General features: G+C 47.9%; 165 protein-coding genes, 2 tRNA genes and 1 pseudogene (1 of these 168 only partly in view). 98 read left to right on the top strand and 70 right to left on the bottom strand.

Going from position 1 to position 175057, the window contains the following annotated elements:
* The 10 genes from ABD846_RS08280 to ABD846_RS08235 all read left to right on the top strand — a co-directional run.
* On the top strand, positions 1-1544 hold a 1544-nt coding region (locus ABD846_RS08280; protein ID WP_344825129.1), incomplete at its 5' end, for a glycoside hydrolase family protein.
* Between the two features lie 136 nt (positions 1545-1680).
* Entirely contained in the window at positions 1681-2379 is a 699-nt protein-coding gene (locus ABD846_RS08275) for an IS1 family transposase (protein ID WP_344825126.1), read from the top strand.
* Between the two features lie 193 nt (positions 2380-2572).
* Positions 2573-2761: a hypothetical protein gene (locus ABD846_RS08270; protein ID WP_344825123.1), complete on the top strand. Its 189-nt coding sequence runs from the start codon at positions 2573-2575 to the stop codon at positions 2759-2761.
* 206 nt (positions 2762-2967) lie between these two features.
* A complete protein-coding gene (locus tag ABD846_RS08265) occupies positions 2968-3363 on the top strand; it encodes a peptidase associated/transthyretin-like domain-containing protein (RefSeq protein ID WP_344825120.1) in 396 nt (131 codons plus the stop codon).
* Positions 3364-3639: 276 nt separating this feature from the next.
* Positions 3640-3978 (top strand): DUF2185 domain-containing protein, encoded by a 339-nt coding sequence (locus ABD846_RS08260; RefSeq protein ID WP_344825117.1) that lies wholly within the window; start codon positions 3640-3642, stop codon positions 3976-3978.
* A 697-nt stretch (positions 3979-4675) separates the two neighbouring features.
* Positions 4676-5740 (top strand): type III polyketide synthase, encoded by a 1065-nt coding sequence (locus ABD846_RS08255; protein WP_344825114.1) that lies wholly within the window; start codon positions 4676-4678, stop codon positions 5738-5740.
* Between the two features lie 21 nt (positions 5741-5761).
* On the top strand, positions 5762-6235 hold the full coding sequence (locus ABD846_RS08250; protein WP_344825111.1) for an isoprenylcysteine carboxyl methyltransferase family protein: 474 nt from the start codon (positions 5762-5764) through the stop codon (positions 6233-6235).
* A gap of 549 nt (positions 6236-6784) precedes the next feature.
* Positions 6785-8038 (top strand): putative DNA modification/repair radical SAM protein, encoded by a 1254-nt coding sequence (locus tag ABD846_RS08245; protein WP_344825109.1) that lies wholly within the window; start codon positions 6785-6787, stop codon positions 8036-8038.
* A gap of 1 nt (position 8039) precedes the next feature.
* A complete protein-coding gene (locus ABD846_RS08240; RefSeq protein ID WP_344825106.1) occupies positions 8040-8804 on the top strand; it encodes a TIGR03915 family putative DNA repair protein in 765 nt (254 codons plus the stop codon).
* Between the two features lie 286 nt (positions 8805-9090).
* Positions 9091-9663: a hypothetical protein gene (locus tag ABD846_RS08235; RefSeq protein ID WP_344825103.1), complete on the top strand. Its 573-nt coding sequence runs from the start codon at positions 9091-9093 to the stop codon at positions 9661-9663.
* Positions 9664-9704: 41 nt separating this feature from the next.
* Here ABD846_RS08235 and ABD846_RS08230 read toward each other — a convergent pair whose 3' ends face one another.
* Positions 9705-11243, bottom strand: coding sequence for a type III PLP-dependent enzyme domain-containing protein (locus ABD846_RS08230; protein ID WP_344825100.1), 1539 nt, complete (start codon positions 11241-11243; stop codon positions 9705-9707).
* Between the two features lie 359 nt (positions 11244-11602).
* Between ABD846_RS08230 and ABD846_RS08225 the strand changes: the two genes are divergently transcribed.
* From ABD846_RS08225 to ABD846_RS08210, 4 genes are all read left to right on the top strand, one after another.
* Entirely contained in the window at positions 11603-11818 is a 216-nt protein-coding gene (locus tag ABD846_RS08225) for a hypothetical protein (protein ID WP_344825097.1), read from the top strand.
* Positions 11819-11941: 123 nt separating this feature from the next.
* Complete coding sequence (locus ABD846_RS08220) at positions 11942-12769, top strand: transglutaminase-like domain-containing protein (RefSeq protein WP_344825094.1); 828 nt, start codon at positions 11942-11944, stop codon at positions 12767-12769.
* A gap of 38 nt (positions 12770-12807) precedes the next feature.
* The gene (locus tag ABD846_RS08215) at positions 12808-13659 is read left to right on the top strand and encodes an alpha/beta hydrolase (RefSeq protein WP_344825091.1); all 852 of its coding nucleotides are present in this window, start codon (positions 12808-12810) and stop codon (positions 13657-13659) included.
* Between the two features lie 23 nt (positions 13660-13682).
* The gene (locus tag ABD846_RS08210) at positions 13683-13964 is read left to right on the top strand and encodes a GNAT family N-acetyltransferase (protein ID WP_344825088.1); all 282 of its coding nucleotides are present in this window, start codon (positions 13683-13685) and stop codon (positions 13962-13964) included.
* Here ABD846_RS08210 and ABD846_RS08205 read toward each other — a convergent pair.
* From ABD846_RS08205 to ABD846_RS08165, 9 genes are all read right to left on the bottom strand, one after another.
* The gene (locus ABD846_RS08205; protein ID WP_344825085.1) at positions 13961-14533 is read right to left on the bottom strand and encodes a hypothetical protein; all 573 of its coding nucleotides are present in this window, start codon (positions 14531-14533) and stop codon (positions 13961-13963) included. The genes ABD846_RS08210 and ABD846_RS08205 overlap by 4 nt on opposite strands.
* A gap of 103 nt (positions 14534-14636) precedes the next feature.
* The gene (locus ABD846_RS08200; RefSeq protein WP_344825082.1) at positions 14637-14804 is read right to left on the bottom strand and encodes a hypothetical protein; all 168 of its coding nucleotides are present in this window, start codon (positions 14802-14804) and stop codon (positions 14637-14639) included.
* Between the two features lie 115 nt (positions 14805-14919).
* A complete protein-coding gene (locus tag ABD846_RS08195) occupies positions 14920-16038 on the bottom strand; it encodes an ABC transporter permease (protein WP_344825079.1) in 1119 nt (372 codons plus the stop codon).
* Positions 16035-17141: an ABC transporter permease gene (locus ABD846_RS08190; protein ID WP_344825076.1), complete on the bottom strand. Its 1107-nt coding sequence runs from the start codon at positions 17139-17141 to the stop codon at positions 16035-16037. Before ABD846_RS08190 ends, ABD846_RS08195 begins: the two co-directional genes overlap by 4 nt.
* 2 nt (positions 17142-17143) lie before the next feature.
* Positions 17144-17890, bottom strand: coding sequence for an ABC transporter ATP-binding protein (locus tag ABD846_RS08185; protein WP_344825073.1), 747 nt, complete (start codon positions 17888-17890; stop codon positions 17144-17146).
* Complete coding sequence (locus ABD846_RS08180; protein ID WP_344825070.1) at positions 17859-18797, bottom strand: ABC transporter ATP-binding protein; 939 nt, start codon at positions 18795-18797, stop codon at positions 17859-17861. Before ABD846_RS08180 ends, ABD846_RS08185 begins: the two co-directional genes overlap by 32 nt.
* Positions 18798-18799: 2 nt before the next feature.
* The gene (locus tag ABD846_RS08175) at positions 18800-19699 is read right to left on the bottom strand and encodes an HlyD family secretion protein (protein WP_344825067.1); all 900 of its coding nucleotides are present in this window, start codon (positions 19697-19699) and stop codon (positions 18800-18802) included.
* A gap of 9 nt (positions 19700-19708) precedes the next feature.
* Positions 19709-20977, bottom strand: coding sequence for a TolC family protein (locus ABD846_RS08170; protein WP_344825064.1), 1269 nt, complete (start codon positions 20975-20977; stop codon positions 19709-19711).
* A gap of 57 nt (positions 20978-21034) precedes the next feature.
* Complete coding sequence (locus tag ABD846_RS08165; RefSeq protein WP_344825061.1) at positions 21035-21667, bottom strand: TetR/AcrR family transcriptional regulator; 633 nt, start codon at positions 21665-21667, stop codon at positions 21035-21037.
* Positions 21668-21793: 126 nt separating this feature from the next.
* Between ABD846_RS08165 and ABD846_RS08160 the strand changes: the two genes are divergently transcribed.
* From ABD846_RS08160 to ABD846_RS08150, 3 genes are all read left to right on the top strand, one after another.
* On the top strand, positions 21794-22516 hold the full coding sequence (locus tag ABD846_RS08160; protein WP_344825058.1) for a DUF3667 domain-containing protein: 723 nt from the start codon (positions 21794-21796) through the stop codon (positions 22514-22516).
* A 62-nt stretch (positions 22517-22578) separates the two neighbouring features.
* The gene (locus ABD846_RS08155; RefSeq protein WP_344825055.1) at positions 22579-23100 is read left to right on the top strand and encodes a DNA-3-methyladenine glycosylase I; all 522 of its coding nucleotides are present in this window, start codon (positions 22579-22581) and stop codon (positions 23098-23100) included.
* A gap of 86 nt (positions 23101-23186) precedes the next feature.
* The gene (locus ABD846_RS08150; protein ID WP_344825052.1) at positions 23187-24218 is read left to right on the top strand and encodes an alpha/beta hydrolase; all 1032 of its coding nucleotides are present in this window, start codon (positions 23187-23189) and stop codon (positions 24216-24218) included.
* Positions 24219-24281: 63 nt separating this feature from the next.
* Here ABD846_RS08150 and ABD846_RS08145 read toward each other — a convergent pair whose 3' ends face one another.
* From ABD846_RS08145 to ABD846_RS08135, 3 genes are read right to left on the bottom strand one after another with little or no spacing between them, the layout of a single operon-like run.
* Positions 24282-25004: a LolA family protein gene (locus tag ABD846_RS08145; RefSeq protein ID WP_344825049.1), complete on the bottom strand. Its 723-nt coding sequence runs from the start codon at positions 25002-25004 to the stop codon at positions 24282-24284.
* Positions 25001-25840 carry an ABC transporter permease subunit gene (locus ABD846_RS08140; protein ID WP_344825046.1) on the bottom strand — a complete coding sequence of 280 codons (840 nt, stop codon included), beginning with the start codon at positions 25838-25840 and terminating at the stop codon, positions 25001-25003. The genes ABD846_RS08145 and ABD846_RS08140 overlap by 4 nt, the downstream gene beginning before the upstream one ends.
* Entirely contained in the window at positions 25809-26738 is a 930-nt protein-coding gene (locus ABD846_RS08135) for an ABC transporter ATP-binding protein (RefSeq protein WP_344825044.1), read from the bottom strand. The genes ABD846_RS08140 and ABD846_RS08135 overlap by 32 nt, the downstream gene beginning before the upstream one ends.
* A gap of 172 nt (positions 26739-26910) precedes the next feature.
* Here ABD846_RS08135 and ABD846_RS08130 point away from each other — a divergent pair, with 172 nt between their 5' ends.
* Positions 26911-27402 (top strand): hypothetical protein, encoded by a 492-nt coding sequence (locus ABD846_RS08130; RefSeq protein WP_344825041.1) that lies wholly within the window; start codon positions 26911-26913, stop codon positions 27400-27402.
* Here ABD846_RS08130 and ABD846_RS08125 read toward each other — a convergent pair.
* Both ABD846_RS08125 and asnB read right to left on the bottom strand, forming a co-directional pair.
* A complete protein-coding gene (locus ABD846_RS08125; RefSeq protein ID WP_344825038.1) occupies positions 27396-28595 on the bottom strand; it encodes a glycosyltransferase in 1200 nt (399 codons plus the stop codon). The two genes, ABD846_RS08130 and ABD846_RS08125, sit on opposite strands and share 7 nt — an antisense overlap.
* Positions 28596-28600: 5 nt before the next feature.
* Positions 28601-30511, bottom strand: coding sequence for an asparagine synthase (glutamine-hydrolyzing) (gene asnB, locus ABD846_RS08120; RefSeq protein WP_344825035.1), 1911 nt, complete (start codon positions 30509-30511; stop codon positions 28601-28603).
* A gap of 48 nt (positions 30512-30559) precedes the next feature.
* Between asnB and ABD846_RS08115 the strand changes: the two genes are divergently transcribed.
* From ABD846_RS08115 to ABD846_RS08100, 4 genes are all read left to right on the top strand, one after another.
* Positions 30560-31912: a hypothetical protein gene (locus ABD846_RS08115; protein ID WP_344825032.1), complete on the top strand. Its 1353-nt coding sequence runs from the start codon at positions 30560-30562 to the stop codon at positions 31910-31912.
* 7 nt (positions 31913-31919) lie between these two features.
* Positions 31920-33257, top strand: coding sequence for a hypothetical protein (locus ABD846_RS08110; RefSeq protein ID WP_344825029.1), 1338 nt, complete (start codon positions 31920-31922; stop codon positions 33255-33257).
* A gap of 43 nt (positions 33258-33300) precedes the next feature.
* The gene (locus ABD846_RS08105) at positions 33301-34812 is read left to right on the top strand and encodes a lipid II flippase MurJ (RefSeq protein ID WP_344825026.1); all 1512 of its coding nucleotides are present in this window, start codon (positions 33301-33303) and stop codon (positions 34810-34812) included.
* Positions 34813-34928: 116 nt separating this feature from the next.
* Entirely contained in the window at positions 34929-35846 is a 918-nt protein-coding gene (locus tag ABD846_RS08100; RefSeq protein ID WP_344825023.1) for a glycosyltransferase, read from the top strand.
* 2 nt (positions 35847-35848) lie between these two features.
* Here the strand turns inward: ABD846_RS08100 and ABD846_RS08095 are convergent, their stop codons facing one another.
* On the bottom strand, positions 35849-36928 hold the full coding sequence (locus tag ABD846_RS08095) for a glycosyltransferase (protein ID WP_344825020.1): 1080 nt from the start codon (positions 36926-36928) through the stop codon (positions 35849-35851).
* Positions 36918-37352: a type II 3-dehydroquinate dehydratase gene (gene aroQ / locus ABD846_RS08090; protein WP_344825017.1), complete on the bottom strand. Its 435-nt coding sequence runs from the start codon at positions 37350-37352 to the stop codon at positions 36918-36920. Before aroQ ends, ABD846_RS08095 begins: the two co-directional genes overlap by 11 nt.
* Positions 37353-37489: 137 nt before the next feature.
* Here aroQ and rpsP point away from each other — a divergent pair, with 137 nt between their 5' ends.
* Together rpsP and ABD846_RS08080 are read left to right on the top strand one after the other, a co-directional pair.
* Positions 37490-38008, top strand: a complete 519-nt coding sequence (gene rpsP, locus ABD846_RS08085) for a 30S ribosomal protein S16 (RefSeq protein WP_344825014.1) — start codon at positions 37490-37492, stop codon at positions 38006-38008.
* A 118-nt stretch (positions 38009-38126) separates the two neighbouring features.
* Positions 38127-39032 (top strand): 3-hydroxyacyl-CoA dehydrogenase family protein, encoded by a 906-nt coding sequence (locus tag ABD846_RS08080; RefSeq protein WP_344825011.1) that lies wholly within the window; start codon positions 38127-38129, stop codon positions 39030-39032.
* 50 nt (positions 39033-39082) lie between these two features.
* On the opposite strand, the gene ABD846_RS08075 is transcribed toward ABD846_RS08080, so the two are convergent.
* From ABD846_RS08075 to ABD846_RS08065, 3 genes are all read right to left on the bottom strand, one after another.
* Positions 39083-39607, bottom strand: coding sequence for a hypothetical protein (locus ABD846_RS08075; protein ID WP_344825008.1), 525 nt, complete (start codon positions 39605-39607; stop codon positions 39083-39085).
* Between the two features lie 146 nt (positions 39608-39753).
* On the bottom strand, positions 39754-40296 hold the full coding sequence (locus ABD846_RS08070; protein WP_344825005.1) for a DUF420 domain-containing protein: 543 nt from the start codon (positions 40294-40296) through the stop codon (positions 39754-39756).
* A 20-nt stretch (positions 40297-40316) separates the two neighbouring features.
* On the bottom strand, positions 40317-41897 hold the full coding sequence (locus tag ABD846_RS08065) for a DUF6029 family protein (RefSeq protein WP_344825002.1): 1581 nt from the start codon (positions 41895-41897) through the stop codon (positions 40317-40319).
* 100 nt (positions 41898-41997) lie between these two features.
* Between ABD846_RS08065 and ABD846_RS08060 the strand changes: the two genes are divergently transcribed.
* Positions 41998-42492, top strand: coding sequence for a TlpA family protein disulfide reductase (locus ABD846_RS08060; protein ID WP_344824999.1), 495 nt, complete (start codon positions 41998-42000; stop codon positions 42490-42492).
* Positions 42493-42539: 47 nt separating this feature from the next.
* Here ABD846_RS08060 and ABD846_RS08055 read toward each other — a convergent pair whose 3' ends face one another.
* Entirely contained in the window at positions 42540-43724 is a 1185-nt protein-coding gene (locus tag ABD846_RS08055; RefSeq protein WP_344824996.1) for an aspartate aminotransferase family protein, read from the bottom strand.
* Between the two features lie 189 nt (positions 43725-43913).
* Here ABD846_RS08055 and ABD846_RS08050 point away from each other — a divergent pair, with 189 nt between their 5' ends.
* The 3 genes from ABD846_RS08050 (at position 43914) to ABD846_RS08040 (ending at position 49161) form a co-directional block, all read left to right on the top strand.
* Positions 43914-46739: a TonB-dependent receptor gene (locus tag ABD846_RS08050; protein ID WP_344824993.1), complete on the top strand. Its 2826-nt coding sequence runs from the start codon at positions 43914-43916 to the stop codon at positions 46737-46739.
* A 182-nt stretch (positions 46740-46921) separates the two neighbouring features.
* Positions 46922-48319, top strand: a complete 1398-nt coding sequence (locus ABD846_RS08045) for a hypothetical protein (RefSeq protein ID WP_344824990.1) — start codon at positions 46922-46924, stop codon at positions 48317-48319.
* Between the two features lie 92 nt (positions 48320-48411).
* Positions 48412-49161: a GDSL-type esterase/lipase family protein gene (locus ABD846_RS08040; protein ID WP_344824987.1), complete on the top strand. Its 750-nt coding sequence runs from the start codon at positions 48412-48414 to the stop codon at positions 49159-49161.
* On the opposite strand, the gene ABD846_RS08035 is transcribed toward ABD846_RS08040, so the two are convergent.
* Positions 49158-51047 (bottom strand): UbiD family decarboxylase, encoded by a 1890-nt coding sequence (locus ABD846_RS08035; RefSeq protein ID WP_344824984.1) that lies wholly within the window; start codon positions 51045-51047, stop codon positions 49158-49160. The two genes, ABD846_RS08040 and ABD846_RS08035, sit on opposite strands and share 4 nt — an antisense overlap.
* A 102-nt stretch (positions 51048-51149) precedes the next feature.
* On the opposite strand from ABD846_RS08035, the gene ABD846_RS08030 reads away from it, so the two are divergent.
* Positions 51150-51629 (top strand): Dps family protein, encoded by a 480-nt coding sequence (locus ABD846_RS08030; protein ID WP_344824981.1) that lies wholly within the window; start codon positions 51150-51152, stop codon positions 51627-51629.
* Between the two features lie 83 nt (positions 51630-51712).
* On the opposite strand, the gene ABD846_RS08025 is transcribed toward ABD846_RS08030, so the two are convergent.
* Positions 51713-52891 (bottom strand): acyl-CoA dehydrogenase family protein, encoded by a 1179-nt coding sequence (locus ABD846_RS08025; protein WP_344824978.1) that lies wholly within the window; start codon positions 52889-52891, stop codon positions 51713-51715.
* Between the two features lie 269 nt (positions 52892-53160).
* Here ABD846_RS08025 and ABD846_RS08020 point away from each other — a divergent pair, with 269 nt between their 5' ends.
* Positions 53161-54018, top strand: coding sequence for a sigma-70 family RNA polymerase sigma factor (locus tag ABD846_RS08020; protein ID WP_344824975.1), 858 nt, complete (start codon positions 53161-53163; stop codon positions 54016-54018).
* 56 nt (positions 54019-54074) lie between these two features.
* Here the strand turns inward: ABD846_RS08020 and ABD846_RS08015 are convergent.
* Positions 54075-54146 (bottom strand) — tRNA-Arg (locus ABD846_RS08015).
* A 78-nt stretch (positions 54147-54224) separates the two neighbouring features.
* Here ABD846_RS08015 and ABD846_RS08010 point away from each other — a divergent pair.
* On the top strand, positions 54225-54680 hold the full coding sequence (locus tag ABD846_RS08010) for a hypothetical protein (RefSeq protein WP_344824972.1): 456 nt from the start codon (positions 54225-54227) through the stop codon (positions 54678-54680).
* On the opposite strand, the gene ABD846_RS08005 is transcribed toward ABD846_RS08010, so the two are convergent.
* From ABD846_RS08005 to ABD846_RS07980, 6 genes are all read right to left on the bottom strand, one after another.
* Entirely contained in the window at positions 54643-55353 is a 711-nt protein-coding gene (locus ABD846_RS08005; protein ID WP_344824969.1) for a tRNA1(Val) (adenine(37)-N6)-methyltransferase, read from the bottom strand. The genes ABD846_RS08010 and ABD846_RS08005 overlap by 38 nt on opposite strands.
* Positions 55353-56357, bottom strand: coding sequence for a tRNA (adenosine(37)-N6)-threonylcarbamoyltransferase complex transferase subunit TsaD (gene tsaD / locus ABD846_RS08000; protein ID WP_344824966.1), 1005 nt, complete (start codon positions 56355-56357; stop codon positions 55353-55355). Before tsaD ends, ABD846_RS08005 begins: the two co-directional genes overlap by 1 nt.
* A 4-nt stretch (positions 56358-56361) precedes the next feature.
* Complete coding sequence (locus ABD846_RS07995; protein WP_344824963.1) at positions 56362-58899, bottom strand: DUF5686 and carboxypeptidase regulatory-like domain-containing protein; 2538 nt, start codon at positions 58897-58899, stop codon at positions 56362-56364.
* A 19-nt stretch (positions 58900-58918) separates the two neighbouring features.
* Entirely contained in the window at positions 58919-59554 is a 636-nt protein-coding gene (locus tag ABD846_RS07990; RefSeq protein ID WP_344824960.1) for a deoxynucleoside kinase, read from the bottom strand.
* A 173-nt stretch (positions 59555-59727) separates the two neighbouring features.
* Positions 59728-60156: an Hsp20/alpha crystallin family protein gene (locus tag ABD846_RS07985; protein WP_344824957.1), complete on the bottom strand. Its 429-nt coding sequence runs from the start codon at positions 60154-60156 to the stop codon at positions 59728-59730.
* Positions 60157-60354: 198 nt separating this feature from the next.
* The gene (locus ABD846_RS07980) at positions 60355-62319 is read right to left on the bottom strand and encodes a KUP/HAK/KT family potassium transporter (protein ID WP_344824954.1); all 1965 of its coding nucleotides are present in this window, start codon (positions 62317-62319) and stop codon (positions 60355-60357) included.
* Between the two features lie 196 nt (positions 62320-62515).
* Between ABD846_RS07980 and ABD846_RS07975 the strand changes: the two genes are divergently transcribed.
* Positions 62516-63715, top strand: coding sequence for a bifunctional 3,4-dihydroxy-2-butanone-4-phosphate synthase/GTP cyclohydrolase II (locus ABD846_RS07975; RefSeq protein WP_344824951.1), 1200 nt, complete (start codon positions 62516-62518; stop codon positions 63713-63715).
* A gap of 59 nt (positions 63716-63774) precedes the next feature.
* Positions 63775-64968 carry a glycosyltransferase gene (locus ABD846_RS07970; RefSeq protein WP_344824949.1) on the top strand — a complete coding sequence of 398 codons (1194 nt, stop codon included), beginning with the start codon at positions 63775-63777 and terminating at the stop codon, positions 64966-64968.
* 54 nt (positions 64969-65022) lie between these two features.
* Here the strand turns inward: ABD846_RS07970 and ABD846_RS07965 are convergent, their stop codons facing one another.
* The 6 genes from ABD846_RS07965 to ABD846_RS07940 form a co-directional block, all read right to left on the bottom strand.
* Positions 65023-65532 carry an OmpH/Skp family outer membrane protein gene (locus ABD846_RS07965; RefSeq protein WP_344824946.1) on the bottom strand — a complete coding sequence of 170 codons (510 nt, stop codon included), beginning with the start codon at positions 65530-65532 and terminating at the stop codon, positions 65023-65025.
* 60 nt (positions 65533-65592) lie between these two features.
* Positions 65593-66108, bottom strand: coding sequence for an OmpH/Skp family outer membrane protein (locus ABD846_RS07960; RefSeq protein ID WP_344824943.1), 516 nt, complete (start codon positions 66106-66108; stop codon positions 65593-65595).
* A gap of 72 nt (positions 66109-66180) precedes the next feature.
* A complete protein-coding gene (locus ABD846_RS07955; RefSeq protein ID WP_344824940.1) occupies positions 66181-68844 on the bottom strand; it encodes a BamA/OMP85 family outer membrane protein in 2664 nt (887 codons plus the stop codon).
* Positions 68844-69590 carry an undecaprenyl pyrophosphate synthase gene (gene uppS / locus ABD846_RS07950; protein ID WP_344824938.1) on the bottom strand — a complete coding sequence of 249 codons (747 nt, stop codon included), beginning with the start codon at positions 69588-69590 and terminating at the stop codon, positions 68844-68846. Before uppS ends, ABD846_RS07955 begins: the two co-directional genes overlap by 1 nt.
* Positions 69591-69723: 133 nt before the next feature.
* Positions 69724-70266, bottom strand: a complete 543-nt coding sequence (locus ABD846_RS07945) for a DUF7935 family protein (protein ID WP_344824936.1) — start codon at positions 70264-70266, stop codon at positions 69724-69726.
* A 320-nt stretch (positions 70267-70586) separates the two neighbouring features.
* Positions 70587-71507, bottom strand: coding sequence for a phosphoribosylaminoimidazolesuccinocarboxamide synthase (locus tag ABD846_RS07940; protein ID WP_344824934.1), 921 nt, complete (start codon positions 71505-71507; stop codon positions 70587-70589).
* A 129-nt stretch (positions 71508-71636) separates the two neighbouring features.
* Here ABD846_RS07940 and ABD846_RS07935 point away from each other — a divergent pair, with 129 nt between their 5' ends.
* The 5 genes from ABD846_RS07935 (at position 71637) to ABD846_RS07915 (ending at position 79242) form a co-directional block, all read left to right on the top strand.
* Complete coding sequence (locus tag ABD846_RS07935) at positions 71637-72368, top strand: SIMPL domain-containing protein (protein ID WP_344824931.1); 732 nt, start codon at positions 71637-71639, stop codon at positions 72366-72368.
* Between the two features lie 162 nt (positions 72369-72530).
* Positions 72531-73109: a TetR/AcrR family transcriptional regulator gene (locus ABD846_RS07930; protein ID WP_344824928.1), complete on the top strand. Its 579-nt coding sequence runs from the start codon at positions 72531-72533 to the stop codon at positions 73107-73109.
* A gap of 264 nt (positions 73110-73373) precedes the next feature.
* Positions 73374-74552, top strand: a complete 1179-nt coding sequence (locus ABD846_RS07925) for an efflux RND transporter periplasmic adaptor subunit (protein WP_344824925.1) — start codon at positions 73374-73376, stop codon at positions 74550-74552.
* Positions 74553-74643: 91 nt separating this feature from the next.
* Positions 74644-77793 (top strand): efflux RND transporter permease subunit, encoded by a 3150-nt coding sequence (locus ABD846_RS07920; protein ID WP_344824922.1) that lies wholly within the window; start codon positions 74644-74646, stop codon positions 77791-77793.
* Positions 77794-77829: 36 nt separating this feature from the next.
* Positions 77830-79242 (top strand): efflux transporter outer membrane subunit, encoded by a 1413-nt coding sequence (locus ABD846_RS07915; RefSeq protein WP_344824920.1) that lies wholly within the window; start codon positions 77830-77832, stop codon positions 79240-79242.
* A gap of 129 nt (positions 79243-79371) precedes the next feature.
* Here the strand turns inward: ABD846_RS07915 and ABD846_RS07910 are convergent.
* A tRNA-Arg gene (locus ABD846_RS07910) sits at positions 79372-79445 on the bottom strand.
* A 67-nt stretch (positions 79446-79512) separates the two neighbouring features.
* Complete coding sequence (locus ABD846_RS07905) at positions 79513-79938, bottom strand: hypothetical protein (protein ID WP_344824917.1); 426 nt, start codon at positions 79936-79938, stop codon at positions 79513-79515.
* A 221-nt stretch (positions 79939-80159) separates the two neighbouring features.
* Here ABD846_RS07905 and recQ point away from each other — a divergent pair, with 221 nt between their 5' ends.
* The 6 genes and pseudogenes from recQ (at position 80160) to ABD846_RS07875 (ending at position 87845) form a co-directional block, all read left to right on the top strand.
* On the top strand, positions 80160-82388 hold the full coding sequence (recQ, locus tag ABD846_RS07900) for a DNA helicase RecQ (protein ID WP_344824914.1): 2229 nt from the start codon (positions 80160-80162) through the stop codon (positions 82386-82388).
* A 19-nt stretch (positions 82389-82407) separates the two neighbouring features.
* Positions 82408-83412, top strand: coding sequence for a DHH family phosphoesterase (locus ABD846_RS07895; protein WP_344824911.1), 1005 nt, complete (start codon positions 82408-82410; stop codon positions 83410-83412).
* A gap of 19 nt (positions 83413-83431) precedes the next feature.
* Positions 83432-84322 (top strand): FKBP-type peptidyl-prolyl cis-trans isomerase, encoded by an 891-nt coding sequence (locus ABD846_RS07890; RefSeq protein ID WP_344824908.1) that lies wholly within the window; start codon positions 83432-83434, stop codon positions 84320-84322.
* A gap of 42 nt (positions 84323-84364) precedes the next feature.
* The gene (locus ABD846_RS07885) at positions 84365-85297 is read left to right on the top strand and encodes an FKBP-type peptidyl-prolyl cis-trans isomerase (RefSeq protein ID WP_344824905.1); all 933 of its coding nucleotides are present in this window, start codon (positions 84365-84367) and stop codon (positions 85295-85297) included.
* 28 nt (positions 85298-85325) lie between these two features.
* Positions 85326-86723 (top strand): annotated as a pseudogene (locus tag ABD846_RS07880) (M1 family metallopeptidase); the annotation flags it as partial.
* 330 nt (positions 86724-87053) lie between these two features.
* The gene (locus ABD846_RS07875; protein ID WP_344824900.1) at positions 87054-87845 is read left to right on the top strand and encodes a TIGR00266 family protein; all 792 of its coding nucleotides are present in this window, start codon (positions 87054-87056) and stop codon (positions 87843-87845) included.
* 50 nt (positions 87846-87895) lie between these two features.
* Here ABD846_RS07875 and rluF read toward each other — a convergent pair whose 3' ends face one another.
* Positions 87896-88810, bottom strand: coding sequence for a 23S rRNA pseudouridine(2604) synthase RluF (rluF, locus tag ABD846_RS07870; RefSeq protein ID WP_344824897.1), 915 nt, complete (start codon positions 88808-88810; stop codon positions 87896-87898).
* 83 nt (positions 88811-88893) lie between these two features.
* On the opposite strand from rluF, the gene ABD846_RS07865 reads away from it, so the two are divergent.
* On the top strand, positions 88894-89373 hold the full coding sequence (locus ABD846_RS07865) for an META domain-containing protein (RefSeq protein ID WP_344824894.1): 480 nt from the start codon (positions 88894-88896) through the stop codon (positions 89371-89373).
* Positions 89370-90041 carry a ferredoxin reductase domain-containing protein gene (locus tag ABD846_RS07860; protein WP_344824891.1) on the top strand — a complete coding sequence of 224 codons (672 nt, stop codon included), beginning with the start codon at positions 89370-89372 and terminating at the stop codon, positions 90039-90041. The genes ABD846_RS07865 and ABD846_RS07860 overlap by 4 nt, the downstream gene beginning before the upstream one ends.
* 43 nt (positions 90042-90084) lie before the next feature.
* On the opposite strand, the gene ABD846_RS07855 is transcribed toward ABD846_RS07860, so the two are convergent.
* From ABD846_RS07855 to ABD846_RS07840, 4 genes are all read right to left on the bottom strand, one after another.
* The gene (locus ABD846_RS07855; RefSeq protein ID WP_344824888.1) at positions 90085-90732 is read right to left on the bottom strand and encodes a carbonic anhydrase family protein; all 648 of its coding nucleotides are present in this window, start codon (positions 90730-90732) and stop codon (positions 90085-90087) included.
* Positions 90733-90772: 40 nt separating this feature from the next.
* Positions 90773-92395 carry a SulP family inorganic anion transporter gene (locus ABD846_RS07850; RefSeq protein ID WP_344824885.1) on the bottom strand — a complete coding sequence of 541 codons (1623 nt, stop codon included), beginning with the start codon at positions 92393-92395 and terminating at the stop codon, positions 90773-90775.
* Positions 92396-92561: 166 nt separating this feature from the next.
* Positions 92562-92888, bottom strand: coding sequence for a hypothetical protein (locus tag ABD846_RS07845; RefSeq protein WP_344824883.1), 327 nt, complete (start codon positions 92886-92888; stop codon positions 92562-92564).
* Positions 92889-92967: 79 nt separating this feature from the next.
* Positions 92968-93435: a (4Fe-4S)-binding protein gene (locus ABD846_RS07840; RefSeq protein ID WP_344824881.1), complete on the bottom strand. Its 468-nt coding sequence runs from the start codon at positions 93433-93435 to the stop codon at positions 92968-92970.
* A 322-nt stretch (positions 93436-93757) separates the two neighbouring features.
* On the opposite strand from ABD846_RS07840, the gene abc-f reads away from it, so the two are divergent.
* The 8 genes from abc-f (at position 93758) to ABD846_RS07800 (ending at position 99538) form a co-directional block, all read left to right on the top strand.
* A complete protein-coding gene (gene abc-f / locus ABD846_RS07835; RefSeq protein WP_344824879.1) occupies positions 93758-95371 on the top strand; it encodes a ribosomal protection-like ABC-F family protein in 1614 nt (537 codons plus the stop codon).
* A 131-nt stretch (positions 95372-95502) separates the two neighbouring features.
* Positions 95503-95820, top strand: a complete 318-nt coding sequence (locus tag ABD846_RS07830) for an ArsR/SmtB family transcription factor (RefSeq protein ID WP_344824877.1) — start codon at positions 95503-95505, stop codon at positions 95818-95820.
* 12 nt (positions 95821-95832) lie between these two features.
* Positions 95833-96294 carry an SRPBCC domain-containing protein gene (locus ABD846_RS07825; protein WP_344824874.1) on the top strand — a complete coding sequence of 154 codons (462 nt, stop codon included), beginning with the start codon at positions 95833-95835 and terminating at the stop codon, positions 96292-96294.
* A 12-nt stretch (positions 96295-96306) separates the two neighbouring features.
* Positions 96307-96708 carry a DoxX family protein gene (locus ABD846_RS07820; RefSeq protein ID WP_344824871.1) on the top strand — a complete coding sequence of 134 codons (402 nt, stop codon included), beginning with the start codon at positions 96307-96309 and terminating at the stop codon, positions 96706-96708.
* A complete protein-coding gene (locus tag ABD846_RS07815) occupies positions 96705-97289 on the top strand; it encodes a YdeI/OmpD-associated family protein (protein WP_344824868.1) in 585 nt (194 codons plus the stop codon). Before ABD846_RS07820 ends, ABD846_RS07815 begins: the two co-directional genes overlap by 4 nt.
* A 1-nt stretch (position 97290) precedes the next feature.
* Positions 97291-97866, top strand: a complete 576-nt coding sequence (locus ABD846_RS07810) for a Crp/Fnr family transcriptional regulator (protein WP_344824866.1) — start codon at positions 97291-97293, stop codon at positions 97864-97866.
* An 82-nt stretch (positions 97867-97948) separates the two neighbouring features.
* Positions 97949-98923, top strand: coding sequence for a quinone oxidoreductase family protein (locus tag ABD846_RS07805; protein WP_344824864.1), 975 nt, complete (start codon positions 97949-97951; stop codon positions 98921-98923).
* A 57-nt stretch (positions 98924-98980) separates the two neighbouring features.
* The gene (locus ABD846_RS07800; protein WP_344824862.1) at positions 98981-99538 is read left to right on the top strand and encodes a DUF4256 domain-containing protein; all 558 of its coding nucleotides are present in this window, start codon (positions 98981-98983) and stop codon (positions 99536-99538) included.
* A gap of 104 nt (positions 99539-99642) precedes the next feature.
* Here the strand turns inward: ABD846_RS07800 and ABD846_RS07795 are convergent, their stop codons facing one another.
* Positions 99643-101085 (bottom strand): hypothetical protein, encoded by a 1443-nt coding sequence (locus tag ABD846_RS07795; RefSeq protein ID WP_344824860.1) that lies wholly within the window; start codon positions 101083-101085, stop codon positions 99643-99645.
* A gap of 193 nt (positions 101086-101278) precedes the next feature.
* On the opposite strand from ABD846_RS07795, the gene ABD846_RS07790 reads away from it, so the two are divergent.
* The 6 genes from ABD846_RS07790 to ABD846_RS07765 all read left to right on the top strand — a co-directional run bounded on the left by ABD846_RS07790 (position 101279) and on the right by ABD846_RS07765 (position 105864).
* Positions 101279-101632, top strand: a complete 354-nt coding sequence (locus ABD846_RS07790) for a hypothetical protein (RefSeq protein WP_344824857.1) — start codon at positions 101279-101281, stop codon at positions 101630-101632.
* 261 nt (positions 101633-101893) lie between these two features.
* Positions 101894-102292 (top strand): hypothetical protein, encoded by a 399-nt coding sequence (locus tag ABD846_RS07785; RefSeq protein ID WP_344824854.1) that lies wholly within the window; start codon positions 101894-101896, stop codon positions 102290-102292.
* A complete protein-coding gene (locus ABD846_RS07780; RefSeq protein ID WP_344824850.1) occupies positions 102262-103038 on the top strand; it encodes a sensor histidine kinase in 777 nt (258 codons plus the stop codon). Before ABD846_RS07785 ends, ABD846_RS07780 begins: the two co-directional genes overlap by 31 nt.
* A gap of 14 nt (positions 103039-103052) precedes the next feature.
* Positions 103053-103712: a response regulator gene (locus ABD846_RS07775; RefSeq protein WP_344824848.1), complete on the top strand. Its 660-nt coding sequence runs from the start codon at positions 103053-103055 to the stop codon at positions 103710-103712.
* Between the two features lie 87 nt (positions 103713-103799).
* Entirely contained in the window at positions 103800-104843 is a 1044-nt protein-coding gene (locus tag ABD846_RS07770) for a nucleoid-associated protein (RefSeq protein ID WP_344824845.1), read from the top strand.
* Between the two features lie 100 nt (positions 104844-104943).
* Positions 104944-105864: a VOC family protein gene (locus ABD846_RS07765; RefSeq protein WP_344824843.1), complete on the top strand. Its 921-nt coding sequence runs from the start codon at positions 104944-104946 to the stop codon at positions 105862-105864.
* Positions 105865-105946: 82 nt separating this feature from the next.
* Here ABD846_RS07765 and ABD846_RS07760 read toward each other — a convergent pair whose 3' ends face one another.
* Positions 105947-106171, bottom strand: coding sequence for a SymE family type I addiction module toxin (locus tag ABD846_RS07760; RefSeq protein ID WP_344824840.1), 225 nt, complete (start codon positions 106169-106171; stop codon positions 105947-105949).
* A 148-nt stretch (positions 106172-106319) separates the two neighbouring features.
* Between ABD846_RS07760 and ABD846_RS07755 the strand changes: the two genes are divergently transcribed.
* Together ABD846_RS07755 and ABD846_RS07750 are read left to right on the top strand one after the other, a co-directional pair.
* Positions 106320-106739 (top strand): helix-turn-helix domain-containing protein, encoded by a 420-nt coding sequence (locus ABD846_RS07755; RefSeq protein WP_344824837.1) that lies wholly within the window; start codon positions 106320-106322, stop codon positions 106737-106739.
* Positions 106740-106772: 33 nt separating this feature from the next.
* Entirely contained in the window at positions 106773-107183 is a 411-nt protein-coding gene (locus ABD846_RS07750; RefSeq protein ID WP_344824834.1) for a hypothetical protein, read from the top strand.
* A gap of 45 nt (positions 107184-107228) precedes the next feature.
* Here ABD846_RS07750 and ABD846_RS07745 read toward each other — a convergent pair whose 3' ends face one another.
* Positions 107229-107525: a hypothetical protein gene (locus ABD846_RS07745; protein WP_344824831.1), complete on the bottom strand. Its 297-nt coding sequence runs from the start codon at positions 107523-107525 to the stop codon at positions 107229-107231.
* 70 nt (positions 107526-107595) lie between these two features.
* Between ABD846_RS07745 and ABD846_RS07740 the strand changes: the two genes are divergently transcribed.
* Both ABD846_RS07740 and ABD846_RS07735 read left to right on the top strand, forming a co-directional pair.
* Complete coding sequence (locus ABD846_RS07740; protein ID WP_344824828.1) at positions 107596-108597, top strand: hypothetical protein; 1002 nt, start codon at positions 107596-107598, stop codon at positions 108595-108597.
* Positions 108598-108736: 139 nt separating this feature from the next.
* Complete coding sequence (locus ABD846_RS07735; RefSeq protein ID WP_344824826.1) at positions 108737-109003, top strand: transposase; 267 nt, start codon at positions 108737-108739, stop codon at positions 109001-109003.
* Positions 109004-109254: 251 nt separating this feature from the next.
* Here ABD846_RS07735 and ABD846_RS07730 read toward each other — a convergent pair whose 3' ends face one another.
* Together ABD846_RS07730 and ABD846_RS07725 are read right to left on the bottom strand one after the other, a co-directional pair.
* Entirely contained in the window at positions 109255-109416 is a 162-nt protein-coding gene (locus tag ABD846_RS07730) for a hypothetical protein (protein WP_344824823.1), read from the bottom strand.
* 1 nt (position 109417) lies between these two features.
* Complete coding sequence (locus ABD846_RS07725; RefSeq protein ID WP_344824821.1) at positions 109418-110158, bottom strand: HNH endonuclease; 741 nt, start codon at positions 110156-110158, stop codon at positions 109418-109420.
* Between the two features lie 176 nt (positions 110159-110334).
* Here ABD846_RS07725 and ABD846_RS07720 point away from each other — a divergent pair, with 176 nt between their 5' ends.
* From ABD846_RS07720 to ABD846_RS07695, 6 genes are all read left to right on the top strand, one after another.
* A complete protein-coding gene (locus tag ABD846_RS07720; protein WP_344824819.1) occupies positions 110335-110703 on the top strand; it encodes a helix-turn-helix transcriptional regulator in 369 nt (122 codons plus the stop codon).
* 131 nt (positions 110704-110834) lie between these two features.
* Positions 110835-111287: a hypothetical protein gene (locus ABD846_RS07715; RefSeq protein WP_344824816.1), complete on the top strand. Its 453-nt coding sequence runs from the start codon at positions 110835-110837 to the stop codon at positions 111285-111287.
* 638 nt (positions 111288-111925) lie between these two features.
* Complete coding sequence (locus tag ABD846_RS07710) at positions 111926-113074, top strand: hypothetical protein (protein ID WP_344824814.1); 1149 nt, start codon at positions 111926-111928, stop codon at positions 113072-113074.
* A 52-nt stretch (positions 113075-113126) separates the two neighbouring features.
* Complete coding sequence (mnmH, locus tag ABD846_RS07705) at positions 113127-114143, top strand: tRNA 2-selenouridine(34) synthase MnmH (RefSeq protein ID WP_344824811.1); 1017 nt, start codon at positions 113127-113129, stop codon at positions 114141-114143.
* Between the two features lie 547 nt (positions 114144-114690).
* On the top strand, positions 114691-115743 hold the full coding sequence (gene selD / locus ABD846_RS07700; protein ID WP_344824808.1) for a selenide, water dikinase SelD: 1053 nt from the start codon (positions 114691-114693) through the stop codon (positions 115741-115743).
* 195 nt (positions 115744-115938) lie between these two features.
* Positions 115939-116841 (top strand): helix-turn-helix domain-containing protein, encoded by a 903-nt coding sequence (locus ABD846_RS07695; RefSeq protein ID WP_344824805.1) that lies wholly within the window; start codon positions 115939-115941, stop codon positions 116839-116841.
* A 98-nt stretch (positions 116842-116939) separates the two neighbouring features.
* Here ABD846_RS07695 and hutI read toward each other — a convergent pair whose 3' ends face one another.
* The 5 genes from hutI to dut form a co-directional block, all read right to left on the bottom strand.
* A complete protein-coding gene (hutI, locus tag ABD846_RS07690; RefSeq protein WP_344824802.1) occupies positions 116940-118178 on the bottom strand; it encodes an imidazolonepropionase in 1239 nt (412 codons plus the stop codon).
* 141 nt (positions 118179-118319) lie between these two features.
* A complete protein-coding gene (locus ABD846_RS07685) occupies positions 118320-119381 on the bottom strand; it encodes a hypothetical protein (protein WP_344824799.1) in 1062 nt (353 codons plus the stop codon).
* 139 nt (positions 119382-119520) lie between these two features.
* Positions 119521-121332 carry a 30S ribosomal protein S1 gene (rpsA, locus tag ABD846_RS07680; protein ID WP_344824796.1) on the bottom strand — a complete coding sequence of 604 codons (1812 nt, stop codon included), beginning with the start codon at positions 121330-121332 and terminating at the stop codon, positions 119521-119523.
* Positions 121333-121450: 118 nt separating this feature from the next.
* Positions 121451-122131: a (d)CMP kinase gene (cmk, locus tag ABD846_RS07675; protein WP_344824793.1), complete on the bottom strand. Its 681-nt coding sequence runs from the start codon at positions 122129-122131 to the stop codon at positions 121451-121453.
* 13 nt (positions 122132-122144) lie between these two features.
* On the bottom strand, positions 122145-122585 hold the full coding sequence (gene dut / locus ABD846_RS07670) for a dUTP diphosphatase (RefSeq protein WP_344824790.1): 441 nt from the start codon (positions 122583-122585) through the stop codon (positions 122145-122147).
* 132 nt (positions 122586-122717) lie between these two features.
* Here dut and ABD846_RS07665 point away from each other — a divergent pair, with 132 nt between their 5' ends.
* From ABD846_RS07665 to icd, 3 genes are read left to right on the top strand one after another with little or no spacing between them, the layout of a single operon-like run.
* Entirely contained in the window at positions 122718-123191 is a 474-nt protein-coding gene (locus tag ABD846_RS07665) for a heme-binding domain-containing protein (protein ID WP_344824786.1), read from the top strand.
* Between the two features lie 12 nt (positions 123192-123203).
* Positions 123204-124340: an NAD(P)/FAD-dependent oxidoreductase gene (locus tag ABD846_RS07660; protein ID WP_344824783.1), complete on the top strand. Its 1137-nt coding sequence runs from the start codon at positions 123204-123206 to the stop codon at positions 124338-124340.
* A complete protein-coding gene (gene icd, locus ABD846_RS07655; protein WP_425568024.1) occupies positions 124334-125701 on the top strand; it encodes an NADP-dependent isocitrate dehydrogenase in 1368 nt (455 codons plus the stop codon). The genes ABD846_RS07660 and icd overlap by 7 nt, the downstream gene beginning before the upstream one ends.
* A 54-nt stretch (positions 125702-125755) precedes the next feature.
* Here the strand turns inward: icd and ABD846_RS07650 are convergent, their stop codons facing one another.
* The 5 genes from ABD846_RS07650 to gldA all read right to left on the bottom strand — a co-directional run bounded on the left by ABD846_RS07650 (position 125756) and on the right by gldA (position 129909).
* Positions 125756-126046, bottom strand: coding sequence for a chaperone modulator CbpM (locus ABD846_RS07650; RefSeq protein ID WP_344824780.1), 291 nt, complete (start codon positions 126044-126046; stop codon positions 125756-125758).
* A complete protein-coding gene (locus tag ABD846_RS07645) occupies positions 126043-126966 on the bottom strand; it encodes a DnaJ C-terminal domain-containing protein (RefSeq protein ID WP_344824777.1) in 924 nt (307 codons plus the stop codon). Before ABD846_RS07645 ends, ABD846_RS07650 begins: the two co-directional genes overlap by 4 nt.
* Before the next feature lie 113 nt (positions 126967-127079).
* Positions 127080-127427, bottom strand: coding sequence for an MmcQ/YjbR family DNA-binding protein (locus ABD846_RS07640; protein ID WP_344824774.1), 348 nt, complete (start codon positions 127425-127427; stop codon positions 127080-127082).
* 3 nt (positions 127428-127430) lie between these two features.
* The gene (locus ABD846_RS07635) at positions 127431-128969 is read right to left on the bottom strand and encodes an acyl-CoA carboxylase subunit beta (protein ID WP_344824771.1); all 1539 of its coding nucleotides are present in this window, start codon (positions 128967-128969) and stop codon (positions 127431-127433) included.
* Positions 128970-129000: 31 nt separating this feature from the next.
* Complete coding sequence (gene gldA, locus ABD846_RS07630; protein WP_344824768.1) at positions 129001-129909, bottom strand: gliding motility-associated ABC transporter ATP-binding subunit GldA; 909 nt, start codon at positions 129907-129909, stop codon at positions 129001-129003.
* A 197-nt stretch (positions 129910-130106) separates the two neighbouring features.
* On the opposite strand from gldA, the gene lpxD reads away from it, so the two are divergent.
* From lpxD to ABD846_RS07610, 4 genes are read left to right on the top strand one after another with little or no spacing between them, the layout of a single operon-like run.
* Positions 130107-131174: a UDP-3-O-(3-hydroxymyristoyl)glucosamine N-acyltransferase gene (gene lpxD / locus ABD846_RS07625; RefSeq protein WP_344824765.1), complete on the top strand. Its 1068-nt coding sequence runs from the start codon at positions 130107-130109 to the stop codon at positions 131172-131174.
* A 28-nt stretch (positions 131175-131202) separates the two neighbouring features.
* Entirely contained in the window at positions 131203-132621 is a 1419-nt protein-coding gene (locus tag ABD846_RS07620; RefSeq protein WP_344824762.1) for a bifunctional UDP-3-O-[3-hydroxymyristoyl] N-acetylglucosamine deacetylase/3-hydroxyacyl-ACP dehydratase, read from the top strand.
* Positions 132621-133421: an acyl-ACP--UDP-N-acetylglucosamine O-acyltransferase gene (lpxA, locus tag ABD846_RS07615; RefSeq protein WP_344824759.1), complete on the top strand. Its 801-nt coding sequence runs from the start codon at positions 132621-132623 to the stop codon at positions 133419-133421. The genes ABD846_RS07620 and lpxA overlap by 1 nt, the downstream gene beginning before the upstream one ends.
* A complete protein-coding gene (locus ABD846_RS07610; RefSeq protein WP_344824756.1) occupies positions 133405-134022 on the top strand; it encodes an ABC transporter ATP-binding protein in 618 nt (205 codons plus the stop codon). The genes lpxA and ABD846_RS07610 overlap by 17 nt, the downstream gene beginning before the upstream one ends.
* A 4-nt stretch (positions 134023-134026) precedes the next feature.
* Here the strand turns inward: ABD846_RS07610 and lipA are convergent, their stop codons facing one another.
* Positions 134027-134965: a lipoyl synthase gene (gene lipA / locus ABD846_RS07605; RefSeq protein WP_344824753.1), complete on the bottom strand. Its 939-nt coding sequence runs from the start codon at positions 134963-134965 to the stop codon at positions 134027-134029.
* A 24-nt stretch (positions 134966-134989) separates the two neighbouring features.
* Positions 134990-135835 carry a hypothetical protein gene (locus tag ABD846_RS07600; RefSeq protein ID WP_344824750.1) on the bottom strand — a complete coding sequence of 282 codons (846 nt, stop codon included), beginning with the start codon at positions 135833-135835 and terminating at the stop codon, positions 134990-134992.
* A gap of 147 nt (positions 135836-135982) precedes the next feature.
* Here ABD846_RS07600 and ABD846_RS07595 point away from each other — a divergent pair, with 147 nt between their 5' ends.
* The 8 genes from ABD846_RS07595 to ABD846_RS07560 are packed head-to-tail and all read left to right on the top strand — an operon-like array spanning position 135983 to position 145352.
* A complete protein-coding gene (locus ABD846_RS07595; RefSeq protein ID WP_344824746.1) occupies positions 135983-137386 on the top strand; it encodes a phosphoglucomutase/phosphomannomutase family protein in 1404 nt (467 codons plus the stop codon).
* Positions 137387-137423: 37 nt separating this feature from the next.
* Positions 137424-139082: a urocanate hydratase gene (hutU, locus tag ABD846_RS07590; RefSeq protein ID WP_344824743.1), complete on the top strand. Its 1659-nt coding sequence runs from the start codon at positions 137424-137426 to the stop codon at positions 139080-139082.
* A gap of 27 nt (positions 139083-139109) precedes the next feature.
* Positions 139110-140207 (top strand): M20/M25/M40 family metallo-hydrolase, encoded by a 1098-nt coding sequence (locus ABD846_RS07585; RefSeq protein ID WP_344824740.1) that lies wholly within the window; start codon positions 139110-139112, stop codon positions 140205-140207.
* Between the two features lie 9 nt (positions 140208-140216).
* Positions 140217-140702, top strand: coding sequence for a 2-C-methyl-D-erythritol 2,4-cyclodiphosphate synthase (gene ispF, locus ABD846_RS07580; protein WP_344824737.1), 486 nt, complete (start codon positions 140217-140219; stop codon positions 140700-140702).
* A 37-nt stretch (positions 140703-140739) separates the two neighbouring features.
* A complete protein-coding gene (locus ABD846_RS07575; protein ID WP_344824734.1) occupies positions 140740-141495 on the top strand; it encodes a UDP-2,3-diacylglucosamine diphosphatase in 756 nt (251 codons plus the stop codon).
* Positions 141496-141501: 6 nt separating this feature from the next.
* Positions 141502-141990 (top strand): SixA phosphatase family protein, encoded by a 489-nt coding sequence (locus ABD846_RS07570; protein ID WP_344824731.1) that lies wholly within the window; start codon positions 141502-141504, stop codon positions 141988-141990.
* Between the two features lie 23 nt (positions 141991-142013).
* A complete protein-coding gene (locus ABD846_RS07565; RefSeq protein ID WP_344824728.1) occupies positions 142014-143462 on the top strand; it encodes a RapZ C-terminal domain-containing protein in 1449 nt (482 codons plus the stop codon).
* An 18-nt stretch (positions 143463-143480) separates the two neighbouring features.
* A complete protein-coding gene (locus tag ABD846_RS07560; protein ID WP_344824725.1) occupies positions 143481-145352 on the top strand; it encodes a M1 family metallopeptidase in 1872 nt (623 codons plus the stop codon).
* A 77-nt stretch (positions 145353-145429) separates the two neighbouring features.
* On the opposite strand, the gene ABD846_RS07555 is transcribed toward ABD846_RS07560, so the two are convergent.
* A complete protein-coding gene (locus ABD846_RS07555) occupies positions 145430-147136 on the bottom strand; it encodes a hypothetical protein (RefSeq protein ID WP_344824722.1) in 1707 nt (568 codons plus the stop codon).
* A gap of 258 nt (positions 147137-147394) precedes the next feature.
* Between ABD846_RS07555 and gyrA the strand changes: the two genes are divergently transcribed.
* The 3 genes from gyrA to ABD846_RS07540 all read left to right on the top strand — a co-directional run bounded on the left by gyrA (position 147395) and on the right by ABD846_RS07540 (position 151687).
* Positions 147395-150061: a DNA gyrase subunit A gene (gene gyrA / locus ABD846_RS07550; protein ID WP_344824719.1), complete on the top strand. Its 2667-nt coding sequence runs from the start codon at positions 147395-147397 to the stop codon at positions 150059-150061.
* A 158-nt stretch (positions 150062-150219) separates the two neighbouring features.
* Positions 150220-150936, top strand: coding sequence for a VIT1/CCC1 transporter family protein (locus tag ABD846_RS07545; protein WP_344824716.1), 717 nt, complete (start codon positions 150220-150222; stop codon positions 150934-150936).
* 1 nt (position 150937) lies between these two features.
* A complete protein-coding gene (locus ABD846_RS07540; protein WP_344824713.1) occupies positions 150938-151687 on the top strand; it encodes a sulfite exporter TauE/SafE family protein in 750 nt (249 codons plus the stop codon).
* A 49-nt stretch (positions 151688-151736) separates the two neighbouring features.
* On the opposite strand, the gene ABD846_RS07535 is transcribed toward ABD846_RS07540, so the two are convergent.
* From ABD846_RS07535 to ABD846_RS07520, 4 genes are all read right to left on the bottom strand, one after another.
* Positions 151737-152720: a pyruvate dehydrogenase complex E1 component subunit beta gene (locus tag ABD846_RS07535; protein WP_344824710.1), complete on the bottom strand. Its 984-nt coding sequence runs from the start codon at positions 152718-152720 to the stop codon at positions 151737-151739.
* A 90-nt stretch (positions 152721-152810) separates the two neighbouring features.
* Positions 152811-153782, bottom strand: a complete 972-nt coding sequence (locus ABD846_RS07530) for a deoxyhypusine synthase family protein (protein ID WP_344824707.1) — start codon at positions 153780-153782, stop codon at positions 152811-152813.
* A gap of 61 nt (positions 153783-153843) precedes the next feature.
* Positions 153844-154611 (bottom strand): enoyl-CoA hydratase/isomerase family protein, encoded by a 768-nt coding sequence (locus tag ABD846_RS07525; protein ID WP_344824704.1) that lies wholly within the window; start codon positions 154609-154611, stop codon positions 153844-153846.
* A 29-nt stretch (positions 154612-154640) separates the two neighbouring features.
* Positions 154641-156188: a GH3 family acyl-acid amido synthetase gene (locus ABD846_RS07520; protein ID WP_344824701.1), complete on the bottom strand. Its 1548-nt coding sequence runs from the start codon at positions 156186-156188 to the stop codon at positions 154641-154643.
* 308 nt (positions 156189-156496) lie between these two features.
* Between ABD846_RS07520 and ABD846_RS07515 the strand changes: the two genes are divergently transcribed.
* From ABD846_RS07515 to dnaA, 3 genes are all read left to right on the top strand, one after another.
* Positions 156497-157069, top strand: coding sequence for a 5'-nucleotidase C-terminal domain-containing protein (locus ABD846_RS07515; RefSeq protein WP_344824698.1), 573 nt, complete (start codon positions 156497-156499; stop codon positions 157067-157069).
* On the top strand, positions 157059-157952 hold the full coding sequence (locus ABD846_RS07510) for a bifunctional metallophosphatase/5'-nucleotidase (protein WP_344824695.1): 894 nt from the start codon (positions 157059-157061) through the stop codon (positions 157950-157952). Before ABD846_RS07515 ends, ABD846_RS07510 begins: the two co-directional genes overlap by 11 nt.
* A gap of 155 nt (positions 157953-158107) precedes the next feature.
* Entirely contained in the window at positions 158108-159595 is a 1488-nt protein-coding gene (gene dnaA / locus ABD846_RS07505; protein WP_344824692.1) for a chromosomal replication initiator protein DnaA, read from the top strand.
* Positions 159596-159666: 71 nt separating this feature from the next.
* Here dnaA and ABD846_RS07500 read toward each other — a convergent pair whose 3' ends face one another.
* Positions 159667-160188, bottom strand: a complete 522-nt coding sequence (locus ABD846_RS07500; protein ID WP_344824689.1) for a hypothetical protein — start codon at positions 160186-160188, stop codon at positions 159667-159669.
* A 585-nt stretch (positions 160189-160773) separates the two neighbouring features.
* On the opposite strand from ABD846_RS07500, the gene ABD846_RS07495 reads away from it, so the two are divergent.
* From ABD846_RS07495 to ABD846_RS07480, 4 genes are all read left to right on the top strand, one after another.
* A complete protein-coding gene (locus ABD846_RS07495; RefSeq protein WP_344824686.1) occupies positions 160774-163050 on the top strand; it encodes a TonB-dependent receptor in 2277 nt (758 codons plus the stop codon).
* 24 nt (positions 163051-163074) lie between these two features.
* Positions 163075-163638, top strand: a complete 564-nt coding sequence (locus ABD846_RS07490) for a hypothetical protein (protein ID WP_344824683.1) — start codon at positions 163075-163077, stop codon at positions 163636-163638.
* Positions 163639-163705: 67 nt separating this feature from the next.
* The gene (phaC, locus tag ABD846_RS07485) at positions 163706-164764 is read left to right on the top strand and encodes a class III poly(R)-hydroxyalkanoic acid synthase subunit PhaC (RefSeq protein ID WP_344824680.1); all 1059 of its coding nucleotides are present in this window, start codon (positions 163706-163708) and stop codon (positions 164762-164764) included.
* Between the two features lie 112 nt (positions 164765-164876).
* Positions 164877-166040: a mechanosensitive ion channel family protein gene (locus ABD846_RS07480; RefSeq protein ID WP_344824677.1), complete on the top strand. Its 1164-nt coding sequence runs from the start codon at positions 164877-164879 to the stop codon at positions 166038-166040.
* Between the two features lie 14 nt (positions 166041-166054).
* Here the strand turns inward: ABD846_RS07480 and ABD846_RS07475 are convergent, their stop codons facing one another.
* On the bottom strand, positions 166055-166513 hold the full coding sequence (locus tag ABD846_RS07475; RefSeq protein ID WP_344824674.1) for a hypothetical protein: 459 nt from the start codon (positions 166511-166513) through the stop codon (positions 166055-166057).
* 157 nt (positions 166514-166670) lie between these two features.
* On the opposite strand from ABD846_RS07475, the gene ABD846_RS07470 reads away from it, so the two are divergent.
* Positions 166671-169325, top strand: a complete 2655-nt coding sequence (locus ABD846_RS07470) for an Ig-like domain-containing protein (RefSeq protein WP_344824671.1) — start codon at positions 166671-166673, stop codon at positions 169323-169325.
* A 123-nt stretch (positions 169326-169448) separates the two neighbouring features.
* On the opposite strand, the gene carA is transcribed toward ABD846_RS07470, so the two are convergent.
* The 3 genes from carA to ABD846_RS07455 all read right to left on the bottom strand — a co-directional run bounded on the left by carA (position 169449) and on the right by ABD846_RS07455 (position 173176).
* On the bottom strand, positions 169449-170555 hold the full coding sequence (carA, locus tag ABD846_RS07465) for a glutamine-hydrolyzing carbamoyl-phosphate synthase small subunit (protein ID WP_344824668.1): 1107 nt from the start codon (positions 170553-170555) through the stop codon (positions 169449-169451).
* An 81-nt stretch (positions 170556-170636) separates the two neighbouring features.
* Positions 170637-171611, bottom strand: a complete 975-nt coding sequence (meaB, locus tag ABD846_RS07460) for a methylmalonyl Co-A mutase-associated GTPase MeaB (RefSeq protein WP_344824666.1) — start codon at positions 171609-171611, stop codon at positions 170637-170639.
* Positions 171608-173176, bottom strand: a complete 1569-nt coding sequence (locus tag ABD846_RS07455) for a tetratricopeptide repeat protein (RefSeq protein WP_344824663.1) — start codon at positions 173174-173176, stop codon at positions 171608-171610. Before ABD846_RS07455 ends, meaB begins: the two co-directional genes overlap by 4 nt.
* A 176-nt stretch (positions 173177-173352) precedes the next feature.
* On the opposite strand from ABD846_RS07455, the gene atpG reads away from it, so the two are divergent.
* Complete coding sequence (atpG, locus tag ABD846_RS07450) at positions 173353-174222, top strand: ATP synthase F1 subunit gamma (RefSeq protein WP_344824661.1); 870 nt, start codon at positions 173353-173355, stop codon at positions 174220-174222.
* A 144-nt stretch (positions 174223-174366) separates the two neighbouring features.
* Positions 174367-175057, top strand: partial view of a UDP-glucose dehydrogenase family protein gene (locus tag ABD846_RS07445; protein ID WP_344824658.1) — the 5' portion only. 620 nt of this gene lie beyond the right edge of the window; the window shows 691 of its 1311 coding nt (coding positions 1-691); it begins with the start codon at positions 174367-174369; its stop codon lies beyond the right edge, outside the window.

Genomic DNA, 175057 nt, shown 5'->3' with positions numbered 1-175057 from the left:
GCCAGGTGGTTCAGAACAGTATTGATTCCTTACCGAATGCATCCTCCTTCTACGGTTCGCTGGTAGCGGAACCGATGTTGTGGAACTCGTCGTCACTGCGGGACAATAACGGCCCGTGGACGGTAAGCCTGCGTGAGCTGGTGAACAATTATGCGGACGAGACAGCATTGGCGAGCTTCTTTGACGGCTGGAGCGGTGGCAGTGCTGCGCTTGCGGGAGCGACGATGCCGGATTATAAGCTGACCACTGTGTACAATGCCTCACCTGCACGAGCGATCACGGATATGGTGCTGGAGGCGGGCGCAGCGGATGTGGAAGATGTGATCACGGACGAGGAGGATGTGACGGCCTTTGAGCTGGGCAAGCTGGCGGTAACGGGCGGTATGCTAAGTGTGGATGAGATGACGAGCGCGATCGTGTATGGAACGGCCGGAGATACGATCAGCCTGGGCGAGCACCATATTTACGGCAGCAGCCGTGTGGGTGTTCAGCGCTACGACAGTCTGCAGCTGGCAAACCTGCTGAACCTTTCGGATGCGGGTGCAGTGCGCTCCACGCTGATGAGCCGTGTACCGTGGTACAGCTATGCGTATGCAGATGTGATCAGCAGCAGTAAGAAGCAGGAATATGACGGAACGATCAATACGTATTCGGGTGTGTTGAATAATACCCGTAACTTAGGGCGCAGGTATTACGAACTGACGGACCATTTAGGGAATGTTCTGGCTACGGTGCTGGACAGGAAGACGGGTGTGAAAGTAGGCGAGGCCCCGACGCTCTACGACCACTGGAGTGCGGACCTGGCGAGTGTGACGGATTACTATCCCGGTGGTATGATGATGCCAGGCAGAAATCTGGAGTGGGATTGGAGCAGGATGGGTAGCCAGAGCCAGCAGAAGGATGACGAGATTTATGGTAAGGGCAATACTTACGCGTTCAAGTATCGGATGGAGGATGCTAGGATTAATAGGTTCTTCTCTTCTGATCCATTACATGAGAAATATCCATATAATAGCGACTATGCATTTTCAGAGAATAGATTAATAGATGCCGTTGAATTTGAAGGGTTAGAAAGCGTGATATATACTATTATAAGGAATTTGAATAAAGATGGTACTAGCACCAAGGTAATTACAGAAAAACAACTGAAGAATAATGGACCTTTGGGAGACGGGGCGGCAGTAATACTCGTAAAGGATGGCGTGAAACACTATATGTACGGCGATAAGTCAAAAGACATGAAGGACTTCATTGTGAGTTATGAAGGATACGAAAAGAGTGTTTATCCTTCGGTAGAAGGAGGAAATCCAACTGGCGGGGTGGGGCATAAGTTAACCGATCAAGAAACTAAGCAGTTCCCAGTAGGAACCAAACTAAGCGAAGAAAGAATCACGAATTGGTTTCAAGCAGATTGGAAACGGATGACTGGTGGTATCGAAAAAAATCCTGTTACCAGTGAACTCCAAGGTGGCCAGAAAGAAGCCATGACTGATTTTGCTTTTAACGGATTGGCTGATAAGGTTAGTGGCTTCAAAAAAGGGTAGTGTATCAAACGTGTGGGTTTATCCGTTATTTATACTAACTAACTTGATTTTCAATTAGATTGTTTTAAGGTAAGCGGTGGCTCGGTTGGATGTAACTATTCAACCGGGCTACTTTTGTGTCTAAAATGAGCTTCAAATGACAGAAGTCGGCATCAAGTGTATCAAACGTGTGGGTGGCTTCTATGAGATGTGCGTTTGTGGAGGTTCTTATATTCGACATGGATACTCTTCGTCAGGTAAATTGAGAATGATTTGCAAAAAATGCAGGACAACCCGAGTCAACGAATATAGTTATCGTGCTTACCATTCGGATATAGACAAACAAATAGTAGTGTTTGTCAAGGAAGGCCTAGGAATCCGAAGCATTGCCCGTATTCTTAAAATAAGCACTGCAACATTGCTGCGTCGTATTCGTCGAATCGCTGCCATACTTCGTCCGCCATACATCTTTAAAGGGAGACAATACGAAGTGGACGAAATCAAAACTTTTGTTGGAAGCAAAAAGCGGAAGATATGGATTGCTTATGCACTGGAGCGGGAAAGCAGACAGGTAGTGAGTTTTAAAGTGGGTAGCAGAAACAATGCTACCTTAAAGACGGTACTGCAAACCTTATTTCTTTCAGAAGCGAAGACGATCTACACCGATAAATTTCCGTCGTACAGATTTCTGATACCTGAGTCGATACACCGCAATTGGCCAAGCTGTACCAATCATATTGAACGCAAAAACCTGAATCTGCGTACACATCTCAAGCGACTGAACCGGCGAACGATTTGTTACAGTAAAAGCGCAGCGATACTCGCAGCTTGTGTGAAGATTTATTTCTGGGGTTAAGGCAATCCGTTTAAATTGGTATAATATTTGCGAGGTAGACGGTCGGGAGACCGGACCCGCTACGACATAGTCCGGAGACTATGCCGAGCAATAAAGGCGCAGACTACGGCAAGCTGGGGATTATCTGAATTGATAATAGATCCCAAAAATGTTAGACTAACTGACTTTAAAGTGAATAAAAAATAGTTTCTCTATGGACAGGAAATATAAAGGAATGACCGTGAACGAGCGCTTATACATAAGTGGCTTCATTGATGAATTTGATCAAGCAACGAAACAGCATGATATACAAAGGGTAATTAAGATTCTTAAGGAGGTAGAAATTACAGACAAAAATGAAGTAAGTGCAATTTTAAATAAACTAGGATTATCTGAAAAATAAGTAGTGTTTCAGGTTGGTAGTGTATCAGATTTGTTGTTTTGGCATTTCTGGATAGCACTGCACACTCCACGAAGATTACGAGGTAAAGCGGGTAATGTTTCAGATTTAGTTGCGACAGTGCTGGACTGCAAGACCGATTCTGAGAGGAATATGATCGCGGATAACCATACCAACTAAACGTTAATAGGATCAAGTAATTTATAAATATGAAAATAATTTTATTTAGTTTTTTATTTTTTTCATTGTATTTAATCGCACTGTCATGTTCCATTGGAAGAACGTATAACGGAAAAAATATAGAGGGCAAGTATAAAGTAGTTAAAGTGAAAAATATTCGCGATCAAGACCCGCAATTAACTTGTATTGTGTTAGATAAATTTACCAACAAACCTTTACGTGATGCCGTTATTATTGTTATGGGTAATAAAGCAGGGGGATTTACTGACTCTACAGGTCAACTCACATTATCCCTTCATTCAGGAACATACTACCTGCAGGCAAAGAATGGAGGTAACAGCTCTCTTACCACAAAAATGATAACATTTGCTCCATATACTAATACTATAATGATGTTTAAATTGGGAACTAACTTTATAAGATAGATCTGGTATGTCAAATTTGTTGTTTTGTATCCAGTCCTAAAAATCTCACGATTTAAGGTTCGATTTTTTACCTTTCAATAGCCCATATGAAGAAGTCCAAACACAGCTAGGCCTCTGATTACCTCAGTCCTTAAGGAGTTTGAGAACAACCGCAAATCGTGAACTTGGTATAGCCAAAGTGACTTTTTACGCCTGGAAGATGTTCAAATAATGGAAGCCATAAATTTGAAAATAAAATAGCAACCGGTAGCTCTAATACACCTGAAAATTCAACTAATGAATAAGAAAAAGTATAAAATTAAAGAAGGAGATATAAAAAAAATCTTAGGCACAGACATGGGGTGCATAGCGTCTGACATGATTACAGTTGAAGGAATGGTTGTTGGATATATGTATAGAGAGGAACCGGTTGAGGAATATGATAGTGGATGGCGCTTTTTTTCAGGTCAAGAGGATGATAATTATGTAGACAATCCTGATAATTTTTCCTTTTATAAATTAAACACTATTGCCAATTACGATCTGCTGGTAATCGGTTATCTTAATTTCCCAGTAGGCAGCAGCTTTGAAAGGTCGCGTGAAGCGGATAAATTTCTAAAAAATCGAAATTTATAACTGCACCTGCGACATAGTCCGCACACTATGCGAAGAATTAAGGGCAGACTAGGGCAACCTATTAGCATAAACTGGCGAATAATATGAAGCTTATAGATATAAAGGATAGGTTTTACATGGATACGGGCGCTCCAAATCCCTTAGCCCTTTTCGTAGGGAGTAAAGTAGTAGTATCATTTTGGGGCTCCTTGAACGATGATAATGAACAGGAGAACTCGGACACTGTAGTCATTACATTTACGGGTTGTATAAAATCGTCATTTGGTTTACCGAATAATGAAACTTTACACGGTCACCCATACTATAAGTTTGGTCTCCGGTCATACGGTTTTTATTAATTGGAGGAATCTGATCTTTTGAATGCGGTTATTGACCAGCAACGGATACATCCCAATTTTAGTCGAGAGAAGTGGGAGGTTTACAAACATTACATTGTAACCTTTCATGACGAAATGTTTGAGTGTGTCGCCAGAGAATTTGTCCTATCAAGTAGCAAGGGGCGTAAAGAAATACATAATTTGATCGATGCTGGTGATTAACTAAAACGAACACTATCATTCTTAGCAAAGTAATAGCGCAGGCTGTCAGACATAAACCAGTTTATCCGTACCAATCCGCAAATCGTCTAAGCTTTTAGCATAATCGTGTAAGTCTTTTGTTTGGCTAAGCGTCAACTTTACAGGATTATCTTTATAAAATGCCGAAACTAGCTGCCGTATCTACAATTGACTTCCCGTACCGCGTTAATCAGGAGGAGGTGAAACAATGTGCGCTCGAATTGTTCGAACCTTCTTTCCCGCAAGTAAGCAGAATGATGAGTGCCTTCGACAATACAGAGATCAGGACGCGCAATTTTTGCAAACCGCTGGATTACTATCGCGAAGCACATAGCTTTCAGGAGCAAAACGGAGCTTACATACAGACAGCACTTGAATACTCTGTACGCGCCATCGAAGATTGCATTGCGGATGCATGCATCGAAAAAGAAGCGATAACGGATATCATTTTTGTGTCTACCACAGGCCTGTCTACACCCAGTCTGGATGCACTGATCATCAACAAAATGCGCTTGAGCGAAAATATCAGCAGAACGCCGATATTCGGTTTGGGTTGTGCCGGTGGTGTTGCAGGCTTTGCTAAAGCTGCCGGCCTGGCGCTTGCAAATCCACACGCAGTAGTGTTGTTGGTGGCGGTGGAATTATGCTCGCTCACTTTTCTGAGAAATGATTTCAGCAAAAGCAATTTCATCGGGTCCAGTTTGTTTGCCGACGGTGTTGCAGCACTGATCATAAAAGGCGATGCGCACGCTCACACAGCAGCGCAGGAGTGTTCGTTTCTTGCGGCCCAAAGCAAATTGTACTACGATTCGCTTGATGTGATGGGCTGGGAATTTTTGGATAAAGGCTTCAAAGTACTGTTCTCGCAAGACATTCCTACGATCATCTCGGAAAACATTTACAGTGACATCACATCGTTCCTCGGCAAACAGGGACTCCGTCTTCAGGATATTAAGAACTTCATTTTCCACCCCGGTGGCAAAAAGGTGCTGACGGCTTACGAAACGTCGCTTCAGGTAGAAGGAGATTTTCTGTATAATACGCGAACCGTTATGAACGAATATGGCAATATGAGCAGCGCGACGGTGTTGTATGTTCTGGAACGCTTTTTTAAGCAAGGCTTCGAAAACGGTTACGGATTGATGGTTTCGATGGGCCCCGGATTTTCGTGCGAAATGGTTTTACTGCAAATGAATAACCGATAGATGATACAGTTTACACTTTTTATGCTATTCCTGATTGTGCTGCGGATCGGAGAATTGATCTATGCCAGGCACAATGAAAAATGGCTGTTGCAAAACGGAGCGGTGGAGTATGGCCAAAAGCATTATCCCCTTATTGTAGGCCTGCACATATTGTTTTTTGTATCGCTGATCATTGAGTACTTAGTGCGCGAAACGGCCCCGTTCAGCGGTTTGCTGTTGTTGCTCTATTTGTTGTTGCTTGCATTAAAAGTTTGGGTGCTCGCTACATTGGGTAAATTCTGGAATACAAAAATTTACCGGATTCAACATTTTCCGACAGTTAAAAAAGGTCCTTACCGATATATCAAACATCCCAATTACCTGATCGTGATTGGCGAGATCGCGTTGATTCCGTTGGTCTTCCATTTATATTTTACAGCCATCCTTTTTTCGGTACTGAACGGCTTTGTATTGTACATCAGAATTAAAGAAGAGAACCGGGCGCTGGCTTTGTGATATGCCGGAAACCGGCTTTGCCCTTTGCAAAACTTCGTTCAGAAACCGGGCAGATAGGATCGGGAAAATGATCTGTTGCCGAGCGGCGTATCCTCACACACTCGTCTTCTGAATTCCGAAAATGGAAATACCGGACTTCAATTTTTCACTCATAGTCATGTATGGTTTGTTTGACTTAAACCCGTGTGATACAGAATGATTGCTCAGGATCTGGTCATTTGCGCAGATAACGCTTTCCGGAGCACCGCGCGAGGGATAGAGCGGAAAGCTCGCACGGCAAAGTATGCAGCCGGAGGACTTGGAGTGATAGCCCGGACCGCCTCTTGCGGATATTTTTCCAAACGGTAGCTATACATTCCTTTTTCGCAACACTTCTGTAAAGGGCATTAAATGCGGGCGCGCCATCCTTATATAGTTACATCTTGCCCTTTCTGCTGCACACCGGAGAAAGGGATGTCTGACAACATTCTGTTGCGTTATTTTTCTATAAGGAAAACTATTTTTCCGGTCAGCGCGAATAACCTATATTGATAGAGGAGGTTTGATACTATGAATGACAGGATCAGGGAGAAGCTCAATATACTGGCTGACGCCGCAAAGTATGATGTGAGCTGTAGCAGCAGCGGAAGTAACAGGAAAAATAACGGTGGGATAGGAGATGCGAGTCGCTCTGGCATATGCCATACTTATACGGAAGATGGGCGGTGTGTATCGCTGCTGAAAATATTACTGACCAATCATTGCATCTTTGATTGTGCATTTTGTGTCTCGAGGAAAAGCAATGATGTGAAGCGCGCAGCGTTTACGGTGGAAGAAGTGGTGGAGCTTACGATGAATTTTTACCGCCGGAATTATATAGAGGGCTTATTCCTCAGCTCGGGCATCTTTAAAAATGCAGATTATACCATGGAGCGGCTGCTGCGTATCGTAAAGAAGCTGCGTACCGAGGAAAAGTATAACGGCTACATTCATCTGAAGACGATACCCGGCGCCAGCGAAGCGCTGATCAAAGAAGCCGGTCTGTATGCCGACCGGATGAGCATCAATCTGGAAATGCCCACGGAGGCAGGATTGAAAACGGTAGCACCGGATAAAAGTCATGACCAGGTGAAAGAGCCATTGGGATGGATACAGGATCAAACGGTTGCTTACAAAGAAGAGCGGAAACTGATCAAATCGGTGCCGTCTTTTGTCCCTGCCGGTCAGAGCACACAGATCGTAGTAGGAGCTACCCCTGAAAATGACTGGCAAATTATGGATACAGCCGATCAGTTTTATAAGCGGTTTTCCCTGAAACGCGTTTATTACAGCGGATATATCCCTATCAGCAATGACACGCGCATGCCGTCGATCGGCAGCCCTCCGCCGTTGTTGCGCGAACATCGTCTTTATCAGACCGACTGGCTGATGCGGTTTTATGGATTTACGGTGCAGGAGATCGTTAATGAACAGCATCCTTTCCTGGATGCGGAAATAGACCCGAAGTTCAGCTGGGCTTTGCGGAACCTGCATCTGTTCCCCGTGGACATCAACAAAGCTCCGTATAGTCTCATCATCAGAGTGCCGGGCATTGGCCGGCAATCGGCTCAGAAAATAGTAGCCGCCAGGGCATTCGGAAAGCTCCATGTTTACCAGCTTAAGAAGATCGGTGTTGCTTATAACCGTGCACAATACTTTATCACCTGTGCCGATACGGCATTTGAGTTAGGCAGCCTGCAGGCGCATCAGATAAAGGCCAGCGTACTGAAGGAGAGCCGGAGCAAATATGAAACAGCACCGCAGGTACAACTCTCCCTGTTCTGATATGAAGCAATACGTATTTGACGGCAGCTGGACAGGACTGCTTACCGCGGTTTTTGAATGTTTTGAACGGAGAGAGCGAAATGTGCGTCTGGTGCATACGGATCATTATCAGCCACAGATGTTTGACGAATCATTCATCGTTTTCAGCGAAGACCAGAAAGCCTCCAGGGTTGACCGCGGCCTGCAGAAGTGCCTGAAGCAGGTGATGTACAGAAAGCTCTTTTGCACCTTCCTTTCCGGTTTGCCGGAATGCTATAATCTATTGCTGCATCTGATGATCCGGATATTTTCCGGTGAAGAGCATCTGATGGATAATTATGGAGACGAAGCCGTGCTGTACGTAACGCAAACTGCTAAATCGGTGGAGCGGGAAAAGCACCGTATGAAAGCATTTGTCCGGTTCGAAAAAACGGATGACGGAATGTTTTTTGCATTGGTTGAGCCTGACTTCAATGTGCTGCCTCTTATCGTCGATTTTTTCAGAAACCGCTATGCGGATCAGAACTGGCTGATCTATGATACGAAAAGGAAGTACGGTCTTTATTATGATCAGCGCTCGGTTGCAGAGGTTACAATCGGGGCGGTTAGCGCCACTCCGCATTCGATAGCCACTATAGCTTACGACACGGATGAAGAACAATACAAAACACTCTGGCGGGAATATTTCAGGAGCACGAATATCCCGGCACGCAGGAATATGAAACTACACCTGCAGCACGTTCCGCGGCGGTATTGGAAATACCTGGTTGAGAAAAAGCCGGAATAAGCGAGAGGCATAAATTTTGTATTATAAATTTGCTATGCATCGCATTCGGCGCCACAGCCTGATGTTGCACTCAGTTTCAAGCGACAAGCGGGCGCAATATTGGTCCGAGCAAAGTGCAGTTTTACTTGTGATTTTTTTTGGGGGTATTACTGTTGACTAAATCGTAACTTCCCCTTTGAGCGTTCTGCAGACCGGACGGCAAAGCAATATCTTCCCGATACTATTCATGGGATGAGGTATATTACATGCATTGATCTCGGTGTGAAACAACTTATAAACTGCTGTAATGAAGAGTTTTTTTTCTTTTTTAATGTTCTTTGTTCCGCTTGTAGTTTGTGCGAGGGACACACGGACATACTTGTACAAGAAACGTGTTGTTATTTATAATCCCAGGAATGAGCAACGTGACACAATTTCGAGCTATTTTTATTTAAAAAGGGATAAACAGCGGCTATACCTGAGTGAAGGCAGCGTCTCGGCAAAGCTGCTTGGTGCTTCTGCAAATTATATAGGCGAACTGTCGATTAATGCTAAACAGGAACTGATTTGGAGTTACCAGAAGCAAAACATAATTATTCATAGCCGTTCAGATTCAATAACTACAGACTATGATGGCATTACTCAGTATTTATTTGTTAAGGGGACTGTTTACTATAGCGGTATTGATACCGTAATCAACGGCCATTTATGTGCTAAATTCATCAGACACTTCAGCGGGAATGCGGGACGTGATATTCCGGGCTATGAGACAGAGGAATATTTCGATACTAAGGAACAGATATTCGTTTTTGTAAGGATAATTTATCGGAAGCCATACAGGGAATTGATTGTCGAGCTTGTCAATTGGAAGCAGCAGTAATCCTGGATTGCATTTAAGTTCGTGTGTATACAGGGAACCTTTTACTTTTCCCGCGCGTGCTCCTGCACAAATTGGGCTACGCTCGTGAGGATATGCAGGCCCAGCTTGTTCAGCAGCTCGGGGTTGTCCAGGATATGAGCGATCTCCGAACCTTTGATCTGACCCAGGCGCCTGTCGGTGGTGTGCGTTATAAACGTCATGGCGTTTTTCAGCGGTAATCCCGAGCGCTCTGCATAGGAGTTCACCAACGCGCGCTGATAATTGATTTCGCTGGTGATGCAATTGCGAAACTCATCATAGTTCATTTTCATCGGCGGGGTGATGCCGCACCAGAAGTTCCGCTCCATATAATGAGAATAGGCTCCGGCTCCATGGATCACCACAAATATATCGTCGGCAATCGGATTGTCCGGGTGCAGTTCTGCCGGAACTGCCGTATTCTCTGCGATCACGTCAAAATCGGCGCAGGCACGGCCATGCAGGTTGCCGCGCAGTTCCGTACGCTTTTCGAGTTTCCGGGCTTTCCCGTTTTCAAGAATAAAGAAATCAAAATCGAGTCCCAGGTCGGTGAGTGTGCCGTTTTCCGAGACGCCCGTTGTCATTGTTACGATACGGGTGCCATCCCGGTTGATCTTGATGTTGGATACCTTTCCGATCAGCACTTCCGCATTGGCCACCAGCCATCTTCCGGGTTCCGTGTCTATATGCACGGGCAGGGGAGCAGCTTCCTCGCCATACACCCTGTCGATAAGCGGCAGCAGATGTTCGCTGTACGTTTCTATTGGCAGCGAGGGATCGAAACCACCGCTCAGGTTAAGATCGGTAACGGTGATACCCAGTTCGTCTTTCAGCTGACGTGATAATTTTGCAGCATTGCGCACTCCGTAATCCCAGAGTTCGGGGCTGTTGGAACCACTGCCGGGGTGGAACGTGAAACCCGCAACGGTCATACCGGTTGCGGTAATGCTTTCGGCAAGCTGCATCGCCTGCTCATTATCCACGCCATAGCGTTTGTTGAACGACTGGCTGTAGCCACCGCCTGAACTGCTGCCCTCAGCATTGAACAGGCGTATCTGTAAACGGATGTCTTTTTTAGGCAGCTGCAGCTCTCCTGCGAGCTCCGTGATCATACGGACATCGTGGATATTGTCGGTCGCAAAGTTGCGCAGCCCGTCCAGCAATGCTTTTCTGATATCGGACCGCTCTTTCTGGGTCTGACCGAAATTGACTTTTGTGCCTATTTTATGTTTCGGCAGTCCGCATTCGATCAGCAGCCTCAGTTCGCTGTACGTCGCGATCTCAAAACCGGCGTCCAATGCAATCAGCGTTTTCAATACAAACGGTTCGGCACTTGCTTTCACGGCAAAGTGAATCGTGCCCCGTTTTCCGAACTGTTCGTGGAAACTGCGGTAATTGTCGGTAACGGCTGCGTAATTGCAAACGCGGTAGGCATGACGTGTAAGCTGTTCCAGGAATTTCTTTCCGTCCACCATATGACTCCAGTCCGCGAAGCTTTCTGTGATCGGGTGGGAGGTTAAAGGGCCTTTTTGCGCGGTTCGGTTTGTTGCTGTCGTGTTCATTGCTGGCCGCAAAAGTACGATGCAAAAATCATTGCCGGAAAAAGGCGGAGAGGAGCGTTCCGGTGCTTTCGTCCTATGTCGCACTTCCGCATCGGAGACCGAAGACGTAGCTGACCGGCATTTCAAATATTTTATAAAATATATTTACTGCTTTTTTCTTTGGTTTCGGGCATGGCGCCTATGCAGGGGGTACCGCAAGGACAAGTATCTAAGCCGATTACACTCAAGTGGCTGAACACATTACTGTTGTACAATATGTGGTAGTACCTATGACAGAGAGCATGGGAGGAGGGTATCTTTAGCCGCTTACCGGCAGACTATGTGTTTAAGTTTGGTACGAAAGTTGCAGGGTAAAGGGTATGCATCGGTTTATAATCAGGAAAGGGGAGAAGATTCTGCACATAAAAGTGCGGTTGTGTACAAAGGCCAGGAGAAGTTACTTCCAGATATGGAGCCGCGAGGATCGCTTCTTCTCCAAATGGCGTTATATAGCGCAGGCGGAAGATGAGGCGGCCATACGCCCGCTGATCAATCGCTGTTTTGGCTACACCGCCGTAATTACGGAAATGGAATAGTTTTCGTGCTCCGGCGTCTATGGTACCCGGAACTCAAATGGACACATGGCTTTTTTGTACAGGTGGAAGAAATCTTCACGGATCACAATTGTTTTGCTGCTTGCCGGCATTTGCAGTTTGTGTATGAATTTTCTGCCTTCCGACTCCATCAATTCTTTTCAGACAGGCAGGGATAAGGTAGACAAACGTTTTTATGCAATGTATCGTCCCGGACTGCGCAGTAAGTTTGCCTGTATGGCAGATCTGAAGCGCTATCTGGCCCGCTACAGCGACGATACTGCCGCCATGCTCGAAAACGCATCTTGGGTACTGAGACGTAGGTTCACACACGCCTACGGTGCCTACACCGTTCGTGAGAACTGGATAGCTGCTTTATGTGGTCGTTTTATCTGGAAAGATCTCGCAGCTAAAGTATTGCCGGAAGATATTCTTGCCGGAGAATCTGCCGCCTGCAGTCAGGTAAGCATCGTTTTTATCGAGCTATGCAGGAGTATGGGCCTGCCGGCGCGCAAAGTAGCTTTAAAAGGACATTTCGCCGCGGAGGTAAAATACGGGGGTAAATGGTATTACTTTGATCTGGATATGAAGCCGGATTTCTGCCGTATAGGCGGCCGGAAAAGCCTTGATGCGATATTGCGTCAAAAGCAGCAATATGAATTGTACCGGGAGAATGCTTTTGTCGATGCGGCAAATGTAACGCGTATTTTCTCCTCCGTTCAATATGGATCGGAGCATGAATATATCGCTGCAAAAGCGGCACGCTTCCATATCGTCAGCAAGTGGTTGTCTCACTGGATATGGACTTTGTTTTTTGCAGCGGCTGTTCTGTTTCATATACGGTCTGCCGGCAAACCCGCGCGTTTGCGTGTGATTGTTCTTTTTTCGGCACGGCATACGCGCGGTGTAATACGACTGAAGCGCGTTTCTGCGTTAATCCGAAGGAGCGCCTGACTGCTTATTCAACCGGCTTCGTTACCTTCGGATTCATTATGAAACCGTATTTCCTGATTGCCCTTTTATGGTGTGCCTTCTGTGCTCCGCTTACCCTGCATGCGCAAACGTCAGTTTTCCGGCAACAGCAATTACACTCCGCCATCCTGGACGAGTCCCGTACCATTAACATATATCTGCCGGACACCTATTCAGATGACGATACCACTCATTACCCGGTTGTTTACCTGCCCGACGGAGGCCTTTCCGAAGATTTTCTGCACGTGGCAGGACTCATGCGTTTTGATGCGCAAAGCTGGGTCAACCGCTTTCCCAAAGCAATACTGATCGGTATAGAAAATACAAACCGCCAGCGGGATTTTACTTACGCTGTTGCAGATCTTGATTTTCTGAAGAAGGTCGGTTTCAGCAAAGAGCGCATTCCTCAATACGGCGGCTCGGGAAAATACATAAGCTTTATACAGCAGGAACTGATGCCTTATATCGCTGATCATTACCGCGTATCAGGTCGACGCATATACATTGGCGAATCGCTTGCAGGATTGCTTGGGACAGAATTGCTGCTGTATCACAGGGAACTGTTCGATACTTATTTCATCTTCAGTCCGAGCCTCTGGTGGGGCAATGAAAAATTGCTGCAGGATGCTGCGGGGCTGTTGGCCCATAAGGGCAAAAAACAGGTGAATGTATTTATCGCTGCTCCCGCAAAAGATGAAATGCCCCTGATGTATGAGGATGCGAAAGCCTTGTACGACCTGCTGCAAAAAGATAAGGAGACCCGATCCTGGTTTGAGTACCTTCCCGATGAAACACATGCAACGGTTATGCACGAAGCCTTGTACAGGGCGTTCAGAAAGCTTTCCGTTGCGGATACAATTACCGCTCACTAAGTATATTGCCTACATTTGTGTTTATGAAAATACTGCACCACGACGACGGCAAGAAAGGCCGGTTTTTTATAGAAGCAGATGGAAGCACGGCTGCCGAAATGACTTATGTGTGGGCCGGGCCGCAGAAGATCATCATTGATCATACGGAAGTGGATGAGCGGCTGAAAGGTATGAATGCCGGTAAGCAGCTTTTGGCTGAGGCAGTTGCATTTGCCCGTAAGGAACATCTGAAGATATTACCCTTGTGTCCGTTTGCGGCCGCTCAGATGAATAAAACGCCCGAATACCAGGACGTACTGTTTTAGCCGTTGATCTCTGTGGCGTTGGCCAGGTTATAGAACAGTGTTTTGTACTCGTTGAAAAGTTCTTTTGCGCGCGCTTCAGTTGAAGCTGTGATCGTAAAGCCAAGCGAAAGTTCTCCGTCTTTGCAGGGAATAATGTACTGAACGGTGTAGATATACATATCCAACATCAGAACACTTCTTTTTGTTTTGCACGCAACCTCGGCGCAATCGTGACCGTTGATCAGCAATTTGCGCGACCAGAGAAACTGTCCGTTCTTGGGATCATTCGGTGTTTTCTTCGCAACGATCTGGTCTGCCGTGCGCCTGGGTGCTTTTTCAGAGAAGGGAGTGAACATGAGACTCTCCATCAAAATGTCCTGATCTCCCGCTTCATAGGTCCAGATATTCAGTCCTTTTTCCTTTCCTTTATCTTCCTGCCAGTCGCAGGGATATGCGATATTGATCTGGGTAGTATTGCCTTTCCCGAAACTGCTTTTAAGCATGCAGTGCTTTTTCCAGAATTCGTCCGCATGCTGCGCAAATGCCGGAACAGAAGCACACAGCAATACTGTTGTCAATAGGTTTTTCATCATGACGGCAGAAGAGTTTGCTACAATGATACATTATTTTACACATCCTGCATAAGAGCTCAGCCTACTTTCCGTTGATGCGACCTGCCTGAGATCGCTGCCACTAAACGGGAGGGGCATAGTAGACAGCCATCAGATTTGCAGTAAAGCCCAGGCGGGTAAACAAATGCGTTACCTCCTGCCCGATGTCGGTATTTGCTACGATTTTCAATACGCGCTCTTCGTCCGAAAAATCAATATTCCAGCGTATGATACCCGCTTGTTGCTGCATTCACAAGCCTATTCCCTCGGTTTCTTCGCGGCTGTTTACTGTGGTCGTAAAGATCAGGATCACCGCTGCATCCATGACGGTGTCATACTGCCGTTTCCCGGGAATTACGATCATGTCAGGATGTCTTTTTGTAATTGAGGATAGCCCAGGTATTGAAGATGATCGCCATCAGCACAATAATTGAAAACTGCGGAAGGATATCCCGGAAGCCACTGCCTTTCAGGATCACAAGCCTGGTGACTTCTATAAAGTGGGTTACGGGGTTGCAATAAGCGATCGCGCGTCCCCATGCCGGCATACTTTCTGTAGACGTGAATAAGCCGCTCATCAACAGGAAAAGCATCATGCAGAAGAACGCAAGTGACATAGCCTGTTGTTGGGTATTGGAATAAGTCGAAATCAGGAGTCCGATTCCTAATATGGCTACCATGTATATTGCCAGCACCAGGTAGATCAGGACTATCGATCCCGCAGGGAAAATATGGTACACTAAAGGTGCGATCACCAGCAAGCCTATCGAAAATACAAACATGCCTATGATCCAGAATGGAATAAGCTTTCCGAGTATAAACCGGCTTTTCCGGATCGGGGTCACGTTTACCTGCTCTATTGTCCCAAGCTCTTTCTCCTTCACAATGTTCAGTGAACACATGTATGCGCCGATCATCGTAACCAATACCACCAGTATGCCGGGAACCATAAAGAAATTATAGTTCAGAAAAGGATTGTACCAGTTCAGCGGTTCGAAATGTATTTCCTTTTGTGGCACGCCTCCGGTGACGTTTATTCCCTGTAATGAAAGATTGCGGTTGTAATCGGAGATAATACGCTGCAGGTAGTTGCCGCCCACTGATGCTTTTGCGCCGTTTACCGCATTCACTGCTACAAATAAACGCACCGCCTGCTGACGACGAAGCGCCCGCTCGAAGTCTTTCGGGATCTCGAGGATCAGATCAGCTTTGTCCTGCTCCAGGATGTGGAACGCTTCCCGGTAATCATCGCCATATTGCCTGAGCCGGAAATATCCGGATGCGGTGATGCTGCTGATAAGATCCCGCGCAACGGAAGAACGGTCGTGGTCCACAACGGCTATGTTGATGTTCTTGATCTCATAATCGGCAGCAAGCGGCAGCACCAAAAGCTGCACCAGCGGCAGCAGCAGGATCATTTTAAGAATGGTCTTATTCCGGAAGATCTGCTTGAACTCTTTTTCGATCAGGTATTTCAGCATCATGAGGCGAGGCGTGTTTTGAATGTTTGTACACTTATCAGGAGCAATACGGTTGTCATCCCGGCGAGGATCAGTGTTTCCTTCCATACATCCCGGATCCCGAGTCCTTTGATCATTACATCCTTCACAATGATGTAATACCATTTGGACGGAACCAGGTTGGCGATCAGTTGCAGAGGCATTGGCATATTCTCCAGTGGAAACATAAATCCGGAAAAGAGTGTTGTAGGCAGCAGCATACCCATCAGCGATATGAGCATTGCAGCTTGCTGCGATGCCGTTACGTTGGAGATCAGCAAGCCCAGTGAAAGGCAGGTAAGGATCATAAGAGAACTCTCAAAGTAAAGCAGGAGCAGGCTGCCCTGCATGGGCATACCCAGCAATGTGCAGCTGAGGAGCAGGATACAGCTCAGGTTTACCACTGAAAGTACAAAATAGGGTACTGCTTTGGAAATGATGATCAGGAAAGGATTCAGCGGGGAAACGAGCAGTATTTCCATCGTGCCGGACTCTTTTTCTTTTACTATTGCTATAGAAGTCATCAGTACGCATATCAGCAGCAGCACCAGTGAGATCACTCCGGGGACGTAATTGTACACACCTTTCAGTTCCGGGTTATAAATCATCCTGATTTCGGTGTCAATACGCGGTCCGTTTACCGGCATATTGATCTCAGCCTGATAAGCGGAGATCGTATTGGTTGCATAGCTGCTGAGCGTGGAAGCCTTATTCGGGTCTGAAGCATCCGCAATGATCTGCACCCCTGCGGAATGGTTATGTTCAAGGTCGTAAGCAAGATGTTGCGGCAGCACAATCGCCAGGCTGATGCTGCCCTTTCTGAATGCCTCCTGTATGGCGGCGTTCGACGGTTTCTGCTGTACCACATCAAAGTTTCTGCTGGCTTTCAGTTTTTCGATAATGCGTTGCGAGGCGTCATCTTTCGCATAGTCGCAGATGAGCACCTTTGCATTTCTGATCTCGTTGGTCAACAAAAAACCAAACAGCAGTACCTGCGCGAGCGGCATGCCAAACAGCAGCAGCAAGGTTTTCCTGTCGCGGAATACGTGAAAGAATTCTTTACGGATAAACACGGATAGTTGCTTCATGGTTAGTCTCCTTTACGTTTTGCGCTGCGCGCCAGATGGAAGAATACCTCATCCATCGTCGCAACATTGAATTGCTTTTTCAGATTCGCAGGTGTGTCGAGTGCTTTCACCTGTCCGTCCACCATCATCGAAATGCGGTTACAGTATTCGGCCTCATCCATATAATGGGTAGTGACGAAAATCGTGATCCCTCTGTCTGCTGCATTATAGATCAGATCCCAGAATTGCCTCCGCGTGATCGGGTCCACACCACCGGTAGGCTCATCCAGGAATACGATGTCAGGATCGTGCAGGATCGCTATGGAAAATGCAAGCTTTTGTTTCCAGCCCAGCGGCAGGTCTGCTACCAGTTTCGCTGCCATTTGCTCCATACCCAGCGTGTTGATCAGAAGCGCGCTTTTCTCTTTTATCTGTTTGTCAGACAGACCATAGATGCCGCCGAAGAACCGGATATTCTCGCGCACGGTCAGGTCTTCATACAGCGAAAATTTCTGGCTCATATAACCGATGTGTTTTTTGATTTGCTCGGTCTGGCTGTATACATCGTATCCTGCAATCGTTGCCGTTCCCGAACTGGGTACAGACAAACCGCAAAGCATACGCATGGCGGTTGTTTTACCGGCACCGTTTGCACCCAGAAAGCCGAATATTTCCCCGGCATACACTTCGATCGAGAGCTGGTCTGCGGCAATAAAATCGCCGAATTGTTTTGTGAGCTTATCGGTCCTGATGACTACTTCCCGGTTCATGGTTCATGAGTTTGATGAAACAATCTTCAATAGTCGCCTGTATTTCCTCTGTCTCCAGTTGACGGACGCCGGCTGCCTGCAGTTCAGAAGACACACCTGCTATATCTGCTCCCGGCCTGAGCGTGACGTGATGAGCCGCGCCGAATGAATAACAGGAAGCAACCTGGGGCGAGGCATGCAATAGTTTGGACAGCGCACTCATATTTTCAGCGCGCATGCCATACAGCTTGTCCGGAAATGCATGTGTGATCGCTTGCGGAGTCTCAATCTCCAGAATGCGTCCCTCCTGTATCAGCGCAATACGTTCGCATAAAGTGGCTTCATCCATATAAGGAGTGGATACCATAATTGTAATCTCCTGTTCCCGCAGTCCTTTGAGCATCTGCCAGAATTCTTTACGTGATACAGTATCTACGCCTGTGGTGGGTTCATCCAGGAACAATACGGTTGGTTTGTGGATCAATGCGCAACACAGAGCCAGCTTTTGCTTCATGCCCCCGGAAAGCTTACCCGCCCGTCTGTCTTTAAAAGGTTCCAGCTGCATATAGATATCACGTATCAGGTGATAGTGTTCGGAAACGGTAGTGCCGAATACCGTGGCAAAAAAGTTGAGGTTCTCTTCAACTGTCAGATCCTGATACAACGAAAATCTGCCGGGCATATAGCCAACATGCTGCCGTATATTACGGTAATCTTTCACCACATGATGACCGTCTACATATGCATCTCCGCTATCCGGCAGCAGCAGGGTGGTGAGGATACGGAATAACGTGGTTTTACCTGCGCCATCCGGTCCGATCAATCCGAAAAGTTCACCCTTCGGTATTTCCAGGGAGATGTCCTGTGCCGCCCGCACGCGGCCTTTGTCGTACGACTTACAGATATGCTCCAGCACGATACTGTTCATGGCTACAATTTTATTTGTCCGTACATGCCAATCTTCAGGTTTCCTCTATTCACTACCCGGATCTTCACGGCGTACACCATGTCCGCACGTTCGTCTTTTGTCTGGACTGTCTTGGGAGTGAATTCGGCTTTGTCGCTGATCCAGGTGATCACCCCTTTTTCCTGTGTAAACCCACCTTTGCCGTCGTCTGTGGATACCGTCACGGATTGATTGAGTCTGATCGCAGGTAGTTGGTTCCCGGAGACGTAGGCACGCAGGGTAAGTGTGGACAGATCGGCGATTTTATACAACACTTTACCGGGTGCGGCAATTTCGTATTGTTCGATATATCGCCCGAGAACGGTACCGCTTACCGGGTTTATGATGGTACATCTGGCAAGCTGATCTTCTACCTGCTGCAGTTGTGCGTAAAGCGCGCTGATGTCGGCATCTGCACCTTCATAGGTTCCCGACAGCGAAGAACGCTGTGCGTTTATCTGCCGCCTGATCAATTCAACAGCTGCGGTCGCGTCATCCAGTTGTTTGCGTGTACCGGCATTACCGGCCACCAGTTTGCGCATCCGCTCCTGCTCCCGTTCTGCAGTTTGCAATTGCTGTTGCAGGGAAGATAATTGTACCGGTATGTCTGGTCTGCGTTTTTGCAAAGCCTGAAGCTGTGCTTCAAGTTGCCGCTGTTTGAGCGCAAGCTGCGTGCTGTCTATCCGGATCACCACGGTGCCGGAATCAATCTGCTGCCCCTCTTCCAAGTAAAGGGCATCCACTTTTCCCGCGACCTCGGAAGAGATCATATATTCGACCGCTTCAAAAGATCCTGTTGCGTCAAAATCGTTTTTGTCTGAACGGCAGCTGCCGCATAGAGCAGCCAGACCGGTGGCAATTGTGAGGTAGCTTTTGTATTTCATAAAAGAGGTTTATTCTCCACTGATATTTTTGTAATTGTATTTCGCGAGTGTAAGCTGAAGGTTGTGCAACTGATACAGCTGTCTTGCCTGATCTGCGGCATTTGCCTGCGTGATATAATCTGTAACGGTTGTTGTTCCGTAAGTCAATTGCGCTTTGAATTGCACCAGGATGTCTTCACGTAACGCAATGATCTGCTCGTCGCCCGCCAGCATCTGCTCCAGCTTCATTATTTCCGCGTTATATTGCTGCCGGCTGATACGGGTGTTCATCAGGAAGGTTTCTTTCTGCACCTCTGTCATGTCCCGGTTAAGTCGCAGCAGTTTCTTTTCTTTACCGGCAGTATAGTAATTGGAGAAAGTCCAGTTGAGCCTTACGCCGCCTATATAATACGCTTTTGTCTGATTGTCGAGCATATTCAGGCCGGGTCGTCCGAGGCCGCTCTGCAGGAACAGACTCAGGTTGGGCAGCAATTTATCGTTTACCGATTGTTCCTGCCGACGCAGGTAGGCATGCTGCAGCTCATACAATTTCAATTCGGGGCGTGTAATTTCGGTAGCAGTTGTGGCAGGTGCGGCGGGAACGATTAAACGGGTATCCGTATCAAGCACTAATCCGGTAAGCTCCGACAGCATACCCAGATAAGCAACTCTGTTGGCCCGGAGCTCGGTGTTTTTCTGATCTGCTTTGAGTAATTCCACTTTAAGCTGATCCACATCTGATTTCAGAATGGTTCCTGCTTCAAATGCAGTATTCGCTTTGTCCAGTCCTGCCAGTATATCCTGCTTATACAGCGCATTCTGCGCCAGCTGCGCATCGGTAAGCAATACGCCGAAATACAGATTGTTTACGCGATCTTTTACTTTATATAGCTCCACCCGGTTTTTCTGCAATTCCATCTCGGTGTTGTCGCGGATAAGATCACGTTGTGTGCCTACCGTATGAAAGCCGGTAAGAGACTGGGATACCTCTCCATACACACGGTACTGTGTTTTATCAAGCGTGGGGATATGCAGGTTGGGTATATCTACCGGTAATTGTGTTACCGCAGACTGATGCGTGGCCTGGCCCGCAAGCAGCAACTGGGGCAGGTATCCTTTTGCAGCCTGGTCCAACTGCCAGTTCCCGGATTGTGTCAGCATCCGGTATTGTTTGCTGAGCGGATAATGGATTGCCGAACGTGCATAGCAGCTGTCAATCGATATTACGGCACCCGGAGCCGCCCGTACCTGCATGACGAAGAATGATGCGCAGAGCAACAGCAGTTTGTGACGAAGCATAGTGATATTCATTTGTTTTAATCATTTGTTTAAAGTTGCGGCAAAAAAAACAGCACACTAGAGCATGCTTTTGATCCATTGCGGGATCATTTTTGAACGCTGTAGCATGAGTGCACGAAATTGTTCTTCGCCCATTTCTGCTACCTGTTTCAAAACAGGTTGAGCAATAAACGGAAACACGGTCATACCGATCAGGTTCAGAAACAAATGGATCGGTTCTGTAGGAGTGCCGCCTTTCTGCTCGATTCTTTCCTTCAACTGCCGGGCAAATACAGTTTCCTTCAGACGTAGATTGATCCGGTGATTCTGTGTTAATGCGTCGCCATTGCTGCGGAGCTCACTGATGATGAACAACGGGATCTGCGGCTCACGAAGAAGCTGATCAATATACCGCGCACACAATTCATCAATCTTCTGCTCCAGAGTGCTGTCGGGATGATTGAATATAACGATCAGTGATTTGAAAAACTGTTGCAAAGTTTCCGACATGATGATGTGGAATAGCTTTTCCTTGCTTCGGAAATAGTAATTCAGCAAGGCCAGGTTGATACCCGCTGCATCTGCTATGTCCCGCGTACGTGTGGCTGCATATCCTTTCTCGTGAAAAACGGCCCTGGCAGCAGCTTTTATTTTTTCTTCCGTGGAAGCATCGGGATTAATGTGTTCCTTTTGTCTCATCTTCGTCGTCAAAAGTAGCTTTGTTTATTTGATTTAATCAATTGATTAAATCTGTTTGCATATTATTAACAAATTCATAATTGGATTTCGAAGCTGTGAGGACAGATATTTGGGGATTGATAAATCACCCCTCTTACTATGTCGTCTTCCCATTGCCTGAATTGCGAAAATGAACTGAAAGGTAATTTCTGTGAGAACTGCGGCCAGCGAGCCAATACGCATCGCCTGTCCATTGTTCATTTCATCGCCCACGACTTTCTGCATGGGATATTGCATGTGGATAAAGGCATTTTATTCACTCTACGCGGGATGCTGCTGCGTCCCGGGTTTACGGCGCGGGAATATATAGAAGGGAAACGCATCCGTCATTTCAATTTCCTTACACTGCTCGTGCTGCTGATCGGGCTGGATATCGGGCTCGGACATTTACTTGATCCGCATGCTGAAGAGCGGGCGGGAATGAGGAACTCCAGAAAATTAGTAAAAGTGATCATGGATCACCCTCAGCAGTTCATTCTGTTGCTTGCTCCTCTGTTTGCGCTGGCTACCTTATTGTTTTTCCGGCGTATGAAGCTGAATTATACCGAGCACATAATACCTGCTTTGTGTCTGCTGATCAGTTTCACCATTGCGGATATATTTTGTACCATCTGTGATGGCCTTTTTCATACCGATGTATTCGGGTTGTACGTCTGCTTCCTGATGATGATGGGTTATATTTTTCTGGTGTATTACCAGTTTACCAAAGACACTTATACACCCGGAGGCTTCCTCTGGCGCATAATCTCCGCTCTGTTAAGTTTCTGGCTTATTGTTGGTATCGGAGGATTTGCGCTTGTTGAAGTCGCGGAGCTGCTGTGATAACCAATTTTATTTTCATTATTCCCTGATTTCTTATGTCCTATTGTTCTTTTATACCTACTATGCAGCCCGCCGAACGTAAAGCTCTGCATCAGCGCTATCATGATCACCACTATGGTTTTCCTATTCACGATGACAATGAATTGTTCGGTCGCCTGATCATGGAGATCAACCAGGCCGGGCTCAGCTGGGAAACGATTCTGAAAAAGGAAGAAGGTTTCCGGAAAGCGTATGCAAACTTCGACATCGCGGCAGTGGCTGCCTTCTCAGAAAAAGACCGGGAACGCCTGCTGAATGATGCGGCGATTATCCGCAACCGTTTAAAGGTAAATGCGGCTATCGAAAATGCACGGGTGATCGTACAATTACAGCAGGAATTCGGTTCGTTTGAAAAATGGCTCGAGCACCATCATCCCAGGACAAAGGAAGAGTGGGTCAAACTGTTTAAAAAGACGTTCCGTTTTACGGGAGGCGAGATCGTGGGGGAATTTCTGATGAGTATCGGCTACCTGCCCGGTGCACACAGTGAAGACTGTCCGGTATATGCAAAAATCACACGCAAAAAGCCTATGTGGCAGCGATAGGGCAGAAAGACCACCTGCATATCCAATAATTTTACGGAACAGCCGTTAAACAACAATGAACGCAATCGTTCCTTAGCTATATGCTTATGCGTCGTAAACTTTTGTTTCTGCTCACTTTTTTACTACTTGTATGCCTGGGCCTTATATTTATTCCGAGACAATACACGGTCCCAGCCTTTAAAGCAGACCCTTCTTTTCAATACTGGGATTTGCCCACCGGCTCTCATATCGGATACCTCCACATACCGGCCAAAGGGAAAGCAAAGCCATACCCTGTTATATTTCTGCAGGGTGGTCCCGGTGGATTCGTGACTCCTTCCATCATTTCCTTATTCAGTCAGGTGGCAAACTCAGGTTACGAGGTGTTTCTTTATGATCAGGTCGGCTCCGGTCATTCCGCGCGACTCACAGATATAAGGGCATACACAGCCACGAGGCATAAGGAAGACCTGAACGCCATTGTAGGCAAAACCGGGGCTGAAAAAGTGATCCTGATCGGTCAATCCTGGGGAGCGATACTAGCCACCCTGTACACGGCTGATTACCCGGATCGTGTGGCGGGTATTGTACTCAGCGGACCGGGTCCGCTCATACCTGTAAACCATTCACTCGCGCAGATTCCGGCTCCGGATAGCCTCCACCTTAAGCCTCCTGCATTTTCCAATGCTGAAGCCAACCGTAAAGTAAACAACTGGCGCAGTAAAGCTGCTGCTTTTTTTGCCTTGAATTTCGGCGCAAAACTGATGCCTGATCGGGAAGCAGACGCATTTCAGACAATGCTCAATATTGAATTAAATAAATCCACCGTCGCAGACCAACGACATTTAAGGCCTGCTTTGGGGGGAGGCGGATACTACGCTCAACTGATGACTGTAAACAGTTTTTGGCAAACTCCGGACCCACGGCAGAAACTGCAGCATTGCGCCGTACCCTTACTGTTGCTGAAAGGACAATATGACAATCAACCCTGGGGTTACGCAACAGAATATCTGGGTTTGTTTCCCGACCACCGTTTGCAGGTGATCCCGAATGCAGGACATGTGATCCAGGCCGAACAGCGAGCCGCTTACCTTTCCGCTGTTCTTGCTTTCCTGCCGGTTGTATCCGGGAACAATTAGGTTGCTTTAATGCTATTGGCACATAGTGGAGTCGCGACCGGCATAATCCGTCAGAATGATCAGCTATTTTTTCTTTTCCACAAAAACAGCATCGCTCAATCCCGAATTGATCCTGTAAGACAGGTAGCGTATCTGGATGCGTCCTTTCTTGTCTTTAGCTTTTTTTGCTCGTTCCATCAGCTGCGCATCATTTGCCTCATCGTAATCCATTGCGAGGCTCTTTGGCATCTTGTAATCTTTCACATCCATCGTAATGGTTACCTTATCGGGTAGTGCCTGGGCCGCATATTTTCCATATTCCAATTCCATTTTCACCGTACCGTTTTCGCGCGTGGTTGTTTCTGTTCTCAGCGCAAGCTGGCGGGATTCATCGACCCATATTTTTGACAGGATGATATCCGCAGATTCATTGTCCGGCAACACTTTCAGGATACGGGTATTCGTTCCGTTCACCATTTCGGTTCCGGCATCGAGTACCGTTACACTTCCCGAAGGGATCAGGTTGTTCAGTGATATATTGACCGTCTTTTTCGGCAGTATGGAGATGCCCCCGTTGCGCTCCAGCTTCACCTTGTCCGGACTCTTAAAGTACAACCGGCCGTTCATCGGCGGAACCTTCATAAATGAAACAAAGATGTTCATTTTTACATCGGCAACATAGTCCTTTACGGACGTGACTTTTTTACGAAGATCCACAAACAGTTGGTTGGGATCACCTGCAGCCAGCAGAGCATGACTGGCAGAAAGGATGCAGATCGTTAACAGTAAAAAGCATTTCTTCATCATGATTGGATGTCTTTCCGTTTAAATAAAATAATTGCAAGTCCCGTAAATCCGCCTGCATATGCAGTGAGTATAAGACACGAATGTGCGATCGCTCGTGCCGGTACGGGTTCGCTGAAAAATCCTTTCCATGCAAGCAGATGGGAAGTAAGCAGCGCCGGCTTAATTGCGTTGAATACCGGCAGATCAAGGTTGGTAATAATCGTCAGTACAATGATGATACCCATTGTCCCGATGATCGGACCGATCGCATTGTCGGCCAGAACAGACAATAGCAGGGCCAGCGCCGAAACGGTCGTCATAGCCAGCGCGGCAAATGCAAATGCGGCACAGTAGCGCCATAGCACGTCATTTGCGAGCAGGATGATCACGGTATCGCTCTTCAGGTTGATCAGGTCGCCCGGACCGAACAGGAACAGGGAACTTGCGAGTCCGATCAAAGCAAGCCAGAGCAGCAAAGCAAGTGAGTAAATGATCGACGCTGCATATTTCGACAGGATCAGTTGGCTGCGGGATATCGGCTTGCTGAGCAATAAACGAAGAGTGCCGAGACTGGCTTCGCCCGCTACAGCATCTGCTGCTACGAGCGCGACCAGCAAGGGAATGTGTACGAGCAGCATCTGGAGAATAATAAAAGTGATCAGGTAACCATTGATCAGCTTACCTCCCAGTGTAAAGCCCTCGGTTGCATTCTGTGTGACGAAACCGATGAATGTCTCGCCGTCGGCATACATGGCCAGTTCGATCAGCAAAGCGATCGCTGCTATGATCGCAAAACTGATGTACGTGCGCGGTCTGCGGAAAATCTTATAAAGCTCTATGCGGATCAGCTGCATCATGGGTCAGTTGTATAAAGTAGTCTTCCAAAGAATGACGGCTGCGTATCTGCAGCACATCTGCGCCGGTGCTTACCAGCAATCGGTTGAGTTGGGGCACTTCGTCCGGGTGCATTTTCAGCAGAAGCCTCGATGTGTCGGCCGATTGTATTGCCTGCGACCAGCGGGATGCAGATAGTTGTTGCAATGCTTCGCCGCTGTTATTCCAGTTGATTTCTATCAGCGTCTCCGAAGGGTTCAGCAATTCGGAGACGGAGCCTTCAACGATCTTTTTGCCTTTATGAATAATGATCATCCGTGTGGCCACCTGCTCGATCTCATACAGCAGATGCGAAGAAACCAGAATGGTTTTACCGTAGTCGGCACTGAGCGTTTTAATAAGCTGACGCATTTCCGCGATTCCCTGCGGATCGAGTCCGTTGGTTGGCTCGTCCAGTATCAGCAGTTCAGGATTGTGTACCATTGCAATGGCAATACCCAGCCGCTGTTTCATGCCCTGGGAATAGGCCCGCACTTTATCCTGTTCACGCCCGCGAAGTCCCACAAGCTCCAGGATTTCATACAACCGCGAATCGGGAATCGGCCGGAAACTGAGTCTTGCAAAGATCTTCAGATTATCCCATCCTGAAAGATAGCCATACATATCCGGTCGCTCGATAATAGCGCCTATATAACTGAGCAGATGAGCTTCCTTACCTGTGTATAAACTGCCTTTAATGAAAATTTTTCCGGAATCCGGTCGTATCAGTCCCAGCAACATCCGCATGGTAGTGCTTTTTCCGGCACCGTTCTGTCCGAGAAACCCATATACATCTCCGGCTTTGATGGAGAAGGAAAGGTCATCTACGGCCTGGAAAGAACCGAAACGTTTGCTGAGGTGTTGCGTCTCAATAATCGTCACCGTGTTGATTTGTTTAGGAGTACAAAGTACGGTGCTGTATGCCGATGTTTCAAACTTTTTGCATCGATTTAGGTTATACACCTTTTCGCCGACTTTTAACCGATACGCGCCACACTCAGAAACACGTACATTACCTTTGCTCCGGAAACGAAAATCAGATTCCGCATTCTGTATGATGAAACCGAAATTCGCGCTGGTCGCTTTGCTGATGCTTTTTATTGCAGCATGTGGTGAACCTTATGAACGTAAAGAGGGATCTGCCTCAAAAGGGGGGCTTCCTTACCGTAAGCTCATCGGACGCTGGCGTTGCTTCTACCGGAAGACAGAAGAAAGCTCAGACAAACCCGCTTCCTACAGAATGCACGAACAGTTTTACCCCGATACAAACGGTGGCATGCTTAACCTGTATCCGGATCGCACATTCCTGCACAATATCGGGTTGCCGGAAAACCAATATGCCAAAGGCTCCATTTCCCTGTACGACAGTGTAGACCAGGAAATGGTATGGTACAGCGTACACAGTTATGCCGATTCAACGGACTCCGTGAACCGGTTTATCAATAACTACGATGTGCGTTTCGATAAAGACACACTGATCCTCATTTCTGAAAGCGACATGGGAGGCAAGCAGGAAAAGATTATATACCGGTTTGTCGCTTACTGAATCTTCGCTTTGCGCAGCAAACTGTGGTAATAGCCGCTCATATCGTTTACAAGCCGCTGATACGAGAATTTGCCATTCACCCATTCCGCACCGGAAATACCCATTTCGGTGCGTAGCATATCATTTTCCGTAAGCCGGAGCAGGGCGTCTGCAAATGCTTCTGTAGCTCCCGGCGCCACAATCAGCCCGGTTTTTCCGTCGGCCACAGCATCCCGCACCCCTCCCACATCCGTACTGACAACAGCTTTACCGGCAGCCTGCGCCTCTATCAGCGATACAGGCGTACCTTCGTTATGAGAACTGAGCGCCACAATATCCATTCCGGCGAGCACAATATCCATTTCCGTTTGCCAGGAAGTGCAAAAGGCCGTGGCAGTATCCATACTTTCCGGACAATAAGAATAGCCGATACCGGCAGCATGCCATTCGGCCTCCATCTGAGGTCTCATGTCTCCGTCTCCCACTATTACAAACCGTAACTTTTTATTGCTCAGGGCCATCAACCGCGCAGCCGCCTGTACAAAAAGAGCATGGTTTTTTACCGGTACAATTCGTCCGATAATGCCGATTGCCAGTTCGTCTTCGCGGATTTTATATTTATTGCGGAAGTGCGCACGCTTTGCTGCACGGTCTTCACGAAACCGATCCAGGTCAAGACCCAGAGGAATCACCTTTATTTTTTCGGGAGAACAGATGCGATAGACGGAACCTAACTCCTGCTTCTGCAGATCACTTATGGCAATGATACCCGACGATTTGCGGGCGAGATAACGTTCTATTTCAATAAAGGCGCGCGTCTTGGCCTTATTGAAATAGCTATGGAACACATGGCCGTGAAAGGTATGCACAATAACGGGTACATCACATGCCGCAGCAGCCAGCCGCCCGATAGCCCCGGACTTTGCAGCATGGGTATGAACGATATCCGGCTTGAAATCCCGTATGAGCTTTTTAATTTCCATATATGCCTGCCGGTCTGCACGCGGATCAATCGCTCTTTTCATTGAAGGAACTTCCACCGGATGCAGGTCCAGCCGCTCCGCAAGATGCGTGGCGTCCTGCTCATGATCATCCTTTCCACCGATCACCAGCATTGTTTCAAATTCCGGAGCCATATAGCGACTCAGGTACGTTGCATTCAACGATGGGCCTCCAATGATCAGGCGGTTCAGGATTCGTAAAACTCTCGGCATAGGCGTCAGGCAATGTATTTTTTCCACCAGTACTGGAAGACGATCAATGCCCAGACGGTGGCATGGCTGTCTTCAGGATTATTACTGATGAGTTTCTTTTTGAGTGATTCCGTAGCGGTAACGTCGAAAATTCCTTGTTCCGCCACGAACGATTTACGGAGCAGATCTTCGTCGATCATACTCCATAGTTCCTTACGGAACCAGTCCAGCAAAGGTATTTCAAAACCGTGTTTGGGACGATTATATAATTCCTCCGGCAACATATCCCGGAATGCATCCTGCACGATTTTTTTCTTCATTTGCGCATCCACCTTGTAAGAAGAGGGTAGGGTGAATGCAAAGTCGACCACTTCTTTCGCAAGAAACGGACTGCGCACCTCGAGACTATTGGCCATACTCATCATATCTACTTTCACGAGCATGTCGTTCAGCAATACCAGTTGTACGTCTGTCAGCAGCACTTCATTGAAATCATCTGTACGCAGGCCCGCAAGCAATTCACGTCTGATCTCCGAAGAGCGTACCTGAGCAGCCTTACTGAGTGTCTGATCCTTAAAATAAGCGGCTGCTTCTTCCGGACTGCAGAATGTCGCCCATTTCCAGTAACGATCGGGAACCGACAATTTGGCGCCGGATGCAAACCGGTGCAATTGACGGAATTTGTTTGTCCATTTATTATTACGGCTATGCGGTAATGCCGCCCATAACGGACCTCCCGCTTTCACCAGCTCCCGTGCCAGGGAAGCCTGCCGCATTTTCCATTCCGCAGCATGCTTGTTGTAGCCCGAGAAAACCTCATCAGCACCATCACCGCTTAGGGCAACGGTTACGTGTTTTCGGGTATAGTGACTTAATATATATACAGGTATTGCTGATGAATCGGCAAAGGGTTCGTCGATGTAATCCAGCATTCCGTCCAGATGTTCGAGGAAGTCGTTGTTGGATAAAGAAAATACATGGTGATTGGTTTTGTATCTTTTTGCAACGAGCAGGGCATAGCTTGTTTCATCGAAAAAAGCATTGTCTTTATAGCCGACCGAAAATGTATTGAGCTTTTCGGTGTAGCGGCTGGCCAATGCGACGATTACGGAAGAGTCTATACCACCGCTGAGAAATGCTCCGATCGGCACATCGGAGATCATCCGTTCCTTTACGGAAGCGTCCATGCGCTTCACGAGTTCGGCTCCTGCTTCTTCGTAACTGTAAAGATTATAGCAATCCGGGCGGATCGCTGTACGGTAATAGGTCTCCAGCGAAGCAACTCCTTTCGCATTTACATGCATCACCTGTCCCGGCATCAGTTTTTTTACGCCGCGGATCATGCTGCAGGGCTGCGGTACGTAATTCAGTTGCAGGTACAGATGCAGCACCGACATGTCGATCTCCCGCGGTACATCCCATTCCAGCAAAGCTTTCATTTCAGATGCGAATGCGAGTCCGTCGGCAGTATCATAATAGAGCAACGGTTTTTTACCAAAGGGATCGCGCGCGATCAGCATTTCGCCGCTTTGCGTATCATAAAACGAAAACGCAAAAAAACCATGCAGCCAGCCAAGACACTGTTTACCATATGTAATCAGCAAAGCCAGCAAGACTTCCGTATCGGAATGGGTGCGAAAAAGCCCGTAGGAAGCCTTATAATCATCCAGGTGCCGATCGGCTAATTCCCGGAAATTGAAAATTTCCCCGTTGAAAACGATCACGTACCTGCCGGAAGGGTCCCACATAGGCTGTGATGCGCCTCCTGAAGTGTCAATAATAGACAGGCGACGATGACCCAGAGCCACGTTCCCGGATACCACTACATTTCCAGTGTCCGGCCCCCGTCTTTCCAATTTTTGGTTCGATTGCTGTACATTTGCTAGCGTGTGAGCCGTAGCATTTGAAAAAGAGTAATAGCCGGTAATGCCGCACATGAAGAATCCGAGAATTTACAAACACTTTAAAGACGAAGCGTAAAAGGCATGCAATTTATAACAATACTGGATTATATCCTTCTGCCGACTTACCTGTTGCTTATTTTAGTGTTTGCCAACCAGTTCAGAAACCGGCATTATCCTCCCGGCCACCCCTGGCGTAAGTATTTCCTGCCCGGATTGGGATTAAAACTGTTCGGGGCCATTCTGATCGGTATGATCTATCAGTATAATTACGGGGGAGGAGATACTGCGGCTTATTATTTCCAGTCGCTCGTAGTCGATGAAGCGATCATGACCGATCCTTTCAACGGATTTAAATTACTGCTGCATATTCCCGATATGTATTCCACCGATTATCAGCAATATATTTCGAGGATGGAATGGTATTTCGGTGCGAACATGTATATCGTAATCGCGTTGGCGGCGTTCTTTAATCTGTTTACGTTTTCCTCGTTTATTGCCACATCCATGTTGTTTGCCGTGCTCAGCTTTACCGGAGTATGGGCACTGTTCCGCACATTTGCGCAACAATATCCGGAATATCTGCGCCAGGTGGCGATCGCGGTAATGTTCATTCCGAGTTGTTATGTATGGAGTTCCGGGATCTTTAAGGACACGCTGTGTATGTTCGGAATGGGCTGGCTCATCTATTGTGTTTTCCAGCTGCTGGTGCAAAAAAACTTTTCATTCAGTAACATATTCCTGCTGATGATGTCGTTTATCCTGGTGGCTATTGTGAAGGTGTACATCATTCTCGCCCTCGGACCCTCGATCTTTATGTGGCTTACGTTCGTTTACACCAATGGAATCAAAAACACGGCGTATCGTGCCTTCGCAAAAATCTCCCTGCTGCTGATCAGCGTGTCGGCAGTTTATTTGCTGTTGCAGTTTTTTGAAGATAAACTGGGGAGTTATGCCCTGGATAATATTGCGAAAACAGCCGAAACGACGCGCTTGTATGTATTGGAGCAATCCGAGATATACCATGGATCCGGATATGACCTTGGTACAATCGACGGAAGTGCAAAAGGATTTATACGGGTTTTTCCCAAGGCGCTGACCATTGCTTTATACGGTCCCTTTATATGGGAGGCCCGTAAAGTGATCGTATTAATGAGCTCGCTCGAGGCAATGATATTCCTGTATCTTTCACTGAAATTGCTTTTTGTTGTAGGCCCCCGAACCATAGTGCGTACCATTTCTCGGGATCCGAATATCCAGTTTTTTGTGGTGTTTACGATCATATTCGGATTTGCGGTCGGATTGGTTTCAGGCAACTATGGCTCTCTCTCAAGATATCGTGTTCCATGTCTGCCGCTGTTCGGCATGGCTATAGTGCTGATCTATTACCGTTCGGGCAAGGCCACAAAACCATTATCATCATTTCTGAAAATATAAGTTCCGCATGCAATTTATTACCTGGCTGGATTATGCTTTGCTACCTATTTATGTTGGGTTGGTAATAGCTTTGGGTGTGGTGGTACGCAATCGTCTTTACCCGGCAGGACATCCCTGGCGCAGATATTTTATGTGGGGGCTCTCGGTGAAGATCGCAGGCGCATTGCTGATAGGCCTGATCTATCAGTATTACTACGCCGGGGGAGACACTTCTTACTATTTCTATCACTCTCAGGTGATCAATGAATCTTTTTCGGAGTCTTTCCAGAAGTGGATCAATTTATTGTTTCATATTCCTAACTCCTATGACGGAGAGTATTTTAACTATATCTCCCGCATGGAATGGTACAATGATAAAAGCTCCTACATAGTCTGCTGTATCACCGCGTTCCTTTCCGGGATCTCGTTCAATACCTATTTACCTACTTCTGTACTTTTTGCTGCGCTTTCGTTCAGCGGTATATGGGCAATGTTTCTCACGTTTGTGCGGCAGTATCCCGGCTTTCAGAAACATATCGCCACCGCAACGCTGTTTATTCCCTCCTGTCTGCTCTGGGGTTCCGGTATCTTCAAGGATACAATCTGTATGTTTGCGCTGGGCTGGATGCTCTATTCGGTTTTCCAGCTGCTGATAGAGCGGAATATGTCTCTGGCGAATATTACAATGCTGTTACTCAGCTTTTACCTGCTGGCGCTCGTGAAGATCTACATTCTTATTTCGTTTTTACCGGCCGTAGCGTTGTGGATTCTGTTCTATTATTCACATAAAATACGTCCTTCCGTATTGCGCTTCTCGGCTAAATTCGTGATCCTGGGAATGGCGCTGGCCCTGTTCGCATTTGCCTACTCCTATTACGGTTCTTATCTCGGACGTTATTCACTGAATAATATTGCCAAAACATCACTGGTTACAAGAGAATGGATCGCATACTCTTCAGGTGATCAGGGATCGTCGTATGATCTCGGTGCTTTCAGCCCGGATATTGTGGGTTTGTTGTCCAAATTTCCGCAGGCGGTGAATGTAACGTTGTTCCGGCCTTACTTATGGGAAGCGGGTAAACCACTTGTTTTTTTAAGTGCTTTGGAGGCGCTGATATTTTTTTACATTACACTCAAAATTCTGTTTACAGTCGGTCCTGTACTTATCTGGCGAACAATTTCGTCAGATCCGAATATCCAGTTCTGTCTCTTATTTTCAATCATATTCGCATTTTCGGTGGGTGTCTCCACGTATAATTTCGGCGCGTTATCCCGGTATAAAATCCCCTGCCTGCCCCTGTATGCGGTGGCGCTGATCCTGATATACTATAAAAACAAACCGCTTTCCAGGAAGCTTCTTTTCTGACAGGCGTATGCGGCCTCCTTCATCCATATTGCAATCCCCGCGCATGCTTACATTACTGTATGCATGCATGCAATTGCTGAAGGCAGTGCTCACCTTATGCCTTGTACTGCTATCCGCATCCATGTTCGGCGCAGGTGTACAAAGGGAAGCCTGGGTGATCGGCTGGGGAGCACAGATGTGGTTGTTTAAACTGTTCTTTACTCCGCTCAATGAAACATTCCGCGCCAGGTTTCTGCAACTGCGTAACGAGCAGGGAGCTGCGTTTGCGCTGGCCTCAACCAGAAGTCTGCTGCTGTTTGTCAGTATTGTTGCAATAGCGTCGGTCATATTTATCGTATGCTGTTCCGGGACGTTCATGCAATTCATTGCACCGGGATATTTCCGGCGCGCCGATCAGGAGCAGATCCGTCTGATGACCCTGTACCTGGCCCCCGTGCTGCTTATCAGCGAATGGACCAGCCTGCTTACCGCTTTACTGAATTGTTACCGCTCATTTTACCTGCCGGAATTACTGTCGCTATTTACAATTGTACTCAATATACTCCTGCTGTGGATCGCGGGCGACCTGCTTGGCGTGTATGCATTTGTATGGGCAAATTACATAAGCCTGATCCTGTTACTGCTGCTGTTATTGCGGCAGGTTGCGCGTTTGGGCCTGTTTGACAAAACTCCACCCGTCGCACAGCATGTTTCCGTAAAACCATTTCTGCTTTTTACGGCGCCACTTTACGGCTCGGCTCTGGCTGCCCAGTTCAATGTTTGGTCGGAAAGGCGGATGCTGAGCTACCTGAGAATGGGGAGTAATGCTGCGCTGGATTACGCGAGGAAATTCACCGATGCGCCGGTAATATTAATCGTGTCGCTTGCAACGGCGGTGGTCGCGCCCTTGTTATCCACGCTTTTATCCCGCTCCGGCATTACCGGAAAGGCATTTAAGAAGGAATGTTATCTGTTTATGCGCAGCTGTCTGCTGGTGCTTGCCCCGGTAATATTTGTATGTACATACGGCGCTCCGGAACTTGTCTCTTCGTTTTTATTACATGGAAAATTCGAGCAATACTGGGCGCCGGATCTTATCAGCGCGCTTCAGTGGTTTGCAGCAGGACTCCCCGGTACGGTATTATGTGTGATCATGGGCCAGGTGTTACTGCTGCAAAAAAGATCCGGTATATATGCTGCAATTGCTGCCGTATCACAGTTATTGCCGGTTGTAGCCAACTATTACCTGTTCCGCGAAAAAGGTATCCCTGTTTTTGCGTGCACGTGGTCTGTTGCGCAATACATTATGGGATTTTCCTTACTGATTGCCGCAGGCCTTTCTGAGAGAAAGTTATTGCTCAGGCTTCTCAGTGTCGCATTGCTTTGTATCTGCTCGGCGCTGGCAGCTGCAGCTGTAACAACGCTGGCCCGGATAGAATCGCCGGTTTTCAGGCTTGCTTTTATGGCATTTTCTCATTCGCTCCTGATTTTGTCAGCACTTTTTCTGCTGCGCTTTGAAGAAGCGGGTGTGCTAAAGCTGCTATTGCGGAAAGTCAGAATTCGTTCCGGGAAATAACCGGTGTATCGCAAACGCAGGCACAGGTAGTTATTTAGCGTGTTTTAATTGGGATCATTGCGTAAAATAGTTTTCTTTGCAGGCGTATAAATGCTGCACTGCATTAAAAGCCGTTCATGTACAATATATCGGTAGTCATTCCCACTTACAACCGCCCCCGTTTACTCAACAGGGCCATACGTTCGGTTTTTCGTCAGAAAAGCCCGCAATTGACCATTGAAGTGGTGGTGATCGACGACTGCTCACTGGAGAAAGTGGATCTGTCTGAATTCAAATGGGATAATGTAGTGTACAAAAGACTGGTGCGCAATATCGGTCCGCAGGAAGCACGCAACGAAGGTATCGCGCTGGCAAGCGGTGACTGGATACTGATGCTCGATGATGATGACGAATTCCTGGACGGTTCGGTTTTGCAGGCACTTGAAAAGGCGACAAATATCCCGGACAAGGAACGGTATCCTGTTTTCTTCTTCGCAACCAGCAACGGGCATGTGCCTTCCGATTTTCAGATGATCAGCGCACGGGAGATAATGGACGAAACATTGCATGGAGATTTTACCCCGGTGATCCAGCGAAAACTGTTTACCCAGCAACTGCTGCGTTACCTGGACTATCCTGAAATTGTAGGGGTGGGCTGCGAACACCTGACCTGGTTGTATATCAGCTCACGTTTTCAGATTCCGGCTTTTGATTTCCACCTGGTAAAAGTAAATGCGGATGCTCCGTTCCGGCTTACATCATACAAGAATTTTATCAAAAATTCGCTGAAGTTTGCATTGCAGCAGGATATTACGATCGACTTTGTCAAACAGCATAATCTTGACTATATCTATCCGGATTACCTGAATAAAAAGTATCTCGGCTCCGCTATTTATTACCTTGTTTCGGGGAAAAGAGTGCTCTGCCGCGAGCGGCTTTCAGTAGTAAGGGGCTATAAACGGCTGGCGACTTTTGTTGTAGGCACATTGAGTCATATGCCGATCCCTTTGTCGAAATTCTTTTTCAGAATGCACAAAATGCGCATCAGCAAATAGGCTTAACTGAATAATCCGAGGAAAGCTTCGGATTGAGATGAAATGCTGTATCCGGCCACCATTTTAGCTCTTCCTGATTCGCCCATACGCTTCCTCAAAGATGCATCCGTAATCAGCTGCTTCAAAGACAGATACCACCGGTCATCATCATCAGCCAGGAAGCCATTGATTCCATCTTCCACAATGAGCTTGTTCACACCTACCGAATTTGCAACGGCAGGAATACCCAGCGACAGATACTGAATCAGCTTGAAGCCGCATTTGCCTTCACTCCAGGCATCATGCACCAGGGGCATCACGCCCACATCAATTTTCAGCAGGTCCTCGATTTCCGTTTGCTCGTTCCAGGGACAGAATTGCCAGTCGCTCAGCGGCAGATCAGGCTTTTTATCCGCAATTACAAGGAAGTCTATATCACATTCTTTTTGCAGCCTTTGTATCACCGGCATAAGCGGTTCCAGGAATTTCAGGGTGGAATGACTGCCTGTCCATCCCACCACCACACGGCCTTCCTGATGTTGCTTTATCCTGTTGTAACGCGTTTCCGTGTTCACGACTGTAGGAATGCGTGTGGCCGGTGTTTTTCGGCCGGAATGTTCGGCATAGTTCACAAGAAAATCATTCCCTGCCGACACACGGTGTGCCCAGCGGCATATGGGACGTATTTTCCAGAAACATTTAAGTCGTGAAGCAATTTTATTTTGTGCTGAAGTATTGGGAATCCAGATCGCGTCGTCGAAATCGAAAATATATTTCTTGCGCAGGATCCGCGCCAGTATGTATTCAAAAACGGGTGGTCCGAGCGGGGCCGCCTCCCGGTGTATAAATATGTAATCGTACCGGAATGACCCGAACAATACAAGCGCGGCACGGCGCAGGAAACCTCTGGCGATACCAAGCGCTTTCTGTACGTGATGCCCCGGCTGGTATAATATTTTCCAGTCGTCCTCCGAAAGAAAGGTGGATAACTCATACTCAAATTTTCCGTCCAGCAGGAAAAGGAGATTTTCTACACGGAAACGCTGAGAAGGCGCTTTATGCAAAGGGTAGGGCAGCAGGAAAAGGATTTTTTTACGATGCATCTTCTCCCGCGTTTATAAAATATGCCAAAGCCAGTTTATAGCCGTACATACCCAAACCGGATATGCTGCCGATACATTTGGATGCTATATAAGAAGTCTTCCGGTATTCTTCCCGCGCAAACACATTGGAAAGATGCAATTCGATACAGGGTATTGCAACAGCGCTGATGGCATCTGCAAGCGCTATACTCGTATGCGTATAGGCACCTGCATTCAGAATAATTCCTTGAGTATTACCGATGCAACTGTGCAGGAAATCGATTAAGGCACCTTCTATATTGCTCTGAAAATAAACTATTTCCACATCCGGATGAGCGCTGCGAAGCGTTGACAGTAACGTATCGAAATCTGTTCTGCCGTATATTTGCGGCTCGCGCGAACCCGTGAGATTCAGGTTGGGGCCGTTCACAATCGCAATCTTCATGTATCGTTAAAGGTGGAATTCAGGGCAAGTTACTGATTGCATTCGTTTTTGGAATAAAATATTTGGCAATAACGGAATATTATACCTAACTTCGCGTTCCAATTCATTTTTTTTACACTAACTAAATAATTTCTATTATGTCAGTTAACATTCGCCTTCAGCGCCACGGGTCTAAGAAAAGACCGTTTTATTTCATCGTTGTTGCAAACAGCGTTTCTCCGCGTGATGGCCGTTTCATCGAGAAACTCGGTACCTACAATCCGCTGACCGTTCCGGCTACAATTTTCCTGGATCGTGAGCGTTCTTTGTACTGGTTGGAGAATGGAGCTCAACCAACAAACACTTGCAGAAATATCCTCTCTTATAAAGGTGTATTGTATCTGCGTCACCTGAAACGCGGTGTTTCCCTCGGCTTGTTCGACGAAAGCGCAGTTCAGGACAAATTTGACAAATGGATTGCTGAGCATGAAACTACTGTTGCTAAACGCCAGGAGGCTCATCGCAAGCATAAATCCGACAAGCGTCATGCAATTTCCGCTGAATCAGTACGTAAAGTGGAAGAGAAAAATGCAGCCAAGGTAGCTGCTGCAACCGCAGAAACGGTAAACAGCGAAGAAAGTGCTTCTGAAGCTCCAGCTGAGCAAACAGAAGGCTAATCGCCAGAAATGTTCAAAAACGATTGAAAAGCGGTGGAAAGATTTCTGCCGCTTTTTTTATTTCTAACACTTACATACCCTACATTTGCGACACTCAAAAAAGCATTAAATCACAAAAATGAACAGCATCAAAAACATTACGGTTGTTGGCAGCGGTACAATGGGCAATGGTATTGCACACGTGTTCGCACAGGCCGGATTCAATGTAAGTCTGATGGATATCCGTCAGGACGCACTCGATAAAGCCGTGGCAACCATAGGTAAAAATATGGACCGCCAGATTGCTAAAGGAGCGCTTACCGAAGAAGCAAAAGCTGCAGCACTCGGAAATATCACCACGTTTACAGAAATGGCCAATGCGGTGGTTGATGCCGATCTGATCGTTGAAGCAGCTACTGAAAACATCGATCTGAAAGTAAAAATTTTTCAGCAACTTGATGAACTGGCTCCGGCGAAAACAATCCTCGCTTCCAATACTTCTTCCATTTCGCTTACACGCATCGCATCGCATACCAAACGTCCCGGTAAGGTAATAGGCATGCACTTTATGAATCCTGTACCCGTAATGCGTCTGGTGGAAATCATCAACGGCTATGCCACCGACCAGGAAGTAACGGATGTGATCCGCGAACTGACAACTTTCATTAATAAGGTTCCCTGCGTGGTGAATGATTTCCCCGGCTTTATTTCCAACCGTATTCTGATGCCCCTGATCAATGAAGCTATTCTTGCATTGCAGGAAGGTGTTGCAGATGTTCAGGATATCGATACCATTATGAAACTTGGCATGGCTCATCCGATGGGGCCCTTGCAACTTGCAGACTTTATTGGCCTGGATACCTGCTTCAGCATCATGAACGTGCTGCACATGGGTTTCGGCAATCAGAAATATGCTCCCGCCACTTTGCTCGCTAATATGGTTCAGGCCGGATATCTGGGTGTAAAAAGCGGAGAAGGTTTCTATAAATATACTCCCGGAAGCAAAGAAATGGTGGTTAGTGACCGCTTCAGACAGCGCCGCTAAATCAATTCCGGATAAAACGAAAAAGAACAGCACAACTGCTGTTCTTTTTTTTACTCTTCAATAAGACTGTACTTGACTAGCCTGCCTTTACTGTCGTATTTACACAGCAGATAGCCTGTATAGAAAGCCGCAAGATCCCCTATGGATTTAAAACGGAACGAGACATACGTGTTTTCGCTATCCTGCATCACATCCGATACAGCGACCTTTATGTCATAATGCTGTGCATTCGTCAGCGCATTGCTGTCGGCAAGCTCCTGAACGTTCATCTTTGCCGGAAAGCCCGCAGCAACAGGAATAACGCCATCCTCTGTCTGAGCAAATTGCTTATCTCTTTTATCGGTGAAAAAAAGCAGATCTGCAAGGTCCGGCGACTGATGGGTATCATAGAAAAATATCTGGGTATTGCCGTTCTTCTTAAAGGCACTGAGAATTTTACTGTCGTCCACCCGGCAGTGGCGAACACAGTTCACAAAAAATCTTTTACTGTTTGCGACCGGGTCTGTTGCGGATTGCGCATGCGATACACCGGAAGCAAGAATGGCCAGAAAAAATAAGCGTATTTGTTTTTTCATCTATGCTATACATTTTAAAGTTTACAGATATGGATATTTCGGATGCCAACAAATTTACTCTTTTTAAAGAGCAATCAAAATACCCTTATGTGAAATAAAAAAAGCTCCCCGGGAACGGAGAGCTTTATGTTAATGAATAACAGTGATTATGTGTAATAAGGAGAGATCAACAGGTAAACCAGCACTCCGGTAATGCTTACGTACAACCAAAGCGGGAAGGTGTATTTCGCAAGCTTGCGATGCGCCCCGAATTCCGCAGTCAGTCCGCGGTAAGCGGTAAACAGGATGAAGGGCAGAATAATAGCTGCAAGCGGAATGTGTGTCAACAGAATAAAATAATAGATGCTTTTCAACGCTCCGTCGCCGCCATATTTTGTCTCTCCGTTAAACAGGTGATGTGCAATATAGCTCAGCAAAAAAAGCACAGATAACAACATAGCCGCAAGCATGATATTTTTATGCCGCTCATAGTTTTTCTGCTTTACGGCAACAAAAGCCCACACCAGCAAAACGGAAACGATGCTGTTGATGATCGCATTTGCCGTAGCGAACAGGTGCGGATTGAAGCCCAGATCCACCTCAAGCTTGATTTTACTCAATAACACAACTGCGGCAAAAACTACAAAAGATACGGTCAGGATCAGCAGCCGGGCAGTTTTATCATTCTTCTTTAAAGATGCCTGAATCATTTTACCGGAATAAATTGGGATTAGAAACTGGTTGTGATTGTTCCGCGCACACCGCTGAACGCAGGCTCGTATCGGCAGACACCACCGGTACAGTTGATACCTGCCACCTGCTTCACGTAAGCGAGAGAGAAACGATGCGGTCCTTTGGTATAAGCGGCGAATATGTTGTAATAATGCAGCTTGTCGTAACCTGCAGTAGGTTTGATGTTATACATGTCGGACAATGCAAAGGACCATTTCGGTGCAATGGTGTATTCCACAAGACCATACAACCAGCTTCCCATATCCTGTTTGGTGCTCTGATATTCCCATTCCGTACGGATCGCGTGATTCTCATTGATACGGTAAGTCACCTCCGCAAATGGTGTGATTGAGAACATGTAAGGCAGGTTTTCGGTACGATACACCTGGAGATTGTATTCCATATACTGCACACCGCCACCCAGTATCCATTTCTTAAATCCGCGGTATTCACCGTCTATGTAAAGTTCACGGTAAAGACTTTCGCCGGTGAGCTTATTTGTGTGCGTGTAGTTGATATTGATGTTATAATCATCGCTCGGTGCAATGAACATATCTGCTTTGTAAGCCATTTCCGATGCATCCTGAGAAGCCGGAGTGTAGCGCGCCAGCAGACGGTGCGGACGGATCACCGCTACCACAGGTTGCCAGTTTACCATACCGTTCAGCAGGGTCAGTGACGGAGACGTACGCATCACGAAATTGTCCGTGCGTTTAGCGGTAAGGTTTACGGCGATTCCTTTACGTGCCCAGCCTAATGTAGAGTACAACGTGGTTCCGCTGGAGTTCTTCAATGCACCATTTACGCGGATTGCTTCGTCAGTCTTATAAGCTGCTTCTGCATACCAGGAAAGATTTTCATACGTGAGTGTATTGTATGCAGTGAATGCATACATGTTGTATTTGGGAATAAAACGATTCGCAACGGGAGCGACGTTTATTTCGCTTACGAGTTCGTCGATTGCCGTCTGATCCAACGTTCTGTTCAATGCTGCAGCTCCCGGTGTCAGATGTACTTTTCCGACGTTGAAATCGCCTTCCACATTTATAGCTTTGAATACAGGTGCGTATAAAGCACCCACATTAGCCCTGTTGTCTTTTTGTTGTCCGGCCAGCCCTTTGATAAATATATTATCGGTAATGCGGTATTTTGCAGATAAGCCTACAAGCGCATTATCGATCAGCAGACCGCGGTCTTCATAAGACCGGAAAAGAATTCCGCTGCCGATCTGATCATAGATATAGCCGGCTGTGATAGACAGGTCGTTAAAGTCTTTGGTTAAATTAAACGCACCGATACCAAAAGCGGTAACAGGACTGGTAAGGTTTTTCAGGTTCGAGTTCTGAAAAGCGTCTACCCGCAGGAAGCCCGTAAAGCCGTTTTGCGTGTAACGCAGACTCAGCCAGCCTTCTCCTCCGCTCTTATACTTGTCGTAAAGTGGATTGTTTGCCGGTATGATCTTATCATCCGGTTGAAAGAAGTTAATATTGGTCATCAAATCACCACTGAGGTGACCGCCTTGCGCCTTCGCTCCCGAAATTGCTGCAAAGAACAGCGCCGGTAACAGAATCTTCTTCATTAAGGTTATGTTAATGTATCGAAAAAATTTGGACGAAATTAGGCTCGTTATGTAACATTAACAACTTATTTTTGTCAGAATACGGAAAAACAAAAGAACAATGAAAAAAATGATTGCCTTGGGCCTGAGCCTTTTTGCATCCGCACAAATCTTTGCACAGTCAGAGCTTCCGAATACGACCATAAAGGACGTGAACTCCGGTAAAAAAGTTGCGTTCAACCAAACCTTCGAAAAAGGTAAAGTAACAGTGGTAAGTTTCTGGGCTACCTGGTGTGTTCCCTGCAAAAAGGAAATCAACAACGTGCGCCGGAAAATGACGGATTGGAAAAAAGAAACGGACTTTAATTACATGACCGTTTCTATTGACGAAGCACGTGCGGAAGGTATGGTGCGCAGCTATGCCAAATCTCAGGGCTGGGATTTCCCTTATTTCCAGGATGCGAATTCCGACCTGAAACGTTCTCTGAATTTTCAGAATGTACCGTTCACAATGATTGTGGATAAAACAGGTAAAGTAGCCTGGATGCACACAGGATATGAAGAGGGTGGTGAGAACGAGCTTTACGAAAAAGTAAAAGAACTTTCCAAGATGTAATGCTTGTCTGATGATACTGAAGAGTGGCCGTAATGGCCACTCTTTTTTTATGCAAGTTCACCTATACATTGCAGGAGTATCGCGCATGCTTCGCGTATATCCGCTTCTGATATGGTGAGCGGAGGGGCAATGCGGATACAGTTATCCGCAAAAAGAAACCAATCGGAAAATACACCCAGATGCATCGCGGATTTTAATACACGCAGCACAGCAGCATTGTCGGGCAGCTCAATGGCCATGAGCAATCCGCAACTGCGGACCTCAACTATTGCACGATGTTGCAGCAGCTCATGGAAAAGCTGTTCTTTCTCTCGTACCTTTTGCGCAAGCTGCTCTCTTTCAAGTACCTCAAGTGCCGCGAGGCCTGCTGCGCAGCAAACAGGGTGTCCGCCGAATGTGGTCATATGTCCGAGAACGGGCTGAAACGTAAAATGGTCCATCAGTTTCCGAGAAGTGACCAGCGCGCCCATAGGCATGCCGCCTCCCAGCGCTTTGCCGAGCAGTATCATATCAGGAACAATACCGTATTGTTCAAATCCCCACATAGTACCTGTCCGGCCAAAACCCGTCTGGATTTCATCCATTATCAGCAGTACACCATGCGTGTCACACCGCTCACGTAGTTGTTGCAGCCATGCTTTGTGCGGCGCGCGGATACCGGCCTCCGACTGAACCGTTTCGATAAGAACGCACGATACCTGACCGTTTACTGCATCCAGAAATTCGTCTGAACCATACTCATAATGAAACACACCCGGTAAGAGCGGGCGGTACGCATTTCTCCAGTATTCACTGCCCATAACGCTCAGCGCGCCGAGCGTGTGCCCGTGATAACTGTTGTGTGCAGCTAAAACGTGCGGTCGGGCAGTAACGCGCCTGGCCAGCTTTAATGCCGCTTCGCATGCCTCGGCTCCGGAATTGGTAAAGTAAACGCTTTCAAAAGACTCAGGAAGCAAGCCCGTAATTTTACGCGCAAAAGCCAGCTGAGGCGTCTGTATCAGCTCGCCATAGACCATCACATGCAGGTATTGTTCCGACTGAGCCTGAATTGCCCGGACAACATCGGGATGACAATGCCCGACATTACACACACTGATACCGCCGATCAGGTCGATATAACGTTTACCATCAGCGTCGAACAGGTAATTTCCATGCGCCGAAGTGATGTGAAGCGCAACGGGTTCGGGGGAGGTCTGGGCCAGGAATTGCTGGAATTGTTGTCGGGTATTCATGCTTGCTCCAAAGATAAAACGAATGCATGATCCTTCGCGGAAATAGGCAGTAACAATAAAATATTGAAAAGATAACCCTGCAAAAAATCTGATAATCAATACAATAAAAGCAGGTAACAATTCGGTAATATTTCATTTACCGTTTGGTAACACTGCCCTGGCACCTTTGCGCAAAATTAATCAAATACTATGCGCGCTACCTTTACACTAATGTTATTCCTCGGCTTTATATCCAATGCGATAGCCCAGGGTACATTAAAAGGAAAAATTACTGACGAAAAAACCGGAGAAGCACTTGTCGGTGTTACGGTTATGATTCCTTCTCTGACGAACGTTGCAGAATTCTCAGATGAAGACGGAGCATTTGAAATGAAAGTCCCGCAGGGAACTTACGCTGTTCAGGTGCGTTACATGGGTTACACGACTAAAGAAGTGGCCGATGTGAAAATAGAGAACGGAACGGTTACGCCGTTGAATGTGGCTATCAAACAGGAAAACAAAATCAATACGCTTAAAGATGTGGTGATCCGTTCCACGGTAAAAAAAGAGTCCCTGAACGCTCTGTACATCGCTCAGAAAAATTCTGCTTCTGTAAGCGACGGTATCTCTGCCGAAGCTATCAAAAAGTCTCCGGATAAAAGTACTGGAGAAGTGCTGAAACGCGTAAGCGGAACAACGATACAAGATAACAAATTTGTGATCATCCGCGGTTTGTCCGACCGTTATAACACAGGACTGATCGACAACGCATTCCTGCCAAGTACGGAAGCGAACAGAAAAGCGTTTTCTTTCGATATCATTCCTTCTTCCCTTATTGATAACATCATCATCTCAAAATCCGGAACGCCGGATTTGCCCGGTGATTTCGCAGGGGGTGTGATCAATATCCTTACGAAGGAAATTCCGGACAAAAATTTCAATTCCATTTCTATCGGAGGCTCTTACAATACTGTCTCCACGTTCAAGCAATTCCAGACTGGATATAAATCTCCTACGGATATCCTGGGCTTTGATAACGGATCCCGTAAATTACCTGCGTCTATTCCTTCCTCATCTCAACTGGCTGGTATCAATGTTACAGAAGCAGACGGCATCAAATACCTCAATGCACTGAACAACAATTTCAATGTAACCAATCGTAAAGCGCTTCCTGCTTCATCTTTGCAGGCAAGCATGGGCCGCTTGTACAATATGAAAAATAATCAGCGTATCGGATTAACAGCGGCAGTGAACTATGGTCATAATGAATTTGCCAAAAGGGATGTGGAGCGTATCTACGGAAACGTAAACTTCCGTGACAACAGCTATGTTTATAATACCACTATCGGTGCACTTGCTAACGTTGCATATTCGAATGCATCCACGAAGATCGCCTTCAAAAACCTGTACAACCGTACTTTCGATGATACGTACCTGTACCGTGAAGGAACTGATGCATCTTCTTCAAACAACGTGAAATACTACGCGTTCGATCTGATCCAGAAAGCGATGTTTAAGACTTCTCTGGAAGGAGACCACAGTCTCGGTGGAGATGCTCAGAAAAAACTGAATTGGGTAGTAAGCTACAACAATGTAACAAACAGTCAGCCTAACCAGAGAAAAGTACAATACAACAGCAAAATCGGCACCGATGACGCCTATGAAGCTTATATCGGATCACTGTCAAAAGCCAATAACCGTCTGTTCGGAAACCTGAATGAATCTATCGTGAATGCAGGCGTGAATTATGCTATGCCTTACAAACTGAACTTCCTGTATAAAAGCAACCTGAAAGTCGGAGTACTCGGATTATACCGCAAGCGCGACTTCCAGAATCGTTATCTGGGGGTAGGACAGAATCCTTTATATGCAGGCGATACGAAGCCGATACTGACACAGAGCATCGAAAATTTATATTCTTCCCAGAACATCAATTCAGGTTTGTTCACGTTCCAGGACGGAACAGGTCTGGGCGATAAATATGATGCAACCGTATTCCTGAAATCAGCATATGCTTCTTCAGACAACAGGATCACTCCAAACCTGCGTGTGGTGTGGGGTGTGCGTTTCGAATCTTACGATCTGAATCTGAATTCTCTCGGCATCAGTCCTTCAGGAAATGTTCACCCGGTATGGAACGATGTGCTTCCATCGCTTAACTCAAGCTACGCGCTGAGTGAGAAATCCAACCTGCGCTTTTCTTATTTCCGCAGCGTGGCGCGTCCCGAACTGCGTGAAGTTGCTCCGATGTCTTTTTACGACTACGAGCTGAATATGAATATTACCGGTAACGAGAATGTTACACGCAGCCGCATCAATAATCTGGATCTGCGTTATGAAGTATTCCCGAATCCGGGCGAGGTAATCTCTGCTTCCGTATTCTACAAAGGATTCGATAAAACAATCGAAAACCGTTTCTATGGTACCGGAAGCTCTGCCGACATTCAGACAACCAACTTCGGTAAAGCGCAGAATGTTGGCGCTGAGTTCGAGATCCGCAAATCACTCGACTTCATCTCGAAGAATAATGTTTTCAAAAACATCACTTTCTATACCAACCTTTCGCTGGTAAAATCAACAGTAAACTTGGGTGACTCGACAAACAAACGTTACCTGGATAAAGACGAATATGCGCGCAGCAGCCGTGCTATGGCCGGACAATCACCTTACGTGATCAACGCAAGCCTTAACTACACTTCTCCTTCAGGAAAATTCGGGTTCAGCGTGTTGTATAACCGTATCGGACAACGTATCTACATCGTAGGTGGTGAAGGCCAGTTTGGCGATGTGTACGAGCGCTCCAGAAACGTACTCGATGGTCAAATTTCCTATAATGTAGGTAAACGCAGCGAATTCCGACTGAATGTAAAAGACATCCTGAATGCGCAGTACCTGTTCTATTACGATCAGAACGCCAACAAAAAATGGGATGATCACAGTTTCACGGGAGCAACAATTGACCCTTACAAAGATTACATCTTCCAACGATTCCGTCTCGGTCAGACATTTTCTCTTACGTATACTTATCGCTTCTAAATTTTTCGAACGATTCATTTTCAGCGTAAAGCTCTTCTTACGGAAGAGCTTTACGCATTTAATGACTGCTTTGCCGAAACACTCTCCTGTAAAGCGTTTGCTACAATTAATATTCAGATAATGTACGCGTAACAGTGCCGTAATATTGGCCGGATACTTTTGCATCAAACTTCAAAAAAACAATGAAAAAGTATTTATTAGTATTCGGTGCAGCCACCCTTTTGTTAGCTTCTTGTGGTAAAGATGATAACAAAACAACTACTCCCCCAACAACTACAGATTCCACTACGGTAACTCTGTCAGGAGACATCACTACCAATACTACTTTAAGCGCAGACAAAAAATATTTGCTGAAAGGATTCGTGTACGTTAAAAGCGGCGCAACACTGACAATCCCTGCAGGTACTATCATTATGGGTGATAAAGCTTCCAAAGGAACGCTGGTAATCACACGCGGTGGTAAAATCGACGCTCAGGGAACTGCTTCCAAACCAATTATCTTTACTTCTTCTCAGGCATCAGGTGCACGCAGCCAGGGCGACTGGGGTGGTGTGATCCTGCTCGGAAAAGCTCCGATCAACCCTACAGGCGGTACTGCTAAAATCGAAGGTGGTCTGACGCCAACTTCAGGCGGTACTGAAACAGATTATATCTGGTACGGCGGTAGCGATGCAAATGACAACTCCGGTACTATGAAATATGTACGTATCGAGTTCGCCGGTATCGCTTACTCTCCAGACAACGAAATCAACGGTCTGACTATGGGTGGTGTAGGTGCAGGAACAACCCTCAGCTATATCCAGGTGTACCGTTCCGGTGACGATGCGTTTGAGTGGTTTGGCGGTACTGTGAAAGCAGATCACCTTGTAGCAAGCTATGCATGGGATGACGATTTCGATACTGACTTCGGTTTCTCCGGTAAAATCCAGTTCTGTCTTTCTCAGCGCGCAAAAACAGTTGCCGACGTTTCCGGTTCTAACGGATTCGAATCTGACAACGACGCAAATGGTAGCACGAACAGTCCTCAGACAAGAGCCATCTTCGCAAACATGACCATCGTAGGTCCGGTTGCAAGCGGAAGCTCCACTTCAGGTATCAACGCAAACTTCCAGAATGGTGCACAGATCCGTCGTAACTCTTCTCAGAGCATTTATAACTCTCTGCTGATCGGTTTCCCTATCGGACTTTATATCGACGATACAAAAGGTACAGCAACTTCTACAAATGCTGACGGTGGTTCTCTGAACTTCAAAGGAAATATCATCGCAGGTTGTGCCACTCCGTTTAAATTCACTTCAAGCTGGACAAACGCTAATACCTGGTTTACTGCTACCGGTACTACAGTTTCTGCTAACGTTGAAGATGTAATGATGCAGGATCCTTATAAATATACACCTGCACTGTCTGCAACTACAGGTACTCCTAACTTCCTGCTGAAATCCGGTTCACCTGCCCTCACCGGTGCCGTATCCGTAAACAGCCTCGGCCTTCAGGATGTTAGCTATCGTGGTGCATTCGACGGATCAAATGATTGGACTGCCGGTTGGACTAACTGGGCTCCTGAAACTACCAATTACTAATCTGCGCATAGTTTTAGTTTGGTTAAGTAAAAAGCTGCCTTTTGTAAGGCAGCTTTTTTATTGTGTATATTTGACAGCTATACAATTTAAAATTGCGTTCTTCCGTAAAAATACTCTGGGTTATCTCGCTTATTCTGGCGGGTATCTTTATCGCTGTTCAGCTGGTACGTTATCAGCCGGCCGAACTCATTGTTTCCGTACAGCAGTTTCCTCCGCCCGATACTTCCGTTCCAAGACCATACAACTATACCGATAACGATAAGTATATCGAGCAATGTGATTTCTTCAGCCTGTTCGGCTCATCCCGCGCAAGTATTGTGATGCTTGGTGATTCACACACCTATCGTATGTACTGGAACGAACTGTTGCAGCGTACGGATGTGCTGAACCGCGGTATCGGGTCCGACATCAGTGAAGGGTATCTGAACCGCCTGCAGTTTGTGTTCCGTGCGCAGCCGCGGATCTGCTTTCTTCAGGGTGGCGGGAATGATATAGGGCATCATGTACCGCCGGACACGATCATCGCAAACTATCGTAAAATAGTTCAGGAGCTGCGCCGGCATCAGATCAAGCCTGTGCTCACCGGTCTGTTCCTTGCGGCTAAGTCGTTCAGATGGTCGGATTCGGTAGCATACAATGAGCAGGTGATTTCGCTCAACAAGCGGTTCGCGGCGCTCGCACAGCAGGAGTCGCTGACATTGATAGATATCAACCCGATCATTTCCAAAGACGGATTTTTACAGGATATTTTTGCACAGCCCGACGGGGTCCATCTGAACGGTGCCGCTTACCTGATCTGGAAAAAAGAAATCGAATCGGTGCTTCGCAGCGAAGGATTTTAGCGCTTATGCTTTTTATACCATTCGTAAACACTGCCTCCGGGTTGCCATAATCTGTCTATACGTTTTTCCACTTCCGGATCAACAACCAGCGCAGGTGCATGATGCGGCTTTATGCGTGCGTCGATGATCAGCGGGCCATGGCATCCCCAGTGTTTATGTTCTGTAAACGCACCCACGCCATAGATGTCATGCGAGGGGTTACAGCGGGTAAAACTTACCCACAGGAAATTATTCAGTGTTGCTGACGTGAATGCGGCATCGTCGCAGACAACGATCAGCGCAATATTATGAAGCGTCCCGCGTTCTTTATCCCATTTCGACGCCATATTGTTTATCTGATGGGCAGCATCATTGTAGGAAATAAAACTGCCGGTTGATACGGCTATTACACCCGGGATTATACTTCGGGCATCTTTCACCGCCGGAGTGTTTTGTATAACAGAAGGCACGTCGGAACCAAGCTCCCGGACAGGGTCTCCATAAGCGGCAAATACCACTTTACTTCCGGTGTTCAAACCGGTTCCGGAATAGTCCAACGTATCGATCGTTGTCTTTGTGTAGAAATGCACATCGCGCTTCCAGTCGATACGCGACAATACAAAATGAAAATAAGCGGCAATATCATGCGTATTCACCGATTCATTTTGCTGTGCGGCGGTAATGAACAGGAATTTTGCCAGACTCAACTGGCCGGTACCCAGTACGTGGTTCGCAATTGTGAGTAATTCGGCTGGCTGTAGTGTGGGAGCATAAGGTGTATAACGTTCGCTCCCGATAGCAAGCAGTAAAGGATGCACACCGGCTGCGTCTACGGCATTCACCTCTTTTAAGCCCGGTATTTCCACTTTGAGCGCACTTCCGCTTATTTCATGAATCAGGGCGCCGAAACTGGTATCCTCCTGCGGAGGACGGCCAACCACTGTGAACGGCCATATGGCATCCTTGCGTGCAAATACTTTGTGCACGCGCATTACCGGGAAAGGGTGGGTGAGACTGTAATAGCCGAGATGGTCTCCAAACGGTCCTTCAGGCTTTGTTTCTTCCGGATATACTGTACCGGTGATCACAAAGTCGGCATCTGTACTTACACAAAATCCGTCAATATAGGTATAGCGGAATCTGCGCCCGCCGAGTAAGCCGGCAAACGTCATCTCGCTGATGCCTTCAGGCAGGGGCATTACTGCTGCAAGCGTATGGGCAGGAGGTCCACCGACAAAACAGCTCACCTTCAAAGGCTGATTACGCAAACGTGCTTTCGTCTGATGTACACCGATACCCCGGTGCAACTGATAATGCAAACCGATTTCCTTATCCGGAACATAATCATTGCCCGACAACTGGATACGGTACATGCCTAAATTGGCCTGCATGATACCCGGATGATCCACATCTTCAGAATATACCTGGGGAAGGGTGACGAAAGCGCCTCCGTCCATCTGCCAATGCTTTATTTGCGGCAGATCGCTGATGGATATTTCTTCGTATACAACAGGTTTACGCAGCGGATTTTTAAGCGGTAACGCATGCAATGCAGCTTTCGCAGCGCCGATATGCGCGAACGGTCTTTTAATGGCTTCGGCAGGATTATTTTTCAAATGAATAATATGCTGCACATCCTTTAAGGTGTCGCGGAACAGGAATTTACTGCGTTCCAGGCTGCCGAAAAGATTGCTTGCGGCACGGAACCTCGACCCTTTTACATTTTCAAAAAGCAGGGCAGGACCCTGTTCTGCATAAATACGCAGATGGATTGCCGCCATCTCCAGGTTGGGATCAACTGCTTCTTTTATCCTGAGTAAATGACCATGTTTTTCCAGGTCATTCAGACATGCTTCAAGTGAAGAATAAGCCATAGGATCACGAAGATAGCCCAAGTTTGCCGCCATCACAATTACAAAAAGCTATTAATTGCTAAGAGATTATTAAGGTGTCCGGTCGTTTATAAAAAGAAGTACCTTTAGTTATCAACTTCAACACAAAAACCAATTATGAGTAATCTGAACGCAATCGGCCTGGACAATAAAAAAGCGCAAAAGCTTGCCGATAAACTGAATGACCTGCTGGCCAATTATTCCATCTTCTATCAGAATGTACGTGGTTACCACTGGAACATCAAAGGCGAAAAGTTCTTTGAATTGCACGTGAAATTTGAGGAACTGTACAACGATCTGCTGCTGAAAATAGATGAGATCGCCGAACGCATTCTCACGCTCGGGCATGCACCGGCACATAATTATTCGGGCTACAAAAAGGCTTCTACAATTACGGAAAGTTCGCAGGTCTCTGATGGTATCAAAGCAGTAGGCGACATCCTGAATTCTTTTAAAGTGATCATTTCCTTACAACGCGAACTGCTGGAGTTATCTTCGGACACCAATGACGAAGGAACCAATGCACTGATGAGCGATTATATACGCGCACAGGAAAAAATGGTATGGATGTACTCCGCTTTCCTCAATAAAAAATAGCGACAGCATTCCTGTAAAATCGCTGAAACAAAAAAGGCAGATCGTCAATCTCGATCTGCCTTTTCTTATCTTTAGTTGTACGACTATTTAAAAGCATTGATGCCTGTAACATCCATGCCTGTGATCAGCAAATGAATATCATGAGTACCCTCGTAAGTAACTACTGACTCGAGGTTCATCATGTGACGCATAATACTGTATTCACCGGTGATACCCATTCCGCCATGCATCTGGCGTGCTTCACGTGCAATCTGCAAAGCAATTTCACAGCTGTTGCGTTTGGCCATGCTCACCTGCTGCGGAGTTGCCTTACCTTCATTCATCAGTGTGCCGAGGCGCCAAACCAGCAATTGTCCTTTCGTGATTTCAGTGATCATCTCTGCAAGCTTTTTCTGCTGCAGCTGGAAACCTCCGATAGGTTTGCCGAACTGACTGCGTTGCAGAGAATAACGCAGTGCGCTGTCGTAACAGTCCATAGCCGCACCAAGTGCACCCCACGCAATACCGTAGCGCGCTTTGGTAAGACAGCCTAAAGGACCTTTTAATCCTTTTACATTAGGTAAGATATTTTCTTTCGGCACTTTAACATTGTCGAACACCAGCTCCCCGGTACAGCTTGCACGCAGGCTCCATTTGCCATGGATTTCGGGAGTGGTAAATCCTTCCATGCCGCGCTCCACAACGAGTCCGCGAATTTCTCCCTGCTCATCTTTTGCCCATACTACTGCTATCTGCGCAAAAGGGGCATTGGAAATCCACATTTTTGCACCGTTCAGGATTACGTGATCACCGGCATCTTTGATATTGGTGATCATACTTCCGGGATCGCTCCCGCTATCCGGCTCTGTAAGGCCGAAACAGCCGAGCCATTCGCCCGAAGCGAGCTTAGGCAGGTATTTCTTTCTTTGCTCTTCGTTACCGTAAGCGTAGATAGGATACATTACCAGACTTCCCTGAACGCTGGCCGTGCTGCGCATACCGCTGTCGCTGCGCTCAATTTCCTGCATCATCAGACCGTAACTGATGTAGTCAAGTCCGCCGCCGCCATATTCCACGGGGATTGTAGGGCCAAAAACACCTAATTCTCCCATCTGAGGTACCAGATGTTTCGGAAACTCACAATCCTGAGCCCATTGCTCAATATTCGGACTTACTTCTTTTTTAATCCAGGCACGAACAGTATCGCGGATCAGTTTGTGTTCATCTGTCAGTAAATCGTCAATTTTATAGTAATCCGGGTGGGTAAAAAGGTCCTGAGCCATATTTATTGTTAAAGTTGTTTTTCTAATGCCCGCAAAGGTAGCATTTTTGGATATCACAATATACATTTGTATTTGGATTTCGGACAGCCCCTTCCAGCTCCGGACGCAGCAGGTTTTCGGATTAAGATTTTTATCACTTTGAGCAGTATATCATCTATTGAACTGCATTTTTGTTAATCCTGTGTAAAACCTGTGTTTGTGGCAAGCGAATTGCTTACTTAATCCGTTATATAACATAAAGTACCCGGTACAGGGTAAAAAACAATCTTATGAGACAATTAAAGATCGCAACCCAGATTACCAACCGCGACTCCCAGGCTGTCGAAAAATATCTGCAGGAAATCAGTAAAATTTCGATGATCACCCCGGAAGAAGAGACCACTCTGGCGCAGAGAATCAGAATGAATGATCAGTGGGCTTTGGAAAAATTAGTAAAATCAAACCTTCGTTTCGTCGTTTCAGTAGCAAAACAATACCAGCATCAGGGTCTTTCCCTCAGTGACCTCATCAATGAAGGAAACCTGGGTCTGATCAAAGCTGCTCAGCGTTTCGATGAAACCAAGGGTTTTAAATTCATTTCGTACGCTGTTTGGTGGATTCGTCAGTCTATTCTTCAGGCATTGGCCGAACAAGGTCGTCTGGTACGTCTTCCCCAAAATAAAATCGGTACTTATAACAAAGCAAATAAAGCATTTATCGCATTCGAACAGGAGCATGAGCGCGAGCCGTCTACTGAAGAACTCGCAAGCATCCTCGAGATGAGCGAAACGGAAGTTACCAACATCTTTACCAGCAATACCCGCCATACATCCCTGGATGCTCCGGTGCATGAAGCAGAAGATGTGGCTATGGGTGATCTTCTGGAAGGTTCTTCAGATACAGACGATGATGTGATGAAAGATTCTCTGCGTGCAGAGATCCGTCGCATCCTGAAGTCATTGAGCGTGCGCGAAGCAGAAATTCTTTCCGCTTATTTCGGACTGGAGGGGGAATCTGGTCCTTCCATCGAGGAAATCGGAGAAAAATATGACCTTACAAAAGAGCGTATCCGCCAGATTAAAGAGCGCGCTATCAAACGTTTGCAAAAGGCACGTTACAGCAATGCTTTAAAAGTTTATCTCGGGTAATTACATCCCGGATCAGAATAAGAAAAGGACAGCTGATGCTGTCCTTTTCTATGTAGTGGCTTCGCCAGGAATCGAACCTGGATCTGGAGCTTCGGAAACTCTTATACTATCCATTGTACTACGAAGCCGTCCCCTCAGGGTGCGCAAAGTTATTGTTTCTTTGCTGAAATACACATTCATTTTTAGGTATTTTTGAACTGCCTTTTATGAAAAAGCTACTCCCCCTCATATTGTTCCAGGCCGTTCTGGCTGTCATTGCCGGCACGCTTGTTGCAAAAATGTCGTTTATAGCACGTTCCGCTATAGGCATATTCCGGCACCATTACCGGTTTTACGCTTTTATGAAAGTGTGGTGGCAGACAGCATTGCTCATGTTTGTGATCTGGATGTTGCTGCTTGCATTGCAGTCTTACTGGAATAATTCGATGGTGCGCAGCCGCTCTGCCGTCCGGCAAATCATCTGTATTGTTCTGGCACTGATCGGACTTTATTTTACCTATGCGGATTTTCGTTCCGACATCGCTCATCGCTGGGCAGGGGAACGCCTGCATCTGGGATTTTACCTGTTTTGGATCGGATGGATCGTTCAATCTGTTTTCCTGCTTACAAGACCCGCAGTTTTCATTAAAGATGCAGATAAAACGGACGCATCAGCTCTTTAAACGTTTCTGTATATATACCAGGCTTCTCGTAAATAATCAGTTCCTCATCTGCGCTGTTCGTTAAGTCCGTCCCCGTCATAAAGATGACGCGGTTGGGATCACGATCGGCAAAAGGACGAATCAGCAACCTTTGGGAAACTGACAAACCTGAACGGGCGCATGCCTCCGACCAGGACTGCTCCTGACCTGCGGGTAATAAAATACTGGCGTACCCTTCTTTATTTAATGCCTGTGCTATCAGCGAGGCAAGTGCTTCGTAGCTGAGCGAATCCGTGTGCCGGGCCTGCATCCGGGCTGTATCGTCACTTTTCAGGCTCTTTTCAAAGAAGGGCGGATTACAGATGACCATGTCGTATTTCCGGTCAGGTATCCACTGTTCCGCATCTGCGCAATGAACGTTTATGCGTGATGCAAATTGCGAACTGTTTACATTTTCCGTCGCCTGCGCAGCGGCCTGGGGGTTGATCTCAATGGCATCACAAATACATTCGGGCCAACGTTGTGCGATCATCATCGCAAGCAGTCCGGTACCGGCACCGATATCCAGCACGGACCGAACCTGCTCCGCCACCGGTGTCCAGGCTCCCTGTATGCAGGCATCAGTACTGACTTTCATCGCACAGGCATCCTGCACGATACGGAATTGTTTGAAATCGAAATAGGCGTTGGACATCAGGAAAAAGCAGCTCTCGCAGTAGGTACGGTACCCAAAGGAACAAACAAACCTTTCTCAAATTTATAATGTGCAGTGATCGCCACCATCGCGGCATTATCGGTGCAATACTGGAAAGCAGGTACATAAGTGGTCCAGCCGAGTTCTTTGCCCGTAGTTTCCAGGGCCGCCCGCAACCCTTTATTCGCCGATACACCACCGGCAATACCAATCTGCGTTACTCCCAGATCTTTAGCCGCCTTCTTCAGCTTCAGCATTAATGTTTTAATGATCGTCTGTTGCACAGAAGCACAAAGGTCGGCCATGTTTTGCTGCACGAAATCCGGTTGCTCCTGTTGTTGCTTCCGGATAAAATAGAGAATATTTGTTTTGAGTCCGCTGAAGCTGTATTGGTATTCCGGCATGGAAGTAACCGGGAACGAAAAGCGATCCGGATTTCCTTCGGCAGCCAGCTTGTCAATTACCGGTCCTCCGGGATAGGGCAGACCAAACATTTTGGCGGCTTTGTCAAATGCCTCACCTGCGGCATCGTCTATGGTTTCGCCGATCACCTGCATTTCCAGGTGATCTTTGCAAAGCACCAATTGTGTGTGTCCACCGGAAACGGTAAGACAAAGAAAAGGGAATTGTGGTTTCGGGTCTTCAATAAAATGTGCAAGCACATGCGCCTGCATATGGTGTACAGCAATCAGTGGCAGCCCTTTCGCCTGCGCAAGCGCCTGTGCAAAACCTGATCCTACGAGCAACGAACCGATAAGTCCCGGAGATTGGGTAAACGCAACCGCCTGTAGATCATCCATCGTTTTTCCTGCGTGCTGCAAAGCCATGGATACAATCGGTACGATATGCCGGATATGCGCCCTGGATGCCATTTCCGGCACCACTCCCCCGTAGATCTCGTGAATGGTCTGCGTCGCAATAATATTGCTTAATATCTGTCCGTCACTTATAACAGCCGCCGAAGTATCGTCACAGGAACTTTCAATTGCCAGAATAGTAGCCATAGAATTAAAATGCGTTTGCGTCTTTTGCCTGAGCGCTTTTGCTTCCATACGACTTTACGCCGATCCGGAAGCCGGAATAACTGTTTTTAAGTGCATCCCAGCCACGAACATAATCTATGCGCAGGAAACGAAGCACTTTATAACCGATATTATCAAGTCCTACAAAAGCTTCTGTAAAGTAATTCTGATCATTTACGTAAAAAGTATTTGTGCCCAGCACCATGTACACATGCGCCTGGCGCAGTAAAGGTAGTTTATTGGTAAACAACCCGCGGAGACTGTATTCCAGATGCAATTCCCCGTAGAGTTTCGGAACCGAAGAGAAACGGTAATACGGTGCTAACTGGAATGATTCCAGGTAAGGAGCAGCCAGTGTATATTGATTTCCCTGCAGGTGTTTCATGTCCGGAATCTGAACGTTTTTATTGCTCATAAATCCTCCTGCCGAAATATTGTACTCCAGCAGACCAAGACGGTTCAGTCCCATATCATCTTCAATACTGAAACGCCATTTGTCGTAGTCTGTTACGCTTTTAAACAGATTGGGAACCGCTTTGTCGTAAGCAACGGTAAACAAAGGTGCATTCCCGGAATGCATTGACTTAACAGTAGGGTACAGGGTGTATGTCGCACCGGGACGATAACTCAGTTGCGCATGAAAAGTCATTGCACGATGGCGCATCATCGGATCGGCGGCAAATTCAGCAGGCACGTTACTGGTGTATGGCGCGATATTGTTCTTCTGAACAAAAGAATAATTAGTGGTATTGGATAAGGGGTTGCGGTCTTCAAATAAAGCAGATGCAAGCCAATAAAAACCGGATCCGCTTGCTCCGGAAAACTGCACACCGGCCAGCCAGCGCTCATAGATTTTGAAATAGTTATCCTGTTGCACAAGAGAGGCATATGTGTTCAGCAGTTCATCCACCGGCTGTGTATTGTTTAACTGCGCGATGTAGCGACCGCCGCTCAGGTTCAGCGACCAGTTACGGGCAGGCCATCTCGGGTTTTTATGCGTATAGATAATGTTCCCTTTCGCATTGAAGTGCGTGTTGGCGAATCCGTAACGCAGCTTACCTCTTACAAGCAGGCTGTTTGCAGAATCTATCCGTTGCGCGAAACTCAGTTTGGGAGAATAGTTCAGTCCTTCTACGGTGTTGAAATTAATGTCGAAAATAACCGGGGAGATGGAGAATGAACGTTTGTATTCTTTCGCATTGAACGTTATGCCTCCGATAAAAATATCACCCACGGAAACGCGGTTGCCGCGCTTTCTCAGCGAATCTATCCTTGCCGGATCATTCCTGACTTTTGCGGTACTGTCCTGGAATACATAATTCCGTTCCTCATCAGTCTCCAGCGTCATCGGGCGAGTGGACAGCCAGAATGAACTGTCTTTTTTTGTTGCGTCCCAGGTGTAGCTCACCGTGATACGCTTGTTGAAAATACTGTCGGGTATTTTGGCATTTACTTTCTGGTCGTTATAGACAGTTACGAAACTACCGGATATATCGAAGCCCAGAAAGTTGATCGTAGGATAGATCACCTGGCTTTTGATGACCCAAAGGTCTTTGTCCAGCGGAATATACTGCTGCGTGGTGATGAGGGTGTCGAGCACATCCAGACCTTGCTTTGCGGTAAGCAGTAAGCGCGTACTGTGTACGGCCCAGTCTTCATCGGAAATGAATATTTCACCGACAAAACAACGCTCGAATGCCCTTTTGGGATTCACTTTGATTTTGTAAATGGTATGCCCGTTTTCTTCAAATTCTCCTTCAAGCTTGTAAGTGTAGCCACTGAGCGCAGAGGAGGCGATCGGGGATAAGAAGCCCTGTCCGACACTATTTACCGAAAGCACCTCCACTATGTTTTCATAAAAGTTCACTACGGGAGGTACGCTTCCCAGTCCCACACCATTGGGGTTGCCGCTTTCCTTTACCGATTTGATCACTACTTTCTGCTGTTTGCCCTGGGTGTAATAGTCCGCTACCTCTTCACAGAGATACAGTACGCCGCGGCCACCGGTATCAAGTCCCATGTCTTTCTTATCCGCAGAGTCGATTTTCACACCTAAAATACTACCGGGTGTTTTCCGGTTTCTGAATACGCCTTTTACATAAATGCCTGTCTGAAAAGATTGCAACTGCTTCAGGTGGAATTCCCTGCGCTTTATAGCGTTCCGGATAATACGGTATGCGGGATCTTCGCCGCCGGATTTCACCACGACACCCTTAAGCTCATATCCCTGGACAGAAAGGGTAAAATTGTGTGTCTGCGGCTTGTCTCCTGCAATTTTCACGGCGACGGATTCCTGCCGGTAACCGATAAACTGAGCCTGCAAAGTGTAAGATCCAACTGGTAAATCCAGCGTATAATATCCCTGAGCGTTGGACGTAGAGCCCATACTGGTCCCTTTTACCACCACTGCGGCAAAAGCGAGCGGATCTCCGTCTTCATCTGTAATCCGTCCGCTGACAATAGCGGCAAGCGAAACCATATGCATACCCGAAAGCAGCATTAAAAGGAAGATAATTTTTTTCATAGAAGGGTGAGGGAATTGGCTAAAAAAGTCCGTTTATGTGCGTGTCGATCTGGTGAACGACTTCAGCGAAATCGTCTTTATTTGCCTCAAAATCCAGGCGGTCAAGATCGATGATCAGTAATTTGCCATCCTGGTAATTGTCGATCCATTTGTTGTAAAATTCATTCAGGCGCTTGAGGTAATCAAGGCGGATATTTTCTTCATATTCCCGGCCGCGCTTCTGGATCTGGTCTACTAATTTCGGAACGGATGCTTTGAGATAGATCAACAGATCGGGCGGACTGATCAGCTGTTTGAGGTTATTGAAAAATGACTGGTAGTTTTCAAAATCGCGCCCGCTCATTAATCCCATTTCATACAGGTTGGGAGCAAATATCGCAGCATCCTCGTAAATGGTTCTGTCCTGTATCACGGAGTTCGCAGAATCCCTGATGGACAACTGCTGGCGTATACGGCTGTTCAGGAAGTACATCTGCACATGGAAAGACCAGCGCGGCATGTCTTCGTAAAAATCGGCCAGATACGGGTTATGTTCCACATCTTCAAAATATGCCTCCCATCCGTAGTGCCTGGACAGCATTTCGGTTAGCGTTGTCTTGCCGGCACCGATATTACCGGCTACGGCGATGTGTCTGGGAGTGAATTTAGCGGACATAGAAACAGAAAAATAAGCGCTGCAAAATAGAGATTTTTAGCGCTTAATCGTATTAAATCAGTGTTTGTTTCACAACTTTTTTCGGTGTATGACAAAATAAAAGCAGCCGCTCCGGAGAGCGGCTGCTTAGTCAACAAAACTACTACTACTTCATCTAAACACTAACCAAAATCTTATTGAACGGATATTGCTATCGGCTTGAGTTCTTCTTTTTCTTTTTTCGGCAGACTCAACGTAAGCACGCCGCCTTCGTACACGGCACTGATCGATGCTGCATCAATTTTTTCATTCAGCGAAAAGCTTCTTTTAAAGGATTTCATTTTGAATTCCTGACGGATCCATTTGTCTTTGCTCTGCTCCGCATTTTCCTTTTGCTCAAAGGACACAGTGAGCAAATTTTTGTCTACGCTGATCTGAAAGTCTTCTTTTTTGAGTCCGGGTGCCACCAGGTGCAACTCATACTTATCGTCGAGCTCTTTGATGTTTACGGAAGCGTTCAATGGTGAACGGTAATCGGAAGCAGTGAAATCATTGTTCAGCAGCTCATCGAAAAAGTTAGCGAAATGAACGGGGGCAGAGTGCATTCTGAATTTGTTGTACATAGCTATTAAGTTTTTATTGTTTACTAAATCGTTTGTACCCACTGTAGAGCAAACAAAATTCCAAATTGAAAATTCAGACAAAATGTCTTATTGCCAAAATTAAAGCAGACAAAATGGCAAAACACAGCAGGGCTTGTGGACCAAATGGCATAAAAAAGCCCCCGGATTTCCGGGGGCGTAACTCAATTATAAGGTTACTTACGAAACATCATCGTCCACACGTTTCAATTTCGAGAACCGCGATGCCTTGATCACAAGCGGGAATTTCTCCAGCGTTACGTCGGAAGGGTCAAGACCAAAGCCCCGCTCTTCCGAAAGACTGTATTTTTTCAGCAGAAAGTAACCGCGCATGATTAGCCGCTCGTATAAGGGCAACTCGTTCTCCAAAGAAAGGAATTTCTCAATCACTATAAACCGGAAGTCTCCTTTTACATTGTTTCGGCTCAGCGATTCGTAACGGCTTACAATATTCACTTCTTTATTGTTCACCATATCTTCCACTACTTTACGGAACATCATCTGAATACGCTGATCCACGCGGAATCCAAGCCGGAATTCGATCCTGATGATTTCGTTCGGTATGATAGTATGCACGGAATATTCCATCGTATACGGATCGTCCATAACATTAACGTGCACGAACCAATAAATATCAGCACGCTTGGGTTTACGGATCAGAATGGAATAAATGATCTTATGCTCAATCTCTTTGGGGTTATCGGCACTGGTAAGGTAAACAAGATGCGTCGCATATTTCGGGATCGACTTGTCGTTACTAAGCTCCTGGAGAATATTTACATAGTCGTCCAACCGCACAAATTCCACGTAACGGTTTTTGATCTTACGGGAGCGATACCATACAAACATTACGAGGAACAGTAATCCGGCAACAACCAGTGTTACATAACCGCCATGCGCAAATTTAATCAGATTGGCTATCAGGAACGAAATTTCAATGGTCAGGAATACCAGCAGATAGGAGCCTATGGCCAGCACACTGATCCTGTTGATGTACATATAGTACGAGAACAACACGGAGGTCATTATCATACATAAGGTGATCGCAAGTCCGTAAGCTGCACCCATGTTAGATGACTTACCGAAATACAGCACCATCACAACGCATCCGACAAGCAATAACCCGTTAATACCCGGAATATAGGATTGACCGCGTTCTATAGTGGGGTAAAGGATGCGCATTTTAGGCCACAAATTCAGTTTTACAGCTTCACTGATCAGCGTAAATGAACCGGAGATGAGGGCCTGACTCGCAATGATCGCCGCCATAGTGGCAATTGTAATGCTGAATGGCATAAACCAGTCGGGAACGATTGCGTAGAACGGATTGGATTGTTCTGCGCTCCACACTTCACCGCGGTGCGTCAGCAGGAATGCCCCCTGTCCGAGATAATTTAATATCAGACAGATTTTTACCCAGATCCATGAGGCACGGATATTGCCGCGGCCACAATGACCCAGATCGGAATATAATGCTTCGGCCCCGGTAGTACAGAGAAACACTGAACCCAGCAGCCAGAAACCCTGCGGATATTGCGTGAGCAGTTCGATGGCGTATTTGGGGTTGAAGGATTTCAGAATACTGAAGTCCATACTGATATGTGAAAAGCCCAGAATTGCCAGCATCGCAAACCAGACAAACATAATCGGACCAAACATCCGGCCGATCCAGGCAGTACCGAACTGCTGGGCAATGAACAGGCCTACAAGGATCACCAGTACGATCCGTACGATCAATCCGTCCGGAATAAACCGCAGACTGTGGATATTGCGCAGACCTTCAACGGCAGAGGTAATGGAAATCGGCGGAGTGATCATACCATCGGCGAGCAGGGCAGCCCCTCCGATCATAGCCAGGATAACCGCCCATTTCCCGTGCCGCCGTACCAGCGCATACAGCGAGAATATACCTCCTTCGCCTTTGTTGTCGGCACGTAAGGTAAGCGTTACGTATTTAATTGTTGTTTGAAGCGTGAGTGTCCAGATTACACAGGAGAGACTTCCGATAATGAGCAGGTCGGAAATTTTCTTTCCTTCACAAATCTCGTTGAACACATACAAAGGAGAGGTTCCGATGTCACCGTAAATGATCCCTAAAGCAATCAATAAGCCGGCGGCCGAAACCCTGTTTACATTCTTATTCACTGATCAGTGTTTGTCACGTTTGGAAATGACCCCGCAAAATTAGTTCTAAAACGGAATTTCAAACAATCCGGGGCGAAATATTTAAACAAATACGCAATTAGCCGCCTGTTCAGTTTCCAATTGTATAAGTAGATACGACGATAGGGCTTTTACCCGTACCTTTGCAGCGCAAAACAAGTTTTTGCATCATCGCAATATGCTTAATACCATTGAATCTGCATTAGAAGACCTTAGACTGGGAAAATTACTGATCGTAGTTGATGATGAAGACCGTGAAAATGAGGGCGATTTCGTAACTACAGCAAGAAATGCAACTCCCGAAATAATCAACTTTATGTCCAAGCACGGGCGCGGACTGATCTGCGCTCCGATTACCGCGCAACGTTGTGACGAACTGGAACTGAATCTGATGGTTCAGAACAATACGGTGCTGCACCAGACGCCGTTTACCGTTTCTGTCGACCTCATCGGTAACGGATGCACAACCGGTATTTCCGCGCAGGACCGCTCCAAAACAGTGCAGGCGCTGATCGATCCGGCTACCAAACCGGAAGACCTCGGTCGCCCCGGTCACATCTTCCCGCTCAGAGCAAGGCCCGAAGGAGTGCTGCGTCGCTCCGGACATACGGAAGCCACTGTTGATCTCGCTATTCTGGCAGGTCACGAACCGGCGGGCGTACTTGTCGAGATCATGAACGACGACGGCACCATGGCGCGCATGCCCCAATTGCTCGAGATCGCTAAGAAATTTGACCTGAAGATCATTTCCATCAAAGATCTGATCGCATACCGTTTCGAAAAAGAGTGCCTCATTGAAGAGATTGTGCGCGTGGAAATGCCCACCAAATATGGTGATTTCAAACTGGTTGATTTTAAACAGAAAAATACCGGCGAACAGCATCTCGCACTGATCAAAGGCAGCTGGGAGGCCGATGAGCCGGTATTGGTGCGCGTGCACAGCTCCTGCGTGACCGGCGATGTGCTGCACAGCCTGCGTTGTGATTGCGGGGAACAACTCGAAGCCGCCATGCGCAAAGTGAATGAAGAAGGAAAAGGTGTAGTGCTGTACATGAACCAGGAAGGACGTGGGATAGGGCTTGCCAATAAACTGAAAGCCTACAAACTTCAGGAAGAAGGTAAGGATACGGTAGAGGCCAATCTCGCCCTCGGATTCAAAAATGATGAACGCGACTATGGAGTAGGGGCTCAGATATTACGTCACCTGGGGGTTTCCAAAATCCGCCTCATGAGCAACAACCCCCGTAAACGCGCAGGCTTATTGGGATACGGACTGGAGATCGTGGAAAATGTTCCGCTCGAAATTCCTTCAAATCCGCACAACGAGTTTTATCTGAAAACAAAACGCGATAAATTGGGACACGAGATCATGAAATAAGCAGGTACTGCTGATTTATCTGATCCGTATATTGCTTTGATTTACCCGCATTCGTTTTTGTGAAAATACTGTTCCTCGCAAATCGCGTACCATATCCTCCGTTCCGCGGAGACAAACTCAAGATTTATAATCTTGCGAAACGTTTATGCAATGCACACGAATTGCATCTGCTTACGTTTGCGCAAAGTGCAGAAGATTTCCAGCATCAGGCCGAACTGGAAAAGGTGTTCTCGAAAGTGGAATTTGTCAGCCTCCCTAAATGGCAATCCGTGCTGAATTGTGCTGAGGGATTCGTGTCCCGTCTTCCATTCCAGGTATTATATTTCAAAAGTGCCGCCATGCGGCGCGCCTTGAAACAGACGCTCGCGCAAAACACATTCGACGTGGTACATGTGCAGCATCTCCGTATGGCACAGTATCTGGCAAATGACCGTTCATTGCCGCGTATCCTTGACCTTCCCGATGCCTTCTCGCTGTACTGGAAAAGGAAATATGAAAACTCAAACAATCCGCTGGTCAAGGCTTTTGAAGGTGTGGAGCAACGGCGTGTCTATCAATATGAAGATAAGATACTGAAGCAGTTCGACCGTACGCTGGTATGTTCTGCCGAAGATCTTGACTATCTCGCCGATGCTCACAGACTCGGCAACCTGGGCTTATTACCCAACGGCGTGGATACCTCTGTATTTCACCCGCGCAACCATGATTACAGCCACAACCGGACAGTACTGTTCACCGGCAATATGGATTATGGCCCTAACGTAGATGCCGTGGCCTACTTTGCTGCAGAAGTTTTTCCGCTGATCGCAGAGCGTTTCCCGGACGTTCAGTTCGTAATCGCCGGACAGCGGCCGGTAGCAAAAGTTCAGGCACTCGCAGGCAATAATATAAAAGTAACAGGGTTCATTCCGAACCTTGCCGATGAATACAACAAGGCGAGCGTAGTGGTCGCTCCGCTCCGGTTTGGAGCCGGCACTCAGAATAAGGTTCTGGAAGCGATGGCAATGGGAATACCGGTGGTGTGTTCCAATATCGGTTTTGCCGGTCTCGGAATCGAAAGCGGCGAAGGGGCCATCATGCAAACAAATCCACGCGCGTTCGCAGATGCCGTTATCGAACTGCTGTCATCGGAACCATTGCGCCGTTCGGTAGGAGAGAAGGGGATAGAAGTGATACAACACCGCTTCAGCTGGGACATTATTGCGAAGCAGCTGGAACAATACCTTTCCAAGACTGCTCAGAGAATAGACTAAAAGAAAATGGCCGTACAAGTACGGCCATTCTTATTATCTGTTGATTGATGGGTCTTATTGGATACCCAGTTTTGCTTTAACGGCAGGCAGCATATTATCTGCGTCACGGGAAACAAGTACGGAACCTGTAGACAGGTCGAATACGTAATCAAACCCTTTTTCTTTCGCTACATCTTTGATCGCTTTTTCCGCTTTATCCAGGATAGGTTTGAACAGCTCCTGTTTTTTAGTAGCTACTTTCTCTTCTGCACTTTTTTGAGTAGACTCAATACGTGCACCGAGATCGGTGATTTCTTTCTGTTTTACTTCTTTAACAGCATCTGTCATTGTCTTTTCCTGACCCTGATAGTCTGCTATTTTCTTCTGATAATCTTTGCCCATTGTTTCGAGCTGGTCCTCAAAAGACTTTGCATACGTTTTCAGGTCCGCATCTGCCTTTTTCACTTCCGGCATCAGGCTGAGCAATTCCTGGGAATTGATATGTCCGATTTTCAACGATTGTGCGTTTACTTTCGTAGCAATCAAAGTGAATGCGGCACAGGCAACTAAAATGATTCTTTTCATTAGATCTAATTATACTTTTTGAGTTTGCAAATGTAGTTATTATTCCAAAATACGCAATGCTTACTTATTCACGCCAAGCGTTTTCAGCACGTCGTCACTGCGATCCAGTTTCGGATCAGCATAAAATAAAGTAACGCCTCCGGCTTTATCCATTACGACATCGTAACCTTTCGCAACAGACATTTTTTGTACGGCTGTGTACACCTTATCCTGCACAGGTTTTACCAGTTCCTGGCGTTTTTTAAACAATTCACCTTCATAGCCGAAATACTGTTTCTGCAGATCTTTCGCGGCTTTTTCCTTATTCATGATCTCTTCCTCACGACGGCGACGCATATCATCATTCAGCATTGCTTTTTCTGCCTGATAACTCTTATACATACGCTCCACTTCCTTCATCTTATCATCCACTTCCGCCTGCCAGCTGCGAGAGAAGTTATCCAGCTGATTCTGAGCGTTCTTATATTCCGGCATTTTCTCCAGGATATATTTCGAATCGATAAAACAATATTTCTGAGCGCTCGCTTCAATATGTGCGGCAAACAACAACAGTAGGGCTACAAGGTATTTTTTCATAAATATTTATTTTCGGTCTGACGGTTATGAAAATGCTGTGTTTAAACGAAATTTCAAATTAACAACTCTTTATTACTCCGGCTCGAATCCAAGCATGAAGGTGATTTTCGACATATCCTTCAGCGAAGTCTTCGTCTGACCGGTAGGATCGAACTGGTATCTGTCTAAACCGATACCGTAATCCAGTCCCAGCAATCCAAACATCGGAAGGTACAAACGAACACCTACACCCACATCACGATTCAGACGCGTAGGGTTGAATGCCCCGAAGTTGGACCATGCATTACCTGCATCAGCAAAAATCAGGCCAAAGATGGTTGTCGTCGGATTTAAAGAGAACGGGTAGCGGATCTCCGCTACGTATTTGTTGAAAATTGTGGCATTCTGTGCGTACACATCGTAACCACGTTGTGAAATAACATCACGTCCGATGAAGAAGTTCTGTCCGGATAAACCATCTCCTCCCAACTGGAAGCGTTCAAACGGAGATAAACCGATATCAGGATTGTAGTACCCGAGGAAGCCCATTTTCGCAGAAAACTTGAATACGAAGTTTCCGTAAATGGTCTTATACCAATCGGCTTTAAAACGGTATTTATGATATTCCACCCATTTGTATTTGCGCTCGGCATCTACCTGTGAATAATCAATTCCGCTAAAGGTGCTGTAAGGCGGCGTAAACTGGAAGCTGAAACTGATATCGGATCCGTTACGCGGATACTGCGGCTGATCAAGAGAATAACGCTGAATAGAAAATTTCGCATACAGGTTATTACTGAAACCATTGGTAAAGTCGGTAATCAGACCCGAATAGTTCTGCAGCTGATAGTTCTGATAGTTCAGACCAAAGCTCACGACGAAGTTGTCATCCGGCCATTTTACCTGGCGGCTCAGTGTCATACCGCCTCCCACTACTTTGATAAACGACTTGGAGTTATCGGAAAGGGTGCTGCTGTATTTACTGTAGATGAAATTCGTCGTTAAGGAAATCGGCTTCTTGCCGCCCAGCCATGGTTCCGTCAGCGATACGTTCAATGCGTTGTACGTAAGACCATTTGAGGAATAATTGACCGCAAAACGTTGTCCGTCGCCCACTGGCAGAGGGTCCCACAATTTCGGCTTGAATAAATTGCGCAGGGAGAAGTTGTTGAACGTAACCCCGATCTGGCCGTAAAATTTCACACCGCCTCCGAAGCCCATAGACATTTGCAACTGATCGCTGGATTTTTCTTCCACGGCATAATTGATATCCACTGTTCCATCGGGACGCGGATGTGGTGTCGGAATTGTTTTCTCCGGATTGAAAAAGCCTAAGTTGGCAATTCTCCGCTGTGTATTGATGATATCTGCACGGCTGAATTTGGCACCCGGTAAGGTACGCAGTTCACGGCGGATCACACGTTCGTTCGTGCGGTCATTCCCTTCAATCGTTACGTTATTGATCGTTGCCTGGGAGCCTTCCGAAATGCGGATTTCATAATTGATCGTATCGTTATCAATTGAAATTTCCATCGGTTCAATGCGGAAATACAGGTAACCATCATCCATGTACAGGCTGCTGATATCCTGTCCTGCCGCATCCGGGATAGAGCCGGTCCGACGTGCAAGCAATTCCTGATCGTAAATGTCACCGCGTTTGATACCCAGTAATTTCGTCAGCGTTTCGTCGGAATATTTCGTGTTACCTTTCCACTTGATATCACCGAAATAATACCTGCGGCCTTCATTTACGCGCAGATCAATATTAATATTCCCTTTCGCCACATTATAGATCGTGTCTTTGGAAATATTGGCATCGCGATATCCGAGGGTATTGTAATACTGAAGAATCGCATCTTTATCTTCCTCGTATTTCTCACGATTGAATTTTGAAGACTTCAGGAATTTTGGGCGGAAATAGGGATCGAGTGCGTCCAGCGTTTTCGACACGGAAAGAAATCCGAAATTTTTCAGGTATTTACCAAACGACCTCTTGTTGTCACTGCCCAATACGGAGTAATCGTCTGCGCGATGCAGTGATATTCTGCCGGATTCTTTCGTGCCCTTCATCGTCCGCTTCAGGCGCGCTTCGGAAGCATGCTCGTTGCCAACGATATTGATCTGGTTGATCTTCGTTTTCTTACCCACGGTGATGTCAAATGTGAGGATCACCGAGTTTACCAGTAAAGTATCCGGGCGCTCACGCAACTTGATGATGACATTACTGTAGCCTTTTTCGTCGAAGTATTTTTCGATGCGCACCACCGATTCTTTCTTAATCGCATCGGTAAGCACTTTAGACTTGATGAGGTTGATCTTCTTATTCAGCTCCTGGGCTTCTCCCTTGCGGATACCACGATAATTCCAGCGGCTGAGCCTGGGGCGTTCTTCAATATTGATCACGAGGAACACCTTATCTTCCAGTATCCTGTCGACAGCAATGTTTACGTCCGAGAACAATTCCTGTTTCCAGAGATTTCGTATTGCCCTGGAGATACTTTCGTCGCCGGGAAGCTTGATCTTCTTTCCCACCGAAAGTCCGGTTACGGCAATCACAAGATCCTCCTCGAGGTAATTGATCCCTTTGGTGCTGATACCGGCAATAGTATATTCCTTCGGACCTGAAACGGTTTCCGCTGACGGGAATACACTTTTCGCCTGGGCTCCGGGCACAGCAATCTGCGCCTGGGCCATGAAGGTACCGCACGAAAATATAAACAGGAGAGTGGAGAAGAAACGCCTGAACGAATGAAACATTATTTTGATGGTTGGATTTGTTCGCTGGTCATTCCGAAACGACGCTCACGATTCTGATAATCTGATATAGCTGCTAAAAACTGGTCTTTGCCGAAATCGGGCCATAGGGTAGGCGTGAAATATAATTCGGCATAGGCAAGCTGGTAAAGCAAAAAGTTACTGATACGGGTCTCTCCGCTGGTGCGGATCATAAGCTCCGGATCGGGGAAACGGCTGGTGCATAAATGACTGTGGAACACTTCATCTGTGATCTCATCAGCAGAAAGGCTTCCGTTTTTTACGGCCTCTGCGATCTGGCGGGTTGCCCTGAGAATTTCCCATTTAGCGCTGTAGCTGAGTGCGAGAATAAGATTCAGTCCTGTATTTGCGGCGGTCATGTCCATCGCTTCCTGCATTTCTTTCTGACAGACAGGAGGCAAAGCATCGAAATCACCGATCACATGTACCCGCACATTATTCTTGTGCAGCTCGTCTACTTCCTTGCGTATTGTAGCCACCAGCAGTTCCATCAATGCATCCACCTCTGCTTTCGGGCGATTCCAGTTTTCCGTGGAGAATGCATATAAAGTCAGGTATTTTACGCCGATTGCTCCGGCTGTATTCACCACCTCACGAACGCTGAGCACGCCTGCATGATGCCCGTAAACACGGTCCTGGCCGCGTTCCTTGGCCCAGCGACCATTACCGTCCATAATTACGGCAACGTGCTCAGGTATGTTTTTATGTTCCTTTTCGGTGTTTGACATAGTGTGTTTAAGCGGCCGGACTTTCCGGCACGGGGACGGCGAAGATAAAAAATAATACAGTTATAGATACAAGCAATAGCAGTCTTGTAAATAGTTTAACTATAAGATAGAAGGGTATTTAGCGCCTTTTTATTTATACGGCTCCGTAGGACAAAACCCGGCGTGCTTCATCATGAATAATACTAAGCGCAATTTCCGAAGGTAATTGTGATTCCAGGCTCATCAGGTAATCGGATATCATTGCGTTCAGATCCTTACCCGGTGCATCGGGGGGGAGCCGCTTCGCAATCTGGTGGATCATGCCGATTTCCTGTTCCACTGCCTGACGCACACTTTCCCATACTTCACGCGATACGTACACCTGCTGGCTCAGATTGTGTTCAAATTCAGAACGGATCGCCGTAACCAGCGCCTGCTGTAATAATGAGACGGTCATGCCGGATATATACACTTTGGGAACCATATGCCGCGGATGTACGCGTTCCATCAGCAGCGCAAGCCTTTCAAATGCCTGTAACCGCATGCGGATAGTAATATTTTGTGTTTCATGCAGCAACGCTAGTTGCTTGCGGCGTAATTCGGAAACGAGAAATTTCTGAACAATGAGGTAACTTGAAATCAATACGATAAGTGAAGGCAGAACGTATTTGAGAATCTCCAGAATGGTAGCTGTCATAGCGCAAATATAAGTAAATGGCAATGCTGGTGCTATAGTCACAGGTATAAAAAAAAGCACCTACCGGGTGGAGGGTGCTCTGGGGACAGGGGGTTAAGGGGTTTTCATGGTGAACGATCCTGACCAAAGGTAACAGGAGAGTAAAGTAGGGGCCGAGATACGGTAATATATTTCTAAGCTGTTAGTTTACTGTTTGTTGCGTTCGTTAATAAGACGAACTAATTGGCAGAAAGGTTGGTCTTTGATCCGAAAAAAATAAAAAAATCCCTTGCGAAGTATGCAAGGGACTGAAATTCAATTTTAATTAGAAAAATAATTCTTTATCCCAGGGCTTGAACTGCCTGCACCAATGTATCCTTCCAGGTGGCTTCATCCATTTCTATCTTTTCAAATTTCCGGCCGCTCACGTTCTCATATAACTCAATATAACGCGCTGAAATATTATTCACCACTTCGTCCGTCATTTCCGGAACCTGCTGCCCGTCTTTTCCCTGAAACCCGTTAGCCATCAGCCATTCCCTTACGAATTCTTTAGATAGCTGCTTTTGTGCCTCCCCTTTCTGCTGACGCTCTTCGAAACCATCCGCATAAAAGTAACGTGAAGAATCCGGTGTATGAATCTCATCGATCAGGTAGATCGTATCGCCGATATGTCCGAATTCATATTTTGTATCTACGAGGATAAGTCCTCTCTCGGCTGCCATCCGGCGACCTCTTTCAAACAATGCCAATGTGTATTGTTCGAGCCGTTTATATGCATCTTCACTGATCAGTCCGCGGCTGAGGATCTCTTCACGGGAGATATCCTCGTCGTGGCCTTCATGCGCCTTTGTCGTCGGTGTAATGATCGGATGCGGAAACGCGTCATTTTCTTTCAGTCCCTCCGGAAGCGTCACACCACACAAGGTGCGCAGGCCGGATTTGTAAGTGCGCCAGGCATGTCCGGTGAGGTGCCCGCGTACAACCATTTCAACAGGATAGGTATCGCATCTGATACCGATCGATACATTCGGCAGCGGGGAAGATAACTTCCAGTTAGGAACAATATCCCGCGTGGCATCAAGGTTCAGGGCCGCGATCTGATTCAGTACCTGGCCTTTGAACGGAATAGGGCGGGGCAATACCACGTCGAAAGCAGAGATACGGTCGCTGACAACCATTACCAGATGCTTATCACCTATGGAATATACATCCCTTACTTTTCCTTTATAGAACGCCGTTTGATTGGGTAACTGCAACATTTCCGTAGCTTATTTTTTGTTCCGCGAAGATAATCGAAAGCTCGCAGATAACGATTGCAATTTGCCCATATATTTGCTGCAGACTCAGGCGTATTGTCTTTTAGCAGCGCAACTCTTTAATGTATTATTATGAAACATGCCATCGGAAGTATCAGTATTGCCATCGCTATTATCATGGCATCTTTTTTTATCGGAAATAGCTATAAATATAAGTTCAAGTCACAGGAAAGCATCAGTGTGACGGGCCTTGCGGAAAAAGATTTCGAAAGCGACCAGATCGTATGGACCGGCAGCTACAACAGGAAAACGATGGATCTGAAAGAGGCGTATTCGTTGCTGAAACATGATGAACAGGTGATCCGTGCTTATCTGCAGAACAAACAGATACAAAGCCGAGAAATCGTGTTCTCATCGGTATCCATCAACAAAGAATACCAGACACGCTTCGATGAAAACGGTAAAGAAACAGGTCGTTATTTCGACGGCTATACTTTGTCGCAAAGCGTTACTGTGGACTCAAGAGATATTGATAAGATTGAAAAAGTATCGCGTGAGGTAACCGAACTGATCGAATCCGGAATCGAATTCAATTCGGCACCTCCTTCTTATTTTTATACAAGACTGTCTGAGCTGAAACTGGATCTGCTGGCCAAGGCGAGTGCCGATGCACGGAAGCGTGCGGAGACCATTGCAAAAAATTCCGGGAGCGGACTCGGCAAAATACTGAACGCAAATATGGGCGTCTTTCAGATCACCGCTACCAACGGGAATGAGGATTACAGCTATGGGGGCGCATTCAATACATCTTCCCGCTATAAAACGGCTTCCGTTACCACGAAGATCGATTACGCCGTAGACTAAACCGGAGTTCCGGCAAAATATAAAATCCTTATGGCAACATAATTGAATTGCGTGTCAGGTAAAAATAAATTTGGAACACGTTTTTGAATATCGCTACCTTTGCCTAACACTGTTAGAAAATGTAACACGAATAAGTTGGCTAGTAAAGACCGCATATTACGAATGAAGGAGGACGTCCGTTGCAAGATCCTGGCTGCAGCCATGCAGATCAGTCGCACGGAAGGCTGGCAGGCATTAAGTATGCGGAAGATCGCTGATAAGATCGATTATACGGCACCGATTATTTATGAGCATTTTGCTAACAAAGAGGCTTTGATGGAAGCGCTTGCGATGATGGGGTTCAAAAAATTAGCCTTACTCATGCAGGAGCGTTCGCAAAATCTGGATACGCCCGAAGAGAAGATACTCGCGATGTGGCATGCGTACTGGGATTTTGCTTTTGCCGAAAAAGAATATTATCAGCTCATGTATGGTGTTCAGGTCAATTGCTGTCAGTTCGACAATAAAGGTACAGACTTTGAACTACCTGCAGAACTAATCTGGGATCAGATAGAGGCTTCTGCCTGGGCAAAGACGAAGACAGAAGAGGATATCTGCAAGATTTATTACACGTATTGGTCGGTAGCGCATGGGCTGGTATCCATTAATCTGGCGAAAGCGGGCGATATCAATATTTCCGAACAGATCAGCCAGGAAGTATTCAACAATGCGATGAATGCAATTACAAACTCAATGAAATAGTTACCCGCCGTATTACAACTTCCTGTATGCGCAATGTTATAGCTCCGTCGGATCTGTAACCTTTTCTTTTAACCCTTAAATTTTATTGTAACGAAACAAGTCAACACCTCCTGAGCGTCTCTGAACAACTTAACGATGTTAGATTTACTACCGTCGTTATTCTGATTCAAAATTCTAAATCAATTATTTACAAAAAATGCCTGCAGGCAATTGCTGCAGGAAAGGCAATCTTTTCTCATAATCAAACGATTAATTATATCTCCAATGTCTCCTAACAAAATACACTCCTCCCGAAATCTTCTTTTCTGGACACTGCTGCTCGGTCTGTCCGCCATACAATACGGATGCGGACATGCAGCTGCAACGGAAAACCAGGCCAATCAGGCAATCCCTTTACCGGTTATTACGGTATCCAACACGAGCAGAACTGTCTATCAGGAGTATCCGGCAGCGCTGGAAGGCCGCGTAAACGTAGAGATCCGGCCTCAGGTAAGCGGATACCTCACCCAGATTTATGTGGATGAGGGCGCTTATGTGCAAAAAGGCCAGCAGTTGTTCCGTATTGACGACCGGATGTACAACGAACAGCTGCAACAGTCGCATGCTGCGCTGAATGCAGCAAAAGCCAACGTGCAGAAAGCACAGGTGGAACTGGATCGGCTTACCCCCTTGGTAGAATCTAAAGTGATCTCACCGATACAGCTTAAAACTGCGAAAGAAGAATATGCAGCAGCCAAAGCTATGGAAGCGCAGGCCCAGGCGGGAGTAAGCAATGCCCGGATCAATCTCGGTTACACACTCATCACAGCACCGGTAAGCGGCTACATCGGCCGCATCCCTTATAAGCTCGGCAGTCTTGTTGCGCAGGGAGCACAATTGCCGTTAACGGTATTGTCTGATGTAAAAGAAATGTACGCTTATTTTTCGCTTAGTGAAAAAGCGTTCATGGCTTTCCAGAACAAATATCCCGGTAAAACGATCGAAGAAAAAATCAGCAATCTGCCCCCGGTAGAACTCGTACTCGCAGATAACAGTGTGTATGCGCAAAAAGGCAAAATGAGTATGGTGGAAGGCCAGTTCGATAAAACAGTAGGCGCTATCGCGCTCCGTGCAGCATTTCCGAACGAAGCCGGAACCCTGCGTACCGGGAACACCGGCCGCATACGGGTTGCCGAAGCAATGAGCGATGTGCTGATTGTCCCTCAGGAATCCACTTTTGAAATACAGGATAAAGTGTTTGTATTCACGCTGGACAATGCAAACAAAGCCATCAGTAAACCAATTTCCGTTTCGGGTAAAACCGCCCATTATTATTACGTAAGCAAAGGATTGACCGCAGGTGAAAAGATCGTTTATTCCGGCATCGGCAACCTGCATGATGGTACGCTGATCGCCCCGCAACGTTTTCCGCTGGACAGTCTGCTGAAGGCGCGCGAACTGTAATCCGCATGCAATAAACATACGTTTCGAGGACTATTATCAATCATCTCACAATGCGGGGCTCCAACCCCCGCACCAGTAAACATTTACCTACATGTTAAAAAGATTTATTGAAAGACCGGTATTATCTACCATTATTTCCATTCTCCTGTTGCTATTGGGAATCATCTCACTGATCAATCTGCCGATCAATCTGTTCCCGGATATTGCTCCTCCCAGCGTGCAGGTAACGGCATCCTATCCGGGGGCGAACGCCGAAGTGGTGGCGCGTTCCGTAGCCACACCCATTGAGGAGGCAGTAAACGGTGTGGAAAACATGACGTACATGACTTCCAATTCCAGTAATGACGGAAGTATGACGCTGACCGTATTCTTCAAGCAGGGCACCGATCCCAATATCGCGGCCGTGAATGTGCAGAACCGCGTGTCGAAGGCAACCAGCCAGATACCACAGGAGGTAATCCAGGCAGGTATTTCGACGCAAAAAGTACAGAACAGTATGATCATGTTCATGGGGCTTACAAGTGAAGACAGCACTATGTACGACGAACTGTTCCTGCAGAACTACATTAAAATAAACATCATCCCGCAGATACAACGTATTCCCGGAGTAGCGCAGGCCCAGGTTTTCGGATCGCAGGACTACAGCATGCGTATCTGGCTGCAACCTGATCGCCTTGCCGCAAACAACCTTTCTCCACAGGAAGTATTACGCGCTATTCAGGATCAGAACCTCGAAGCGGCGCCCGGCCGGCTGGGACAGAACAGCAAAGAAACGTTTGAGTTTATCCTGAAGTACAAAGGAAAGCTGAACAAAGCGGAGGATTACGAAAATATGGTTGTAAAGGCAAATGCGGACGGATCGATGCTGCGTCTTAAAGACGTGGCGCGCGTACAGTTCGGCTCCTACAGCTATGCTGCAGCCAACCGTCTGGACGGCAATCCCGTGGCGGGCTTTGCGATCCTCCAGACGGCCGGATCCAATGCAAACGATATCATCACAGAGATCGAAAAGCAGATAGAGGGAATGAAACCGCTATTGCCTAAAGGCGTGAAGACGGTTGTGATGTACAACTCCAAAGACTTCCTGGATGCTTCCATTCACCAGGTGATCGAGACATTGATTGTGGCTTTTATCCTGGTGTTTATTGTCGTGTTTATTTTCCTTCAGGATTTCCGCTCCACGCTGATCCCGGCTATTGCGGTACCCGTAGCTATTATCGGTACGTTCTTCTTCCTGCAGTTGTTCGGATTTACGATCAACCTGCTGACGCTGTTCGCGCTCGTTCTGGCGATCGGTATCGTGGTAGATGATGCGATCGTTGTCGTAGAGGCCGTTCACGCGAAAATGGAACATACACGCATGTCGGCGAAAGAGGCAACAGTGCAATCCATGAGTGAGATCTCGGGAGCGATCATATCGATTACACTTGTCATGGCTGCGGTGTTCGTTCCCGTAGGATTCATGCAGGGTCCGGCCGGTGTATTTTATCGTCAGTTTGCCTTCACACTCGCGATAGCGATCATTATTTCTGCCGTGAATGCATTGACTTTAAGTCCGGCACTTTGTGCAATTTTTCTGAAGAATATACATGGTTCCGACCATTCGGAGCATAACAGTCAGCTGAATTTCAAACAGCGGTTCTTCCATGCGTTCAATACGTCCTTTGAGCGCTTAACCGACCGGTATGTGAGAAGCCTGCAATTCCTGATCAAAAATAAATGGGTAGCAATATCCGGACTGGCACTTATTACCGCTGTCAGCATATTCCTGATCCGCAAAGCACCCACCGGATTTATCCCGAATGAAGATCAGGGCTTTGTTTTGTACGCCGTAAACACGCCTCCCGGAAGTTCTCTCGACAGAACACAAAATGCAACTCATGCGATCGACGCCATTATCCGCAAAGAAGAGCCGGTAGGCAAACTATGGGTGGCAGACGGACTGAACTTCATCAGCAACGCGAACGCATCGCCTTATGCAGCCGGCTTTATCCGCCTGAAAGATGTGAAAGACCGTGGCGCAGAAAAAGATCCGGACAAATTTGCTGCAGCGCTTACTGCTAAGGTGGCACAGGTGAAAGACGCAAGTGCATTCTTCTTTAGTTTCCCGACAGTACAGGGATTCGGCAATGTGAGCGGTTTTGAACTTATGTTGCAGGATCGCGGTAACGGAAGCCTGCAGCAGTTGGGAGAAACAGCCTGGCAGTTTATCGGTGCTTTGATGCAACGAAAAGAGATCGCGTTTGCTTTCACCACATTTGCGGCTGGTAACCCGCAGTATGAAATTGAGGTGGATTTCGAGAAGGCAAAGCAGCTCGGCGTTTCGGTGAGCGAACTGATGCAGACCCTGCAGATCTATTTCGGCAGCAGCTTTGTCTCCGATTTCAACCGCTTCGGTAAATATTATCGCGTAATGGCTCAGGCCGATATCCCGTACCGGAACGACGCATATTCCATGGAAGGCATCTTTGTGAAAAACAACCAGGGTGAAATGCTGCCGGTTTCCACGATCATCAATCTGAAACGTACTTACGGACCGGAAACAGTGACACGCAACAACCTTTTCAATGCGGTAACTATCAACGGAACTCCGAAGCCCGGATACAGTACCGGAGACGCAATTAACGCTGTTGAGGAAACGGCTAAAAAGGTATTGCCCAGAGGATATGCCTACGAATGGACGGGTATCACCCGCGAAGAAAAAGCGACCGGCGGTCAGACCGCGTACATCTTTATGCTGAGCGTAATCTTTGTATTCTTCCTGCTGGCCGCGCAATACGAAAGCTATATCCTGCCGTTCGCCATCGTCCTGACCATTCCTACCGGGATACTCGGAGTGTTTGCATTTACCGGACTGGCAGGCATCGACAATAACATTTATGTGCAGGTGGGGCTGATCATGCTGGTAGGCTTGCTGGCAAAGAATGCGATCCTGATCGTGGAATATGCTGTTCAGCGGCGCGCGGCAGGCATGAGCCTTATCGCATCGGCACTGGAGGCCTCCAGATTGCGTCTGCGTCCTATCCTGATGACATCGTTCGCGTTCATCGTGGGGATGCTGCCGCTGGTATGGGCGAGCGGGGCATCTGCAAAAGGAAATCACTCCATCGGAATGAGCACCGTGGGCGGAATGGCCACCGGTGTACTGTTCGGTATTTTTATCATCCCCGTTCTCTTTGTGATTTTCCAGCACTTGCATGAGCGCGTTTCGGGTAAAAAGCCGGAAAACGCAACGGTATAAAAATCTGTCAATTCTGGAGCACTAAATTCTCATACAATGAACAATAAACTTCTTTATAGCCTGTCGGCATCATCCATTCTATTACTGGCAGCATGTAAAATGCCGCGCATTCCGGCTGCGGAACTGGCCAATGTTCCGGCGCAATACAACCGGGTTCAAACAACAGACTCATCCAGCATTGCGGATCTCGGATGGAACGAATTTTTCACTGACCCTGCATTGCAAAGGCTGATCCGTGACGGAATTCAATATAACTACGATCTGCAGCTTGCACTGAAAAGGGTAGAGGCTTCGCAGACCCAACTCCGGCAGGCAAAACTGCTGCAGCTGCCGGTTGTCAATGCGGCGATCACCGCACAGTCGTCTCATCCTTCTAAAAACAGTCTGAACGGTATCAGCCTGAATACCTTTTTGGGCCAGACACATATCGAAGACTATAACGCAGCATTCAACCTGTCCTGGGAGGCCGATATATGGGGCAAGCTGCGCCTGAAAAAGGAAGCGGCATTGTCTGCCTACCTGCAAACTTACGAGGCGCAGAGAGCCGTGCAAACCCAAATCGTTGCAGCGATCGCACAGGGATATTATAACCTGCTGATGCTGGACGAACAACTCTCGGTGGCGCACAGCAACCTGCTGCTGAACGATACAACGCTGACATTTACGAAACTCCAATGGGATGCGGGAATGGTTTCTTCTCTTGCAGTGCAACAGGCCGAATCTCAGAAGCAATCTGTTGCGATACTGATCCCGCAGCTGGAATCGGCAATTGCGGTGCAGGAGCATGCGCTGAGCATACTTACGGGCAAAATGCCGGATTCGGTATACCGCGAAACAAAGCTGTCTGAAATGCACGTAAACGAGCAATATGCCACCGGAGTACCAGCAGGACTCGTAAGCCGCAGGCCCGATGTGCGCGCTCAGGAAATGGCTTTGCGCCGCGCCAATGCACAGGTAGGTGTGGCACAGCGCGAAATGTATCCTTCACTGACCATTACCGCTGTTGGCGGACTCAACTCTTTTAAGTCTAGCAACTGGTTTGAAATACCCGCCTCTCTTTTCGGAAATGTAGTGGGCGGACTTACCAGCCCCGTTTTCCAGAGAGGTGCATTAAAAGCCAATCTCGCCCTCGCAAAAAACCAGCGCGAACAGGCAGTGCTTTCTTTCCGGCAAACGGTACTTCAGGCGGTAGGAGATGTTTCCGATGCGCTCGTACAGCATGATAAGCTCAGAGAACAGGCTCTGATTGCCACCGCGCAGGTAATGACCCTGAAAACTGCTATCCGGAATGCCCAACTGTTATACCAGAGCGGAATGGCTAATTATCTGGAAGTAATGACCGTACAGGGTAATGCGTTGCAGGCGGAACTGAACCTGGCTCTTGTGCGCCGGCAGCAGCTGAGTACTGTAGTGGATCTGTATCGCGCACTGGGCGGCGGATGGAAATAGTATATCCGGTGGTTTAAAGCGATTTAACGGAAAGAGCAGCTAATAATTAGCTGCTCTTTCCGTTATTGTTCATGTGAAAATCATTGCAAATAAAAAAGGGTTCCGAATGATCGAAACCCTTTTTTTAAGTGACCGCGTCAGGATTCAAACCTGAAACCTTCTGATCCGTAGTCAGATGCTCTATTCAGTTGAGCTACGCAGCCAGTTCGTTTTGGGATTGCAAAGGTAATCAGGGATTTGTATTTTCCAAAAAAAGTTTTTAAAAATTTCTTACTGTAATATGAAATTCCTGAAGAAGGCCGGTTTTTGTGCAGTGTCTGTAAGGGTTATTTCATCGGTTCCCACCTCATACAGGTAGTCCAGCGACTGTTCAATGCCCTGGCTTTTCAGATTGATGTGCATACCGTTGTCACCCACGAAATACCAGGTAAGCGTGTCTATGAAAGAACTGTTATTTCCCACACGGAAACCGGTGCCGCCGGATTTGAACTGATAGCTGAAAGCTGCCGAATCGGACACCATATTTTTTTCGTTCTGATCAAAAGCTCCGTTGTTGTTGATGTCGCTTCCCTGAAAACGTAATTTCCAGGAATGGGTCACGCGGCTTTCCTGCGTAATGATAGGTGTTTCTTTTTTACAGGAACAGAAAAAAAAGGAACCTATCAGAAAAAGGCTTATCTTAATTGAGAATTTCATGGCGCTGCTTATTTGCGGTGTTATAGCGAAGTGTACGAAGATAACAGATAATCATCAATTAACGTGGCATTAAAGTTATGCCAAAGCCTGATTTCTTGATTTATATGAATGTATTTTGTACTACTTTTGCGACCCTGTTGAAAACACGCCTGACATGTATACTTGTACATTCAGTATTTTATCATCAAATCAACAGTCAATAACAAATATCCGGATTAATTATGGGAGCGACTACTGGTACCGTCAAGGCAAAGTATAACCTGAAGAAAGAATTGCAGAAGCATTTCGGCTTTGATTCTTTTAAGGGTTCGCAGGAGGCGATCATCAGGAACGTTTTAATGCGCAAAGATACATTTGTGATCATGCCTACCGGCGGCGGCAAGTCGCTTTGCTATCAGCTGCCTGCATTATTGCTGGATGGTGTGGCGATTGTTATCTCTCCGCTCATCGCACTGATGAAAAACCAGGTGGACCTGATCCGCGGGTACAGCAGTCAGGACAATATTGCGCACTTCCTGAACTCAACGCTCAGCAAGGTGCAGCAGCGTAAAGTAAAAACGGATCTGGTCGAAGGCCGCACGAAAATGCTGTATGTAGCTCCGGAAACACTGACCAAAGCTGAAAATATCGAGTTTTTTGCCGATCTGAATATTTCCTTCGTTGCCGTGGATGAAGCACACTGTATTTCCGAGTGGGGACATGATTTCCGCCCGGAATACCGCAAATTGCGCACGATGATCGAAGCGATCAATCCTAATATTCCGATCATCGCATTAACCGCTACCGCAACTCCGAAAGTGCAGGACGACATTGTGAAGAACCTGGAGTTACGGGATCCGGAGATCTTTATTTCATCATTCAATCGCGCGAATCTCTATTATGAGATCGTTCCGAAGCTTTCCAAAGAACACACCCTCAAAAGCATTGTGAAATTCATTCACAGCATGCGCGGGAAGAGCGGCATTATTTATACACTTAACCGTAAGACTACGGAAGAGCTTGCAAACCTGCTCCAGGCGAACGGTGTCAGCGCTGTTGCTTACCACGCGGGACTGGATGCCGGTATACGTTCCCAGCGTCAGGACATGTTCCTGATGGAAAAAGTGGATGTCATCGTAGCCACTATCGCATTCGGTATGGGTATCGATAAGCCGGATGTACGCTTTGTGGTGCATTACAACATTCCTAAATCCCTCGAAAACTATTACCAGGAAACAGGACGCGCCGGGCGTGACGGACTGGAAGGGAAGTGCATGCTGTATTACTCTTACAAAGACGTTCAGAAGCTCGAGCACCTCATGCGCGACAAGCCTTTGAGTGAGCGGGAAATGGGTGGTCAGCTGATCGCGGAAACAGTAGCCTATGCGGAAAGCAGCGTCTGTCGCCGGAAAATGCTGTTGCACTACTTTGGAGAAACCCTCAAAGACGCTAATTGCGGTAATTGCGATAACTGTCTGAATCCGAAAGAGAAACTGGACGTAAAAGATTCGGTGAAGATTGTGCTCGACACGATCAAAGAGGTGGATGAACGTTTTGGCATCGACTATATCGTAAATATCATATTGGGCGTGAGCAATCCGCAGATCATCACGTTCCGTCACAATAAACTGAAATCGTTCGGTTCCGGACTGATCATGGAAATGGATGCCAATTTCTGGCAATCGCTGATCCGCCAGATGATGCTGGAAGGCTTTATCCGTAAGGACATTGAAGAATACGGCTTACTGAAGATCACCGATGCAGGGCACAAATTCCTCAAGAAACCTCATTCGATTGAAGTGTCGCTGAATCACCGTTATGCGGAGGAATCAGAAAATGATGACAGCTTCCAGTCCGGAGAATCAAACGGAGCTGCATTGGACGAAACACTGTTCAAGATGCTTATGGACCTGCGCCGGGAAGTGGGAGAGGAGCATAATGTACCGCCGTTCGTTGTTTTCCTTGAAAATTCGATTGAGGATATGGCTACCAGCTATCCGACCACAATGGAAGAGCTGGAAAAGATCGTCGGTGTGAATAAGGGAAAGGCTATCCGCTACGGGCGCAAATTTGTCAAGCTCATTGCACGGTACGTAGAGGAGCATGGTATCGAAAAATCGGAAGATTTCGTGATGAAGAGCGTGGTGAATAAAAGCGGCATGAAGGTATTTATCATCACCAATATCGACAAACGCATCCCGCTGGAGACCATCGCGAAAAATAAAAATATCACTATGGCAGAACTGCTCGGCGAAATGGAAACCATTGTAGCCAGCGGTACCAAACTGAATATCGGCTATTGCATCGATGAGGAACTGGACGAGTACGAACAGGATGAAATATTTGATTATTTCCGTACCTGTCAGGACGACGACCTTAACCAGGTGTATGACGCGTTCCGCGATCAGGATATCAGCATTGAGACATTACAGCTCATGCGTATTAAATTTTTAAGTGAATTCGGCAGCTAAGCCAGACGAATACATCATTATGAAACCAATACAGGAAGTACTGCCCTTATTACAGCAACCGCGAAATATATTTATAACCACCCATCATAAGCCCGACGGCGACGCAATCGGCAGCATGATGGCGTTAACCCTGTTCCTCGAAAAAATGGGGCATACCGTTTCCCCGGTGTCACCGAGTGAAGTACCGGATTTCCTGGCCTGGGTGCCCGGCTTATCGAAAGTACTGAACCACGAAGCGGAACCCCGCAAGGTGGAACCGGCGATTGCAGCAGCCGATCTGATCTTCTGCCTTGACTTTAACGACTTCAGCCGGGTGAAAGGCATGCAAACCTTACTGAGCAGCGCCACTCAGACAAAAGTGCTGATCGATCATCATATGTTCCCCAAGCCGGATTTTGATTTCGGTGTCAGTGAACCTTTAAAAAGCAGCACCTGCGAAATGGTGTATGATTTTATCAACCTTACCGGCCACAATGCACTGATAGACGAGCAGATAGGAGCGTGCATCTACACCGGGGCAATGACCGACACCGGTTCCTTCCGCTTCCCGGCCTGTACCGCATCGGTACATGAAATGATTGCCGATCTGATGCGCAAAGGACTGAAACATAGTGTCATTCACGAAGAAGTATATGATTCCTGGGAGGAACGCCGCATGCGTTTTCTGGGCTTTGTATTGCAGGAACGCATGGAGATATTCCCGGAATACAGCTCAGGACTGATCACTTTGTCGCAGGAAGACCTTCAAAAGTTCGACGTACGCAGCGGAGATACTGAAGGAATTGTTAATTATCCGATGAGTATTGCCGGCATCCGCTTTGCCACGCTTATCATAGAACGTAAGGATGGTATTAAACTGTCCTTCAGAAGCAAAGGTACTTTCGATGTGAACGCGTTTGCGCGTAACCATTTTAACGGCGGAGGGCATTTTAATGCGTCCGGCGGACAATCTTCACAATCTTTTTCGGAAACTATTTTATGTTTTAAACGAATTTTATCCGAATTTCACCCCTCGAAAAATTAAACGTTAATCATTTATCTGTATGTTAAAACAAGTTTTATCTATTGCCGCTTTGGCCGCGATCATGGTTGGTGCGGCTTCCTGTAATAAAGGCGGATTCAAAAAAACAAAAGACGGAGTTGAGTACAATATCGTAAAAGACGAAAAAGGCGACGCTGCTAAAATCGGAGATTACATCGAATACCACATGGTGGGAAGAATCGGCGACAGTCTGATGTTCGACAGCAGAAAAATGATGAACGGCAAAGCTCTGGAAATGGAATTGCAACGTAATCCTGCGACGCCTAAAGCAATGGATCCTACCGATGTGATCACTATGCTCTCTGCTGGCGACAGCGCGGTTATCCGTTTCGAAATGGATTCTATGGCACGCAAAATGTATACGTTTGCAAAGCCTACCGATAAAATCCAGCTCGAGATCAAAATGGTTTCTGTAAAAACCAAAGCTCAGTTTGAAGCAGGTCAGAAACAAAAACAAGCCGAAATGGAAGCTCAGGCGTCTAAGCAGGTTGGAGTGGATGATCAGCTGATCCAGGAATACCTGAGCAAAAATGGTATCTCTGCTCAGAAATCCGCATCAGGCGTTTATTACATCATCACCAAACCAGGTGCAGGTGAAAACGCTACCGCAGGTAAAACTGTGAAAGTAAAATACACAGGTAAGACAATGGACGGAAAAGTGTTCGATTCAAACATCGATCCTCAGTTCCAGCATACAGAGCCATTGGAATTTATCCTCGGTCAACGTCAGGTAATTGCCGGATGGGATGAAGGAATTTCCCTGCTGAACAAAGGCGCAAAAGCTACTTTGTTTATCCCGAGCGGACTTGCCTACGGAGCTGAAGGCCGCGAGCCGCAGATCCCTGCGAATTCCATCCTGATCTTCGATGTTGAACTGTTGGATTTCAAATAAGAATTTCACCTAAATTAAATCACAAAAAACACACAGACCCTAATGAAAAAATTAGTCGTTTTGGGACTTGGCTGCTTTGCTTTGTCAGCAACCTCTTTTGCACAGAATCAACGTGAACAATTTGTAGCTCAACCTGTAACACTGGGTAAAACAGTGAACGGATGGACAGAAGTAAGCAATGGTTTACAGATGCGCATCTGGAAAGATGTTCCGGGAAAATCCCCTCAGGTAGGCGATTTTATTACCATCCACACACGTTCCCGTGTAGGAGACAGTGTCCTGTTCAGCTCACGCGTTGTAAACAACAATGAGCCTTTCGAACTGCAGGTACGTCCCGCACAGCAACCGCGCTACGACCTCATGGACGGGTTCCAGTTGCTGAGTGCAGGCGACAGTGCTACCTTCCGTATGCCGCTGGATACCATCCTCGCAATGGGTGCTCCTATGGCTCCGTGGATGAAGAAAGGTGCAGGCATGTGGCTGGATCAGGACGTGGTTGTTGTAAAACAAAAAACACAGGCAGAAGGCTTCAAGGAAAAAGCTGAAAAAGCAAAATCCATGATGGTTAAAGATTCAGCAGCGCTGAAAGCTTACTTCACTAAAAACAATATCAAACCTGTACGTCATGCTTCCGGAATGTATATCAAATACAACCAGGCAGGAACAGGCGATACGGCACGTGAAGGCCAGAAAGTAACTGTGAAATACACCGGCAGAACCATGGACGGAAAAGTATTCGACTCAAATGTTGATTCTGCTTTCCACCACGTTGAGCCGTTCAGCTTCACCATTGGTCAGGGTCAGGTTATTCCGGGCTGGGACATCGGTGTAGGTACTATGAAAAAAGGATCTAAAGCAACCCTGTACATCCCAAGCATTATGGCTTACGGAGACAGAAGCCCGAGTCCTGCCATTCCGGCAAACAGTATCCTGATCTTCGATGTTGAAGTGACTGATATTGCAAAAGCGGAATAGTACATCGCCTAACCGGAATTTTTGACGAATGAATATAGTTAAGAAGAAAATTATGATATGTCTTACAGGGTGTTTGCTCACAGCAAACGCCCTGTTTGCTTTTAACCGGCAGGACAGCCTGCGCGGCGGCAATGGTAACGGACGCAACTGGTGGGACGTTCAGTATTACCGTCTTTATGTCTCCTTAAATGACCAGGAACGTTCCATTGCCGGATCCACCACCATTGTTTTCAAAATCAGCGGCAGGGTCTCCGACAGTATGCAGATAGACCTGCAGGAACCGCTGCAACTGGACAGCGCGGTAGCGCTCGGAGAAAGCATACCGTTCACACGAGAAGGAAACGTATTCTGGCTGAAGCATCCGTTCCGGAAACAGCTTCAGGGCTCACAGCAAACGCTGAAGCTGTATTATCACGGCATTCCGAAAGCCGCGCGCAAAGCGCCCTGGGATGGAGGATTGGTCTGGTCTAAAGACGCTAACGGAAATCCATGGGTGGCAGTTGCCTGCCAGGGGACCGGTGCCAGTTGCTGGTGGCCATGTAAAGATATCCAGTCCGATGAACCGGACCAGGGTATGAAAATCCGGCTTTCCGGTCCGTCAGATCTGGAAGCGATCGCAAACGGAAGATTCGGATCACGACTGCGCACGGGAAACCGTCAGCAGATAGATTGGGAAACAGCCGACCCGATCAATAATTACGACGTCACTTTCTATCTCGGTGACTATGTGCACTGGAACGAAGATTATCAGGGAGAAAAGGGTCCGCTGCACCTGATCTTTTGTTCTTTACGGGACAACGAAGCCATAGCGCGTAAACAGTTCAAAGAAGTTACCCGCATGCTCAGCGCTTTTGAATATTGGTTTGGTCCCTATCCTTTTTATGACGACGGATATAAAATAGTCGAGGCCCCTTATCTCGGAATGGAGCACCAGAGTGCAATCGCATATGGGAATGGTTACCAGAACGGCTACCAGGGTAAAGACCGGAGCAATACCGGCATAGGGTTACTGTTTGATTTTATAGTAGTGCACGAAAGCGGGCACGAATGGTTCGGGAACAGTATCACCGCAGCCGATATAGCCGACAACTGGATACATGAAGGATTCACCACTTACGCCGAAGCACTTTTTGTGGAATACTGGTTCGGACCCGACAAAGCCCGCGCCTATACAATGGGGCAGTGGGCCAATATTCAGAATGATGTTCCCGTTCAGGGACATTACGGCGTCAACGACGACGGTAGCAGCGATAAATATGATAAGGCCGCTGCCATGATCCATACCATACGCGAACTGATGCACGACGACACAAAGTTCCGGCAGATGCTGCGCACTATGAATCAGCGGTTCTATCATAAGCAGATTACCGGTGCTCAGATGGAATCTTTCCTGAAAGAGTTTACGGGGTTGCCTTTACAGCCTGTATTCGATCAATACCTGCGCAGCACAGACATTCCCGTACTGGAATGGAAACGTAAGCGTAAAACGCTATCGGTTCGCTTCAGCCATTGCGCAGACGGATTCGCACTACCGGTCCGCATTCACGAAGGAAATGCGGCAGCTCAGTCTGTAACAATAGGCAGCAACTGGCAGGAGTTGAAACTGAAAGATGCTGAGAGCAGCATAAGCTTCGAACATTATTTCCTGATAAAAGAAAACCAGGTTCACTGACAATTTCACCGAAATTTCACTGCAGCCTCGCAGGAGCTGTACTGTTTGCCTTAGTTTTGGACTACAAATAAAATCAGTCAAACTATGAATAACCACGAAATTGATTACCGCATTTTCGGAGAAGAAATGCAGTATGTAGAGGTGGAACTGGACCCGGGAGAAACGGCGGTTGCCGAGGCCGGTTCATTTATGATGATGGACGATGGAATCGAGATGTCGACAATCTTCGGCGACGGCAGTCAGAATCAGAATTCCAATTTCCTGGGTAAGTTGTTGAGCGCCGGCAAGCGTGTGCTTACAGGTGAAAGTCTGTTTATGACAACCTACACCAACACCTCGCAGGGCAAAAAACATGTTTCGTTTGCATCTCCCTATCCCGGTAAGATCATTGCTTTAGACCTCATGCGACTCGGTAACCGTATCATTTGTCAGAAAGATAGTTTCCTGTGTGCGGCCAAAGGCGTGTCTATCGGGATTGAGTTTCAGCGTAAACTCGGAACTGGCCTGTTCGGAGGAGAAGGGTTCATCATGCAAAAACTGGAAGGCGATGGTATGGCATTTGTACATGCCGGCGGGCACGTAACCGAACGCGAACTGCAACCGGGCGAATTGCTCAAGATAGATACCGGGTGTATCGTGGCGTTCACATCAGGCGTAAGCTACGATATCCAGTTTGTAGGCGGCATCAAAAATACATTGTTCGGTGGCGAAGGTGTTTTCTTTGCGACGCTCAGGGGTCCGGGACGCGTATGGATACAGACATTGCCTATCAGCAGGTTGGCAAGCCGTATTCTTTCTTACGGTACCGTCCGCAGGAAAGAGGAGGGTAGTGTGCTCGGAGGACTCGGCAATCTGCTCGACGGCGATGGATGGTAGCGGAAAATTACTCGTTATAAAAAGCCCGGTATATCTGATACCGGGCTTTTCTATTTTCTTTTTCCTTTACTGCGATAATCTTTATAGGAAGATTTCTTTGGCGAAGATGGTGGCGGTGTATTATTACCATCAGCCTTCTTTGCCGGTTTAGCGGACTGCTTAAGCGCCTTTTCAGGTTTTGCTGCGGGAGATTCCCTTCGGGGCCTTTCAGACGGGGCTGCTTTCACTTTCGGTGAAGCTTTTGCCGTATTGTCCGAACCCGACACGGACGCCTTGAGCATGGCCACTTCAGCATCACTCAGATTACGCCACTTACCCGTAGCGAGGGTTCCGAGCTGAATGTTCATGATGCGCACACGCTTCAGGGAAACAACCGAGTACCCAAGGGCCTCACACATGCGTCTTATCTGGCGGTTCAGTCCCTGCACCAGCGTGATCGAAAATGTTTGCCGGCCGCTCATCACCACTTTACAGGGAGCGGTCACCGTATCCAGGATAGGCACACCGGTGCTCATCCTGGCAACAAATCCCTGCTCGGCAGGTTTATTGAGCTTTACTATATATTCCTTTTCATGCTTATTGCCGGCCCGTAGAATCTTGTTCACGATATTGCCATCATTGGTCAGGAATATCAAACCCTCTGAATCTTTATCCAGTCGCCCTATAGGGAAAATACGCTTGGGGTGGTTCACATACGAAATAATATTGCCGGGGATATGCATTTCGGTGGTGGTGGTGATACCGGCCGGCTTATTCAGCGCGATATACACCAGCTTATCCTTTTTAGGCGCCGTTATCAGGCTGCCATCTACCTCTACTTCGTCTCCTTCCTCATACCGGTTACCCAATCGCGCAGGCCTGCCATTCAGCAATACCCGGCCGGATTCAATGAGCTTATCTGCTTCCCTCCGGGAACAATATCCTGTGTCACTGATAAACTTATTAAGACTGATTGATAAATCCACGCGCGCTTATTTTCAAAGATGTTTCACAAAGATAATTGACTAAAAAGGAATAAGTTTGTACGAGTCCACGAAAAACCGTTTTTATGAGAAAAATTTGTGCAATCGCCTTACTGCTCGGCAGTTTCAGTATGCCTGTTGTTGCGCAGACCGCCCCCCATGGTAAAGAAGATCCTGTAGTACGCTCGCAACGGCTCCTGCAGGGAGCATGGACTTTACAATGGATGAAAGGAGGCGATGTCGCTAAATTGTATCCGGCCAAAAAGCCGCTTGTGAGTATCAATGTCGCGTACGGCAAAATATCAGGTTTCAATGGCTGCAACAATTATTTCGGCACAATAAAAGTAGAAGGCGATAAGCTCTTTTTTAAGGGTCCGCTGGGCAGCACCAAAATGGCCTGCGATCAGGTGGACGAACAGAAATTTATGTCGCTGATCAACGAAGTGAAGACATTCAAAGTAGCCGACAGCAACAGCCTCGAGCTAAGTACCGCGCAAGGGGTGGCACTGCGCTTCACACGACTGCCCAAAAAATCGAATCAACAAAACCAACCGAAAAATAAGTGAGCAATAAATATATCGTAAAGATCCTGGATGCGGAATATATCAATCATGATGTAAAACGTTTTATACTCGAAAAGCCGCCCGGATATGTATTCACACCCGGCCAGGGTACGGAAGTCGCTATCAATCTGCCCGAATGGAATGATAAATTCAGACCTTTTACTTTCACTAACCTGGTCTCGCAGAATTACCTGGAGCTGATGGTGAAAATTTATAACGACCGGAGCGGCGTTACCAAACAGCTTGGCAAAACGAATGCAGGTGCAGAACTGATTATCGGTGATGCATTCGGTGCGATCACGTACAAAGGCCCGGGCGTATTTATCGCCGGAGGCTCAGGTATCACTCCCTTCATTTCTATTTTCCGTTCGCTGTTCCGTGCAAATCTGCTTAAAGGCAATCGTCTGATCTATTCCAATAAAACAGCAGAAGACGTGATCCTGTATCCGGAGCTGCAACGGATGCTCAACGGTGATATGCTGAATTTCTTTTCGCATGAAAACCGCATCGGGTTCGGGTTAAATCACATCGACCGCAATTACCTGATTGATAATATACGCGATTTCAGTTCCTATTTTTATCTCTGCGGACCGGAGTCGTTTGTGAGCGATCTGTCGAAGATATTGCTGGATCTCGGCGCAAAGCTCGACTCGCTGGTAGTAGAACAATAAACGGGAAAAGGATCGCAGTGCGCGATCCTTTTCTTTTGCTTTTTTATGATCCGGCCATCGTTGCCATCTCCGGCATTACGGCTTCGTTTTCGAAAAACTCAATGCGGCCGTTTCCGATGTCGTATAGTGCAGTAACAATACCTACCTTACCTTCCTGCAGCAGATTGCGGATCACTTCGCTCCCCGCAAGTACCTCTTCCAGCGAGTGCTGAATATTGTGATGGGTAACAGCAGTAACAAAAGCCTCGTTATCGCTGCTCCTGTTTTCAGTGATCGTAGTTTCGCGCGCAATCGCAGGTTTGATGTGTTCCAGCAGACCGGTGAGGTTACCCATGCGCACATCGTCGCAGGCGCCTTTGATCGCGCCACAGCCCGTATGGCCGAGGATCAGGATCAGGCGTGCACCAGCTGCGGCAGTTGCGTATTCCAGGCTGCCGAGGATACCCGGGGTGATTACATTTCCTGCAATACGGATGCTGAAAATATCCCCGATACCCAGATCGAAGATCAGCTCTGCCGATGTACGCGAATCCATACAGCTCACCACCACAGCAAACGGCTGCTGACGGAAGCGTGTATCCTTCACCTGCTGCAGCAGATCCTGGTTCATGCTCATGTTATTGTAAAAACGGAAATTCCCTTCTTTAAGGGTACGCAGTGCTTCCTGCGGACTGATATTTGAGTTTGGCATAACTAAGTTCTTTTTTTGATTAGATTAAGTAAACAGGGAATTAAGGCTGGCTGTCCTGCAGTTCATTGATCAGCTTTTCATTTTTACCCGCCGTGCGTTTTGGTTCCCCCTTTTTGTCGATAAGCCGCGAGATCAACTCTCTTTCTGAGTTCATATCCGGTAAGCGGTAAATAGATTTGAATCCGGAAAGCGACACCCGGATTCCTTTTTCCGGAGCTTGTATCAGTGCAAAATCGCGGATCACCTGGAGTACATCATGGTCGATATATTCTGTGTTGCCCGCGTCGATGATCACATTGCTGTTGGTCTTCAGCGACTCGAGTGTCTTTTTGATCGCTCCTTTGTTCAGATACGATACTTCTTCCGAAAGTTTGATACGGATCAGATCGCCGTCTTCGTAGGAACTGCGCTGGAAATAATAGGCGTTCCGCATATTCTGGCGCAGGATAAAGAAAATGCTCACCGCCAATCCGATCGCAACACCTTTCAGCAGATCGATAGAAACTACTGCCACCACCGTTACCACAAAAGGCAGAAACTGGACACGACCGCCTTCCTGCCATATATGACGGAATATGGAAGGATGACACAAACGGTAACCGGTAAGTATCAGGATTGCGGCCAGGGAAGCATAGGGTATTTTGTTCAATACTGTTGGAATAGCCGCCACCAATACCAGTAACAGAATCCCGTGGATGATCGTGGCCAGCTTGGTGCGTCCGCCTGCATTGATATTGGCCGACGACCGCACAATCACTGAAGTGATAGGCAAACCTCCGATCATACCGCTTACCATATTTCCCACACCCTGCGCGAACAGTTCACGGTTGCCCGGAGAAAAGCGCTTCATCGGATCCAGCTTATCTGTCGCTTCAAGACATAACAGACTTTCAATGGAAGCTACCACTGCAATTGTCAGACCCGTGATCCAGACATGAGGATTCGCAAAGCCACTGAAGGCGGGCAGATGATATTGACCGAGGTACTCGCTGAAACTGGCCGGGGTAGGGAGGCTTACGAGATTTGCCTGACCGATCACCCAGCTGCTGCCGCTGAGCTTAAACAACTCATTGATCACGATACCCGAAACCACTGCTACGAGTCCGCCCGGCAACCATTGAATGCGTTTGAAGAACGGACGCTGCCACAATACCAGTATGCCTATTGCCACAAGTGCAGCTACAATAGCTCCCGGATGCAGAAAATTCACGTGGCGGATCAACGAGTCAAACATGCCTTCGCCACCGGCTTCCACAGAAAAGAAATCTCCGTCATTCGCTTTGTCATAACCGAACGCATGCGGTATCTGGCGCAGGATAATGATCACACCGATACCGGCCAGCATCCCTTCAATAACGTTTGAAGGAATATAATTGGATATGGAACCGGCTTTGATGATGCCGAACACAATCTGGAAAATCCCGGCGATGACTACAGCACACAGGAACAGATCGAAACCGCCGAGGGCAGGAATGGCTGTCGCAACAATAGCTGTGAGACCTGCGGCCGGACCGGTAACACTGAGTTGTGAGCCACTAAACATACCCACGACAATACCGCCGACAATACCAGCATTGATCCCCGCAATAAGCGGCGCACCACAGGCAAGCGCAATGCCCAGACAAAGCGGGACGGCAATCAGGAAGACTACCAGTCCGGACATTGCATCATTTTTTATATATGAAAAAGAGGGAAGAAGGGAACGCATTCAATTGGGATTTGCGCATATACGACAGAGGGAATGCCGCTATGCAGGATTGAAAGATGAAAACAATAAAGACAGGAACATACTGAAGAACACAGAATGTGAACTTCAGTCGGTAAAATTCCTATGCGTTCGGAGGGGGGACAAATATATCCGGGTAATGCTGATCCTCCAGGAACTGGGATCTGTGAATCACCGAAGTGGTAAGTCCGGCAATCCGGTATTCAGCGTATGAGGGTTCAGGAAAGGAGCTGCGCAAAGAAGCGGGTAGACTCTCTTTGAATTTGGAAGTAAAGTCCATATCAAACGGATCGTCGCCGTCCTCCGGACTATCTTCTTCATGTAATTCTTCGGTCAGCTGTGCCTTGAACAAAATCTTTCCGATCGCCCTTACAGGGAGGATCTGAAAAGAAAAAATGGTCAGCAGCAATGATGCCAGAAAAATACGCATTGCGCCAAAGATAACGACAATCAACCGTAAAAGGCGCCGAAATACTTGTTAAAAAGGTATCGGTGAAGCTACAAGGCGATCAGCCCTGAAAATCTATTTTGGTATGACTGCCATCGCAGAAAGGTTTGTTTGCAGAAGCACCGCAACGGCATAAGGCTGTAACCTTTGATTTACGGGTTTCCTTGCCGTCTGCGTCTTTGATCACCACATTTCCGTAAACCATCAGCGGACCTTTAGGGGCCAACTCGATAATCGTTTCAGATTGAACCTGTGTTTCAGGTTGCGTTTCCGGAGCTTCCGGTGCAGCATTTTGAGCAACATCCGCATTCATAAAAAACGATAGAGCACCGGAAGGACATTTTTTTACCTGCTCAATAATAGCCGCCGTTTCCGCAGCTTCCGGCTTGATCCATGGACGATCCTTAGGATTGAACACATCGGGGAGACCGGTGGAGTTTTTCCAGCAAACGGTGGAGTGGATACATTTTTCGTTTTGCCAGACAATAGTGACTTCACCATTTGAGTAGTACTTCGTAACGGATTTCATTGGAGCGGTATGAATTGACGGAGCTAAGATAATTGATGAACAGAGTAGCAGCAAATTTCATTTACTTAACATAATGTAAATTATGAGCAAATAGTGGTAAGGGCGGAGAGTAGGTGCTTAGGCCCAACTGCTCACCAAACGCTTGTCTTTCAAATACATCCCGATTATGATTGAACTGCAACGTTCAATTTATCAGTTTTGCGGGCTTATCCGTATCTTTGTCGCACATTTATCCGGAACACACTAACATGTAATCGATCCTTTTCCTTCAGACAGAATCCCCGACCGCAGCATTTTTGCGGCGAATATTGTTCACTTGGAAATGACTGCATCGATGATCGTTCTGCAACAACTATCCTATGCGCATCCGGACAAACATGCGCTTTTTACAAATATCAACTTTACCGTAAACACTTCGGAACGACTCGCCCTTGTCGGCAACAACGGCTCCGGGAAATCCACTTTACTGCATATAATCGCGGGCAACCTGCAAGCTTCAGGCGGACACATAACTATAGCGAGTCAGCCCTACCTGGTCCCGCAGACATTCGGACAATACAATCACCTGACCGTGGCAGCTGCACTGGGCATCAGCGAAAAGCTGCATGCATTGCAGCAGATACTCGACGGCCATACCGACGCGGTGTATTTTGATCAGCTACAGGACGACTGGACGATTGCCGAACGTGCCGAAGCTGCCTTAGCCGCGTGGGGACTGTCCGTTTCCGACCTGCAGCAACCGATGGAAGCGCTCAGCGGCGGACAGAAAACAAAGGTATTCCTGGCAGGAATCGCGATTCATAAACCTGCTCTCATTTTAATGGATGAACCGACAAATCACCTGGACGCCCAAAGCCGGGAGCATTTGTACCGTTTTATAGAAACCTGCAAAGCGACCCTGCTTATTGTGAGCCACGACCGCAAACTGCTGAACCTGATGCCAGCTATATGCGAGTTGACTACCGGGAACATACAATATTACGGTGGCAACTACGAACATTACCTGCAGCAGAAACAGCTGGAGCAGGATGCGCTGCAGCAAGACATTCACAGCCACGAAAAGGCGCTGCGCAAAGCGCGCGAAAAAGAACGCGAATCCGTAGAACGACAACAGAAACGCGATGCGCGTGGAAAAGCAAAGCAGGAAAAAGCGGGCGTAGCGAAAATCATGATGAACACGTTGCGCAACAATGCGGAGAACAGCACCGCAAAGACAAAGGATGCTCATGCCGAAAAGGTACAGTCGATCGGAAAGGAATTGCAACAGCTGCGGGACCATTTACCTGCAATCGACAAAATGAAGTTTGATTTTACGGATGCTTCGCTGCATAAAGGGAAAATTCTGTGTTCGGCAACAGCGGTGAATGTTGCTTACTCAGGAAAGTTTCTCTGGCCCGAAGCCCTGAGTTTTCAGATCAGCAGCGGAGAGCGGATTGCTTTGAAAGGCGGGAACGGTTCCGGCAAAACCACACTGATACAGCTGATCCTCGGACTAAAGCAGCCCGATACCGGAGCGCTTTCCCGCGCAGCATTCAATCATGTGTATATCGACCAGGAATATGCATTGCTGGAAAACGGCCTGACGGTGTATGAGCAGGCACAGGCATTCAATACGGGCGCCTTGCAGGAACACGAAATAAAAACACGTCTGAACCGGTTTCTGTTCACCCGTGGAGACTGGGACAAAACCTGCGGTATGCTGAGCGGCGGCGAGCGCATGCGATTACTGCTTTGCTGCCTGAATATCGGACGCCAGGCACCGGAGATGATCGTGCTGGACGAACCCACCAACAACCTGGACATCAGCAATGTCGAAATCCTGAGCCAGGCAATACAGGAGTATCGCGGAACGCTGGTACTGGTATCGCATGACGAAGCGTTTGCCAAAAGCATCGGAACGGACCGAGAGATCATACTCGAATCCGGGAGTTCCTGAGAAAGGGGAGTGCTGCACTCCCCTTCTGCTGTACCACCCTACTCCGGAGTTAAAACAACCAACCTGAAAAATAAATTTGTGCAGCTATATAGCTGCACGTATATTTGCAGTCAAATAGCTGCATATTATTTATGGAATTACGAAGAGATGTTTTCCAGGCGATCGCCGATCCCACACGCAGGGCCATTCTTACGCTCGTAGCGCTGCAAGCCATGACACCGGGCGCCATTGCGGCACAGTTCGATTCTTCGCGGCAAACGATATCGCGGCACATACAGGTACTCACAGAGTGCGAATTGCTGCGGCAGGAACAGAACGGCCGGGAAATACATTATTACATCAATGCGGTTAAGTTCAAAGAGATCTCCGACTTTATCGAACCGTTCCGCAAGCTTTGGGACGACCGGTTTAACAAGCTTGAAGCTGTAATGAAAAAATACAAATCCTGACAAAAAACGACTATGGAACTCAAAACAAAAGTGAACGCCGAGAACGGCAAGCAGGAATTATTTATCACACGCGAATTCGACCTGCCGCTGGAACTGCTGTTCCGTGCCTATACAGAAGCCGATATCGTGGCCCAATGGATGGGCACACAGGTGGTGCAGCTTGATAACCGCTCCGGTGGTGCCTACCGTTTCGAAACCACAGACCCCAAAGGCAACAAGCACTATTTCGGCGGCAGTATACATGAGCTTGTTCCGGGTAAGCGTATCGTCCGCACCTTTGAGATGCTGCAGACACCTTTTGGTCCGCAACTGGAATTCCTCGAATTTGAAGCGATCGGAACAGAGCGCAGCAGACTCAATATGCAGGTTGTATACCGCTCAGTCGCGATACGCGATCAGATATTGCAACTGCCCTTTATCCAGGGAATTAATATGGCCCACCAACGCCTGGAAAGCTATTTCATACAACAATAATTGCAAGGAGTTATGAACAGAACCCGCAACATCATTTACTGGATTGCCACAGCCTGGCTTTGTCTGGGACTTGCATCCACTGGCATCGTGCAGCTGCTGCATCGTAAAGAAGAACTGGTACGTATGCAAAGTCTCGCCTATCCCCCCTACCTGCTCACGATCATCGGCACCTGGAAGCTTTTGGCAATACCAGCCCTGTTATTACCCCGCATGCCCCTGCTAAAGGAATGGGCTTACGCGGGCTGCTTTTTTGCGATGTCCTGCGCCGGTATATCACACCTGATCTGTGCACATCCGTTTGCGGATATTTTCCCATCTTTACTGTTATTGGTACTGACTCTTGTCTCTTGGTATTTCAGACCAGCTGCGGGCAGACCCTATCCTTTACTTAACGGAAAAGCACAAACGCTATGAATGCAACAGTAGATGCATACCTCGACAAAGCCGGTAAATGGGGCGAAGAAATGAGCCTGCTCCGCGAGATTATTATTTCTGCGGACAAGGATTTCGAAGAAGATTTCAAATGGGGGCATCCCTGTTACACGATAGACGGCGCGAATGTGGTACTGATCCACGGATTTAAGGAATACTGTGCCTTATTGCTGTTTAAGGCCGCGATCATGGACGATCCGGACGGTATACTCGTACAACAAACCGAAAATGTACAATCTGGCCGGCAGATCCGTTTCACCAGTCTTGCGGAGATCAAAGCGCAGAAAACGGTACTGAAAAAATACCTGCGTGAAGCCGTACGCGTGGAACGGTCCGGGCTGAAAGTACCGAAACGCGCGCCGTCCGAACTGACGCTGCCGGCAGAATTGAAAGCGACATTCAGGGAAATGCCGGAACTGAAAAAAGCATTTGAGGCCCTCACGCCCGGCAGGCAACGCGCGTACGCGTTGTACTTTGCAGACGCAAAGCAGGAGCAGACCCGCATATCGCGTATTCAGAAGCACATTCCCCAGATATTAAATGGCAAAGGTCTGAACGAATAGCATGTTCGAACAACTGCGCAATATACCACCGGCAACCATGGAAAAGCTGCAACCCTACCTGCAGCCTTTCCGGCGTATCGAAGTGCCGGCAAAGACCTGCCTGCTGCGCGAAGGCGAGATCGCGCGGAAATTCTACTGGATAGAACAAGGCTGCGTACGCGCCTGTTTCAACAATGACGGCGCAGACATCACCTTTCAGTTTTTCTTCGAACATACGGCTGTCGCATCCATAGAGAGTTTCCGCAAAAACATTGCAAGTCTGATAGCGATAGAAACAATAGAACCCTGCGTACTGTATTGTGCCGACAAGCAGGATGTGGAGGCATTGCTCACCGCGGTATCCGGAGATCCGCAACTACGCGAATTGCTGCTCGAAACGATATTCGAGCGCACCTTTGATTACATGAAACATTTCCTGTCCTTTATCCGCGACACGCCACAGCAGCGATACGAACGCCTGTTGCAGGAGCGGCCGGAGCTGGTGCGCAGGGTGCCGCAGCATTACATTGCTTCCTACCTCGGTATCAGCAGTGTGCACCTGAGCCGGATCAAATCCCGCATCGCGAAAGGAAAATAAACACCACCGACTTTCATTTAGTAACAAATGTTATCGTCCGCCGCCGGGAGGCACTCTAGCTTTGCCGCATCAACGATAAAAAATGAAAGCAGCAGTAGTATTCGAAAAAGGAAGTCTTCCGCGTTACACCGATCAGTTTCCCGCGCCTGTACCGTCAGGGGAACACGAACAGATCATGCAGGTAAAAGCAGTATCACTGAAGCATCTCGACAAGATGCGTGCGAGCGGACAACACTATTCAACGCAGGATCAGGCATGGCAACCCCGCATTCCGGGCGGCGATGCAGCAGGTGTACTGGCCGACGGCACACGCGTATATGCATTGGGAATATCCGGCACGCTGGCGGAAACCACATTGATCGACCGTAACACCATAGTGCACATACCCGAGGGGCTGGACGACCTTTCCGCCGCGGCTTTACCCAATGCCGTAATGGGGTCCGCGATGGCCTTGCGTTTCAGGGCGCAGATACAGCCTGGCCAGACTGTCCTCATCAACGGTGCAACAGGCTTTACCGGGAAAGTGGCGGTACAGCTCGCGAAACATTACGGAGCGGCCTGCGTCATTGCAACCGGGCGGAATTCCGGAGTACTGGAATCGTTGCGGGATCTGGGTGCAGATCACCTGGTTCACCTGCAGCAGGAGCCGGAAGCCATACAGGCACAACTGCGCGCCTTGCACCAGCAGCATGCGATCGATATCGTGCTCGATTATCTCTGGGGAGCCAGCGCCGAGCTGATGCTCGATACGCTCAAAGGAAATGGCAGCTATGGTCACCCCATCAGCTATGTAAGCATAGGCGGAATGGCGGGAGATAAGATCAGCCTCTCCTCCTCCATATTGCGCGGTACGGATATACGCCTTTGCGGTTCGGGACTCGGAAGCTGGTCGGCACAGGAAGTGCAGGAACTTATCCGGAACATACTGCCGGAATTATTCAAGCTTGCAGCCGCAGGCGGTCTCCGGGCAGACACGCAGGCGCTGCCGCTCGAAGACATCGCGCGCGTATGGCAGATGGATCAGCAAGGAGGAACGCGTATTGTCGTGACAATATAACTGCTACCAGCCCCGGCGCTTTTAGTGTATTTTTACAAGAACCTTTTTGAAACAGATATGGCAGTCAGACTCAGCAAATCCACCCAGCAGCAATTGCTCAGCATATTGGAGCAGCGCTTCCGGAAACATCCGGCGCGCCATCCGCAGGTATCCTGGGAGCAGGTGGAACTGCGGCTGCAGCAACATCCGAAAGCATTGGAAACATTGCAGCGCATGGAAGAAAGCGGCGGAGAGCCGGATCTGATATCGTACGATAAACACAGCGGTGTATGCAGTTTTTTCGACTGTGCGGCCGAAAGCCCCAAGGGCCGCCGCAGCCTGTGTTACGACAACGAAGCGCTGGACGCCCGTAAGGAAGCCAAACCAGCGGGATCTGCCCTCGCGCTTGCACAGGAGATAGGCATACGTATCCTCACGGAAGAAGACTACCGGTACCTGCAGCAGTTGCAACCGGTAGATCTCAAAACTTCCAGCTGGATATATACACCCGAAGCCATCCGCAAGCTGGACGGAGCCTTATTCTGCGACCGGCGTTACGATCACGTGTTCGTGTATCACAACGGCGCATCATCCTATTACGCTGCGCGTGGATTCCGCGGGCGACTGGACGTGTAACGCCATATCCGAATCCGTTATTCCAACAGCAAACCCCTTATCGCAGAAAGCAATAAGGGGTTTGTTGTTGACGGACGTGTATTTGAGAAACGCTATCCGATCCCTCAGAATTTATAGATGTACCCCAGCGCTATACCCCAGCCTACCCCAAGGCGCGACACTACGGGTGTTTCAGGCTTTACCGGATACTCTGTATTGGCTTCGTACACTGTGCTGAGCCGACTTTCATACCCGGCCACCAGCATCAGGTTGGCACTCAGCATCTGCCTGCTTCCGTAGCTGAAGCCAATGCCGGTTGTAAGACGTGGACGCACCACCGTGGTAAGGGAAAGCGCCGGGCCTATTACCAGGTTGCAACCCCAGTCTGTATGACCAATTTTGCTACCGAAATGCAACAGTGCCGCAATGGCCAGCTCTCCGGAAAGACCACCTTCTTTTTTAAGCTTGTAGTTTTTCTTCACCGAATCTACCTGTGTTTCAACAGTGGAGTAAGCTTCGTTGCGCAACGACGAATAGATAAAGGAACTTCCGCCACCTACATACCAGCGTGGCGTAGAAGGGAAACGCAGCTTTGGTATATTGAACGCAGGCAAACCCCAGGAGCTGTCCTTGGGAATGATCGCAATATCCAGTTCTGTAGCATCTCCGTTGATCATCATCGGGAGAGAGGTAAACGTGGTCGATGCATTGTTGGCCAGTTTCAGCACACGTTTCAACAATGCAGCAGCGTTAACCGCATTCACCTGTAAGAATACGTTCGCCTCCGTTGTATCCATGGTAGTTACAAGAGCCTGAATGCCCTGATAGAAATTTTTATTTTCGTCGCTCTGCCCAAGCCATTCGGTAAAACCCGAACTCGCACTTATTGTAACAAGATGATCACGCTCCTTGGAAATTTGAATCATATTAGCAACGACAGACGCCCTGACCACATCTATTCTGGCTTCGATCACTGCGGGTGAAATAACCGGAGCGCTAAACGTACGGGCACCTGTAGCCTGCATATCATATTGTTCCAACAGGTATTTTTCAATCTCGAAGTTCAATTGGTCAATGGCAATCTTATCCTGCATCATAGAGGAATAAATGCCGGCAAGCGCAGCAAGCACAGCATTCAACCGACCAGGGAAAGGGGAAGCAGGTACCTTTTTTATTTTTGTATTGCTTTTCGTATAGCTCTCGGTGAACGCGTTTGATATCGATTCCGGCTGGGGCGCAGTAACAGAAACCGTGGTACTGAGCGCCGGTATTTTCGCCAGCATATCTGCAATACCCGCCATATCTATATCAGCGAGCTTCGGGAAAACCACATCTGAATAAAATGAAGTATCCGACTTATTGATGGACACTTTATACTGTTGCTGGTTCAGATGCAGCACATTCACCTTTACAAAATCACCCTGCTTCAATTTGCCATTCTGTTGCGTCTGCACCGTTTTCGCGGTAAAATCAATATTGATGTGATGCACTTTCTGTGCCTGTGCCTTCCGCACAATCCCCGTTATGGTGATTGCGAATAAAAGAATTACAAAAGATAGTTTTTTCATGCTTTTTAATTTTATATTTGATGAATGCACAAATGTATCTGGACGATAAAAAGCTTAAAAGATGAAAAACGTTTATTCTGCCACAGGAAATTTCCTGTATTTGCCTCCGGAAATCCTGTTTCCATTCGCGGCGCTTGGAGCGGATATGCCCCCTTCCTAGATTTGATTATTGTTTCACTTTAAAATCAAAATCATGTCTCAAAAAGATCAAAAAAATGCTTCTGCAGAAAAGCACAATGAATTACCAAAAACTTCGTTCGTTGATGCTATCATTACGCTTGATGAATTCAACAAAAGGAAAAGAAAGTACCATGTGTTTCGTACCAATCCCCATAACACGCCTGTGATATATCCTGACTATATACGTTTTGACATTGATCTACTACAGCAATATCTTTCCGGTATAAATAACACTGTAAATAGCAATGTAGACATACATTTCGGGATCGATGACCTCAATAGGCTGACTCTAATACTTGTACCGGCTTCTATTCCACCCAGTGACAACAACTGTTACGATCAGGGAGAAGTGCATCCGATAAACTAATTATTGAAATTCTCTTTTCATATACTAGTCGAAAGTATCGCCTTCCTGGCTGCCTGCATCTGGGGTCGCTTCGGACCGCGATATTTTCGGCTATTCATATTGCTGCTACTGTACACTGTTATCAATGAATGTGCAGGTAACTATTTTCATTATTGCCTGCACCGGCCTAATTTTTTTCTCTACAACATATACGTACCTATTGAATTCGGATTTTATTCTTTGCAGATAGTACTTGTGCTCAAAGCCAATAGCCGGAAAAGATTGATCCTAACCTCACTGTTAACCGGCCTGCTTTTCAGCGTGTGGAATATCGCATTCGGAAAAGGGCTCAATAACGGCTACAATACAGATACCAATATATTGCTTTCGCTGCTACTGATCTTTGCCTCACTCGTATATCTGTATGATTTGCTCACGTATAGCGAGCACATTGAGACACCCATCCGCGAACCGATGTTCTGGATAGTTGCCGGACTGCTGTTCTTTAATTTCGGCTGTCTGATCATCAATGCACTTTACGATTATGCGGAAGCCAAGCATCTTACATTGTTCGGGAAAGAGATCTATTCCCAGATCATGAAATTGCTGAATCTGCTGATGTACTCCTGCTTCACTATCTCATTTGTATTATGCTACCGGACCCGAAAATCGATCTGCTGATATTACTGGGCAGCATTGCTTTCCTGCTCGTAGCAGGCTTTCTGCTGTTGTTTGTGATCTACTTCGTACGCAAAAAGCAGCAAATGGCTTTGGAAAAGCAATTGTCGGACCAGCAGCGCGACCAGATGATGCTCGAAGCTCAGATAGAAATACAGGAACAGACACTCCGACATATCGGGCAGGAACTGCACGACAACTTCGGGCAGCTGCTTTCGCTCATCAAGATCAACCTGAATATGATCGACTATGTAGACCAGCATGCGGCCGCAGAAAAAGTACGTGAGGCCAAGGAACTCACACAGCAGCTGATCACCGATATCCGTTCGCTCTCGCTCAGCTTCAGTCACAACCTCATCGCCACCCAGGGTTTGCTGCAAGCCATAGAATGGGAAATAGCACGCATCCGCAAGACAAATATTTTTTCGGTACAGTTCCGGGCAGATGAAAACATACCGCATATCGCCACCGAAAAAGCCATTGTGCTTTACCGCATGGTACAGGAAGCGCTCAACAATGCGCTCAAGCATTCGCTGGCGTCTGAGCTGTCGGTATCTATACTCCGGCTGCCGGATCATATCCATATTACCATTGCCGACAACGGCATCGGATTCAACCCTGCCGTACACCAATACAGCGGACAAGGCATGAGCAATCTCCGCACCAGGGCTGCACTTACAGGCGCCACACTGGATATCACCAGCATTCCCGGGGAAGGCACCACCCTATCTGTCACTTTTCCCGTTTAAAAAAAAGCAACACCATGATCCGCATAGCCATCGTCGACGACCATAAACTGTTCCGCAAAGGAATGATCAATCTGATAGAGCTCGTAAGCCCCGACTTTACAATCGTATTCGAAGCCGATAACGGACTGGAGCTCATGCGCAGCATTGCACAATGCACCGAGTTGCCGCATATCATACTGATGGATGTGAATATGCCGGAGATGGACGGATTTGCCACCGTGCAATGGCTTACCGAACAATATCCCGACATCCGCATACTGGTGGTGAGCATGCTGCAATCTGAAGAAAGCATTATCCGTATGCTGCGCCTGGGCGTAAAAGGTTATCTGGGCAAAGATGTGGAACCCAGCGAACTCGCGACTGCAATCAAGGCCGTTTATGAAAAGGGGTATTATTATACAGACACCGTCACCGGCCAACTCATCCACGCCATCAAAACTGACAGCATGCGCCCCGGAGGCAGATCGCATACCTTACACCAGCTCAACGAAAGAGAACTGGCGTTCGTACGCCTGGCCTGCACCGAACTCACCTACCAGGAAATAGCCGATAAAATGTTCCTGAGTCCCAAGACGATAGACGGATACAGGAAAGCCCTGTTTGAAAAACTGCAGGTGAAAACCCGTGTAGCGCTTGCGCTCTGGGCCGTGCGCAATGGTGTATGCCAGCTATAGGCGGGCACCGTCACACACATTCTTATGAAGGCGCGATCAATTGCCCTATCTTCGTTCCCTTTTTTACAACCAATATAAGATCAGGCAATGAAGTTCGCGTGGGGAGAAGCAAGCATCCGGCAAATAATCGTGCATCAGGTAGGCAACAAAGCTGCCGACGAAAACTACCTGCTCTCAGAGCGGCCGTTGGAAACAGACGAAGCGCTGGAAGGCATCCTGTGCCAATACTTCCTTTCGTCGATCAAATCGGAAGAATATTACCGCTTTCAGCACGATATAGAGCTGCCGATGAACGAAGTGTACACCTGCGTGGCGCGTATATTTGAAAATGCAGACGCGTTCACCGAACAGTCGGCATACCTTGCAAAACACCTGTATGGCCAGAGCGCACACCCGAAAGTAAAAGGCGGCGAATTCTATGTAGTGCATTTCCGCGATACCGTGCTGGACGGACAAAGCCGTGAAGCCGTAGGACTCTTCCGCTCAGAGAACCGCGACACCTTCCTGGAGGTAAACAAAAGCTTCGAAGGCATCGGCATCGAAAGCCGCGAGGGCATCAATATCAATAAGCTGGACAAAGGCTGCCTGGTCTTCAACACAGAATCAGAAAAAGGCTTCGTACTCGCTATTGTAGACAATACCAACAAAGGCAACGAAGCCCAGTACTGGAAAGACCTGTTCCTGAATGTAGCCGTGCTGAACAACGACTTCCACCAGACCAACCAGTTCCTCGGCATAGCCAAGCAGTTTGTGACCAAGCAATTGCAGGAAGAATTTGAAGTAACGCGTGCCGATCAGATTGATTTCCTGAACCGCTCGGTAGATTATTTCAAATCGCACAACACCTTCGATAAAGACGAATTCGAGCAACAGGTATTTGCCGACGAAAGCGTGATCCGCTCCTTCCGCCAGTTCGACGAAAGCTACCGCAACGAGAATGAGATGAATATCTCCGACAGTTTTGAGATCAACGCGCAGGCCGTGCGCAAGCAGGCACGCGTATTCAAGAGCGTGCTGAAGCTGGACAAGAATTTCCATATTTACATCCACGGCAACCGCGAACTCATAGAGCAGGGCGTGGACGAGAACGGCCGCAAATTCTACAAGATCTATTACGACGAAGAAAGCTAAGGCCTTAAAAAATCATACAGGGTTTTTAACATAGTCCTGCGCATCCGCTTCATTATTTTTTGCCAACTTACTGTAGCCGCAATCCAACGGCCCTACCCTTATGCAAAAGATAATCCCCCATCTCTGGTTCGATAAGAATGCCAGCGAAGCAGTAGCGTTTTACGTTACCGTATTTCCCAATTCCCAGATACAGCACAGCATCCAACTGCGCAATACACCCTCCGGCGACTGCGACCTGCTGAACTTCACGCTCAACGGACAGGAACTGATGGCCATGGGTGCCGGGCCCGAATTCCGCCCCACTCCGGCCGCTTCATTTATTGTAAACTATGATCCCGCGCTTTTCGGGAACGACGAAGCCGAAGCAAAGAAAGAGCTCGACCGCGCCTGGGCTGCCTTATCCGAGGGCGGACAAGCGTTGATGCCGCTGGACGAATACCCCTTCAGCAAACATTACGGCTGGATACAGGATCGCTACGGTGTATCCTGGCAACTGATGCTCTCCAAACCCGAAGGCGAACCGCGCCCGTTTATTGTACCCTCACTGATGTTTACGGGTCACAACGCAGGCCGCGCTTCGGAAGCTATCGACTATTACTGCAGCATATTTCCGAATGCCCGCAAAGGTGCGGCACACCAATACCCGGAAGGCTCCGAGCAGGACCCGGCCAATACACTGATGTATGCCGACTTCCAGCTGGAAGATATCTGGATCGCGTGCATGGACAGCGGCTACCCGCATGCATTCAACTTCAACGAAGCATTCTCGCTCGTGATCACCTGTGCCGACCAGGAAGAGATCGACTATTATGCCAACAAGCTTTCTGCCGACCCACGCTTCGAGCAATGCGGATGGCTGAAAGATAAATTCGGGCTTTCCTGGCAGGTATCTTCAGCTGAGCTGGAAACCATCATGCGCGAAGGCACACAGGACGAGATCGACCGCGTGACGCAGGCCATTATGCCCATGAAGAAGCTCGACATCCAGAAGATACACGCCGCCGCAAAAGGCGACTCCTAATATCTACACGATACTCCTCACACAGCACTCCCGGAACGCAGCATTACCTGTTGCCGCTTTCCGGGAGTTGCTTTTTAATGACTTATTCCACACGTGGCTCCTGATCTTCGAGCAGACTATTGTTCAGGATCGTAAGGCAGCGGTCTCCCTGTATCACCGTCACCACATCGCCGCAGCAAAATCCGCAATCCTGCAGCCACTTGCCTTGCAGCCTTAGGTAGGGAATATTCTTTTCCGGTGTGCGCCGGGTAGATGCAATCATGTTATTGCCTACATATAAACTTCTCGGTTTCTTCTTACGTGTCATCGTTCGTCTGTTTTTTTTGATCATTGCAAAGCACCGTCAGCTGCGCGTTCTACCCTATACGGATACCGGATAAATTAGTGTCTGAATTATCTGCACATTTACCGGAACAAGTGTAACTTACGCACCGGATAAAGCTAAATTTGTACCTATGGGCTACACGAACAAAATACACGAAGGACGAAACGTAAAGAGATTCCGCGAGATGCTGGGCATTAAGCAGGATGCATTAGCTGCCGACCTCGGCGACGACTGGAATCAGAAGAAGATTTCCCTGCTGGAACAAAAAGACACTATCGAGCCGGATATCCTGCGCCAGATCTCCGGCGTGCTGCACATACCCGTAGAAGCGTTTCAGAATTTTGATGAGGAACAGGCGGTGAATATTATTGCAAATACGTTTGACAACGGAGCATTTCTAAATACAGGCCACACACCAACCTTCAATATTAATCCTATTGAAGAGATCAAAAAATTACACGAGGAAAAAATGGCACTCTACGAACGTATGCTACAAGAGAAGGATGAGATGATGGCAAGGTTGGAAAAGTTGGTGGAGATTCCAAAATAATACTTAGATGGAAGCGAAGGATGTTCTACGTTTTTGACTGCATTAGGTGCGTTGGTCTTTTCCTTTTTAAATTACATTAGGCAGAAGCGCTTTGATAACGAGAATTACCTTTTTCAAAAGAAATTAGAAGTTTATACCTCTTTATTAAACAATCTTCAAAAAGTATTAAGAGCTTCAGAGGATGGCTATGTTTTATCGGAAAAGATCTTAAAGGAAAATCACACATCACAATTATCTCTTGAACAATTAGATAAACAAGCTGATGAAATAGATAATATATGTTTTGCGTTTAATGATTTAGTAATAGCTCAATCTTTAGTTATTTCTGAAAATGTTCTCCAATTGCTTAAACGTTTTTTTGATGAGGCGATACGTACGCCAAACTTAGATTATCAGACTCCACCAACTAATATTTTATTACGGAACTATGCGGTTGCGTACTAATAGGTGTGTTTAAAATATATAATAATATAACTTTCCGCAATTTGATTACCTATCTGTTTCCTCACCCTTTTTCCTTTTATCATAATCTCCAATCCCAGACAAAGTGTAACCAATCAACCCCCCAATAATAGTAGCGATAGTTTCACCGTGTAGGATGTCTTCAAGCCCGAGTATTATCAACCCTGGTATTATTAGAAGAACACATGCAAACTGTATTATCCTTGCTCCAATTCCTTTTTTAAGTTTAATACTTCTGTAAAATAAAAGTGCGATTGAGCCAGCCATAGCAACTGCCATTATTATTTCAATTGTACTTTTAGTATTGTAGCAACTTATAGGCATTGTATTACGTTTAAGTCAAACATAGCACTTTTTTTTAAATAAGGAAATAATTTGTATATAAATTTGCGGAATGGAAATAACACATTTACTCACGTTTTTTCAATGCGAAGGTTTAATAATTGAAGCACCTATAACGCTCAGGAATTACCAGATACTACCTGATAAAGAGAAAATTTCTGCAATCCTTAACCAACCATATGTTAAACATCAAATGGGAGCATTGTATACCGATAATGCACCAGAGGTATGTATTGTTCAAGTTGAGCACTTGCTGTCTTTTAAATTTGACGAAAAGAAATTTTATAAAGACCTGCATAATTGTAGTCACTTTTTCACTGAAGTATTTGACTTAATGTGGTTAGAAAGAGACCACTCTATTAGTTTAAAGGCAGGTTTTAAATTCCTTGTTGATGAAAAGGGACATTATAGTAAACCAATTTTCTCAGCCCAAACTAGTTCGGAAGTATCTACTCTTTTAGATGGTAGTTTAAATATAACTGCATTCTCAGAACAAGAAATTTTATCAGCGGTAAGTAGGTTAGAAAAAATAGAAAAAGCACACCCCGAAGTGAAAGACATTGATCCTACTTTCACCACCCTACATAAAACACGGAGTTATTCTTCTGCATTGCTCAATGAAGCGGATTACAAAACTTTTACCAAGATTGATATAATCCGGTTATTCTTACGAATGTATAGGAGTACGCCTGTGATGATTCAAAAGATCGCTTTTGCCGGGCCTATTTTTGACTGTTTATTTGGATGTAGCGAAACGGGTGAAATTACCTACAAAATATCCATGCGGATAGCAAAATACATTGGAGGTACAAATGAAGAGCAGGAAGAAACATTTAATACTGTTTCTGATATTTATAATATTCGCTCGCGCTTTTTACATGGAGGAATTGTAAAACCGAAAGGTGAGACAACAATAAAGGAGTTAGCAGAAAAATGCGACAAATTGCTTAGGAGGATTTACATAAAAGTGCTTGATAATGATATGGAAATGTTTATCAAGACTAAAGATGAAAAATTAAAAGACCATTTCAATAGTCTTGTTTGGATTAATTAAAAAAGTCCAGTTAGTAATCTAACTGGACTTCCATGTTGTGTAAATTATTCTTACTGACTCTCTATCAGCAGTGCTCCTGTAACCCCTCCTAAAAATCGGACCATTTAAAAGTATGATTTTTTACCTTTAAATAGTCGATATGAAAAAGTCCAAACACAGCGAGGCCCAGATAGCCTCGGCACTTAAAGAGTATGAGAATGGCCGTAAATCAGAGGATATCTGCCGGGAGCTTGGTATCGCTAAAGTGACCTTTTATGCCTGGAAGAAAAAGTATTCAGGCATGGATAGTGAGCAACTCAAGAAGCTCAAAGATCTGGAAGAAGAGAATCGTAAGCTCAAACAGATGTACGCTGATCTGGCTCTTGATAACCGGATGCTCAAGGATGTGCTGTCAAAAAAGTGGTAAGGCCCGGTGATCGGAAGAACATTGTTGCTTACCTGGGTCAAACTTTCCAGGTAAGTATCCGCCGGGCCTGCAAGACCATTAATCTGGCCAAATCATTGTATTACTATGACTCCGTCAGGGATGATAGCGAAGTGATCAGTAAGCTCCGTGAACTGGCAGACAATAAGCCTGCAGAAGGTCAGGACAAGCTGTATGCGCGCATCCAATATCCTACATTCGTCACTTTACAGAAGAATAAAATAATATTTGTCTCAATTATCCGTATTCAATTTGAAGTTGATTTCTATGGTAGATTCCTTTTTCGAAGCGCTGCCATTTGAAGCATCAATCAGCATCAGGCAGTATAAGAACAATCCAATTCCTGCAAGTATGGAGATCAATACGATAATGCCATTTTTTAATTCAGGTCCCATGTTATGACTTATTATGCATATCATTAAGCGAGCTTCTCAATGCTTCAACTGTTAACAAGCCCGTGTTTCTATGCAACATCCGATGACAATTGGCACATACAGTTGCGAGATCATCCAGTTTTGTTGTACGATTTGCATCATAACTCGAAAGCGGTTGGATATGGTGGCATTCTATAAAATTCCTACCTAATTCGCCATAGGTTTTGAAAAAATCAAAACCACAAATTTCACAGGCAAGTTGCCCTTTTGCTTGTAATACAGCTTTCTTTTTTGCCGCTACCAGTTTGCGGTTGCGTTCACGATACTTATGCAGCCTATACAATATTTCTCCTTCCTGCACTGTAAAATCATCGGTATAATCATCAGTCCCTATTTCGGCTAAATCTTGCTTCAATGTTTCATTAGCCGCTACCGCAAGTATTTGATGTGCAATTTGCCGGAGCCGTTCTTGATCGTGCACAAACTCGTGAAAAATAGTCTCGTCTAAATTGCTATAACTCTGCATGCCTTTTCCGGGATATTCCGGATCAATTGCCAAAAAGTTAGACAGCTTTAAACTAACGCCGTTCGGATTTCGAAAGCGTTCTTCGTCAGGTCTACTCGTAAATAGCGGTAATTGGTTCAGCAAAGTAGACAATGCCACGACTTTCGGATTTCTCGCGTCGATGCTTCCTCTATTTGGGTCGAAGTACAGATCAAGCGCCAAGAGAATTTCATCTCTATGCCATTTGGGGTTTCGCATTATTGGTGTTATTGGTGGAGACAAACATACTTATAAAAAATAAATGATTAGTATTTATTTTATAGAAAATTAATGTCCATTTTTATTTAAGTATTTTTCAGCTACAAAGGTGCCTTTATTTTTCAAAATACATATATTTGTAATGTTACCTGATCACGCAAACAGGTGCATTACCGATGATCTTTCGTGCAGACGATATAGAACGCTTGAAGCAGATTGAGGCCTATATCCTTTCCAACCTGGACCAGGATCTGAGGCTGGAGCAGCTCTGCCTGCGCTTCAGCCTGAGTCCGGCAAGGCTCAAACGCCAGTTTGCACAATACTTCCGGCAACCCGTGTACCGCTACATTCTGCAACACCGCATGGATCGTGCAAAACAATTCCTCGCACAATGCCCCGGCAGCATCGCCGAGGTGGCTTCACTGGTAGGCTATGCAGACCATAGCAGTTTTACCCACGCATTCACGCGCTACTTCGGGCAGGCTCCGATAGACCTGCTCCGGCAGCAGGATCTGCCCGGGCATACCGGCAGCTCCCCGATCTGAATAAACAAGAAACTGAGCCAAACAGACAAATTCCCGATCCGTCTGAACAAACAAACCCGCACAGCGCTGCCCTACTTTTACCATCGCGGCGCAGGCCGTATCATTTGTTCACTTTCCAAAAACCAAAATGTATGAAACACCTTTTTACACTTGCCTGTCTCTGCTTCCTTACGCTTGGCGCAAAAGCGCAGGCCGGAAGCCTCACCGTAAGCAACAATACCGGTTGCACGGTCTACTACATCATCCGCGGTATCAGCGCTCCGCTTTGCGGCACGCCCAATTCCAGCAGTTTCATTGCGCTGGCCCCGCTCTCCTCCGTCACTTACGCTAATGCGTCAATGGTTCCGGGACTGGGTTTGCTGCCCAGCGATTACATCACCGGCGCCGACCTGTACACATCCACTTCTGCCTGTGCCGTATTCCCCACACTGTTCCAGGTAGGCGAACCCTGTACCGGTCGCGTATTGGCGGCCAGCTACCAGGTGTATAACGCTTCCTGCACCTTCTGCCGCGCAGTACCCACAAATGTGAACTGGGTGGCCGCAGGCTTTCCCGGTGGCGTAGCCACCCTGTCGTTCAATTAACCGGTGCCGACAGCAAACGTTCCGGATAAGAATCCGGAACCCCAAACAAGCACGCAAACAGTAAACATAGAAGAACCTGGCATATCCCTAACCCTGAAAAGGTAGGGGTGCCGGGTTTCTTTTTTACAGTCGGCCCAACTATAGTAGTGGTGTCGCCTACCTTTTAGGTAGGCGCGCCTATTATCAGGGGTAGGCTCGCCTATCCTTAGGGGTACGCGTGCCTATTATCAGAGGTAGGCCCGCCTACCCTTAGGGGTACGCGGGCCTATTCAAACAGGTAGGCGCGCCTATTATCAGGGGTAGGCGTGCCTACCCTTAGAGGTATGTCCGCCTATCTTCAGGGGTACGCGTGCCTATTCTAACAGGTAGGCACGCCTATCATTAGGGGTACGCGCGCCTATCAGCGGTGATAGGCGCGCCAACCCTTACTAATAGGCAGCCCTATCGCAGATAACAGGACCGCCCGGAACTGTTTGAGCCAAAGCAGCATCTATCCCGTCACAAGCCCCTCAATCTATCTATGCTTACCGCAATAACGAACCACTAACAGGTCGGCAACCAATTGATAACTCCGTTTGCGGAGCAGTAATCCTTACTTTGATAGTGCATATATCACTAATACAACAAACCCCCATCCCATGAAAACTTTTATACTGCCCATCCTCCTTTCCTGTTGCGCTGCACCCGCCGTCGCGCAATCGTCCCTGCAAATCCCTTCCGGTGTGCGCCTGCCCAAAGAGCAACAGCTCACAGGTAAGCTCGATGCTTTTCTGCTCGCGGCCGACAAAGACAATGAAGCCAATCCCTGGGTATTACCCGCAGAACGCGCCACCACCTTTGTACAGCTGGACGAACTAAAAGAAATACGCTACAACCCGGCGCGCAACGATAGTAACTTTTACAAACCCTGCCTGATGAATATCGTCCCAATGAAAGGCCGGCGCTATTGGATACAGGTTGCTTACATCGGCTATGCCAACGATTCGGTGCAATTGCGCGCCAGTTTCGATTTCATCGCACATGCATCGGGAGACAGCTTCCTGTTCAGTTCGCCGCTGAGCTACCTGAGCCGCAACTGGAAAACCAAACGCGTCGGCAATACCACCTTCCGCTACCCTGCCGGACTGAACAGCAAAAGCCTGGAGGCTTACCGTCGCTACACAGACCTCTATGATGCAAAGCTGCATACAGCAGATAAGCAACAGACGATCTATTGCTGTGCCGGCACTATAGAGCTGCAACGCCTGGCGGGAGTGACGTACAAATCGGACTATAACGGCAGATCGTCCGGCGCATGGGCCACTATGGATGGCAACAGTAAGCTGATATTGCAGGCAAACGATTCGTATGCATACTTCGATCCGCACGATCACTGGCACGAACGACTCTCGATGGCGGTGGCACGCAGCAAAACCAACCGCCCGGTAGACGAAGGTTGTGCGTATCTCTACGGCGGCAGCTGGGGCATGGGTTGGCCCGCTATCTACAAAGCATTTAAAGAACAGGTGGCCGCACACCCGGAGACCGACTGGGCGGCGCTGAAAGAACAGCCGGTATTCTTCAAAACCGGCGACTACAGCAATTCGGCAGACTATATAGTGAATGCGCTCTGGGTGAAAAAAATAGAGCGCGAAAAAGGCTTCGCCGGGGTATGGACACTGCTCAACTGCGGCCCCTACAGCAAAGGCAATGAGCAGTATTACAAAACGCTGGAAGCCCTCACCGGCACCACCCGCGCCGGCTACAACGATGCGGTGTGGGAGCTCATCCGCCGGGAGCAGGATTAAGGGTACGGAGCGATTCCTTTCGCTTATCTTTAGGCCCGCTCTACCCACACATATGTACCGCAGCATCAGTTTACAGGAATGGATCGTACAATCGGCATCACTGCCGCTGATAGACGTGCGCACTCCGGCAGAATTCACACAGGGGCATATCCCCGGTGCACAGAATGTACCCATATTCTCCAATGAAGAACGGGTGCAGGTGGGCACCACTTACAAGCAGATAGGCCGCGAACCTGCCATATTGCTGGGCTTTGAGCTGGTGGGTCCTAAATGGGCCGAACTGATCCGCCAATGCCTGCTGCTCGCACCGGGCAAACGTATTGCAGTACACTGCTGGCGCGGGGGAATGCGCAGCGGGGCGCTGGCCTGGGCATTGAACTTTTACGGGTTTGAAGTGTACCAGGTGCAGGGCGGCTATAAGGCCTACCGCCGCTGGACCTTACAGCAGCTGCAACGCAGCTTCAACCTGCGGATACTGGGAGGCAAAACGGGTTCCGGCAAAACGGAATGGCTGCATCAGTTGAAAGCCGCCGGCAGACAGGTGATCGACCTGGAAGCGATTGCACAGCATCAGGGATCGAGCTACGGCACTATGAACAGGATGGTGCAGCCCAGCCAGGAACATTTTGAGAACCTGCTCGCATGGCGGCTGAAAGACATAGATCCCGCTCAGCCTTTATGGCTGGAAGACGAATCGCGCCGTATCGGCAAGCGCGAGATACCGAAAGACCTTTGGGAGCAGATACGCTCCGCACCGATGCTGGATCTGCAGTTACCTCTGGAAACGCGCGTTGCGCGGCTTGCCGCCGAATATGGTGTGCTGGATAAGGATTTCCTCGTGGAATGCACCGAGCGTATCGGCAGACGCCTCGGCCCGGAGCAGACCCGCGATGCCGTCCGCGCGATAAGGGAAGACCGCATGCCGGATTTCATCCGCATCGTATTGTTCTATTACGACAAAACCTACCGCAAAGGATTATCGATGCGCGATGCGCAAAAGGTAACAGCGCTGGATGCGGAAGCTTTAGACAGCGATTCTTTGCTGCAAAGCCTGCTGGCGTTTCCATAAAGATACATAAGCTACTGAAGCGTGCCGATGAGGCAGGATCACAGATCGAGAGTGCCGGAAGGCAAAGCAATCCTGCACGCTGCTGTTCGCGATCAGGAAGAGATTGCTTCCTCGCGGCTATACAAAAGGCTGTGTGCTCTTCGCAAAGACCGCAAGAGGTGGTATCCTCTTTCCATAAACCCACCCCTAACCTTCCCCGATAGCTGTTGTAACCAAGGGGAAACCAGCGTGTGCAGGCATTACAGCCGCAAATACACAGAGAAGAGGAATGTCCCGCCTGGAGCAAAGCTCGGCTGGAAGAAATTGGGCGGGCTTCCGTAAAAAATCATAGCAATATCCTTAAGCGCCTGCCGCACAGAGACCGACCATGTATCGGCAATGCCTTACCTGATGCGTCATTGCGAAACCGGTGAATGAAGGGTTGGTACAATCCGAATGAGGCGGTTGAAGCAATCTCAATCATGTACTGCTTGCAGCCCCATAGTCGACAATCTTTTTTTTCGGCAAGACAATCCTTACTTTTACCGGCATACAAAGCACCTCGCACATGTCTGCAATTTCCACCGGATACAAACTCACACAATACTCTCACGGCGCCGGCTGCGGCTGCAAGATCAGTCCTGCGATACTCGATAAAATCCTGCACAGCGAACTCCCCGCTGCCCTCCCCGACCCACGCCTGCTGGTGGGCAACGACAAGCGCGATGATGCTGCTGTGCTGGATCTCGGCAATGGCAACGCGCTGATATCCACCACCGATTTCTTCATGCCGATTGTGGATGATGCGTTCGACTTCGGCCGGATTGCCTCAGCCAACGCCATCAGCGATGTGTATGCCATGGGCGGCACCCCCGTACTGGCCATCGCTATCCTGGGCTGGCCCATCAACCAGGTGCCGGCAGAAGTGGCAGGCCGGGTGCTCGAAGGGGCAAGAGCCATCTGTGCCGAAGCCGGTATTATTCTTGCTGGCGGCCACAGTATCGACTGCCCGGAACCGGTATTCGGACTCGCAGTAAACGGCATGGTAGCCATACCGCAGCTGAAACAGAATGCTACCGCCACCGCGGGCAGCCGTCTGTACCTGACAAAGGCGCTTGGCGTAGGCGTGCTCTCCACTGCACAGAAGAAAGGATTGTTGCAACCGGAAGATGCAGCCATCGCATTGAAAAGCATGACCACGCTGAACAAACCGGGGGCGGTACTCAGTAAACTCGATTCGGTAACGGCGATGACGGATGTCACCGGGTTCGGATTGCTGGGACACCTGGTGGAAATGAGTGCGGGCAGCGGACTCTCGGCGGTGATCGATTTTGATAAAGTGCCGGTGATCCCGTCTGTATACACCTACCTCGAACAAGGTTGCATTCCCGGCGGTACCAACCGCAACTGGGCGAGCTACGGCCACCGGATCGGTCCGGTAACCGAATTACAGAAACATATCCTTGCCGATCCGCAAACCAGCGGCGGTCTCCTTGTAGCCGTCACCCCGGAAGGCTGTGCGGAATTTGAGGCAGTGATGCTGGAGCAGGGTTATGCATTGCAGCCATTGGGCTACCTGCAGGAGCAGCAGCCCGGAGCGGCGCTCATTACCGTAGCTTAACGGAATGGGAAACGTCCGGAGACTGCCTCATACGACAATGTGTTCCCCTGTACTCGTTTTTACACCGGAAACAACCGTTAGTTGCCGCAATACAACCAGAAGTAGCCGCAATACATCCATTGGTAGCGCCGTTTATTTGCACCCCGGCAGCCGGGCATTCTACCTTTGCGGTATCACAAAAAACCAGGTAAAACGATGCTACAATCAACAAATGTCGGTACAAGAATAGCCGAAGCCAGAAAGAAAATGGGCCTGTCGCAGGCCGATATCGCACAACGGGTGGCGATCAGTCCGCAGGCCGTAGGCAAATGGGAGCGCGGCGAATCCATGCCGGATATCATCACCTTAAACCGCCTCGCCGAAATATTCGGTGTGGACCTGAACTATTTTTCCGACGGGCACACGAACGGGGAAACAGCGACGATCGCAACCCTTGATCCGATACCTGAGACAACAAATAATAGTGCCGCACCCGGTAAACGAGCCGACTGGAACTGGGATATGTCGCGCGGCAACTGGACCGACGCAGATTTTTCCGGGTTGAAGAACCTGAGCGAAAAATTCAGCTCATCCAATATCAAAAACTGTTCGTTCCGCAATTCCGATCTCTCCGGGCTTCTACTCGGGAGAAACAATATAGAATTGTGCGACTTTTCGGGAGCCGATTTCCGGAACAGCAAAATCCAATCGTCCAACCTGGGAAAGAACCGCTTTAACGCATGCACTTTTATCGATGCCGAATGCTTCAAAAGCAATATCGAACAATGCGATTTCTCCGGTGCAGACTGGTCCGGGGCCGAAGTAATGGAATGTAATCTGGAAAGTAACACCGTAACGGAGGTACACTGGAAATTCACCAGGTTCAGACGCACCAATATCAGCAACATGACCTTTAGCGGCGACTTCGAGGACTGTCATTTTGAGCATTGCTCGTTTTACAATGTCACGTTTGAAGGGGTAAACTTCAGGAACACCTTTTTCAAATACAACGACCGGTTTAAGAAAGTACGATTCGAGCATTGTACGGCCGACAACATCACCTACGCCTTCCTGAAAAACAACCAGGCTACACTAAGCGGCATTACCCAACGTTCCTGATACAGGAAGGGACCTCCTGTATACAGACTGTCCGCCCTTTGGTATGCTAAAGGGCGGACAGTTCCTCAAAATCATTAGGGGGATTGTTTATCTCAATGCTACATCAGCTTCCCATTCAATATCATGCGCCCTACCGGATTGTTCCCGAAATCGTAGGGGATGAAATTGGCATTGTTCATGGGTCTCGTGATGATGAGGTTTGCGCGTTTGCCAGCGGCAATAGTGCCCATTTCGGTGCTCAGTTCCAAAGCAGCCGCGCCGTTCAGCGTAACGGCATTGATCGCCTCAGCGGGAGTCATTTTAAGCTGCGTACAGGCAATCGTCATCAGTAGATTCATATTACCGGACGGACAGGAGCCGGGATTGTAATCGGAAGCGAGACATACCGGCAGACCCGCATCGATGATCCGGCGCGCAGGCTGGTACTGGATACCCAGGAAAAAAGCAGCAGCAGGTAACAAAGTGGGCATCGTATTCCCCGACTGCAGTGCAGCAATTTCTTTATCTCCGACGCATTCTAGGTGATCTACCGATACCGCGTTATGCTTCACGCCTACTTCCACGCCACCGGAATAATGCAGCTGATTCGCATGGATCTTCGGCTTGAGTCCGTATTTCCACGCAGCCTCCAGCAATTGCTCCGTATCGGCTACGCTGAAGAAACCTTCTTCACAAAATGCATCCATATAATCCGCAAGTCCTTCACCTGCAACACGCGGGAGCATTTCGTCTATAATCAACTTGATGTAAGCAGTCTTATTTTCTTTATATTCAACAGGATAGGCGTGCGCAGCCAGGAAGGAAGCTTTCACCGGTATGAGGTTTGTCTCTTTCAGACGACGAATCACCCGCAGCATTTTCAGCTCTGCTTCTGTGCCAAGTCCGTAACCGCTCTTGATCTCGATGGCGCCGGTTCCCTGGGCTACCACCTGGTGCAGGCGTTGCAGCGACTGCTCATACAGCAGTTCCTCATCCATATCGCGCAATCTGCGGGCCGAATTGAGGATACCACCGCCTTTGCGCGCAATTTCTTCGTACGAAACCCCTTTGATGCGGTCTACAAACTCCTCTTCACGGGGTGCGGCAAACACCAGGTGTGTATGCGAATCCACCCATGCCGGAAGCACCAGGCATCCGGAAGCGTCTATAGATTCATCGGCGCGGAGTTCCGGCACCTGATCCATACTGCCGAAGCTATGGATACGACCGTTTTCAATGAGCAGCCAGGCGTTTTCCAGTTCAGGCAAATGCGCCATATCTGCGCCGGCCACCGTATGCTTTACTGCGCCTGTCTCTACCTGATACAGGTGCTTTATATGGGTAATGAGTGTTTGCATCTGCTGCAAATATCCGGTTTAATTAGAGAATACGCAGATAATGATCCTGATCCGCTTTATCGGCGGGTTTGCGGACGGGAATCAGCGAGCCGCGGCGAGGATTTACCTTGCATTCATAGTATTCCGTTACATAAGATTGCATCAGTTAATAAAGCCCGCCATTCTGCTGATACCGAGACTTCTGCCCAGGTCGTCGTCTTTACCCAGTTCGTTTACCGGGATAACGCGGCCGGTACGGGAATCGATCCTGCATTCGTAAGGCTCCAGCACATATACTTTCTGTCTGGGTGCAATGACAGCTCCGACGAGTCCGGATGTGGCATTCGGTGCAAAGTGCGCCACATATACAGGTGATTTGATCCAGTATTCACCGTCTTTCAGTATCATTTCCCGGTAAGTGGCATTCATCTGGTAATATGGCGTTCCTTCGTAGATCAATACCTGCCCGGTAGCATTGGTCATTATGTTCTTCTTGTCCTTGCGTATGCGGTACACGGTCACATAATCGCTCTTTTTTACAAAGGTTTTGTCGGTGGCACCACGCATAGCCCTGAAGTCGTTCCAGTCCTCAAAATAAGCCTGATCCGGCAGGGTGCCGCCATTGAAAGGCAGGAAGCTTTTATAGCTGTTCTGCTGATGTGCCTGCACCTCTGCATAGGTGTATTGCCTGTCGGAGACGGCAGGGAATTTCCGCATTACCCTGTAGGATGCTGCCAGTACCCTGTTTACCATCTCATACAGCGGATCGGTAACATTAAAAGCCGTAATGCTGCAAACGGTATCCACCGATGCCAGCAGGCGATAAGTAGTTCCGTCAACGGTGGAAAAGAAATCGGCGGAATAGGTGAAAGTAGCCGACTCAAGGTTTGCCAGCGGATCGGCGGGTAATTCCTTTGCTTCAAATGCGTATAGTATTACCACCAGTCCGGTTTCGCTTTCCTGTCGCTTACCATTCTGTATATACCAGTTTTCAAGTTCTTCGTGCAAAGGCCGTTCAGATAACAGGTCTTCCAGTCCTACGGTTGCGTCCAGTTTTACCTTCCCGATCACACGGCTGGTATCGGCTCTTCGGTCGATAACGGTTACACGGCTGAAGCGGTCGGAAGTGGCTATTTTCGTACGGAAAGCGGAGAGGGAGAAAGATGCAGCAAAGGAGCTGAAGTGCAGCAGGCAGCAGAGTGTGAGGGTAATGATGCGTGGCAAGGTGAGTTATTATTGATTGATCAATAAGAGATTGGGTGTGCAAATTTACATTTATACCAGGAATTTACCGATTGTTTTGCAAACAAAAAGGCCACCCTTTTCAGGGTGGCCTTTCGTATGATTCCCGAACGGAAGGAGCTTATTTGTTTCCTTCTTCGTCTTGTTTCATTTTGTCTTTCAGGGCAGCCAGTGCACCGATGTCACCCAGAGTTGATTTCTCAACTTTGTTCTGGATATTTTTCACCGCTTTCTTGGTGTTTTCTGCCTGATCTTTGTTGTCTTTCTTGATAGACTCTTGTTCTTCAGCTTTACCGGCTTCCCATACGCGGGTATGAGAAACGAGGATACGTTTGTCGTTGCGATCGAACTCGAGGATCATGAATGGAATTGTCTCGTCAGCGCTTACTGTAGATCCGTCTTCTTTACGCAGCTGGCGTGCAGGAGCGAAACCTTCCAGACCGTATTGCAGCTGAACTGTTGCACCTTTATCATCTTTCTTGATCACAGTACCTTCGTGAATAGAACCGATCGGGAATACGGATTCGAATGTATTCCATGGATCATCTTCCACTTGTTTGTGACCGAGGGACAATTTGCGGTTTTCTTTATCGATACCCATGATCACCACTTCGATATCTTCACCAACTTTAGTGAATTCGCTAGGGTGATTGTAGCGTTTGATCCAGCTCAGGTCGCTGATGTGGATCATACCGCCGATACCTGTTTCCAGTTCTACGAACACACCGTAAGGAGTGAGGTTTTTCACCACACCTTTATGACGGCTGTCGAGCGGGTATTTGTTTTCGATAGTTTCCCACGGATCTTCTGTCAGTTGTTTGATAGACAGGCTCATTTTGCGCTCGGATTTATCCAGAGTCACCACTTTTGCCTGGTATTCATCGCCCATTTTGAAGAATTCTTTAGCATTGATCGGCTGAGAAGACCATGTGATTTCTGATACGTGTACCAGACCTTCAACACCAGGGAGGATTTCGAGGAATGCTCCGTAATCTTCGATGTTAACCACTTTACCGGTAACAGTGCTGCCTTCAACGATCTCTTCAGACAGGTTGTCCCAAGGATGAGGAGTCAGTTGTTTCAGACCGAGGCTGATGCGTTTTTTCTCATCATCGAAGTCAAGCACAACAACGTTCAGTTTCTGACCATTGCTGAGTACTTCTGTAGGATGATTGATACGACCCCAGCTGATATCTGTGATATACAACAAACCATCTACTCCACCCAGATCGATGAAAGCTCCGAAGTCGGTAACGTTTTTCACGGTACCTTCCAGGATCTGACCTTTTTCCAGCTGGCCGATGATCACGCTGCGCTGAGCTTCCATATCGCTTTCGATCAGCGCTTTGTGGCTCACTACTGCGTTGCGGATTTGCTCGTTGATTTTCACCACTTTGAAATCCATTGTTTTGCCCACATACTGATCGTAATCCGTAACCGGTTTTACGTCAATCTGAGAGCCAGGGAGGAAGGTTTCCAGACCGTGAACATCCACGATAAGACCACCTTTGGTTTTTGAAGTAATGTTACCTGTAACGATTTCGCCGGTTTTGTAGAACTCAACGATCTGATTCCAGGCGCGTGCAGCGCGGGCCATTTTGCGGCTCAGGTGCAGATGACCGTTACGGTCTTCTTTCTCTACAACCATTACTTCGATTTCGTCGCCGATTTTCACGTCCATGTCGCGGAATTCGTTCAACGAGATCATTCCATCAGATTTAAATCCGATGTTTACGATAACATCCGTATTGGTTTTACCCACTACGGTTCCGTTCATAACCTGCGCTTCGTCGATAGAAGTGAAGGTTTGCTCGTACACCTCCTCGTATTTTTTACGATCTTCTTTGGTGTAAGAGGCTACGTTGCGCTTGTCAACGCTCCAGTCAAAATCATCGTGAGCTGACTGTACTTGTGGAATTTTGTTTTCTTCCAATTTTTGGGTCCTCCTTTTAAGTGAAATTTTTGGACGGCAAAGGTAATAACTTAATTCATTACGGGAAAAAATAATTTTTCCTGTTTTCCCGGTCTCCGGGCCTGTTTTACCTGAAAAACTATTGAATCCCCGTTTTTTCGCGTGCCCAGCTGAGTACGAGCATCAGTTGCTGTTCCCGGCTAAGCCTGCTGTTGTCCAGCAAAACGGCATCCGCCGCCCGGCGCAACGGGCTTTCCGCGCGCGTGGTGTCTATATGATCGCGGGCTTCAAGATTCGCCCTTACTTCTTCCATGGTAATACCCGGCTCCTTTGCCCGGAGCTCTTCGTACCGGCGTTGCACCCGCACCTGTATATCTGCGGTGACGAATATTTTCAATGCGGCATCGGGAAATACCACGGTACCAATATCGCGCCCGTCCATCACCACTCCTTTTTCCCTCCCGATCTCCTGCTGCTGGGCTACGGCAAAATGGCGTACTGCCGGAATTGCTGCTACCGCACTCACCTGCCCCGCCACATGCATTTCGCGTATCTCCTCCGAAACATCTTCGCCGTTCAGGCATATATGCGATTGTTCCCGGCCGGGAGTGCGCTCAAAACGCAATTGTATGTTACTGAGCGCTGCTGCAACTGCCGTGGCATCATCCAATGCCACCTTATGCCGCAGGAAATATAAAGTGATCGCGCGGTACATAGCCCCGCTATCGATGAACGTGTAACCGAGCTCACGCGCCAGTTCGCGCGCCATCGTACTTTTCCCGCAGGAAGAATAACCATCTATTGCAATATTGATCCGCATACATCCACTTTTTTTATTTCGTACCCGAATGACCGAATCCCCCCGCACCGCGTGCCGTATCTTCCAGCACTTCCACAGGCTGCAATTCCGCCCGTTCGTAACGCGCAATGATCATTTGCGCAATGCGCTCCCCGTCTTCTATCGTTTGGGTTTCTGTCGACAGGTTGATCACCGGAATCATGATCTCTCCGCGGTAATCACAGTCGATGGTGCCAACCGCATTTACCAGTGTGAGTCCTTTCTTCACAGACATGCCGCTGCGCGGACGTATCTGCGCCTCATAGCCATTGGGCAATGCGATAAATAATCCGGTGGGGATCAGCCTGCGCTCCAGCGATGCAAGGCTAACGGGTGCGTCGAGGTTCGCACGCAGGTCCATACCGGCGGCTCCGGCAGTCTGGTATTCAGGTAAAGGATGTTTGGATTGGTTGATGATTTCTATCGTTACCGGCATGTATGCGGAGTTTTGTGCGCAAATATAAAGGCTTCACCCGCAGTCGGGGAACAGATAAGGCATTTAAATAATCATAAAGCTTATGGCGGTGCTGGTTTTTATGATAAGTTTGCGCAACAGAAGCACTTAGCAATGAAAAAACTCGGATGGATTTTACTCGTTGTATTCATCGCAATACAATTTATACGCCCTGCCAAAAATGTAAGCACGGCAGCTCCCGTTAACGATATTGCATCGGTATCGCTGGTACCGGACGATGTAAACCAGATATTGCACAAAGCGTGTTACGACTGTCACAGTGACAATACGCATTATCCCTGGTACGCTAACATACAGCCGGTGTACTGGTGGATGGATCATCATGTGGATGAAGGAAAAGACGAACTGAACTTCTCGGCATGGGGCACTTATAAGCTCAAGCGTAAGCTGCGCAAATACGTAGAAATATCCGAGCAGGTGACGGAAGGCGAAATGCCGCTGGAAAGCTACACCTGGATGCATGCCGATGCAAAACTCAGCCGTGAGGAAGCTAACCTCGTGATCAACTGGGCGAACGAAATGGCCCGGAAACTGCAGCAGGATTCACTGATCGTTTCTGTTCAGTAACAGCACTATTATATGATCTCATATTGGGAGCAGGCTTCTTTTACCGGCTACGACTGTATTGTGGTCGGGGCAGGACTCGTAGGACTGAGCACGGCTATCGAATGGCGCATGCGTTTTCCCGCGCAGCGGATACTCGTTCTGGAGCGCGGTCTGATGAGCACCGGCGCCTCTTCGCGCAATGCAGGATTTGCCTGCATGGGGAGTCCCTCGGAGCTCGTAGCTGATCTGCGCACCGATACGGAAGATTCAGTAGTACAATTGTTTGCCGACCGTAAAGCAGGCCTCGATCTGCTGCGCCAAAGGCTCGGAGACGAGCGCATACATTACCGCAGCGATGGCAGCTACGACCTGCTGCGCGAGGACGAACTGTATGTGCTGGACCGGATAGATTACCTGAACAGGCTCATGCGACCGGTGACCGGCAAAGATGCATTCGGCATCTCATCGCGTAATGCGGCCTCTTTTGGCTTTCACCCGGGCTTCTGTGCCGCGGTAGCGGAAAATTACTGCGAAGGTGCGATCCATACCGGGCATATGCTGCGTGCGCTGAGCGACCTTGCTCTCGAAAACCATATAGAAATAAAAACCGGAGCTTCGGTAAGTTCGTTCCGGGAAGAGGCAGACGGCGTGTATGTTTCCGTCGACGACCCCTTAAGGCCGGAAGGATGGTTGCTGCGCTGCGAAAAACTGTTCATCTGCACGAATGCCTTTACGCGGCAGTTATTGCCGGAACAGGATGTGCGCCCCGGCCGCGGTCAGGTGCTCATCACCAACCCCATACCGGACCTGCCTTTTAAGGGTATTTTCCATTTTGAGGAAGGCTATTATTATTTCCGGGAACTCGAAGGGCGTGTGTTGCTCGGCGGTGGGCGCAATATAGATTTTGAAGGAGAAACAAGCACAGAACTCGCATTGCACGACCGGATACAGGATCGCCTGCTGCAACTGCTCACAACACAGTTGCTGCCGGGCAGAAGCTTTACTGTCGCACAGCGCTGGTCGGGCATAATGGCCTTTGGCGAAACCAAGACACCGGTGGTAAAAGCTTTCAGCAACCGCGTGTTCGGAGCGTTCCGCATGGGCGGCATGGGAGTGGCACTGGGCAGCCTTTCAGCCGCGCGTGTGGCGGCTTTGGCAGAATCGTGCTAAAAAAGTATAATACCCGCGCGTATTCCTTTCCTATTGATTACATTTGCGCATCTTTTTTCCAAAAACCAAAAAATTCAATCAGCAAGCAAGCCATGGCACAGCACATTCAAATGGGCGCTAACGGAAAGTTAAGTGTCCCGGACAACCCTATTATTCCGTTTATTGAAGGCGATGGCATTGGCCCTGAAGTGTGGGCTGCCAGCAAAACAGTAATGGATGCCGCCATCGAAAAAGCATATGGCCAGAAAAGAAAAATCGAGTGGAAAGAGGTCCTGGCTGGTGAAAAAGCATACAATCAAACCGGAGAATGGCTGCCGGGAGATACGCTGCAGGCATGTAAAGATTACCTGGTATCTATCAAAGGTCCGCTGACAACGCCTATCGGCGGTGGTATCCGTTCCCTGAACGTGGCGCTGCGCCAGGAGCTCGACCTGTTTGTGTGTCTGCGCCCGGTGGAATGGTTCCAGGGTGTGCCCTCACCGGTAAAGCATCCTGAAGATGTGGACATGGTGATCTTCCGCGAAAACACAGAAGATATTTATGCCGGGATCGAATTCAACTACGATACCCCGGAAGCAAGAAAACTGCTCGACTTCCTGACCAATGAACTTGGTGCCGGCAAGAAAATCCGTTTCCCGGAAACCACGTCTTTCGGTATCAAGCCCGTGAGTAAAGATGGCTCTGAGCGCCTGATCCGCGCGGCAATCCAGTATGCGATCGAGCATGGCCGCCCTACGGTGACCCTCGTGCACAAAGGCAACATCATGAAGTATACCGAAGGCGCATTCAAAAACTGGGGTTACCAGATGGCGGTGCGTGAATTCGGCGACAAAGTATTTACCTGGGATCAGTGGGAAGCAATCAAAAAAGAACAGGGTGAAGATGCTGCAAATGAGGCGCTGAAAAAAGCAAAAGCCGACAACCGTATCATCATCGACGATGCAATTGCCGATAACTTCCTGCAGCAGATCCTGCTTGCTCCGAAAAACTATTCGGTAGTCGCTACGCTGAACCTGAACGGTGACTATATCTCCGACGCACTGGCAGCAGCCGTGGGAGGTATCGGGATCGCCCCGGGCGCCAATATCAACTACAGCACCGGGCATGCGGTGTTTGAGGCAACGCACGGAACGGCTCCGCGCTTTGCAGGAAAAAACATGATGAACCCTTCTTCACTGCTGCTGAGCGGTGTGATGATGCTGCAATATATGGGTTGGACGGAAGCTGCGAACATGATTGTGGAATCGCTGAAAATGACGATCAAGCGCAAGCGTGTGACGATCGATTTCTACAACCTGATGCAGGATGCAACATTGCTTTCTACAAGTGATTTTGCGCTCGAACTCGTGAAGAACCTGTAAAAATCTGAAAGTATATAACATGCGCCCGGCTCCTTTTACGGAACCGGGCGTTTTTTATTCGTAGGAAGAAAGCCGTTGCTGCAGGCGGGACACCTCATGCTGCAGCGTTTCTATGCGATCCAGCAATCCGAACACAAGGTCGATATCCTGTAGCGATACCTGCAGATCGCGATGCAGCCGCACCGCTTTTTCAAAAGGCGGCAATTCATCTTCGTGCAACTGCTCCGCACCGTCGATCCATATTATCTGTATCAGGCCCTGATCACGCAGACCGTGTACCCATTGGATTTCCACTCCATATTCGCTGCAAAGGGTATTCAGCAGTATAAAACTTTGTCCGCTCATGATTGTCTCAGATTTTTTAATTCGGTAAACAATTCTTTTTCCCGTTCGCTCAGGTGCTCCGGAAGCCGGATCTCGAAATTCAGTATAAGGTCACCGAAGCTTCCTTCCTGCTTATACACCGGGAAGCCCTTACCTTTCAGCCGGCGCTTGCTGCCGTTGGCTGTGCCCGGTTCCACCTTCAGCTTTACTTTACCATCGAAAGTATCCACGAGCACTTCACCGCCCAATATTGCAGTGTACAGGTCCAGCGGCACGGTGCTATAGAGGTCGTTACCCTGGCGCCGGAAAGGCGTGTCGTTCTGAATGTGGAATTCAATATAGAGGTCGCCCGCGGGTCCGCCATTGGCTCCGGGTCCGCCATGTCCTTTCAGACGGATCTTTTGTCCGTCTTCCATACCAGCCGGAATGGTGATGCGGATTTTACGGCCATTTACATCCAGTTCGCGCTTATGAGTATGGAATACATCGCGGAGCGATAAGTTCATCGAAGCCTGCAGATCCTGACCGCGGAAACGTTGCCTGCCGCCGCTCTCGCGGTTCCCGAACAGGGATTCGAAAAAGTCGGAATAGTCGCCACCCTCCCCTCCGAATCCGCCCTGGGAAAACCCTTCGAAACCGGAGCCCGAAAAGCCCTGAGAAGCGCCTGAATTACCTTGACGGCTGTATTGCTGCCGCTGCTTTTCAATTTCTTCGGCATGCTTCCAGTCTTTACCATACTGGTCGTATTTCTTACGGTTTTCCGCATTTCCGAGCACTTCGTTGGCTTCATTGATCTCTTTAAAGCGCTTTTCAGCGTCCTTATCGTTGGGGTTAAGATCGGGATGGAATTTGCGTGCGAGCTTGCGGTAAGCCTTTTTAATCTCCTCGTCTGTGGCATTGCGCTCAAGTCCGAGTACTTTATAATAATCTATGTAATCCATAGTGTCGCATTATTGCTTCCATGAAATTACAAAGGCATTGCACAGGGAACAATGACAAAAGTCATTTTTTAAGATGCTGTTCAGAAAAACAGGGACAGGAACGCCAATGGCTGTCAAATGCCGAGTTCCGCGCGCAGCTTCTTTGTGAGCTTCGCGACAACGCTTTCGTAGGAACGTTGCAGATACAGTTTCCATTCTTTGGAAGAGAGTGCGTTGATGTCGTCTACATAGATCCATTTGCGTTTTGCAAAATGGGGCGCCTGGCGGAATTCCGGGCGTTCGCACAGCAGGTCGAAATCTTCTTCAGACACCTTAAAACAAGCCGTCACCGGCACAGCGGCCGGTGACGTGAGTAAAAACATTTTAGCGCCTACGCTGAAGCACAGGTGGTCTTCCCACTTAATGTCTTCCGTAGCGGCTTTACAGCGTAAAGCGTATTCGCGCAGCGTTTCTATATCCATAATCTACAGCGGAATATTTCCATGCTTGCGACGCGGTGTGCTCACCACTTTATTCTCCAGCATTGCAAAAGCGCGGATAAGCTTGGAGCGCGTAGCACCCGGCACGATCACCTCATCGATAAAGCCGCGTGCAGCTGCTCCGTATGGATTGGCAAACTTCTCCATGTACTCCATTTCTTTTTCCTTCCACTTAGCCTCTTTATCGGCAACAGCAGCGATTTCATTCTTAAAAATGATCTCCGCGGCGCCTTTAGCGCCCATTACTGCGATCTCGGCACTTGGCCATGCGTAGTTAAGATCGGCACCGATGTGTTTGGAGTTCATAACATCGTAGGCACCGCCATACGCTTTACGCGTGATCACGGTCACTTTCGGAACGGTGGCTTCGCTTAAAGCATACAGCAGTTTCGCTCCGTTGGTAATGATACCGTTCCACTCCTGGTCGGTTCCCGGCAGGAAGCCCGGCACATCTACCAGTACCAGCAGCGGAATATTGAATGCATCGCAGAATCGCACGAAACGCGCAGCTTTTTTGGAAGAATTGATATCCAGCACACCGGCCATGCTCGCTGGCTGGTTGGCCACCACACCCACACTGCGTCCGCCGATGAGGGAGAAACCTACCACGATATTTTCCGCGTAGTCTTTGTGCACTTCCAGGAACGTACCGGCATCCACCACTTCTTCGATCACTTCTTTGATATCGTAGGGTTGGTTGGGGTTTTCCGGGATGATCGCATCCAGCTTCGCGCGGTATTCCTCTCCTGCTTCGTAAGGATAAACCGGCGCATCATCTTCGCAGTTCTGCGGTATGTAGGATAATAATTTTTTCAGGTGGTCGATACAGGCTACTTCATTGGGATTGGTGAAATGTGTGACACCTGACCTGGAAGCATGCGTCGCAGCACCACCGAGCTCCTCGCTGCTCACAGTTTCATGCGTAACGGTTTTTACGACGTTAGGCCCCGTAACAAACATGTAAGAGGTATGCTCGACCATGGAAATGAAATCTGTTATGGCGGGTGAATAAACCGCACCACCCGCGCAGGGGCCCATGATAGCCGACAGCTGGGGGATCACTCCCGAAGCCTTAACATTGCGGTGGAAGATGTCTGCATAGCCGCCCAGGGATACCACCCCTTCCTGTATACGTGCGCCGCCGCTGTCGTTAAGACCGATCAGCGGTGCACCGTTCTGTAGTGCGAGGTCCATTATTTTGCAGATCTTCTCAGCATGGGTTTCCGAAAGGCTTCCGCCGAATACGGTAAAATCCTGGGAAAAGACATAAGTAAGGCGACCGTTGACAGTACCGTAACCTGTTACTACCCCATCACCGAGGTAAACCTCGTTTTCCATTCCGAAGTCTTTGCTGCGATGTGCAACAAACATCCCGATCTCTTCAAAAGATCCTTCGTCCATCAGGAGGCTGATACGTTCGCGTGCAGTTAATTTTCCTTTTTTATGCTGGCTTTCAATGCGGTGTTCTCCTCCGCCTTTCAGGGCCTGTTGTTGTTTTTGCTGTAATATCTCTAGCGGTTTCAATGTTGTCTATTTTGGCTTTAACTGATAATAGTTATTTGGTGGCACTGCGGAACACGTCTTCCATCGACTGTGTTTCGGTTTGCAGCGAACGGATGTTCACATCATTGTCAAGCGCCCATTTCATCACGGATTTACGCAGTTCTTCCGGGCGGGATGTATACAGTTTCCAACGGTTGTTGCCCAGGTCCTCCATCCGTCCGGCTCCTGCAATTTTCTTCAGCAGTTCTTTGGATACACTCTGTTCAAAGCTCACCAGCAAAGACTTATTGCTGCCGGCCTGCTGAAGGTTGGCAATTTTATCGTCTGCTACTATATTGCCGTTATTGATGATGATGACGCGGCTGCACATCGCTTCCACTTCCTGCATGATATGCGTGGACAGTAAAACCGTTTTTTCGCGACCGATGTCGATAATCAGGTCGCGGATCTCTACGATCTGATTCGGGTCCAGTCCTGAAGTCGGTTCATCCAGGATCAGCACATCCGGGTTATGGATCATTGCCTGTGCAAGTCCCACCCGTTGTTTGTATCCTTTACTGAGCATGCCGATCTTTTTATGGGCTTCCTTGCCAAGAACGGTCATCTGAATAATCTCTTCAATACGTGCAGCGCGCTGCTTTTTTTCTATTTTATGAATACCGCAGGTAAACTCCAGGTACTCCCGTACATACATATCGTAATAAAGCGGGTTCTGTTCCGGGAGGTAACCGATGTGACGGCGCAAGTCCATAGATTGGGTCTGCACGTCAAAACCGCACACCGACGCCGTACCTGATGTGGGCGGCAGATAGCCGGTGATCATTTTCATGGTAGTGGACTTTCCGGCACCATTTGGCCCCAGAAAACCAACAATTTGTCCCTTTGGAATATCAAATGAAATATTATTGACGGCTATTTGTGACCCGTAGTTCTTGGTCAGCGAGCTTACACTGATTGACATGGATGCAAACGTACATAAAAACCGTTTTCCCCCGGCAACTTTTTGAAGCGACAATTTATACTATCCGGGGAAATATTGCGTTTCTGTTTATCAATTGTTAAGTGACTAGGTGAGGTAAGGTTTTTGTGTACCTTTATCCGCCTACGGGGGGCTATAAGATACACGCGGAACGAATTAAAGACGTAAAATTATTTTGAATGGAGTTTAGTGCGAAGCAGATAGCAGCATTATTAGGCGGAAAAATTGAGGGTGACGAAAACCGGAGCGTCTCGGAGATTTCCAAAATAGAAACCGCAGGGAACCGTTCTCTCTGCTTTATCGCCAATCCGAAATACGAGGAGTATCTTTATACCACAGACGCCGCTATTGTGCTGGTGAATGAACAACTGCAGCTTACAGCCCCAGTAAAAGCCACCCTTATCCGTGTGCCGGATGCTTATGCCGCGTTTGCCAGCCTCATGCAGTATTACAGCGAAATGGCAAAGAGTGAACTACCCAAAGGCATTGAACAACCGTGTTTTATCGCTGATAGCGCCAAAATAGGAAATGACGTATATATAGGCGCTTTTTCCTATATATCGGCAGGCGCAGTGCTTGCAGACGGGTGCCGCATCTATCCGAATTCTTTTGTGGGCCGCAACGTTCAGCTTGGCACGAAAGTGACTTTGTATTCAGGCGTGAAAGTATATGATGAATGCATGATCGGCGCGCGCAGCATTATCCATTCCGGTGCCGTTATCGGCGGCGATGGATTCGGATTCGCCCCGCAGGCGGACGGTTCCTATCAGAAAATACCCCAGTTGGGCAACGTGGTGATCGAAGAAGATGTGGAAATAGGTGCGAATTGTACCATTGACCGCGCAACCATGGGCAGCACACTGATCCGTAAAGGAGTAAAGCTAGATAATCTGATCCAGGTGGCGCATAATGTGGAAATTGACGAATGTACCGTTATTGCTGCACAGGCGGGTATCGCCGGAAGCACTAAAATAGGCAAGCGCTGTATGATCGGTGGCCAGGCGGGCATAATCGGTCACCTCACTATAGCCGACCATACACATATCAATGCTCAGAGCGGAGTTTCCAAGTCTGTAAACGATCCCCATACCGTTTTGAACGGTACTCCGGCCTTCGATTATAAAAGCGTATTAAAAAGTCAGGCAATTTTCAGACATTTGCCGGAGATTCAGCAGAAACTGGCACGACTCGAACAGGAACTCAGGAACCTCAAAAGCGACAACACAGCAACTGCGGAAGGCCAGTAATTGATCAACAGCCCTAAAAAAACAGACATTGCGAGTTAACAGCCACGCTCATCAAAATCAACATACATTAAAAGAACCGGTAACCTTGTCCGGTGTAGGATTGCATACCGGCCTTCAGGTGAAGATCACCATCAAGCCGGCTCCTGCAGGCCATGGATACCGCTTTCAGCGTATAGACCTTCCGGATCAGCCTATTGTAAAAGCAGATGCAGACCTGGTAGTGGATACCTCACGCGGAACCACCATTGAACATAATGGTGCACGCATCAGCACGATCGAGCACCTGCTTGCCGCTTTGGTGGGCACGCAGGTGGATAACGCACTTATTGAGCTGAACGCCCCTGAGGTTCCCATTCTCGATGGCAGCAGCCGCGAATTCGTGGAGGCGATTGAAAGTGCCGGTTTGCAGGAACAGGATGCGAAGCGTATTGTGTATTCGCTCGATAACAACATCCATTTTTATGATCCGGCCAAGAACGTAGATATGCTGGCAATACCTTCGCAGGATTACCAGGTGACTACGATGATCGACTTCAATTCGCCGATTCTCGGAACACAGCACGCAAGTCTGAAGAATCTGTCGCACTTTAAAAAAGAAATTGCTTCCTGCCGTACGTTTTGCTTCCTGCATGAAATAGAATACCTGCTGGAAAATAACCTGATCAAAGGCGGCGATCTGAGCAACGCCATCGTAGTGGTGGACAAGCCGGTGAGCCAGGAAGAACTGAACCATCTGGCCAAAGTATTCGGCAAAGATCATATAGAAGTGAAGCAGGAAGGCATTCTCAACAACCTGCAGATGGAATTTCCGAACGAGCCGGCGCGACATAAGCTGCTGGATGTGATCGGAGACCTCGCACTGATCGGCTACCCGATCAATGCACACATCATCGCCAGCCGCCCGGGACATGCGTCCAACGTGCAGTTTGCGAAAAAGATAAAGCAATACATCCGTTCCAATAAACACCTGGCGGGTATTCCGTCTTACGACCCGAATATGCCGGCGATCTATGATATCAACCAGATCGAAAAATTCCTGCCGCACAAATATCCGTTCCTGTTGGTGGATAAGATCATCGAGATGTCTGATAACCATGTTGTGGGCATCAAGAATGTGACGATGAACGAGCAGTTCTTCACGGGACATTTTCCCGGCAACCCGGTTATGCCCGGAGTGCTGCAAATTGAATCAATGGCTCAGGTGGGAGGCATCCTTGCGCTGAACAGCTATACAGACCCTGAAAATTACGACACCTATTTCCTGAAAATCGACAAGGTAAAATTCAAGCAAAAAGTGGTTCCCGGTGATACGCTCGTCATCCATATGGAGTTGACAGGAGCTGTACGTCGCGGCATTTTTGAGATGAAAGGCTCGGCCTATGTCGGCAATAAGCTCGTTACCGAAGCTGAGTTAGTGGCCCAATTGGTTCGTAAAGAAAAGAAATAATGATTCATCCGCTCACATACATACATCCGGAAGCCAAGATAGGCCATAATGTTACCATAGAGCCATTCAGCACGATCCACCGCGATGTGGAGATCGGCGATGGTGCATGGATAGCGTCCAATGTCACCATTATGGAAGGAGCCAGGATCGGGAAAAACTGTAAGATTTTTCCCGGCGCGGTTATCTCTGCAATGCCGCAGGACCTGAAATACCGTGGCGAGCACACGCTTACGGTGATCGGCGACAATACCACTATCCGTGAATGTGTAACGGTCAACCGCGGCACCACGGATAAAGGGCGTACCGAAGTAGGCAGCAATTGCCTGATCATGGCGTATTCGCACGTGGCGCACGATTGTATTGTGGGCAACTACTGTATTTTCGCGAACAACACAACACTGGCGGGTCATATCACAATCGGTGACAATGTGGTACTGGGCGGACTTACTGCCGTACAGCAGTTCGTACGCATCGGTTCGCATGCATTTGTAACCGGGGGTACGCTTGTAAGAAAAGACGTACCGCCTTACATTAAAGCAGCGCGCGAACCGATTTCCTATGCGGGTGTAAACTCCGTGGGGCTGAAGCGTCGCGGCTACGATATGCAGAAGATCAACCATATCCTGGACATATACCGCATTTTGTTTGTGCGCGGATATAACGTTTCCAAGGCGATGGAGATCATTGAGGCAGAAATTCCTGTTTCCGATGAGCGCGATGAAATCCTGAATTTCATCCGTGAGACCGGACGCGGCATCATGCGCGGCTATACTCGACGCCACAATGAAGATATCGGTTAATTCCCTTTCCAAGAAGTTTGTACACCACCCTGTTCTGCGCGACGTACATCTGACGCTTCAGGGTCCGGGTTCTTATGCGCTGCTGGGCGTGAACGGCAGCGGAAAATCCACGCTGTTACGCATTATCGCCGGCATCCAACAGGCCAGCAAAGGCACTGTGGAGTATTCATTCGACGGACATCGTATTGCACCGGAACTGGTATTCCGGCACGTGAGCTTTTGCGCCCCGGGCATGGATATCATCGAAGAAATGTCTTTACGGGAATTCCTGCAATTTCATTTCCGTTTTAAACAGCCGCTTAAAGGCATCACCATAGACGACATCATTGCCCTGATCGGCATCCGGCAGGCGGGAGATAAGCTGATCGGGGATTTCTCCTCGGGCATGAAACAACGTGTAAAACTCGCACAGGCGATCTTCAGCGATACGCAGGCGCTGTTCCTCGATGAGCCCTGCACCAACCTGGACGATAAGGGAGTAGCCCAATACCAGAATTGGATGCAACAGTACGGTCAGGGTCGACTCGTGGTAGTTGCATCCAATGATGAACGCGAATATTCGTTTTGCAATGAACGGATCGCGGTAGAACAATTTAAATAAGCTTTTAAGCGAATCCCGCAGCTTTTTCCGCTTCCCACATGCGGCGGCCTTCTCCCGCGATCACATGTTTTTCGGAATGGTAGGAAGATCTTACAAGCGGACCGCTTTCCACGAAATCAAGTCCCATCTTATACCCTGCCTCACGGTATTCGGCAAACTCATCCGGGTGTACAAAGCGAACAACCGGTAGATGTTTTGGTGTAGGCTGCAGGTATTGACCCAGCGTAAGTACGTCGAGTCCGTTGTCTGCGAGGTCCTGCATGGTTTGTAATACCTCTTGCTTTTCTTCTCCCAGCCCCAGCATGATACCGCTTTTGGTACGCATACCGCCATCTTTCAGGCGGCGGATCACTTCCATGCTGCGATGGTATTTGGCCTGGATACGCACCTGTTTGGTAAGGCGCTCCACGGTTTCAATATTGTGCGAAACCACTTCCGGAGCCACATCTATCATACGCTGCAGGTTGTCCCAGTCGCCCTTAAAATCGGGGATCAGGGTTTCCAGGGTAGTGTCAGGATTTAAAGCACGGACCGCTTTGATGGTATTGGCCCATATGATAGAACCACCGTCTTTGAGTTCGTCACGGTCTACGGACGTGATCACCGCATGTTTCACCTTCATCAGGAAAATGGCCTCGGCCACGCGCTGCGGCTCATCCCAGTCTACGGGTAAAGGACGCCCTGTCGCTACTGCGCAGAAACCGCAGGAACGTGTACAGATGTTCCCGAGGATCATGAACGTTGCCGTTCCTGCTCCCCAGCATTCCCCCATATTCGGACAGTTGCCGCTTTCGCAGATGGTATGCAGCTTATGCGTATCCACCAGTCCCCGTACATGCCTGTAACCCTCTCCGGTAGGCAGTTTCACTCTCAGCCAGTTCGGCTTTTTCACTCTCGGTTCCTCAGCATTGGCAGTACTGCTGATCACATTCAGTTCTTGCATAAAAAATCGGGCCGCAAATTACAATCATTGGTGGCGTTTGCCAAATTGTATACCGGCATAAAGGTTAAAGAAATAAGCAGTAGCTTTCTGATCGGCCATAATTTCGATCTTCTTACTGTACAGTTCGCCCGTCACACCTACTTCCACAGCGCTTACCACGCGGGTCTGCCGTGCAAAATCAAAATGCATGCCCAGCTTGGTGTGCAGACCGGGTACGACTTTAATACCTCCCAGCCCGGCTCCCCAGGAGGAAGCGCCGATAACGTACACGGGATTCAGGAAGTAAGGGGATGTTTCCGGCTTAAAGCCCACGTCCTTTTTGGAGAATGTCTGACCACCGTCTTCAGACACGTAAGCATTGACGTAATAAGGTTTTAGTAAACCAATGGATAAACCGCCACCGTACACCAGGTGCAGCGACACATTACCATCGATAGGTTTCCCTGCGATCATTTTACGGAACAGGTAATTCCCTTTGAGCGCATAAAAGTTATTTATTTTACCGAAAATATATTGTTTGTCGCTCTGGTGATCAATATCCCAACCGTACATCCTCACTTCTTTAGGATGATGACGTTCGGACAGCTCGATCTGGAACACACGCACATCGTAAAAACGTTCGATACGCTTCAGATCTTCAGAAACCGATTTGCCGGCCTCGTACACCACACTCCAGCCGTCTGAATTCATCCGGAAACCGAAGCTGTTCTCGCGCGTAATGGGCTTAGGCTTGGGTATACGGGTCAATACGGGATGTATTGAGTTGGAATCGGAACTTTTATAAACCTGGGCACCTGCTGCTAACGGCATCAGAGACGAAAGCACAACAGGTAATATCGCAAACGTGAGTTTCGGCATATTCGGAAGCAAAAAACTGCTTTTTTCGCAGCTAAAGGTAAGCGATTTCCGGCAATCAGCACTTAGTTTTCAATAGAAAACCTTTATAAATAGCATGCGCCCGATAGAGTGAATACCGTACATTTGCCACCTGAAAATCATTCACTGAAACACTCCTCTATGCAAGTAGAAAAAATAAAATTCGGCACCGATGGCTGGCGTGCCATTATTGCAAAAGAATATACCGTGTACAACGTGGCCCGTGTTGCCCAGGGACTTGCAGCCTGGCTGAACGGCAAACAACAGCAAAACACCGTTGTAATCGGTCATGATTGTCGCTTCGGCGGTGAAATGTTCGCAGAAACAACCGCGCGTGTATTATGTGCCAGCGGCATCAAAGTATTGCTTGCGAAGGGTTTTGTGAGTACACCTATGGTTTCGATGGCGGTGCTGAAACTGAATGCACAGCAAGGCGTTGTAATCACAGCATCCCACAATCCGGTAGGCTACAACGGATTTAAGCTGAAAGGCCCTCATGGCGGTCCTACCAGTCCTTCCGAAATCGCCGAAGTGGAACAACTGATTCCGGATACCGTTGCTGTTCCCGATACCGCTATCAGTGAACTGTTGTCTTCAGGGCAATTGGAATATGTGGATCTTGAGACAATGTACCTGGATTATCTGAAGGAACATTTCGACTTTGAACTGCTGAACCGGTCGCCCTATAAACTTGCATACGACGCGATGTTCGGAGCAGGACAGAATGTAATCCGCAAACTGCTGCCTTCGGCGGTATTGCTGCATTGCGATGACAATCCCGGCTTCCACGGACAGGCTCCGGAACCGATAGATAAGAATCTGAAAGAGCTTTCCGCTACAATGGCCGGCACGCCGGAACTGAAGATAGGTCTGGCAACGGACGGCGACGCCGACCGTATCGGATTGTACGACGAAGACGGCAATTTCGTGGATTCACACCATGTGATTTTACTGCTGATCAATTACCTGCACAAACATAAAAACCTCAACGGTAAAGTTGCGATTGCTTTCTCGGTTACCGACCGTGTGAAGAAAATGTGCGCGGCTTATAATCTGCCGGTTACCGTGACACCTATCGGCTTCAAATACATCAGCGAAATCATGACACAGGAAGATGTGCTGGTGGGTGGCGAAGAAAGCGGCGGTATTGCCGTAAAAGGGCATATTCCGGAGCGCGACGGTATTTATGACGGTCTGCTGATCTACGATCTGATGACCCGCAGCGGCAAAACGCTCAAACAATTGTGCGACGAAGTGTATGCTGTAGTAGGTACTTTCTGCTACGACCGTCTGGACCTTACCATTCCGAACGAACTCAAAGAAAGTATTATCCGCAATGCGCAGGATGGCGTGTACGGACAATTCGGCAAATACACCTACAACCGCGTGGAAAACATCGATGGTATCAAATACCACCTCGACAATGGCGGCTGGCTGATGCTGCGTGCATCGGGAACAGAACCTTTGCTGCGCGTTTACGCTGAAGGTAACAGCAAAGAAGAAACAGCAGACATACTCGCGTCTATTCAGCAAACGATCCTGTAACAATCATTATAACATCCAATTGTAAAGTGTTATTCTTATGAGCACACAAACCTCAAAACGTATTGTAAAGTCGCCCACCGGCTCTGCGCTGCATTGCAAAAACTGGGTGACAGAAGCTGCTTACCGTATGATCCAGAACAACCTGGACCCTGAAGTGGCAGAACGCCCTGAAGACCTGGTCGTTTATGGCGGTATCGGTAAAGCGGCCCGTAACTGGGAAAGCTTCGACAAGATACTCGAATGCCTCCGCGACCTGAATGAAGACGAAACGTTGATGGTACAAAGCGGCAAACCCGTGGGTATCCTCCGTTCGCATAAAAATGCCCCCCGTGTGCTGATCGCCAATTCAAACCTGGTGGGTCGCTGGGCAACCTGGGAGCACTTCCGCGAACTGGAGGCGAAAGGATTGATGATGTATGGCCAGATGACTGCCGGAAGTTGGATCTATATCGGGTCGCAGGGTATTGTGCAGGGTACCTATGAAACTTATCTTTCACTAGCCAACAAGCATTTCCAGGGTAGCCTGAAAGGCACGCTGAACGTAACAGCGGGACTCGGCGGCATGGGTGGCGCTCAGCCTTTGGCCATTACCATGAACGAAGGCGTTTGCCTTGCTGCGGACGTGGAAGAATGGCGTATACGCAAACGGCTGGATACCCGCTACATTGATAAGATGTACCATAACATCGATGAAGCTATAGACGAATCGCTGCGCGCAAAAGCAGCAGGTGAAGCTATTTCCATAGGGGTGGTATGCAATGTGGTAGACCTGCTTTCAAGGCTGATCGAACGCAATATCACACCGGACACACTCACGGACCAGACGTCGGCCCACGATGAGCTGATCGGTTATTTTCCGGAAAACATGAGCGTAGACCAGGCAAATGCCCTGCGCGATTCCAACCCGGAAGAATACAAATCGCGTTCGCTTGATACGATGGCCCACCATGTGCGCCTGATGCTCGAACTGCAAAAACGCGGTGCCATCACATTTGATTATGGCAATAACCTGCGCGGACAGGCAAAGGATAAACGAGGTGTGGAACACGCATTCGACTTCCCCGGATTTGTACCCGCATATATCCGTCCGCTGTTCTGCGATGGTAAAGGGCCATTCCGCTGGGTAGCTTTAAGCGGAGATCCCGAAGATATTTATACTACAGACCGCGCACTCGCAGAATTGTTCCCTGAGAACAAGGGACTGCAACGCTGGCTGAGCATGGCAAAAGACAAGATCGCATTCCAGGGCCTTCCGGCACGTATCTGCTGGCTGGGTATGGGAGAGCGCGAGAAAGCAGGCTTACTGTTCAATCAGTTGGTACGCGAAGGGAAAGTAAAAGCACCGATCGTTATCGGCCGCGATCACCTCGATTGCGGTTCTGTAGCTTCTCCGAACCGGGAAACCGAAGCAATGAAAGACGGCAGCGACGCAGTGGCGGACTGGCCGATCCTGAACGCGCTGATCAACACTGCGGGCGGAGCCAGCTGGGTGAGCTTCCATCATGGCGGTGGCGTAGGCATGGGCTACTCTTTGCACGCAGGTATGGTCATTGTAGCCGATGGTTCAGATGATGCGGACGAACGCCTCAAACGCGTGCTGCATAATGATCCGGCCATGGGTATCCTGCGTCACAGCGATGCAGGTTACGAGCAGGCTCAGGATAATGCGAAGCGTTTCGGACTGGATATCTGGTAATACCCCTCATCACGTAAATTTACTTTTATGGCAAAAGCGAAAAAGGAAAAGTCATTACTGAACGACCATTCGATGGCGTTCATCCGGGAATACCTCAACAACTCCTCCCCTACCGGTTTTGAATCCAGCGGTCAGAAAATATGGCTGGATTATATCCGGCCTTATATCGATACACATTATGTCGATAATTACGGAACGGCTGTCGGCATCATAAACCCTGAAGCGGAATATAAAGTGGTGATCGAAGCGCATGCTGACGAGATCAGCTGGTTTGTAAAATATATCAGCGCAGACGGATTTATCAATGTGTGCCGCAACGGAGGCAGCGATCACCAGATTGCGCCCTCCAAACGTGTGAACATCTATACAAAAAAAGGAATCGTCAGAGGTATATTCGGCTGGCCGGCGATACATGTGCGTAAAGCACAGAACGAAAAAAGACCGGACGTGGAAAACATCTGGATCGACGTCGGTGCAAAAAACCGCAAGCAGGTAGAGGAACTCGGTGTACACGTAGGATGCGTCTGTACGTTTACCGAAGGCTTCGAAACACTGAATTACGGCTATTGGATCGGTCGCGCTATGGACAACCGTATGGGCGGTGTGATCATAGCCGAAGTAGCCAGACTGCTGAAGGAAAATAAAAAGAAACTACCATTCGGATTGTATATCGTAAATGCGGTGCAGGAAGAGGTGGGACTGAACGGCGCAACCATGATCGCGCAACATATCAGGCCGAATGTGGCAATCTGTACCGATGTGACGCATGACACCACCACTCCTATGATGAGTAAAAGCGCAGATGGAGACATACATTGTACAGACGGACCTGTACTGAGCTATGCGCCGGCTGTGCACAACATATTGCTGGAGAAAATCATCGATACTGCCCGTAAAAACGAGATCCCGGTACAATTACAGGCGGCCGCACGTTCCACGGGAACGGATACGGATGCATTTGCGTATTCAAATGGCGGTGTACCGAGTGCCCTGATCTCACTTCCGCTGCGGTATATGCACACTACTGTGGAAACAGTGCACCAGTCCGATGTGGAAAGCTGCATCAGACTCATGTACGAAGTATTGCTCCGCTTATCTCCGAAAGACAATTATAAATATCTTTAAATCCGACTTATGTACCGTATCGGGCAAGGCATAGATTTTCACCAGATGGTGGAGGGGCGCGAGTTCTGGCTCGGCGGCGTACTGATCCCCCATACAAAAGGTGCGTTAGGGCATAGCGATGCGGATGTACTGCTGCACGCGATCTGCGATGCATTACTCGGAGCGCTGGGGCTCGGAGACATCGGTAAGCACTTCCCCGACACCGATCCTTCGTTGAAAAATATCGACAGCAAGATATTGCTGGCAAAAACTTATGCGCTCATAAAAGACCGCGGATACAGCGTGGTAAACATCGACAGCACTATTTTATTACAGGCTCCGAAGATCATGAAATATGCCACGGAGATGAAGGAGGTTATTGCACGCATAGTGGAAATCAGTCCCGAAGATGTATCCATTAAAGCGACCACTACAGAACAAATGAGCTTTATCGGACGGGAAGAGGGAATAGTGGCAACAGCCAATATACTGATAACCAAAGTACAGTCGCAGTAGTTCCGAATGTGCTACCTTGCAGTCCTTACCAACACGAATGACAATACCCGAAGGGAAAAAAATATATTTTGCGTCGGACTTTCACCTGGGCATCCCCGATCATGCGCGGAGCCTGGAGCGGGAACGACGTATCTGCCGCTGGCTTGATGAAATCAAGTCCGATGCTGCACACCTGTTCCTCGTAGGCGACCTGTTCGACTCCTGGATGGAATACAGGCATGTAGTGCCGAAAGGCTACGTACGCTTTCTCGGCAAACTGGGCGAATTGCGCGATAGCGGTATCACCATTGAAGCTTTTACAGGCAATCACGATCTCTGGATGCGTGGCTATTTTCAGGAAGAACTGGATATTCCCGTACACCACGAGCCGGTCGAGCGCATCATCAATGGAAAATCTTTTATTATAGGTCATGGTGACGGGCTCGGCCCCGGCGACCGCGGGTACAAAGTGCTGAAATCAATATTACGCAATCCTGTGTGTCAATGGTTGTACCGCCGTGTGCATCCGGACACCGGAATGGGTATCGCATCTTATTTCAGCCGCCTGGGCCCGAAACACGAAGGTGGCAATAAAGATAGTTTTAAAGGACCGGAGCGCGAATTCCTCGTACAGTATTGCCTTTCGGTACTCGAAAAAAGACATATCGACTATTTCGTGTTCGGTCACCGCCATCTGGCATTGGAATACCCGTTACCCCAGAATAGTCTGTATATCAATCTCGGCGACTGGATCAACTTTGACAGTTATGCCGTATTTGAAGGGCAACAGCTCCGGTTACATTATTATAAGTAAGGCAAAATGAAACGAACCCTGATACTGATGCGTCATGCGAAGACGGAAGATATCCGACCCGGGCAACGCGACTTCGACCGGGAACTGCTCAGTCGCGGTGAAGCGGATGCTGCGAAAATAGCGCAGACTATCCTGACGCATTGTCCGCGACCGGAATTGTTACTCAGCAGTACGGCAAAACGTACCCGGCAAACAGCCGGAATATTTCTGGAGGCCGCCGGTAACGATCCTGCTATTGAAGTGCAGAACGAGCAAAGCCTCTACCATGCGTCTTCAGAAACGATACTCCATGAGATACTGTCCGTTCCGGATCATGTGCACTGCCTGATGCTGGTAGGACATAACCCCGGTATCAGCGATTTCGCATTTGAATGTTCGCGGAAAATGGCCGTAGGTATGCCTACCGCATCAGTGGCGGTTTTCAGCTTCGATGCTCCGGACTGGCTGCATTTCGGCGCCGCTCCCAAAACCCTGGAACACTATTTCCATCCCTGACACACCAAGCACACACAGCAGATATGATGAAGACTCCCGCACATAAACCGGTTTTAATCCAGTTATTTGAAGAACATTTCGGATCACAACCCGATTCGATCAGTGAGATACCTATGTCCGGATCGGACAGAGTGTATTTCCGCCTCAGCAATGAGAAACACAAAGCAATAGGAACATTCAACCAGAATATCGCCGAAAACAATTCGTTCTACTATTTCACAGATCTGTTCCGCAAGCACGAAATCAACGTACCGGAAATTTATAAAACAGGAAAAGACCGGCGTTACTACCTGCAGCAGGACCTTGGAACCGTTACCTTATTCGATGAACTGAACCGCGAAGGCTTCAGCGACCAGGTAAAGGAATACTACCGCCTGAGCCTGGAGCAGCTGGCGAAACTGCAGTGGATCGCCGGGCGCGAAGCAGATTATAACCAATGCTTCGGCGTAAAACAGTTTGATGAAAAAGCGATCAAAAACGATTTCCTTTATTTCAAATATTACTTTGCCGATCTGCAAAAGATCGTTTACGACAGAACGGAAATCAGTGATGAAATAGACGAGATCAGTAAAGATCTCGGACGTATACAGCCCAAAATGCTGATGTACCGCGACTTCCAGAGCCGCAACATTATGCTGTTTGAAGGTAAGGTGTACTTCATCGACTACCAGGGCTGCATGCAGGGGCCTCCCCAGTACGATGTTGCTTCCCTGCTGTGGCAGGCCAAAGCGCAACTGCCGCAAAAGTGGAAAGACGAATTGCTGAATGCCTATATCCATAGCCTGAATACGCTGCCGATGGCTAAGATAGACGAGATGTACCTGCGTAAGGGATATTCCCAGTTTGTAATGCTGCGACTGATACAGGTGCTCGGAGCATACGGATTCCGGGGCTTATTTGAGCGACGTCCGCATTTCATCAGCAGTATTGCACCGGCTTTACAGAATCTCGAAACATTTCTGAATGACAACCCGCAGATACCCAGCTATCCGAAAATACGAGGGTTGCTGGAAAAGCTCAGCAGTAAGGAAATCCGCGCCAGTTTTGACTTTCCGAAGGCGGATGAACATACGAAGCTCAAGGTGGTGATCAATAGCTTTTCTTACAAAAAAGGCATTCCGAAAGATCATTCGGAGCACGGAGGTGGATTTGTGTTTGATTGCCGCGGCATCCTGAACCCCGGTCGTATAGACCAGTATAAGAAGCAAAGCGGAAAAGACATCGCGGTGAAAGAATACCTGCAAAATGAAACCCGCATGGGTCAGTTTCTCGAGAATGTCTACAATATGGTGGACATAGTTGTAGAGGATTATATGGCGCGTGGCTTCGACAGTCTTTCCGTAAACTTTGGATGTACGGGCGGGCAGCACCGGTCGGTCTATGCCGCAGAGCAACTCAGGAAACACCTGATGGATAAATACCGTCTGCAATCAGAAGTGCATCACACCAACGAAAAAAACTGGGTACAATAATACCTTACACAAATTCCTATGAAACAGATCGTTTATTTCGGACTCTTTCTCACTACCCTGTTCGCTGCCTGCGGCGAAAAACACGCAGCCACACAGCAAAAGAGCAATGCATCTGCAGACAGCAATAACCGCGACTGGCATACACTGAGCAATGCAGACAGCATCGTAATGAAACACCTGAGCCTGGACCTTAATGTGGATATGGGCTCAAAAACCATATCCGGATCTGCAACCTGGGATATAGAAAATTCAAGGGACCTGCCCGACCTCGTACTCGACGACAACGGACTGCAGATCGATTCTGTGTACACAGATGGTAAACGCGCGCCCTTTACACTCGGCGAAAAAAGAGAGCATCTCGGAACTCCGCTGATGATCCGTGTAGGCCGTAAAACGAAACAGGTACGTATTTTCTATCGTACCGCTCCGGATGCTAAAGCGCTGCAGTGGCTGGATGCCGCACAGACAACGGGCAAAAAGAGTCCGTTCCTGTACACGCAATCCGAAAGCATCTACGCCCGCACCTGGGTTCCCTGTCCGGACGGTCCCGGTATCCGCTTTACCTACAGCGCAAGAATTACCGTCCCCAAAGGTATGCTTGCGGTAATGAGTGCCTCGGGAAACCCTACCCAAATCAATGATTCCGGCGTGTATCATTTCGACATGGATATAGCGATTCCCGCTTACCTGCTGGCGCTCGCCGTTGGTGATATACGCTTTATGGCCGAAGACAGGCGCACCGGTGTGTATGCAGAGCCGGAGATGATCGAACGCGTGCACCGCGAGTTTTCCGACATGGGCAAAATGGTGGAGACGGCAGAAAGTCTGTACGGACCATATCGCTGGGGCAGGTACGACGTAATTGTACTACCTCCCGGTTTCCCGATCGGAGGAATGGAAAATCCGAAACTCACGTTCTGCACCCCAACGGTAATTGCAGGCGACAAATCGCTCGTGAACCTTATTGCACATGAACTCGCACACAACTGGAGCGGCAACCTGGTGACCAACCGTACCTGGAACGACATCTGGATGAATGAAGGGTTTACCGTGTATTTCGAACGCCGCATCTGTGAGGCAATGAACGGCAAATCTTATGCAGATATGTTGTGGGAACTGGGCTACCAGGATCTGGAAGCTGCGGTGGCAGACTTCGGCAAAAACAGCCGGCAGACCTGGCTGAAACAGGATCTGGCTAAAAACGATGCGGAGGATGCACTGAGCGATATCCCTTATGAAAAAGGTTCGCTTTTATTGCTGCTCATCGAACGGAATGTGGGACGTGAACGCTGGGATACATTCCTGAAACAATACTTCGCGGAGCATGCCTTTAAAAGTATTACCACTGAGGAATTCCTGCAGTACCTGGATCAGCACCTGCTGAAAGGCGACTCTGCATTGTACCATAAAATCAATATTCCCGCCTGGGTTTACGGTCCCGGTATACCGGACAACGCACCAAGAGCCGACAATGAGCGCTTTGCGAAGGTGGATGAAGCACGCACGCTTTTCCTGAATGGTACAACACCGGAAACGCTCGCAACAAAAGAGTGGACCACTCATGAATGGCTGCATTTCCTGAGAAAAATGCCTAAACCGCTTTCGCTGCAACAGATGGCGGCGTTGGATAAAGCATTTCATTTTACACAAACAACGAACAGCGAAATCGCATTCCAATGGTTCATAACCGCCGTGGCTGCCGACTATCAGGCTGCGTTCCCGCAAATGGAACGTTTTCTGAGCGTAACAGGAAGACAGAAATTTATACTGCCGCTGTATGAAGCATTGAGCACCGAAGGCAAAAAAGAGCTGGCGATCAGCTGGTACCGGAAATACCGCTTAAATTATCACCCTCTTGCCCAGGGGAAACTGGACAAGATGCTTCAATAAAGATCGCAGATAATGATCTAAAAGAGAAAGGCGCACAAATTATTTTTGTGCGCCTTTCTTATTGGTTGTAATAATCATCAGGAAGTTTTCTGGATCGTAACTGTTCCCATACGCGTCCTTTTGTTATTCCGTCCGCGTCTGGACATCAGTATCACCAGGCTGTTTGCTCCGGCACGCTGAATATTCAGATGCGGATCAAATACGTAACCATCGCCATCGTTTTTGGAAATCAGCAGATCCTTTTTGATGCCGCCATCCTGTTTCACCTTAGCGATGTAAGTCGTTTTTCTGGAGTTTTTGCCGCTGCGTACGCGATTCGTAGTCTCCAGTCCTGCATCGTCATTAAACAACAGGTACGTGTCACCATCGATATTTGAAGAGGCATAATCACGCTCGTACGGCTGACTGTTATCTCCGGTAACGTATATGTTTTCTTTCGCTACCTTGTTCATAGCGGTTTTCTTGCCGTCTTTATCAAATTTGAATACAATCATATCTCCGTAATGATGGTGGTATTCGGTGTGCGTGGTAGTCATACCCGTGCGGCCGCCCCCTGAAGTACGCGTTACAGCAACCACATAATAATTCTCGGCTACAGCCAGGTACCCACCGTCATCCGTTTTGATAAAATCTGTAAGATTGAAGCGGGAAGACTCTTTGAGGTCTTTGCCCCTTGACTCTTTCCTTTTCAGCTTTTTTTCCGCGTTGGGCGAATAAGTGGCACCGATAAATTCCGCGTCAAATTCGTGCTTATGCATTTCATATATCTGGTGGTCCTGGTCGAGCGGCGCATAGAACATTCCGTCGTATCCCTTTTTACCGCTTCCGTTGCGGTAAAACCCAACTGCCATCGGGACTTCGGTATTGTTCAGGGATAACAGTACATCATTCACATAGCTACCTTTAAATTTCATCCGCGTTTCCTTTGGTTTGGGCTGTTCTTTGCTCATAGCAAATACGGAAACATAACCCGATTCATCACGGTGATTTTTGTCCAGGTTGCGGCCCATCACCAGCACCTCTCCATCATTTGTGATTTGCGCATCTTTCACTTTAAAGTCTTTGCCCGATTTAGGCAATTTGTAGTTTGCGCTGAACAAGGGTTGCAGATCGCTGGTAAATGCGGCAGCCGAATAGGCAACGCCGGTCTTGGAAGACTTATCGCGCTGATAAGAAGCAGAGAACAACACCTTGCTGCTGTCCGGAGAAACGGCAATATGGAAGTCGTCGATTTTCAATGTTTTATCTTTCTTGTTACGGGAAAGTGCAAACAGGTGGGTTCTTGTCTCCACCGTTCCGTCTTTCATGTTTATTTTAAGCACATAATAATCGTTGCGTGGCTTTTGCTCGTCCTGTGTAACAAGATAATAGTTGCCCTTAACGGTTACACTGATCATACTCATATTGTATGCCTGGAAAGAACTGAAAATCCCTACCATACAGATAACCGTTTTCCCGTCGATGGCACTTTGCTTCAAAGCTATTTTCTCACCGTTTACACGAAACTGGTCTACAAGATTCAATTGAGCATCATACTTTTTGATATACCGTTCTTTACGAACGTCCACATAGTTGATAATTCCCAATGGGATGTACACTTTCGGCCGGTATTTTGCACCGGCAATGTAGACATTGCCGGAGTCGTCGCGACCGATGACTGATTCGGAACGGATTTTGTTTTTTACTTTTTCGTTCAGCTTTACCTGGTAGGTTTGCGCGAAAGACGGCAAGGTAACCGTTGCCAGAAGCGTCGCAAAGCATGTTTTGCGTAGATAGTGATTCATTTGGAGAAATATTAAGTGCGCCAAGATAAAACATAATGACATTTAATGCAATACTACTGTAAGCAAGTATCGAAATACATTTCAGGTTTCGTCCCTGAACCCGGATAAAAGAGCTGTCAGTCGCAGCTCCGGCCATAGTCGGAAACCTCCTAAAACTTATCCACAAACCTTGATAAACAGGCGGGAAAAACGCCCTGAAATAGGTATATTTGCGCATATCAAAACCGGCTTCAGGCACGGTAGAATCAGTAAAAAATTATGTCAGAGAATCCGATAGACAATCAAGAACAAGAGCAACCGGAGAAGCTTCGGATATTACCCGTAAACATTGAGGAGCAAATGAAGACCGCCTACATCGATTATTCGATGTCGGTAATTGTGGGTCGTGCGCTCCCGGACGCGCGTGACGGTCTGAAACCCGTACACCGCCGCGTACTGTATGCAATGCATGAATTGGGTAATAACAGCAACAAGCCTTATAAAAAATCGGCTCGTATCGTGGGTGAGGTACTGGGTAAATACCACCCTCACGGCGACTCTTCCGTTTATGATGCCATGGTGCGTATGGCCCAACCCTGGAGCATGCGTTACCTGATCGTTGATGGTCAGGGTAACTACGGTTCCCAGGATGGTGACGGCCCGGCCGCTATGCGTTATACCGAAGCGAGACTGCAAAAGCTTGCAGAAAGCATGCTGGATGATCTTGAAAAAGATACGGTGGACTTCACCACTAACTTCGACGATTCTCTTGAAGAGCCAACCGTACTCCCTACCCGCATTCCCCAATTGCTGGTAAACGGATCTTCGGGTATTGCCGTGGGGATGGCCACCAATATGATGCCGCACAACCTTTCTGAGGTGGTGGACGGCTGTATCGCTTACATCAATGACAATGAAATCAGCATTGATGATCTGATGAAGCATGTGAAGGCTCCGGATTTCCCAACCGGCGGTATCATCTACGGTATAGACGGCATTAAAGCGGGCTTCCACACCGGCAGAGGTCGTGTGGTGCTGCGCGGTCGTGTAAACGTGGAAACCATGAAGAACGGTAAAGAACAGATCGTGATAACGGAAGTTCCTTACCAGGTAAACCGGGATGCGCTTGCAGAAAAGATCGGTTCGCTCGTAAACAATAAAATTATTGAAGGTGTTACTCATGTAGCCAACGAATCCAACAAAGAGGGTACCCGTATTGTGGTGGAACTCAGAAGGGATGCCGTGGCACAGGTGGTGATCAACCTGCTGTACAAATACAGCGAACTGCAGACATCCTACGGTATCAATAATGTTGCGCTTATCGGAGGTCGTCCTAAGACGATGAACCTCAAAGAGCTTATTGCGGAGTTTGTACGCTTCCGCCATGAGGTGGTGGTGCGCAGAACACAGTTTGAACTCAGGGAAGCGGAAAAGCGTGCACATATCCTCGAAGGGTATATTATTGCGCTGAATAACCTGGATGCTGTAATCCAGCTTATCCGCGAGAGCAGCACACCTGAAATCGCGAAGAACGGATTGATAGAGCAATTCGAGATGTCCGAAATACAGGCAAAAGCTGTACTGGAACTGCGTCTCCAATCGCTCACCGGCATGCAGATCGAGCGTGTGCGCGAAGAATATGCGGAGATCATGAAAACGATCGCTCATCTGAAAGACATCCTCGCAAACGAAGAGATGCGCTTCGATATCATTAAAGGAGAGCTTGAAGAAGTAAAAAAGAAATTCGGCGACGAACGTAAATCCGAGATTGATTACGGAGCAAGCGAAATGGATATGCTGGATATGATCGCGGAAGAAGATGTCGTGATCACGATTTCGCATCTGGGTTATATCAAACGTACCTCTATCGCGGAATACCGTGCACAACGCCGTGGTGGTCGCGGATCTATGGGTGGAAAAACACGCGAAGAAGATTTCATCGAACATCTGTTCATCGCATCCACGCACCATACATTGCTGATCTTTACGGAAAAAGGAAGATGTTACTGGCTGCGCGTGTACAAGATTCCGGAAACTGACAAAAACGCGAAAGGAAGAGCAATCCAGAACCTGATCCAGCTTCCTCAGGACGATAAGATCCGCACCATCATCGATGTGGCAAACCTGGAAAATGAGGAATACATCAATAAGCACAATATTGTATTGTGTACGAAGCAGGGTATCATCAAGAAAACTTCACTGGAAGAATTCAGCCGCCCACGCTCCAATGGTGTGAATGCGATCACCATCCGTGAAGATGATCAGTTGCTTGAAGCAGCTCTTACGGACGGAGACAGCTATATCATGATGGCTGTTAACAGCGGACGCGCGATCTGCTTTGAAGAGGACAAGGTGCGTGCTACCGGTCGCGGCGCAATCGGCGTGTATGGAATAGACATGGAGGAAGGTAAGGACTATGTGATCGGTATGGCTTGTGTGAACAGGTTCGATATCCGCAAACAGATTCTGGTGGTTTCCGAAAAAGGTCTGGGTAAACGTACACCTTTCCTTGAGCGACTGGAAGGAGGCGAAAACCAGGAAGATCTCGCCAATATCGTAAAGATCAAAAACGAATCAGGCGAAGAGATTCCTTATCAACTGTCTTACCGTGTAACCAATCGTGGTGGTAAGGGGGTAAAAACGATTAACATCACAGAGAAGACAGGATCGCTGGTCGGACTGCTGGCTGTTGACGAAACAGACGACCTGATGATCACCTGTAAATCCGGTATCACCATCCGTATGGAAGTGAGAAATATCCGCGAGGCAGGCCGTAATACCCAGGGCGTCAAACTCATTAACCTCGATGAAGGAGATGAAATTGCCGCGCTCGCAAGTATCCGCGAACAGGAAGAAGATGAAATAACCGAAGAGCAAACTGCTGAAGGAAACACTGAAACTGCAGCTCCTGAGGCTGCTTCGGAAGATACACCGGCAGCGGAATAAGTATCGGAACTCAATAAAATCAAGGGCAAAACACTGTGTTTTGCCCTTTTTTATACTCACAAAAAATAGGATCTCCATATATATCCCCCCTTCAACCGATCGGTGAAAGGAAATTCCGCAATAATGAATACTTTAGACCTGTAATTGACAGACAACTGATGGAAGCTTCGCAAATCAACATCGACAATTATCTCGACAATCACTATATCCATCGCAGCAATTGGTTGCGGGCCGCGGTGCTTGGCGCGAACGACGGTATTATCTCCATTTCCAGTATTGCCATAGGCGTCGCAAGTGCAGGAACGGACAGAGGACCGGTTGTACTGGCCACAGTCGCAGGATTGGTTGCAGGCGCGCTTTCCATGGCGGCGGGCGAATATGTATCGGTAAGTTCACAAACCGATACCGAGCAGGCAGACATTAAACGGGAAGCCGAAGAGCTGGCCGCTATGCCTGAGCGGGAATTGTCTATACTTGCCGAGATTTATGAAAGACGCGGCTTAAAGAAAGATACAGCGCTACAGGTAGCGAAGGAGCTAACCGAACACGACGCGCTTGCAGCGCATGTCCGGGATGAACTCGGTATTACTGAAATCAGCCAGGCCAACCCGATACAGGCGGCTCTTGCCTCGTGTGGCGCATTCAGTATGGGAGGCATTTTACCTTTGCTGGTAGCGCTGTTTGTGCCCATCCCGCATTTGAAATATGCGTTGTATGGATTCTCTATTCTGTTCCTGATGGTGTTAGGCGCGATAGCAGCAAAGACCGGCGGATCTGACATAAAGAAGGCCGTTGTACGCATTACCATATGGGGAACGCTGGCAATGGGCCTTACGGCGCTGGTGGGCTATTTGTTTGGTGTAAGTGCTGCCTGATATGGAACGCTATTATCTGTTTTTGCTGCTGGCTTTTATATCGGAGATCCTTGGCACAGTGTCCGGATTCGGCTCCTCCATTTTGTTTGTCCCGGTCGCTTCGCTGTTTTTTGATTTTAAAACGGTGCTGGGGATCACGGCAGTGTTCCATGTATTCAGCAACCTGTCGAAGATAGCTTTATTCCGGCACGGCATTCAAAAGAACATCGCGATAAAGCTGGGGATCCCGGCGGTTGTGTTCGTGATTATCGGCGCTTTGCTCACCACTTATCTGCCGGAAAAAACAATCGGCGTTTCGATGAATATCATCCTGCTGATACTATCCATTTATCTGATTACTCATTTCAATAAAGTCGTGCGACCGACCGACACAAACTTGTATGCAGGCGGTGTGGCGTCCGGGTTTATTGCCGGTGTGGCCGGAACCGGCGGAGCGATACGCGGTATTACGCTTGCGGCTTTTCAGCTTCCGAAAGACATGTTCATTGCAACGTCTGCGCTGATAGATTTAGGTGTGGATTTCAGCCGGGCGGTGGTGTACGTAGGGAACGGCTACTTCGGTAAATCGTATCTGTTACTGATCCCGTTCCTGATCGGCATCAGCATTGCGGGCAGCTATGTGGGGAAACTGGTGCTGCGTCGCACATCCGAAACTGCATTCCGGTACATTGTGCTGGGAGTGATCGTAAGCGTCAGCATATTCCAGTTACTGCATTATTTTATTCCGGCCCAGCAGGCTCTGTCGCAATAAAAAAGGCCGCTCCGGAGAGCAGCCTTTGTAGTTCTGTATTGTTATCGGATTATTTCACCATGTACATCACTTCTTTAACCAGCTTTACCGTGCGCGGAACATCCGGCAGATAAGCGGCGGCAAGGTTCGGAGCATAGTGCATATTGGCATCCGCCGAACAGATACGGCGGATCGGTGCATCGAGGTAATCAAATCCTTCTTTCTGAATACGGTAAGAGATTTCAGAAGAGATGCTCGCAAACGGCCACTGCTCTTCAACAATCACCAGGCGATTGGTTTTCTTAACCGATTCCAGGATCGTTTGCCAATCCAGCGGACGGATCGTACGCAGATCGATTACTTCAGCACTGATGCCTTCTTTCTGCAACTCTTCTGCAGCAGCCAGCGCTACTTTCATCATTTTGTTGAAAGAAACGATAGTTACATCGGTACCGGCGCGCTTGATATCCGCTTTTCCGATCGGGATCAGGTATTCCTCTTCAGGTACTTCGCCCATGTCTCCATACATCACTTCACTTTCCATGAACACAGTAGGATCATTATCGCGGATAGCAGATTTGAGCAGGCCTTTGGCGTCGTATGGGTTGGATACGGAGATCACTTTGATACCCGGAATGTTGGCCATCCAGCTTTCAAAAGCCTGAGAGTGCTGAGCTCCCAGTTGACCGGCAGATCCGTTTGGACCGCGGAAAACGATCGGGCAGGAAAACTGACCTGCGCTCATAGATACAGTTTTCGCGGCATGGTTCAGGATCTGGTCGAATGCAAGTACTGCAAAGTTCCAGGTCATAAACTCAACGATCGGACGTAAACCGTTCATGGCGGCACCTACACCGATTGCAGTAAAACCAAGTTCGGCAATAGGTGTATCGATCACACGGCGTGCACCGAACTCATCCAGCATTCCCTGACTTACTTTATAAGCTCCATTGTACAGAGCTACTTCCTCGCCCATCAGAAATACATTCTGATCACGACGCATTTCTTCCTGCATCGCTTCGCGGAGTGCCTGGCGGAAAGCTATTGTACGCATATATTCTGTTGTTGTTTAAGTGTTCTTTAAAATCGGTGATAAAGATAAACGGATTTTTGCAGGCGGTCAAATCGTAACGCCTAATTTATCTTACCAACCCAATATCCAGGCGAAAATCAACGGCGCAACAATCGTGGCATCAGACTCCACCACAAATTTAGGCGTATGGATATCCAGTTTGCCCCAGGTGATCTTTTCGTTTGGCACGGCTCCGCTGTAAGAACCATAAGAGGTTGTAGAGTCGGATATCTGGCAGAAATAAGACCAGAAAGGAACATCATGCCACTCCAGGTCCTGGTACATCATCGGAACAACACAGATCGGAAAGTCGCCCGCGATACCGCCGCCGATCTGGAAAAATCCGATTCCCTTACCCTGGCTGAATTCACGGTATAATTCCGTCAGCCAAACCATATACTCGATACCGCTTTTTACAGTATCTGCTTTCAGTTCACCTTTGATCACATAGCTCGCGAAAATGTTGCCGGTGGTACTGTCTTCCCATCCCGGAACCACGATCGGAATATTTTTTTCCGCCGCAGCTACGATCCAGGAATCCTTCGGATCGATCTCGTAATACTGTTGCAGTTCTCCGCTCAATACAATTTTGTACAGGAATTCATGCGGGAAGAAACGCTCTCCTGCGTCCTGCGCATCTTTCCACGCCTTGTGCAGGTGTTTCTGAAGGCGGCGGAATGCCTCTTCTTCGGGAATACAGGTGTCTGTTACCCGGTTATAGTGGTTCTCCAGCAGATCCCATTCGTCCTGCGGTGTGAGATCGCGATAATTGGGCACACGTTTGTAGCTGTTATGCGCTACAAGGTTCATGACATCTTCTTCGAGATTCGCTCCTGTACAGGAGATCAGGTGAATTTTATCCTGGCGGATCATTTCAGCGAGAGAAATTCCGAGCTCTGCGGTACTCATTGCACCGGCCAGAGACACCAGCATTTTTCCGCCTTCAGCCAGATGCGCTTCGTATCCCTTAGCGGCATCCATCAATGCTGCGGCATTAAAATGGCGGTAATGATGTTGGATAAAATTTGAAACAGGTCCTTTCATGTCGAACAATTTTGGCTAACAAAGTTGCAATACTACTGTTAGCGGTAAATGAATATTTGGCTTAGTTCTTTTGTTTGAATTTGTTGATAGCATTGCGTGTAAACTCGCTGAGCACCAGTTTTCCGCTGATTGCGGCGCGTTCGATCAGCAATTTATCCCAGTCTTCGGTTCCTTTCCAGAACACTTTTTTAAGTTCCGCCATCGCCTCGGGACTGCTGTGCGCGAGCCTGTCGGAAAGACGGTTCACTGCATCGTCCACTTCGGCGAGCGAATGATGTACTTCTGCATACAGACGATTGCGTTTCCCCCACTCTGCACTGCGCCATTCGGTGGCATCGATAGCCAGTTGAGTGAATGCCGAATTGCCTACTTTTTTCTCTACTGCCGGACCTACCACAAACGGACCGATTCCTACAGCCAGTTCACTGAGCTTTACAGCTGCGCCTTCTGTGGCGATTGCATAATCTGAGGCGGCGATGAGCCCTACTCCGCCACCCACGGCTTTACCCTGTACGCGGGAGATGATCAGCTTGTGGCATTTACGCATCGCATTGATCACATGCGCAAAACCGCTGAAGAACTTCAGTCCTTCTTCCGCATTCTGAATAGACATCAGTTCGTCGAAAGAGGCACCGGAACAGAATACGCGATCTCCGCCGCTGCGCAGCACGATCACCTTTACACGGTCGTCAATGCCAATATCGTTGATGGTCTTTGCCAGATCGGCGAGTATAGTGGATGGCAATGAATTGCTTGCCGGGTGAAAAAACTCGATGGTTGCGATACCGTGATCCAGCGTGTGGGTCACATATCCTTCTTTGTGTTGCATAGTCTGATTGTTTTTATTGCAGTTAAGGATTAGCTGTTTGTATTGTTCGTTTGGGAAAGATATTGCTCCCACTCTTCCAGCGTCCTGCCCTTCAGCACACGCGGAAATTTGTTCATTGCACCTTCTTTGCCTTTATAACGCATATAATCGTAAAATACAGATGCCGGAACGATCTCCACAAATACTTCCTTTAAGGCAGAAGTACGCTCGACCGCATAATCATCATTGAGTTCGCAGAGTGTCTGATCTATGATCTTGCGAACGGCTTCCGGGTCCACATTCAAATCGTCCGTACCAATGTACCAACGATGCGCAAAAAGGTCTTCATATTTAAGTCCGGCAACAGTGAACTCACGGATGGTGATACCCAGATTGCGCGCAACCGTATCGATCGCCTTATTCATATTGTCCACCGAAGTATGTTCTCCGCAAAGGCTCAGGAATTGCTTGGTCCGGCCGGTGATCACGATTTCATATTCGGCGGCATTGGTAAAGCGGATCACGTCGCCGATAAAATAACGCCAGGCTCCCGCACAGGTGCTGATCATCACGGCATAATCCACATGTTCACTTACTTCATTGATCAGTACAGATTCTAATCCCGCACGCGGATTCCCGTCGTCGTCGAAGTTCTGACTGTTGAACGGAACGAACTCGAAAAAAATATTATTGTTCAATACAAGCTTGATGCCTTGCTCGTTGGGACGGGCCTGGAAACCGAAAGAACCTTCCGAGGCCATATAGGTCTCAATATACGTGATCGGGTGACCAAGCAGTTTGCCTATGCTCTCGCGGTAAGGCTCGAAAGATACACCACCGTGAATATACACACTCAGGTTCGGCCATATCTCGTGGATGTTGTCTACTTTATGGAATTTAATGATCCGGTCCAGCACGATCTGCACCCAGGCCGGTACGCCGCAGATAGTACCAACGTCCCAGCTTTTCGCTTTACGGACGATCAGTTTGATACGGTCTTCCCAGTTTTCACGCTTGGAAATTTTATTTCCGGGCTTATAAAGAAGGTTACTTACCCATTTCGGCATGTTTTTTGCTGAGATACCACTCATATCCCCTTCATAATGCTCGCCTTTCTCAAACAAAGTGGTGGTACCACCCAACATCAGGATGCCTTTCTGAAAAGCAGCAGGCGGTACATTGAAGTTCGCCATGCTGTACAATTGCTTAAAGCCCATCTTTTTGATGGCTTTGATCATATCCTGTGTAACCGGGATCTGCTTGCTTGCCGATTCGGATGTACCGGAGCTCAGTGCAAAATATTTCACTTTACCGGGCCAGGTGACATTTTCTTCTCCGGCGATACAACGTTTCCACCAGGATTCGTACATCTCATTATACGTATGGAACGGAACGGTTTCGCGGAATGCTTTTACAAAATCGACTTCCTGCGACAGTATCTTATCGAAGCCGTAGGCTTTCCCGAAAGCGGTGTACTGTCCCCTTTCGATCAACTGACGCAGCGTGTGGCGTTGATAGGTAATACCCGATGCTACCGGTGGTGTAAATTTCTTCCGAATCTTCAGCGAACGGGATATAAGGGAACCTAGTAAAGCCATCTATTGATTATAATCTTGCTTTTTATCAAAAACAGGAGCGCAAAAATAGAAAAAACGCACGTTAATTAACGGTTTCCCCGGTATTAATTTATTAGTTATTCACCCGTTAAACCTTGTAAATCTTCATTTACAGTCAGCTTGAACTTATGTTAAAAATTCTCCGATACTTAACTCCTATGCTCTTTGTGCTGTTACCTTCCTGCCTGAAGCAGTTTCGTCACAGGGTAAATACCGTGGATCGTCCACCAGCCGCAGACACAGTCGCAGATTTTGGCAGCTGGTTCGGTCAAATAACCGATTCTTTAAATATGCATTTATCCGATACGCTCTGCACATTGCAACAACCTTTCAGTAAAGCACAGCCGGAAAGCGGTATGACGAACTGGATGGCGGATGCTGTTGCGCGGAATGCTCAGGCATTTTGTTCGTTTGACGCATGCGTGCTCAGCTATGAATTATTGTCCTGTGCCTATCTGTCCCCGGGACCGGTTTGTCGCAGGGATATGTACCGGCTTATAGAACAGGACGATGCATTGGGACTGCTGGAACTGGATGGTCGGCAGCTCCAGCTGCTTTGCGACAGCATTGCATCCGCAGGCGGAATACCTTTGTCCGGCATACAATTTTCCATAAAAGCACACAAAGCGGTAAACGTGCACATAAAAGATAAAGTGTTGCACCCCGACCTTGTGTACCGGATATTGCTGAACAAAGGTCTGTTACAATCCCGCAGCATGCCAGCCTGCGTATATCATAATAAACACTGGCGGTTTTGCTGTCCTTCTGTGCGCTACCTGCTGATCAGCGACCTGGAAAACACACTGCAGCAGCAAACCCTGCTCAAAAACAGTACAGACCAAAGAATTTCCTATGACGACTAGAAGAACATTTCTCGCCCAAAGCCTGAAAGGCCTGTGCTTACTGGGAAGCGGCATGAGCCCGCTGATGGAAGCTTTTGCCGGTAACCAGCCGGTGCCGGGACTCACCGTGCTGATCTCATCCGATACGCAAAGCCAGTTACATCCCTTTCCGGAAGATGCACCTAAGTATGCGGGGCTCGGCGGCTATGAAGCGAGGGCTGCTTATATTGCCGGCCAACGGCTGCAATCCGCTCCATTGCTGTTGCTGGATAGCGGCGACTTCATTCAGGGAAGCCCGAGTCTGGACATCTATAAAGGCAGAATAGAGATTGAGGCAATGAATCGCATGCAATATGATGCCGTTTGCCTCGGAGAACATGAGGCAGATGCAGGCATTCCGATGCTGATACAGAGTTTGTCCCATGCGCGTTTTCCGGTAATTTCCTCCAATGCTGCCGACGAACGGTTTTCTGCATTATTACAGCCGCATTGCGTGATACAAAAGAATGCATTGCGCGTAGGTATTATGGCCATCAACAGAAGCGACGGATTTTTAAAAGTAAAGGGGGACCCGGTAACCGTCGCGAACGAAAAAGCGGAGGAATTGCGCCGGCATTTCGGGTGCAGGCTGGTTATTTGCCTTTCGAGGTTAGGACTGGACGAAAGGGATGTGATCAATGACGAATATCTGGCACGCAACAGTGAAGGTATCGACCTGATTGCAGGAGGTTACTCGCACCGGGTACTAACGCATCCGCTGCGTTTTTACAACAGGAAAAAAAGGGAAATTCTGGTGACCGGATCAGGCTGGGGAGGTACGCATCTGAGCCGTGTTGAATACGAAATTTCAGGAGCAAAAAAAATTTTTTCGGGTAAAGTCCAAACTGTGGAAATCCGGAAATAAAAAAATAAAATTTCGTTTTTTTTTCAACAAAATGTTAGCAACTTCGTCCTCCCCGGAAAGAAAAATAAGCAGAAATTTAAGAATGGATTTTTTCTAAAAGCCTTTCCGGGCTTGCGTTTGATCGAATAAACAAGATTGCTGTATAGATGGTTGAAATGAACGACATACATAATGACTCTGTGGATGCTCAAGTAAAGGAAGCGACTGCTGCCTGGCAGAAGTGTTTGGCCATTATCCAGGATAATGTAAACGAACGCGCTTTCCATACCTGGTTCGATCCGATCAGAGCTGTAGGTCTGGACCGTTCCGTTTTAACGCTTCAGGTGCCCAGCCAGTTTTTTTACGAATGGCTCGAAGAACATTATGTGGATCTGCTCGGCAAAACGATCAAGCGCGTACTCGGAAAAGACGGTGGTCTTGAATACCGCGTGGTAATGGTAGACGGAAGTTCTAACCGCAATGGTGGTAAAAATTCCGTGATCAATATTCCCGGAAGCACCACACAGCGTCCGCCTGTTGGCAATAACATGATCGATCTGCCGCTGCATGTGAAAGATCCGATGAACATCAAAAACCCCTACTCTATTCCGGGGTTGAAAAGAACGGTTATTGATCCGCAGCTGAATCCGAATCTCACTTTCGATAACCTTGTTGAAGGCGACTGTAACCGTGTTGCCCGCCTGGCAGGTATCAATGTTGCACAGAAGCCAGGAGCCACATCATTCAATCCATTGGTGATTTTCGGCGGAACGGGTCTCGGTAAAACCCATATTGCACAAGCGATCGGTAACGAAGTCCGCCGATTGCACAGCAATAAAGCGGTGCTGTACGTAAGCGCTGAGAAATTCATCAACCAATTCATCGATCACTCCAAGAATGGCGAAGTAAATGACTTCATTCACTTTTACCAGCTGATCGATGTATTGATCATTGACGACATTCATATTTTTACTACCGCGCCTAAATCGCAGGAAGTATTTTTTGCCATATTCAATCACCTGCATCAGGGCGGTAAACAGATCATCCTTACCAGCGACACCGCACCAAAAGATCTGGAAGGTATGCAGGAGCGTCTGCTCAGTCGTTTCCGCTGGGGACTGAACGCAGATATCCAGCCACCGGATTTTGAAACACGCCAGGAAATTCTGCGACTGAAAATGAAGCAGGATGGTATGGAGCTTTCTGAAGAAGTGGTAAAATACATTGCATTCAACGTACAGAATAACGTACGCGACCTGATCGGAGCATCTATATCGCTGTTTGCACAGGCAACACTGAACAAAAAAGAAATTGATCTCGATGTTGCAAAACGTGTGATGAAAAATCTGGTGAAGATGAACACACGTGAGCTTACCATCGAAAATATCCAGCGCATGGTATGCGAGCATTACAATATCCCTTACGATAAATTACTGGTGAAAACCCGTAAGCGCGAGATCGTTCAGGCCCGTCAGATCACGATGTTCCTGGCAAAAAAATTCACCAAAGCTTCGCTGAAGAATATCGGTGAACATTTCGGAGGATTTGACCACACCACTGTGATTCACTCCTGCCAGACCGTGGAAGATCTCATGGATACCGATATGGAATACCGAGAGAAGATCACGGAACTACAACAAAAAGTACATATGGCGTCTATTTAACGAACGCTGCACATAAAAAAAAGGACGGTTGCTGAGAAACAACCGTCCTTTTTATTTGACTGTACCGAAGCTTAGTATTTGTAAGCAATTCCTTTTTTGATAGCCTGAGAACCGCCCAGCTGGTTGGAGCTGGAGCCCACAGTTGCTTTATCTGCAGTAAGCAGAATAAACGGGCAATGCAATTCGGCTGCTGCCATTTTCAGCTTTTTCTCTGCCTTTTTATCAGCGGTGTTACCGGTATGATAATTGATGAGACCGGTCTTGCCACGTACCTCTTCTGCTTTTTTCAAACCGGCGATGTAAGACTTGTCTTCGAGGATGACTACCTTTTCCCAGTCGTCTTCACCGCGTACGTTGATTTTTTCTGAAACCTCTTCCACGCGTCCGCTTTTGTAGGTGATCTTCTCGATTGCATACTTGCTGATCGTGTTACGCGCTTCTTCGCCGTCATATACAAACGTAATGGTGTACTCATCCACACTAACGACTTTACCGTTAACGGTTTCGCCATTGTGCTTTTTAATTACATCAGACTGAGCGCTCACACAGAACGGAAGCAGCATGACCAGAAACGAAAAGAGTTGCTTTTTCATAATTGTTTTAAAGGTGTGTTTTGATATTGCGCGCAAAAATATACATCTGATCCTATCCGTCAAAAAAAAGTTGGTACCAGACGAAATAAATGTCCCTACCTTTGAACTCTGTGATCAAAAAGTCTGGACATATACTGCTCAGCTTCCTGTTGTCGCTTTCACTGTTATTTGGTGGAAGTGCCAAGGAGTTCATTCATCTTTGGGCGCATCATACCGATACTGTCCACGATGTGCATCACGTATGTCCGAAAGGCGAGGCCCACTTTGAATCCGAACACCACCACTGTGCATTTCTGGGCTTTGTTTTAGCGCCCTTCGACGGTGTTAGTTTCAAACCTGCTATTCATTTTTTCACCCGTCCGGCAACAGGACATCAATATCTGGGATATCAACCCGTTTTCAGTCCCGGCTGCCGCCCCCATGCTTTATTCCGGGGACCTCCCGCTGTCAGCTGTTTTCCTGTTTGCTAATGCGGCTGCCTGTTCCATCTGATGGAGCGGGAGCAGCTATTATTTGATTACAGTTAATTCATACATGTCGTTCAGAATTTTGACCGCGGCGCTGTTGTGCTGTATGCTTTTGTGTATGCAGGTTTCAGCCCGGGAGCATTGCACCTTCCACCTGTCGCTGGAACTAAAGGAGCAGCATACCAACACACCGCTGGATCTCATAGAGATCAGCCTGGTTGCAATAACCGACAGTACCCGCCGATTGCAGGCGTTTACCGATGAAAACGGTCGTTGTACGTTCGAACTACTGTGCGCAGGTGCGTACAGAGTCGAATTGCACAGCCTCGCTTATGAAGATTCGGTCTTACAGGTTAACCCGGAAAAAGACTCATCGCTTACCATAAAATTGGCGCATACGCATCAGTCGTTACATAACGTTACCGTTATCGGTAAGAAAACAGATGAGTTGCTGCTGCCTAAAGATCAGCTGTCTGCCGACGAAAACAACGCACATCTGGGTACGGATATCAGCTCCCGCCTGAAAACGCTGGCAGGCGTAAACACCCTTGCTAACGGAGCTAATATTTCCAAACCTGTGATACACGGACTGCACAGCAACCGAATACTTATGCTGAACAACGGCGTTCGCCAGGAAGACCAGCAATGGGGAACGGAACATGCTCCCAATATGGACCCGTATGAAAATACGCTCACCGTGTTAAAAGGAGCAGCCGGCGTCCGTTACGGTACCGACGCGATCGGCGGTGTGATTCTCAGCGAACCACGCCCGATCCGGTCCGGAAGCGGCTGGGGAGGCGACCTGAGTATGGGAGCCTATTCGAACAACCGCATGGGAACAATTGCCGGAATGCTCGAACACCGCTTCCGGAAGCATCCCGAATTTGCGTTCCGTTTGCAAAGTTCGGCCAGGCAGGGAGGTAATTACCAGTTGCCCGGTGACTACTGGGTTGCAAATTCCGGCATCCGGGAACTGAACTATTCCGGTTCCTTTCAATATCGCGGTGCGCATACGGTAGCAGACCTGTATTACAGTCATTTCGGCAATACAACAGGCATCTACCGCGGCACACATACCGGAAGCCAGGGAGATCTGCTGGCCGCGATCGCAAGCGATACGCCGCTGATCTATTCCGGCTTTTCGTATAAGATAGACCGTCCGCGTCAACAGGTAAGTCACGACCTGCTGAAGTTGAAAGTAAGTCACGACACAAAGCAGGGCACCTTCAGTCTCATCTATTCCCTGCAACATAATTTCAGGCAGGAGTATGATGTGGTACGTATTGACAACGGCAATGCACAGCTGAATCTGACCCTGAACACGCAGCATCTGAACCTGCACTGGGAACACAAAGACGGAGCCGGACTCCGGGGCGAAACCGGGGTGGAAGCGCAGTACCAGCATAATTATTTCCGGCAGGGTGACCGGGTGTTTATTCCCACTTATTACGGCTATGCAACCTCTGCTTACGCCATCGAACGCTGGGAAAAGGAGCGCCTGAGCCTGGAAGCAGGCGTCCGCTTCGACTACAAGCATTTTGACACATATAATCCGCAGGGAAATACGCTGCAGAATGTACGCTACCTGCTGGACTATAAAAATCCGTCTGCAACCGTAGCCGCGCGGTACAAAATCTCCGGCAATCTGAGTGCGCTGCTTACTTTGTCCAATGCATGGCGTGCACCTCAGGCATCTGAGCTGTTCAGTGCCGGCCTGCATCAGGGCGGTGCGCGAATAGAACTGGGAGATAAAAACCTGAAGCCTGAAAATGCCTACAACAGTTCTGCGAACCTTGTATGGCAAACGAAAGGACTGCGTGTGGATGCTGAGGTGTATGCACAACGTATCAATAATTTCATCTACCTGAGTCCGAGCGGATCGGTACTCACGATCAGGGGATACTATAATACGTTTACCTATATGCAGACGGATGCTTTTCTGCGCGGAGCGGATATAACCGCACACTACGACGCCGGTATTCACTGGCGTTTTGAAGGGAAGGCATCTGTACTCCGCGCAAGGGACATCAGCAAAAATGACTGGCTGATACTGATGCCATCCGACCGTTTCAGCGGTTCCATTCGATATGAACGGTCACTGAACGACCATTTCCGGGATTGTTTCGCCGCGCTGAACGGCCAGTATGTGAGCAAACAGATACATATACCGGCAAATTTTTCAGACCTCGACAATCTGATGCCACCGGACGCTTATTTCCTGCTCGGAGCAGAGGCAGGAACAACATGCACGATCAGAAAAAGGTCAATAAACATCAGCCTCTCCGTAAGCAATCTGCTCAACCGCAACTACCGGGATTACATGGATGTATTCCGCTATTTTCTGAACCAACAGGGGCGCAATTTCGCAGTAAACCTGCGCGTACCCTTTTCTTAACTCAAACAAAAATCAAAAAAACTCATGAAAAAAAATATCGTAATTGCCATCGCCTGTATTTCTATGCTGACTTTCGCAGCCTGTAAAAAAGAAAAATCCGCGCCTACCCCGGATGAACAGGAACTGATCACAACCGTGAAGATCACCCTTTCCGACGACGCTGGTTTTAACCAAACCTTTGAATATAAGGTTGAAAATGGCTTCAGTAGCGGAACATCTGCAATAGAAATTGATACTGTCAAGCTGAATGCAAACAAGACGTACAGTGCAGTACTCACCGTACTCAACGAAAAAGCAAGTCCTGTAGAGGATATTACCGCTGAGATCATCGAAAAGAGTTACGAACATCTGTTCGTGTTTGCTTCGGCTCCGGCAAGTGGTAATGGCTCTGTGAGTGTTGCTGACGGAAATAAAGACAGCAATGGCAAGCCGTTAAACCAAACCTTCCAGCTTACGACAAGCACAGCCGGTAAAGGTACTTTCCGCGTGACGCTGATGCACCAGCCTACCGATAAGAACGGTACAACTCCCGAAACTGCCGGCGGAGAAACAGACCTGGATGCAACATTCCCGATAAGTCTTCAATAAAATTTTACAATATATTTAGCATCGACTCTGCCTGCTTTTATTACTTTTGCGCAAAATTTAATATCATATGAACTGGAACGCTTCCGGCATCATGGAGGAAATGAATAATAACCTCCAAAAACTGGTAAAAGGCTACGAGACGCTGCAAACTATAGATGAAGTGGACGTTGCCGTAACGCCCAAAACACTGGTGTGGCAATGCGATAAAGTGAAAATGTACCACTATAAGCGCGACACGCCTGCGAAGAGCAAAATTCCGGTATTGGTATCATTTGCCATGCTGAACCGTCAGGATGTGCTGGACCTGCAACAGGACCGCAGTCTGATGAAGAAACTGCTGGAGCAGGGACTGGATATCTACATCATGGACTGGGGCTACCCTACCAAAGCCGATCGTTACCTGACCATGGAAGACTATATCGATGGTTATATGAATGATGCGGTTGATTTCGTGCGTCGTCATAACCATGTGGACAAGATCCATATGATGTCTATCTGCCAGGCAGGAACTTTTTCAATGATATACGCTTCTCTGTATCCGGAAAAGCTGCAATCGCTCACCACATACGTAGCTCCGTTTGATTTTTCTACCAACAAGTGTATGCTGTTTAAATGGACAAAATACATTGACATCGACACAATGGTAGACTCTATGGGTGTGATCCCGGGAGAAATGATCGACGAAGCGTTCGGTATGCTGAAACCAAGCATGAATATCAGCAAATACCTCGGTGTGATGTCGTCACTCGAGGATAAGGAAAAAATGCTGAACTTCCTCAGAATGGAACACTGGAAAGCAGACCTTCCTGCAATTGCGGGCGAGATGTACCGCAAGTACATCAAAGATCTGTTCCGCGATAACAAACTGATCAAGGGAGAACTCGAACTCGGCGGACGCAAAGTGGATCTGAAAAACATGACGGTTCCTTATCTGAATGTGTATGCAACCGAAGACACGATTATCCCAAATGAAAGCACAGTAGCAATCATGCCGAAAATCGGCAGTAAAGACAAAACCGAAATTGCTTTTCCTGGCGGACATATCGGGGTGTTTGTAGGTTCCAAATCGCAGAAAGAACTGGCGCCGGCAGTAGCAAAATGGGTAATTGAGCACAGTAAAAACTAAATATATCCTTTTCAGAAAGCCTCCCGTATTTTTTACGGGAGGCTTTTTTTATTAATTCATTTACAAGCTTCAGGATACCTGCGAAGCGGTCTTTTGCTACCTTCGCAGGGCTATGGAGTCCATTGTAAAAGCACCTTTCTGGCAACAACAGTTGTTTGGCGTATCTATTGTGCATGTTGTGGCAGCTGTATTTTTTCTGCTGCTGGCGGCCTTGCTGCGCCGATACTTTGCGCGAACCATATCCAGGGTTTTCTTCGGGATATTCACCCGTATAGCCGACGCCAGACACAGAGAGCAATTCCGCTCGCTGCTGCAAAAACCCATGGAAGGGCTGCTCACCTCCATGCTGTTTTTTATGGCGCTTAATCAGCTCAGCGGATGGTGGGAAAACATCATCCTGTTTGAGCGGCATAAAAAAGGGGCCGGTGCACGCAACTTCATTTCCGGATCATTCAGCGCTATGGAACTGATCGATCACCTTTTCTTTTTAGCCTTTATCTTTTACTTCGTCTTTTTACTCGTACGGGTTATTTCATTCCTGTTTTTCGTGTGGGTGGAGAAAGCTGCCGCATTGGGCGACCGTGAAAGGCAACAGCTGTTGCCCCTGCTGCGGGATGTGTTTGCCGTGCTGCTCTGGTCATTCGGCTTCTTCGCGGTACTGGGCGTTGTGTTTCACGTAAATGTGCCAACACTTATTGCAGGACTGGGTTTCGGCGGCGTGGCCGTAGCTTTCGCAGCGAAGGAGAGTCTTGAAAATCTCCTGGCTTCTTTTATGATTATGGTAGACAAACCGTTCACGATCGGAGACCATATCAAAATCGGTTCCGTAGAAGGTCGTGCCGAAAAAATAGGATTTCGCAGCACGCGTATCCGCACCATGGACAAAACGCTTGTATCCCTTCCCAACAAAAGTCTGATCGGCGACAGTCTCGAAAACTTTTCTGAAAGGGGACTGGCACGCGTACGGTTTAAAGTAAGCGCGAGCTACGGTCTGTCGCAGAGCAACCTGCGCAAGATCGTTACGACAATCAAAGAATATATTGATCAGCAACCGGAAACCAATGGTGATGCGCACGCGTTCCTCGAAGGTTTTGGTCCTACACTCGAAATCCTGGTCACTTATTACATAAAAGTTCCGTCTGAACAGCCTGCCGAAACAATAAAGGAAGACATCAATTACGGTATCTACCAGATCATGTATCAGTATGGCAAAGGATTTGGCGCGCCCGCCACAATCAGTATCAGCGGCAGTGGCGAACCCGAAGTGGAATTGTAAACTGCGCAGTCCGATTATTGTTTACCATAATGAATGGTCACCCATAACCTGAGCGCATTGCTGTCCAGCAGGGTGTGCCAGCGTTCGTCGTTGTAACTGCCTTCGGTGGTGAAATAAGCATGTGAAGCATCCGCAATTACGGAAGGCCTGAAGTCTGCGGTATCCGGTAGTGTATTTTCCGGAACCCTGATAAATTTGTTCACGGTAATATAACGGCGCCAGGTTTCTTTTCGGGGCGCAAGATAAAAGCATACCGTTTTGGTAAGCGAAGTCCTGTCATACTGGCAATCGAAGGAATCGATTCGCGGAATATCAATCTCCGCATGCATTTCCACATTATCAATATTCGCAAAATCGCAGGAATGCTGTTTGTAAATCAGCCGGGGGGCACCCCACATAAACAGAGCGTATATTGAATAGCCGATTAAGGTCATTACAGCAATGACCAGGGAAATGATCAGTGTTTGCTTCATACCGGAGAAACGCACTAAAGAACTTTTTATTACATATGGCGACACACACCTATTCAATTTGCCGATTCGCCACAGTTGCATACTAAAACGGTCACTCTTAGCCGGGTTGTTGCTAACTTTAATACCCTATACAGAGCAATATCCATCTGTCTGACCGATGTCAAAGAAATTTATGATCGGAGGCGTAACGAGCCTCCTGCTCCTCCTGAGCCAATCCGATATAAAAGCGCAGTTCGTATCGTCTGATGTTTTTTTACAGGGAAATTATGTGGAAGTAGGTATAGCGCCCAACGGCGCATTTGGATCCGGTGGAACGGCGCCCACCGGATATCACCCTAAAGGTTCCACAGGCGTCGGTTTTGTGGCAGACCCGGACAAAGACGGCTGGACTGTCGGAACACCTGCCTATTTCGGCGATTACTTCCTTCCGGGCACACCGCAGGAAGGCTGGGGAGTTTCAGTGAACGGATCTGACTACGCCGCATGGCGTGGCACCAGTGCCACCGCTTTCACACCGGGACTTAGCGGAAGCAATACAAGTTATACCAGCTCAGGAGGCAACGTTGTCGGGGTATGGACCGGTTCGGTCGGCGATCTGAAAATCATCCAGACAACCACATTGCAGGTAAATAAGCTGTACTTCGTGGTGAACGTAGAGCTGCAGAATACCGGTTCCGGCACCTTGAAAAAGCTGTATTACAACCGCACGGTTGATCCGGATAACGAGGTTACGATCACCGGAGATTTTGAAACGGTGAATAAGATTGTGTACCGGCTTCCCACCAGTCCGTCGAATAAAACATTGGTTACCGCAACCGGCCAAACCTATACAAAAGCTTACCTGGGCCTTGGTACAAAAGACTGTCGGGCCAAACCCTTTATCATCAATGGCTCGCTTGTGCCCACGCTTGATCTCGCAGCGCTCTATTCCGGAACCGGATTGGCATCGGGATATACCTACGATGAAACAACAGTAACCAACGACGTGGGCATCGGCATTGTATTTAAACTGGATTCACTTGCGCCGGGCTCCGGCACCTCCGTATCGTATGCATATATTCTGCGCCAGACAGACCTGGATTCCGCATTCCTGGATATTACACCGCGCTGGCGTTATAACGGTATTGCTTACAATTCCGGAGATACGATACATCCCTGCAAAGGTTCGGTAATTGATCTGCGCATAGAGAATGGCGGCTATTACGATTCATGGTCCTGGTCGCCCACCACTGGTGTGAGCAGTCCTGCTGCATCCTCCAGCAAAGTAACAGTAGGCACCGGCCGTATTCTGTATACTGCAACCGGAACCTCATCTATATGCAGCGGATCCAGCATCAGCGCCTCTATTTATATAGACCCGGTTGATGCACCGGCAGCACCCGTTGTGAGCAGTCCGGTGAATCTGTGCAGAGGTACTACGGCTACAGCGCTCAGCGCGTCCGGTACGGGTTTGAAATGGTACAAAACGGCAACCGATACAAGCGCGTTGCCGGCGGCACCGGTTCCTGTCACCACCAGCGAAGGAACAACTTCCTATTATGTAACTACCAATAACGGGGTTTGCGAAAGCAGCAGATCGCGCATTGATGTAATCGTAAAAAAATACCCTAACCCGGTGATTGTAACACCCCAGAATTACTGTGTGGGTACTGATACGATAACCGTAAGCAGTGTCACAGGAAGCAATCTGCAATGGTACACCGCTCTGACGGGCGGTACGGCATCGGCTGTAACACCTGTTGTTCCGGGAACCGTAAGCGGCATTTATAAATTTTATGTGACGCAAAGCAGCGGAGTGACCGGTTGCGAGAGTGACCGGGATTCGGTGACGATTATCATTAACGATAAACCGGTGTTGACGATGACCCTTAACGGTGTGGTAAGCTCCGGTTCGTCCGGTTGCTTTGGCGTGGGAAGCGTGATAAAAGCAATTCCCGGTGCCGGAACAGTCAGTTTCACCTGGTACAAAGACGGCATGCTGATAGCCGGCAAAACCGACGATACACTGGTTCCCACTTCCGCAGGAGTTTATTCAGTGCGCATCACCAATTCCGGAGGCTGTTCCGACTCCGGCTATGTACGTGTTTATAACGACTCCACTCCCAGCGTGACAGTCTCTCCTGAAGATGTATACGCATGTCCGGGAGTGATCATCAAACTATACAGCAAGCCTGTCATCAGCGGGTACACCTATACCTGGCAGAAAGACGGCACTTCTCTTGGCGGCAGTTCTGCTTACACTTACGACGCTGCTGATCCGGGCACCTATCTGGTAAAGATAAAGACAACAAATGGCTGTGAATATTTAAGCAATAGTGTCACGGTGTCACATTATCCGGCAATCGCCAAACCGTTTATCGCACAGAAAACACCTGATTTGCTGAGTGTTCCCGGCACATATACCAATTATCAATGGTACCGGAATAATAAGTTGATCCCCGGCGCGACGGCAGCTGTTTATACATACAGCTTTGACGGATCTTATTTCGTGCAGGTGTGGGACGCCAATACCTGCTATACGTTCAGTGATACTATCGTTCTGAATAATCTTTCGGTGCATGATGCAACATCGGATGCCCGTATCCGTATCTATCCGAATCCGGCAACAGACGAAATTCATATCAGCAATTCCCTGTACGCAGGATTTGACATTGTATTAAGCGACCTGAGCGGAAGAATCCTGCTGCAGGCGGCTGCCACCAACACGATTGATATCCGCAGTCTGGCGGCAGGTATGTACTTCCTGCGACTGAGTGAAAGTGGAACAGGAAACTATATAGAGACCATAAAAGTGGAAAAGACGGCGCGATAAATCAGACCAGAAAAATATTCAGTCGATAAACGATCCATGTAAACATTGCGTTCGATAACATAAAACAAAAAGCCACCGCTCATAGAGCAGTGGCTTTTATATTTTTTACTGTATTTTCTATTGCTATTGCATCATACCGATAAACTGGTCGAACAGATAACGGGAATCGTACGGACCTGGTGTGCTTTCGGGGTGATATTGTACTGAGAAAGCAGGTTTACCTTTCACGCGGATGCCTTCTATAGATCCATCATTCAGGTTCACATGCGTCACTTCAATTTTATCTGAAGCCTGGGCTGCCTCAGGCACAATACCGAAACCGTGGTTTTGTGTAGTGATCTCCGATTTTCCGGTGATGAGGTTTTTAACCGGATGATTCAATCCCCGGTGGCCATGGTGCATTTTAAACGTAGGGATACCGTTTGCCAGAGCGAGCAACTGATGGCCCAGGCAGATACCGAATAAAGGCTTACCTGTCTCCAGTAATTCGGAGATCGCTTCTACTGCATAGGGCATGGAAGCGGGATCGCCGGGACCGTTGCTGATGAAATAACCGCTTGGATTGAATTCCTGAAGGGTAGCCGGTTGGGTATGTGCATTGAACACTTTCAGATAAGCGCCGCGTTCGGCAAGACTGGTAAGTATATTTCGCTTTACACCAAAATCCATCACCGCAATACGTATTGCTGCATTTTCATCCCCTACGGTATACGGCTCCGGGGTACTTACTTCGGACGACAATTCCAGGCCTGCCATATCGGGCACCTTTGCGAGTTCCCGTTTCAGATCTTCCGGATTATCAAATTCTGTGGAAATCACACAGTTCATCGCTCCTTTATTGCGGATATGTTGTACCAGCGCACGCGTATCCACATCATAAATCGCAATAAGGTTGTTTTTTACCAGATAGTTTTCCAGAGAATCGGAAGCCATCATACGGGAGTAACGGGACGAAATATTCTTACAGATCAGACCTTTGATCTTTACCGAATTGCTTTCGACATCTGCATCGTTCACACCGTAATTACCGACATATGCCGTGTTCATTATCAGCATCTGGCCGGTGTAAGACGGATCAGTAAACACTTCCTGATAACCGGTCATACCCGTGTTGAAACAGATTTCACCGCCGGTGGTCCCTTTTGCTCCGAATGATTTTCCTTTAAGAAAAGTCCCGTCCTGAAGATAGAGATAGGCGGGACCTGAAGAGAGGTTATTTAGTTGTTGCATACTAAAGTGCAAAGTTGCGTCAAAAATTTGATTATCCGATGCGTTCCTGCAAATTTGTCACAGAATCTTTGCATTTCCGGGTCAGCTCAGCATTTGTTTCAACGCAGAATAAGGGCTGATCGTGCCTTTCAGAATGGATTGTTCCATTAATGTCATTTTCTGACGAATCGATTCCTCCCGGAAAAAACGGTTTTTTAACTCCTCCTGGAGCAGACGATGGAAGGTGAAAATCTGCTGATCATTGCGCCTTTTCGCAAAAAATCCCTTTGCCTGCTGGTGGCGTTCAAAACGTGTTATCATTTCCCATATCTCCGTAATGCCTTTTCGCTCGGTAGACGAAACTGTCTTCACTTCCGGTATCCAGCCGCTTTCGGAAGCCGGAAGAAAATGAAGCGCCCGCTTATACTCCATTTTTGCCATATCTGCCTTTACCTCGTTACCGCTGTCTGCTTTGGTAATGGCGATACCATCAGCCAGTTCCATGATGCCTCTTTTGATACCCTGGAGTTCATCACCCGCGCCCGCGAGCATCAGCAGCAGGAAAAAATCACACAAGTGACTTACCTCAGTTTCGCTCTGCCCTACCCCAACCGTTTCTATCAGCACAACATCAAAGCCGGCGGCTTCACATAATAAAACAGATTCATAGGTTTTATAGGTAACGCCCCCCAGACTTCCCCCCGATGCAGAAGGGCGTATAAATGCATTCGATTGCACAGACAATTGTTCCATTCTGGTTTTATCGCCGAGAATGCTGCCCCTGGTGATACTGCTGCTGGGATCAATAGCCAGCACGGCCAGCTTTTTTCCCTGCGACAGCAGGTACATGCCAAATGATTCTATAAACGTACTCTTTCCTACGCCGGGCACACCGGTTATGCCGATGCGGACAGACTTACCGGTCTGCGGCAAAATATGGTCAACAAGCAGGGACGCACGCGCTTTATCTTCCTCTTTCCTCGATTCCACAAGGGTAATCGCACGGCCCAATGCAGCACGATCTCCTCCTGTAAGCGCTTCGGCCAGCGCAGCCACCGAAATATCTCTTTGTATCATTTATTGATTTTCTCCTTCAGGTAGTCGCGGAAATTATTTATCTCACCGATCATATGCTTATCCCCCGTCTCCTTAGCTTTCTGTTCCGCCACATCCAGACGTCGGATCGCACCTTCAAAATCTTTGTCCTGTGCATCGAAATTGGCATTCTGGATCTGTACCGTAGCCAGATCGCGTGCATAGGTAGCCGGCGCAATTGCATATAATGCTTCACGTACCTGAAGCGATTTCCGGAAGATGGCTTTAGCTTCAGCCGTTTTTTTGAAGGCAGATTTACAACCGGCAAGCTTGTAATAATTATCGCAGGCAAGATCACCGACAAGTACCACGTTTTCCTTTATCAGAGGTTCGAGCAGAGCTCCGGCCTCCGTCCACGCCTTTTCTGCGGGTCCGATCTTAACATCTACATTCATGTACTTCTGACCCAGTGTATAAAGCGTACGGGCATATTCAAACCGATAGTACGGTAATCCGTAAACCGATAGTTGCGCACGCACTGCTGCGGCTTCCTGCAGCAATTCTTCATAAAGCTTGTCCCGGTCGAACCACTTTACCGCAACAGCGTAAGCATCTATGAGTTCCGCAAAGACCGGACCGGCTTCTTCGCGATGCACATTGGTGTAAGCCAAAAACAATTCGTAAGCAGCACGAAGCGTCTCTTCTGCTTCTTTAGGCGCACCTGCCTTCTGATAAATGATACCGGTAACCATAAAGCCAAGCGCACGGTTGAAAGAATCGGACGACTCCGTAATACCCTGCGCTTTCTTTGCATTCGCAAGAGCACCCTGGAAATCATTTGCCTTATTCTGTAAAACAGCCATATCGAGCAACACTTTTACGTGCAGGCGACGGCTTTGCGCATCCGGAACCACCTGTTGCAGCAGGTATTCAGCCTCGATAAGCTGAGACAACGCCTGGGCAGAATCCATTTGTGCACTGTAAATATCTGATCGTTGCCGGCTAATTTCCGCCAGCAGCAGCGTATCATTTGCGTGTGTCTGTGCCAGACGCTCATTCAGATCCAACGCAGCATTCCACTGCATTGCCGCCGTAAAATGATCGACCTGGTCCAGAGAATCACCATAACCGGCAAAGCCTGACCGGAATAACGCCTGTTCGTTCCGTACAGCAGCAGCAAAATCTGCCCCGGCGGCGTTCATCGCTATCAGATATCGGTAGTCAGCTGCATTCTTGGATCTGATTTTTTTATCAGCAAATTTCTGCGTCATGGTTTCAACCGCCACATGCCAGGAATCAGCAGACAATTGCTTCGCAGCAGACCGAGATAACTTCGAAAGTCCTTCGGTTCCCGCTTCAGTAAATGATACAGCTGTGGCAAACTGCCTGCGGTAAGCAAACATAAGTTGCCGGTAAGACAACCAGAATTGCGCTTCCCCGATCTTTGCGGCATTCCGGAACAAACTGTCAAAAGCGCGGTCATAGCGCGTTCGTACAGCTTCCACCGTATGCAACAGATCATTTTTTGTAGTAGTCCTGTTATCAACAGTTTGCGCAGGTGCAACTGTAAACAGCAGACAGCAGGCGATCAGCAGAAAATACTTCATGAAATATCTTTTATGGTAATGAGGGTTGTCGCAAATATACAGGCTATCAGCTACTCAAGTAAGACCTCCTGTACAGACGAAAAACATTCCCGAATAATTTGAGACAAGCTCCGGTTTTTCATATGAAATAACCTACCTTTGCACGCAAATTAAAAACACAACTTTTACTTTATTATATGTCGGGACAACTTAAAGAGGTTCGTAACAGGATCAAGTCGGTAACATCCACCCAACAAATCACCAAGGCGATGAAAATGGTGAGTGCCGCGAAACTGCGTCGTGCACAGGATGCGATCACGCAGATGGCGCCTTATTCCCGCAAACTTCAGGAAATGCTCAGCAATATCGTGAGCAGCGCATCTTCCAACGTGGAAATGCCGCTGGCAGATGAGCGCGCTGTTGAGAAAGTACTGTTGATCCCTATTACATCGGACAGAGGTCTGTGCGGAGCGTACAACTCAAATGTGATCAAGCTCACACGCAATACAATTACCCAGAAATACCCCAAAGCAGAAGTAACCATTCTCCCGTTGGGTAAAAAAGGATACGAGTTCTTCCTGCGCGGTAACTATAAAATTGTCGACAACTACTGGAATATATTCCACAATCTTTCTTTCGAAAGCGTTCGCGAAGCGGCTGTGTATGCTCAGGAAGCATTTCTGGCAAAACAGTATGATCGCGTGGAGATCATCTACAGCCAGTTTGTCAATGCCGCTGTTCAGGAATTCGTTGCAGAACAATACCTGCCGATCCCGAAAGTGGAACAAACAGATAATAACAAAACGGTTGATTTCATCTTCGAACCCTCCAAAGAGATCCTGATCGAAGAACTGATGCCGAAAATCCTGAACACACAGGTATTCAAAGCCGTGCTGGACGCAAATGCTTCTGAGCATGGTGCACGTATGACCGCAATGGACAAGGCAAGTGAGAATGCAAATGAATTGCTGCGCTCTCTGAAAATCAGTTACAACCGTGCACGTCAGGCTGCGATCACCACCGAACTTACCGAGATCGTGAGTGGTGCTGCTGCATTGCAGGGGTAATATCTACAGATCATTTTCTTAAGGTCCGGAATGATATCATTCCGGACCTTTTTTATTGCGTCCTGCACATATAAAAATCAGCAGATCACATAGGAATTACCCTTTGCTTTAATTACTTTTGCGCAACATTTTTGAAACCATCGTATGAATATTGCCATTATCGGTACAGGATATGTAGGACTGGTGAGCGGAACCTGTTTCGCTGAAACCGGAAACAATGTCGTTTGTATTGACATCAATGAAGACAAAATAGCGCAACTGCGTGCCGGTAAAACCCCGATATACGAACCGGGACTGGACGTGCTGCTGGAACGCAACATCAAGGAAAAGCGTATCACCTTCACTACTTCGCTTGAAGAAGGCATCAAAGATGCGAAAATTATCTTCCTTGCATTGCCTACCCCTCCCGGCAAAGACGGTTCCGCCGATCTTCAGTATGTGCTTGGAGTGGCAAAAGACCTGAGCAACATCATCACCGAATACAAGGTGATCGTTAATAAAAGTACCGTACCGGTAGGCACCGCAGAAAAAACAGCTGCTGTGCTCGCGGAAAATCTCGATCGCTCCCTGTTCGATGTAGTGAGCAATCCTGAATTCCTTCGCGAAGGTGTAGCGGTGGAAGATTTCCTGAAGCCCGACCGCGTGGTGATCGGAACCACTTCCGAAAAGGCAAGAAAGCTGATGGATGAACTGTATCAGCCATTCGTACGCCAGGGCAACCCGATTTATTACATGGACGAGCGCAGCTCCGAAATGACCAAATATGCGGCGAACTCTTATCTCGCGATGCGTATCTCCTTCATGAACGAAATGGCCAATCTTTGCGAAGAGGTAG

The organism is Rurimicrobium arvi (genome assembly GCF_039540495.1).
Classification (GTDB): Bacteria; Bacteroidota; Bacteroidia; order Chitinophagales; family Chitinophagaceae; genus Rurimicrobium; species Rurimicrobium arvi.
This window is presented reverse-complemented; position numbering and strand designations above follow the sequence as displayed.

Coding starts and splice junctions, on each gene's coding strand:
- ABD846_RS08275 (WP_344825126.1), top strand. CDS start 1,681: ATGACAGAAGTCGGCATCAAGTGTATCAAACGTGTGGGTGGCTTCTAT.
- ABD846_RS08025 (WP_344824978.1), bottom strand. CDS start 52,891: ATGGCTCAGGACCTTTTTACCCACCCGGATTACTATAAAATTGACGAT.
- ABD846_RS07490 (WP_344824683.1), top strand. CDS start 163,075: ATGAAAAAAAATATCGTAATTGCCATCGCCTGTATTTCTATGCTGACT.
- ABD846_RS08175 (WP_344825067.1), bottom strand. CDS start 19,699: ATGAAATACAAAAGCTACCTCACAATTGCCACCGGTCTGGCTGCTCTA.
- lpxA (WP_344824759.1), top strand. CDS start 132,621: ATGATTCATCCGCTCACATACATACATCCGGAAGCCAAGATAGGCCAT.
- ABD846_RS08245 (WP_344825109.1), top strand. CDS start 6,785: ATGAATGACAGGATCAGGGAGAAGCTCAATATACTGGCTGACGCCGCA.
- ABD846_RS08185 (WP_344825073.1), bottom strand. CDS start 17,890: ATGAACCGGGAAGTAGTCATCAGGACCGATAAGCTCACAAAACAATTC.
- ABD846_RS08010 (WP_344824972.1), top strand. CDS start 54,225: ATGAAAAAGCTACTCCCCCTCATATTGTTCCAGGCCGTTCTGGCTGTC.
- ABD846_RS07945 (WP_344824936.1), bottom strand. CDS start 70,266: ATGACAGCTACCATTCTGGAGATTCTCAAATACGTTCTGCCTTCACTT.
- ABD846_RS08200 (WP_344825082.1), bottom strand. CDS start 14,804: ATGCAGCAACAAGCGGGTATCATACGCTGGAATATTGATTTTTCGGAC.
- ABD846_RS08095 (WP_344825020.1), bottom strand. CDS start 36,928: ATGCATCGTAAAAAAATCCTTTTCCTGCTGCCCTACCCTTTGCATAAA.
- ABD846_RS07525 (WP_344824704.1), bottom strand. CDS start 154,611: ATGCAACACAAAGAAGGATATGTGACCCACACGCTGGATCACGGTATC.
- ABD846_RS07930 (WP_344824928.1), top strand. CDS start 72,531: ATGAAGGAGGACGTCCGTTGCAAGATCCTGGCTGCAGCCATGCAGATC.
- hutI (WP_344824802.1), bottom strand. CDS start 118,178: ATGCAAACACTCATTACCCATATAAAGCACCTGTATCAGGTAGAGACA.
- ABD846_RS08125 (WP_344825038.1), bottom strand. CDS start 28,595: ATGCCGAGAGTTTTACGAATCCTGAACCGCCTGATCATTGGAGGCCCA.
- ABD846_RS08065 (WP_344825002.1), bottom strand. CDS start 41,897: ATGAAGAAGATTCTGTTACCGGCGCTGTTCTTTGCAGCAATTTCGGGA.
- ABD846_RS07560 (WP_344824725.1), top strand. CDS start 143,481: ATGAAACAGATCGTTTATTTCGGACTCTTTCTCACTACCCTGTTCGCT.
- ABD846_RS08005 (WP_344824969.1), bottom strand. CDS start 55,353: ATGTCCAACGCCTATTTCGATTTCAAACAATTCCGTATCGTGCAGGAT.
- ABD846_RS07535 (WP_344824710.1), bottom strand. CDS start 152,720: ATGCGTACAATAGCTTTCCGCCAGGCACTCCGCGAAGCGATGCAGGAA.
- ABD846_RS07890 (WP_344824908.1), top strand. CDS start 83,432: ATGTTAAAACAAGTTTTATCTATTGCCGCTTTGGCCGCGATCATGGTT.
- gyrA (WP_344824719.1), top strand. CDS start 147,395: ATGTCAGAGAATCCGATAGACAATCAAGAACAAGAGCAACCGGAGAAG.
- ABD846_RS08190 (WP_344825076.1), bottom strand. CDS start 17,141: ATGAAGCAACTATCCGTGTTTATCCGTAAAGAATTCTTTCACGTATTC.
- ABD846_RS07790 (WP_344824857.1), top strand. CDS start 101,279: ATGTCTCAAAAAGATCAAAAAAATGCTTCTGCAGAAAAGCACAATGAA.
- ABD846_RS07730 (WP_344824823.1), bottom strand. CDS start 109,416: ATGGGACCTGAATTAAAAAATGGCATTATCGTATTGATCTCCATACTT.
- ABD846_RS08225 (WP_344825097.1), top strand. CDS start 11,603: ATGCATCGGTTTATAATCAGGAAAGGGGAGAAGATTCTGCACATAAAA.
- ABD846_RS07610 (WP_344824756.1), top strand. CDS start 133,405: ATGAAGATATCGGTTAATTCCCTTTCCAAGAAGTTTGTACACCACCCT.
- aroQ (WP_344825017.1), bottom strand. CDS start 37,352: ATGAAGATTGCGATTGTGAACGGCCCCAACCTGAATCTCACGGGTTCG.
- ABD846_RS08080 (WP_344825011.1), top strand. CDS start 38,127: ATGAACAGCATCAAAAACATTACGGTTGTTGGCAGCGGTACAATGGGC.
- ABD846_RS08035 (WP_344824984.1), bottom strand. CDS start 51,047: ATGGCGGCAAACTTGGGCTATCTTCGTGATCCTATGGCTTATTCTTCA.
- ABD846_RS07920 (WP_344824922.1), top strand. CDS start 74,644: ATGTTAAAAAGATTTATTGAAAGACCGGTATTATCTACCATTATTTCC.
- abc-f (WP_344824879.1), top strand. CDS start 93,758: ATGACTGCATCGATGATCGTTCTGCAACAACTATCCTATGCGCATCCG.
- ABD846_RS07640 (WP_344824774.1), bottom strand. CDS start 127,427: ATGGATATAGAAACGCTGCGCGAATACGCTTTACGCTGTAAAGCCGCT.
- ABD846_RS07935 (WP_344824931.1), top strand. CDS start 71,637: ATGAAACATGCCATCGGAAGTATCAGTATTGCCATCGCTATTATCATG.
- ABD846_RS07585 (WP_344824740.1), top strand. CDS start 139,110: ATGGCAAAAGCGAAAAAGGAAAAGTCATTACTGAACGACCATTCGATG.
- ABD846_RS07735 (WP_344824826.1), top strand. CDS start 108,737: ATGAAAAAGTCCAAACACAGCGAGGCCCAGATAGCCTCGGCACTTAAA.
- meaB (WP_344824666.1), bottom strand. CDS start 171,611: ATGATACAAAGAGATATTTCGGTGGCTGCGCTGGCCGAAGCGCTTACA.
- ABD846_RS08100 (WP_344825023.1), top strand. CDS start 34,929: ATGTACAATATATCGGTAGTCATTCCCACTTACAACCGCCCCCGTTTA.
- mnmH (WP_344824811.1), top strand. CDS start 113,127: ATGTACCGCAGCATCAGTTTACAGGAATGGATCGTACAATCGGCATCA.
- ABD846_RS07765 (WP_344824843.1), top strand. CDS start 104,944: ATGCAAAAGATAATCCCCCATCTCTGGTTCGATAAGAATGCCAGCGAA.
- ABD846_RS08215 (WP_344825091.1), top strand. CDS start 12,808: ATGAAACCGTATTTCCTGATTGCCCTTTTATGGTGTGCCTTCTGTGCT.
- ABD846_RS07865 (WP_344824894.1), top strand. CDS start 88,894: ATGAGAAAAATTTGTGCAATCGCCTTACTGCTCGGCAGTTTCAGTATG.
- ABD846_RS07665 (WP_344824786.1), top strand. CDS start 122,718: ATGAAAAAACTCGGATGGATTTTACTCGTTGTATTCATCGCAATACAA.
- ABD846_RS07915 (WP_344824920.1), top strand. CDS start 77,830: ATGAACAATAAACTTCTTTATAGCCTGTCGGCATCATCCATTCTATTA.
- lipA (WP_344824753.1), bottom strand. CDS start 134,965: ATGCAAGAACTGAATGTGATCAGCAGTACTGCCAATGCTGAGGAACCG.
- ABD846_RS07810 (WP_344824866.1), top strand. CDS start 97,291: ATGTTCGAACAACTGCGCAATATACCACCGGCAACCATGGAAAAGCTG.
- ABD846_RS07695 (WP_344824805.1), top strand. CDS start 115,939: ATGCTACAATCAACAAATGTCGGTACAAGAATAGCCGAAGCCAGAAAG.
- ABD846_RS07895 (WP_344824911.1), top strand. CDS start 82,408: ATGAAACCAATACAGGAAGTACTGCCCTTATTACAGCAACCGCGAAAT.
- ABD846_RS08030 (WP_344824981.1), top strand. CDS start 51,150: ATGAGTAATCTGAACGCAATCGGCCTGGACAATAAAAAAGCGCAAAAG.
- ABD846_RS08180 (WP_344825070.1), bottom strand. CDS start 18,797: ATGAACAGTATCGTGCTGGAGCATATCTGTAAGTCGTACGACAAAGGC.
- phaC (WP_344824680.1), top strand. CDS start 163,706: ATGAACTGGAACGCTTCCGGCATCATGGAGGAAATGAATAATAACCTC.
- ABD846_RS07565 (WP_344824728.1), top strand. CDS start 142,014: ATGATGAAGACTCCCGCACATAAACCGGTTTTAATCCAGTTATTTGAA.
- ABD846_RS07520 (WP_344824701.1), bottom strand. CDS start 156,188: ATGGCTTTACTAGGTTCCCTTATATCCCGTTCGCTGAAGATTCGGAAG.
- ABD846_RS07845 (WP_344824883.1), bottom strand. CDS start 92,888: ATGCGTATTTTTCTGGCATCATTGCTGCTGACCATTTTTTCTTTTCAG.
- ABD846_RS08270 (WP_344825123.1), top strand. CDS start 2,573: ATGGACAGGAAATATAAAGGAATGACCGTGAACGAGCGCTTATACATA.
- ABD846_RS07710 (WP_344824814.1), top strand. CDS start 111,926: ATGAAAACTTTTATACTGCCCATCCTCCTTTCCTGTTGCGCTGCACCC.
- ABD846_RS07510 (WP_344824695.1), top strand. CDS start 157,059: ATGACGACTAGAAGAACATTTCTCGCCCAAAGCCTGAAAGGCCTGTGC.
- ABD846_RS08155 (WP_344825055.1), top strand. CDS start 22,579: ATGCAGCCCGCCGAACGTAAAGCTCTGCATCAGCGCTATCATGATCAC.
- ABD846_RS08130 (WP_344825041.1), top strand. CDS start 26,911: ATGATGAAACCGAAATTCGCGCTGGTCGCTTTGCTGATGCTTTTTATT.
- ABD846_RS07545 (WP_344824716.1), top strand. CDS start 150,220: ATGGAAGCTTCGCAAATCAACATCGACAATTATCTCGACAATCACTAT.
- ABD846_RS08230 (WP_344825100.1), bottom strand. CDS start 11,243: ATGAACACGACAGCAACAAACCGAACCGCGCAAAAAGGCCCTTTAACC.
- ABD846_RS07960 (WP_344824943.1), bottom strand. CDS start 66,108: ATGAAAAAATACCTTGTAGCCCTACTGTTGTTGTTTGCCGCACATATT.
- dnaA (WP_344824692.1), top strand. CDS start 158,108: ATGAACGACATACATAATGACTCTGTGGATGCTCAAGTAAAGGAAGCG.
- ABD846_RS08105 (WP_344825026.1), top strand. CDS start 33,301: ATGCTTACATTACTGTATGCATGCATGCAATTGCTGAAGGCAGTGCTC.
- ABD846_RS07555 (WP_344824722.1), bottom strand. CDS start 147,136: ATGAATCACTATCTACGCAAAACATGCTTTGCGACGCTTCTGGCAACG.
- selD (WP_344824808.1), top strand. CDS start 114,691: ATGTCTGCAATTTCCACCGGATACAAACTCACACAATACTCTCACGGC.
- ABD846_RS08060 (WP_344824999.1), top strand. CDS start 41,998: ATGAAAAAAATGATTGCCTTGGGCCTGAGCCTTTTTGCATCCGCACAA.
- asnB (WP_344825035.1), bottom strand. CDS start 30,511: ATGTGCGGCATTACCGGCTATTACTCTTTTTCAAATGCTACGGCTCAC.
- ABD846_RS07780 (WP_344824850.1), top strand. CDS start 102,262: ATGCTACCGGACCCGAAAATCGATCTGCTGATATTACTGGGCAGCATT.
- ABD846_RS07975 (WP_344824951.1), top strand. CDS start 62,516: ATGCTTAATACCATTGAATCTGCATTAGAAGACCTTAGACTGGGAAAA.
- ABD846_RS07475 (WP_344824674.1), bottom strand. CDS start 166,513: ATGAAGCAAACACTGATCATTTCCCTGGTCATTGCTGTAATGACCTTA.
- ABD846_RS07985 (WP_344824957.1), bottom strand. CDS start 60,156: ATGTACAACAAATTCAGAATGCACTCTGCCCCCGTTCATTTCGCTAAC.
- ABD846_RS08055 (WP_344824996.1), bottom strand. CDS start 43,724: ATGAATACCCGACAACAATTCCAGCAATTCCTGGCCCAGACCTCCCCC.
- ABD846_RS07805 (WP_344824864.1), top strand. CDS start 97,949: ATGAAAGCAGCAGTAGTATTCGAAAAAGGAAGTCTTCCGCGTTACACC.
- tsaD (WP_344824966.1), bottom strand. CDS start 56,357: ATGGCTACTATTCTGGCAATTGAAAGTTCCTGTGACGATACTTCGGCG.
- ABD846_RS07840 (WP_344824881.1), bottom strand. CDS start 93,435: ATGAAATCCGTTACGAAGTACTACTCAAATGGTGAAGTCACTATTGTC.
- ABD846_RS07715 (WP_344824816.1), top strand. CDS start 110,835: ATGAAACACCTTTTTACACTTGCCTGTCTCTGCTTCCTTACGCTTGGC.
- ABD846_RS07925 (WP_344824925.1), top strand. CDS start 73,374: ATGTCTCCTAACAAAATACACTCCTCCCGAAATCTTCTTTTCTGGACA.
- ABD846_RS07740 (WP_344824828.1), top strand. CDS start 107,596: ATGGAAATAACACATTTACTCACGTTTTTTCAATGCGAAGGTTTAATA.
- gldA (WP_344824768.1), bottom strand. CDS start 129,909: ATGTCAATCAGTGTAAGCTCGCTGACCAAGAACTACGGGTCACAAATA.
- ABD846_RS08205 (WP_344825085.1), bottom strand. CDS start 14,533: ATGAAAAACCTATTGACAACAGTATTGCTGTGTGCTTCTGTTCCGGCA.
- ABD846_RS07795 (WP_344824860.1), bottom strand. CDS start 101,085: ATGAAAAAACTATCTTTTGTAATTCTTTTATTCGCAATCACCATAACG.
- ABD846_RS08145 (WP_344825049.1), bottom strand. CDS start 25,004: ATGATGAAGAAATGCTTTTTACTGTTAACGATCTGCATCCTTTCTGCC.
- ABD846_RS07820 (WP_344824871.1), top strand. CDS start 96,307: ATGAACAGAACCCGCAACATCATTTACTGGATTGCCACAGCCTGGCTT.
- hutU (WP_344824743.1), top strand. CDS start 137,424: ATGAGCACACAAACCTCAAAACGTATTGTAAAGTCGCCCACCGGCTCT.
- ABD846_RS08195 (WP_344825079.1), bottom strand. CDS start 16,038: ATGATGCTGAAATACCTGATCGAAAAAGAGTTCAAGCAGATCTTCCGG.
- ABD846_RS07855 (WP_344824888.1), bottom strand. CDS start 90,732: ATGCCAAACTCAAATATCAGTCCGCAGGAAGCACTGCGTACCCTTAAA.
- ABD846_RS08115 (WP_344825032.1), top strand. CDS start 30,560: ATGCAATTTATAACAATACTGGATTATATCCTTCTGCCGACTTACCTG.
- recQ (WP_344824914.1), top strand. CDS start 80,160: ATGGGAGCGACTACTGGTACCGTCAAGGCAAAGTATAACCTGAAGAAA.
- ABD846_RS07570 (WP_344824731.1), top strand. CDS start 141,502: ATGAAACGAACCCTGATACTGATGCGTCATGCGAAGACGGAAGATATC.
- ABD846_RS07575 (WP_344824734.1), top strand. CDS start 140,740: ATGACAATACCCGAAGGGAAAAAAATATATTTTGCGTCGGACTTTCAC.
- ABD846_RS07885 (WP_344824905.1), top strand. CDS start 84,365: ATGAAAAAATTAGTCGTTTTGGGACTTGGCTGCTTTGCTTTGTCAGCA.
- ABD846_RS07530 (WP_344824707.1), bottom strand. CDS start 153,782: ATGAAAGGACCTGTTTCAAATTTTATCCAACATCATTACCGCCATTTT.
- ABD846_RS07955 (WP_344824940.1), bottom strand. CDS start 68,844: ATGTTTCATTCGTTCAGGCGTTTCTTCTCCACTCTCCTGTTTATATTT.
- ABD846_RS07720 (WP_344824819.1), top strand. CDS start 110,335: ATGATCTTTCGTGCAGACGATATAGAACGCTTGAAGCAGATTGAGGCC.
- ABD846_RS08220 (WP_344825094.1), top strand. CDS start 11,942: ATGAATTTTCTGCCTTCCGACTCCATCAATTCTTTTCAGACAGGCAGG.
- ABD846_RS07645 (WP_344824777.1), bottom strand. CDS start 126,966: ATGGATTACATAGATTATTATAAAGTACTCGGACTTGAGCGCAATGCC.
- ABD846_RS07470 (WP_344824671.1), top strand. CDS start 166,671: ATGTCAAAGAAATTTATGATCGGAGGCGTAACGAGCCTCCTGCTCCTC.
- ABD846_RS07650 (WP_344824780.1), bottom strand. CDS start 126,046: ATGAGCGGACAAAGTTTTATACTGCTGAATACCCTTTGCAGCGAATAT.
- ABD846_RS07745 (WP_344824831.1), bottom strand. CDS start 107,525: ATGCCTATAAGTTGCTACAATACTAAAAGTACAATTGAAATAATAATG.
- ABD846_RS07755 (WP_344824837.1), top strand. CDS start 106,320: ATGGGCTACACGAACAAAATACACGAAGGACGAAACGTAAAGAGATTC.
- ABD846_RS07940 (WP_344824934.1), bottom strand. CDS start 71,507: ATGTTGCAGTTACCCAATCAAACGGCGTTCTATAAAGGAAAAGTAAGG.
- ABD846_RS07770 (WP_344824845.1), top strand. CDS start 103,800: ATGAAGTTCGCGTGGGGAGAAGCAAGCATCCGGCAAATAATCGTGCAT.
- ABD846_RS07875 (WP_344824900.1), top strand. CDS start 87,054: ATGAATAACCACGAAATTGATTACCGCATTTTCGGAGAAGAAATGCAG.
- ABD846_RS07905 (WP_344824917.1), bottom strand. CDS start 79,938: ATGAAATTCTCAATTAAGATAAGCCTTTTTCTGATAGGTTCCTTTTTT.
- ABD846_RS07495 (WP_344824686.1), top strand. CDS start 160,774: ATGCAGGTTTCAGCCCGGGAGCATTGCACCTTCCACCTGTCGCTGGAA.
- ABD846_RS08070 (WP_344825005.1), bottom strand. CDS start 40,296: ATGATTCAGGCATCTTTAAAGAAGAATGATAAAACTGCCCGGCTGCTG.
- ABD846_RS07660 (WP_344824783.1), top strand. CDS start 123,204: ATGATCTCATATTGGGAGCAGGCTTCTTTTACCGGCTACGACTGTATT.
- ABD846_RS07515 (WP_344824698.1), top strand. CDS start 156,497: ATGCATTTATCCGATACGCTCTGCACATTGCAACAACCTTTCAGTAAA.
- ABD846_RS07990 (WP_344824960.1), bottom strand. CDS start 59,554: ATGTCCGCTAAATTCACTCCCAGACACATCGCCGTAGCCGGTAATATC.
- ABD846_RS08255 (WP_344825114.1), top strand. CDS start 4,676: ATGCCGAAACTAGCTGCCGTATCTACAATTGACTTCCCGTACCGCGTT.
- ABD846_RS07825 (WP_344824874.1), top strand. CDS start 95,833: ATGGAACTCAAAACAAAAGTGAACGCCGAGAACGGCAAGCAGGAATTA.
- ABD846_RS08210 (WP_344825088.1), top strand. CDS start 13,683: ATGAAAATACTGCACCACGACGACGGCAAGAAAGGCCGGTTTTTTATA.
- ABD846_RS07995 (WP_344824963.1), bottom strand. CDS start 58,899: ATGAAAAAAATTATCTTCCTTTTAATGCTGCTTTCGGGTATGCATATG.
- ABD846_RS08235 (WP_344825103.1), top strand. CDS start 9,091: ATGAAGAGTTTTTTTTCTTTTTTAATGTTCTTTGTTCCGCTTGTAGTT.
- ABD846_RS07725 (WP_344824821.1), bottom strand. CDS start 110,158: ATGCGAAACCCCAAATGGCATAGAGATGAAATTCTCTTGGCGCTTGAT.
- ABD846_RS07965 (WP_344824946.1), bottom strand. CDS start 65,532: ATGAAAAGAATCATTTTAGTTGCCTGTGCCGCATTCACTTTGATTGCT.
- ABD846_RS08170 (WP_344825064.1), bottom strand. CDS start 20,977: ATGCTTCGTCACAAACTGCTGTTGCTCTGCGCATCATTCTTCGTCATG.
- ABD846_RS08150 (WP_344825052.1), top strand. CDS start 23,187: ATGCGTCGTAAACTTTTGTTTCTGCTCACTTTTTTACTACTTGTATGC.
- rpsP (WP_344825014.1), top strand. CDS start 37,490: ATGTCAGTTAACATTCGCCTTCAGCGCCACGGGTCTAAGAAAAGACCG.
- ABD846_RS07455 (WP_344824663.1), bottom strand. CDS start 173,176: ATGAAGTATTTTCTGCTGATCGCCTGCTGTCTGCTGTTTACAGTTGCA.
- ABD846_RS07500 (WP_344824689.1), bottom strand. CDS start 160,188: ATGAAAAAGCAACTCTTTTCGTTTCTGGTCATGCTGCTTCCGTTCTGT.
- atpG (WP_344824661.1), top strand. CDS start 173,353: ATGTCGGGACAACTTAAAGAGGTTCGTAACAGGATCAAGTCGGTAACA.
- ABD846_RS08020 (WP_344824975.1), top strand. CDS start 53,161: ATGAGACAATTAAAGATCGCAACCCAGATTACCAACCGCGACTCCCAG.
- lpxD (WP_344824765.1), top strand. CDS start 130,107: ATGGAGTTTAGTGCGAAGCAGATAGCAGCATTATTAGGCGGAAAAATT.
- ABD846_RS08140 (WP_344825046.1), bottom strand. CDS start 25,840: ATGATGCAGCTGATCCGCATAGAGCTTTATAAGATTTTCCGCAGACCG.
- uppS (WP_344824938.1), bottom strand. CDS start 69,590: ATGTCAAACACCGAAAAGGAACATAAAAACATACCTGAGCACGTTGCC.
- carA (WP_344824668.1), bottom strand. CDS start 170,555: ATGCAACAACTAAATAACCTCTCTTCAGGTCCCGCCTATCTCTATCTT.
- ABD846_RS08260 (WP_344825117.1), top strand. CDS start 3,640: ATGAATAAGAAAAAGTATAAAATTAAAGAAGGAGATATAAAAAAAATC.
- ABD846_RS08075 (WP_344825008.1), bottom strand. CDS start 39,607: ATGAAAAAACAAATACGCTTATTTTTTCTGGCCATTCTTGCTTCCGGT.
- ABD846_RS08250 (WP_344825111.1), top strand. CDS start 5,762: ATGCTATTCCTGATTGTGCTGCGGATCGGAGAATTGATCTATGCCAGG.
- ABD846_RS07480 (WP_344824677.1), top strand. CDS start 164,877: ATGGAGTCCATTGTAAAAGCACCTTTCTGGCAACAACAGTTGTTTGGC.
- ispF (WP_344824737.1), top strand. CDS start 140,217: ATGTACCGTATCGGGCAAGGCATAGATTTTCACCAGATGGTGGAGGGG.
- ABD846_RS07595 (WP_344824746.1), top strand. CDS start 135,983: ATGCAAGTAGAAAAAATAAAATTCGGCACCGATGGCTGGCGTGCCATT.
- ABD846_RS08240 (WP_344825106.1), top strand. CDS start 8,040: ATGAAGCAATACGTATTTGACGGCAGCTGGACAGGACTGCTTACCGCG.
- cmk (WP_344824793.1), bottom strand. CDS start 122,131: ATGCGGATCAATATTGCAATAGATGGTTATTCTTCCTGCGGGAAAAGT.
- ABD846_RS07830 (WP_344824877.1), top strand. CDS start 95,503: ATGGAATTACGAAGAGATGTTTTCCAGGCGATCGCCGATCCCACACGC.
- ABD846_RS07775 (WP_344824848.1), top strand. CDS start 103,053: ATGATCCGCATAGCCATCGTCGACGACCATAAACTGTTCCGCAAAGGA.
- ABD846_RS08050 (WP_344824993.1), top strand. CDS start 43,914: ATGCGCGCTACCTTTACACTAATGTTATTCCTCGGCTTTATATCCAAT.
- ABD846_RS07540 (WP_344824713.1), top strand. CDS start 150,938: ATGGAACGCTATTATCTGTTTTTGCTGCTGGCTTTTATATCGGAGATC.
- ABD846_RS07850 (WP_344824885.1), bottom strand. CDS start 92,395: ATGTCCGGACTGGTAGTCTTCCTGATTGCCGTCCCGCTTTGTCTGGGC.
- ABD846_RS07815 (WP_344824868.1), top strand. CDS start 96,705: ATGAATGCAACAGTAGATGCATACCTCGACAAAGCCGGTAAATGGGGC.
- dut (WP_344824790.1), bottom strand. CDS start 122,585: ATGCCGGTAACGATAGAAATCATCAACCAATCCAAACATCCTTTACCT.
- ABD846_RS08110 (WP_344825029.1), top strand. CDS start 31,920: ATGCAATTTATTACCTGGCTGGATTATGCTTTGCTACCTATTTATGTT.
- ABD846_RS08045 (WP_344824990.1), top strand. CDS start 46,922: ATGAAAAAGTATTTATTAGTATTCGGTGCAGCCACCCTTTTGTTAGCT.
- ABD846_RS08265 (WP_344825120.1), top strand. CDS start 2,968: ATGAAAATAATTTTATTTAGTTTTTTATTTTTTTCATTGTATTTAATC.
- ABD846_RS08160 (WP_344825058.1), top strand. CDS start 21,794: ATGTCGTCTTCCCATTGCCTGAATTGCGAAAATGAACTGAAAGGTAAT.
- ABD846_RS07760 (WP_344824840.1), bottom strand. CDS start 106,171: ATGACACGTAAGAAGAAACCGAGAAGTTTATATGTAGGCAATAACATG.
- ABD846_RS07800 (WP_344824862.1), top strand. CDS start 98,981: ATGGCAGTCAGACTCAGCAAATCCACCCAGCAGCAATTGCTCAGCATA.